This window comes from Pseudomonas sp. W22_MBD1_FP4 (assembly GCF_052113765.1).
GTDB classification, from domain to species: Bacteria; Pseudomonadota; Gammaproteobacteria; order Pseudomonadales; family Pseudomonadaceae; genus Aquipseudomonas; species Aquipseudomonas sivasensis.
This window is the reverse complement of the sequence record NZ_JBGQOI010000004.1, coordinates 112,859-343,544: the sequence shown is the minus strand read 5'-3', so window position 1 is coordinate 343,544 and position 230,686 is coordinate 112,859. Positions and strand designations below refer to the sequence as shown.

Genomic DNA, 230,686 nt, shown 5'->3' with positions numbered 1-230,686 from the left:
TTGGTGGATTTGGCTTCAGCTTCAACGTTTTTGGAAGTGATGCCGGCTTCTTCAGCGTTGAGCATGGCGTAGCCAACCCAGCGCACGATGGCCAGCCACTCGTCGTCGCCGTTACGCACGACTGGGCCCAGCGGTTCTTTGGAGATGGTTTCCGGCAGAACCACGTAGTCCTTCGGCGCGGCCAGCTTGCTGCGCTGGGCGAACAGTTGGGACTTGTCGGAAGTCAGGACGTCGCAACGACCGGATTCCAGCGACTTGGCGCTTTCGTCGGAGGTGTCGAAGGTGATCGGGGTGTATTTGAGGTTGTTGCCACGGAAGTAGTCGGAAACGTTCAGCTCGGTGGTGGTACCGGCCTGGATGCAGATGGTTGCACCGTCCAGTTCCTTGGCGCTTTTTACGCCCAGCTTATTGTTAACCAGGAAGCCGATGCCGTCGTAGTAGGTGATGAAGCCTGGGAATTTCAGGCCCATGCCGGCGTCGCGAGAGCTGGTCATGGTGGTGTTACGGGACAGAATGTCGACTTCGCCAGACTGAAGCGCGGTGAAACGCTCCTTGGCGTTCAACTGGCTGAACTTGACCTTGGTCGCGTCGCCGAACACAGCAGCAGCGACAGCGCGGCAAACGTCAGCGTCGATCCCGAGGATCTTGCCGCTGGCATCCGGTACCGAGAAACCCGGCAAGCCGTCACTCACGCCGCATTGCACGAAGCCTTTCTTCTGCACGGCGTCCAGAGTGGCGCCAGCTTGGGCGAAACCACTGACACCCAGTACAGCGGCCGCGGAAACGATGGCCAGGGTGGATTTCAATACCTTCATTCAAACCTCCAAATACGCTCTTGTTGTGTCGGAGCTCGAACCTCAGCGCACCCTTATGAGGCGATATTGACCCGTGTTGGTTTTTTTTAGGGTCAAGCGGCATGAGGCTGTCGCAGTAATTCCAGCGGCTATCCCATAAACGGCAGTCACTGATAGTGTTACCGTCCCGGGATAGTTCTGACATCGACCTACACATAGCAAGCGCCGTACCAGAGTGGTGGCTGAGTCGTTTCAGCCCATGGTCAATAGGAAAAGATTCAACCTTGCGACATTCTCTTAACAGATCAACCTATGACGCACCGTTCCGTCGCACTTAATCGGAGCGCACGCACATTTATGGAGCAGACATGACCGAACCCTTGATTCTTCAGCCCGCCAAGCCCGCAGACGCCTGCGTAATCTGGTTGCATGGCCTGGGTGCCGATCGCTACGACTTTTTGCCGGTGGCCGAAGCGCTGCAGGAAAGCTTGCTGACGACGCGCTTTGTATTACCCCAAGCACCGACCCGCGCGGTGACTATTAATGGCGGCTACGAAATGCCGAGTTGGTACGACATCAAGGCCATGAGCCCGGCCCGTTCGATCAGCCTGGAAGAACTGGATGAGTCTTCCAGAATGGTCACCGATTTGATCAAAAACGAAAAAAGCAGCGGAATAGACGCCTCGCGAATTTTCCTCGCCGGTTTTTCCCAAGGTGGCGCGGTGGTTTTCCACACAGCGTTTACCAAATGGCAGGGTGCCTTGGGTGGCGTCATCGCCCTCTCCACCTACGCGCCCACTTTCAGCGATGAGCTGGAATTGTCCGCCAGCCAGCAGCGCATTCCCGCTCTGTGCCTGCACGGCCAGCACGACGAGGTGGTGCAGAACGCGATGGGCCGTACGGCTTACGAACACCTGAAGAGCCGTGGTGTCACCGTGACATGGCAGGAATACCCAATGGGCCACGAAGTGTTACCTCAGGAGATACACGATATCGGCGCCTGGTTGAGCGCTCGCCTAGGCTGATACTCCGCATTTATGTAGCCGTATGACAGACACACTACGCCGCGCCCGATTCTTGCATTACACTGCCCGGCGTACATTCCTTAACCAATTAATGAGATCACCGTGCTCAAAGCACTTAAGAAGATGTTCGGCAAAAGCGAGGCTGAGCCGCTCGCGCCTGTCCCCAGTGCTCCTGTCCCCGCCTCCGGCAGCCGCAATGACGGCCAACAGCCCGACCGGACCGCTCCTATCGCGCAGCCGAAGACGCCGCCGGTGACATCGCCCGAACAGGCAACCCCTCAGGCTGAAGCCGCGCCCGCCCCCAAGCCTCGCCGGGAACGCGCCCCTAAACCGCCGGTGATCCCATGGAAACTCGAAGACTTTGTCGTCGAGCCCCAGGAAGGTAAAACCCGTTTCCACGACTTCAAACTGGCCCCGGAACTGATGCATGCCATCCAGGACCTGGGCTTCCCGTACTGCACGCCGATCCAGGCGCAGGTATTGGGCTTTACCCTTGCCGGCAAAGACGCCATCGGCCGTGCCCAGACCGGCACTGGCAAGACCGCCGCGTTTCTGATCTCGATCATCACCCAGCTGCTGCAAACGCCGCCGCCGAAAGAGCGCTACATGGGTGAACCGCGCGCGCTGATCATCGCCCCGACCCGGGAACTGGTGGTGCAGATCGCCAAGGACGCTGCCGACCTGACCAAATACACCGGCCTTAACGTGATGACCTTCGTCGGTGGCATGGACTTCGACAAGCAGCTCAAACACCTCGAAGCCCGTCACTGCGACATTCTGGTAGCGACCCCTGGCCGCCTGCTGGACTTCAACCAGCGCGGCGACGTGCACCTGGACATGGTCGAAGTGATGGTGCTGGACGAAGCCGACCGCATGCTCGACATGGGTTTCATCCCGCAAGTGCGCCAGATCATTCGTCAGACCCCGCCGAAAAACGAGCGTCAGACCCTGCTGTTCTCCGCGACCTTCACCGAAGACGTGATGAACCTCGCCAAGCAGTGGACCACCGACCCGTCCATCGTCGAGATTGAAGCGCTGAACGTCGCCAGCGAAAACGTCGAACAGCACATCTACGCGGTGGCCGGTGCCGACAAGTACAAACTGCTCTACAACCTGATCAACGACAACGGTTGGGAGCGCGTGATGGTGTTCGCCAACCGCAAAGACGAAGTACGCCGCATCGAAGAGCGCCTGGTACGTGATGGCGTCAACGCCGCGCAACTGTCCGGCGATGTGCCGCAACACAAGCGCATCAAGACACTGGAAGGCTTCCGCGAAGGCAAGATCCGCGTGCTGGTGGCCACTGACGTGGCGGGCCGTGGGATTCACATCGATGGCATCAGCCACGTGATCAACTTCACCCTGCCGGAAGTACCGGACGACTATGTGCACCGGATTGGCCGTACTGGCCGTGCGGGCGCAGCGGGTGTGTCGATCAGCTTTGCCGGGGAAGATGACTCGTATCAGTTGCCGTCGATCGAGACGTTGCTGGGGCGCAAGATCAGCTGCGAGACACCGCCGACGCACTTGCTGCGAGCTGTAGAACGCAAACGCCCGTAAGCTGAAACCCGGTCAAAACTGTGGGAGGGGGCTTGCCCCCCGATAGCAGTGGATCAGTCGATACATAATTTGACTGACACACCGCTATCGGGGGCAAGCCCCCTCCCACATTTGGTTCTGTGTTCGGCTGGCTACTTCCAGCGGTCCGCTGCAGCGTGGTCGCTGTCCCGCCCTTCCACCCAACGCGAACCTTCTGGGGTGTTCTCTTTCTTCCAGAACGGCGCTCGCGTCTTCAAGTAATCCATCACAAACGCACAGGCATCAAACGCAGCCTGGCGATGGGCACTGGCTGCCGCGACAAACACAATCGGCTCACCCGGCTCCAACGCGCCGACGCGGTGCAGTACGTCCAGCTTGAGCAACGGCCAACGCTGCTCTGCTTCCACGGCGATCTTGGCCAGGGCCTTTTCGGTCATGCCGGGGTAATGCTCCAAGAACATCCCCGATACGTCGCGACCATCATTGAAGTCGCGTACATAACCGACAAAACTCACCACCGCGCCCACGCCCACGTTGGCCGCGTGCATTGCGTTAACTTCAGCACCGGGATCAAACGCCTCAACCTGCACACGGATGGCCATGTTCAGCCTCCGGTCACGGGCGGGAAGAAGGCAACTTCGTCTCCGGCGTGTACCGGTTCGTCGAGACTGCACAACTCCTCATTGCGGGCGCACATCAGACTTGGCTCGTTGAGGACTGCAAACTCCGGGTCACTGGCCAGCGCCAGGCGCACGGCATCCACGGTGGCAAACTCACCTTCCATCTCCAGCGAATCGAAGCCCACCGATTCGGCGTAGCGCGCAAAAAACAGGACGTTAATACTCATACTTGATCCGCCTTGAAATGCCCGCTCTTGCCGCCCAGCTTTTCCAGCAGGCGAATACTTTCGATGGTCATGCCGCGATCCACGGCCTTGCACATGTCGTAGAGGGTCAGCGCAGCGACGCTGGCTGCCGTCAATGCTTCCATCTCCACGCCGGTCTGCCCGGACAGCTTGCAGCGCGCCACGATATGCACCGCGTCCTCGCCATCGGCACTCAGTTCGACCTTGACGCCGGTGAGCATCAGCGGATGGCACAGGGGGATCAGATCACTGGTTTTTTTTGCTGCCTGGATCCCGGCGATGCGGGCCACGGCAAACACGTCGCCCTTGGGATGGGCGCCGTCGACAATCATTTGCAGGGTGCTTGGCAACATGCGCACCCGCGCTTCAGCCACCGCCTCACGGAACGTCACGGACTTGTCGGTGACGTCGACCATATGGGCGCGACCTTGGGAATCGAGATGAGTCAGCACAGCGATACTCCTGATCAGGAGCCGCGATTGTAAACCCAACACACAACAAAATGTGGGAGGGAGCAAGCCCCCTCCCACACTGACCGCATTTACAAATGAGACTCTGCGTATTCAGCCAGGATCGAACGTGGAACACCCTGCAGCGCAATGTGCACGCCGTTCGGGAAGTCTTTGAAGCGTTCAGTCAGGTAGGTCAGCCCGGAGCTAGTCGCGGACAGGTAAGGGGTGTCGATCTGTGCCAGGTTGCCCAGGCACACCACTTTGGAACCGGCGCCGGCACGGGTGATGATGGTTTTCATCTGGTGCGGCGTGAGGTTCTGGCATTCATCGATCAAAATCAGGCTCTGCTGGAAGCTGCGACCTCGGATGTAGTTGAGGGATTTGAACTGCAACGGCACTTTGCTGAGGATGTAGTCGACGCTGCCATGGGTGTTTTCGTCATCCATGTGCAAGGCTTCGAGGTTGTCGGTGATCGCCCCGAGCCACGGCTCCATTTTTTCCGCTTCGGTGCCGGGCAGGAAGCCAATTTCCTGGTCTAGCCCCTGCACGGAGCGGGTGGCGATGATGCGGCGATAGCGCTTGGTCACCATGGTCTGCTCGATGGCGGCAGCCAGGGCGAGGATGGTTTTACCCGAACCCGCAGCGCCGGTCAGGTTGACCAGGTGGATGTCCGGATCGAGCAGCGCATACAGCGCCAGGCTCTGGTAGATGTCGCGCGGTTTCAGGCCCCAGGCTTCCTGGTGCAACAGGGGTTCCTGATGCAGGTCGAGGATCAGCAGCTTGTCGACCTGGATCTCTTTGATCCAGCCCACGAAGCCCTGTTCGTCGATGATGAATTCATTGATGTGCACGGCCGGCAGGTTGTCGATCAGTTGTACCTGGTGCCAGGTGCGGCCATGGTCCTGACGGGTTTCGACCTTGCTCACGAGGTCCCAGAAGGAACCGGTCACCGTGTGATAACCACGGGACAGCATTGAAACGTCATCGACCAGTTGGTCGGTGCTGTAGTCCTCGGCCGCGATCCCACACGCTCGGGCCTTGAGGCGCATATTGATGTCTTTGGTCACCAACACCAGGCGCAAGTCCTTGTCACGCGCGTGCAGGTCGATCAATTGGTTAATGATTTTGTTGTCGTTGAGGTTTTCCGGCAGCAGGCTGTTGGGCTCGCTGCGCTTGCTCATCAGAATCGACAGCAAGCCCTTGGGCCCGCTTTTGCCACGCTGGATCGGCACGCCGACTTCAACGTCCTCGGGTGACGCTTCGCCCAGGGTCTTGTCGATCAGGCGGATGGCCTGGCGGCATTCGGCGGCAACGCTGTGGTGCCCACTTTTGAGTTTGTCGAGTTCCTCAAGCACGATCATCGGGATGGCGACGTGGTGCTCTTCGAAATTGAGCAGTGCGTTTGGATCGTGGATCAATACGTTGGTATCAAGCACATAAAGGATTGGCTGGTCGGAAGAAGGGGTGCGTCCATGATCATCCATACTCGGTCACCTTTGTGGGAGCCAGTCGACGCAATACCACGACAGTGCTGCGCCTTGATTCGACCACCGACTGCACCTGAGTGACGTCAAGCGCAGTGCCCACATGAGGAGTCTTGGAAGACGCCACCTGTGTTGCAGGTTTCGGCGATCTGACTTCGTAATACCGCAAAACCCATGACAGGAAAAAGCACTTTGACGCTTTTTTGAAGTTTATTTTTCAGGATGACGAATAGCACTAGCCGAGTGCCATGCACCCCGTTAAAGTCGGAAGTCCGCCTGCATCGAAATGTCGCACAAAATCACCCCGAAAACGCCTCATACCCAACAGGGCCGGGCACTTCATCTTTTTAACGAAATGCTTCCCGGCAGTCCTGCCAACCCAAGCCACTCTGCGCCGTTGCCTGTAGCAACAGCGGCAATGCCACCCGCGCTTTGTCTTGAGTGTCGTGAAACACGATCACCCCTTTGCGCCATAGCAACATCAGTGTGAGAACGCGCTGCATCGACTCCTCGGCCTTGAGCTTGCCTGGATCATCCTGGGAATCGATGTCCCACAACGCCACCTGCAAACCCTGGGATTGAAAGAAGCCCTGACTGTCCGCGCGGCGCTGGCCGTACGGTGGGCGGAACAGCGGCACGTAGTTTTCCGGCATCAGGTTCTGTACCAACGACGCACTGCGGGTGACGGAGCTCTGCCAGTCCACCCAATGGCTGTGGGAGCGGTACTGCCAACCCTGGGTGCCGACGCACTGGCCTTGGTATAACGCCTCCACTTGCGCGGCGGAACTGCGCTCCACACGGGTTTGCAAGCTGCTGCCGAGGGCAAAGAACGTTGCGTTCATCTTCTGCTTGCGCAGGTAGTCGGCGAGCCAGTCGGTATTGCCGCTGACCGGTGCAGGGCCGCCGTCGAACGTCAGCAGGAACAGGCGGTCGTTGAATTCGTCGCCATTGCGCTCATGGTCGCCAAACCGAGCAACTTCGCTGCTGATCTGCGGGAAAAGTGCGGCCTTTCTCAGCAGTTCGTCCAGGTAACGTTCATGGAAGGTATGGCTGGGGGCGGCCCAACCTATATAGAAGGAGTCTTGGCTGACTTCGAACTTGCCGGCCTGTTCGCGCAGGTCGTCCATGTTTTCCACCAGGTAGCAGAACGAGGCATCCACCTCGCAGCTCTGCTGGGCGACGGTGTAGTTTTCCAGCAGGCGTTGCCAGAGCTGGCGGCGCAGGTCGTCGATGGCGGCCTGGTTGATGATCCTCAGGCCCAGGCGCTGCTTGAGCGCCGCGTCATCCAGGGACTCGCTGGCCAACAGGCTGCGGGCGAACATCAGGATTTCGGCGCGCGAGGCTACGTCGAACAGCGCAGGGCTGCTGAGTTTTTCCGGCCAGGTGCCACGGTCCAGGCTGGCTACATCCACCGGTGCCGCCTGGGCATTCAGGCACAGCAGGCAAGCCGACAACAAAAGCGCTATTCGCACGCAGGGTCTCCCTCTCCAGAGTCACCGGCCATCATAGCGGATCGCGCCTATCGCCATCATAGGTGGAGTCAAAACGCCCGAGCCCCTAGAATCCCCCCACGATTACAGGAGACGACTTCATGCTGACGGTGATTTCCCCCGCCAAAACCCTCGATTTCGAATCAAAACCGGCGACCCCACGCTTCACCCAGCCGCAGTTCCTGGACCATTCCCAGGAATTGATCGAGCAACTGCGTGAGTTCAGCCCAGCGCAAATCAGCGAACTCATGCACGTCTCCGACAAAATCGGCGGCCTCAACGCCGCACGTTTCGGCAGCTGGACCCCGGCTTTCACCCCTGAAAACGCCAAACAAGCCTTGCTGGCATTCAAGGGCGACGTGTATACCGGCCTCAACGCCGACACCTTCACCGATGCCGACTTCAGCTACGCCCAGGACCACCTGCGCATGCTCTCGGGCCTTTACGGCCTGCTGCGCCCTCTGGACCTGATGATGCCGTATCGCCTGGAGATGGGCACCAAACTGGCCAACGCACGTGGCAAGGACCTGTACGCCTTCTGGGGCACGCGCATCAGCGAATGGCTGAACGAAGCCCTGGCCGAGCAAGGCGATGACGTGCTGCTCAACCTGGCGTCCAACGAGTACTTCTCGGCGGTCAAGCGCACAGCCCTGAACGCTCGGATCATCAACACCGAGTTCAAAGACCTGAAGAATGGCCAATACAAGATCATCAGCTTCTACGCCAAAAAGGCCCGGGGCATGATGAGTCGCTTTGTGATTGAAGAACGCATCAACGATCCCGCCAAGCTCAAGCAGTTCGATGTGCAGGGTTATCGCTTCAATGCGGAGCAGTCCAAACCGGACAACCTGGTGTTTTTGCGCGATCACGCACCGGAATAAAGCTCTCAACAGCACCGATGTTCAAATGTGGGAGGGGGCTTGCTCCCGATAACAGAGTGTCAGTCACTGATTGGATGACTGATACACCGCTATCGGGAGCAAGCCCCCTCCCACATTTTTATCTGCGTTGAATCCGACAAACGCCAACGTTTTGACGTCAAAAAATATCCTGTCGCATTCCTAACGTTTCTTTCACTCGACATTTCTAAATTTTTTTCGTAGTGGCACCACTTTTTTAAAACACTAGTGGCACAAAACTATCTCTCCAAGCCAACTCCCTATAACTACTGGCCCAAATAGCAAGTGCTATCAATATAGTACTAGTGCCATCCCTCCTAATATTTCAAGAAATTTCAGCGCTCTAGATAGGCGGTCTGGAACTTCGTCCCAAAGCACGGCTCATACCACCGGTAACGAAATTCTCTGTTTCTGTAGGAGATGACTTACATGGCGACCAACGGAAGTAGCGAAGTTGTCATATTAAACTTTGACTCATTGGTCATATTGCCAACCGATTAATTAAGAGCGGCGACAAGGATGATTTGCTTCTCCCTATAAGGCCAGGGCTAAGCCTCCCCTAATGGTCAGTGACACAACCCAAGGCATTGATATTTAAAGGCTTGCCGCCTCTATCAAAGCCCTGCGGCACTGGCGCCAGGCCCTTCTCCCAGGAAGGCCGGCTGCATTTGAGGGCAGGTCCCAACAATAAGGCCAAGTTGCGCACAACTTGAGTGCAATCGTTAGTCACTCATTATTCAACATGCCTGTACGCGGTAAGTCGGCGTCTATTCGCCTAACTTTCGTGGCATTTGTGACGCTTGCAAACATGAACTCCGGCCATTAATTGGCATGATTAACACAGAGGTAAATGCGATGCGCATCAGCATATTTGGTCTAGGTTACGTTGGCGCAGTGTGTGCCGGTTGCTTGTCTGCCCGTGGCCACGAAGTGGTAGGCGTAGACATCTCCAAGGATAAGATCGACCTGATCAACGCTGGCAAATCGCCAATCGTTGAACCGGGTCTGGGCGAGCTGTTGAGCCAGGGTATCGAAACCGGTCGACTGCGCGGCACCACCAACTTCGCCGACGCCATCCGTGATACCGACCTGTCGATGATTTGCGTCGGTACGCCGAGCAAGAAAAACGGCGATCTGGAACTCGACTACATCGAAGCCGTGTGCCGCGAGATCGGTTTTGTCCTGCGTGACAAAGCCACCCGCCACACCGTCGTCGTGCGTAGCACCGTACTGCCAGGCACCGTGGCCAACGTGGTAATCCCGATCCTCGAAGACTGCTCCGGCAAGAAAGCCGGCGTCGACTTCGGTGTCGCGGTCAACCCGGAATTCCTGCGTGAATCCACCGCCATCGCCGACTACGACTTGCCACCGATGACCGTCATCGGCGAGTTCGACAAAGCTTCCGGCGATGTCCTGCAATCCCTGTACGAAGAACTCGACGCACCGATCATCCGCAAGGACATCGCCGTTGCCGAGATGATCAAGTACACCTGCAACGTGTGGCACGCCACCAAGGTGACCTTCGCCAACGAGATCGGCAACATCGCCAAGGCCGTCGGCGTCGATGGTCGTGAAGTGATGGAAGTGGTCTGCCAGGACAAGACCCTCAACCTGTCCCAGTACTACATGCGCCCAGGCTTTGCGTTCGGCGGCTCGTGCCTGCCAAAAGACGTGCGCGCCCTGACCTACCGCGCCAGCACCCTGGACGTGGAAGCGCCGCTGCTCAACTCGCTGATGCGCAGCAACGAGTCCCAGGTGCAGAACGCCTTCGACATCGTTGCCGGCCACGACAAACGCAAAGTCGCCCTGCTGGGCCTGAGCTTCAAGGCCGGTACCGACGACCTGCGTGAAAGCCCGCTGGTAGAGCTGGCAGAAATGCTGATCGGCAAAGGTTTCGACCTGAGCATCTACGACAGCAACGTCGAGTACGCCCGTGTCCACGGTGCGAACAAAGATTACATCGAAGGCAAGATCCCGCACGTGTCGTCCCTGCTCAACTCGGACTTCGACGACGTGATCAATAACTCCGACGTGATCATCCTCGGTAACCGTGACGAGAAATTCCGCGCCCTGGCGCAGAACGCACCGCACGGCAAGCAAGTGATCGACCTGGTGGGCTTCATGTCCAAAGCCACCTGCGCGACCGGTCGCACCGAAGGCATCTGCTGGTAACAGCAACGGCAAGTTTCAGGCGGCGCGCGTTTCCATCCCCAGCGCTCGCCGCCTGAAACCTCCTTCACCTTCGGAAGATGCTTATGTCCAAGTTAAAACACGTACTACTGCAATCCGCCGGCTGGCTGTTCTTCCTCAGCCTGCTGATGGGTCTCGCCCTGCTGTTGCCGGCGAGTACGTTCGACTCCGAGTCGAAGAATTTTATTTTCCTGATTGGCGCCGTCGGTATCTGGCGCTATTCGATGGGTGCTACGCATTTCTTTCGCGGCATGCTGTTCTTGTACGTGGTCTACCCGCACCTGCGTCGTAAAGTGCGCAAGCTGGGCAAGTCTGCCGACCCGTCCCACGTGTTCCTGATGGTTACAAGCTTCAGGATCGATGCGCTGACCACCGCGCAGGTCTACAGCTCCGTGATCCGCGAGGCCATCGAATGCGGCTTCCCCACCACCGTGGTCTGCTCGCTGGTGGAAATGTCCGATGAGCTGCTGGTCAAGAGCCTCTGGGAGAAGATGAACCCTCCAGAGCACGTGAAGCTCGACTTCGTGCGCATCGCCGGCACCGGCAAGCGCGACGGCCTGGCCTTCGGTTTCCGCGCCATCTCCCGCCACTTGCCGGACGACCGCGCCGTGGTGGCGGTGATCGATGGCGACACCGTGCTTGCCGAAGGCGTAGTGCGCAAAACCGTGCCGTGGTTCCAGCTGTTCGGCAATGTCGGCGGCCTGACCACCAACGAGTTCTGCGAAGTACGCGGCGGCTACATCATGAGCGAGTGGCACAAACTGCGCTTCGCCCAGCGCCACATCAACATGTGCTCCATGGCCCTGTCCAAGCGCGTGCTGACCATGACCGGTCGCATGTCGGTGTTCCGCGCCAGCGTGGTCACCGACCCGGGCTTTATCGCCGACGTGGAAAGCGACTCGCTGCAACACTGGCGCCTGGGCCGGTTCAAGTTCCTCACCGGCGACGATAAGTCCAGCTGGTTCAGCCTGATGCGCTTGGGCTACGACACCTTCTACGTGCCGGACGCCGCGATCAACACCGTGGAACACCCGCCGGAAAAGAGCTTTATCAAGGCCAGCCGCAAGCTGATGTTCCGCTGGTACGGCAACAACCTGCGCCAGAACTCCCGCGCCCTCGGCCTGGGCGTACGCCGCCTCGGTCTGTTCACCAGCGTGGTGCTGTTCGACCAGCGCGTGTCGATGTGGACCTCCCTGCTCGGCCTGACCGTGGCGATTATCGCCACCTTCAAATACGGCGGCGCGTTCATCCTCGCATACCTGCTGTGGATCGGTATTACCCGCCTGATCCTCACGCTGTTGCTGTCGTGTTCCGGCCACAAGATCGGCCCGGCTTACCCGGCGATTCTCTATTACAACCAGATCATGGGCGCGCTGGTGAAGATCTACGTGTTCTTCCGCCTTGATCAACAGTCCTGGACTCGCCAGGACACCAAACTGACCCGCGATTTGGCCAGCTTTCAACGTTGGTTCAACACCTGGTCGTCTCGGACCATGACCTTCTCCGCCGGCAGCATTTTCGTCGCCGTGTTGCTGATGATGGTCTGACCCTGCCAAGCCTGAATTAACTAGGAAATCGAAAATTATGAACAGCCAAGCAAACGTCAATGTTGTCCACGAATCCGAAGCCCAACGCCAACACGCACGGGTAAAAATCCCGGCCAAATTGCGCTTCTTCGGCAATGACGGCAAACCCACCGAAGCGCGGGTTCTGGACCTGTCCGCCGGTGGCCTGGCATTCACTGCAACCCAACCGCTCAACGTCGGCGAAGTGCACAAGGGTCGCCTGCAGTTCGTGATCGATAACCTCGGTCTGGCGATGGACGTCGAATTGCAGATCCGCTCTTACGACCGCCAGAGCGGCCGTACCGGTTGCCAGTTCCAGAACCTGGAACAGCAGGATATTTCCACCCTGCGCCACCTGATCACCTCGCACTTGTCCGGCGACATCGTGTCCATGGGTGACGTGCTGGCGACCCTGCAACGCGACAACTTCACCAAGGCGCGCAAGGTCAAGGACAGCGGCAGCGGCATGACCGCACTCGGTCGCCTGCGTGCAGTGACGTTCAGCGCGGGGATCTTCATCGTGGGCCTGGCGGCGTTCGGGTTTGTCTTCAAGTCGGTGTACGGCATGTACTTCGTCAGCCACGCCCAGGCCGGTCTGGTCAGCGTGCCGGGTATGAACGTGACGATGCCGCGCGACGGCACCGTGCAAAGCCTGCTCAAAGGTGACGCGATCGCCGCCAAAGGCGCGCCGCTGGCGACCTTCAGCACCAGCATGCTGGATGTGCTCAAGGGCCATTTGGACGAAGACCAGCTGCAACCGGCCAAGGTTGAAGAACTGTTCGGCAAGCAAATGACCGGCACCCTGACCTCGCCGTGTGATTGCGTAGTTGCCCAGCAAATGGTCGCCGACGGTCAGTACGCCAGCAAAGGCGATGTGATCTTCCAACTGGTGCCACGCGGCGCTCCGGCCAATGTGGAAGCGCGTTTCACCTATCGCCAGTTCGGCGACGTGCGCCCAGGTACGCCAGTGAGCTTCCAGGTTGCCGACGAAGACCAAGTGCGTACCGGCACCATCGTCAGCAGCACCAGCCTGAACAGCGCCGACCTGTCCTCCGACATCCGCGTACAGATCAAGCCTGATGCACCGCTGGACAGCGCATTCGCCGGCCGCCCGGTGGAAGTCACCAGCGACCGCGGCCCATCGCTGAACTGGCTGATCGATAAAGCCATGGCTGCCGGACTGTAAGCGAGGAGATGCCTGTGATGACGCGCCTAAAAACACCGCAATCCCTGTGGGAGCGGGCTTGCTCGCGATGGGATCAGCGCGGTTTGCCTGACGGACCGGGTCGCCTGTATCGGGAGCAAGCCCCCTCCCACATGGGTTCGGTGGCGTTGCTGGCTATTGCGGTGAGCCTCGCCGGTTGCGCCGGCCTGCCCGACCAACGCCTGGCCAATGAAGCGCTTAAGCGTGGCGACACCGTCACCGCGCAGCAGAATTACCAGCAACTGGCAGACCTGGGTTACAGCGAGGCCCAAGTGGGCCTGGCCGATATCCAGGTAGGCACCCGCGATCCGGCGCAAATCAAACAGGCCGAAGCCACTTACCGTGCAGCGGCAGACACTTCGCCGCGCGCCCAGGCTCGCCTGGGGCGCCTGCTGGTGGCCAAGCCTGGCTCCACCGAAGCCGAGCACCATGAAGCTGAAGGCTTGCTGAAAAAAGCCTTTGCCAATGGTGAAGGCAACACCCTGATTCCACTGGCGATGCTGTACCTGCAATACCCGCACAGCTTCCCGAATGTGAACGCCCAGCAGCAAATCAGCAAATGGCAGGCCGACGGTTACCCGGAAGCCGGCCTTGCGCAAGTGCTGCTGTATCGCACCCAAGGCACCTACGACCAGCACCTGGATGATGTGGAGCGCATCTGCAAAGCCGCGCTGAACACCACCGATATCTGCTACGTCGAGCTGGCCACGGTCTATCAGAAACAAGCCGCGCCGGAAAAACAGGCCGAATTGCTCAAGCAGATGGAAGCCGGTTACAGCCGTGGCACCGTCACCGCCCAGCGCGTCGACAGCGTCGCCCGTGTGCTCGGCGATGCCACCCTTGGCACGCCGGACGAAAAAACCGCCCAGGCCCTGCTGGAAAAAATCGCCCCTGGCTACCCTGCGTCCTGGGTCAGCCTCGCGCAACTGCTCTACGACTTCCCGGAACTGGGCGACGTCGACCAAATGATGAAGTACCTCGACAACGGCCGCGCCGCCGACCAGCCTCGCGCCGAACTGCTCCTGGGCAAGCTCTACTACGAAGGCAAGTGGGTACCGGCCGATGCCAAGGCCGCCGAAGCGCACTTCGAAAAAGCCGTGGGCAAGGAAGTCGCTGCCGATTACTACCTCGGCCAGATCTACCGCCGTGGCTACCTCGGCAAGGTCTACCCGCAAAAGGCCCTGGACCACTTGCTGACCGCGGCGCGAAACGGCCAGAACAGCGCCGACTTCGCCATCGCCCAACTGTTTTCCCAAGGCAAGGGCACCAAGCCCGACCCATTGAACGCCTATGTCTTCAGCCAATTGGCCAAAGCCCAGGACACCCCGCAAGCCGTTGAGCTGGCCACCCAGCTCGAAGCACCGCTGACGCCGGAACAACGCGCCCAGGGCCAACGCCTGGTGCAACAGGAACTGGCCGCCCGCGGCACCCTGGCCCAGAGCACGTTGCAACTGCACGCCCTGGATGAAGAAGACGACGGCGAGGAATCCCTATGAAGCTCAATCCATTCGTCAAGGCCGGTATTGGCCTGACCTTCGCCCTGCTGTGGTCGTGCCCGACCCTGGCCGCGCTGACCGAAGCCAAGAACTTCGGCCTGGAAGTGAAAATCACCGGCCAGTCCGAAGATGACCGCGACCTGGGCACGCAAAAAGGCGGCGACGTCAACGGCGTCGGTATCGACCTGCGCCCTTGGATCTACGGTGAAAGCGGCAACTGGAGCGCCTACGCCATGGGCCAGGCGGTTGCATCGAGCGACATCATCGAGACCGACACCCTGCAACAGTCGGCCGACGACGAAAACCAGCAAACCACCAACAACGACCGCAAGACCAAGAAGAACTACTTGGCGATGCGCGAATTCTGGGTCGGCTACAGCGGCTTCACGCCCTACCCTGGCGAGATCCTCAAGCTCGGTCGCCAACGCCTGCGCAATGACGACGGCCAATGGCGCGACACCAACATCGAAGCGCTGAACTGGACCTTCGACACCACCTTGCTCAAAGCCAACGTGGGCGTCGCCGAACGCTTCAGCGAATACCGCACCGACCTCAAGGAACTGTCGCCTGTCGACAAGGACCGCCAGCACCTCTACGCCGACGCCGCTTACCAGTGGACGCCAGGCCAGTGGATCGGCCTGCGCGGTCATCACACCCATGACAACGGCAAGCTCGACTACCCGGAACCGGGTCAACCCACCGACTCGTTGGACAAGCGCGAAAACGGCGACCTGACCTGGCTCGGCATCGAAGCCAACAGCGACGCCTACAACTGGCGCAACACCAACACCGTCAACTACTGGGCAAGCGTGACGGGCATGCGTGGCGACCGCGACAAGGTCAACGCGTTGAAGTCCGACGGTTCGAGCCCTGATCAGGCCAAGCGCAGTGACAATCTCAGTGGCTGGGCCACCGATATCGGCGTGCGCCTGCGCCTCGACCCGCAGTGGCAAGTGGGTGCGGCTTACTCCCGCGCCAGCGCCGATTACGAGCAGAACGGCCTGCAAAGCAACCGTTCGAACTGGACCGGTACTCAGTCCCGCGTGCACCGCTTCGGCGAAGCGTTTCGCGGCGAGATGAACAACATGCAGTCCATGAGCCTGTTCGGGTCCTGGCAGTTGCGCGAGGACTACGACGCCAGCCTGGTGTACCACAAGTTCTGGCGCGTGGATGGCAACAAGCCGGTGAGCAGCAACGGCATTGCCGCGCTGGATAACACCACCGACGCCGCCGGTGACATCGTCGCCAGCACCTCCTTGCCACTGGCCGACGGCAAGAAAGACCTCGGTCAGGAGATGGACCTGGTCGTCACCAAGTACTTCAAGAAAGGCCTTCTGCCCGCCGCGCTCAGCCAGTCGGTTGACGAACCCTCGGCCCTGGTGCGTTTCCGTGCCGGTGTGTTCAAACCGGGCGACGCTTACGGCAGCAAAGTCGACTCCTACATGCACCGCGCCTTTGTCGACGTGGTCTGGAAATTCTGATGGGAGCCTGCGCAATGAATGCTCAAAGCCTACTCGTCGCGGCAATGCTGATGGCCAGCGCCACAGCGTTCGCCGATACGGCGGCCAAGGCGCCGACCATCGCCAAGGAACTGCAACAGGCCAAGACCTACACCATTTCCAGCCCGCCTACGGCGCCGCTGGAAATGGCCAAGCCGACCCTGCCGGACCTGTCGGGCTACACCGCCGCCGCGATGGAAAAGAAGATCGTGCGCAGCAAGCCCGGCAAAATCAGCATCCGCCGCATGATGCAGGAAGACGCCCTCAAGGACTTTATCGGCGGCGACAACAAGATGGCCGAATGGGTAGTGCGCCAACACGGCATTCCACAGGCGATCTTTGTCGACGACGGCTACATGAACCTCAAGGACTTGCTGGGTAAAGTGCCCAAGCAGTACTTCAGCGAAACCTCGCCGGGTGTGTTCCTGGCCAAGTTGCCGATCGTGGTCGGGCGCAAAGGCATCCTGGACATCGATAACAAGACCCAGGAGCTGCGCCTGTCCCAACAGGCCGGTTCGTTCCTGATCAACGACGGCCAGTTGTTTGTGCGTGACACCAAAATCACCGGTTGGGACGAAAAGGCCAACGGCCCGGCGCTGTTCAAGTCGCCGAAGGAATTCCGCCCGTTCCTGCTGGCCTGGGGCGGCACCGAGACGTACATCTCCAAGACCAAGATGGCCAGTTTCGGCTACGCCAACAGTAAGTCGTACGGGGTGAGTATTTCCCAGTACACGCCGAACATGGCCAAGGTGCTCAAGCGCCCTGAACCGACCGGCTGGATCATCGACTCCGAGTTCTCGGACATGTGGTACGGCTTCTACTGCTATGAGACCACGGGCTTCGTGATCAAGGGCAATACCTACAAAGACAACATCGTCTACGGCATTGACCCCCACGACCGTTCCCACGGCCTGATCATCGCGGACAACACCGTCTACGGCACGAAGAAGAAGCACGGCATCATCATTTCCCGTGAAGTGAACGACAGTTTCATCTTCAACAACCGCAGCTACGACAACAAGCTTTCGGGCCTGGTGATCGACCGTAATAGCGTCAACAACCTGATCGCCGACAACGAGATCTACCGCAACCACACTGACGGCATCACCCTCTATGAGAGCGGCGACAACCTGTTGTGGGGCAACAAGGTGATCAGCAACCGTCGCCACGGCATTCGGGTGCGTAACAGCGTGAACATCAAGCTGTACGAAAACACCTCGATGGCCAACGGCCTGACCGGCGTGTACGGCCACATCAAGGATTTGACCGACACCGACCGCGACATCGCCCTCGACCCATTCGACGCCAAGGTCTCGCTGATCGTGGTCGGCGGTGAGCTGGCAGGGAACGGCAGCGGGCCGCTGTCCATCGACTCGCCGCTGAGCATTGAGCTGTATCGCGTGTCGATGCTGGCGCCGACCAAATCCAGTGGCATCAGCTTCTCCGGCGTCCTAGGCGAACGCCAGGAAGAAATTCTCGACCTGCTGGTACGCCAGCAGAAAGCCGTGCTGATCGACCCTGTCGAACGCCAGACCGAAATGCAGGACTGAGGATGACCCTTATGCACCCACACATGATCAAACTGCTGAGCCTCTCGGGTCTGACCCTCGGCCTGCTCGCGGCCAGCCAGGGCGTACGCGCCGACGAACTGAAGGCACCGACCTTCACCGCCGAACCGTGCTGCAGCCTGTGCCCGGCCGCCCACGACGCGAAGAACTACACCACGCGCTACCAGCAGAACTTCACCACCCTGGTAGAAGCCCAGGGCGACTGGCTGTTCCGTACCCAGGAAGACTTGCGTACCGAATTCGACACCAGCCCCGCCGGCTACAAACGCATGCAACAACTGCACGATGCGTTCAAGGCCAAGGGCGTGGAACTGGTGGTGGTCTACCAGCCGACCCGTGGCCTGGTGAACCGCAACAAGCTCAACCCTGAAGAGAAAGCCAAGTTCGACTTCGACAAGGCCCTGGGCAACTACAAAACCATGCTCGGCCGTTTCGCCAAGATGGGCTACGTGGTGCCGGACCTGTCGCCGCTCACCAATGAGCAACTGCCGGATGAACTGCCGGCCCACGATTTCTACTTCCGTGGCGACCAGCACTGGACCCCATACGGCGCCCAGCGCACTGCGAAAATCGTCGGCGCCAAAGTGCGTGCGATGCCTGAGTTTGCCGATATTCCGAAGCGTGAATTCGAGACCAAGCGCTCCGGGCGCATGGGCAAGACCGGCACCCTGCACAACATGGCCGGGCAATTGTGCGGCACCAGCTACGCGATCCAGTACATGGACCAGTTCACCACCGAGCCCAAGGGCGAAGCCGGTGACGGCGACCTGTTCGGCGACTCGGGCAACCCGCAGATCACCCTCGTGGGCACCAGCCACAGCGGCAAGAACTACAACTTCGCCGGCTTCCTGGAGCAGGAAATCGGTGCCGACATTCTCAACGTGGCCTTTCCCGGCGGCGGCCTGGAAGGTTCGATGATCCAGTACCTGGGCAGCGAAGAATTCCAGAAGACCCCGCCGAAAATCCTTATCTGGGAATTCTCGCCGCTGTATCGCCTGGACCAGGAGACCATCTACCGCCAGATGATGTCGCTGCTCGACAACGGCTGCGAAGGCAAGACCGCGCAGATGACCGCGAGCACTACATTGAAACCCGGCAAGAACGAATTGATGGTTAACAGTTCGAACAAAGACCTGCGCAACGCCAACCATCAGGTTGATATCCGCTTCGCCGATCCATCGGTGAAAACCTTGCAAGCCACCCTCTGGTACATGAACGGGCGCCACGAGGACATCAAGATCGAGAAACCCGAAACATCCGATACAGACGGGCGTTTCGCCTTTGAACTGCGCACCGATGAAGACTGGGCCTCGCAGAACTTGCTGGCCGTGGAAGTGCAGGGCCCCGAAGCGGGCGCTGCCGCGCAGAAGGTCGAAGCGAAAATTTGCACACGCAACGTATTCCCAAGCGGCGGTCAGAAGACTGCCTCACTCGGGCAATGAGGTTACTTATGCAGAAGTTATGGATTCCATCGTTGCTGGGCCTGGCGATCTTCGCCGGCTCGGTCAACGCCGCCGCCCCACTGCGTCCGCCCCAGGGCTACTTCGCACCAATCGAAGCGTTCAAGACGGGCGACTTCAAGGAAAACTGCGACACCATGCCGACGCCCTACACCGGGCCTCTGCAGTTTCGCAGCAAGTACGAAGGCTCCGACAAGGCCCGCTCCACGCTGAACGTGCAGTCGGAAAAAGCCTTTCGTGACAGCACGGCCGACATCACTAAGCTGGAAAAAGACACCAGCAAACGCGTGATGCAGTTCATGCGTGACGGTCGCCCGGAGCAGCTTGAATGCACCTTGAACTGGCTGGTGTCGTGGGCCAAGGCCGATGCGTTGATGTCCAAGGACTTCAACCACACCGGCAAGTCCATGCGCAAATGGGCACTGGGCAGCATGGCTTCGGCCTATGTGCGTTTGAAGTTCTCCGACTCGCACCCGCTGGCCAATCACCAGCAGGAATCGCAGCTGATCGAAGCCTGGTTCAACAAACTGGCCGACCAAGTGGTAAGCGATTGGGACAATCTGCCCCTGGAAAAAACCAACAACCACTCTTACTGGGCCGCCTGGTCGGTGATGGCTACGTCCATCGCCACCAACCGTCGCGACCTGTTTGATTGGGCGGTCAAGGAATACAAGGTCGGCGTGAATCAGGTCGACGACCAAGGCTTCTTGCCCAACGAATTGAAGCGTCAGCAACGCGCCCTGTCGTACCACAACTACGCCCTGCCGCCGCTGTCGATGATCGCCAGTTTTGCCTTGGTCAACGGTGTTGATCTGCGCCAGGAAAACAACAGCGCGCTCAAACGCCTGGGCGACAAAGTGCTGGCCGGGGTCAAGGATCCGGAGATCTTCGAACAGAAGAACGGTAAAGAGCAGGACATGAAGGACTTGAAGCAGGACATGAAATTCGCCTGGCTCGAACCCTTCTGCACCCTCTACACCTGCGCGCCGGATGTGGTGGAGCGCAAGCACGGGATGCAGCCGTTCAAAACCTTCCGCCTCGGGGGTGACCTGACCAAGGTCTACGACCCGTCGCACGAAAAAGGCAACAAAGGCAGCTGATGGAACACGGTTAGAAATGTGGGAGGGGGCTTGCTCCCGATGGCGGTGTAACAGTCGCCCTCTGTGTCGAATGACACACCGCTATCGGGGGCAAGCCCCCTCCCACACTTGAACCGCGCTTGCCAGTGAAATTGTTGTACCGCCCCCCGTATTTTCGTGGGGGGGTTTGGGGGGGGCTGCGGCCCTTGACTGTTGGTTAAACATGGAGAGATCGGGATGGTTTTCTCGTCCAATGTGTTCCTGTTTCTGTTCTTGCCGATCTTTCTCGGCTTGTACTACTTGAGCGGGCAACGCTATCGCAACCTGCTGCTGCTGATTGCCAGCTACGTGTTCTACGCCTGGTGGCGAGTGGACTTCCTGGCGCTGTTCGCGGCGGTGACGCTGTGGAACTACTGGATCGGCCTCAAGGTCGGTGCAGCCGGCGTGCGCACCAAGCCGGCCCAACGCTGGCTGCTGCTGGGCGTGGTGGTCGACCTGTGCATCCTCGGCTACTTCAAGTACGCCAACTTCGGCGTCGACAGCATCAACGTGATGATGAAGTCAGCCGGCCTGGAGCCGTTCATCCTGACCCACGTGCTGTTGCCGATCGGGATCTCGTTCTACATCTTCGAGTCCATCAGCTACATCATCGACGTGTACCGTGGCGACACTCCGGCGACGCGCAACCTGATCGACTTTGCGGCATTCGTGGCGATCTTCCCGCACTTGATCGCCGGCCCGGTATTGCGTTTTCGCGACTTGGCTGACCAGTTCAACAACCGCACCCACACTCTCGACAAGTTCTCCGAGGGCTGCACGCGGTTCATGCAGGGTTTCATCAAGAAGGTCTTTATCGCCGACACCCTCGCGGTGGTGGCCGACCATTGCTTCGCCCTGCAAAACCCAACCACAGGCGATGCCTGGCTCGGCGCGCTGGCCTACACCGCGCAGCTGTACTTCGACTTCTCCGGCTACAGCGACATGGCCATCGGCCTGGGCTTGATGATGGGTTTCCGCTTCATGGAAAACTTCAAGCAGCCGTACATCAGCCAGTCGATCACCGAGTTCTGGCGCCGCTGGCACATCAGCCTCTCTACCTGGCTGCGTGACTACCTGTACATCACTCTGGGAGGCAACCGTAAAGGCACGCTGACCACCTACCGCAACCTGTTCCTGACCATGCTGCTCGGTGGCCTGTGGCACGGTGCGAACATCACTTACATCGTGTGGGGTGCCTGGCACGGCATGTGGCTGGCGATTGAAAAAGCCATTGGCCTCAATACCGCGCCGCGCAGTTTCAAAGTCCTCCGCTGGGCCTTCACTTTCCTGCTGGTGGTAATGGGCTGGGTGATCTTCCGCTCCGAAAACCTGCACGTCGCCGGCCGTATGTACGGTGCGATGTTCAGCTTTGGTGAGTGGTCGCTGTCGGAACTCAACCGCGCCAACCTCACTGGCCTGCAAGTGGCAACCCTGGTGGTGGCGTACGCAACCTTGGCGTTCTTCGGCCTGCGCGATTTCTACACCAACCGCCCTGCTGAAAAAACCAAGCCTGTCGACCCAAGCCTGATCAAGGCGGTACCCGGCGACAACCCCGGCAGCATCCACCAGCCAGGTTTCACCGTTGGCCAGGACGCCGCCGTGCAACCGGCCTACTGGACCGCTGACTGGCCACGCTACGCCATGCGCGCTGCGGTGCTGCTGCTGTTCGTGGCGTCGATTCTCAAACTGTCGGCGCAGAGTTTCTCGCCGTTCCTTTACTTCCAATTCTGAGGGAGCCGACCATGACCCGTTCATTACGCGTCCTCTATATCAGCCTGTTCATGGTGCTGCTGTTGGCCCTGGGCGCCTGGTCGCTGCGTAGCTTCTTTGGCTTCAGCACCAACGCCGAGGCCACGGTGCTCAACGGCCGCTGGACCAAGGCCGTCGAGACTCACTACGACGACGAGTTCCCGATCAAGCGCCTCGGCACCAACCTCTGGGCGGCGCTGGATTACAAGCTGTTCAATGAAGGCCGCCCTGGCGTGGTGCTGGGCCGCGATCACTGGTTGTACAGCGACGAGGAGTTCAACCCCGCCGTCAACGAAGACCAGAACCTGCAAGGCAACTACGCGCTGGTCGAAGGCGTACGCCAGAAGCTTAAAGCCCAAGGCATCCAACTGGTGATGGCGATCGTGCCGGCCAAGGTGCGCCTGTACCCGGAACACCTGGGTGAAGTAAAACCGGCGAGCATCCACGCCAATCTGTACCAGGACTTCCATGCCCGTGTTGCCGCAGACAACATCCCTGCTCCCGACCTGCTCGGCCCGTTGCAACAGGCCAAGTTGAGCGGTAAGCAAGTGTTCCTGCGCACCGACACCCACTGGACACCGGACGGTGCCGAAGTCGCCGCCAAGCAATTGGCCAAGGCGATTGCCGACAAGACCCCGCTCCACGGCGAGCCACAGCGCTTTGTCACCGAGGCCGAAAAGACCGAGCCACACAAAGGCGACCTGCGTCTGTTCCTGCCCCTGGACCCGCTGTTCGAAAACCTGATGCCGCCCAAAGAACCGCTGGAAAAACGCGTCACGCACCTGGCCGAAACCAAAGGCGACGACGCGCTGTTTGCCGACAGCGAAACCCCGGTGGCACTCGTGGGCACCAGCTACAGCGCCAACCCGAACTGGAACTTTGTCGGTGCGCTCAAGCAAGCCTTGGGCAGCGACGTCATCAACTACTCCGAAGACGGCCACGGCCCGATCCTGCCGATGCTCAGCTACCTGAAAAGTGATGACTTCAAGAACAGCCCGCCACAGGTGCTGATCTGGGAGTTTCCTGAACGTTATCTGCCCGTAAACAACGAAATCGGTGATGCCGACCCCGCGTGGGTTGCGCAACTTAAACAAGCCGGTTCGCGCCAACAGAACATGGCACTGAACACCCCAGCTATTAAAAATCAGAAATCCGAGACGCCCGACCGGGCGCAAAACTGAAAGAGAGGTAACTCACATGACTTTCACTACAACTCCTCGTCGTCTCGCTAAAACCCTGGCTATTGCTGCCGGTCTGAGCTTCGTATCCCTGTCCGCCTTCGCCGGTGGTGATGCCGCGCTCTACGGCCCTACCGCGCCAAAAGGTTCGAGCTTCGTACGTATCTACAACGCCAGCAACCAGGAAGTCAGCGCCACCGTCGGCAACACCAATCTCAACGAGGTTGCGCCACTGGCCAGCAGCGACTTCAGCTTCATGCCGGGCGGTGACTACAGCGCCAAGGTTGGCAGCCAGAGCCTGCCGGTCAAACTCGCCGCCGATCACTATTACACCTTGGTCAACAGCGGCAGCGGCCAACCTCAACTGATCGAGGAACCGCCGTTCAAGAACAAGCAAAAGTCTCTGGTGCGCGTGCAGAACCTCAGCGACAAGGCCCTGACCCTGAAGACCGCCGATGGCAAGACTGATGTGGTCAAGTCGGTAGCTGCCAAAGGCCGTGGCGAGCGCGAAATCAACCCGGTGAAAGTGAGCCTGGCGTTGTATGACGGTGACAAGAAAGTCGGCGATGTGAAGCCGGTTGCGTTGGAACGTGGTGAAGCGGCGGTGCTGTATGTCACCGGCTCGGGTTCGAGCTTGTCGCCAGTTTGGGTCAAGCGCCCGGTGTCGACCCGCTGATTAGCTTTTGAAATTGACGCTCCCCCTTGTGGGAGCGGGCTTGCTAGCGAATACGGTGGTTCAGTAACAGATGTGCTGACTGAATCACCGCCATCGGGAGCAAGCCCCCTCCCACAGGCTCTGACCCAATTGATTCAAGGAGAAACACATGATCCCAGTAATCCTTTCCGGTGGTAGCGGCTCACGTCTTTGGCCGCTTTCCCGCAAACAGTTCCCAAAACAATTCCTGGCCCTGACCGGTGAGCACACGCTGTTCCAGCAAACCCTGGAACGCCTGGTGTTCGAAGGCATGGACTCCCCGATCGTGGTCTGCAACAAGGACCATCGCTTCATCGTCAACGAGCAACTGGCCAACCGTAAACTGGAGTGCCAACGCATCCTGATGGAACCGTTCGGTCGCAACACCGCGCCGGCCGTGGCCCTGACCGCGATGATGCTGGTCAACGAAGGCCGTGACGAGCTGATGCTGGTGTTGCCTGCCGACCACGTGATCGACGACCAGAAAGCCCTGCAACGCGCCCTGGCCCTGGCCACCGTGGCTGCCGAACGTGGCGAGATGGTGCTCTTCGGTGTACCGGCGACTCGTCCGGAAACCGGCTACGGCTACATCAAGTCCACCAACGATTCGCTGCTGCCCGAAGGCGTTAGCCGCGTGCAGCAGTTCGTGGAAAAACCCGATGAAAAACGCGCCGTCGAGTTCGTCAAAAGCGGCGGTTATTTCTGGAACAGCGGCATGTTCCTGTTCCGCGCCAGCCGCTTCCTGGAAGAGCTGAAAAAGCACGACCCGGACATCTACGACACCTGCGTGCTGACCCTGGAACGCAGCCAGCAAGATGCCGACACCGTGTCCTTCGACGAAGCCACCTTCGCCTGCTGCCCGGACAACTCCATCGACTACGCCGTGATGGAAAAAACCCAACGCGCCTGCGTCGTACCGCTGAGCGCCGGTTGGAGCGACGTGGGTTGCTGGGCTTCGCTGTGGGCGGTTAACGATAAAGACGCCAACGGTAACGTCACCAAGGGCGACGTGGTGATCCAGGACAGCAAGAACTGCATGATCCACGGCAACGGCAAACTGGTGTCGGTGATCGGCCTGGAAAACATCGTCGTGGTGGAAACCAAGGACGCGATGATGATTGCCCACAAGGACAAGGTCCAGGGCGTCAAGCAGATGGTCAACACCCTCAACGAACAGGGCCGCAGCGAAACCCAGAACCACTGCGAAGTCTATCGTCCGTGGGGCTCCTACGACTCGGTGGACATGGGCGGTCGCTTCCAGGTCAAGCACATCTCGGTCAAGCCGGGCGCGTGCCTGTCGCTGCAGATGCACCACCACCGCGCCGAACACTGGATCGTGGTGAGCGGCACTGCCGAAGTCACCTGTGACGAGAACGTGTTCCTGCTCTGCGAGAACCAGTCCACTTACATCCCGATCGCCTCGGTGCACCGCCTGCGCAACCCGGGCAAGATCCCGTTGGAGATCATCGAAGTGCAATCGGGCAGCTACCTGGGCGAAGACGATATCGAGCGTTTTGAAGATATCTACGGTCGCTCGACGCCGGTTGAACGTGGCGTGTCGGTGAAAACTATCGCGCAGTAAAACAGTCGTACAAGAAGCCCTCACCCAGCCCATTGCGTCCCCTATCCGCAGTGGGTTGGGTGGGGGCTTTTTGTTTGGGATTTGCGCTGGCTGTGAGGGCCTCATCGGGGGCAAGCCCCCTCCCACCTTCGACCGCATTCCAAAGGCTGTACGCGGATAAATGTGGCCGGGGGCTTGCCCCTCCTACATTCGACCGCACTCCAAAGGCTGTACGCGGATAAATGTGGGAGGGGGCTTGCCCCCGATGAGGCCGGCACGCCCACCACAGCACTCAAGGTAGCCAATCCCACCTACGCTTAAGTTAGGATGCTCGTTCCCTATTCGAGGTGGTCTCCATGTTCTTCGGCGTTCTCCTGATCATCACCTGGCTGATCCTCCTGCTACGCTACCCGGCCAAGGCCCTTCCGGTTTCCCTTGCTGCCTTAGCAGGCCTGGGTTGCGTGGCCGTCTGGGTGGTCTGGCTGGACAGCCGCGAAGCCTCGCAACTGGCCCGCCTTGAACTGCGCATCACCTACGCCCCGCAGGACTGCCCCGCCGACCGCCCGCTGAAATTGACCCTCAACAACGGCAACGACGTGCCGCTGACCGAACTGCGCTGGCGCGTCGCCGCCTATGCGCCGGGCGACACGGTCAACCTGGCCGATAACGTCTATGCTGCCCCGCGCTATCGAGGCCCCGGCGAATTGCAGGCCGGCGCGACTTGGGACGATTGTCTTCCCACCCCACCGCTGCGCCCCGGTTACCGCCCGCAAACCCTGGAATTTCGTGCCGAGCACCTGCAAGGCAGCTTCTCGGACTGACAAAGGACTGATCCATGCCCAACGTACTCATCACCGGATGTTCCAGCGGCATCGGTCGCGCCCTGGCCGATACCTTCAAGGCTGCTGGCTTCGACGTATGGGCCAGCGCCCGCCGCCAGGACGACGTCGACGCCCTTAGCGCCGCCGGTTTCAACGCTCTGCAACTGGACGTTAACGACAGCGCCGCCCTGCAACACCTGGCCGAGCAATGGGGGGAGTTGGACGTGTTGATCAACAATGCCGGCTACGGCGCCATGGGCCCGCTGCTCGATGGCGGCACAGAAGCGATGCAGCGGCAATTCGAGACCAATGTGTTTTCCATCGTCGGCGTGACCCAGGCGTTCTTTCCCGCACTGCGTCGCAGCAAAGGCCTGGTGGTAAATATCGGCAGCGTTTCCGGCGTATTGGTCACACCGTTTGCCGGCGCCTACTGCGCCTCCAAGGCAGCAGTGCATGCCTTGAGCGATGCTTTGCGCATGGAGCTGGCACCCTTTGGCATCCGAGTGATGGAAGTGCAACCCGGTGCCATCGATACAAGCTTTGCAAAAAACGCCGGCGCCCAGGCCGAGCTGTTGATCAACGAAAAATCGCCGTGGTGGCCGTTGCGCGAAGGTATCCGTGCACGCAGCCAGGCCTCTCAGGACAAGCCCACCCCAGCCAGCGTGTTTGCGGCGGATGTGCTCAAGGCGGTGCAACAACCACAGCCGCCGCGCCTGTTGCGCTCGGGCAACGGCAGCCGGGCGTTGCCGTTGATGGCGGCGTTGTTGCCCAAGGGGTTGCTTGAGACCGTATTGAAAAAGCGCTTCGGCTTGGCCGGAAAGCTTTAACCCTTCATAAAATCAATAAACGCCCGCACTTTCAGGGGCAGGTGCCGCGTGTCCGGATACACCCCATAAACCCCCTGTGGGGCGAAACGATGATCTGCCAGCAAGCGGATCAATCGCCCAGCCTCCAGGTCATCCTGTACCAGCCATTGCGGCAGGACTGCCACTCCATGGCCGCGCACGGCAAACGCCTGGAGCACTGCTGCGCTGTCGGCCACCAGTGCAGCGGGCCCGGTGCGGAACTGATGCTCGCCACCCGAAGGGTCGGTCACGCTCAGTTCCGTCAAACGGCCATGGCCCAGCTTGGGCATGTGTTCCAGCTCATCCAGCGTTTGCGCCCCGGCAAGCGCTGGCGCCGCTACCGCAAACACCTCGAACGTCGACAACTGCACCGCGCGATGATTGGAATCCAGCAGCCGCCCCAATCTTATTGCCACATCAAAGCGCTCGGAGATCAAATCAGCGTGAGTGGAGGATGTGGATAAGTGAATGTTCAAGTCCGGGTGCTGGCTGCGGAAAGCTTCCACCGCCGGGGCAACCACGGCCAGCGCATATTCCACTGTGGTGGTGATGCGCAGGGTGCCCTTGAGCTGGGCATGCTCCGAGCGGGCTTCTTCCACGGCCAATTGTGCTTCTTCGAGCACGCGTGTGCAACGCAGGTAGAAGCGTTCGCCGGCATCGGTCAGCGCCAGCTGACGGGTGTTGCGGGTCAGCAAGGTGACGCCGAGTTCAGCTTCCAGGCGCTTGAGGTTGAAACTGACCACGGCGCGGGTCTGGCCCAGTAGATCGGCCGCTGCCGTGAGCGAGCCGGCCTCGACCACGGCCTTGAACGTATCGAATCGGTCCAGGCTTACCATCAGCCGCGCCCTCCTTTGTCAAAATATTTTTGACAAAGTAGCAGCCAAAGCGGCGTATCCCAAACTCGCCGTGATGCCTACCCTGCCGGCCTCTCTTGCAGGATCGCGCCCATGACCTACCCCTCGAAAGTCACCTGGATCTTTTTACTGGGCTTTGCCCTCGACCTGGTGAACATGTTCGTCGCCACGGTCGCCTACCCGGATATCGCCCGCGAATTGCACGCCTCGGTCACACAATTGGCGTGGGTGGGCAACGCCTACATGCTCGGCCTCACCGTGATTATTCCGTTCAGCGTATGGCTGGCAGCCATGATGGGTGAGCGCGGCTTGATGGTCGTCAGCTTGCTGCTGTTTGCCGGGGCGTCGGTAATGGTGGGGCAGGCGAGTTCGACTGAAGCGCTGATCGGTTGGCGTTTATTGCAAGGGTTGGGTGGCGGCCTGTTGATTCCCGTGGGACAGGCGATGGCTTATCGGCATTTTCCTCCCGCAGAGCGCAGCCAACTCACGGCCAGGGTGATGTCGGTGGCGCTGTTGGTTCCCGCACTGTCACCGGCGTTGGGCGGCTTGATTGTCGACAGCCTCTCCTGGCGCTGGATCTTCTATGCCAACCTGCCGCTGGCATTGATCACCTTGCTGCTCGCACAGCTGTGGATAAAACCCGACACCCCCACGCGTGTACGTCCCAAGCTGGAGGTGAGCCGTATTTTCAAACAGGTCAGCAGCCCTATGCTGCGAATCGCCATGCTGGTCTATTTGTTCATTCCCGGCGTATTCATCGGCACCAGCCTGATCGCCATCCTCTACCTTCACGACCTTGGATACGACGCCACCCAAACCGGTGCGCTGATGCTGCCTTGGGCAATGGCCTCGGCACTGGCGATTTTCCTCGGCAAAAAACTGTTCAATCGCTGCGGGCCAAAACCGTTGCTGATGGCGGGCATGGCGCTGCAATGCAGCGGCATTCTGGTGTTGAACGAACCTGCCCTGATTATTCCGGCCTACGCCTTGATGGGCCTGGGCGGCAGCTTGTGCAGCAGCACGGCACAGACGCTGGCGTTTCTCGACATCCCCGCCGAACGCATGGGCCACGCCAGCGCTTTGTGGAATATCAATCGGCAAATCAGCTTTTGCCTGGGCGCAGCCGCACTCAGTGCGCTGTTGTCGGCCTTGGATTCTTACGCCTTAACCTTCACGATTGCAGCAGCCTTGACCCTGCTGCCTCTTTTTGCAGTGCTGCGCCTGGATGCGTCCAGGGTCCGCACATTGCTCCACCCTGCCAGTGAGTCTCCCTGATGATCGATTACAGCGATTTTTTTGAAGAAGTGATCCAGACCCACGTCGAAATCGAGCAATGGTTTGCCGGGGTTGCGCCAGAAGGCACCCTGCAAAACCTGCTTGCGCGCTTCTCGCCAGAGTTCAGCATGATCGCCCCCGCCACCGGCACACGCGTCAATGCCGCCGGGGTCAACGCGCTGTTCACTCGCCTGGGCGGAATGCGCCCGGGATTGAAAATCACCTTGAGTGAAATGACCGGGATTGACCGACATGCGCGCGGGGCCACGGTGACTTATCGGGAGCTTCAGGTGGATGACAGCGGTACTAGGACCGATCGCCGCGCGACCGTGGTGTTTGAGAAGCAGGCGAGTGGCGCGCTGTTGTGGCGGCATTTGCATGAAACATTTATCAAGGCCTGACTCGGTCAAATGTGGGAGGGGGCTTGCTCCCGATTGCGGAGTATCAGTCAGCTTATACGTAGCTGACCCACCGTTATCGGGAGCAAGCCCCCTCCCACATTTCAGTTCGGCGTTTGGTTAACGATCACGGTGCAGGTGATGCCCGCCGCCAACAAAACGCCTTCCGGCACTTCATCAATGTGAATTCGCACCGGCACACGCTGGGCCAGGCGCACCCAGTTGAAGGTCGGGTTCACATCGGCGATCAGCTCGCGGCTCTCGGGGTTGTCACGGTCGTAGATGCCTCGGGAGATGCTTTCTACGTGGCCCTTCAACGTCTCGCCGCTCATCAACTGCATATCGGCTTTGTCACCGACGTTCACATGGGGCAGCTTGGTTTCTTCGAAGAAGCCATAGACCCAGAACGAGTTCATATCCACCACGGCCAGCTTGGCTTCACCGATCCGCGCGTAGTCGCCACGATGCACGTTGAGGTTAGTGACGTAGCCATCCACCGCCGCCACGACCTGGGTGCGTTTCAAGTTGAGTTCGGCCGCTTCGAGTTGTGCCAGCGCGTGCTGGTAATCCGCCAGGGCCGAGTCGGCGATGTTGCTGGCGTCGTCGCGGTTTTCCTTGGAAATCACCAAGGCGTCGAGGTCGGCGCGGCGGTGGGCGTTGACCTTGCGCATCTCCCAGGTGGCTTTGCGCGAGGCCACCAACGATTGCGCTTGCTTGACCGCAATGCGGTAGTGCTCGGGGTCGATCTGCATCAGCAGGTCGCCCTTTTTGACCAATTGGTTATCGCGCACGGGCACGTCGACCACTTCGCCGGTAACGTCCGCCGCGACGTTGATGATGTCGGCGCGTACCCGGCCGTCGCGGGTCCATGGGGTTTCCATGTAGTGCACCCACAACGTGCGGCCAATCCAGATCGCCAAAGCCAATACCAGCAGGGTCGCAAGCAGGCTGAAAAACTTTTTCATCGGGGCATTCTCAACGGTAGACGGTCAGCGCCAGGGCGCCGAACAGGCAAACGAACAAGCTCAGGCGCAGCAACGCCGGGTGCCAGAAAAAACGGTACAGGTCGAAGCCGGCCAAGAAGCGGTCCAGCGCCCACGCCAGGCCTGCAGCGATCAGGAACATCAAGGTCATCGTCGGCATGTAGAGGCCGTGGAACGCGATTTCACGGGGCATGGGGGGATCCTTTAAGGGCCGCCAGCGGCGATTGCGGGTCGAGCAACGAGGTGCGGATAAAGTGCAGGTAGCTCTTCACCCGGCGCAGCGCCGAGGTGTCGAAGTGTGGGGCGAAGGGTTCGTCGGTGGCCTGCACGCGGCTGATCGCGTGGTCGACGGCGATCAGGCCGCGCTCCAGATTGCTCGCGCTGGGTTGCAGGAACAGCCGCACCAGCGAGCGGCCCATCACGCGGATCGCCTGGCGCCACGGCTGGGACTCGGCATACGCCGGGTGCACTGGCAGGATCGCTTGTTCCTTGCGCAACTCGATGATCGCGTGACCGACTTCCAGCACAACAAACATCCAGCGCAGCAAATCACGTTGTACCTGCGGCTGACCGACGGCGAGGCCATAGGCTTGGTGCAACAGGTCACGGGTGCGGCTTTCAAAACTCGACGCCAAACCCTTGAGCTTGCCGCTGATCGCGTACACCACCTGCTCGCGCAAATCCTGCTCCAGGCGGCGCCACAGCCAGCGGCTGTTGGGCGGCAGGATGATCGCGCCGGCGGCCGCACACACCAGCATGCCGATGATCATGGCGATGTAGTCGTTGATGAAGGTATAGGGGTTGTAAACCGTGAGGTTGTCCGGCACCGAGCCCGTGCTGAAGAAAATCAGCAGGCCCACGCCAACGCCTGCGTACTGCGGGCGTGAGGCGAGGAAAGCCCCGAGGATGATCACCGGCGCGAGCATCACGCACAGCAGCGGGAAGCCGTCGATCCACGGGAACACGAAGAACATTTCGACAAAGCCCACCAACGCGCCGATCAAGGTGCCGCAGGCCATCTGGAACGCCATGCGTTTCGGGTTGGGCGTAGCGGCTGACAGGCCGACGGTGGCGGCGGCAATCAGGGTCATGGTGGCGCCGCTGGGCCAGGCGGTCGCCACCCAATAACTGCCGAGTACGATCAGGATAAACGACGCACGAATCCCCGAAGCGGCGCAGGCCAGCCAGTTGGTTTTCGGCGTGTAGGCTTCGTCCCAGTCTTCCCGCGCATGGCTGTGGTCGGCCAGTGAGGCATGGGTTTGCGCGTAGTTGTGCAGGTCGTCGACGAAGCGGTAAAGCAACTCGTAGGCGGTATGGAAATCCAGTTGCTCGGCCTCAGTGGGCTCACCTTCCTGGAAGGCCGTGCGCAGGCTGCGTACCTTGGCCGGCAGGCCGTCTTTGTAGGCCGACAGTTGGTTGACGAGGCGTGCCGCATCGGGGCTGGTTAATGCGCGACCGGAGAACCCATCGAGCACTTCGGCAAGGTCCTGCAGGCCGGGCTTGATCGCCGCCGCCACGTGATCCGCAGCATCCGTGCGCAGCCGTTCGAGCAACTGGTGCAAGGCATTGAAGCGCGTGGTGATGCTCATGAATTCGCTGTTGAGGCGACTGAGCCGGCCATTGCGTCGGCGCATATGCGGGTCTTCGAACACGGTAACGCTGCGCAGCCCTTCCAGGCCCACGGCTTCGGCGATGAAGCGCACGTTGCTGGCCTCGAAGCCTTCACGCTGGCTGCGCCCGCGCAAGCCATCGGTGACGAACTGCGCGAACACCCCGAAGCGCTGATACAAGGCATTGCGCATGGCGGCGCTGGAGGTCTGCGGCAGAATCGCAGCGCTCACCAGGGTGGAGCAGATAATTCCCAGGGAGATTTCCAGTACTCGCCAAACGGCCGCCATAAAGGCGCCATCCGGATGGGCCAGCGCCGGTAGGCCAACCATCGCCGCCGTATAACCGGCCAGCACAAACCCATAGGCGCGGAAGTTACGGTTGCGCGTCGCACCGGCGGTGCAGATGCCGACCCAGATCGCCAAGGCGCCCAGAAACAGCTCGGTGTTTTGCGCAAACAAGGCGATCAACAACACCATCACCGCAGAGCCCGTCAGGGTGCCGAGGAAGCGGTAAAAGCTCTTGGCGAACACCTGGCCGCTCTGCGGCTGCATCACGATAAACACGGTGATCATCGCGGTGCGCGGTTGCGGCAACTCCAGGCGCATGGCCAGCCACAGAGTGAGGAACGCGGCGATCAACACCTTGAAGATGTACACCCAGGTCACGCCGTCGCTGCGTGCCCAGTCGAAAAAACCACGGCGCCACTCAAGGGAATGCAGCCAGCGCAGCGGTGCAGGCAAGGGAGTCATTACAACCTACTCAGTGATCGAATACGGCGAGGGCCGCCGGGGTTTTGCTCGGGAGGGTCTTGGCGTTCTGCGGTGCGTCCTTGCCTGCTTCGAGGCCACCGCCCAGGGCGGTTACCAGTTCGGCGTGTGCGCTCAAACGCGCGGCCTGGACCTGCTGCTCGATCTGTTGCTGGCGAAACAACAGGGTCTGGGCGTTGAGCACATTGAGGTAATCGGTGAGGCCGCGCTGGTAGGCGATCATCGCGATGTCATAGGTTTTCTGCGCCGAGGCCACCGATTGCGCGGCGAAGCCTTGTTGCTTGTCCATGGATTCTCGGCGGATCAACTGGTCGCTGATGCCCTTGAGCGCATTGATCAGGGTCTGGTTGTAACGAGCAACGGCGATGTCGTAACCGGCGCTGGCTTCACCCAACTCGGCACGCAAGCGGCCGCCGTCGAAGATCGGCAAGGTGATCGCCGGACCGACGTTGTAGTTGAATTTCTTGCCCGCCAGAAACTCCAGCATGCCGCCGCCGGTGGCCATGTAGCCGAGGCTGCCAACCAGATCCACGTTGGGATAAAAACCCGCGTGAGCCACATCGATGCCACGCGCCTGGGCCGCCACTTGCCAACGGCTGGCGACCACATCCGGGCGCTGGCCGAGCAACTGCGCAGGCAGGGTGGACGGCAGTTTCAGTGGCGCGGCAAGGGACAAGCTCGGCCGTTGCAACTGCGCGCCCTCCCCCGGGCCTTTACCCGCCAAGGCCGCCAGTTGGTTACGGCTCAGGGCGATTTCTTCGTCGAGGGCGTCCAGTTGGCGGTGGGTTTCCGGCAGCGGGGTTTCGGCCTGGCTTACATCGAAGTGGGTGCCGATCCCGGCATCAAGGCGTTTGTTGGCCAGGTCGAGGATCTGCTGTTGCTGGGCCAACGTAGCGGCGACGATATCGCGGTTGGTGTAGTGCAACGACAGCTGGATATAGGCGCGCACCACGTTGCTCTGCAATTCCAACTGGGCCTGGCGCGCCTCGGCAGCGCTCATGTGCGCCAGGTCGACGGCACGCTCGGTGGCGTTGCTTTCGCGGCCCCACAGATCGAGGGCGTAGCTCAGGCCCAAGGATGAGTTGTTATCCCAGGTGTTGGCGCCGCTTAGTTCGCCGGGGCCGTAGAACTGATCCTTGGGCCAGTTGTGGCGCTTGAGGGTGGTGTCGCTGTTGATCTGCAACGACTCGGCCGACTCGGCAACCCCGGCCATCGCCCGCGCTTCTCGCACCCGCGCGGCGGCGATGGCCATGCTCGGGCTGCTGTGCGTGGCGAGTTCGACCCAATGGTTGAGTTGCGGGTCGCCGTAGGCTTGCCACCATTGCGCGGTGGGCCAATGGGCGTCCTGGGCGGCGCTCTGGATCGCTTCGTCGGTGGCCAGGGTATTGGCGTTCAACGCGTGGCCTTGGGGGGCGATTCCTCCGGTTCCGATGCAGCCGCTGATTGCTAACGATAAGGCCCAAACACTGAGAGTCTTCAGCTCTCTGCTGATGCGACGCGGCACGGCAAGCGAATTCCTGAGGTGGTGAAGCGGGGAAGGTGGCGCAATTCTAGGGGGCGGGAGGAATGGCGATAAGCTGGCATTCCTGTGAATCTTTGTTACCGTTCAAGCGATAATCCGTTGGTAGGGATCACTGGACGGCGTAACTTTCTGTCACAATTTGTTATCTCCCCTGAGAACACTCCATGGACACTTTGCAAAACATGCGCGCCTTCAGTTGCGTGGCCGAAGCCGGCAGCTTCACCGCCGCTGCCGCCCAACTGGACACCACCACGGCCAACGTCTCGCGCGCGGTCTCCAATCTGGAGGCCCATCTGCAAACCCGCTTGCTCAACCGCACCACCCGGCGCATTGCCCTTACCGAAGCAGGTAAACGCTACCTGCTGCGCTGCGAACAGATCCTGGCCTACGTCGAAGAAGCCGAGGCCGAAGCCAGCGACGCCCATGCGCGCCCCGCCGGACAGTTGAAAGTGCACACCATGACCGGTATCGGCCAGCACTTCGTAATCGACGCCATTGCCCGCTACCGCCGCACCCACCCGGACGTGACCTTCGACCTGACCCTGGCCAACCGCGTGCCGGACCTGTTGGACGAGGGCTATGACGTGTCCATCGTGCTGGCCAGCGAACTGCCGGATTCAGGCTTCGTCTCCCAACGCCTGGGCATCACCTACAGCATCGCCTGCGCCTCGCCCGACTACGTCAAGGCCAAGGGCTGTGCACAGCGCCCCCAGGACTTGCTCAACCATGCCTGCCTGCGCCTGGTCAGCCCAGTGATTCAGTTGGACAAGTGGACCTTCAACGGCCCCGAAGGCCAGGAAAGCGTGGCGATCAATACCTCGCCGTTTCTGGTGAACTCGGCGGACGCGATGAAAACCGCGATCACCAGCGGCATGGGCGTCGGCCTGTTGCCGGTGTATGCGGCCATTGAAGGCCTGCGTAATGGCACCTTGGTGCGGGTCATGCCCACCTACCGTTCCCAGGAGCTGAACCTGTACGCCATCTACCCCTCGCGCCAATACCTGGATGCGAAGATCAAGACCTGGGTGGAATACCTGCGCGGTTCGTTGCCGGAGATCCTGGCGGCGCATCAGGCAGAGCTGGTGGCGTACGAGTTGAGTGGCAGCCTGAGCGGTGCGCGCCTGGCGAACTGATTGCTACCAGGCGATACAGGTCAAATGTGGGAGGGGGCTTGCCCCCGATGGCAGTGGATCGGTCAATACATCTGGCGACTGACGCACCGCTATCGGGAGCAAGCCCCCTCCTACATGTTTCCCTGCCCACTTTAGGTCTGCCGTGTCCTGACAACAGTGGCAAGGAATGTTAGCTTGCTTGGCATTCTTCCGTAGTCGATGAGCCCGCCTGCCATGAAAAAGACTGTCCTCGCCTTCAGCCGCGTCACCCCAGCCATGATCGAACGCCTGCAACAGGATTTCGAGGTGATCGCGCCTAATCCCAAGCTGGGCGAAATCAATGCGCAGTTCAATGAAGCCCTGCCCCACGCCCACGGTTTGATCGGCGTGGGTCGCAAGTTGGGCCGTGCGCAGCTCGAAGGCGCGAGCAAACTGGAGGTGGTGTCCAGCGTGTCAGTGGGCTACGACAACTACGACGTGGCGTACTTCAACGAGCGCGGGATCATGCTCACCAACACCCCTGACGTACTCACCGAAAGCACCGCCGACCTGGCGTTCGCCCTGCTGATGAGCAGCGCGCGCCGAGTGGCAGAGCTGGACGCCTGGACCAAGGCCGGTCAGTGGAAAGCCAGCGTCGGCGCGCCGTTGTTTGGCTGTGATGTACACGGCAAGACCCTGGGCATCGTCGGCATGGGCAATATCGGCGCGGCCGTGGCCCGTCGCGGGCGCCTGGGCTTCAACATGCCGATTCTGTACAGCGGTAACAGCCGCAAGCTGGAGCTGGAACAGGAGTTGGGCGCGCAATTCCGTAGCCTGGACCAGTTGCTGGCCGAGGCGGATTTCGTCTGCCTGGTGGTGCCGCTGAGCGACAAGACCCGTCACCTGATCAGCACGCGCGAGCTGGGGCTGATGAAATCCAGCGCGATTCTGATCAACATCTCCCGTGGCCCGGTGGTAGACGAACCGGCGCTGATCCAGGCCCTGCAGGACCAGACCATTCGCGGCGCCGGGCTGGATGTGTATGAGCAGGAGCCACTGGCGCAGTCGCCGTTGTTCCAATTGAGCAACGCGGTGACCCTGCCGCATATCGGCTCGGCAACCAATGAAACCCGTGAGGCCATGGCCAACCGCGCGTTGGACAACCTGCGCAGTGCTCTGCTGGGCGAGCGTCCGCAGGATTTGGTGAACCCGCAGGTCTGGAAGGGCTGATGTTAAGGGCCCTGATCGCGCCTACAGTTTCCAGCGGCTGGGTCGATAACCTTTCATAGATCGTCATCCCTGATCCACAGAAGGTTTTTATGTCCACCACCAAAGCCCGCGCAGACTCACTCTCACTTCTGCTCTTTACCTTGCGCAGCGGCAAGCTGATGGCCATCAACCTGCTGAAAGTCAGCGAAATCATTCCCTGCCCGCCGCTGACCAAACTGCCGGAGTCTCATCCGAACGTTAAAGGCATCGCCACCCTGCGCGGTGCCTCGCTGTCAGTGATCGACCTGAGCCGCGCCCTGGGCGAACGGCCCTTGGAAGACCCGAACGGCGGCTGCCTGATTGTCACTGACGTGAGCCGTTCCAAACAGGGTCTGCATGTGCAGGCGGTGAGCAAGATCGTGCACTGCCTGACGACCGACATCCGCCCGCCACCCTACGGCTCCGGCGGCAACCGTGCGTTTATCACTGGGGTAACTCAGGTGGAAGGCGGCCTGGTGCAGGTGCTGGACATCGAAAAAGTCATCCACGGCATCGCGCCGGCACCGATTGAAGCGGCGCCCACCGACTTGACCATGGAAGAAGCCGAAGTGCTCGGCAATGCGCGGATTCTGGTGGTGGATGACAGCCAGGTCGCCCTGCAGCAGTCGGTTCATACCCTGCGCAACCTCGGCCTGACCTGCCACACCGCGCGCAGCGCCAAGGAAGCCATTGATGTGCTGCTGGAACTGCAAGGTACCGCCGCGCAGATCAATGTCGTGGTGTCGGACATTGAGATGTCCGAGATGGACGGTTACGCCCTGACCCGCACCCTGCGTGAAACGCCAGACTTCCAGCATCTGTACGTTTTGCTGCACACCTCCCTGGACAGCGCGATGAACAGCGAAAAAGCGCGCCTGGCCGGCGCCAACGCGGTACTGACCAAGTTCTCATCCCCCGAACTGACCAAATGCCTGGTGGTGGCTGCGCAAACCGTGGCGCAACAGGGTCTGTAATCGGTGACGGCGTATTACCAACTGCTGCGCCGCGACCTCACTGCCGGCCTGCCCGCGCCACAATGGCCGGCCGGGACCGTGCTGGACCATTACCGTGACGCGTTGGCCCCAGCGATTCACGCCGTACTGCGCATGACCCAGGATCAGGGCGGTGGTCGTGTCGCCAACCTCGATGAATGGCGGCAACAGTTCGTCACAGATGCCGAATTCGACCCCACGCTGTGCCTGGTCGCCAGCAACGCCGACGGTATTCTCGGCGTAGCCCAGTGCTGGACCAGCGCCTTCATCAAGAACCTCTCCATACATCCTTGCGCTCAAGGCCAGGGGCAGGGCCGCGCGTTATTGCTGCACACCTTCCAGGTGTTCAAACAACGTGGTGAACCCTATGTGGACCTCAAGGTACTGGAAAGCAACCTACGCGCCCGGCAGCTGTACGAGAGCGCGGGTATGGTGTTTGTACTGCGCGACGCGGTCGAAGAGGACTGACAGGCGCTGGCGCATAACTTGCTTCCAGAGAATCGTACCGGTGGAAAGAGGTAAAAACCCGTCACCGTAACTGCGTGCCCTCTGACCTAGCCTGGTGACAGATCCGCCATGAACACCCATTTCTCCTGCGTCGGTTGCGGTAAATGCTGCACCGACCACCACGTCCCCCTGACCCTCGCCGAAGCCCGTATGTGGGCGGCGGACGGCGGTAACGTCATTGTTCTGGTGGAGGGATTCCTCGGTAGCGGACTGGGCCTGCCCCAACAGCAACGCGAGCACGCCGAACGCCGTTCGGTGGTGGTGCCCAGCGGCAACACCGAAGCATTTGTGGCAATCACGTTTGCCGCCTACAACGCCGGGCGCTGCCGGAATCTTGACGAAGACAACCTGTGTCGCATCTATGAGCGTCGACCGTTGGTCTGCCGCATCTACCCGATGGAGATCAACCCGCATATCCCGCTCAACCCTGCCGCCAAGGATTGCCCGCCAGAATCCTGGGAACAGGGCCCGGCGTTGATCATCGGCGGCGAACTGATGGACCAGGAACTCGGGGCGCTGATCCAGCGTTCGCGCCAGGCAGACCGCGATGACGTGCAGACCAAGGAAGCGGTGTGCGCCTTGCTGGGCATTCGCACCACAGCGCTCAAGGGGGATGGATTTACCGCGTACTTGCCGGACATGGGCGCATTTGCCCAGGCGATTGAGTTGGCAATTGATCAGCCGTCCGTGGCCAATGAGTGGGTGTTTCATGTGTCCGGGCTGGACATCGCCGAACAGGTGCTGGACGCCGGGGCGCAGATTGCTACCGAGGTGCCGGCCAACTACGCGTTTATTTCGTTGCGGGCTGCATAGTCTCTTTATCGACCCCAAAAGCGCTCATGGCGCAGCGTCTAACCGGTAATGCCGGATTATCCGCTGATACTCACCATTCTGTTTCAGCTGTTCGAGGGCGCAGTTGAGTTCCTTGCGCAGTGCGGTGTCGGGCTTACGCACCGCAATCGCCACGCCATCCCCCAGCAGTGCGGCCGAAATGGGCGGGCCCAGGAAGTCGAAATCCCGACCTTCGTCGGTGTCGAGCAAGGCTTCGCGAATTTCTACGGTGCCTTGCAGGGTTGCGTCGATTTCGCCGGCTATCAGACTGCGGACCAAATCATTATTGAGCCAGAAGCTCTTGACGATGACGCCCCTGTGCGCCCACTTCGTACGGGCAAACGCTTCACGATTGCTCCCCAGCAATACGCCAACCCGCTTGCCCTTGAGCGACTTAACATGGGGCAGCAGGCCTGATGTGCTGCGGCCCACCAGCCGGGTGGTAAAGGGATAGAGGTTATCGGTGAAGCTTACCCAACGCCGCCGTTCCGACGTAGGCGCCATCCCCATGATCGCGTCGAATTTTCTGGCTTCAAGGGAGAGGAAGTCTTCGACAACCACTTGGTCGACCCAAACGCAGCGCGCATTCAACTGCACGCACAGGGCATTGCCCAACTCGATATTGAGGCCAACCAACTGCCCTTGCGGGTCGCGGCTCTGGAAGGGGGGGAATTGCGCAGCAACGGCGAAGCGGATTTCGCGACGCGTTTGATCATCGGCCGCAAGGGCATCAGCCGAAAACAACAGGGCAAGCACTACACAGATGTGTATCAGGGCCAAGGGAAACGTCCTTTTCCGGAAAGACCAGCGTCGCCTCGCTCCCCCCATGAACCTCGGGGGCAGAGCAAAGGCTGTGCAAGCTTTCAAGAAACGGCAGTGGACCTACAATCAGAAAGATCAGCAGAAGCTGTAGGCAACAATCGACACAATGTGCCACTTGTTAACCTCAGCGTTTACCCATCGAACGACGGGTGCCCGGCGGCGCCATGCCCGGTGACTTGGTGTGGCCGTTTTTGGCACCGTTCTTGTACCAAGGCTGGGCGGCATTCTTGGCCCCAGCCAGCTCACCCGGCTTGAACGGAAACTTAAACGCCGGGATCTCGGCTTTTTCAACGCCTTCAGCGCTGGCCGGATCGACGATGTCGGTCGCGTCAACAGGGGGTTGTGTCGGGGAAGTCATGGAAGCTCCGGAGCGTGCAGAAAATGATGCGGGGCCGGCTTGCGGGCCACACTGGCGCGCAGTATACCTGCGCGCCTGAGATCTTTAACCACCGCCTGTACGAATGGTCGGAGTTTGCTGACAGCGCTGTCAGTTAGCAGTCACCCTGCTGACCGGGTTGAAGGGCTATAAAGATCACTCACTCTCCCCATCCTTTGCCCCGGCGCCTCACCCATGCAGATTCAACGAAAAACCGCCCTGATTGTGGGTGTCCTCGTGGTCGTAGCGATTGCAGCCTGGGCGCTGACCCGGCCGGCCAAGACCAAGCTGGCAGTACCGACCGCGATCCCGGTCCGGGTGGTGAGCGTGGTGCAACAGGATATCCCGCGTTTTGTCAGCGGCATTGGCACGGTGTTATCGCTGCACAGCGTGGTGATTCGCCCGCAAGTCGACGGCATCCTGACCCAATTGCTGGTCAAGGAAGGCCAACGGGTCAAGGTCGGCGACCTGCTGGCGACCATTGATGACCGCTCGATTCGCGCCAGTCTCGACCAGGCCAAGGCGCAGTTGGGCGAGAGCCAGGCGCAACTGCAGGTAGCGCTGGTCAACCTCAAGCGCTACAAGGAGTTGAGTATCGACGACGGCGTGTCCAAGCAGACCTATGACCAGCAACAAGCTCTGGTCAACCAGCTCAAGGCCACCGCCCAAGGCAACCAGGCCGCAATCGATTCGGCCCAGGTCCAGCTTTCCTACACCCAGATCCGCTCCCCCGTCAGTGGCCGCGTCGGTATTCGTAACGTGGACGCGGGCAATTTCCTGCGCACCAGTGATACCCAGGGCCTGTTCTCAGTGACCCAGATCGACCCGATTGCCGTTGAGTTCTCGCTGCCGCAGCAGATGCTCCCGACCCTGCAAGGCCTGATCGCCGCGCCTGCCCCGGCGAGTGTCGACGCCTATCTGGGCGCTGACACCGACGGCCAGACCGGCGACTTGCTCGGTGAAGGCCATTTGAGCCTGATCGACAACCAGATCAGCTCCACCACCGGCACACTGCGCGCCAAGGCTGAGTTCAGCAACGCCTCCCAGCGCCTGTGGCCGGGGCAACTGGTGACCATCAAAATCCAGACCGCCCTCGACAAAAATGCCCTGGTGGTGCCGCCGACCGTGGTGCAACGCGGCCTGGATTCGCACTTCGTGTACCGGGTCAAGGGGGACAAGGTTGAGGTGGTGCCGGTGCAGGTCACCTATCAAAACAGCGATGTGAACATCATCACGGGTGTGCAAGCCGGTGACGTGCTGGTCAGTGATGGCCAGTCGCGACTCAAGGCCGGTGCTCAGGTGGAGGTGCTCAAAGAACCACCGCAAGTGATCCAGACCGTCGATGCCAAGGTGCAGCCATGAGCCGCTCGCCTTCAGCCTGGTGCGTCGACCACCCGGTCGCCACCCTGCTGCTGACCTTCGCCCTGGTACTGCTCGGGATGATTGCCTTCCCTCGCCTGGCCATCGCCCCACTACCGGAAGCGGAATTTCCGACGATCCAGGTCACCGCACAATTGCCCGGCGCCAGCCCGGACACCATGGCCTCATCAGTGGCCACGCCGTTGGAAGTGCAATTCAGTGCCATCCCCGGCATGACCCAGATGACCTCCAGCAGTGCCCTGGGCTCAAGCCTGCTGACCCTGCAATTCACACTCGACAAGAGCATCGACACCGCCGCCCAGGAAGTGCAGGCGGCGATCAACACCGCGTCGGGCAAGCTGCCCAGCGACATGCCGAGCCTGCCGACCTGGAAAAAGGTCAACCCGGCGGACAGCCCGGTACTGATCCTCAGCGTCAGCTCCGACAGCATGCCGAGCACCGAGCTGAGTGACTACGTGGAAACCCTGCTGGCGCGGCAGATCAGCCAGATTGACGGTGTGGGCCAGATCAACATCACCGGCCAGCAACGCCCGGCGATACGCGTGCAGGCCTCGCCTGACAAACTCGCCGCCATCGGCCTCACCCTGGCCGATGTGCGCCTGGCAATCCAGCAATCGAGCCTCAACCTGGCCAAGGGCGCGATCTATGGGGAAAACAGCGTGTCGACCTTGTCGACCAACGACCAGCTGTTTCACCCGGAGGACTACGCCCAACTGATCGTTTCCTACAAGGACGGTGCACCGGTTCAACTGCGCGATATCGCCAAAGTCATCAACGGTTCGGAAAACGCCTACGTGCAAGCCTGGTCCGGTGATACACCCGGCGTAAACCTGGTGATCTCGCGCCAGCCCGGCGCAAACATCGTCGAAACCGTGGACCGCATCCAGGCTGAACTGCCGCGCCTGCAAGGCATGTTGCCGGCGTCGGTGCAGGTCAGCGTACTGACCGACCGCACCAAGACCATCCGCGCCTCGCTGCATGAGGTGGAAGTGACGCTGCTGATCGCCATCCTGCTGGTGGTGGCGGTGATGGCGTTGTTCCTGCGCCAGTTGTCGGCGACGCTGATTGTGTCCAGCGTGCTCGGCGTGTCGCTGGTCGCCAGTTTCGCGGTGATGTACCTGATGGGGTTCAGCCTGAACAACCTGACCCTGGTGGCGATTGTCATCAGCGTGGGCTTCGTGGTGGACGACGCCATCGTGGTGGTGGAAAACATCCACCGCCATCTGGAAGCGGGCCTCGACAAACGCGAAGCGGCCATCAAGGGCGCTGGGGAGATCGGCTTTACGGTGGTGTCCATCAGCTTCTCGCTGGTGGCGGCGTTTATTCCGCTGCTATTCATGGGAGGCGTGGTCGGGCGCTTGTTCAAGGAGTTCGCGCTGACGGCGACGTCGACCATCCTGATTTCGGTGGTGGTCTCGTTGACCCTGGCGCCAACCTTGGCCGCGCTGTTCATGCGCGCCCCGACCCACCCCGCCCACGCCAAACCCGGCTTCAGCGAACGCCTGCTGGCCGGATACTCGCGCAACCTGCGCCGCGCACTGGCCCATCAACGCACCATGGCCGCCATTTTTGTGGTGACCCTGGCCCTGGCCGTGGTCGGCTACGTGTTTATCCCCAAGGGCTTCTTTCCGGTACAGGACACCGGCTTTGTGCTCGGCACCAGCGAAGCGGCGGCCGATGTGTCGTACCCGGACATGGTCGCCAAGCACAAAGCCTTGGCTGAGATCGTCAAGGATGACCCGGCGGTGCAGGCGTTTTCCCATTCGGTGGGGGTGACGGGCAGCAACCAGACTATCGCCAACGGGCGCTTCTGGATCGCCCTGAAAGACCGGGGTGATCGAGATGTTTCGGCCAGCCAGTTCATCGACCGCATCCGCCCGAAACTGGCCAAAGTGCCGGGCATCGTGCTGTACCTCCGTGCCGGCCAGGACATCAACCTCAGCTCCGGCCCCAGCCGTGCCCAGTACCAATACGTGCTCAAGAGCAACGACGGCCCGACGCTCAACACCTGGACCCAGCGCCTCACCGAAAAACTGCGTGCCAACCCGGCGTTTCGCGACCTGTCCAACGACCTGCAACTGGGCGGCAGCATCACCCACATCAGCATCGATCGTCAGGCGGCCGCACGCTTTGGCCTGAACGCGACCGATGTCGACCAGGCGCTGTATGACGCCTTCGGCCAGCGCCAGATCAACGAGTTCCAGACCGAGATCAACCAGTACCAGGTGGTGCTGGAACTGGACACCCAACAACGGGGCAAGGCCGAGAGCCTGAACTACTTCTACCTGCGCTCGCCGCTGACCAACGAAATGGTGCCGCTGTCGGCACTGGCCAAGGTCGACCCGCCCACCGTGGGGCCGTTGTCCATCAGCCATGACGGCATGTTCCCGGCTGCCAACCTGTCGTTCAACCTGGCGCCCGGCGTGGCGTTGGGTGATGCGGTCGTCATGCTCAACCAGGCCAAGAATGAAATCGGCATGCCGACGACCATCATCGGCAACTTCCAGGGCGCGGCACAGGCGTTCCAAAGCTCGCTGGCCAGCCAGCCGTGGCTGATCCTTGCGGCGCTGGTGGCGGTCTACATCATCCTTGGGGTGCTGTATGAGAGCTTCGTGCACCCGCTGACGATTATTTCCACCTTGCCCTCGGCCGGTTTGGGCGCGTTGATCATGTTGTGGTTAATGGGGCAGGACTTTTCGATCATGGCGTTGATCGGCCTGGTGCTGTTGATCGGCATCGTGAAGAAGAACGGCATCCTGATGATCGACTTCGCCCTGGAGGCCCAGCGCGTGCGCGGGCTACCGCCGGAAGAAGCGATCTATGAAGCCTGCGTGACGCGGTTCCGCCCGATCATCATGACGACACTCGCCGCCCTGCTCGGCGCGGTGCCGCTGATGGTCGGCAGCGGACCGGGTGCAGAAATGCGCCAGCCGCTGGGGATAGCCGTGGTCGGCGGTCTGCTGGTGAGCCAGGCGCTGACGCTGTTCACCACGCCGGTCATATACTTGTACCTTGAGCGTTTTTTCCACCGGCCCAAACCAGCTGCCGAGCTGGCGACCACACACTGAGGCGGGTCATGCGCGTACTGATTGTTGAAGATGAAGAAAAAACCGCCGACTACCTGCACCGCGGCCTGACGGAACAGGGCTACACCGTCGACGTGGCCCGCGAAGGCGTCGAAGGTCTCCACTTGGCGCTGGAGAACGATTACGCGGTGATCGTGCTCGACGTGATGCTGCCCGGCCTCGACGGCTTTGGCGTACTGCGTGCCTTGCGTGCGCGCAAGCAGACGCCAGTGATCATGCTCACCGCCCGCGAGCGCGTGGAAGACCGCATACGCGGGCTGCGCGAGGGCGCCGACGATTATCTGGGCAAGCCGTTCTCGTTTCTCGAACTGGTGGCGCGCCTGCAAGCCCTGACCCGGCGCAGCGGTGGTCATGAGCCGGTGCAAGTCACCGTCGCCGACCTGTGGATTGACCTGATCAGCCGCAAAGCCAGCCGCAACGGTGTGCGCCTGGACCTGACGGCCAAGGAGTTCTCGCTGCTCAGCGTGTTGGCACGGCGCCAGGGTGAAATTCTGTCCAAGACAGCGATTGCAGAGATGGTTTGGGACATCAATTTCGACAGCGACGCCAATGTGGTCGAAGTCGCGATCAAGCGCCTGCGCGCCAAGCTGGATGGGCCCTTCGAACACAAATTGCTGCACACCATTCGTGGCATGGGTTATGTGCTGGAGAACCGCAGTGCCGTCTAATTCCATCGCCCTGCGCCTGAGTGGCATGTTCACATTGGTGGCGCTGCTGATATTTGTGTTGATCGGTGGCGCGCTGTACCAGCAGGTCGACCGCAGCCTCGGATTGTTGCCGGGCGCGGAACTGGATGCGCGCTACAGCGTGCTGGAGTCCTCGGTGAACCGCTTCGGTACGCCGGACCATTGGGTGAAGATCAAGGCCAAGCTCAAACTATTGAGTGAGGAAGACAAGCGCATCCGCTTCTGGGTAGTCAGCACTGATCCGAACTTCGAGTATGGCGAACCGGATGCGCAGATCCGCGCCTTCGCCGAGGGCCCCAGCGGCAAGCGCGATTTGCATCTGCCGGGCTACACCCATCCGTTCAAAGTGCTGGTGAGCCAGTTTCCAGCCAAGGACCAGCGCCCGCCGTTGCGCTTCATGATTGCCATCGACACCGAGAACTTCCGCGCCACTCAGCATCACTTGCTGGTGGCATTGGTCAGCCTGGCGCTGGTTGGCGTGGTGCTGGCTGCGCTGTTGGGGTTCTGGGTGTCGCGCATTGGCCTCAAGCCCCTGGGTAGACTCTCGGATGAAGCGCGCAAACTCGCGCCGCCAAAACTCTCCGGACGCCTGCAACTGTCGCCGCTTCCCCCGGAGCTCAAGCAGTTCGTCAACTCGTTCAACTCCACCCTCGACCGCGTTGAGCAGGCCTACTCGCGCCTGGAATCCTTTAACGCCGATGTGGCCCATGAACTGCGTTCACCGCTGACCAATCTGATCGGCCAGACCCAAGTGGCGCTGACCCGAGGGCGTTCGGCCGAGCATTATCTGGAAGTGCTGGAGTCGAACCTGGAAGAGCTGGAACGCCTGCGTTCGATCGTCAACGACATGCTGTTCCTCGCCAGCGCCGACCAGGGCAGCAAGGCCACCAAGCTGATCGAAAGCTCCCTGGCCGATGAGGTGGCGACCACGCTCGACTACCTGGACTTCATTCTCGAAGACGCTCAGGTGCGGGTGCAGGTCCACGGCGACGCCCAGGTACAGATCGAAAAAGCCCACCTGCGCCGTGCGCTGATCAACCTGTTGAGCAATGCAGTTCAGCACACGGCGCCGGGGCAGGTGATCGACGTGAACATTGATGTGCTGGAGCATCAGGTGGCCATCGCCGTGACCAACCCCGGCGAGGCAATTGCCGGCGAGCACCTGCCGCGGTTGTTCGAGCGGTTCTATCGGGTGGACGCCTCGCGTAGCAACAGCGGGGCGAATCATGGATTGGGGCTGGCGATCGTCAAGGCGATTGCGTTGATGCACGGTGGCGACGTGTTTGTGCGCAGCGAACAGGGGGGCAATACCTTCGGCATTACTCTGCCGATGTAGGCCGCCCACATGGAATCAGATCCAATCACTGTTGCGATTTGGGCAACAGTCATTCTCTTGTTACACTCTATATCGTACCGCTCACCTGCGTTAATTTGACGCATCGATGAGCGCGGCGGCAAAGGCAGCTACCCGCTTACCCGAATTTCCCTCGACTTATTTCCAGGGCTCTACACTGGGAATCTGTCTTAAAGCCGCTGATATCAGCGGCTTTTTTTTGCCGTAAAAAAGGCCAGGCACACCCCCACGACATTGGCCGTTTTCGATAGACCAAAGGAGCCTTACCGGTGAAGAACTCGCTGACGTTCACCCCGTTATTCCTCGCGATTGCAGCAACGATCGTCCCCCTTGCCCACGCGGCAGACACTACCGCCACTGAAGGTTTTATCGAGGGATCGCACCTCAACATCAACACCCGCAACTACTACATGAACCGCGACCGTCGTGACATTCATACCGATGACAGCAAGGAGTGGGGCCAAGGCTTTCTCGGCACTTTCGAATCCGGCTACACCCAAGGCACCGTCGGCTTCGGCCTGGATGCCCACGCCATGCTCGGCCTCAAACTCGACGGCGGTGGCGGCACTGACGGCTCCAGCATTCTTCCCTACGGCAGTACTGACGGCAGCGGCAAAGCCCCCGGATCGTTCTCCACCGCTGGCGCTACTTTGAAGATGCGTGCCTTTGATACCGAGTTGAAGGCCGGTGATCTGTTCCTCAACAACCCGGTCATCGCGGGCGGCCAGACGCGCATGCTGCCGCAGACTTTCCGCGGCGTGAGCCTAAGCAATCACAGCTTCGACGGTTGGATGTTCGAAGGCGGCCAGGCCAGCTTCACCAAGCTCTACAACCAGAGCGGCCACCGTCGCATTGGCACCAGCTACGGCGCGCTGCCGACTAACACCGACAGCCAGCACATGAACTGGACCGGCGTTTCGTTCAGCGGCATTCCCGGCCTGACCAGCAACCTGTACGCCTCCGAACTCAAGGACGTGTGGCACCAGTACTACTACGACCTGGACTACACCTACGCACTCAATGACCTGGTCAGCCTCAACCCGGGTCTGCACTACTACCACACCCAAGACACCGGCCAGTCGTTGCTCGGCGGCATCGACAACAACACCTACAGCCTGCATTTCACCGTGGGCGTGGGTAATCACAGCGTCACCGCCGCTTACCAGCGGGTCAACGGAAACACGCCGTTCGACTACATCGCTCAGGGCGACAGCGTGTACCTGGATAACTCCCAACAATACTCGGACTTCAACGGCCCCAACGAGCGCTCGTGGAAGCTCAAGTACGCCTATGACTTCGCCGGCCTCGGTATGCCCGGGCTGACCTCGGCGGTGTCCTACATCAGTGGCAAGACCGACCTGACCAAGGTCGACCCGCAAAGCCGAGGCTACAGCGCCTGGTACAGCGCCGATGGCAAAGACGCCAAGCACTGGGAACGGGATATCGACGTGAAATACGTGGTGCAAGGCGGCAAGGCCAAGGATTTGGCAATGCGTTTTCAATGGGCAACCAACCGCGGCAGCAATGGTTATTCGGCGGTTGACCGGGACGTGGATGAATATCGGGTGATTATCGACTACCCGATCAACGTGTTCTGACCCCTGGAATCTTTCTTTTTAGCCAATGATTTAATTTTCATCGGGTAGAACTAAACTGCCAGCATTCACACCGCTGAAGTCTGCCCGATGAGTCAACGCCCTGTTCGTACCTCGCCTGCACATCCTGAGCTTTTTCTGATTCTGGGCAGCGGCCTCACGGTCGCCCTGATTGTGATTATCGTTGCGGCGTTGTTGGTCCGCGAACACGCCAGCACCCTTCAGGAAGCCAAACGTTCAACCACCAACATTGCCCAACTGATCAATGCCGACGTGCTGCGCAACGTTGAATTGTATGACCTGGCACTCAAAGGGCTGATTGCGGCCAAACAACGTGAAGACCTGTCCCAGGTGGCCGCGAGTATCCAGCATCTGGTGCAGTTCGACCTCGCCACCGCAGCGCCTTTCAAGGGCGAAGTGCTGTTATTGGACCCCAACGGCGCCGTTATCGCAGACTCATCAACGCTGCAGCCGACGCCGCGTAATTTTTCTAACCGCGATTATTTCCAGGTGCACGTAAAGGACAGCCAGGCCGGTTTGTTCATCAGCCGACCGTTCAAAATCCATTGCGACTCTGACCAGGTCTGGCGCATGGCATTCAGCCGGCGAGTATCGGGACCCAACGGTGAATTTGCCGGCGTTGCGGTCGCGACCATGCGTCTGGCGTATTTCGACCAGCTGTTCAACACCCTGACCATCGGCAACGGCAGCAGCGTCAACCTGCTCAACAACAAAGGCATTTTGTTGGCCCAACAGCCGCTGCTCGAACGTGACATGATCGATAAGGACTTGAGCGAGCGACCGAACTTCAAGCGCATGCTGAGTGAAGGCAGTGGCAGCTTCCAAGCCATCTCGGCTCTCAGCGGCAAGGAGCGCCTGTACACGTTCACCAACGTCGGGGAATTACCGCTGATCGTGGTAGTGGCACTGTCCAGTGAAGATGTATTCGCCCCTTGGAAACGCGCCGCGCTGCTGACCAGTGGCGCCACCGGCATCCTGTGTATAGGCCTGTTGTGGCTGACCTGGATGCTGCGTCGTGAACTGCGACGCCGCTACCGCGCAGAACGGGTGCTGTCAGAACTGGCAGCCACCGACGCCCTCACCGGCCTGCCCAACCGCCGCATTTTGGATGAACGCCTGCGCCTGGAATGGGACCGCGCCCAACGCTCAACGGAGCCGATGACGCTTCTGATGATTGACGTGGACCACTTCAAGGCTTTTAACGATCGCCATGGCCATAAGGGGGGCGATGAAGCCTTGCGCTCCGTGGCCCAAGTGATCGGCGGCAACATTCGTCGCCCTGCTGATCTGGCGGCGCGCTATGGCGGTGAGGAATTTGCAGTGGTGCTTCCGATTACCGATGCCAAGGGCGCACAGGTAATCGCCGAGCACATCCGCAGCAGCGTCGAACACTTACCGCGGATAGCCGGGGATGAGCGGCCGATTACTGTGAGTATTGGTATGAGCACCTGGGATAAGCACAGTCGTATGTCGTTGGAAGCATTGCTGCTGAGTGCGGACCAGGCGTTGTATGAGGCCAAGCATACGGGGCGTAATCGGATCGTGGATGCAGCGACGCTGTTATGAGGCATCAGACTAATGTCCACAGAAGACTTGCTGTCACAGCCTTACTCACCACAACAGGCCCGCTTGCCACAGCAAGTCTGTTCACCAGAAAAACAGCCATAAAAAAAGGCCACCCGAAGGCAGCCTTTAAAAACTAAAGAAAGAGAGTTGTTACTTACACCGCCGCAACGGGACGCATGTAAGAGATCGGTGCGGTGCTGGCATCTTCGAAGGTCACGACTTCCCAAGCGTCTGTCTGCTCAATCAACTTGCGCAGCAGCTGGTTGTTAAGGGCGTGGCCCGACTTGAAGCCTTTGAACTCGCCTATCAGGCTATTGCCCAGCAGGTAGAGGTCACCGATTGCATCGAGGATCTTGTGCTTCACGAATTCGTCTTCGTAGCGAAGGCCGTCTTCGTTCAGTACACCATCCGCGTCGACCACAATGGCGTTTTCAACGCTGCCGCCGAGTGCGAGGTTGTGCTTGCGCAGGTACTCGATGTCACTCATGAAACCAAAGGTACGGGCGCGGCTGACTTCTTTTACGAACGAAGTGCTGGAAAAATCCACGCTTGCACTTTGGGTGCGGTCACGGAATACCGGGTGATCGAAATCGATCTCAAAGCTCACTTTAAAGCCTTCGAACGGGACGAAGGTGGCGCGCTTGTCGCCGTCTTCTACTGTCACTTCCCGCAGAATGCGTATGAACTTCTTGGCTGCGTCCTGTTCTTCCAGGCCGGCAGATTGAATCAAGAATACGAAGGGTCCAGCGCTGCCATCCATGATAGGGACTTCGGACGCGGAGAGCTCGACGTAGGCGTTATCGATGCCCAGGCCAGCCATGGCCGAGAGCAAGTGCTCCACCGTGTCCACTTTGACGTCACCGTTGACCAATGTGGTCGACATAGTGGTTTCGCCAACGTTTTCCGCGCGAGCAGGAATCTGCACCACAGGGTCCAGGTCGGCACGAACAAACACGATGCCGGTGTCGACAGGTGCAGGTTTGAGGGTCAGGTATACCTTCTCCCCGGAGTGCAGACCTACACCTGTGGCACGGATAATATTCTTCAGGGTGCGTTGTTTAATCATGGCTTGGACCGCTTGAGCGCAAATTGCGAACTGGTATCAACAAAGGCTGGCGATAATAGCAGACCAGACCTTTGCTGAACACCAATCACCTTCATAGCCCTGATACATTCCATCAATCGGCCTGACGACGCAGGAATGCCGGGATGTCCAGGTAGTCCAGGTCATCTTGCGGATTCGGGCTACGGGACGCCGCAGCACCGGCCTGAGCCTGGTTGCGCATCACGGTCGGACGATCCAGGTCACGGTAGTTCACCGACGGCATTTCCGGGCGCACAGGCGCTGGAGCTGCAGCCGATTGGCTGGCGTGGCTGGCATGGTTTGTATGAACGGTGTTGTCGATAACCTTTACAGGCTTCTCGATTTTCGCGCCCAGGCCGGTAGCAACCACAGTCACGTGCAGTTCGTCGCGCATGTCTGGATCGATAACGGTACCGACTTTGACCATCGCGTGCTCGGAAGCAAAGGCTTCGATGATGCTACCCACGTCGGAGTACTCACCCAGGGACAGGTCAGGACCGGCAGTGATGTTCACCAGGATGCCGCGTGCGCCTTGCAGGTTCACGTCTTCCAGCAGCGGGTTGCGGATGGCCGCTTCGGTGGCTTCACGTGCACGGTTAGGACCGCTGGCGCAGCCAGTGCCCATCATCGCCATGCCCATTTCGCTCATAACAGTACGTACGTCGGCAAAGTCGACGTTGATCATGCCTGGGCGTTTGATGATGTCGGAAATACCGCGAACGGCACCGGCCAGTACATCGTCAGCCTTGGCGAACGCGGACAGCAGGCTTGCGTCCTTGCCCAGGATGGTCAGCAATTTCTCGTTAGGAATGGTGATCAACGAGTCGACGCTTTCAGACAGCAGACGGATACCTTCGTCGGCGATCTGCATGCGCTTGCGACCTTCGAACGGGAACGGACGGGTTACGACTGCAACCGTCAGAATGCCCATTTCCTTGGCCACTTCGGCAATGATCGGGGCCGCACCGGTACCGGTACCGCCGCCCATGCCAGTGGTGATGAACACCATGTTGGTGCCTTGCAGCACTTCGGCAATACGCTCACGGTCTTCCAAAGCGGCTTGACGGCCAACTTCCGGATTGGCGCCAGCGCCGAGGCCCTTGGTCACAGCAGTGCCCAATTGCAGGATGGTCCGCGCGCCGATGCTTTTCAGCGCCTGGGCATCAGTGTTGGCGCAGATGAATTCAACGCCTTCAATGTTGCTCTTGACCATATGGTTGACAGCGTTGCCGCCGCCACCGCCGACACCGATCACTTTGATGACCGGGCTGGCGGGGATGTTGTCTACGAGTTCGAACATGTTCCCTCTCCTTTCGTTATCTCTAGTTTTTTCGCCTACTGCTTACATCGGTGTTGCGGTAAAGCTTTAGAAATTGCCTTTTACCCAAGCCTGCAACCGTTCGAACAACGGCGCTTTAGCCTCGTCGTCGCTGCGGTAGCTGTCACGGATGCTCGGGCCCGACAGGGAAATGCCGTCGGTCTGCTTTTGCAGTCCGTACAACAGCAAGCCCACACCGGTGGAATAAATTGGGTTGCGCACCACGTCTCCCAGGCCTTTGACGCCATGGGGCACGCCCAGGCGGACCGGCATGTGGAAGATTTCCTCGGCCAGTTCGACCGCGCCTTCCATCTTCGAGGTGCCACCCGTCAGCACGATGCCGGCCGGGATCAAATCTTCGTAGCCACTGCGACGCAGTTCAGCCTGGATCAGGGTGAACAGCTCGTCGTAACGCGGCTCGACCACTTCGGCCAAAGCCTGGCGCGACAGTTCGCGCGGTGGACGGTCGCCCACGCTCGGAACCTTGATGGTTTCGCCGGCACCGGCCAGCTTGGCCAGGGCGCAGGCGTAGCGGATCTTGATTTCTTCGGCGTACTGGGTCGGTGTACGCAACGCCATGGCGATGTCGTTGGTAACCTGGTCGCCTGCAATCGGGATTACGGCGGTGTGACGGATCGCACCCTCGGTGAAGATCGCGATGTCAGTGGTGCCGCCGCCGATGTCCACCAGGCACACGCCCAGCTCTTTCTCGTCGTCGGTCAGTACCGAGTACGCAGACGCCAGTTGCTCAAGAATGATGTCGTCGATTTCCAGGCCGCAGCGGCGCACGCATTTTTCAATGTTCTGTGCAGCGTTGACAGCGCAGGTCACCACGTGGACCTTGGCTTCCAGACGTACGCCCGACATGCCCAGAGGCTCGCGAACGCCTTCCTGGTTATCGATCACGTAATCCTGCGGCAGGGTGTGCAGCACGCGCTGATCGGCCGGGATCGCCACGGCCTGGGCGGCGTCGAGGACGCGCTCAAGGTCGGCGGCGCTGACCTCACGGTCACGGATCGCCACGATGCCGTGAGAGTTCAGGCTACGGATATGGTTGCCCGCGACGCCGACAAACGCCGAGTGAATCCGGCAACCGGCCATCAGCTGCGCTTCTTCGATAGCGCGCTGGATCGATTGCACAGTGGACTCGATGTTCACCACCACGCCCTTCTTCAGGCCCCGGGACGGATGCGTGCCAATACCGACGATTTCGATCGCGCCGTCTTCCCCGACCTCGCCCACCAGCGCCACCACTTTGGAGGTGCCGATATCGAGACCGACGATCATTTTGCCGCTTTGCACGTTTGCCATGGGTCCTGCCTCTTCTTAATTCTTCGCGACAGCGGGTTGCGCTGCCGTGGGCGCAGCCGGTTCACGCCAGCCGACGGCAAGGCCGTTGGCGTAACGCAGGTCGACGCTCGCAATGTTCGTAATCTGTTCTTTCAAGGTCTTGTCGTAGATGGCAATGAAACGGCGCATCTTTTCCACCAAGCGGTCGCGTCCCAGCAACAACTGGATGCCCGGGCCGGAACTGCCTGCCCCGGTCGTCAAAAACCAGCTACCCCGTTCACGCAGTTCCAGGCGTGCAATGGAGAAGCCCATTGGCCGCAGCATCTGGCTCAAGGCCTGGTACTGCTGCATTACTTGCTGCTGCGCCCGCTGCGGCCCGAACAGCTGCGGCAGGTGCTCATAGTTGGCCAGCTCACGCGGGGTGAACGCCTGGCCCTGGTTGTTCAACAGCGCTTCATCACCCCAACGGGCGACGGGCAGTTGTTCCTCCAGGCGGATCGTCACCTGGTCCGGCCACACACGACGGACTTCGGCGTGGGCGATCCACGGCATCTGTTCCAGCTCACCGCGCATACCGGCCAGGTCGATGGTGAAGAAGCTCGCGGCCAGGTACGGGCCAATGCGCTGCTGCACCGCTTGCTGGCTGATGTAGCTCAAGTCGCCCTGCACGCTGATCTTGGTGATCGGACGGTCGGCGTACGGCAATAGACGCTGCGCACCTTCGTAAGTGCCGAAACCCAATGCCACCAGCAGCACCGGCCAGAACAGCGCCTTGAGGAAACCAAAGTTGGCTTTCGGCAGGCGCGCCGACATCGGCTCTTTAGCCACCATTCGGCTGGCACCCCGTGGCACCGGCTTGCGGCTCGGTGCTTGTGGGGGCTGATGACGAAGCGATGCGCCTTTCATGTCCTTAGCCTCTTGGCTCAATGCTGGCGGCAAGAATTGCCAGCACCAACTGCTGGAAATCCAAGCCGGCTGCGCGAGCGGCCATAGGTACCAGGCTGTGGTCGGTCATGCCTGGCGCAGTGTTGACTTCCAGGAACCAGAATTCCCCCTGGTCATCCTGCATCACGTCTGCCCGCGCCCAGCCGGCGATACCCAGCGCCTCACAGGCCTTCGCCGTGAGATCCATCAATTCCTGTTCCTTGGCTGCGTCAAGGCCGCACGGGACCCGATACTGGGTATCGGATGCCAGGTACTTGGCGTCGTAGTCGTAAAAGGTGTGGGGCGTGCCCAATGCGATAGGCGGCAATACTTGGCCACGCAGGGTGGCGATGGTGTACTCGGGACCCTGGATCCACTGTTCCACCAACACTTGCGAATCGTAGGTACTTGCCGCTTTCCATGCGTCGATCAATTCGGCGGCCGAGTTCACTTTGGCCATGCCGATACTGGAGCCTTCATGGGCTGGTTTGACGATCAAAGGCAGGCCCAGTTCCTTGGCTGCAGAAATACAATCGTCTTCGCTGCACAGAACAGCGTGACGCGGGGTTGGAATACCCAGGCTGTGCCACACCTGCTTGGTGCGCAGCTTGTCCATGGCCAGTGCGGAGGCGAGGATGCCACTGCCAGTGTAAGGAATACCGGCGCATTCCAGCAGGCCCTGCATGCTGCCGTCTTCACCGCCACGGCCGTGAAGAATAATGAAGGCGCGGTCGATCTTTTCGGCCTGCAGGCGGGCGAGGAAGTCATCGCCCACGTCGATACCAAACGCATTCACGCCGGCGCTTTGCAGGGCTTCGAGCACGGCGTTGCCGGACTTGAGCGACACTTCGCGCTCGGCGCTCTTGCCGCCGAACAGCACCGCCACACGGCCGAAGTCGGCTGGCGCGATTGTCGAAAACAGGGAGCCGTAGTCAGTGGTCATTTCGACTTCCCCTTCTCGGCGGCAAACAGCGGGCTCGCCAATAGTTTAGGGGCAAGGCCGCCGATATCACCTGCGCCTTGGCACAGCAGAATGTCACCAGCGCGCAGCAGCGGTTTGACGATCGGTGCCAGGTCCACACCGCGCTCGATGTAGATCGGGTCAAGCTGACCACGCTGACGAATGCTGTTGCACAGCTTGCGGCTATCGGCGCCCGGGATCGGCTCTTCACCGGCCGGGTAAACCTCCATCAACAGCAGCACGTTGGCATCGGCCAATACATTGACGAAGTCGTCATACAGATCGCGTGTCCGGCTGTAGCGGTGCGGTTGGTAGACCATCACCAGGCGGCGCTCCGGCCAACCACCGCGCACGGCCTTGATCACTGCGGCAACTTCAGTCGGGTGGTGACCGTAGTCGTCCACCAGCATCACGTCGCCACCCTCTACCGGCAGTTGGCCGTAGACTTGGAAACGACGGCCGACACCCGCAAAACGCGACAGGCCTTCCACGATGGCTTCATCGCTGACGCCTTCATCGGAAGCGATGCAGATGGTCGCCAAGGAATTCAATACGTTGTGGTTGCCCGGCATGTTCACCGACACATCCAGCGGCTCACGGTCAGGACGCAGTACGGTGAAGAAGGTTTGCATGCCTTCCTGGCGCACATTGATCGCACGCACGTCGGCGTCTTCGCTGAAGCCGTAGGTCACGGTCGGACGCTTGACCAGCGGCAGGATTTCACGCACTACCGGATCGTCCAGGCATACCACCGCCAAACCGTAGAACGGCAGGTTATGCAGGAACTCAACGAAGGTTTTCTTCAACTTGTTGAAATCACCGTCGTAGGTCGCCATGTGGTCTTCGTCAATGTTGGTCACGACGGCCACAAGCGGTTGCAGGTGCAGGAAGCTCGCGTCGCTTTCATCGGCTTCGGCGATCAGGTAGCGGCTGGTGCCGAGCTGGGCATTGGTGCCGGCTGCATTCAGGCGGCCACCGATAACGAAGGTCGGGTCCAGGCCACCAGCGGCGAACACCGAAGCGATCAGGCTGGTCGTGGTGGTCTTGCCGTGGGTACCGGCGACGGCGATGCCGTGGCGATAACGCATCAACTCGGCCAGCATCTCGGCACGTGGCACCACGGGAATGCGGCGCTCAAGGGCGGTGGCCACTTCCGGGTTGGAGGTGTTCACAGCGCTGGACACCACCAGCACGTCGGCCTCAGCGGCGTTCTCAGCGCGGTGGCCGATGAAAATCTGTGCACCAAACGACTTCAGGCGCTCGGTGACCGGCGACTCTTTCAAGTCCGAGCCGGACACTTGGTAGCCCAAGTTTAGTAACACTTCGGCAATGCCGCACATGCCCACGCCGCCGATACCGACGAAGTGGATGCGACGGATGCGGCGCATCTCGGGTTGTGGCATGGCTTTCTGATTCTCAACCATGGGCCACCTCCAGGCAGATATCCACCACGGTGCGGGTTGCGTCAGGTTTGGCCAGGCGGCTTGCGGTGCTCGCCATGTTGTTGAGTCGTTCCGGTTGCATCAAAACCTCGGTCAGGCGTGCGGCCAAATCGGCGGCGCCAGTCGTTCTTTGCGGCAGCAGGAAGGCAGCGCCCTCCCCGGCCAAATATTCGGCGTTGCGGGTCTGGTGATCGTCGATGGCGTGGGGCAAAGGCACCAGCAAGGACGGCAGACCGGCGGCGGCCAGTTCACTGACGGTCAGCGCACCAGCGCGACAGACCACCAGGTCGGCCCAGCCATAGGCATGGGCCATGTCTTTGATGAAAGGCTGTACGTTCGCCTCGACACCGGCTTCGCGATAACGCGTGGCGGTGATTTCATCGTGGTTCTTGCCGGCCTGATGGAAGATCTCCGGGCGCAATTCCACAGGGAGTTGCGCCACCGCTTCCGGTAGCAATTTGTTCAATGGCTCAGCGCCCAGGCTTCCGCCCAGGATCAGCAGGTGCGCCTTGCGACCCGCGAGCGCTTCGCGGGCGATGTCCATAAACAGCTCGGTGCGCACCGGGTTGCCGGTGGTACGGCGCTTATCCGACACACTGAAAGTGTTGGGAAACGCTTCACACACCCGCGCAGCCAACGGCACCAGCAAGCGGTTGGCGGTGCCGGCCACAGCGTTCTGCTCGTGCACGATCACCGGCACACCGGCGAGCTTGGCCGCGACGCCGCCAGGGCCGGTTACATAACCGCCAAAACCGAGCACACACACTGGCTGCAATTCACGGATGACCTTGCGCGCCTGCCACACCGCCTTGAGCAAGACGAAAGGTGCCTTGAGCAAGGACAACTTGCCCTTGCCGCGCAGGCCTGTGACGTTGATCAGATGCAACGGCAAGCCGGCACTCGGTACCAATTCGTTTTCGATACCGCGCGGCGTGCCCAACCAATGCACGGTGTAGCCACGGTTCTGGAACTCGCGCGCACACGCCAGGGCTGGGAATACGTGGCCCCCAGTGCCGCCAGCCATGATCAGCACATTAGCGCCCATGGGTCGGCTCCTCGGCGAAGTCGCTTTCGCTGAACTCCATCTCTTCGCTGCCCAAGTGGGTTCGACTCTCCCACTCAATGCGCAGCAACAAGCCCAGACAGGCGCAGCAAATCACCAGCGAACTGCCGCCGTAACTGAGGAACGGCAAGGTCAGCCCCTTGGTCGGCAGCAGGCCGACGTTCACACCGATATTGATCAAGAACTGGCCGATCCACAGGAACGACAAGCCGTACGCCACATAGGCGGCGAAATACTGTTTGGCCTTCTCGGCCCACAAGCCGATGTACATGCCGCGTACACACACGAACACAAACAGCGCGACGGTGCACAGCGAACCAACCACGCCCAACTCTTCGGCGAGTACCGAGAACACGAAGTCGGTGTGGGCTTCCGGAAGGTAGAACTGCTTCTGCACGCTATTGCCCAGGCCAACGCCCAGCCACTCACCACGACCAAAGGCGATCAACGCCTGGGTCAATTGATAGCCGGAGCCAAACTGGTCGGACCACGGGTCGGTAAAGGTAATCAGACGCGCCATCCGGTAGGGTTGCGCCTGCACCAGGATGGTCACGGCCGCCACTGCCAGCACCACCATCAAACTGAAGCGGAACAAGCCCACGCCGCCGAGGAACAGCATCGCCGCGGCCGCGCCCATCATCACGACGGTGGCGCCGAAGTCGGGCTCCATCAGCAACAGGCCGGCCATGGGCAAAAGCACGATGAATGGTTTGAAGAAGCCCATCCAGCTTTCGCGCACTTCCTTCTGACGACGCACCAGGTAACCGGCGAGATAGATCACCACGAACACCTTGGCGATTTCAGACGGTTGCACGTTGAACGCGCCGAAACCAATCCAGCGCATCGAGCCGTTCACCTCGCGGCCGATACCCGGCACGATCACCATGACCAGCAAGCCAAACGCGCCGATCAGCATCAGCCAACCGAGACGCTGCCAGGTGGCGATGGGGATCATCATGGTGACGATGCACGCACCCAGACCGATGATCAGGTACACCAAGTGACGGATCATCATGTACAGGGTGTTGCCCGACTGCACGGCAGCCACTTCGGAAGACGCCGAGGTGATCATCACCAGGCCCAGGCCCAGCAGCGCGAGGCAACCGGCGAGCATTGGGAAATCAAGGTCGATGCCACGCCCGGTGATGATCGGCGACGGGTACGGCTTAATGATGTTTCTGAAATCAATGCTCATGCCAAGCCCTCCACGGCGCGGGCGAACAACTGGCCGCGCTCTTCGTAGTTCTTGAACATGTCGAAACTGGCGCACGCCGGCGACAGCAGTACCGCATCGCCTGGTTGGGCCAGGGCTTTGCATTGGGCAATGGCGTCGTCCAAGGAGGTGGCACGCACCTGTGGCACGGCGTCACCAAGCGCGGCGGCGATCAAGTCGGAGTCGCGGCCCATCAAGACCACGGCGCGGCAATGCGCAGCCACCGGTGCCTTGAGATCTTTGAAATCGGCGCCCTTGCCATCGCCACCGGCAATCAGCACCAGCTTGCCGTCGATATCGGCGCCAAGCCCTTCGATCGCAGCCAGTGCGGCGCCGACGTTGGTGGCTTTGGAGTCGTTGTAATAGCTGACGCCATCGAGATCACGCACCCACTGGCAGCGGTGTTCAAGACCGGCGAAGGTGCGCAGGCTGGAGAGCATCGCGTCGAATGGCAGACCGACGGCATGGCCAAGCGCCAATGCCGCCAGGGCGTTGGACTGATTATGGGCACCACGAATTTTCAGCTCGCGCACTGGCATCAGGTTCTGAAATTCGAAGGCCAGGTATTTCTCGCCGTTCTCTTCGCGGATACCGAAGGCCTTGAAGTCGGGCTTGCCCAAACCGAAGGTCCAGCAGGGCATGCCCTCGCCCATCAGCGGACGGCTCAGGGCATCCTGGCGGTTGACCACAAATTGCTTGGCGCCGCGGAAGATCCGGTGCTTGGCCAGATGATATGCCGGCAGGCCGCTGTAGCGGTCCATGTGGTCTTCGCTGACGTTCAGAACAGTGGCGACTTCGGCGCCGAGGTCATGGGTGGTTTCCAGCTGGAAACTAGACAGTTCCATCACGTACAGCTCGATGTCGTCGCTGAGCAGGTCCAGCGCCGGGGTGCCGAGGTTACCGCCCACGGCCACGCGCTTGCCGGCCGCCATCGCCATCTCACCGACCAGTGTGGTCACGGTGCTTTTCGCGTTGGAACCGCTGATGGCTACTATCGGCGCCTTCGCGTTACGCGCGAACAGGTCGATATCGCCGGACAGCTTCACGCCACGGGCCGCTGCGGCTTGCAGGGCCGGTGTCGCCAGGGCTAGGCCGGGGCTCACGTAGAGCTCATCGGCGCGGCACAGAAACTCGACATCCAGCTCGCCACAACGCACTTCCACGTGCGGGTAGTCACGGCGCAGCGTGACCAGCTCCGGTGGATTTTCCCGCGTATCGGCCACGGCAAACGACGTGCCCCGGTTCGCCAGGAAGCGAACCAGGGACATGCCGCTCTTGCCGAGGCCGACAACGATGCGGAAGTGGTCTGAAGCGATCAGGGACACTCGTTTCTACCTCAGTTTCAGGGTGGCAAGGCCAACCAGTACGAGAATCACAGTGATGATCCAAAAACGGACGATCACGCGTGGCTCGGGCCAGCCCTTGAGTTCAAAGTGGTGGTGAATCGGCGCCATGCGGAACACGCGGCGCCCGGTCAACTTGAAGGACGCCACCTGGATAACCACCGACAGGGTTTCCATCACGAACACACCGCCCATGATGAACAGCACGATTTCCTGGCGAACAATCACCGCGATGGTGCCCAGGGCTGCACCGAGCGCCAGTGCGCCGACGTCGCCCATGAAGACTTGTGCCGGGTAGGTGTTGAACCACAGGAAGCCCAGGCCGGCACCGATCAGTGCGCCGCAGAACACAATCAGTTCACCCGCGCCCGGTACATAAGGGATCAGCAGGTACTCAGCGAATTTCACGTTACCTGACAGGTAGCAGAAGATGCCAAGCGCGCCGCCCACCATCACCGTCGGCATGATCGCCAGGCCGTCGAGGCCGTCGGTCAGGTTCACCGCGTTGCTGGAGCCGACGATCACGAAGTAGGTCAGCACCACGAAGCCGATACCCAAGGGAATGCTGGCGTCCTTGAGCATCGGGATGATCAGGGTGGTTTCCACTGCGCTTGGCGCCGTGGTGTACAGGAAGATCGCTGCGCCCAGGCCGAACACAGACTGCCAGAAATACTTCCAGCGGCTTGGCAGCCCCTTGGAGTTTTTCTCGATCACTTTGCGGTAGTCATCGACCCAGCCGATGGCGCCGAACAGCAGGGTCACCAGCAGCACCACCCAGACGTAGCGGTTGTGCAGGTCGGCCCACAGCAAGGTGCTGATGCCGATGGACGACAGGATCAACGCGCCGCCCATTGTCGGGGTGCCGGACTTGGACAGGTGCGACTGCGGGCCGTCATTACGAACCGATTGACCAATTTGCAGGTTCTGCAGGGTGCGGATCATCCACGGCCCCAAAAACAGCGACAAAGACAGCGCGGTCAGCACACCCAGGATCCCGCGCAGGGTCAGGTACTGAAAGACCGCGAAGCCTTTGTGGAACTGTTGCAGATACTCAGCCAGCAGCAGCAGCATTAATGTTTCTCCGTACTTGAGCCACACAAGGCCGCGACGACGTTTTCCATCACCGCGCTGCGCGATCCCTTGATCAAAATGGTTGTGTGTTTGTCTTGTTCTGCTGTGCCCAGCGCCTGAATCAACTCGGCCTGGGTTGCGAAATGTCGCGCACCTTGGCCGAAGGCAGCCACGGCATGGGCCATGTTCGTACCAACGGCGTAGAGGGCGTCGACTTTGCCTGCGGCATACGCGCCGACTTCGCGGTGGCCTTGTTCAGCCCAGTCGCCCAATTCGCCGATGTCACCCAGTACCAGCACCTTGCGACCGTCAAAACCGTTTAGCAGGTCTACAGCGGCATTAATGGACGATGGGTTGGCGTTGTAGGTGTCATCAATCACACGCATGCCGTTGGTTGCCAACTGCGCCACGGTACGACCCTTGACCGGTTGCACCGCGCCCAGACCCGTGGCAATACCGAACAGCGAAACGCCCAAGGCATGGGCCGCAGCGGCGGCGGCCAGGGCATTGGCGACGTTATGGTTGCCCAACAAATTCAGTTGCACGTGTTTGTCACCTTGCGGGGTGTGCAAGGTGAAGGACGGGCAGCCACGGGCATCGACGGTGATGTTGGATGCATGGAAATCAGCCGCTGCGTTAAGCACGGCAAATGTCAGGACCTTGCGACCGGCGGCGCGTAAACGCCAGGTCTCGAAGGCCTTGTCGTCCAGATTCAAAACCGCGGTGCCCGATGCATCCAGGCCCTCAAGAATCTCGCCCTTGGCTTCGACGATTTTTTCCGGGCCACCGAACTCGCCAACGTGGGCAGTACCAGCGTTGTTGATAATTGCTACGTGGGGCTTGGTCAGCGCCACGGTGTAGGCGATTTCGCCGATACGCGAAGCCCCCAGTTCGATCACTGCCGCCGTGTGTTCCGGGGCGAGTTCAAGCAGGGTCAGCGGAGCGCCAAAGTCATTATTAAGGTTGCCACGGGTCGCAAGCACCGGGCCGCGCGTACGCAGTACACCAGCAAGCAGTTCCTTGACCGTTGTCTTGCCGCTGGAGCCGGTAACGGCTGCGACAGGCTTATCAAAAGCGGCACGGTTCAGCGCACCCAATTGACCCAGAGCCAAGCGGGTATCCGCGACGAGCAGTTGCGGCAAGGTGGAGTCGGCGACTTCGCGCTGAACCAAGGCACCCACGGCACCTTTGGCGGCCACTTCATTCAGGTAGTCGTGACCGTCAAAGCGCGGTCCGGCCAAGGCGACAAACAGTTGCCCAGGCTTGATCGCGCGACTGTCGATACTCACGCCATCGAAGCAGCAATCGCTCGACAGCATACGAGCGGACAGAGCCTGGCTCAGCTCGCTGAATTTCATCGCTTTAAGCATGGGCAATCTCCCAGGCGGTCAAGGCGTGATCGGCCTCGACCAGATCGGAGAAGGCATGACGCTCGCCATTGATTTCCTGGTAGTCCTCGTGCCCCTTGCCGGCCAGTACTACTACGTCATCAGCGCTGGCACTGGCGATCAACTGGGCGATGGCGGCACCACGACCGGCAACGAAAGTAGCCTTGGACGCGTCTTTAAAGCCTGCGCGGATATCGTCGAAGATCTGGCTCGGGTTTTCGCTGCGCGGGTTGTCATCGGTGACGAGTACGCCGTCGGCCAGTCGCTCGACAATCTCGGCCATCAGCGGACGCTTGCCGCGATCGCGATCACCGCCGCAACCGAACAGGCACAGCAACTTCCCTTTGGCGTGAGGACGCAAGGCTTCGAGGACTTTTTCAAGGGCATCCGGGGTGTGGGCGTAATCAACCACCACCAGCGGCTGGGTGCCGCCACCCAGGCGTTGCATGCGACCAGCCGGACCTTCCAGCTTCGGCAGCACTTTGAGGATTTCGTCCAGGGCGTAATCCAGGCCAAGCAGCGCGCCGATAGCGGCGAGGACGTTGCTGAGGTTGAACCGCCCGAGCAAGGTGCTGCGCAGGTGATGTTCGCCTTGGGGCGTTACCAACGTGGCGCGAACGCCTTCGTCATTAAATTGGGCTTCGCGGCAATACAGGTACGCGCTGGAGTCCAGCAGGCTGTAGCTGATCAAACGCGATTCGCTGTCCTGCGCAGCCAACTGGCGACCGAACTCGTCGTCCAGGTTCACAACCCGGCACTTCAGGTCATTCCAGGCGAACAGCTTGGCCTTGGCGGACGCATACGCCTCCATCGTCCCGTGGTAGTCCAGGTGGTCGCGGGACAGGTTGGTCATCACCGCCACATCAAAGGCCAGGGCGGTTACGCGGCCCTGGTCCAGACCGTGGGACGAGACTTCCATGGCAACCGCCTTGGCACCGGCCTTTTTCAGGTCGGCCAGGGTCGCTTGCACAGCAATAGGATTGGGCGTGGTGTGCAGGCCGCTTTGAAGCGCGCCATAAAAACCGGTGCCAAGGGTGCCAACGATGCCGCAGTGCTGGCCCAGCAGGTCAAGCGCTTGGGCAACCAGTTGGGTCACACTGGTCTTGCCGTTGGTACCGGTCACACCCACCAGATTGAGATGGCGGCTCGGGTCGCCATAGAAGCGCCCGGCGATGTCCGACAATTGCTTGGCCAAGCCTTTGACAGGGATCAGCGGCACGTCGGTGATCGGCAGCACGGTGGCGCCTTCCACTTCATAAGCCACGGCTGCGGCGCCGCGCTGCAAGGCGTCGGCGATATGCGCACGACCATCGACCTTGCCGCCTGGCACCGCCAGGAACAGGTCACCGGCGCGCACGTTACGGCTGTCGAGGGTCAACTCGCGAATCAGCAGATCGCGACCAGCGTGGGCAAAAATCTTATTCAGGCTAAGAGACATCAGCCGCGCCCTCCATTGGCTTTGACTGCAGCAACCGGTGGTCCGGCATTCGCTTGTTGAGTCGGCGGCAAGTTGTCCGGCGTGATGTTCATCAAGCGCAGGGTCCCGGACATCACTTTGCTAAACACTGGCGCCGAGACCAGACCACCGAAGTAACCGGCTTTGCTCGGCTCGTCGATCACTACAACAATGGCGTAACGTGGATCGCTCATCGGGCCAAAGCCGGCGAACAGCGAACGGTAGGAGTTTTCGGCATAGCCCTTGGTACCCACCGACGTTTTACGCGCGGTACCGGACTTGCCTGCCACGTGATACGCCGGCACCTGGGCACGGAATACACCGCGCGGCGCTTCGATCACTTGTTGCAGCATGCCTTGCATAGTCTTGGCGACGTTTTCCGGGATCACCTGGGTGGCTTTCGGCGCTTCGTCGACGTGAATCAGGCTCAGCGGCACCATGCGACCGTTGTTGGCCAGCACGGAGAACGCGTGCGCCAGCTGGATTGCGGTTACCGACAGGCCGTAACCGTAGGAAAGCGTGGCGGTCTCGGCCTTTTTCCAGTCGCGGTAGTTCGGCAGGTTGCCGACACGCTCACCGGGAAAATCCAGACCGGTGGGTTGGCCCAAGCCGATTTTCTGCGCCAGGTGGTAGATGGTTTCACCGCCGATATCGAAGGCGACCTTACTCATGCCCACGTTACTGGAGTTGATCAGGATGCCTGTCAAATCCAACACCGGACCTTCGGTGCGCGATACGTCACGAATAGTGTATTTGCCAAGCTGCAAAGTGCCTGGGTACACCTCGACCTTGTCGCTGGGTTTCCAGCGTCCGGTTTCCAGGGCGGCACTCATGGAGATGGCTTTCATGGTCGAACCCGGCTCGAACACGTCGATCATGGCGCGGTTGCGCATCATCGCCGGCTGCAGGTTGCGACGGTTATTCGGGTTGTAGGTCGGCTGGTTGACCATAGCCAGGATCTCGCCGGTCTTCACGTCCATGATCACGAGGCTGCCGGCCTTGGCGCCGTTCTCGATGATCGCGTTACGCAGCTCGCGGTTGGCCAGGTATTGCAGACGCAGGTCAATCGACAACGCCAAGGGCTTACCGGCCTTGGCGTTTTTGGTGACTTGGACATCCTTGATCAGTCTGCCGCGCCGATCCTTGATGACTTGTCGTTTACCAGGAACACCAGCCAGCCATTCGTCGTAGGCCAACTCCACGCCTTCGCGGCCGTGGTCATCGATGTCGGTAAAGCCGACCATGTGGGCGGTGGTTTCACCGGCCGGATAGAAACGACGGAATTCTTCGATGCCGTAGACACCGGGGACTTTAAGGTCGAGCACTTGCTGGCCCTGCTCGGGGGTGAGGCCACGAACAAGGTAGATGAATTCTTTATTGGCTTGAGCCTCAAGGCGCTCGGCCAAGGCTTTTGGATCCTGGCCCAGTGCGGCAGCCAGTTGTGGCCACCTGTCCTTGGCAACCTGCAACTCCTTGGCGTTGGCCCACAGGGTAGTTACCGGCGTACTGACGGCCAGAGGCTCGCCGTTACGGTCGGTAATCAGGCCGCGGTGCGCAGGAATCGGGATATGACGAAGGCTACGGGCGTCGCCCTGGCCGATCAGGAAGTCACGATCGACGACCTGCAAGTCAATGATCCGCCAGGCAATCGCCCCCACCATCAATGCCAGCAACCCGAGCATCAGTCGGAAGCGCCATGGATAAAGTGCGCCCTCGAGCTTCATCATGGCGCCACCATGCGGACTTCGGCCGCGCCCGGAATGTGCATTTTCAGTTGTTCGGTGGCCAGAACTTCGATACGGCTATGGGCCGTCCAGGTGCTTTGCTCCAGGATCAACCGACCCCATTCCGCCTGCGCTTTGTCGCGCACACTCAATTCCCCGTACAGGGTGTTAAGCAGTTGACGGTTGTAGTGGGCGCTGTAGGACACCGCAATCGCGGACACCAGCACGCCGACAAACAGCAGCAACATAAAGAAGCTGCCGCCCGGCAGGGGCTTGGCAAAAAGCTTGCTCACCGCAGCTTCTCCGCGACGCGCATGACGGCGCTACGGGAGCGTGGGTTGGCCTTGAGTTCGGCCTCGGAAGCAAACTGCGCTTTGCCATGGATTTTGATTTTCGGCACAAAGGCTTCGAAACGCACCGGCAGGTTGCGCGGCAGGTTGTCGGACTCACCCTTGACCAACCGACGCATGAACAATTTGACGATGCGGTCTTCAAGGGAGTGGAAACTGATCACCACTAGACGACCGCCCACTTCCAAAGCGTCCAGCGCGGCTTCAAGACCAGCTTCCAGATCGCCCAGTTCGTTGTTGACGTGAATGCGCAGGCCTTGGAACGCACGGGTCGCAGGATTCTTGCCCTTTTCCCATGCAGGGTTGGCGACTTTGAGTACTTCGGCCAGGTCGGCGGTGCGTTCGAACGGCTGAATTTCCCGGCGCTCCACCACGGCACGTGCCATGCGACCAGCGAAACGCTCTTCACCGTATTCCTTGAATACGCGGGTAATTTCTTCATGGGGAGCGGTGGCGATGAACTGTGCCGCACTGATGCCACGGGTAGGATCCATGCGCATATCGAGAGGGCCATCGTTCATGAAGCTGAAGCCGCGCTCCGGATCATCGAGCTGTGGCGAAGACACGCCTAAGTCGAGCAAAACCCCGGCCACCTTGCCCGCCATACCACGCTCGGCGACTTCAGCACCCAGCTCGGCAAAGCTGCGCTGCACAACGACAAAGCGGCCGTCTTCGGCCGCTAGCGCTTGCCCGGTGGCAATCGCTTGGGGGTCTTTGTCGAACCCGAGGAGCTTGCCGTCGGGACCGAGCTGGCTGAGTATCAACCGGCTGTGCCCGCCCCTGCCAAAGGTGCCATCCAAATAGCAGCCATCCGCGCGTACGGCGAGAGCCTCAACGGCTTCGTCAAGCAGTACGGTGATGTGGTTAAAGCCGCTATCAATAGTCACAGGATCAAATCACGCAGTTCATCAGGCATAGCGCCCGGTTGTTGAATAGCAGCCAGGTCAGCTGCAGAAACAGCATCCCAGGCATCTTCGTCCCACAATTGGAACTTGTTCAGTTGGCCAACCAGCATTGCGCGCTTGTCCAGCTTGGCGTACTCGCGAAGACGCGGGGGCACCAGGAAACGACCACTGCCATCGAGCTCAAGGTCGACGGCATTACCGATCAGCAAACGCTGCAGGCGGCGGTTTTCTTCACGCAATGAAGGCAGGGCGCGCAATTTGGTTTCAATCAACTCCCACTCATCGAGCGGGTAAACACATAAACAAGGATCAACAGCATCGATAGTGATGATTAATTGCCCGGAACTTCGCGAAATCAGCTCGTCACGATACCGGCTCGGCATGGCGAGACGGCCTTTTGCATCGAGACTGATAGCGTTAGCTCCGCGAAACACAGATGCGTTTCTCCAAATTTTAGCGTTTTACGTTCAAAAAACCCACTTTGTGCCACTTTCCGCCACTTGCGCACACTATAGGAATGCGCCCACCACACCGTCAAGGCGCGGATTCAAGGAAAAGCCTTACAGAACGGAGATTTAGGAGCGTAAAAGCAGGAGAAACCAGAGTTCGGCGGTATTTTTGACCCAATAAGGGCAAATAGCTCAAAGAGCTACGACTTAAAGTTAAAGTAATTTATTAAGAGTAAGATTTTTTTGGTATTACGAAGATGCATCTGCCAATGATTTGGCAGGGAAGGATTCTTGCGTTATTACCGGTTTTCTGCCCGAGACTCGGGCAGAAGGAAAAAGGTGGAGAGTCGATCTGTAAGCCGGGTTCTGTCTTGAACAGTCATTCGTCTACGATGGCCATCACTGGACATCTTTAGCAACCTACCCGGTCCCAGCGCGGGCCACGCCTTGGGACCCTATTTGGTCTTGCTCCAAGTGGGGTTTACCTAGCCACGAACTGTTGCCAGTCGTGCGGTGCGCTCTTACCGCACCTTTTCACCCTTACCGGTACCGAAGTACTTAGGCGGTTATTTTCTGTGGCACTTTCCGTAGGCTCACGCCTCCCAGGCATTACCTGGCACTTCGCCCTATGGAGCCCGGACTTTCCTCCCCCCCCTAATTTTCATAGAGGGCAGCGACTGTCCAATCGACTCTCCGCCGCGCAGGTTAACGGCACGGCGGCCTCAGGACAAGTAATAATAGTCACCAAGGCCATCACGTTCAGACGGAATACCGGTTTAACCCCGGAACTATTCAGCTTTCTGTTTATCCAGCGCGACTTGATACAACACATTCTTGCGCAGACCGGTAATTTCTGCAGCCAGGGCCGCGGCGCGCTTGAGAGGCATCTCCTTGAGGAGCAGGTCAAGAATACGCATGGCCTCGCTGCCGACCGCATCTTCGGCCTCCGGCGCCGTCCAGCCCGCCACCAGCACCACACACTCGCCACGCTGTTGATTGCTGTCGCCCTCGACAAATGCACGCAACTCCTCCAGCGGCAGCCCCTTGAGGGTTTCGAATGTTTTAGTCAGTTCTCGCGCCAACAATGCCAGGCGCTCGCCGCCAAACACCAATTCCATATCTTGCAGACATTCAAGGATGCGGTGCGGCGCTTCGTAGAAGATCAAAGTACGCGACTCTTCCTTTACCGCTTCAAGACGCGCACGACGCCCCACTGCTTTGGCCGGCAGGAAACCTTCGAAAATAAACCGATCTGAAGGCAGCCCCGCGGCCGACAATGCAGCAATCAGCGCGCACGCACCCGGAACAGGCACTACATTGATACCAGCGGCCCGCGCCTGGCGAACCAAGTGGTAACCCGGATCAGAAATCAGCGGCGTTCCCGCGTCGGAGATCAGCGCCACATCGTCACCGGCCAGCAGGCGCACTATAAAGCGGCTGCCTTCTTCGCGCTCGTTGTGCTCGTGACAGGCGGCTAATGGCGTACTGATACCAAAATGTTGCATCAACCGCTGGGAGTGCCGAGTGTCTTCCGCCGCGATCAATTTAACCTCGCGCAACACTTTCAGCGCCCGGGCACTGATGTCGTCCAGGTTGCCAATGGGCGTCGCCACGACAAAAAGCGAGCCTGCAGTGGAATTCAAAGGACCTGGAGCAGTCAAAACGCACACCTCGATGGTTGGCAAAAGCCGCATTGTAGCGCGTAGATGCTTTGAAAATATGCCATCACGGTCGATGCCGTTTCCGCCGCCGATTGCCTACAACAGCCCAATACCAACATTTGCATGACCTAAATCGACGGTTTCACACCAGTAACATCGCGCCTGGGCCAGTGCTTGGGTACAATTCCACGCTAATTTGATCGGTATCAGGAACACTTACATGATCGCTTGCCTGCGGCTGCTCTCTGCCCTCTGCCTCGCTGCCTTACTGGCGGCTTGCGCCAGCTCGCCCTCGTCCAGCCTTGGCGAACTTCCACGGACCCCGGATGCCAGTATCGAGCAACTGCTCGAACAGGCAACCACCGCCAAGACGCCAGAAAAGGCCGCATTGCTGCGCCTGAGTGCGGCAGACATGGCCTACAAACAAAACGACCCTGGCCGCTCGTCGCAAATTCTTGCCCAAGTGCCCCTTGATGCCCTCAAGCCGGCAGCACAAGTGTTCGCCAGCACCCTGGCCGCCGAGCTGGCCATGGCACGCAACCAGCCGAAGGCTGCGCTGACTGCCTTGAACCACGCTAGCCTGAAAAGTCTGAAGGACCTGCCGACTGAACAGCAGATTCGCACAGGTACCGTGCATGCTCGTGCTTATGAGGCTGATGGCCAGACCCTCAACGCCGCCCGCGAGCGTGTCGCCATGGCGCCGCTGCTCACTGGCGATGCAGCCCAAAGCAATCACGAAGCCATCTGGACTTTGATTGCCGCACTACCTGCCGAACAGCTGCAAGCCAGTGGCAACCCGACCCTGGACGGCTGGATCACCTTGGCCCAGGCGGTCAAGGGTGCCGGCACGCTGGAGCAACAACAAGCCGCTATCGACACCTGGCGCGCGCAGAACCCCGGCCACCCGGCTGCCGTGCAGTTGCCAACACCGCTGACCAAGCTCAAGGAACTCGCAAGCCAGCCCTTGAGCAAGATTGCCCTGCTACTGCCCCAAGAGGGCCCCCTGGCTTCCGTGGGCAAGGCACTGCGCGAAGGCTTCATGGCCGCTCACTACCAGGCAGAACAAGCCGGGCAGAAGCCCCCGGTGATCGAGTTCTATGACAGCTCGCGCCTGACTTCCATCGACGACTTCTACGCCAAGGCCCAGGCTGCCGGCGTGCAATTAGTCGTCGGCCCACTGGAGAAGCCGCTGGTCAAGCAGCTCAGTGCGCGCCCGCAACTGCCGATCACCACCCTGGCACTGAACTACAGCGAAACCGATCAAGGTCCAGCGCAATTGTTCCAGTTCGGCCTGGCCGCTGAAGACGAAGCTCGCGAAGTCTCGCGCCGCGCCCGTGCCGACGGCCTGCATCGCGCTGCCGCGATGGTGCCCCGTGGCGAATGGGGTGAGCGCGTCTACAAAGCGTTCCGCCAGGATTGGGAAGCCAACGGCGGCACCGTCATGGGGGTCGAGTACGTCGACCAGCCTGTCGCCCTGGCCCAGCAGATTGCCGATCTGTTCCAACTGCGTAAAAGCGAAGGCCGCGCCAAGAGCCTGCAAAGCACCGTTGGCACTGACGTAGCGGCACAACCGTCGCGTCGCCAGGACATCGAATTCATCTTCCTGGCCGTCACTCCGCAACTGGCCCAGCAGATCAAGCCGACCCTGAACTTCCAGTACGCCGGTGATGTACCGGTCTACGCAACGTCCCACGTTTTCAGCGCCAGCGGTGACCGCAACCAGTACCTGGACATGACCAATGTGATGTTCTGCGAAACGCCTTGGCTGCTCAACACCACTGACCCGCTGCGCAACCAGGTTGCGGCGCAATGGCCACAAGCCAACGGCAGCCTGGGCCGCCTGTATGCAATGGGTGTCGACGCCTACCGCCTCGCGCCACGCCTTGGCCAGCTCAAGGCCCTGCCGGACACACGGGTTGACGGCCTTTCGGGCAACCTGGGTATAAGCGCCAACCAGCGCGTTGATCGCCAGATGCCATGGGCGAAGTTCGTCGGTGGCGAGATCCAACGCCTGCCGGACACCCCGCGCTGATGCCCGAGAGGTCCAGTGCGCAAAGCGGCAAGGATGCCGAACTTCAAGCTCTGCAACACTTGCAAAAACAAGGCCTGCGCCTGCTGGCGCAGAACTGGTTGTGTAAACGCGGCGAGCTTGATCTGGTCATGCTTGACGGCGATACAGTAGTATTCGTCGAAGTCCGCTACAGAAAACACGCACAGTGGGGTGGCGCGCTCGCCAGTATCGACGGGCGCAAGCGTCAGAAGCTGATACTCGCCGCGCAGTTTTTCCTGCAAAAAGAGCATCGCTGGGCCAACTCCCCCTGCCGTTTCGACGTGGTTGCCATAGAAAGCACACCGTCAGGCAAGGCTGATCTGAACTGGCTCAAAGATGCCTTCGACAGCTGATTCGCCGGACATCTTCACCACACACTTTTGCTCTTTGCTTTGCGGGCTGCACATTCCTGTGCCAAATAGCCGCGCTAATTAAGGTCACACAGATGGACATGCAATCCCGAATTCGCCAGCTTTTCCAGGCCAGCATCGACACCAAGCAACAGGCGATGGACGTACTTGCACCGCACATCGAGCAAGCCAGTCAGGTCATGGTGAATGCCTTGCTTACCGAACGCAAAATGCTTTCGTGCGGCAACGGCGGTTCGGCCGGCGATGCCCAGCACTTCTCGTCCGAATTGCTCAACCGCTTCGAGCGGGAGCGTCCGAGCCTGCCGGCTATCGCCTTGACCACCGATTCGTCGACGATCACCTCGATAGCCAATGACTACAGCTACAACGAAATCTTCTCCAAGCAGATCCGCGCCTTGGGCCAACCAGGCGATGTACTGCTGGCGATTTCCACCAGCGGCAACTCGGCGAATATTATTCAAGCGATCCAGGCCGCACATGATCGCGAAATGATTGTCGTAGCATTGACCGGACGCGACGGCGGCGGCATGGCCTCGCTGTTGCTGCCCGAAGATGTTGAAATTCGCGTCCCGGCCAATGTCACCGCACGTATTCAGGAAGTCCACCTGCTGGCGATCCACTGCCTGTGCGATCTGATCGACAGCCAACTGTTTGGGAGTGAAGAATGACCGTTAACCGCCTCGGCCTCTTGGCCATTACGCTGTGCCTCGGCATCAGCGGCTGCAGCACGGCGATCACCGCGACACGTGACACCCCTATTCAGGATGACAAGGGCACTCGCACCTTCGGCAGCAAGATTGACGACTCGTTGATCGAAACAAAGGTCGAAGTAAACGTCGCCAAAGCCGCAACGGACTTGGGCAACGGTGCGTCGCGTATCGTCGTAACCAGCTTCAACGGCGTGGTGCTGCTCGCAGGCCAAACGCCGCGCGCCGACCTCAAGGCCCAGGCCGAACAGGCCGCTGCGTCGGTTCAGCGGGTCAAGAAGGTCCACAACGAATTGCAGGTAATGGATCCGATCACCCTGCTTGCCATCAGTAATGACGCGCTGCTGACCACCAAGATCAAAGCGCAGATGCTCACCGACAATGCGATCCCCGGCTCGCGCATCAAGGTCGTGACGGACAACGGCATCGTTTACCTGATGGGCCTGCTGACCCAGGCAGAAGCCACCCGTGCGTCCAACCTGGTACAGGGCGTATCCGGCGTGCAGAAAATCGTGAAGGTGTTCGAATACATCGACTGATGTAATCGACAGCCACAAAAAAGGGCGCCGTGCATTGACTGCACGGCGCCCTTTTTATTAGCCGTTGTTTACTGGTACTGCGAGTACGGGTTGCCTTGGAACTGGTTGTTCTGCTGTGGCGCCTGTTGCTGGGTGCCCGGCTGGCCGTACTGCTGGCCAGGGATTGGGCCCAGGTTAACTTCCACGCGACGGTTCTGAGCGCGACCGTTGACGTCGGCGTTGCTGGCAATCGGGTTATCCGGACCGGCACCACGGGCACTCAGGTTTGCACCGTTGACGCCTTGGGAGGTCAAGTAGTTGGCCACGCTCTGCGCACGACGCTGGGACAGGTCCATGTTCAGTTGGCGGCTACCGGTACTGTCGGTGTAGCCAACAATCTGGATGGTGTTTTGGTTGAACTGTTTGAGGGAGTTGGCCAGGTTGTTCAGCGGCTGATAGAAGCTGCTGGAGATCGCATCCGAGTTGGTCGCGAAGGTGATGTTGCCCGGCATGATCAGCTTGATCTGGTCACCCTGGCGCTGAACTTCAACTCCAGTGTTGGCCATGCTCTCGCGCAGTTTCTTTTCCTGTTGGTCGGCGTAGTAGCCATAACCCGCGGCACCAGCACCCGCCACCACCGCACCGATCAGCGCACCCTTGCCACGGTTGTTATGGTCAATGGCAGCACCGGCCAACGCACCGGCAAGAGCACCGAGACCACCGTACTTGGCGGTTTTGCTCATACCGCTGGATTCATTATTCGCCTGTCCCTGGCTGCTGCCGTCATAAGGATTAGGTGAAGCGCAGCCGGACAAAAGGGCTACGGCGGTGGCGACTACAAGCAGACGACGCGGAGTGAACATGAAGAGAGCTCCTACTTTTTGCATTCTGTGGTGCAGAGGACATTGGCAATGGACCTTTGCCGAGTTTGGAACACGACAAATGGCAAAAATTCCGTGAACACTCGCGCAGCTGTAACGAAACGTTAGCCCGCATTACCGCTGTAGAAAACGTAGCAGACCCAGCCTGAACGCGACCTGCGTTTTTACTACAACAGATTACCCCTCATGAAACATGCATCAGCCCGCTTTCACCTCCTCAAGCCCGCACAAATGGATTCTCGCGCATCTCATCGCCCAGTCGCGTGTCCGGTCCGTGGCCGGTGACCACCGTGGCACTCTCGTCCAGCGTATAAAGCCGCTGTTTGATCGAGCGCACAATCGTGGCCTGGTCCCCACCCCACAAATCTGTACGCCCCACGCCACGACGGAAAAGAGTATCGCCGGCGATCAGCAGCTTGGCGTCGGCAAACCAGAAACTCATCGAGCCCGGCGTGTGACCCGGAGTATGCAAGGCAACGCCACAGCCGCAGGCTAACTCTTCATCATCTTCCAGCCAACGGTCTGGCGACGGCACGGGGGTATAAGGCACGCGAAACATCTGGCACTGCATTTCCAGGTTGTCCCACAGAAACTGGTCTTCCTTATGCAGGTGCAAGGTGGCGCCAGTTTTCTCTTTCAACTGACCCGATGCCAGGAAGTGATCGAGGTGGGCGTGGGTATGGATGATGCTCACCACCTTCAGGCCCAGCGCGTCCAGGCGGGCCAAGATCAATTCATGGTTGCCGCCCGGGTCGACCACAATGGCTTTTTTGGTAATGGGATCGCCGATGATGGTGCAGTTGCACTGCAGGGGACCGACAGGGAAGGTTTCGCGTATGAGGGAAGGCTGTGCGGTTTCCATGAACGGGCCTCTAGTGCAAATTAACTGGGGGGGTTGGGCAGTATCGCCAGGATAATTGCACTATTAAAACAGACTGGGACCGCTTCGCGGCCCAACGCAAGCAAGCTCGCCACAAGAAGCTTACTCACACAAAAACTCTCACCGCAAATGGTCAAGCGCTAACCAATCAACCTCAACTCCTGTGCCCGCGCCACCGCCTGGGTGCGTCGCTCCACGCCGAGCTTGCTGTTGATATGGCTGGCGTGAGTCTTGACAGTGTGCAGGGAGATAAACAGTCGGTTGCTGATCTCCTGATTGGAGCAGCCCTGGGCGATGAGTTGCAGCACTGCCAGTTCCCGGGCGCTCAGACTTTCATGATTAGGTGACGCGTGCACTGCAGCAACGGTAGGCAGAAGTGCCAGAAGGCTCTGATTCAGCAAGCCATGGGGATCCTTGCCGAGTTGCTCGCGCATCCAGTCCGGGTGGTTTTCCAGCAGCCTCTGGAAAGGTTGCAACGCCCCTCCGGCGCCAGCCTCAAGCGCTCGGGACAGTACCGGCCGCGCCTTGGCTTCCTGACCGCATTCCAGCAGCAACTGCGTCTGCTGGGCGAATGCCATCAGTGCAATCATCTGCCGCCCACAGCTATGAGCGTGTTGCGCCAGTTCGTCGAGCCGTTGCAAAGCAGCGTCGGGTTGATGACGAATGGCATCAAGCGCGGCTTGTTGCAGCCCGATATGTTGCGGCAAATGCGGATGGAATTCCGGCGCAGCGGCAGCATGCTCGCCGTTGTAAGTCTGCCCCAGCCGCGTCAACCAGGCATCGGCCAGGTCGGTGCGGCCTTGGGCCAGCCACAGCTCGCATTTGATCAGGGTGATCATCGCCAGATAGTAGATCGGCGGCACGTCCCAGATATGCATCAAGCGTTCGGCTTCGGCGAGTTCGGCGAAGGCTTTGGAAAAGTCATTGCGCCGCCCTTCGAAGCTGGCGATCACGCAATGGCCGATCAGTACGCTGATGTCGCGACAGGCGCGCGCCTCGGCCAGCCCCGCCCGCAGGTGAGCGATACCGGCGTCAGGTTGATTACGCATTAACAGCAAATAGCCTTCGTACAACGACAGTCGCGCACGCACCGCATACAGCCTCTGCGGCGCCAGACCGTGCAAACGTTGCAGGCCCTGACGCACTTCATCAAGGGCACGCAGGATCTCACCGCGGGCCTGCAATACCCGCGCGCGGTCGTAATGGGCCAGGGCTTCGAACAAAGGGTTGCCGACGCGCTGCGCCAGTTCCAGGGATTCACGGTTCAGGCCACGGGCGCGCCACAAATCGCCATCGGCGATGGCCAAGTTGGACAGCGTCGACAGACACACCAGGCGCTGGCCGTAACGCCGTTGCGGCAGGCTTTCCAACGCCTCACTGCAATAGCGCTGAGTCAATTCACGATCACCTCGGCCCCGAGCGATAATCCCGCTCAGCGCCAGCCATTGGGCCAGCATTGAGCGCTGTGCAGTGGCCGAGGGCGCCGGCAGGAAGCGACTGAGGTACGCGGACAATTCCTCCGCCGCATCCAACTGGCAGGCCAACCCCAAGGCCCAGCTGTACAACACGATCAAGCGCGGTGTGCTGATCAGCAGGCTGTCGGGCAAGTCCATTTTCCAGCGCAGCAACATGCCGACATTCTGCTCGGCCAGCAGTTGCTCTTCGGACAGGTTCTGCACCAGGTTGGCCGCCACGTCGAGGTGCCCGGCGCGTAAAGCCTGCTCCACCGCCTCATCGATCAAACCCTGGGCGTTGAACCAACGACACGCGCGCAGGTGCAGGCTGGCGGCTGGCAATACATTGCTGCTCGCACGGCGGGTACGCAGCAGGTCGGAGAATAAATGATGATAACGGTACCAGTGGCCCTGCTCGTCCAAGGGCACCAGGAACACTTGGTGCGCTTGCAGATAACGCAGGATTTCGGCGCTGTCATGAGCTTCGCGCACGGCGTCACACAGTTCGCTGCAGAAACGGTCCTGGGGCGCAGTATCGAACAGGAACGCCTGCACTTCGGGTGGCAAGCAATCGATCACCTCCTCCAGCAGGTAGTCGCGGATCAACCCTTCTCCACCGTGCAGGCTTTGCGGCAATGCGTCTTCGTTGCCGGCTTCGGAAGCCGCCAGCAGCCAGAAACGCAAACCGGCTACCCAGCCTTCGCTGCGGCGGATCAGGTTGTCGAGGGCCTCACCACTCAGGGAACTGCTGTGGCGATCAAATAGCGCCTGGGATTCGGCATGGGTCAGGCGCAGGTCTTGCTCGTGCAACTCCAGCAAGTGCCGTGACAAGCGCAAGCGTGCCAGATGCCAGTCAGGGCGCTGGCGACTGGTGACCAATACCAGCAGGCCATCCGGCAAATGGTTGAGGAAAAACTGAAGACAACGGTCCAGCACCGGACCCTGGGCCAGATGATAGTCATCCAGCACCAGTAACAATGGCGCGCGCGTGGACAGGTGAACCGCGAGCTCATCAAGCAGGCCATCGAGCCATTCTTCAAAGGCAAAGGGCTGGTGACGCTGACGCATTTTCAGCAAGCCCAGGGATTGAGCGCCGAGTGCGGGGAAATAGTGTTGCAACCCCTCGAGCAGACGCTCAAGGAAGCGCCCCGGGTCGTTGTCCCGAGGGCTCAGCCCAAGCCACAGACTTTGCCAGTGGGCCGGCAGGCTCTGGCAGAACTCCACCGCCAACGAACTCTTACCGAACCCCGCCGGGGCGCTGACCAGCAGCAACCGTCCTTCGAGGCCAGCGCTCAGCCGTTCACACAGGCGGGGGCGCAGCACATAGCCGTCAGGCAGCGGAGGCCTGTAGAAGCGACCTTCCAGAGTCGGGATTACCGCACTGGCAGGCCCTTGGATTCGGGACAGATCAGTCATCGCCGGGCTCTTGTAGAAGGCTGTTGTCGGCATTGCAGATGTCCGCAGACTAGCGGTAAAAGCAGCAGCTTTGTAGATCTTTGCAACATTTGCCTGAAAAAGAACTGAGACAAAAAATATCGCCACAAACAAAAAGTGGGAGGGGGCTTGCTCCCGATAGTGGCGGATCAGTCAATACACGTGCTGACTGTCACACCGCTATCGGGGGCAAGCCCCCTCCCACATTGAGTTACTTGTGCCGCTTAGCGAACACCGTCCTGGCGCAGGGCCGCTGGGGTGAAGTCGCTGGTAGTGGCGGTGAAGCCAAAGTCATAGGCCTGCTTCTCTTCGTTCTTCATGCCCAAAGCCAGGTAGCGGCCGGACTGCAGGTCGTAGAGGGTTTCCAGGGCATACCACGGCACCTGTTTGTCGTAGTAGTTCTCTGCATGGGCTTCGGCGACGCGCCACAGTTGGCCACGACCGTCGTAGTGATCAATCACTGCCGCTTGCCAGGTGTCTTCGTCGATGAAGAAGTCACGCTTGGCATAGATGTGGCGCTGGCCTTCTTTCAAGGTGGCGACCACATGCCAGACACGGCGCAGCTCGTAGCGCGTCAGGTCCTGGTTGATGTGGCCGGCCTTGATGATGTCGGCGTACTTGAGTTTCGGATCGTCGATCTTGTAGCTGTTGGAGGCGATGTAGATTTCCTTCTTGCCTTCCAGTTTCCAGTCGTAGCGATCCGGCGCACCGTTGTACATGTCGAGGTTATCGGAGGTACGCAGGCCGTCGGCGGCGGTACCCGGCCCGTCATAGGACACTTGCGGCGCCCGGCGCACACGGCGCTGGCCTGCGTTGTAGACCCACGCCGAACGCGGCTCCTTCACTTGGTCAAGGGTTTCGTGCACCAGCAGCACACCACCGGCCAGACGTGCCGGCGCGGTCACTTGCTGCTTGAAGTAGAACAGCACGTTGCCCGGGTTTTTCGGATCGAAGTCCTTCATCTTGTCGCGGAACACGAACTGGTCGCGGAAGTACACCAGGCTGTAGGAACCGTTGGTTTGCGGCGTGGCCTGGGTCACCAGGCGGGTCACGCTGCCACCGCGATAACGAGTGATGTGGTTCCAGATAACTTCCACGCCGCTTTTCGGGATCGGGAACGGTACGGCAGTTTCAAAGTTTTCCAGGCCGTTGCCGCCCGACACCAGGTTGGTGGTGGTGGCGTTCTTCTTGATGGCGGCGAACACATCCGCCGGCACGGTAGCGCCGCGATGGGTCGGGTAGACCGGCATCTTGAAGGTTTCCGGGTAACGCTTGAACATCGCGTACTGCCCCGGTGCCAGCTTGTCTTTGTACTGCTCGACGTTCTGCGCGGTGATGGTGAATTGCGGTTGTTCACTGGCGTATGGGTTGGCCAGGAACCCACGGGCGTCGACGGCGCCGGCGTTGGTAGGCATTGGCGACCATTTAGGGATGGTGCCCGCTGCGTTACCGGCCATTTCCGCCCCCATCGGCGTCAGGCTCGTACCCAGCTTGGCGGCTTCATCCGCCGACACCGCCGCCATGACGTTACTCGCCAGGATCGACAGCCCAAGCACACCGACGTGCAACAGACTTTTGGTTATTTTCATGTTCTGGTCTTCCTAGAAATACGTTCGCTTAGAAGTTGGCGCCGACACTGAGTGCGATGAAATCGCGGTCATCCACGGTGGAATACTTACCGCCGAAGAAGTTGGTGTAGGCCAAGCTCGCGGTGTAGGTATTCTGGTATTCGGCATCCAGCCCAAGGCTTACGGCTTTCCGGCCTTCTTCAAAGTTGCCGCCAGGGCCTGGGGAGTAACCACTGACGTCGTGGGACCAAGCCACGTTAGGCTTGAGGTTCACACCCGCAAACACATCCGGATATTCCCAGATGGCACGGCCACGGTAGCCCCAGGAGTTAGCGGTGGTGAAGCCGTCGTTGTTGCAGTTAGTGGTCAGGTTGCTGCGGTCGGTGCCAGGACCTGCACCGTTGAACGTACCGGTATTAAGGGCGGTACACATAGGGCCTCGACCTGGACCGAATACCGGGTCACGTCCGTAACGGGCTTTGTCACTGCTTTCCAGGCCGCCGACGTGGGTCAGGCCCACCTCGCCCACCAATGTCAGACGGCTGGCGCCCATGACCTGATCAAAGAAGTGCGTGAAGGTCGTCTGGATCTGAGTGATTTCCTTACGGTTATACCCATGTAGGTCCTGGCCCTCGACACCTTTGAGCGGCGAGGCATTGGCGTAAGCCGCAAGAGGCGTTACGCCGGCATAGAGGATGTCGGTGGTATTCAACTGCACCGGCGCATTGGGGCGATAGCTGATTTCACCGCTCCACGCGGTACCGGTAGGAAGCGTCGTGGAGAAACTCAACCCGTAAAGGCGAATATCTTCCGGGTACTCGATGAAGTACTTGGAATTGCCCGCCACTGCGAGCGGCTGTAAAGTCGCCGGCAAGCCCGCTCGAGCAGCAGCGTAAACGGAGGGCGGAGCGCCAGTCGCACTGAAGATCGGAGCACGGCTGTGATAATTCATGAAGTAGGCGCCGAACTCTGTGTCCAGCGGCTCGTAGTTGTAGTGGAACGCTGCACCGAACTGGCCGCCATCACGCGCTTCGCGATCCTTGCTGCGCTGGACAAGCACACCCTCTTCGTTGATGTTGACCCCGAACCGGTTCAACACGGGCAAAGCACCCGCGCCCGCCATCACTGAGCGCTTGCTGAGCAACCGGAGGTTGTCATCGCAACCTTTGGAGATCACATCAGCCTGCGAAAAAAACGTTCCGCAGTTATCGGTGACAGTCTGCTGCCAATCCAACTGATAGAAGGCTTCAGCCGACAAGTTATCCGTCAGCGTCTGCGACACATAGAACATGTTGACTGGAATCAAGCCTTCCTTGATTTCAGCCCCGGGACGACGGAAAGCAGCCACATCGACCGGGTTGATCGAGTTGATACCGCCACCAATGAAGGTACTTTCACCCCAGCTCACGACCTGCTTACCAAAACGCACGGAACCCGGCTCATCGGCAATGGAGTAGTTGTGGTAGATGAATGCGTCGAGAATTTGCCCACCAGACGACCTTGCGCCCTCTTGGCGACCTTTATCGCTGATGTCCTTGAACTCACGGTTTTCATCCTTGAGTTCAAAGTCATACCAGTACTTGCCACGCACAAACACGCCGGTGTCACCGTACTTCAGTTCCAGGTCATGGATACCCTTGAAGATCTTCGAGAATGTCTCCCCACGCTTGAAGTTCAAATGGCCGTCATCCGAGGTCTGGGACAAGCCCTTGCCACCGTTGTTAACACCAATCAGGTCGCGGTTGGCCTTAGCTGTCGACCAGCTCGCCCCCACCGAAAGCGACGAGTCAAAACTCCCTTCGATTTCACCGATATTGAAACTGACGCCGAATGCGGGCCCGGCGAGCGTAGAGGCGAGACTGACGGCCAGGGGCAGTCTTGCCCGGCGCCAGAACTGGTTTACTGAGGTCATCGACGCTACTCCATGTGCATTATTGTTATGGCAGTGAGTTCTTTCTGTGATGCTTGTAACGGCCGGAATACAACGATTCCAATGCCGCCTGGCAACTGAACCTCCATGGCCCGAAGCGACGCATCCTTGAAAAACTCTGGGTGGGACTATAGCCAGCAGGGGGTACCGCTTGATCCCTCTAAAGTGTGATTTGCATCACCAACCCGTCTGCCACAGCCCTTTCGCCATGTCGGCGAAGGCCGACGCGGCAAGGATGGCTGAAAATTGGCAAATCACAAGTGAGGGCGCGAGATAGAGCATCGCCGTGCCACGAGGGCACGGCAAATCAGCTCAGAGGGTGGACAGGAAGGTACTGTTGTTGGCCTGCCACTCGACGATGTCAATACGGATACGTTTTTTGTCGAGCTTGCCGACACTGGTCTTGGGAATTTCGGTAACAACGGCGATCTGGCTCGGAATCGCCCACTTGCTCAAATGGCCCAATTCGACAAAAGGCTTGAGGTGCTCCTTGAGCTCGCGGGCCCCTATCACATGGCCATCATGCACCACCAGCAGCGCAAACGGACGCTCGCCCCACTGCGGATCGGCGATGCCCACCACCGCTACTTCGCGTACCGCCGGGTGACGGCTGACCAGGTCTTCAAGGGCCAGGGAGGAGATCCACTCGCCGCCGGTCTTGATCACATCCTTGATGCGGTCGCGGATATCGATCACGCCAAATGCATCCAGCGTGGCCACATCGCCGGTGTGCATCCAGCCGCCGGCCCATAGCTCCGCGCCCTTCTGCGGCTCGTTGAAATAGCCCTCGCTGAGCCACGGCGCACGCAGCACCAGCTCGCCCTGGGACTCGCCGTCGGCGGGCAGGAAGTTGCCCTCGCTGTCGATGATTGCCGCGTCGACCAACGGCCCTGGCACGCCGGCCTTGATGCGGTAGGTGATGCGCTCGTCTTCGCTGCCGGCCAGTAGTTCTTCGTTGAGGTGGGCGCAGGACACCAGCGGCCCTGTCTCGGACATGCCGTACGCGGCGGTCAGCTGAATCCCACGAGCCTTCGCCGCCTCATACAACGTGCGATTGAGGGCGCTGCCACCGATGACGATTTTCCAACCGCCAAAATCGACGCCTTGGGCGGCCTTGGCGTTGAGCACCATTTGCAGGATGGTCGGCACACAGTGGGAGAAGGTGACCTTCTCCTTGCGCCACAGCTCCACCAGGTATTCGGGGTCGTAGCGGCCGGGGTAGACCTGTTTCAGGCCGAGCATGGTCGCCACATACGGCAGGCCCCAGGCGTGAACGTGAAACATCGGCGTGATCGGCATGTACACGTCGTTGGTGCCTAGCAGGCGCACGCTGTCGATGCTGCCCATGATGGTCGACACCCCGATGGTGTGCAGTACCAATTGGCGGTGGGTGAAGTACACGCCTTTGGGGTTACCGGTGGTGCCGGTGGTGTAGAACGTGGTCGCGACGGAATGCTCGTCGAAATCCTGAAAGTCGTACTTGGTGCTGGCCGCAGCCAACAGGGTTTCGTACTCGCCTACCAGGTTAGGCAGCTCGGCCGTTTTTGATTCACCGTCAGTGAGCAGCAGCGTCTTGTCGACGGTGGTAAGTTGCCCGGCGATGGCTTGGTACAAGCCCACGAACTCACTGTTGACCAGCACAAAGCGGTCTTCGGCGTGGTTCATGGTGTAGAGAATCTGTTCCGGCGACAGGCGCACGTTGATAGTGTGGATCACCGCGCCGATCATCGGGATAGCAAACATGCATTCCAGGTAACGATGGCTGTCCCAGTCCATCACTGCCACGGTATCACCGGCCTTTACCCCGGCTTCGGTCAGCACGTTGGCCAAGCGCGCGACCCGCTCGATCAGGGTCGGGTAGGTGTAACGCAGCTTGTCGCGGTAGACGATTTCCCGGGTCTTTTCGTAGCGGGCGCCGGACATCAACAGGCGCTTGATCAACAGCGGATATTGGTACGCACCTTCGGCGGGGGGAATAACACGGGTCTGCAACATACGAATCCCTTTTATGACTGCACGGTCTTGGCTGAACGATCTGCACTGTAGAGCGCTTATGTTTCAGCTAAATCAGCCAAAGGAATGATTTGCAGCCCCCAGCGAATGCTAGCTTTGCGCCATTATCCAGGGACACTAGAGGTCAAATGTGGGAGGGGGCTTGCTCCCGATAGCGGTGTTTCAGTCGACACACCTATTGACTGATCCACCGCCATCGGGAGCAAGCCCCCCACATTCGATTGTGTTCACTTGAGACCCGCGTTTACTTCATGCTCGTGAACGCCAGTTTCACGCCGATTGCAATCAACACCGCCCCCATGGTCCGATCAAACCAGTGCCCCATCCGCGCAAAGCCTGCGCGCACGCGCTGCTGGCTGAACAACATCGCCACCAGGCAAAACCACAGCGCCGTCGCCACCGCCAGATACACACCGTAACCGGCCTGGATCGCCAGCGGCGTGTGCGGGTTGATCACTACGGTGAACAGCGACAGGAAGAACAGCGTGGCCTTGGGATTCAAGCCATTGGTCACGAAACCGGCGGTAAACGCGCCGCGCGGGGTGCGCTCGCCCGCTTCACGGTGCAACTCGCCCTCGGCGACAGGCTTGGCCGGTTGCGCGCGCAGGGCCTTGAAGCCGATGTACAGCAGGTAGGCCGCCGCCGCCCATTTCAGGGCGTTGAACAACACGATGGACTGGGAAACGATCAGGCCGATACCGAGCAACGAATAGCCCACGTGCAGAAAAATCGCCGAGCCCACACCCAGCGCGGTCCAGGTCCCGGCGCGACGGCCGTGGGTAACACTTTCGCGAACCACCACCGCGAAATCCGGGCCGGGGCTGGCCACCGCCAACAGGTGAATCAGGGCTACGGTCAAAAACTCGGCGGCGTACATATTCACTCCATTAAGTAACGGATTATTTCATCTGATAGGCTCGGCAGATTACGCCTTCGAACCCTGTCGCAAAAGGTACAGTTGATGACGAACAATCGCCGCGCCGTCTTCCTTGATCACCCGTCCCTGGACCTTGGGGACCTCGACCTCAGCGGTCTGAGAGACTGCTTCAGCGACCTGCAGCTGTACTCTGATACCACGCCGCTGAATGTGATTGCGCGCCTGCAAGGTGTCCAGGTAGTCATCAGCAACAAGATTGCCCTGAACACCGAAACCCTGGCGGCCTGCTCGGAACTCAAGCTGATCCTGGTATCGGCCACCGGCACCAACAACGTTGACCTCGACGCCGCCCGCGCCCACGGCATTACGGTGAGCAATTGCCAGGGCTACGGCACGCCTTCAGTGGCGCAGCATACGATCATGCTGCTGCTCAACCTGGTGACGCGTGTAAAGGACTATCAGCGCGATGTGAGCGCAGGCAAATGGCAAGAAGCCAAGCAGTTCTGCCTGCTGGACTACCCCATCGTCGAGCTTGAAGGCAAAACCCTCGGTTTGCTCGGCCATGGTGAATTGGGCAGCGCCGTGGCGCGGCTGGCCGAGGCTTTTGGCATGCGCGTAATTCTTGGGGCCATTCCCGGGCGCCCTGCACGTGCCGACCGCGTGCCCCTGGATGAACTGCTGGCCCAAGTGGACGCACTCACCCTCCACTGCCCACTCAACGAGCACACTCGCGACTTTATCGGCGCCCGCGAACTCGCACTGCTCAAGCCAGGCGCGTTTGTGGTCAACACCGCGCGCGGTGGCTTGATCAACGAACAGGCCCTGGCGGATGCCTTGCGCAGCGGTCACTTGGGCGGCGCGGCCACCGATGTGCTGAGCGTGGAGCCACCAGTCAACGGCAACCCGTTGCTGGCCGATGACATTCCCCGGCTGATCGTCACACCACACAACGCCTGGGGCAGTCGCGAAGCGCGGCAGCGCATCGTCGGCCAACTGACGGAAAACGCCCTGGGCTTTTTCAGCGGCGCCCCGCTGCGCGTCGTCAGTTGATAAACTGCGCCCCTTTTCAAGGAGCAGACCATGGATCCGCGCAGTGAAGTACTGCTTCGTCAGGCCGAACTTTTTCAAGGCAACCTGCTGTTGGTGGGCTTGCCCGCCGACGACCTGCTGGGTCGCCTGCCCAACGCCCATGGGTGGTGCTGGCATGCCGGTGACCAGGCGGCGCTCGACGCACGCTTCCCGGACCGCAGCCAATTTGGCGTGAATGTGCCAGAGCGTGAGTTCGACGCAGCGGTGATTTTCCTGCCCAAGTCCAAGGACCTCACTGACTACCTGCTCAACGCCGTGGCCGCACGCCTGCCCGGCGCCGAGCTGTTTTTGGTCGGCGAGAAAAAAAGCGGTATCGAAAGTGCCGCCAAGCAGATGATCCCCTTCGGCAAGCCGCGCAAGCTCGACAACGCCCGGCATTGCCAGCTGTGGCAAATCACCGTTGCCAACGCGCCGCAAGCAGTGGAACTGGAGAGCCTGGCGCAAGTCTTCGAAGTGCCACTGGCCGAAGGTCCGCTCAAAGTAGTGAGCCTGCCGGGCGTGTTCAGCCATGGCCGCCTGGATCGTGGCACCGAGTTGTTGCTGGCGCATTTGGACAAATTGCCGAGTGGCCATCTGTTGGACTTTGGTTGCGGCGCCGGCGTGCTGGGGGCTGCGGTGAAACGTCGCTACCCGCACAACAGCGTGACGATGCTGGACGTGGACGCCTTCGCCGCTGCCAGCAGCCGCTTGACCCTCGCTGCCAATGGGCTGGAAGCCGAGGTGCTCACCGGTGATGGCATCGATGCTGCACCGATGGGTCTGAATGCGATCTTGAGCAACCCGCCGTTCCATGTCGGTGTACACACCGATTATTTCGCCACCGAGAACCTGCTGCGAAAAGCAGCGAAACACTTGGCAAAAGGCGGCGAACTTCGCCTGGTAGCTAACAGTTTCCTGAAATACCAACCGCTGATTGAAGAGCATTTGGGCGTGTGTGCGATCAAGGCCGAGGGCAATGGTTTTCGCATCTACCGTGCCAAACGCGGCTGATGGCTATTTGAAAAAGAAGGCTTGCCGAATGGATTTTGCCTAGGCAGAATCCGCTCCGTCCTAGGGGAGTAGTCTCCCACGAGCGCCACGCTCGTCCGGCATACGTCAACATACTTGGTCAACAGACCATGGCGTATGCGACCCAGGAGTCCGCACAGACGGACCGGGGTTTGACAAGACCTATGACACGCACACCTTACCCGGGGCGGGAAGGCTGTACGTGTCATAGCCGTGTCGACCCGCCCCTGGAAACTTACCTGATGCTGGATTCATTACTCGTTCCTACCGCAATCGTTGCCTTGGCCGAAATCGGCGACAAGACGCAACTGCTCGCGCTCATTCTCGCTGCTCGCTTCCGCAAGCCTTGGCCAATCATCGCCGGCATCGTCGCCGCGACCCTGGCCAACCATGCGGCTGCCGGCGCAGTGGGGGCCTGGTTTGGCAGTTTTTTCTCGGATGCGGTGTTGCACTGGATCCTCGCAGCCAGCTTCTGCGCCACTGCGCTGTGGACACTGGTGCCAGACAAACTCGACGATGACGAAGCCAGTACCACGCGCAAGTTCGGGCCGTTCCTGACCACGCTGATTGCATTCTTCCTGGCGGAAATCGGTGACAAGACTCAGATCGCCACGGTGATGCTGGCCGCGCAATATCCGGAGCTGTGGCTGGTGATTATCGGCACCACTCTGGGCATGTTGATTGCCAACGTACCGGTGGTTCTGGCGGGGAATTTCGCGGCTGAGAAACTGCCGCTGACGTTGATTCGTCGACTGGCGGCTACGGCGTTTTTTGTCCTGGCGATCGTGGCGGTGTACAAGGCCATGCAGAGCAGCGGCTGGCTCTAAGGATCTAAGCCTGCAAGCCCAATCCAATGTGGGAGGGGGCTTGCCCCCGATAGCAGTAGATCAGTCAATGCATCCGCTAACTGACCCAACACCATCGGGGGCAAGCCCCCTCCCACATTTGGATCTTCATCAGCCTTAGGACTTCTTGGCCTGTTGATACAACGGCATCACCTTAGGAATCGCCGCCTGCAAGGACGCGATTCGGCTGTCCGACGCCGGGTGAGTACTCATGAACTCCGGTGGCGAGCCTTCCGAAGCCTTGGCCATCTTGTTCCACAGCGTGATGGCAGCGTTCGGGTTGTAGCCGGCGCGAGCCGACAGTTCCAGGCCGATCAGGTCCGCTTCGTTTTCATTGCTGCGGCTGTTGGGCAAGGTCATGCCGTAGTTGGCGACCGTGTCCGCCAATGCCAGGCTGTCTTGACCCAAACCGAACAACGCACCAGCACCCTGCTTGGCGATCTCGATACCGTACGCCTTGGACATTGCCTCACGACCGTGCTCGCGCAAGGCGTGGGCGATTTCATGGCCCATCACTGCTGCCAACTCGTCATCGGTAAGCTTGAGATTGTCGATCAGTGCGCTGTACACAAAGATCTTGCCGCCAGGCCCACAGTTGGCGTTCATCTCATCGCTTTTGATCAAATTCACTTCCCACTTCCACTGCGCTGCATCAGGACGGAAGGTGGGCGCCTGGGCGATCAAACGCTTGGCAATTGCCTGCACGCGCTTGGCGTTGGCGCTGGTCTTGTCCAACTGGCCTTTGGTACTGGCCTCACCCAGCGTCTGCTGGTAGGACTGGGCATACATCTGGTCGACTTCCTGACTCGACAGCATGCTGAACATGTATTGCTTGCGCTCAACCCCAACGGCGCCGCCGCTGGTGGTATTGACCGACTGACACCCAGCCAGCAGCATCGCCGCAGCCAATACACTTACCGCCAATGTTCTTTTCATCAACACTCTCTCCCTGAAAAAGACGCCCTGAAAAACGCCCTCAAAACATGGCGCGTATCGTAGGCGCTCATTTGTATCAGCGCCAGATACAACAGACGCGTAACCGCGGATTTTCGGATACATCCCACGGCGCCTTCAGGTTTAGGCCGGAGTCAGGCACTCCGGCCCATTGAGCTTGGGATCGTTGACCATATTAGCCAGGACCCGCTCGCGCAGTGGGATGGGCTCACTGGCCAATAGACCTTGCAGCACATGCAACGGCGTCTCGGGATCGAGCCAGGCGGCCTGCCCTGCGGCATCAAGAATCAGCGGCCGGCGCTGGCTCTGGGCCGCCTGGGTCACCACCGCCGTGCTCAACCACACTTGTTCCTGCACAGGGTAGGCCTCCCAGATCGCCGCAAAAAACAACGTGGAGCCTTCCCCCGGCGTCAGCCAGTACGGGCGTTTGCGCTGGGTGCCGCGCCATTCATAAAAACCATTGGCGGGCAGCAGGCAGCGGCGCTGGCGAAAGGCCTCGCGGAACATCGGCTGCTCGGCCAGGGTTTCGGCGCGAGCATGGGCCGGGGTGCGGGAAAGGTCGGTCAGCCAGGGCGGCGTCAGGCCCCAGCGGGCGCGGGCCAGGGTGTGATGGCCGTCGTTCAGGCGCTGGATCAGCACCGAATCATTCGGGGAGATGTTCCACTGGGCCTGCTGGTCAGCCGGAAAGCCTGGCAAGGCAGCAAAGGAGGGATTCCAGCGAAACAGGGCATAACGTCCACACATGGGGCAACACGACTCTTGGGTAAACCGGCCGACAGCCTAACAGACCAGCACGTCGGGGAAGCTGTCGGGTTCATCACCCGGCAGCGGTTGCGCCCCGATATAGGCAGTAATCAGCTCCCGGGCATCAGCCGCCCGGTCATTGTCTACCTCCAAACCCAGAAGACCGAAGATCGGTAGCTCGCCGGTGCCGCCGAGCAAATGGCGCCCCACCAAATGTGCTTCGATGCCTTCGCTGGCGAGCATCTGTTGCAGCAGCTCGCCTTCCATCAGGTTTTCCGGTTCGTAGATTCGCTGCATGAGCTTGCCTGTTATTCGTTTTCACTGCGGGTTTCAAGCATCCACTCTTCACCATGGACCTGCAGGTCGAAAATAATCGGTCGGCAACACACCTGACAATCTTCTATGTAGGTCTGATCACCGCCGGATAAATCCACCGCTGTCTCTACCGTTTCACCACAATAAGGACAATCGTACGTCGTAGTTTCCAGCATCGCAGCCTCCAAGGTGACTTGTGCGTATAATCGCCGGTCTATTTACAGGGCTATTTCCGGCCGAGCCCATTACTCGGGCCGCACCCTGATATTTCCTCTACTTACCCTAGCCGTTTCTAACAAGAGAGCATGATGGGCGAATTCGATACCATCCGACCTTACAACGACAGCGAAGTCCCGGCAGTGCTGGACCGACTGTTCAGTGACAAGGCCTTTCTGGACATCCTGACCCACTTCCGCTTCCCGCGCTTTGCCGGCGCCCTGGGCTGGCTGCTCAAGCCGATGATTGCCCGCAAGCTGCGCCGTGAATTTGCCGGCGTCACCACCGTGGCTACGCTGCAGGACAAAGTCGAGTACTACGTCGACCATACCATTGACCGGGCGACCGATGGCGTTACCTACACAGGCGTCGAACAGCTCAAATCCGGTACCGCTTACCTGTTTCTGGCCAACCACCGCGACATCGTGATGGACCCGGCCTTCGTCAACTATGCCGTGTACCACGCCGGCCTGCCGACGCCACGCATCGCCATCGGCGACAACTTGCTGCAAAAGCCGTTTGTCAGCGACCTGATGCGCCTGAACAAGAGCTTTATCGTGCACCGCTCGATCACCGGGCGAAAGGAGAAGATGGCGGCGTTCAACCTGCTATCGGCCTACATCAATCATTCGATACGCAACGACTGCCAGTCGATCTGGATCGCCCAGGCCGAAGGCCGCGCCAAGGATGGGGATGACCGCACCGAGTCAGCCATCCTCAAGATGTTCCATGTCAGCCGCAAGGACGAGCCGTTTGCCGAGGTGATCCAGTCACTGAACCTGACGCCGGTATCCATCAGCTACGAGTACGACCCGTGCGATGCAGCCAAGGCCCGCGAGTTGTATATCCGCGCCACCACCGGCACCTATGTCAAGGCGCAAGGCGAAGATGACGTCAGCATTGCCCTGGGCATCACCGGCTACAAAGGTCGCGTACATATCAACTTCGCGCCGCCGATTACCGAGCGTTTCGAAGACACCAAAGTGCTGGCCGTGGAAATGGACCGACAGATTCTCGGCGGCTACCGGCTGTTCCCGGTGCACTACCTTGCGTACGCCCAGTGGAGCGATGCCGACCCGCAGTTGCAGGTGCCGAAGGCGGCCGACGTGTTCCCGGCGGATGAACTGGCCAAGGCGAAGGCGGAGTGGGAGCGGCGCTTGAACGAATGCCCGGCGGAACACCGACCATTTCTGGTGGTGCAATATGCGACGCCGGTGCGTAATCAATATCGGGTCAAGGCCGGAATCCCGCTGTAAACACCGATCAGAAAATGTGGAAGGGGGCTTGCTCCCGATAGCGGTGAGTCAGCTAATGAATACTTGGCTGACACACCGCTATCGGGGGCAAGCCCCCTCTTACATTGGTTCTGCCGTGTTTTAGATTCGGGTGCTGAGCCAGGAAATAGCCAGCGCCAGCACCAGGCAGGCGAACCCGATGCGGTAAGCCACACGATTTGCCCGCTCGGTACGCGCGTCCAGGAACAGCATGGGCTGATCGATCGCGCGCGCTTCACTTTGCGCAGCCAGGTCAGCCATGGCGCGCTGCTCGCGCAGGCGGGTGATGGAAAGCAGCGCTGCACCGGAGCAGGCCACCAATAAAGCCACAACATTGATCAACAGTGCGGGCAGCGCCATCGCAAACCTCGGGTGAAACGGTGTCTGGGTATCGGTTCCGATATCAACCTGAACGGTAGTGGCGGCCAGCGCCAAACCGCTCCATCTTCCATGGACGGCTAATGTATCCAGTAATTTACGGCGTCACCTGAACGTCACCTTAACAAGCCACTCTGTTGCCCTTCGAACACTCAGGAGCTTGTCATGCTGCACGCGCACAACCAGGATCGGCTGTATCTAATTGCTCAAAGCGATGAGCAGGAGGCGCTGGTCGGCAGCCTGGCGTTCAACGTGCAGGACCGCCATTGGCTGGTCTATTGCGCCCTTGGCGGGCACCAGCATGCAGACTCGCCAGAGGCCGACCTGTTGACAGGTGTGAGCCTGCTGGACTTCTGTATCGACACCGCCGCGTGAAACTGCAGACGAAAAAAAACCGGGCACATGACTGAGCCCGGTTTTTATTTGGACGGTTATTGCGAGCTGAGCAATGAACCGATGCTTGGATCCTTGAACAGGCGAGTCAAGGCGTCGCTCAGGACGTCGCTGACCAGCTTGGTATTGGTTTCCTGGTTCGGCGACATACCGAAACGCTGGTTCAACGATGCGCCGTAACGACCGCTATAGCGACGGGTGCCAGCGGTGACATCGGACTTGAAGGTTGCGCCGATGGCGGCTTCTGTCACATAGAGACCTTCTTTAGGCGACTGATACTTCAGCTCAGCCAAGGTGATGGTCAACTGAGGAGCGCCCGGCGCGTTGGCGCTCGGGGTAAAGCCCAGCAGGCGCACGGCGGCTTCGGCCTGAGCTTGCAACTTGGGCAGCACGTCCTGACCAGTCACCGAGATAAGCGCGGTCTCCGGGTACAAGCCCCCGCGAGAGCCCAACGTTGGCGAAGGACGACCATCCACAACACGCACCGACACCGGCTGACCATGACCCACTGGCGCCAACTGCGTGGTGAGCTTCGGTTGCGGGCTCAGTTGTTGCGGGCTGTTGGCGCAGCCAACCAAGGTCAAACTGGTCACAGTGATCAAACCGAACAACAGGCGTTGCAACATGCGCTTCTCTCCAGAAATCAGGTACCGACAGGCCGGCAGTATAACGGGGCGCCCCCGCAGGGAACTAGCGTCAGTTACAACCTATGACTCGTCGGCTCGACAGCGGTTCGCTGTCACCGATATGTAATAGCCGTTACATGGGCTCGTCATCCTCGCAAGGCATGCTTGGCCTCAATCTCAGGAGGTCTATCGCCATGCATTTTCTCTGGACGCTGTTTACGCGCAAACCTGCCCTTCGCCAGTTCGCCCGGCTTGATGCGCAAGGCCGCTGCCAGGCCTTTAAAGAGTGCAGCCAGCCGCCTTTGGGCGACGGCTGGGTGGAAATTGATGAAATCCGCCTGAGCTGGATGCACCACCCGCTGCCCGCCGGCGCCCGTGTCAGCCCACGCCCGGCGCGGTCGCCGCGGCACCAGCCGTTGGCCGCCTGACCGAAGACCTAATAAAAGTCATAAAACACGCCCATTTCCCTGACGTTCTTCGCTACAATCTCCCCCCGATTATAAGGACGTCTCCTGATCGGGCCTCGCAGCATCGTTAATGCCTCGGTATTAACTCCAAGAATCGCCCACAGAGAGCCGCCCACACAGATCGAGTGAAGCTGGCGCGCTTGCTGTTTCCTTTGCAAACCACCCGCCTTTACCGAATCTGCCAGAGCTGCCATTGCGCTCGGCCACTTGAGCTGTTTGCCCGTATTGCCGCGTGTCGGCAGATGTCTTGCGGGCCAAGTGCCAGGCTGAGGCAGCCCTTTTTTGAGGTTCACGTCTTCAAAAGAGCGTGAAAAAACGGGTTTTCACAACTTCACAAGAGTGTGGCGAGCAAATGAATAGTTTGGCGTTTGTAAAAGCACCATCAGCGTCTGGAACAGCCCAACCACACAGGACTGAGTACTCCTCAACAACCGGAGCTTGAGCCTGTCCGCTACGGATTAATTGCACGAATCGCACGCTTTGACCATAAGTCGAATTGCCACAGGCGCCCATGAGTGCGTTCATAGGCAGATTAGGCCGGGCAGGAAGCGTGCGCCGAAGTTGCAAAGAATTGCGAAACGGACATGGCGATCCTGGCCATGGGTAACCTGGGGCAACACGTGAACCGCCCCGTCACTCCTGGCAGCCATGCCGTCAATTTGGTGCTGCAGATTTTGGAGACGCGTTAAATGGCGCATAACGAAGCAGTCGACGTAGTACTGGTAGGGGCCGGCATCATGAGTGCCACCCTGGCCGTATTGCTCAAAGAGCTCGACCCCGGCCTCAAGCTGGAAGTCGTTGAGCTGATGGATTCGGGTGCAGCGGAGAGTTCCAACCCATGGAACAACGCCGGTACCGGTCATGCCGGTCTGTGCGAGCTGAACTACACGCCGCAGGCCGCCGATGGTTCCATCGACATCAAGAAAGCCGTGCACATCAACACTCAGTTCGAGGTGTCGAAGCAGTTCTGGGCGTACCTGACCAAAAAGGGCACCTTTGGCTCGTCCAAGTCCTTTATCAGTCCGGTGCCGCACCTGAGCTTCGTACAGGGCGACAAAGGCGTGGACTTCCTCAAGAAGCGCTTTGAAACCCTCAGCCAGCACCACGCGTTTTCGGACATGCACTACACCGAAGACCGCAGCGAAATGGCCGAATGGATGCCGCTGATGATGCCGGGCCGCCCGCTCGACGAAAAAATCGCTGCCACTCGCGTAATGAATGGCACCGACGTCAACTTCGGCGCACTGACCAATCAGCTGCTTGGCCATCTGACCAGCTCCCCGGATGCCCAGGTCAAGTACAGCAAGCGCGTGACCGGCCTCAAGCGCAACGGCGCCGGCTGGACCGTGAGCATCAAGGACGTCAACAGCGGTACCAGCCGTGAGGTGGACGCCAAGTTTGTATTCCTCGGCGCCGGTGGCGCGGCGCTGCCGCTGCTGCAAGCTTCGGGCATCGAAGAAAGTAAAGGCTTCGGCGGCTTCCCGGTCAGCGGCCAATGGCTGCGTTGCGACAACCCGGAAGTGGTCAAGCACCACCAGGCCAAGGTCTACAGCCAGGCCGCCGTCGGCTCGCCACCGATGTCGGTGCCGCACCTCGACACCCGTGTAGTGGATGGCAAGAAATCCCTGCTGTTCGGGCCATACGCCGGTTTCACCACCAAGTTCCTCAAGCACGGCTCGTTCCTAGACCTGCCGATGTCGATTCGTGCCAGCAACATCGGCCCGATGCTGGCCGTGGCCCGCGACAACATGGACCTGACCAAGTACCTGGTCAGCGAAGTGCGTCAGTCCATGGAACAACGCCTGGAATCCCTGCGTCGCTTCTACCCTGAGGCTAAAGCCGAAGACTGGCGTCTTGAAGTGGCCGGCCAACGGGTGCAGATCATCAAGAAAGACCCGAAAAAAGGCGGCGTGCTGCAATTCGGCACCGAGCTGGTAGCGGCCAAAGACGGCTCGCTGGCGGCGCTGCTGGGCGCGTCCCCAGGTGCTTCGGTGACGGTGTCGATCATGCTGGAACTGATTGAGCGCTGCTTCCCGGCCAAAGCCGCCGGTGAGTGGGCAGCCAAGCTGCACGAGATCTTCCCTGCCCGGGAAAAAGTGCTTGAGACTGATGCCGAGCTGTATCGCAAGATCAACACGCAGAACAACATCAGCCTGGAACTGGTTGAGCAAAGCAACGAGGCCGAAAGCTACGCTTGAGGCCTGGCTGCAATAAAAAAACGCCCCTCGGGGCGTTTTTTTGTGGCCGGGATAATCAGCCGCGAGCGTTTTTGATCAGCTCGATGTAATCGTCCGCGTTGCGCTGATCCTTGATCAGATCAACGAAGGTCTGCCCATGCTCATCCTTGCCATCCAGGTCCAGGCCGGCCTCCTTGAAAAAGCCCAGGAAGCGCTCAAAGTCGTCGATACGCAGGCCACGATAAGCCTTGATCAGTTTGTGCAGGGACGGTGAAGTCGCGTCGACCGGCTCGAAGTCCAGGAACAACTTGATCTGATCGTCGCCGATCTCATCGCCAATCACCTGTTTCTTATCTTTACGCATTACCGACTCCAGCCTGCAGACATTTACACGGGGTTTGAAGTCTACCTGCGAGCCGCGGGCTTCGAAAGCGCTGAAGAACCAATGTGGGAGCAATCCCCCACCACATTTATTCTTCAATGTTAGCGCTACTTGGTACGTACAACGCCGGTATGCAGGTCCGCCCAGATATGGCCGTTGGCGTAACTGAGGAACTGAACATACACCGTGTCATTGCGCAGTAAATCGACGATCACCCGGTACTGGGCCACCGGATAAGACAGCGTCAGGGTCTTGCTCTTGTCGTCAAACACCGGCTTTTTCAGGCTTTTACTTTCGGCATCGAAGTTGAGCACCACTTGGCTGATGCTCGCACCTTTGTTCAGGGGCTTGCCCTTCAGCCGGAGCATCAGTGGCGAGGTCACCGGGATAGGTTGTTGGTTGGATTGGCGCTGGTTGCCCACCACCACCGCGTACTCCGTGACTTGCAGCAACTGCTGCTGGTCAGGGCTTTCAGTCCGCAGGGTGAGGTCATCGGGAGGCAGAAATTGACCATGCATAGGCGCCGGTGCGGCGGCCAGGGGCAAACTCAGGGTCAGCGCCAGGGCGGCGCAAGTGCGAATCAACAGGCTCATGGACAGCTCCAGACGCAGGGGCCAAGCACGATAGCATGACAACCCTGCGCCGGGCCTGGATCACATACCTTTGACGGCGTAGATCCCATTGGCGTTGCGCCAGTAGCCTTTGTAGTCCATGCCATAGCCGAAGATGTAGCGGTCGATGCACGGCAGGCCAACGTAATCAGCCTTAAGGTCCGGGCGAGCCTTGCGGTCGTGGTCTTTGTCGATCAGTACGGCGGTGTGCACTTTGCGTGCGCCGGCGTGTTTGCAGAAATCGATGATCGCGCCGAGGGTGTGACCTTCGTCGAGGATGTCGTCGATGATCAGCACGTCGCGGTCAATGAACGAGACTTCCGGCTTGGCCTTCCAGAACAGATCGCCGCCAGTGGTTTCGTTGCGATAGCGAGTCGCGTGCAGGTAAGACGCTTCCAGCGGAAATTGCAGGTGAGTCAGCAATTTGCCGGCGAAGATCAGGCCGCCGTTCATCACGCAAAAGACCACCGGGTTGGTGTCGGCCATTTCTCGAGTGATGTGGGCGCCAACCTTGGCGATCGCAGCTTCGACTTGCGCTTCGGTGTACAGGCAATCAGCCTCACGCATGATTTGACGGATATGCTCAAGATCAGCGGACATGGCGCTCTCCAAGGGGGTGCTGTGGCAAGAAAAGCGGGCGAAGGTACGCTTCTCATGCGCTCCGAGCAAGCCTTAATGGACTAACGTACTAGATGCCTATAGGACAACACCCTCGGATAGATTAATCTAGGCCGGTTTTTTTGCCCGCCGCCGGAGCCTTTCCCATGCCCACTCGCGAGATCCGCCACCCGCTGATCCAGCACAAGCTCGGCCTTATGCGCCGCGCCGACATTAGCACGAAGAACTTCCGTGAGCTTGCTCAGGAAGTCGGAGCGTTGCTCACTTACGAAGCCACCAAGGATTTGCCCCTGGAAACCTACGAGATCCCCGGTTGGGCCGGTCCCGTCCAGGTGGAAAAAATCGCTGGTAAGAAAATAACCGTGGTGCCGATCCTGCGCGCCGGTATCGGCATGCTCGAAGGCGTACTCAGCCTGATTCCGGGTGCCAAAGTCAGCGCCGTGGGCGTGGCCCGCAACGAAGAAACCTTGCAGGCTCACACCTACCTGGAAAAACTCGTACCGGAAATCGACGAGCGCCTGGCCATGATCATTGACCCGATGCTCGCTACCGGCAGTTCCATGGTCGCCACCATCGACCTGCTGAAGAAAGCCGGCTGCAAGGACATCCGCGCCATGGTGCTGGTCGCCGCTCCCGAAGGCATCGCCGCCGTCGAGAAAGCCCACCCGGACGTGCAGATCTACACCGCTTCCATCGATGAGCGCCTGAATGAACACGGTTACATCATCCCTGGCCTGGGCGACGCCGGTGACAAGATCTTCGGCACCAAGCAGAAGGACGCGTGAGCATGCAGGATGAATTCAACGACCCGCTTTGGCGCCAGATCCTGTCTGGCGCACAAATGCTCTTCGTAGCATTTGGCGCGCTGGTGTTGATGCCGCTGATCACAGGTCTTGATCCAAACGTCGCACTGTTCACCGCCGGCCTGGGCACGTTGTTGTTCCAGGTGGTGACAGGGCGGCAGGTGCCGGTATTCCTGGCATCGAGCTTTGCCTTCATTACCCCGATCATTCTCGCCAAGCAGCAGTTCGGCCTGGCGGCGACCATGGGCGGGGTAATGGCGGCCGGTTTTGTTTACACCTTCCTAGGGGCAGCGGTAAAGATCAAAGGCACTGGTTTCATCGACCGACTACTACCGCCTGTGGTAATCGGGCCAGTGATTATTTCCATCGGCCTGGCCATGGCGCCGATCGCGGCCAACATGGCGATGGGTAAAGGCGACAACGGTGCCGAACTGATCCCGTACAAGACCGCCATGCTGATCTCGATGCCAGCGCTGCTTACCACGTTGATCGTGGCGGTGTTCGGCAAAGGTATCTTCCGCCTGGTGCCGATCATCTCCGGTGTGCTGGTAGGTTTTGCCATGTCGTTCTACTTTGGCGTTGTCGACACGGCCAAGATCGCCGCTGCGCCTTGGTTCGCCCTGCCCCACTTCACCGCGCCGGAGTTCAACTGGCAGGCGATCCTGTTTATCGTCCCAGTGGCCCTGGCCCCGGCGATTGAACACATCGGTGGTGTGATTGCGGTGGGCAGCGTGACCGGTCGCGACTACCTGAAGAAGCCTGGTCTGCACCGCACCCTGCTGGGTGACGGGATCGCCACCACGGCAGCCGGCCTGTTTGGCGGCCCGCCGAACACCACCTACGCCGAAGTGACGGGCGCAGTGATGCTGACCAAGAACTACAACCCGAAGATCATGACCTGGGCGGCGGTGTTTGCCATCAGCCTGGCGTTTATCGGCAAGTTCGGCGCGCTACTGCAGAGCATTCCGGTGCCGGTGATGGGCGGGATCCTGTGCCTGCTGTTCGGCTCGATTGCCGCGGTGGGGATGAACACGTTGATCCGCCACAAGATCGACCTGGGCGAGGCGCGCAATCTGGTGATTGTGTCGGTGACCCTGGTGTTCGGTATTGGCGGTGTGCTGGTGGGGACCGGAACTGGTCCGGATGACTTCGGCCTGAAGGGCATTGCTCTGTGCGCGGTGGTAGCGATTGGTTTGAACCTGCTGCTGCCTGGCAATGATGGCTGGAAGAACAAGAAGCCAGATGAGCCGTTGATCTAACTGCCAATACAAACCAATGTGGGAGAGGGCTTGCCTCCGATAGCAGTGTGTCAGTCAATACATTAACTGACTGATACGCCGCCATCGGGGTCAAGCCCCCTCCCACATTTGATTTCAGCGCCCGTTAAAGCTCGCCGAGGCCATCAATCAGCGCCTGGTTCTGCTCCGGCGTACCGATGCTGATCCGCAGGAACTGGGCAATCCGCTCCTGCTTAAAGTGCCGCACGATAATCCCTTGCTCACGCAGCTTGGCCGCTAGGCCGGCAGCGTCATGCCGTGGGTGGCGCGCAAAGATGAAGTTGGCCGCTGATGGCAGCACCTCAAAACCTTTGCCTTCCAATTGCGCGACTACTTTGTTACGGCTGTCGATCACCAACTGGCACGTCTTCTCGAAGTACTCACGGTCCTCAAACGCCGCTGCCGCGCCGACAATCGCCAAACGATCCAGCGGGTAGGAGTTGAAGCTGTTCTTGACCCGCTCCAGCGCCTCGATCAGGTCCGGGTGACCCACGGCCAAGCCCACGCGCAAACCGGCCAGTGAGCGCGATTTGGAAAGGGTCTGGGTCACCAGCAGATTAGGGTAGCGATCCACCAGGCTGATGGCGGTTTCGCCGCCGAAGTCGATATAGGCTTCATCGACCACCACCACCGAATCCGGGCTGGCCTTGAGGATCTGCTCTACTGCGTCCAGCGCCAGCACGCAGCCGGTCGGCGCATTCGGGTTGGGGAAGATGATCCCGCCGTTGGGCCTGGCGTAATCCGCAACACGGATCTGAAATTTCTCATCCAACGGCACCGGGTCGGACTGGATGCCGTAAAGACCGCAGTACACCGGATAGAAGCTGTAGCTGATATCCGGGAACAGCAGCGGCAGGTCGTGCTGGAACAGGCCGTGGAAGATGTGCGCGAGCACTTCATCAGAGCCGTTACCGAGAAACACTTTGCCGGCGTCGACCCCGTAATACTTGGCCACCGCCTGCTTAAGCAGGTCGCTGTTGGGGTCCGGGTACAAACGCAGGTTGTCGTTCAACTCGGCCTGCATCGCGGCCAGTGCTTTGGGCGACGGGCCGTAGGGGTTCTCATTGGTGTTGAGCTTGACCAGCTTGGTCAACTTTGGCTGTTCGCCGGGCACGTAAGGCACGAGGTCCCTGACGAAGGGGCTCCAGAATTTGCTCATGTGTTATTTCCCCTCTTCCAGGATTCGGTACTCAGCACTACGGGCGTGTGCGCTCAACGACTCACCACGGGCCAGCACCGAAGCGGTCTTGCCCAACTCGGAAGCACCTTGTGGCGAGCAAAAGATGATCGACGAGCGCTTCTGGAAGTCGTACACCCCCAGCGGTGATGAGAACCGCGCGGTGCCGGAGGTCGGCAACACATGGTTCGGGCCGGCGCAGTAGTCGCCCAGCGCTTCACTGGTGTGACGCCCCATGAAGATCGCACCGGCATGGCGAATCGACGGCAGCCAGGCCTGTGGGTCAGCCACGGACAGCTCCAGGTGCTCCGGGGCGATACGGTTGGCCACTTCGATGGCCTGTTCCATGTCACGCACCAGGATCAGCGCGCCACGGCCGTTGATGGATTTCTCGATGATCTCTGCACGGTCCATGGTAGGCAGCAGCTTATCGATGCTGGCGGCGACCTTGTCGAGGAACTCGGCATCGGGGCTGACCAGAATCGCCTGGGCGTCTTCGTCGTGCTCGGCCTGGGAGAACAGGTCCATGGCGATCCAATCCGGATCGGTCTGGCCGTCGCACACTACGAGAATTTCCGAGGGACCGGCGATCATGTCGATGCCAACCTGACCAAAAACGTGGCGCTTGGCGGTGGCGACGTAGATGTTGCCAGGCCCCACCACTTTGTCGACCTTCGGCACGCTTTCGGTGCCGTAGGCCAGGGCCGCAACGGCTTGAGCACCGCCAATGGTGAACACACGGTCAACACCAGCGATGCAGGCCGCAGCCAGCACCAGTTCGTTGATTTCGCCGCGCGGGGTCGGCACCACCATAACCACTTCGGTCACGCCCGCCACCTTGGCCGGAATTGCGTTCATCAACACCGACGATGGATACGACGCTTTGCCACCTGGCACGTAGAGACCGGCACGATCCAGCGGCGTGACCTTTTGGCCCAGCACAGTGCCGTCGGCTTCGGTATAGCTCCAGGAGTCCTGTTTCTGCTTTTCGTGGTAGCTGCGCACACGCGCCGCCGCGACTTCCAGGGCTTCACGCTGAGGCGCAGTGATGCGCGTAAGTGCGAGCTCCAGGCGTTCGCGGGGAAGGATCAGATCGGACATGGATTTGACGTCCAAACCGTCGAACTGACGGGTGAAATCCACCAGCGCCGCATCACCACGCTCGCGCACGGCCTTGATGATGTCGAGCACCCGCTGGTTGACCGAGTCGTCGGACACGCTTTCCCAGCTCAGCAGATGATCCAGATGATGGGCGAAATCCGGGTCGGCAGCGTTGAGTCGGGCAATTGCAGTGGACGTGGTCATAGCGAGGGCCTCAATAGAATTGGCAAAAACTCAGGCGCCCTAAACTAGCAGTCGTTTCCGCTTGGGCACCTGAGAATTCTGGCTATGAGGCGGATAGACGGGCGCAGCCTTTCAGCTACGCGGGTAGGTCAACCGCGGTGTCGAGACTCCACTGCGGTGCGCAGGGTGTCGATCAACGCTTGGATACGGGCGTGCTGCATCTTCATCGACGCTTTGTTGACGATCAAGCGGGAGCTGATATCGGCGATGAAGTCCTGTGGTTCGAGACCGTTGGCACGCAGGGTGTTGCCGGTGTCGACCACATCGATGATCTTGTCGGCCAGGCCGATCAGCGGCGCCAGCTCCATCGAGCCGTAGAGCTTGATGATGTCGACCTGGCGGCCTTGCTCGGCGTAGTAGCGCTTGGCAACGTTGACGAACTTGGTTGCCACGCGCAGGCGGCCTTTAGGCTCGACGTCACCGACACGGCCGGCGGTCATCAGCTTGCACAGGGCAATACGCAGGTCCAGCGGCTCATACAGGCCCTGGCCACCGTATTCCATCAACACGTCTTTACCGGCGACGCCGAGGTCGGCCGCGCCATGCTCAACGTAGGTCGGCACGTCGGTAGCCCGCACGATCAGCAGGCGAACGTGGTCCTGGGTCGTAGGGATGATCAGCTTGCGGCTCTTGTCCGGATTCTCGGTCGGCACGATGCCCGCTTCAGCCAGAAGCGGCAAAGTGTCGTCAAGGATGCGGCCCTTGGACAGTGCGATGGTCAACATGGGAAACGTCAGTCCTTCATCAGGCTATTGCTGTCCGGTCGCAAACGGCGCCAGACGCAGATCGAGGCCATGACAGCCTCGATTTGAAACAAATTCAGCATACTGCGAGCTGACACCGTCTGTAGTGAGTGGGCTTGCCCCACGCTGAATTGCGTAGCGACCCAAAAAACGGGACTGCTACGCAGTCCGGCGCGGGGCAAGCCCGCTCACCACAGTGACGGTGTTTTCAGCTCCGGGAACTAGCCCGGTACGCGGCGGATTTTAGCGCCGAGCATCTGCAGTTTCTCTTCGATGCACTCGTAACCACGGTCGATGTGGTAGATGCGGTCGATCAGAGTGTCGCCTTCGGCGATCAGCGCCGAGATCACCAGACTGGCCGAAGCACGCAGGTCGGTAGCCATGACTGGCGCGCCCTTGAGCTTCTCGGTGCCGGTAACGATGGCGGTGTTGCCTTCAACCTGAATCTTCGCGCCCATGCGGTGCAGTTCATACACGTGCATGAAGCGGTTTTCGAAGATGGTCTCGATCACGGCACCAGTGCCTTCGGCAATCGCGTTCAGGGAGATGAACTGCGCTTGCATGTCAGTCGGGAACGCCGGGTACGGAGCGGTCCGCACGTTGACGGCTTTCGGCCGCTTGCCGTGCATGTTCAACTCGATCCAGTCTTCGCCGGTGGTGATTTCGGCGCCAGCTTCGCGCAGTTTTTCCAGGACCGCTTCCAGGATGGTCGGATCGGTGTCCTTTACCTTGACGCGACCACCGGTAACGGCGGCAGCAACCAGGTAGGTACCGGTCTCGATGCGGTCAGGCATCACTTTATAGGTTGCAGTGTGCAGGCGCTCTACACCATCAATGGTAATGGTGTCGGTGCCGGCACCGGAAACCTTCGCGCCCATGGCGTTCAGGAAGTTGGCCAGGTCGACCACTTCCGGCTCGCGCGCGGCGTTTTGCAGGACGCTGCGGCCTTTGGCTAGGGCAGCGGCCATCATGATGTTCTCGGTACCGGTCACGCTGACGGTATCAAAGAAGAAGTTCGCACCACGCAGGCCGCCTTCCGGCGCCTTGGCTTTGATGTAGCCGCCTTCAACGTCAATGACTGCGCCCATGGCTTCCAGGCCACGGATGTGCAGGTCCACTGGACGCGATCCGATAGCGCAGCCGCCAGGCAGGGCGACTTCGGCTTCACCGAAACGGGCAACCATCGGGCCCAGCACCAAGATCGACGCACGCATGGTTTTCACCAGTTCGTACGGGGCGATCAGGGTCTTGATGGTGCGTGGGTCAATTTCAACGGCCAGCTTCTCATCAATCACAGGCTCGATGCCCATGCGACCGAACAGCTCGATCATGGTAGTGATGTCGTGCAGGTGCGGCAGGTTGGCCACGGTCACCGGGCCATCGCACAGCAGGGTCGCTGCCAGGATCGGCAAGGCGGAGTTTTTTGCACCGGAAATGCGAATCTCGCCATCAAGGCGAGCACCGCCGGTAATAATCAATTTATCCATAAGAATCTCGACGCCTTGAGGGCTCAGGTGCGCTCGGCCCAGGCCGCGCGGCTGAAAAATTTCATAGTGACCGCATGGATGCTGCCATCGGTGATCCACGGGTTCAAATGGGCATAGATCTGCTGCTGACGCTTGACTGGGCTCAATGCCGCCAGTTCATCGCTAATCACGTTCAGCTGGAAGTTGCAGCCTTCGCCTTCAACTTCTACGGTCGTATCCGGCAGCTTTCCTTCAAGAAAGCTCTTAACTTCTAGGGCCTGCATGCTCAACCTCTATCGGCGCCCAGTGCGCACGGGTCGCACATCATACAAAAAAGCCCCGCGCCTGCGAACCCCGCATAGCAGGACTCTGACGGGGGGCTTCTCTAATAATGTGTATTAAGGATGCGCCAACAGCTCGGTCAGACCGGAAACTTCGGCAATTTCGCGCATGTCTTCGGGCAACGCACGGATGCTAACCGGCTTCTTAGCCGCTTCGGCATCACGCATGAAGCACAGCAGCAACGACAACCCGACACTGCTGGACTTGGTTACCGCTGAGCAATCCAGGACCAACTCCGGCGCAGCGCTCGACTTGATCAGTGCTTGGCCATGCTTGCGCAGAGCCGGGCCAGTTCGGTAATCCAGCACCCCGCTGATGAACAGCTGGCCAGAGTCGCCGAGACGAACAGCCGACTCGGTCATTGCGCCGGCTTCCCAGCAGCTTTATCGGTTTCTTCCTTGGCCTTGGCGACTTCACCGGCCCAACCATTGATGGTTTTGTCCAGGTCGTTGCCATTGCGCTGCATGGCGTCGGCAAACTGGTCACGGAACAGCTTGCCGATATTGATGCCGTTGATGATCACGTTGCGCAGTTTCCACTCGCCGTTGATCTTCTCCAAGGTGTACTGCACCGGGTACACGGCACCGTTATTACCTTTGACGCTCATGTTGACGCTGGTGCGATCGCCCGACTCATCACCGGCTGGAGCAACGGTAATACCTTGGTTGTTGTACTCAAGCAAAGCGTTGCCATAGAACTGGAACAGGCCGCGCTTGAAGTTTTCCTGGAACGTCTGCATCTGCGCAGGCGTGGCCTTGCGCGAATATTTGACCGTCATGATGCTGCGTGAGATGCCTTCAGCATCGACGACCGGGCCGACGATGCTGTTGAGCGCTTCATAGAACTTGGTTGGATCTTGCTTGTACTGTTCTTTATTGGCCGTCAGGTCAGCCAGCATCTTGCTGGTGGTGTCCTGCACCAGTTCGTGCGCAGAACCTGCCGCGTTGGCCATCAATGGCAGTGCTGCAAGCAGTACCAGCAGGCCACGTCGCAAGGTAGAGATCATGAACAGATTCCTCATTTGGCGTCTTTATTGACCGTATTGAGCAAAAATTTTCCGATCAGGTCCTCAAGTACCAGCGACGACTGAGTGTCGTGGATGGTCGAACCATCCTTGAGCAGGGCTGTTTCCCCGCCCACGCTGACACCGATGTACTTCTCGCCCAGCAGCCCCGCAGTGAGGATAGATGCAGTAGAGTCGGTAGGCAGATTATCCACCTTCTTGTCCAGTTGCATCGTCACTCGCCCGGTGAAGCTGTCGCGATCCAGATCGATTGCCGTGACCTTGCCAATGGTTACACCGGCCATGGTCACTTTAGCTCTGACAGTCAAACCGGCGATATTGTCGAAGTATGCGTAAAGTTTATAAGTATCGGCGGTTGGGCTGGCCGAAAGACCGCTGACTCGCAGAGCCAGCAACAGTAAAGCCAGGATGCCAGCCAGCAAGAAAAGGCCGACACCGATTTCCACAGTGCGGTTTTGCATCAGAAGTCTCCAAACATCAAGGCGGTCAAAATGAAGTCAAGGCCAAGTACTGCCAGCGAGGCGTACACAACGGTCTTGGTGGTGGCACGACTGATCCCTTCTGAGGTGGGCTCACAGTCATAGCCTTGGAATACGGCGATCCAGGTCACTACAAAGGCGAAGACGATGCTCTTTATAATGCCATTGAGCACGTCACCACTGAAGGTCACGCTGTTTTGCATGTTGGCCCAGTATGAGCCGTCGTAGACGCCAAGCCAGTCCACCGCTACCCACGAACCGCCCCAGATACCGACCACGCTGAAGATCATCGCCAGCAATGGCAGGGAAATGAAGCCGGCCCACAGGCGCGGGGCAACAATGTATTTGAGCGGGTCCACACCGATCATTTCGAGGCTGGACAGCTGCTCGGTAGACTTCATGTTGCCAATTTCGGCAGTCAACGCGGAACCTGCGCGCCCGGCGAACAGCAACGCGGTCACCACCGGTCCCAGTTCACGTAGCAGCGTCAGGGCAACCATCTGCCCCACTGCCTGCTCCGAACCGTAGCTGGACAGGATATTGAAGCCCTGCAACGCCAGCACCATGCCGATGAACACCCCGGAGACCACAATGATCACCAGGGACATCACACCCACCGAATGCAGCTGCTTGATCAACAGGCCAAAGCCACCGCCAATACCGCCGCGGCCGAGCAAGGCGTGGAACAGGAAAATCGTCGAGCGGCCGAGCACTTCGACGATGTCGATGCCGGAGCGACCGAAAAGGCGAACTTTCTCGATAAGAGATGTTTTGCGCATTAACGCTTCCCCAGAAGATCTGAGCGGTAATCCGCTGCCGGAAAGTGGAAAGGCACAGGGCCATCGGGGTCGCCGGTCATGAATTGGCGAATGCGCGGGTTGTCGGCGTTCATCAGCTCTTCAGGCGTACCCTGCCCCAGCACCTGGCCATCACCGACCACATAGAGGTAATCGGCAATGCTCGCGGTTTCTGCAAGGTCGTGGGAGACCACGATACTGGTGATACCCAGGGCATCGTTGAGCAGACGGATCAGTCGTACCAGCACCCCCATGGCGATCGGATCCTGACCGACGAAGGGCTCGTCGTACATGAGAATCTGTGGATCGAGGGCAATGGCTCGCGCCAGGGCCACACGGCGCTTCATGCCGCCGGACAGTTCGTCGGGCATCAGATCAATTGCGCCACGGAGGCCGACGGCCTGCAATTTCAGCAACACAATGTCGCGAATCATTTCGTCGGACAGCTGGGTATGCACCCGCAGCGGAAACGCTACGTTCTCGAACACATCGAGGTCGGTGAACAGCGCACCGCTCTGGAACAGCACGCCCATATGCTTGCGCGCATCGAACAGATCACTGCGCGACAGCGTAGGCAGGTTTTGGCCATTGACCCACACTTCGCCGGCGCTGGGACGCAATTGCATGCCCATCAACCGCAACAGCGTGGTCTTGCCGCAACCGGACGGCCCCATGATGCCCGTGACCTTGCCACGGGGAATGCGAATATCGACGTTATTGAAGATGCTGCGCGTCCCGCGCTTGAAGGTCAGTCCCTTCAGCTCGACCGCGTAGGCGTTATCGGCACTCATCTAAACTCCTTGGGATGCAGCCTCTCACTCAGACACCACGCATGCGACAAACGTTTGCAACGGCGACGCATATAGATAGCCACATGGGCTGGGCGGACCGAACTGGCGGCGAACTATATCACTGCTGGTACAAGGCGCCCAAGGCCGGAACAGCGCTAGTTCAGTTTGGGGACAGGGAAAAAACGTTGCCGACTGTGTGACTGAGGATCGATCTCGGTCCCCTGCTGAATAAAGCCTGACGAACTTGCGTGAGGGAATTGATCATTACCGCTATAATCGCCGACTTTTCGTCAGGCTATACGATTTCAGACATGAGCCAATCCAGCGACCTTATCCAATCCGCACAACGCACCATCCGCCTCGAAGTCGAAGCCGTAGAAGGCTTACTGGCCCATATCGACGCAGATTTCGTACGCGCCTGCGAGATGATTCTGGCCAGTAAGGGCCGCGTTGTCGTGGTCGGCATGGGCAAATCGGGCCACGTCGGCAACAAGATCGCCGCCACCCTGGCGAGCACCGGGACCACGGCGTTTTTCGTGCATCCGGCGGAGGCGAGCCACGGCGACATGGGCATGATCACCAAAGATGACATCATCCTGGCGCTGTCCAACTCCGGCACCACCAACGAAATCGTGACCCTGCTGCCGCTGATCAAGCGCCTTGGCATCCAGATGATCAGCGTCACCGGCAACCCGGAGTCGACCCTAGCCAAGGCTGCCGATGTTAACCTGAACGTTCACGTCGCCCACGAAGCCTGCCCGCTGAATCTGGCACCAACCTCCTCCACTACCGCTGCCTTGGTTATGGGCGACGCCCTGGCCGTTGCGCTGCTTGAAGCTCGCGGGTTCACGGCTGAAGACTTCGCGTTCTCCCACCCGGGTGGCGCACTGGGCCGCCGCCTGCTGCTGAAAGTGGAAAACGTTATGCATTCAGGCGATGAATTGCCCCACGTCCAGCGCGGCACCTTACTGAAGGACGCGCTGATGGAAATGACTCGCAAGGGCCTGGGCATGACCGTGATCCTTGAAGCTGACGGCCGCCTGGCTGGGGTATTCACCGACGGCGACCTGCGCCGCACCCTGGACCGCACCATCGATATCCACACTGCGACCATCGATGCAGTGATGACGCCACACGGCAAGACCGCACGCCCTGAGATGCTGGCAGCCGAAGCATTGAAGATCATGGAAGACCACAAGATCGGCGCCCTGGTGGTTGTCGATAGCGACGACCACCCGGTTGGCGCCCTGAACATGCACGACTTGCTGCGTGCGGGAGTGATGTAAATGACCAGCGACCTGTTGCAACGCGGCAAAAACATCAGACTGGCGATTTTCGACGTTGACGGCGTGCTGACCGATGGCCGCCTGTACTTCCTCGAAGACGGCAGCGAATTCAAGACGTTCAACACCCTCGACGGCCAAGGCATCAAGATGCTGATGGCTGCAGGCGTGCAAACCGCGATTATCAGCGGCCGAAAAACTCCCGTTGTGGAACGCCGCGCACAAAACCTGGGGATTCCTCACCTGTATCAGGGCCGCGAGGATAAACTGGTAGTTCTGGACGAGCTTCTTGGCCAACTCAACCTAAGCTATGAGCAGGTCGCCTACTTAGGCGATGATCTGCCCGACCTGCCGGTCATTCGTCGAGTAGGGCTTGGCATGGCCGTCGCCAATGCGGCGGCGTTTGTTCGCGAGCACGCCCATGGCATCACCTGCGCACGTGGTGGCGAAGGTGCAGCCCGCGAGTTCTGCGAACTGATCCTGCGAGCCCAAGGCAGCCTTGAAGCGGCCCACGCCGCCTACCTATAGAGCGTTTTATGCTGAGTAAAAAGATTCGCAACTTCCTGTTATTCGGGGTCATTGCCGCGCTGTTCCTCGCGGTGGGCTACTGGAATATCAGTCCGGGGCGCTTCCTCGACCAGCCTGTTGCGCAGGTCGACGAGGGGGCCATCGACTATTACGCCACCAATGCCTATAGCGTGCAGTTCCTGCCCGACGGCAAGCTGCAGTACGAAATGACGTCGGACAAAGTCGAGCACTTGAAGGCCACCGAAGTCACTCTGCTGACTAATCCGGACCTGAACCTGTACCGCGGCACCGAATTTCCGTGGCATGTCACCAGCAAGCGTGGTGAGGTGAACCCCGACGGCACCGAGGTAGAACTGATTGACTCGGTACGTGTTGCGCGCACGGACGCCAAAGCCCGTGACACGGTGATTACCAGCAGTCGCATGACCGTATTCCCGCAGAAGCAATATGCGCAGACCGAGCAAGACGTTAGAATCGACGGCGCTGGCGGTGTATCGACTGGCAAGGGAATGAAAGCGTATTTGAAAGAAAGCAGGATACACCTGCTATCGAACGTAAGAGGACAGTATGAGGCTCGTTAAAACTCTCCCTATTTTGCTCGGTTTGGGCGCAGCACTGGGAAGCGTGAGCGCCTGGGCTCTGCCGAACGATAGCCAGCAACCGATCCACATCTCGGCTGACGATGCGCAACTGGATGACAAGCAAGGTGTTGCCACCTATACCGGCGGCGTAATCATCACCCAAGGGTCGATGAAGATCACCGGTAATACCGTGACACTGACGCGCACCCAAGCCGGTGACATTGACGTCGTGACCTCAGTGGGTAACCTGGCTTACTTCGAACAGAAGCAGTCCGCTGCCGACACTGGCCCGATGAAGGGCTACGGCAAGACCATTCAGTATCACGCCCAGCAGAATCGCATTGTGCTGATCGACCAGGCCAAGGTGCTCAGCCCCGATGGCAACTCCACGGAAGGTGAAAAGATCACCTATGACACCGTGAAACAGATCGCTAACGCCGGTCGTGCCAATGGCAGCAAGGTCACCGCACCGCGCCCACGCATCGACATGGTTATCCAGCCGAAGAAGAAGGCCGAGTAATGGCAACCCTGAAAGCCCAGCATCTGGCCAAGGCCTATAAAAGCCGTCAGGTCGTGCGCGACGTCAGCCTGTCGATCGACAGCGGCCAGATCGTCGGCTTGCTCGGCCCCAACGGCGCAGGCAAGACCACATGCTTCTACATGATTGTTGGCCTGGTCCAGGCGGATCAGGGTCGCGTACTGATCGACGACCTGGATGTCAGCCACCAGCCAATGCACGGTCGTGCACGCGCGGGTATCGGCTATCTTCCTCAAGAAGCATCGATCTTCCGCAAACTGTCAGTTGCCGACAACATTATGGCCATCCTTGAAACTCGCAAGGAACTGGACCGTGACGGCCGCCGACAGGAGCTGGAAAGCCTGCTGCAGGAATTCCATATCAACCACATTCGCGACAACCTTGGCATGAGCCTGTCCGGTGGTGAGCGGCGTCGCGTGGAAATCGCCCGCGCCCTGGCCACTGCCCCCAAGTTCATTCTGCTGGACGAACCGTTTGCCGGCGTCGACCCTATCTCGGTCGGCGACATCAAGCAGATCATCCATCACCTCAAGGCCAAGGGCATCGGTGTACTGATCACCGATCACAACGTGCGTGAGACCCTCGATATCTGCGAAACCGCGTATATCGTCAACGATGGTCAACTGATCGCAGAAGGCGACTCCGCCACCATCCTGGCCAACGAACTGGTCAAGGAAGTGTATCTGGGTCACGAGTTTCGCCTGTAAAGCCGCCTGCACAAACAAGGCGGTGGCAGGTCGTTTGCCTGATGCGCGGGAGTCAATGAAAACCTCCGGTTTTTTATTGTTACCGCGCTCTAGGCAAAGCCCTCGATATCAGGCATATAATTTGCTTATGTTTGGCGCTCACGCGCCCTGTCGTGGATGGCGCGTTGCGCCGGCGAATAAGGTGTTAAGCCCCTGCCATGAAACCATCGCTAGTCCTAAGAATGGGCCAGCAGCTGACGATGACACCGCAGCTGCAACAGGCCATCCGCCTGCTCCAATTGTCGACCCTGGACCTGCAACAGGAAATCCAGGAGGCCCTGGAGTCTAATCCGATGCTCGAACGCCAGGAAGAAGGCGACGACTTCGATAATGCAGACCCGTTGGCCGACAACATCGAGCAAAAGCCCAACGCAGACGTGCAGGAACCGTCCTACCAGGAAACCGCCCCTACGGTGGATAACCTTGAGGAAGGCGATTGGAACGAACGCATTCCCAACGAGCTTCCCGTAGACACTGCTTGGGAAGACGTCTACCAGACCAGCGCCAGCAGCCTGCCCAGCAACGACGATGATGAGTGGGACTTCACTACCCGCACGTCCGCCGGCGAAAGTCTGCAGAGCCATTTGTTGTGGCAGCTGAACCTCGCGCCGATGTCGGACACCGATCGCCTGATCGCCGTCACCCTGATCGATTGCATCAATAACCAAGGCTATCTGGACGAGACACTCGAAGAGATTCTTGAGGCCTTCGACCCCGAACTAGATATCGAACTGGACGAAATCGAAGCCGTCCTGCACCGCATCCAGCAATTTGAGCCCGCGGGTATTGGTGCGCGCACCCTTAGCGAATGCCTGCAGCTGCAACTGCGCCAGCTGCCCGCCAAGACCCCATGGCTCGCCGAGGCCCAGCGCCTGGTCACCGACTACATCGACCTGCTCGGCAGCCGCGATTACAGCCAACTGATGCGTCGCATGAAGCTCAAGGAAGACGATCTGCGCCAGGTCATCGAGCTGGTGCAAAGCCTCAACCCGCGTCCCGGCTCGCAGATCGAGTCCAGCGAGGCCGAATACGTAGTTCCTGACGTGATCGTGCGCAAGGACAACGAGCGCTGGCTGGTGGAACTTAACCAGGAGTCAGTGCCACGCCTGCGAGTCAACCCGCAATATGCAGGTTTCGTGCGACGCGCCGACACCAGTGCCGACAACACCTTCATGCGCAACCAGTTGCAGGAGGCGCGCTGGTTCATCAAGAGCCTGCAAAGCCGTAACGAAACCCTGATGAAAGTCGCCACGCAGATCGTCGAGCATCAGCGCGGCTTCCTGGAATACGGCGATGAAGCGATGAAGCCTTTGGTTCTGCACGATATCGCCGAAGCGGTAGGCATGCACGAGTCGACGATTTCCCGCGTTACCACGCAAAAATTCATGCATACCCCACGGGGTATTTATGAGTTGAAATACTTTTTCTCCAGCCATGTCAGCACCTCAGAAGGCGGCGAATGCTCGTCCACGGCAATCCGCGCAATCATCAAAAAACTGGTTGCCGCGGAAAATCAGAAAAAGCCGTTGAGTGACAGCAAGATCGCTGGTTTACTGGAGGCACAAGGCATTCAGGTCGCCCGTCGAACCGTCGCCAAGTACCGCGAATCCCTTGGGATCGCGCCTTCCAGCGAGCGTAAGCGTTTGATGTGACGGGCGGGCCACAGCGTTCCAGTGGCGGGTATTCCTACCCGCCGCTTTATGCACTGGCAACGAAGGAGAAGCTGTATGCAAGTCAACATCAGTGGACACCATGTAGAAGTCACCCCTCCCCTGCGCGAATATGTCGAGCAAAAGCTGAAAAAGCTTGAGGGTCATTTTGACAAGATCACCAATGTGCAAGTGATCATGAAGGTCGACAAGCTTCAGCAGAAAATCGAAGCGACCCTACAGATTCCCGGTGGCGAAGTAGTCGCCAACGCCGAGCATGAAGACATGTATGCATCAATCGATGCCTTGACTGACAAGCTCGACCGCCAACTTAAAAAGCATAAGGAAAAGCAGCAGAGCCTTCTTCAGGGCACAGGCCGCTAACACTCCCCACCCATGATTCGACTTGAAACCATCCTGACCCCCGGCCGTTCCCTCGTGAACGTGCCGGGCGGCAGCAAGAAGAAAGCCCTCGAACAAATTGCCAACCTGATCAGCAGCCAAGTGCCTGAACTGGAGATGCAAGATGTCTTCGAGGCTCTGATTGCCCGTGAAAAACTGGGTTCCACCGGTTTTGGTAACGGCATCGCCATTCCTCACTGTCGCCTCAAAGGCTGTGAGACACCTGTCAGCGCGCTGCTGCACTTGGACGCGCCTATCGATTTCGATGCCATTGATGGCGCCCCGGTCGACCTGCTGTTTGTTCTGTTGGTCCCACAGGCCGCCACCGATGCGCACTTGGAACTGCTTCGGCAGATCGCCAGCATGCTCGACCGCAAAGAAGTACGCGACAAACTGCGCAGTGCCGGCAGCAATGAGGCGCTGTACCAAGTTGTCCTGGATGAGCAAAACGGGCAGTAATCATGCGTTTGATCATCGTCAGCGGCCGCTCCGGCTCGGGTAAAAGTACCGCCCTCAACGTTCTTGAGGACAACGGCTTCTATTGCATCGATAACCTGCCGGCCGGCCTACTGCCGGAGTTGGCGGAACGCGCTCTTATCCACACCGAGCTGGCGCAACCTCTGGTTGCCGTTTCGATCGACGCCCGCAACCTACCCAGCCACCTCTCTCGGTTCCCGGAACTGTTGGAAGAAGTGCGCGCCAAGCATATTCATTGTGATGTGCTGTACCTGGACGCCGATGAAGAGACGCTGCTCAAACGCTTCTCCGAAACCCGTCGACGCCACCCCCTCAGCAGCCCTCACCGTTCTCTGGCTGAAGCCATCGAGGACGAAACCAAGTTGCTGGGGCCGATCATTGACCTCGCCGACCTTAAGATCAACACCACCGGCCTTAACCTTTACCAGCTGCGCGATGCCATCAAACTGCGCCTGCTGAACCAGCCGGAGCCTGGCACGGCGTTTCTCGTCGAGTCTTTTGGCTTCAAACGTGGCATGCCGGTGGATGCCGATCTGGTGTTCGACGTGCGCTGCCTGCCCAACCCCTACTGGAAGCCAGAGTTACGCGACCAATCAGGGCTGGACCTACCTGTGGCTGAGTACCTAGCCGCGCAGCCGGATGTGGAGGAGATGTTCCAGGACATTTCCAGCTATCTGCTCAAGTGGCTGCCGCGCTTTGCCGCGAGCAACCGGGCCTATGTCACTATTGCCATTGGATGCACCGGCGGTCATCACCGTTCGGTATACCTGACCGAGCGCTTGGGCCAAGCACTGCAACAAACCCTCAAGAACGTCCAGGTTCGCCACCGCGACCTTAGCTGAAAGGAACACCTGCGCGATGCCCGCTCTGGAAATTGAAATCATCAACAAGTTGGGCTTGCACGCCCGCGCCTCGGCCAAGTTTGTCGGAGTAGCCGGGCAGTTCCCCTGCCAGATCAGGGCTGGACGCACACCTGAAAGCATGGTCGACGGCAAAAGCATCATGGCGATGATGATGCTGGCGGCCGGCAAAGGCACCAAAATTCATTTGAAGACCGAAGGCGAGCAAGACCAGGAAGCGATGGAAGCTCTGGTGGCGTTGATCAACAACTACTTTGATGAGGGTGAGTAACCTCACCCTTTGACACAAACGTGAAGCCGCAACGGCTTCACCCCAATGCGGTATCCATCGCCATCATCAAGCAAAATCCAATGCAGAGCCCCAAGCTGGCGAGCTTTTCGTGGCCATTGCGCCGCGACTCCGGGATCACCTCATGGGTCACTACCAACAGCATCGCCCCGGCAGCCAGCGCCAGCCCCAAAGGCAACAACACCTCGGCCAGGCTCACCAGCCAAGCGCAGAGCACGGCAAACACCGGTTCCACCAAGCCTGAAGCAGCACCAATCAGGAATGCCTTGGCCCGCGACATCCCTGCCCCGGCCAACACCAACGCAATCACAAGACCTTCGGGCACATCCTGCAAGGCGATGCCCATGGCCAAGCTGTCGGCATCCGGCATGCCGCCGCCGGCAGAGACGCCAACCGCCATGCCTTCCGGAATGTTGTGAGCAATGATAGCGAACACGAATAGCCAGATGCGCGGCGGTATCACCGGTTTGTCCGGCGTGCCCACCAGCATTTCCGGACTCGCGCCGGAGACCCTGCGGTCAACCAGATAGAGCCCGAACGCTCCCAACATAATGCCGAAACTGATCAGCCCGCTCGCGCCCCAGGACGTAAGCCCCAGGCTTTCTGCAGCAGCGATACCCGGTACCACCAGTGAAAAGGCGGTTGCAGCCAGCATCACGCCAGCCCCAAAGCCCAGCAAGGTATCGCTCACGGCCACCGGCATCCGCCGAATCACCAATACCGGAACTGCGCCCAGCGCAGTACCGAGCGCGCAGATCGCCCCGCCCTGCAAAGCACGCAGGATGCGCGGTTCAAGGTCCAGCCAGGCCAGCCCGTGGGCCACCAGCAATGCAGTACCTGCCAGTAGCAGTAGCGAGCCAAGCGCATAACGAAACATTCGCACGCTGCCGATCGCCAGTGTTTCAGTGCCCATAGTCGGCCTTAGATCTTGTTATAGAGGTAAATGTCAGGCCATAGCAGCCTGATAGCGTGCGGCAACTTCTGGCCAGTTAATAACACTGTAGAAGGCATTGATGTATTCCGGGCGGCGGTTCTGGTAGCGCAAATAGTAAGCATGCTCCCATACGTCCAGGCCGAGGATCGGCGTGTTGCCGTTCATCAGCGGGCTGTCTTGGTTACCGCTGCTTTCCACCACCAAGGTCTTTTGCGGCGTAACGCTCAGCCAAGCCCAGCCACTGCCGAAGCGGGTCAATGCGGCTCTGGTGAAGGCCTCCTTGAAACTATCAAAACCTCCAACTTGCTCGTCAATTGCCTTGCCCAATGCGCCCTCTGGCTTACCGCCTCCTTGAGGTGACATCACCGCCCAGAACAGCGAGTGGTTAGCGTGGCCGCCACCTTGGTTGATCACGGCTGCGCGAAGCTTTTCCGGTATTTGGTGCACGCTGGACACCAGTTTTTCCACCGGCCAGCCGGCGAACTCAGTGCCCTCGACGGCGGCATTAAGGTTGTTGATGTAGGTCTGGTGATGCTTGGTGTAGTGAATTTCCATGGTTTGCGCATCAATATGCGGCTCCAGGGCATCGTAGGCGTAAGGCAAGGCAGGCAAGGTATAGGTCATATCAATGTGCTCCGTATTGAGGCGTAGTCGGTTGCGCCGCAGTACCGCCCAGCAAGCGATGGGTGCGCGGGTACTCGCCGTGATCGCTGATGAAATTCAACAGTTCGACGTAAGTCTTGCTGCTCTGGCGCAGGGCCGCCTCCTGCAGCTGCGGGCTCAGGCGCGCGTCCTGCATGGTCTGCAGCAAGCGCTGGTGAATGGCGCAAAGGTATTCGGCGCTTTCCTCAGGCTGATTCAAGTGCAGATGCAGGTCCGCCAGGTTGTGATGGGAAATGACGCAAGCCGCCACTGCTTCGTCGGCATTCGCCCAGCGTTCGAACAACACCTGGGCCAAGGCCAGGGCTTGCAAATAGGCCTCGCGAGCGTCAACCAACTCGCCTTGCATAAAGCAGCGATTGGCCCGTTCGATCGTGCGCTTCCAGTGCTCCATGGTGAGCCTCCAAAGCAGAGTCGGTGATTAAACGCCGCCAGCCGTGAGCTTTTCCGGATCCAGCAGGATTTCCAGTTGGCTGCGCGGCAAGTCGGTGTGTTCAAGGGCGACATCAATCACTGGACGGCCTTGCTGATAGGCCTTCTTGGCGATTTCAGCAGCCTTTTGGTATCCAATGATCGGGTTGAGTGCAGTAACCAGTATCGGGTTGCGCGACAGTGCTTCCTTGAGCTTGGCTTCATTGACCTTGAAGCTGGCGATGGCTTTGTCCGCCAGCAGGCGGCTGGAGTTGGCCAGCAGTTCGAGGCTGCTGAGCAGGTTCTGGGCGATGATAGGCAGCATCACGTTCAGCTCGAAGTTGCCGGATTGGCCAGCGACGGTAATCACCGTGTCATTGCCAATGACTTGTGCAGCCACCATGGCAGTCGCTTCAGGGATTACAGGGTTGACCTTGCCGGGCATGATCGAAGACCCCGGCTGCAGGCCTTCCAGCTCGATCTCACCCAGGCCGGCAAGTGGACCGGAGTTCATCCAGCGCAGGTCATTGGCGATTTTCATCAGCGATACGGCGGTGGCTTTCAGTTGGCCGGACACCGCCACGGCTGTGTCCTGGGAACCAATCAGCGCAAACAGGTTTTTACCCGGAGTGAATTTCACATCCGTAAGGCTGCTTAGTTGCTGACTGAAACGCGCCGCGAATTCCGGATGGGCGTTGATCCCAGTGCCCACCGCCGTTCCGCCTTGCGCGAGGGCCTGCAGGCTTGGCAGCAAGTCCTGCAGATGACCGATATTGGCTTTGAGTTGCTGCGCCCAACCATCGAGTACCTGACTCATACGGACCGGCATGGCGTCCATCAGGTGCGTGCGGCCTGTCTTGATGAACGGGTGAACTTCTTTGGCTTTCTGCTCGATCACCTGCACCAGGTGAAGAAGCGCCGGAAGCGTTTGCTCGTGCAATACCAGCGCCGCGCTGACGTGAATAGTGGTCGGGATAATGTCGTTGCTGCTTTGGCCGCAGTTGACGTGATCGTTCGGGTTCACCGCTTCGCCCAGCAAACGGCTGGCGAGGGTCGCGATCACTTCGTTGGCGTTCATGTTGGAGCTGGTACCAGAGCCGGTCTGGAAGATATCCACCGGGAAGTGCTGCATGAAGTCGCCTTCCAGCAACCCTTGGGCAGCATCAACGATGGCCTTGCCCTGCCCTTCGCTGATTTGCTTGAGGTCGACGTTGACCTTGGCGGCAGCAGCCTTGGCAAGGATCAAGGCGCGAATAAACTGTGCCGGCATACGTTGGTGGCTGATAGGGAAGTTGTTCACCGCGCGCTGGGTCTGTGCACCATACAAGGCCTCGGCAGGCACTTGCAGTTCGCCCATGCTGTCGCGTTCGATACGGGTGTTACTCATCGTTAGATCCTTGCACCAGGTCGGAGTGGGAGATTGATGGCAGCAATTCGCACGTCGCCAATTGCCAGGCAAAGGTCTGCCAGCGCTTGAGGCGGCAGGCACAGTGGGAGAGTTTTTCCAAGTCGCGCAGAGGGCGCCAAGCCTGATCCAGACAAGTGGAACGCCAATGCCAAGGCAAGGCGATATCACTGGCGGTATCGATTAACAGGCGGAATGACGTTTCAGCGATCGTCCACGGATGAGTCGCAGTGCAGCACGCCAGGTATCGACCCTCATTTAGGTAATGTTCGATCAGGCGAGGTTCATTAGGATCGAGGCCGCATCGAATCTGACGACTCATCCAGCGCCAGCTTTCCAGGTACGGATCCTCATGCAGGACAGAACTCATGATCCACGCTCATTCGATAATGATATTTATTATTAAATGATATTGAGAATCAACGCAATGGCAGCATTGTGATCGCCCTGAATTCCAAGCACAAAAAAAGCGCGCTATCCGTGGGATAGCGCGCTTCTCAAAGAGGATCGATCAGCTGCCGGCGACAGTCATCCGCTCGATCAACACCGACCCGGTGCGAATATTGCTGCGCAGTTCCAGATCGTTACCCACGGCAACGATCTGCTTGAACATGTCACGCATATTGCCGGCAATCGTCACTTCCTGAACCGCGAACTGAATCTCGCCATTTTCCACCCAGAAACCCGCCGCGCCGCGGGAGTAATCACCGGTGACCATGTTCAGGCCGTGCCCCATCAATTCGGTTACCAGCAGGCCACGTCCCATACGCCGCAACAGCGCTGCCTGATCTTCATCGCCATGGGTCACGAACAGGTTATGTACGCCGCCGGAGTTGGCAGTGCTGGGCAGGCCGAGTTTGCGGCCTGAGTAAGTGCCCAGTACGTAAGACACCAACTCACCGTTCTCGACGAACGGCTTGTCGTACGTGGCCAAGCCATCGCCATCGAACGCCGAGCTGCCCATGGCGCGCATCAAGTGCGGACGCTCATCAATGGTCAACCAATCGGGAAAGAGCTTCTGGCCAATGGCGCCTTCAAGAAACGACGACTTACGATACAGATTGCCGCCCGAAATCGCGCCAAGGAAACTGCCAAACAAACCGCCCGCCAGCTCCGCTGAAAACAGCACCGGCACTTCGCAGGTTGGCACCGGACGGGCGCCCAGGCGGCTAGCGGCACGTTGTGCGGCACGCTGACCAATGCTGACCGGGTCGGCCAGCAGTTCACCTTGACGGCTCACGTCATACCAGTAATCACGCTGCATCTGGCCATTGGCCTCGGCGATCATCACGCAGCTCAAGCTATGACGGGTGGATGCATATCCCCCGATAAACCCGTGGCTGTTGCCATAAACACGACAGCCTTGGTGAGTATTCAACGTGGTGCCATCGGCGTTCTTGATGCGGGCATCAGCATCAAACGCAGCGGCTTCACAGGTCAGCGCCAGCTCAATGGCCTGCTCGGGCGTAATGTCCCAGGCATGGAAAAGATCGAAATCCTTCAAGTCCTTGGCCATCAGCGCTTTGTCTGCCAGACCTGAGCTTTCATCTTCGGAAGTGTGCTTGGCAATCGCCAACGCGGCGGCCACAGTCTCGCGAATGGCTTCCGGGCCACTGGCGGAGGTACTGGCCGACCCTTTGCGCTGCCCCGAATACAAGGTGATGCCAAAGCCCTGGTCGCGGTTGAATTCAACAGTTTCCACTTCCCGCTGACGTACCGACGTCGACAGACCCTGCTCCAGCGAGACCGCAACTTCACAGGCACTGGCCCCCTGGCGCTTAGCCTCGGCAAGGATCTGCTCGACTTGTTCCTGCAGGGCCGGTAACGCTTGCGGACCGACGCTTTGGGCTGCACTCATGGTTTTCTCCACTCAAATTCTGCTTTCGGTTAAGGCCATCGAGCGACCGGGCCGGACAAGCGGCCCCCGACTGGTTATCATGGCGACGTTTCTTTGCGGACTGCCACCATGGTTGATTCTTACGACGACTCCCTCGATGGGGAGAAAAGCAAAACCCAGGTCAAACGTGAGCTGCATGCTCTGGTTGACCTTGGCGAGCGCCTTACAACGCTCAAGAAAGACTTGATTGCAAAACTGCCACTGACCGACGAGATGCGCCGGGCGCTTGCTGACGCACCCAAGCACACTGCGAATATCGCGCGTAAACGGCACATCATGTTTATCGGCAAGCTGATGCGCGATCAGGACACTGACGCCATTCTGGCCTTGCTTGATCAAACCGATGCCTCCACTCGCCAGTACAACGAACGTTTCCATAATCTGGAACGTTGGCGTGACCGCCTGATCTCGGGCGATGACGCAGTGCTGGAGAAATTCGTGCTGGACTACCCGGATGCGGACCGCCAACAACTGCGCTCCCTGATCCGTCAGGCCCAGCACGAGCAGGCGCATAACAAGGCGCCCGCCACCAGCCGTAAAATCTTCAAATACATCCGTGAGCTGGACGAGACTCAACGCGGACTGCGTTGATGCCCTTCCCCGGGTGGCGATCTTCGCCACCCGAAGCTCCATCCCTTACGACCCCGTGCCACCCACGGTGATCGCATCAATTTTCAGGGTTGGCTGGCCGACACCGACCGGTACTGACTGCCCATCTTTCCCGCACACGCCGACGCCGCTGTCCAGCGCCAAGTCGTTGCCGACCATCGACACCTTGCTCATGGCTTCCGGGCCATTGCCAATCAACGTTGCCCCTTTGACCGGCGCGGTAATCTTGCCGTCTTCGATCAGGTACGCCTCGCTGGTGGAGAACACGAATTTACCGCTGGTGATATCCACCTGGCCGCCGCCGAGGTTGGCGCAGTAGATACCGCGTTTTACCGAGGCGATGATTTCTGCCGGATCGCTTTCGCCACCGAGCATGTAGGTGTTGGTCATGCGGGGCATCGGCAGGTGCGCGTAGGACTCACGGCGGCCATTACCGGTGCGCGCCACGCCCATCAGGCGGGCATTGAGTTTGTCTTGCATGTAACCCTTGAGCACACCATTTTCAATCAAGGTGGTGCACTCGGTAGGCGTGCCTTCGTCATCGACGCTCAGCGAACCACGGCGACCAGCCAAGGTTCCGTCATCGACAATGGTGCAGAGCTTGGACGCAACCATCTCGCCCATACGCCCGCTGTAGGCAGAGCTGCCCTTGCGGTTGAAGTCACCTTCCAGGCCGTGGCCCACGGCTTCGTGGAGCAATACCCCTGACCAGCCAGAACCCAGCACCACCGGCAGCGTACCCGCCGGGGCCGGAATAGCTTCCAGGTTCACCAACGCCTGGCGCAGCGCTTCACGGGCATACCCCATCGCGCGGTCTTCAGTAAGGAAATAACGGTAGTCAGTACGCCCGCCGCCGCCATGCCCACCACGCTCGCGGCGACCGTTCTGTTCGACGATCACACTGACATTGAAGCGCACCAAAGGCCGTACATCCGCCGCCAGGCCGCCGTCGGTGGATGCCACCAGGATGCGCTCCCACACACCGGCCATGCTCACGGTGACCTGCTGGATACGTGGATCCAGGGCGCGGGTAGCCGCGTCGATGCGCTTGAGCAAATCGACCTTTTCCGCCCGGCTGATCACTTCCAAAGGGTTGTCCGGCGCGTATAGCTGGGCAACGTCCTGAGTACTGAACGCTTGCACCGTGCCATTTTGGCCAGCCCGGGAGATAGAACGCGCTGCACGTGCGGCAAGACCCAAGGCCTCCAAAGTGATTGCGTTGCTGTAGGCAAAACCGGTCTTTTCACCGGATTGCGCGCGCACGCCGACACCTTGGTCGAGGTTGAAACTGCCTTCCTTGACGATGCCATCTTCCAGCGCCCAGGACTCGGAAATCTGGCCCTGGAAATACAGGTCAGCGGCGTCGATTCCTGGCCCGGCAAGATCGCCCAACACGGTTTGCAAGCTTTCGATGGTCACGCCACCGGGTGCCAGGAGGTGTTCACTGACTGAGGACAACAACTCGCTCATAGGTTTGGCCTTAAATTCATCGTTCTGAAGCAGGTCGCTGCGCGCCCTGCGAGAAAAAGCGCCGATGGTTGACCACCGGCATGCGCGCCCGTATCGACGCCTGTTCACTGCTATCGCGCTCGGCCAGCAACACCGCTTCGCCTTGATCCTGTTGTGTCAGCACACGCCCCCACGGGTCGACAATCGCTGCATGACCATGGGTTTCCCGTGGCCCCGGATGCACGCCGCCCTGGGCCGCCGCCAGCACATAGCACTGGGTTTCGATGGCCCGTGCGCGTATCAGCACGTCCCAGTGCGCGACACCGGTTACAGCGGTAAAGGCCGAGGGCGCGGTGATCAATTCAGCCCCCGCCGCCCGCAGCTCGCTGTACAGCTCAGGAAAGCGAAGGTCGTAACACACCGTCAGGCCCAAACGGCCGACCGGTGTATCCGCCACCACCACGTTACTCCCGAAAGCATAGTCGTCGGACTCCCGATAGCGACCCCGGGCATCGGCCACATCCACGTCAAACAAATGCAGCTTGTCGTACCGAGCAACGATTTCGCCATGATCATCGATCAACAGCGAGCAGGCATTGGATTTGGAGTTCGGTTGGTCCTTGGGCGGCAACGGCAATGTGCCGGCCACTATCCATAAGGTGAGGTCGCGGGCGGTTTGTTTCAACCACGGCAGGATGGGACCTTCGCCCAGAGCCTCAGCCCGACCGATGTCCACCACGTCGCGGCGGCCCATTGCGGCGAAGTTTTCCGGCAGCACCGCCAGCTTCGCGCCGCCCGCCGCCGCTTTTTCCAACAAACGCCGAGCCTGTGCCAGATTGGCCAACACATCGCTCTGGCTGACCATTTGAATTACCGCAAAGGACATGAGCCGACACTCCGTAATGGGCATGCACCAAAAAAAGAGAGCCCCATGCTACTCCGCAGGCCCTCAGTTTGGTTTTTCAAATGGCTTGTCGAAGGTGATTTTTGGATCCTTCCACGGTCCTTCCACCTTGTATTGGACGCTGGCAAAACGCGAAACCCGATCACCAATCAACTTGTCGATCAGGAACAACGCTCCACCAATGGCAGGTGCACCGACGATCAGTGCAGCGATCGGCAGGTTGTTGGTCACAGGCAACGTCACCAACAACTTGGCATCGACGCGGTCAGCTACCAAGTCCAAGGTACCGTTCAGTTCCAAGTTGCTCGACGGCCCGGTCATAGTGATCGGCTCCCGCGTGACGAACACACCGTTGCTCGCCGCCAACAGGCCTTTGACTCGGTCATAGCTCAAGCCTTTGCCGAGCAGGTCGGAGAAATCCAGCCGCAGGCGTCGCCCGATGGAGTTGAAGTTGAGCAGACCGAACACCCGCAGCGCCTGGGCGCCACCTTCTACTTCAACAAACTGACCTTTTCGGAACGCTGCATCCAGGCTACCGGAGAAGCGCTTTGGCCCGACCCACGCCGGCGAACCAGGCCAACGCCCATCCACATCCAGATGGAAGTCTTCGCTGGTTACAGTGGGTGCATAGCCCCAGCCCTTGAGTACATCGGCGATATTTTTACCGTCCAGGCGGCCTTTGTACCAACTGCTGCTGCCCCCTGGAGCGCCTTCCCATCCGCCAGCGCCTTTGAGCTGCATGCCCTTCAGACCCAGGTCCAGATCGCTGAAAGCCAAGCCTTTAGTGGTTGGACGGATTTTTAGCGACCACGCGCCCAGCAGCTCGGGCCCCTGGAACAGTTGCGCAATGGCGATGTCCAGAGCCGGAATATCTTTTGGGTCGATGCTGCCCAACGGGTCGGGGGCGTTTTCATCGGCCTGCACCGTCGGGTCCACCGCCGGTAGTTTTACGTATTGCAGGTTGACCCCAATCGGCGCGACCTTACTATCAGGCAAGGTCACACTGCCCTTGGCCTGCTGGCTGTCGAACTGCAAGCCCCAGGCAACGGGTTTTCGGTCCAACTGCAGATTGACCTGATCGAACTGAGTGCCTAAACCGGTGAGCTTGCCTATCTTGAAGTCGGCACCGCTTAGCAGTTGCTTGGCACTGCCACCCGGATCGTTGCCGGCATACTGGCTCACCAGTTTTTTCCACGGATCGATGTCGAGCTCCGAAAGCACCCCACGAATGCGCAAGCCTTTGGCCGCGGGCAGCACTGCATCGCCATCGCCGAGGAACAACTCGCCACGGCCATCATTGAATTTGTCCGGCGGCGCAGCAAAGGTAAAGTTGGCCAGCTCACCGTAATCAAACCAGTAGCGTCGTTCGGCGCCCTGCAAGGTCATACGGAATACGCTGTCACGCCCCTGGCTCGCTGGCATGCCGAACGGTGCAGGCAAGTCCACCGCAACACCCTTGAGATTGGAGCTGACCATCAACTGGCTGTCGGCACCGTCAAGGTTGAGCTGCAACTGATACGGAATATCACCGGAAACCGGCAACGGCTGGCTGATTTTCAACCACTCTGTCAGCCGCTTGACCGTCACCTGGCCCCTGGCGGTTACACGGGTGCTGATATTGCCCGGTTTGCCATCGGCAAAGATTTGCGCGGAGATCGGCCGGTCAAACGCCTGGGCCGTGATGTTCTCGCCACTGAGGCCCTTGGCGCTGTCGAAGCGGAAATTGCCCTTGAGTTGAGTCAGGTCCAGGGGTGGTTCAGCCAGTTGCAGGCGTGCCTTGTCGGTCTGGAAATCCACTACGATCTTGGGCTCGATGCCTTTAACAAGCGGAACATCCAGGTCCAACTTGCCTTGCAGGTCGCCTTCGCCTTTCCAGCCGGCAAAAGTGGAAGCGGTACCAATCGGCGCTTCTTGAAGGATCTTCAGCCCATCCCCCAGGCCGCCGGCAAAACCACCTGTCAGCAGCAGGTGACTTTCCTTGCCGGACGGTGCGTGGGGAATATTGACGTACACGTCCTTGACCTTGGTATCCAACAACTGGCCCTTGCTGGCCAGGATACGCACACCAGTCTCTTCGACAAACACCTCACCCTTGACCTTGCTCACATGAGGCCAGCCCGGCTGGAACGCTAACTCGGCGTCATGCACCTTGAAGAACAGGCTGATATTGCGCGAAGCCGGCAACGCGTCGTGATTCAACGAACCCTGATACTGGAAAAAACCTTGATCCACCGCCCCCTTGAGAATCGCCGTGCGCAGCCATTCATCAAGGGCCGGGCTCAGCACCGCAGGCAGGTACTTTGGAGTGAAACGCCCATCGCCGTCGACCATACCGACCCGCAGGTCCATGTAGTCTTCCTGGCTATGGTCGAAATGCAGGCGGATCAGGAAGTCCGCAGCGATCTTGCCTTCTTCTCCCAGCACCTTGATATACGGGGCGATGAGGGTGAAGCCTTCTTTATCCAGCTTCCAGGTCAGGCGCGCATTGGCCTGTAGATATTGCCAGGGCTTGGCGAAGATCGGATCGAGGTGCAGGGAAAAATCCTTGCTGTCCATGCGCAACTCGCCACCGCCCAAGTCGCCGCTGATACTGCCAGACACGTTTCGCGCGGCCGGTGCTCCGAAATAGGCGTCAAACCCGACCCGCTCAAGGTTGGCAGCAAAACTGACTTTTTGATCGGTCGTATCCTGAGGACGGAAATCCACCAGCACGTTGCGCAACAGGCCGATGGCCTTCAGATGCTCGACGGTCTTGGCGAAGCCTTCCGGCAGAGGCGCCAGAGCGTTCAGCAATGGCGTGATAGGGGTCAGGTCGAGGCGGGCAGCCTGCAGCTTCCAGACTTCCTGGTCCTTATCGGTAGCCAGAGTCTGTTGCAATTGCAGGCGCGACTCCCAGCGAGTTTCACCCAGGTTCATCGCCAGGGAATCAAACAGCACCTTAAGTCCCGTATCACTGCGTTGCAGATAAGCCGTGAGGGCCAGGTTTTCGATGAGCACTGGCTTGCGTTCTGCGTAGCGGCCTTTCACTTGTGGAGAGTTGAGGCGCACCACCGCGCTCTGCACAGTACCTTTGCCCCAGTTCAGCCAGAATTCACCGCCGGCTTTGAACTGCGTGAGTGTCCACTGCTGAGTCAGCTTGGCCGGAATCCACTTGGCCCAGTCGCTTTGCGGCAGGCTGAGGTAGGCCTGAACCTCGGCATCCTTCCATTGGCTGGCGCGAATGCGGCTGCGCAGGCTGAGCGCCATAGGCTGCCCGTCTGGCAGGGTCAGGCGTGCGTCCAGACGTTGACGGGTGATGCCGGTGTGCAGACTCAGACCCACGTAGGTCAAGGTGACCGGTGCCTGATCGAACGGTTGCAAAGTGAGCTGACTGTCGAGCAAGGACACGCGCTTTACCATCTGCATGCGCTTGAGCAATTGCTCCGGATCCAGCGGCTGCTCGTCCTGAACCGGCATGCCCTGAAGCGCCCAATGACCGTCCTTGCCTTCCTTGGCGCTCAGTTGCAGACCGCTGACCTGCAAGTGCGCCAGGCGCACCTCACGTGCCATCAGGCTGTCCCAGATAGCCGGCACCACTTCGACCTGGTCAAGACGCAAGGCATTGCTGCCCTCGCCGACCATCACGTCATGGGCCAGCAACACCGGGGCAAAACCGCTCCAGCGCCCTTCCAGGCTGCCGATGTGCAGCGGCACGCCCAACGCCGCCTGGGCCTTGGCTTCAACTTCGGCACGGTATTCGGCTACCAGGGGGGTCAATTCACGACCTAAGCTCACATACACCGCCGCCAAAACCAGCAGCAAGGCGCACAGACCCAGGCCCCAGCGGGTCAAAGCGGCAAAAAAGCGTATCAGACGCTCCATGTCAGGCGACCCTCAAGGCAGTAGGCGGACGGCAGCTCAAGGTCTGCCGGTCTCGAAGAAAGAACGCGAATGGGGATCAGAGCAGCACCACGTCGTATTGTTCCTGGGAATACATGGTTTCAACCTGGAAACGAATCGTGCGCCCAATAAATCCTTCCAGCTCGGCAACGTTGCCGGACTCTTCGTCCAGCAGCCGGTCGACCACTTTCTGATTGGCAAGCACTCTATAACCTTCGGCCTGATAGGCCCGCGCCTCTCGTAAGATTTCCCGGAAAATCTCGTAGCAAACCGTTTCGGGGGTCTTTAACTTACCCCGTCCCTGGCAACTGCTGCACGGTTCGCATAGCACCTGCTCAAGGCTTTCACGGGTGCGCTTGCGCGTCATCTGCACGAGGCCCAGCTCGGTAATACCGATGATATTGGTCTTGGCGTGATCGCGTTCGAGCTGCTTCTCCAGGGTGCGCAGCACCTGACGCTGGTGGTCTTCATCTTCCATGTCGATAAAGTCGATGATGATGATGCCGCCCAGGTTGCGCAGGCGCAGTTGGCGCGCAATCGCAGTAGCGGCCTCAAGGTTGGTCTTGAAGATGGTCTCTTCGAGATTGCGATGGCCAACGAAAGCGCCAGTGTTGACGTCAATGGTGGTCATAGCTTCCGCCGGGTCCACCACAAGATAGCCCCCGGACTTGAGCGGGACCTTGCGCTCCAGGGCCTTCTGGATTTCGTCTTCGACGCCATACAGGTCGAAGATCGGCCGCTCGCCAGGGTAGTGTTCCAAGCGGTCAGCAATTTCCGGCATCAACTCGGCAACAAATTGCGTGGTTCGCTGGAAGGTTTCCCGCGAGTCGATACGAATTTTCTCGATCTTGGGGCTGACCAGGTCGCGCAACGTGCGCAGCGCCAGGCCCAGGTCTTCATAGATGACGCTTGGCGCACCGATGGTTTTGATCTGTGCGCCGATCTGATCCCACAGACGCCGCAGGTAGCGAATGTCCATAAGGATTTCATCGGCACCCGCGCCTTCAGCGGCAGTACGCAGAATAAAACCGCCCGCCTCTTTGATGCCTTCGGCGGCCACGCAGTCGCTGACCACCTTTTTCAGGCGCTCGCGCTCGGCCTCATCTTCGATTTTCAGCGAAATGCCGACGTGGGCAGTACGCGGCATGTACACCAAGTAACGCGATGGAATCGACAACTGGGTGGTCAGGCGTGCGCCCTTGGAACCGATGGGGTCCTTGGTGACTTGCACCACCAGGCTCTGCCCTTCATGTACCAGGGCGCTGATGCTTTCTACCGCTGGCCCTTCGCGCAGGGAAATTTCCGACGCGTGAATAAACGCAGCGCGGTCCAGGCCTATGTCGACAAAAGCCGCCTGCATGCCCGGCAACACCCGCACTACTTTGCCTTTATAGATATTGCCCACGATCCCGCGTTTCTGGGTGCGCTCAACGTGCACTTCTTGCAGAACACCGTTCTCTACCACCGCCACGCGCGATTCCATCGGCGTGATATTGATCAGAATCTCTTCACTCATGGCTGGGTCTCGTTCAGGCGTTTTCACAATAGTGACCGATCGCTTAAGGCTGGGCGCTGATGCAAGGCGTTTAGCGCACGGTAAGGTTTTGCCAACAGGGTATGCCGAATTGGTCGAGCAGTTGCGCGGTTTCGCACACCGGCAGCCCTACTACGGCGGAATAACTGCCATTGAGGCCCGCGACAAACACCGAGCCAAGCCCTTGAATAGCATAGCCGCCCGCCTTGTCCTGGGGTTCGCCACTGTGCCAGTAGGCTGTCGCTTGTTCGACAGTGATCCCACAAAAACGTACACGACTGCTTACACATTGGGTTTCGCAGCGCTGGCCATCGGTGAGCGCGATGGCGGTGAGCACCTCATGCTCACGTCCAGACAAGGCCATCAACATCGCCAGGGCATCGGCCTGGTCTACCGGCTTACCGAGGATCTGACCGTCCACGCTCACTGCCGTGTCGGCACCCAGCACACAAGCACCCAATGGATGATCAAGCGCAGCAAATCCGGCCAACGCCTTGCCGCGCGCAAGACGCTCGACGTAGGCAACAGCTGATTCATTGGTAAGAGGAGTTTCATCGATAGCGGCGCTGACCACGGTGAAAGGCACACCGATCTGGGTCAGCAATTCACGCCGTCTTGGGGAGCCCGAGGCCAGATAAAGCGAATTCATTGCAGACTCTCCCTGTGGGGTTCGATAACCAGGCAGAGCCTCGCAATCCATTCAATTGATTTTATAGCGTCGACGTAACCCACGCAGACCGAAACTGATCCAGGGCCACAACAGCGCACTGACCAAAGCTGGCAAAACCAGCGCCAGGGTCGGCTGACGGTTACCGGTCAAGGCACTGAGCCACAGTTGTACCAACTGCGCCAGGCCGAAGATCACCAGAATCACCAGGCACTGCTGCCACATCGGGAACATGCGCAAACGCTGCTGCAACGACAGCACCAGAAAGGTGATGAGGGTCAGGATCAACGCGTTCTGGCCCAGCAAGGTGCCATATAGCACATCTTCCGCCAAGCCCAGGAACATGGCTGTGACCATGCCCACTTTATGCGGCAGGTTCAGTGACCAGAAGGCCAGCAGCAATGCCAGCCAGAGGGGTCGCAAGATTTCCATGAATTGCGGCAGCGGTGAAACGCTGAGCAGCAGTCCAATGGCGAACGTCAACCAAACGATCCAGCCATTGCTCGAATGAGTACTGGCCATTATTCCTCCCTCTGCCGCGTGGTGCCCGCAGCTGCAGCTGGAGGCTTCGTAGCGGGCGTCGTGGTGGCAGGCGTGCTGACCGGCGGTTTCGCTGCGGCCGGTTTCACCGGATGCGCGTTATGGGCCGCGGGCTTGACCGGCGTGGCCACGGGCGCTGCAACTGCTGGAGTTGCCGCCGGAACAACGGGAGTCGCCGCTGCGGGCTTGGGTACGGTCGCGGGAATCACCGGCGCCGTGCCGTTTTTCTTGTCCTCCGCTTCCTGGGCCTGGGCGGCGTCGTTGGCGCGCTCTTCCGGGGTGCGGTTATCGCTGAACACCAGCAGCAGGTAGCGGCTGCGGTTCAAGGCGGCAGTGGGCACGGCGCGTACAATGGCGAAGGGCTGACCGGAATCGTGGATCACTTCCTTAACTGTCGCTACCGGGTAACCCGCCGGGAACCGCTGACCCAGACCGGAGCTGACCAACAGGTCGCCTTCCTTGATGTCGGCGGTGTCGGCGACGTGACGCAGTTCCAGGCGCTCGGGGTTGCCGGTGCCACTGGCAATCGCGCGCAAGCCGTTACGGTTCACTTGCACCGGAATGCTGTGGGTCGTGTCCGTCAGCAGCAGAACCCGCGATGTGTAGGGCATCAGCTCTACTACTTGCCCCATGAGGCCACGGGCATCCAGTACCGGCTGCCCGAGGACCACACCGTCGCGCTCACCCTTGTTGATGATGATGCGGTGAGTAAAGGGATTCGGGTCCATGCCGATCAACTCGGCCACTTCGACCTTCTCGTTGACCAGTGCCGAAGAATTGAGCAGCTCGCGCAGCCGAACGTTCTGCTCCGTGAGGGCCGCGAGCTTTTGCATGCGCCCCTGCAAAAGCAGGTTTTCAGTCTTGAGTTTTTCGTTTTCGGCGACGAGCTCGGTGCGGCTACCAAATTGGCTGGACACGCCCTGGAACAGACGTTGCGGCAGGTCGGTGATCCAGTAAGTCTGCATCAACACCAGCGACATTTGGCTACGCACCGGCTTGAGCAGTGAGAAGCGGGCATCGACCACCATCAGCGCGACCGAAAGCACGACCAGCACCAATAAGCGCACGCCCAATGAGGGGCCTTTGGCGAAAAGCGGTTTAATAAGCCGCTCCTCCCAGGCAAATGTTCTCTTTATTCATACGGCATCTAACCGGCCTGGATGCAGATTGAAGAAGATAAACGCCGACAGGCAGCACTGAGAAGTGCTGCCTGCGGGCGAAACATGGCGCAACCAACGAGCCTATTCGCTGGAAAGCAGGTCCATGGTGTGTTTATCCATCATTTCCAGTGCACGACCACCGCCACGCGCAACGCAGGTCAGCGGGTCTTCGGCGACGATCACCGGCAGGCCGGTTTCCTGGGCCAGCAACTTGTCGAGGTCACGCAACAGGGCGCCACCACCGGTCAGCACCAGGCCTCGCTCGGCGATATCGGAAGCCAGCTCCGGCGGCGATTGCTCCAGGGCGCTCTTCACAGCCTGAACGATGGTGGCCAGGGACTCTTGCAGAGCTTCCAGCACTTCATTGGAGTTCAGGGTGAAGGCACGTGGAACGCCTTCGGCCAGGTTGCGACCGCGAACATCGACTTCGCGAACTTCGCCGCCCGGGTAAGCAGTACCGATTTCCTGCTTGATGCGCTCGGCGGTGGATTCGCCGATCAGGCTGCCGTAGTTACGACGAACGTAAGTGATGATCGCTTCGTCGAAACGGTCGCCGCCTACGCGTACGGATTCGGCATACACCACACCGTTCAGGGAAATCAGGGCGATCTCGGTAGTACCACCACCGATATCCACCACCATCGAACCGCGAGCTTCTTCAACCGGCAGGCCGGCACCGATCGCAGCAGCCATTGGCTCTTCGATCAGGAATACTTCGCGGGCACCGGCGCCAAGGGCCGATTCACGGATGGCACGACGCTCAACCTGGGTGGACTTGCATGGAACGCAGATCAGCACACGAGGGCTGGGCTGCAGGAAACTGTTTTCGTGAACCTTGTTGATGAAGTACTGCAGCATCTTCTCGCAGACACTGAAGTCGGCGATCACGCCGTCTTTCATCGGACGAATGGCAGCAATATTGCCTGGTGTACGGCCGAGCATGCGCTTGGCCTCGGTGCCAACGGCAACGACACTTTTCTGATTACCATGGGTCCGAATGGCCACAACCGATGGCTCATTCAGAACGATACCGCGCTCGCGCACGTAAATAAGGGTGTTGGCAGTGCCCAGGTCAATGGAAAGATCGCTGGAAAACATGCCACGCAGTTTCTTGAACATGGGGAAAGGACCCTAGGCAACGCGTGGGTAAAAAAGTGCGGCAAACTCTAACAACGACAGGGATTTTGGGCAAGGCGCCAATGTGCTAAATTGGCCGACTTTCTGTGCACCAACCCCCACAATCGCGGCCTTATGACCGTAGAAATGCGGTAGTGTTCCGACAATCTAACACACGGACAGCCTCCGTTCTGTTTTCCACAGGAGATTCCCATGGCGCTTGAACGCTCCGACGTGGAAAAAATCGCGCATCTGGCCTCGCTTGGCCTCAATGACGCCGATCTTCCACAGACCACCGCAGCCCTGAACAGCATTCTCGGGCTGGTTGACCAAATGCAGGCCGTAAACACCGACGGCATCGAGCCCCTGGCTCACCCGCTGGAAGCGAGCCAGCGCCTGCGCGCAGACGTCGTGACCGAGCGCAATAATCGCGAGGCCTACCAGTCCATCGCGCCAGCGGTCGAAAACGGCCTGTACCTGGTTCCGAAAGTCATCGACTAAAGGGAAAGAGCCTGCAATGCATCACATGACTCTGGCCGAGATCGCCCGCGGTCTCGCCGACAAAACGTTTTCTTCCGAAGAGCTGACCAAGACCCTGCTGGCGCGTATCGCCGAGCTCGATCCCAAGGTCAACAGCTTCATCAGCATCACCGAAGAGCTGGCCCTGAGCCAGGCCAAGGCCGCCGACGTACGTCGCGCCAACGGTGAAAATGGCGCGCTGCTGGGCGCACCTATCGCCCACAAAGACCTGTTCTGCACCCAGGGTATTCGCACCAGTTGCGGCTCGAAGATGCTCGACAACTTTAAAGCGCCTTACGACGCCACCGTGGTATCCAAGCTGGCCGCTGCTGGGGCCGTGACCCTGGGCAAAACCAACATGGACGAATTCGCCATGGGTTCGGCCAACGAGTCGAGCTACTACGGCGCGGTGAAAAACCCGTGGAACCTGGAACACGTGCCGGGCGGTTCGTCCGGTGGTTCCGCCGCCGCCGTTGCCGCGCGCCTCCTCCCGGCCGCCACGGCCACTGACACCGGCGGCTCCATTCGCCAACCAGCCGCCTTCACCAACCTCACCGGTTTGAAGCCGACTTACGGTCGCGTTTCCCGTTGGGGCATGATCGCCTACGCATCCAGCCTCGATCAGGGCGGCCCTCTTGCCCGCACCGCCGAAGACTGCGCGATTTTGTTACAAGGCATGGCTGGCTTTGATCCGCAGGACTCCACAAGCATCGATGAGCCAGTCCCGGACTACAGCAGCAGCCTGAATACCTCGCTCAAAGGCCTGCGCATCGGCGTGCCGAAGGAATACTTCAGCGCCGGTCTCGACCCGCGTATCGCCGAATTGGTGCACAACAGCGTCAAGACGCTGGAAGGCCTGGGCGCCGTGATCAAGGAAATCAGCCTGCCGAACAACCAGCACGCCATTCCTGCGTACTACGTGATCGCGCCGGCGGAAGCTTCGTCCAACCTGTCGCGTTTCGACGGCGTGCGCTTCGGCTACCGCTGCGAAAACCCGAAGGACCTGACCGACCTGTACAAACGCTCCCGTGGCGAAGGTTTCGGCGCCGAAGTTCAACGCCGCATTATGGTCGGTGCCTACGCCCTGTCGGCCGGCTACTACGACGCGTACTACCTCAAGGCGCAAAAAATCCGTCGCCTGATCAAGAACGACTTCATGGCTGCCTTTGAAGAAGTCGACGTGATCCTCGGCCCAACCACGCCGAACCCGGCCTGGAAGATCGGCGCCAAGACCGGCGACCCGATTGCCGAGTACCTGGAAGACCTCTACACCATCACCGCCAACCTCGCGGGCTTGCCGGGCTTGTCCATGCCCGCCGGCTTCGTCGATGGCCTGCCGGTGGGCGTGCAACTGCTCGCGCCGTACTTCCAAGAAGGCCGCCTGCTCAATGTGGCGCACCAGTACCAGTTGAACACCGACTGGCACACTCGCACCCCTAACGGCTTCTGAGGAGAACACTATGCAATGGGAAGTTGTGATCGGGCTGGAGATTCATACCCAGCTCGCCACCCAATCGAAGATTTTCTCCGGTAGCGCCACCACGTTCGGCTCCGAGCCCAACACCCAGGCGAGCCTGGTAGACCTGGGCATGCCCGGCGTATTGCCGGTGCTGAACCAGGAAGCGGTACGCATGGCGGTGATGTTCGGCCTGGCGATTGACGCCGAGATCGGTCAGCACAACGTGTTCGCGCGCAAAAACTACTTCTACCCGGACCTGCCCAAGGGCTACCAGATCAGCCAGATGGAACTGCCAATTGTCGGCAAGGGCTACCTGGACATCCCGTTGGAAGACGGCACCATCAAGCGTGTCGGCGTGACCCGTGCGCACCTTGAAGAAGACGCTGGCAAGAGCCTGCATGAAGAATTCAACGGCGCCACCGGGATCGACCTGAACCGCGCCGGCACTCCGCTACTGGAGATCGTGTCCGAGCCGGACATGCGCAGCGCCAAGGAAGCCGTGGCCTACGTCAAGACCATCCACGCGCTGGTCCGTTACCTGGGCATCTGCGACGGCAACATGGCAGAAGGCTCACTGCGCTGTGACTGCAACGTGTCGGTGCGGCCAAAAGGCCAGGCCGAGTACGGCACCCGCTGCGAGATCAAGAACGTCAACTCGTTCCGCTTCATCGAGAAGGCGATCAACACCGAAGTACGTCGCCAGATCGAACTGATCGAAGACGGCGGCAAGGTGATCCAGCAGACCCGCCTGTACGACCCGAACAAAGACGAAACCCGCGCCATGCGCAGCAAAGAGGAAGCCAACGACTACCGTTACTTCCCCGATCCGGACCTGTTGCCGGTGGTGCTTGAGGATTCGTTCCTCAATGACATCCGCGCAACCCTGCCGGAGTTGCCTCCGCAAAAACGCGAGCGCTTCCAGGAGCAGTTCGGCCTGTCGGTCTACGATGCCAGCGTATTGGCGTCCAGCCGCGAGCAAGCCGACTACTTCGAAAAAGTCGTGAGCATTGCCGGTGACGCCAAGCTGGCGGCCAACTGGGTGATGGTTGAGCTGGGCAGCCTGCTGAACAAGCAGGGCCTGGAAATCGACGAAGCCCCGGTGACCGCCGAGCAGTTGGGCGGCATGCTGCTGCGCATCAAGGACAACACCATCTCCGGCAAAATCGCCAAGACCGTGTTTGAAGCCATGGCGAGCGGTGAAGGCAGCGCCGACGAGATCATCGAGAAGCGCGGTCTGAAGCAAGTCACCGACAGCGGCGCAATCTCGGCGGTGCTGGATGAGATGCTGGCGGCCAACGCCGAACAGGTCGAGCAATACCGAGCGGCAGACGAAGCCAAGCGCGGCAAGATGTTCGGCTTCTTTGTCGGCCAGGCCATGAAAGCCTCCAAAGGCAAGGCCAACCCGCAACAGGTGAACGAACTGCTGAAAAGCAAGCTCGAAGGCTGAATGCGATGAATGGTCCGGGTGAGAATTCACGCTTAACTCGGACCCGCGGTGGGAGGGGGCTTGCCCCCGATGGCGGAGTGTCAGTCATTACTGTTTTGACTGAATCACCGCTATCGGCGACGAGCCCCCTCCCATATTTGTGATGGGGGCACCTTGATAATGAAGCGTCTATTAGGCCTATGCGCCCTGTTTTCACTACTGGCCGGCTGCGCCAGCGGCCTCATCAACCCCAACGGCTACGACGAAACCGGCACCGCCTCCTATTACGGCGCCCGGCACCATGGCAAGAAAACAGCCAGCGGTGAACCTTTCAACCAGAACGCCCTGACCGCCGCCCACCGGCAATTACCCTTCGGCACCCAGGTCAAGGTCACTAATCTCGACAACGACAAATCCGTCGTTGTGCGCATCAATGATCGCGGCCCGCATACCCGCGGGCGCTTGATTGATCTTTCACGCAAGGCTGCCGAGCAACTGGGTATGCTGAGCAGCGGCACTGCACGGGTTCGCGTGCAAGCCCTGAGCAACTGAAGACGGAGCCCTGGCCATTTTCGGATTAACCGCCCTCTCGCCCTGGAGCCTGCTCGAACTGATCAGCGGGCTTGTGCTGCTGATCATCGGCGCCGAAATCCTGGTGCGCGCCGCGGTGCGCCTGGCGGCCAGCCTCAAAGTGCGACCGTTAATCATCGGCCTGACGATCGTGGCCTTCGGCAGCAGCGCGCCACAGATGACCGTCAGCCTGCAGGCCACCCTGGCCGGCAATACCGACATCGCCGTGGGCAGCGTAATCGGCAGCAGCATCTTCAACATCCTGGTGACCCTTGGCCTGTCGGCGCTGATCATCCCCTTGCGAGTCTCGCGTCAGTTGGTACGCCTGGATATACCGGTAATGATCCTCGCTGGCCTGCTGGTGTTTACCCTTGCAGCCAATGAAGAACTGACGCCGCTCGATGGTCTTCTGCTGCTGATTGCTTTGATGGCCTACCTTGGCGTGCTGCACTACCAGACCCGACACTCGCGGCGTCCACGCACGCTGGACACCGTGACCCAGGCGCCCTGGCTGAGCAGTGTATTGCTGATGCTCGGCGGTTTTCTGATCCTGGTGCTAGCCGGCCACCTGCTGCTCGGTGCGGCGGTGGACGTGGCCAGCGACCTGGGTTTGTCGGAACGCATAATCGGCCTGACGCTTATCGGCGTCGGTACCTCGCTGCCGTGCCTCGCGACCTCACTGATTGCCGCCCTGCGCGGCCAGCGAGAAATTGCCGTGGGTAACGTGATCGGCAGCAACCTGTTCAACCTGCTGGGCGTGTTGGGTCTAACCGCGCTGCTGGCGCCATCGCCACTGTCGGTGTCGCCCAACGCCCTGGATTTCGACCTGCCGGTGATGCTCGGCGTGGTGGTGCTGTGCCTGCCGGTGTTTTATACCGGCTACCGCGTCACCCGCGCCGAAGGTCTGGTATTGCTGGGCCTGTACCTGGCGTATGGGCTGCACGTGATGTCGTTTACCACCGGCATGCCCCTGGCCAACAAGCTTGAACAATTGATGCTGTATTACGTCCTGCCAGCGCTGGTGGTGATCCTGATATTTACCTCGCTGCGCGCCTGGCGCCGCCAACACAAGAGGGAATCGAAATGACCGATCAGAAAAAGCCCGGGGTTGAGATGCGTCGCCAGGTCATGGGCGATGTATTCGTCGACCGCGCCCTGGGCAACGCCACCGACTTCACCCAGCCGCTGCAGGATTTCGTCAATGAACATGCGTGGGGCAGTGTGTGGAACCGCGAAGGTTTGCCGCTGAAGACGCGCAGCCTGATCACCCTCGCCGCCCTCACCGCGCTCAAGTGCCCGCAGGAGCTCAAAGGCCACGTGCGTGGCGCGTTGAACAACGGCTGTACTGTGGAGGAAATTCGCGAAGCGCTGCTGCATTGCGCGGTGTATGCCGGTGTACCGGCTGCGATTGATGCGTTCCGCGCGGCCCAGGAAGTGATCGACAGCTACCAGAAGGAAGGCTAGATCCAGCCACCCGCCTGCAATACGAAAATCCCAATATTCGTGGTCACTGCCGCCATCAGCGTAGTGATCACGATAATCGCCGCCGCCAGCTCATGATTCCCCTCGGCCGCCCTGGCCATCACGAAACTTGCAGCGGCCGTCGGCGCGCCGAAGTACAGGAACAGAATCCCCAACTCCGGACCGCGAAAGCCCAGCAGCCACGCGCCCAAGGTCGCGACAACCGGCAGCCAGACCATCTTCATCAAGCTCGCGCTCAGCGCCATATTGCCGCTCTTGCGCAACGCCGCCAGTGACAAAGTGCCGCCAATGCAAATCAAGGCCAGCGGCAAGGTGGTATCCGCCAGGTACTGCATGGATTTTTCCAGCCAGCCCGGCAGGCCAATCTGAAAAAACGCGAACGGCGCCGCCACGATGACGCTGATGATCAGCGGGTTGGCCACCACACTTTTGCAGATACTCCACGGGTCGGACTTGATCACCGGGCTGTACACCGCCAGCACGATGGTCGACAGGGTGTTGTAGAACAGGATGACCAGCGCCGCGAGAATCGCGCCGAGGGAAATGCCGTAGTCACCGTACATGCTGGCGGCCAGGGCCAGGCCGATCACCCCGTTATTGCCGCGAAACGCGCCCTGGGTGTAGATGCCCCGGTCTTCACGCTTGCAGCGAAAAATCGCCCAACCCCAAGCCAGGGCAAAGCTCGCCAGCGTCGCGACGGCAAAATAGATCAGCAAACCCGGTTTGAGCGCCGAGTGCAGGTCGGCATGCAGAATGCCCAGGAACAGCAACGCCGGCATGGTGACGTTGAACACCAGGGACGAAGCCGTGTGGATAAAGTTGTCGTTGATCCAGTTGATGCGCTTGAGCAGCACACCCAGGAACAGCATGGCAAATACCGGCGCGGTGATGGTGAGGGTGGTGAGGAAGATAGCCAGCATGCCGGGGAGAACCTTGGTGAGCGTCGTTAGGTGGCTAATGATAAGCCATACAGCCCAACGGCGCCCGGTAGACCGCTATCGGGGGCAAGTCGAATCGTCGCACCGCCCCTCCCACACTCGACCGCATTCCTACAGGATAAACGCGGTCAAACTGTGGGAGGGGCCTTGCCCCCGATGCAGGCGACTCGGTCTCAGGTAATCGGCGCCGGGTTAAACAACGTGATGTCGTTATGCAGCTTGTGATGCTCCGCCCAGGTCTTTTTCTTACCGCTGGCCACATCCAGATAGAAGTGGAACAACTCCCAACCCAGCTCCTCGATACTCGCACGCCCGGTAGCGATGCGCCCGGCGTCGATATCGATGAGGTCCGGCCAGCGCTGCGCCAGCTCCGTACGGGTCGACACCTTCACCACCGGCGCCATTGCCAGCCCGTACGGCGTGCCACGCCCGGTGGTAAACACATGCAGGTTCATCCCCGCCGCCAATTGCAGCGTACCGCAGACAAAGTCGCTGGCCGGCGTCGCACAAAAAATCAGGCCCTTGCTCTTGAAGCGCTCACCCGGACCCAGCACGCCGTTGATCGCGCTGCTGCCGGACTTGACGATGGAACCCAGGGACTTCTCGACAATATTCGACAACCCGCCCTTCTTGTTGCCCGGCGTGGTATTGGCGCTGCGATCTGCTTCGCCTTTGGCCAGGTAACGGTCGTACCAGTCCATTTCCCTGACCAACTCCTCAGCAACTTCCTTTGTTTGCGCGCGAGAAGTCAGCAGGTAAATGGCATCGCGTACTTCGGTCACTTCGGAAAACATCACCGTCGCCCCAACCCGCAACAACAAGTCAGAGGCGTAACCCAGCGCGGGGTTGGCGGTGATGCCGGAAAACGCATCACTGCCGCCGCACTGCATACCCAGGATCAGTTCGGATGCCGGCACGGTTTCCCGGCGGCGCTGGTCGAGCTTCTTCAGGCGGACTTCGGCCAAGTCCATGATCTGCTCGATCATCTCGGTAAAGCCGTGGCTGGAATCCTGCAACCGATACAGCCACGGCTCGCTCAGGTCGACCGAGCTGTCGTTGTCGTGCATCACCTGCCCGGCCTGCAATTTCTCGCAACCCAGGCTGATCACCAGGGCTTCGCCGCCCAAGTTCGGGTTGCGCGCCAGGTTGCGTACGGTACGGATCGGGATGTACGCATCTGTCGCCGTGATCGCCACCCCGCAGCCGTAGCTGTGGGTCAGCGCCACTACGTCATCGACGTGTGGGTACTTGGGCAGCAATTCGTCCTTGATGCGCTTGACCGCATGGTCCAGCACCCCGGTCACACACTGCACCGTGGTGGTGATGCCAAGGATGTTACGCGTGCCCACAGTACCGTCGGCGTTGCGATAGCCCTCGAAGGTAAACCCCTCCAGCGGCGCCTGGGTTTCGGGCACCTCCGTGGACAGCGGCAAGCTGTCCAGCGGTGGCGCGGTCGGCATGCGCAGTTGATCTTCCTGGACCCAACTGCCGCGCGGAATCGGCGCCAGGGCGTAACCGATGGTCTGGCCGTAGCGAATAATCTGACCGCCTTCGGGGATGTCTTCCAGGGTCACTTTGTGGCTCTGGGGGATGAAATCCACGGTCACCAGGCCGTCCGGAAACTCGGTACCGGCCGGTACGCCCTGGTCATTGACCACGATCACTACGTTGTCGCGCTCGTGCAAACGAATGGAACGCGGCGAGTCGGCATGTTCAATCAACTGCATCACGGGGCCCCTCAGGAATGCGCTTCGGTTAGGTTGGTCAACTCTGGCCCCTTGGTTGGCGGCTCTTTGAGTACTACACGTTTGATCGGACCGACGATGACCAGATAGCTGAACACCGCCACCAGTGCATTGGCGCCGACAAACACCAGGGCCCATTTAAAGGAACCGGTGGTGCTGATGATGTAGCCGATCACGATAGGCGTGGTGATAGAAGCCAGATTACCGAAGGTGTTGAACAAGCCACCACTGAGGCCGGCGATTTGTTTCGGCGAAGTGTCGGACACCACCGCCCAACCCAGTGCGCCAACGCCTTTGCCAAAGAAGGCCAACGCCATGAAGCCCACCACCATCCATTCAACGTCAACGTAGTTACACGCGATGATGCTACTGGAGACCAGCAAGCCCGCAATGATCGGCGCCTTGCGGGCGAACGTCAGCGAATGGCCTTTGCGCAGCAGGTAGTCGGAAATGACCCCACCCAACACGCCACCGATAAACCCGCAGATCGCCGGTAACGAGGCGATGAAACCGGCCTTGAGGATGGTCATGCCACGGTCCTGCACCAGGTACACCGGGAACCAGGTCAGGAAGAAGTAAGTGATGCCATTGATGCAGTACTGGCCCAGGTACACGCCTAACATCATGCGGTTGGTCAGCAACTGGCGGATGTAATCCCACTTCGGCCCGTCGGTTTTCTTACCCTTGCCTTTGTCCTGATCCATATCGACCATCGCGCCATTGGCAGCGATGTGGTTGAGCTCAGCTTCGTTGATCATCGGGTGCTGGCGCGGGCTGTGGATCACTTTCAGCCAGATCAGCGAGAACACGATGCCGATCACGCCCATCACGATAAACACGTGCTGCCAGCCAAAGCGGTAGACGATCCAGCCCATCAGCGGCGCGAACAATACCGTGGCGAAGTACTGCGCCGAGTTGAAGATCGCCGAGGCCGTACCGCGCTCGGCGGTGGGGAACCAGGCCGCCACAATCCGAGCGTTACCCGGGAAGGAAGGCGCTTCGGCCAGGCCCACCATAAAGCGCAGCATGAACAGCGCAACAACCGCGGTGGATACACCGAACTCACCGACATAGCCTTGCAGCACGGTGAACAGTGACCAGGTGAAGATGCTCAGGGCGTAGACTTTTTTCGAGCCGAATCGGTCCAGCAGCCAGCCACCGGGAATTTGCCCGGCCACGTAGGCCCAACCGAATGCAGAGAAGATATAACCGAGGGTGACCGCGTCGATGCCGAGGTCTTTCTGCAGGCTGGAGCCTGCGATGGCGATGGTGGCCCGGTCGGCGTAGTTGATCGTGGTCACCAGGAACAGCATGAGCAGGATCAAATAGCGGACGTGAGTCGGCTTGGTCGCTTGCATGTAGAAGTACTCCCACTAATTATTTTTTTTGCGGGTAATAGTTTTGTGTTTTTAGCGTGGGAGCCGGCAGGCGTCCGGCCCCCACTGGATCAGCGTCTTACGAGCCGATGTAGCTGGTTTTCACCACTGTGTAGAACTCTTGTGCATAGCGACCTTGCTCCCGCGAGCCATAGGACGAGCCTTTCCGGCCACCGAACGGAACGTGGTAATCCACGCCTGCCGTGGGCAGGTTGACCATCACCATCCCAGCCTGGGAGTGGCGCTTGAAGTGGTTGGCGTATTTCAACGATGTGGTCGCAATGCCCGCCGACAAACCGAATTCGGTGTCGTTGGCCATGGCCAGTGCAGCCTCGTAGTCCGCAACGCGCACAACGTTTGCCACTGGACCGAAAATTTCTTCACGGCTGATGCGCATGGCGGCTTCGCTGTCGGCAAACAGCGTCGGCGCCAAGTAGTAACCCTCGGTGTCACACGTCACCAGGCCGCCACCGCTGACCAGCCGCGCGCCTTCGCTTTGGCCGATGTCGATGTATTTCAGGTCCTGATCCAACTGAGCCTGGGAAACCACCGGACCGATGTCGGTACCGCTTTTCAACGCGTGGCCAACCTTGATCGACTTCATGCGCTCAGCCATGGCCGCGACGAACTGGTCGTGAATACCAGCGGTGACGATCAAACGGCTGGACGCGGTGCAACGCTGGCCAGTGGAGTAGAACGCGCTCTGTACCGACAGCTCGACAGCTTGCTTGAGGTCGGCGTCGTCGAGAATGATCTGCGGATTCTTGCCGCCCATTTCCAACTGCACTTTGGCCTGGCGCGACACGCAGCTGACGGCGATCTGACGGCCCACGCCGACGGAGCCGGTGAAGCTGATGCCGTCGACTTTCGGACTGTTGACCAGCACGTCGCCTACCACGCGGCCGCTGCCCATCACCAGATTGAACACACCGGCAGGGAAACCGGCGCGGGAGATAATTTCTGCGAGGGCCCAGGCGCAGCCCGGTACCAGTTCGGCCGGCTTGATGACTACGCAGTTGCCGTAAGCAAGCGCCGGGGCGATCTTCCATGCAGGAATGGCGATCGGGAAGTTCCACGGCGTGATCAGGCCGACCACACCGAGCGCTTCACGGGTGACTTCAACGTTGACACCCGGGCGTACCGACGGCACGTAGTCGCCGGACAAACGCAGGCACTCACCGGCGAAGAACTTGAAAATGTTACCGGCGCGGGTCACTTCGCCGATGGCTTCAGGCAAGGTCTTGCCCTCTTCCCGGGCCAGCAGGGTGCCGAGCTCTTCACGGCGCGCGAGGATTTCGCTGCCAACTTTATCCAACGCATCATGACGCGCCTGGATACCGGACGTGGACCACGCCGGAAATGCTGCGCGGGCGGCGTCGATGGCAGCGTTGACTTGAGTGACGTCAGCCTTGGCGTATTCGCCAATGACATCAGACAACTCCGAGGGATTGAGGTTGGTGCAGTAGTCGGCGCCGGTTACCCATTGGCCGTTGATGTAGTTTTCGTAACGTTGGACTTGGGACACGAATCTTCTCCTGACGCAAAAGGCCGCTGATTACTCAGCGGCCTTGTGAATGGGTTATTGCGGACCTTGCTTGTCGATCAGCGCGGCCAGGGCTTCGTATTCTTCCGGCAGCAAGTCGGTCAGCGGCGTACGCACTGGGCCTGCGTCATAGCCAGCGATTTTTGCGCCTGCCTTGACGATACTCACGGCATAGCCGGACTTGCGGTTACGGATGTCCAGGTAAGGCAGGAAGAAGTCGTCGATGATCTTGGCGACGGTGGCGTGATCATCCTTGGCAATAGCGTGATAGAAGTCCATCGCGGTTTTCGGGATGAAGTTGAACACCGCCGAGGAGTACACCGGCACGCCCAGAGCCTTGTAGGCAGCGGCGTAAACCTCTGCAGTCGGCAGGCCGCCGAGGTAGCTGAAACGATCGCCCAAACGGCGGCGGATCGACACCATCAACTCGATATCGCCCAGGCCATCCTTGTAGCCGATCAGGTTCGGGCAGCGCTCGGCCAAACGCTCCAGCAACGGAGCGGTCAGGCGGCACACGTTACGGTTGTAGACCACCACACCGATTTTCACCGATTTGCACACCGCTTCAACGTGGGCTGCAACGCCGTCCTGACTGGCTTCGGTGAGGTAGTGGGGCAGCAACAACAGACCTTTGGCGCCCAGGCGTTCAGCCTCTTGGGCATATTCGATGGCTTGGCGTGTCGAACCGCCAACACCGGCGAGGATCGGCACGCTGGTGGCGCAAGTATCAACAGCGGTCTTTACCACTTGGGAATATTCGCTGGCCGCCAGGGAGAAAAACTCACCCGTGCCGCCTGCGGCGAACAATGCGGTGGCGCCGTAAGGGGCCAGCCATTCAAGACGCTTGATATAGCCCGCTTGGTGGAAGTCACCCTGGGCGTTGAAATCGGTCACCGGGAAAGACAGCAGACCGTGGGAGAGGATGGACTTCAGCTCTTGTGGATTCATTATTCGAACACCCTGGGTAAAGACTTTCTGTCGAAAGATTGTTGTTGGTTTTGGTGATGTCGTACGTCATCGTACAACTATAAAAAGATTCGTCAACTGCAATTCATCGGCCTTCGGTTTAAACGGTGTTGATACAAGCGTTCTTGACGTAGGAAATTTATCCTCTATGCTCGTCAATGCTGTATATACATACAGCAATTAAGGAAGATTCCTACGACATAGCAAGGAGCTAACATGTCAGGTCTTGATCTCGTAGCACCCGAAAAAACTCAACCGATCCTGCGCTTCGAAGGTGGCGAACACACCGCCATCGGCGACGACACACTGTTGCGCTTCAATACGAACGTCCCGGCGATTCCCGCCCGGCAAGTCGAACTGCACCTACCCAATGGGCTGGCACTGACCTACGGCCAAGTGATTGCCCTGGGCGGTGACTTTTATGGCATTCCTGGCAAGCCGATCAGCGATGGCGCCTCCCCTGCCGAGCGCGTGCAACGCTTCACCGCCGCCTTTAACTCGCTGGCAGTGTTGCCGGCCTCACGGGATGAAGCAGGAAAGATTCTCGCGGTGATGCAAAAGGAAATCAGCGCGGTCAATCAAGCCATCAAAGATGGCAAACAACCCCATGAAGCCTATGACGCGCTGGGTGATACGTTGTCCGAGGAATGGAACCGAATCACCGGGGGCGGCAGTACGATATCGGCGCTGGTTCCGCTGGGCCGTTACCTGAAACTGGCGGCGGACAACGCCGATCACTTCGGCGAATGGGCGCTATCGGCCTATCTGGCGGGGCATACGGCAGCGTTGCAACAGGCCGTGATAGCGCATCAAACCGGTACCGATCAGGCACTGGAACTGGCGTATGCCATGAACAGTTTTGCTGATCACTTCTTGACCGATCTGTTTTCCGCCGGCCACTTGCGGGTGCCACGCAAGCAACTGGCGGCGGTGGTCACGCCGGGAGAGTTGGGCTCGCTGATCAGTCGCTTCATGCACGATGAAGACAGCAAATTCGGGCTGAAGGTGCGCAATGCCATGGGTGATGAGTGGCACGCCTATGGAGATAAGCGCTATTTCGATACCGTTGACGCAAACAATCGAGCACAGGTCAAACGCGCCGTTCAGGCATCCGCAGACGAGATCTTTGAGACCTTCATCAGTGGTATAGCGCCCTCCCCGGCCAACTTCAAGGCTCCACTGTACGTACCGGATTTGAACGCAGCACAGAACCCGGTAAATAACTTTTCGCCATTGTTCAAGATGGAGGGTGACAAAGTGCTGCGCCGCAAGGACGTGAATGACCTGAACGACAAGCATTGGACCAATGATTGGTGGGGGTGGAGTACGTATTTGTTGCTTAAGGACTACAAGCCCAGTCCTCAGACCTAGACACTACCGTTTGTCGATACTGTGATTTCTAACAGTTATGCACAGTTCATACACGAGGGATAACAAACCTCAGGGGCTAAGGCATTAGCTCCTGAGGCGATTCGCTGTAGCTCTCCTGATACCTGAAGTCGCCGCATCAGGACGTCGCAATGCCCCATTCCGAATATGCCGACAACGGAACTGACACCACGAACATCAAGAGGTCGTAACGTGGCGCAGGTTCCAGTCCGTGCTTGATTCTGCTTCTAGAACTCACACTGAGAAGAGAGGTGCTTCATGAAAACCACTGATGAAATTTTCGGCCTACTGGCATCCGGTTTCGAAGCCAGTCGGGATGAAAAAGATCAAGACTTTGATCCCGATAGGCCTTTGGCTGAGCTGATCGCTGACAAGAAAGAAAGGCTTCGGGTGATCAACTCGTCAATGACGGAGCTTCATTTACAACTGCCCGACGACATGGCCGAGAAACCAACACTGGACGAATTGGCTGCCTATATCCAATCCAGGCAACAGTCATAGAAAAACGCTGAATGGCACATCGTCACGCTAGACACCCTGATCACCAAGCCGCCCAGTGATACCAACCAGCGGCGGCTTGATCAGCCTGCCCTTTCAGCCTCTTCATGGGCATGGCGCAGCCGTTCACGGCTGTTAGTCAGGTGCAAACGCATCGCCGCCCGCGCCGCATCTGAGTCCTGGCGGGCAATCGCCTCGTAAATCTCTTCGTGCTCACGGCTCAGGCGCCCCATGTAATGCTGTTGATCATCATGGGCCAGGCGCGCCGAATTCAAGCGGGTACGTGGAATGATGCTGGTGCCCAGGTGCGTCATGATGTCGGTGAAGTAACGGTTGCCGGTGGAGAGTGCGATTTCCAGGTGAAATGCGAAGTCTGAGGCGACGGCATCGCCGGCGTGCGCGGCGCTTTCATTCAACGCATCGAGTGCTGCACGCATCGCAGCCAACTGCTCTTCGCTACGACGCAGGGCCGCCAGGCCGGCAGACTCCACTTCCAGGCTGATACGCAACTCCAGAATCGCCAACACATCGCGCAGGGTCACGACCGTGGCGGGATCAATCCGGAAACCGCTGGGGCTCGGCGTGTCCAGCACGAAAGTGCCGATACCATGACGGGTTTCCACCTGCCCCGCCGCCTGCAAACGTGAGATGGCTTCGCGCACTACGGTGCGACTAACGCCATGGGCTTCCATGATCGCGGACTCCGTGGGCAGCTTGTCGCCCCGTTTGAGTTCGCCGTCACGGATCTGCTCAGACAGCACCGTGACCAATTCCTGGGCAAGGCTGCGGCGCTTGCGGGGAAGACGAGGGGCGGTGCTGGCGTTTTCCATGTGGAATCATCTATCTCGGTTGAGTAAAGAGGCATCATAGCCCATGGCGGTTGTACGATCACCGTTCAGTCGCGACTTTCACTTATATCCTTCACGCAAAAAAATGCCCCGACACAAATCGAGGCATTTTTCAGGCACACCCGAAGGCAATCGCCGATTACTTCACCACTTTCAGGCTAGGCCGGCCGCTAGGACGCGGTGGCTCGGCATCTGGTGGTGGCAGATCATCACCTTCTTCGCTTTCGATCGATTCGTCGTCCTCGAAAGGTGACTCCAGATCAAACACCATGCCCTGACCATTTTCCCGAGCATAAATCCCAAGAATGGCGCCAATCGGCACGTAGAGCGTGTGCGGTACACCGCCAAAACGCCCTTCGAAACTGACCGCCTCATTGTCCATGTGCAGGTGGCGCACGGCACTCGGCGATACATTGAGCACAATCTGCCCGTCACTGGCAAAACCCTGCGGTACCTGAACCGCAGGAAATTCGGAATTGACCAGCATGTGCGGGGTGCAATCGTTATCCACAATCCACTCGTAGAGCGCGCGGACCAGGTAAGGTCGACTGGAGTTCATCAACGGCTCCTTAAGCCTTAGCGCATATCGCGTTCGACACCAGACAGACTTGCCTGGAAAGCCTCACGCGCAAACTGGCGCTCCATGTAATCAAGCAGCGGCTTGGCCGGCCGCGGCAGTTCAATACCGAGAATCGGCAAACGCCAGAGTATCGGTAATAGGCAGCAATCCACCAAACTTTGTTCCTCGCTGAGGAAAAAAGGTTTATCGGCGAACAACGGCGAAACGCCGGTCAGGCTCTCGCGCAATTCCTTACGCGCCACGACACGGGCCGCCTCTTTGCTGCGCGAATCCAGAATCACATCCACCAGCCCACACCAGTCGCGCTGGATCCGATGGATCAGCAGGCGACTGTTGGCACGCGCCACCGGATATACCGGCAGCAAAGGCGGATGAGGGTAACGCTCATCCAGGTATTCCATCACCACGGTCGACTCCCACAACGCCAGGTCACGATCGACCAGGGTGGGCAAGCTGCCGTAAGGGTTCACTTCGATCAGTTTTGGCGGATGACGGCCCGCCTCCACACTGATGATCTCGGCGCTGACACCCTTCTCTGCGAGCACGATACGTACTCGGTGGGAATAGTGGTCGGCGGGGTCGGAGTAACAGGCCAACCGATTGGTCACGCCCATGGCGGTCCTCCTCGCTTGTTGAAATTATCGGAAGCTCAAAAACGAGCGCGCCCAGAGAGCATCTCTGTAACGGCGGGTTAACCCGTTCGCTACGTATTCAGAGATGCCGCTGGGCGCGCAAGATTAACAGCAATTGCTTACGGTTGGATCAATGCACATCCTTCCAGTATTCGCGTTTGAGCAGATAGGCGAATACGAAGAAGAAAGCCAGGTACAGCAAGACGTAAGTACCGATGCGCTGGTGCTGCAGTTTGACCGGGTTGGCCGAGTAGGCCAGGAAGGTCACGAGGTTCTTGACCTTCTCGTCGAACTGCTCGTCAGTCAGCGAACCGGGGGTTTCGATCTTCAGTTGATCGCACGCTTCATGAGTCAAAGGCGTACCGGTCAACGGATCATATTGCTTCTTACCGTCTTCAACGACCTGGATCTGCTTGCATCCTACCACTTGCTTGCCCTGAAGGCCGACCAGAACGTTAGGCATGCCGACGTTCGGGAATACTCGGTTGTTCACGCGATAAGGCCGGGCCGGATCTTCGTAGAACGACTTCAGGTAGCCGTACAGCCAGTCGGTGCCGCGCACACGGGCTACCAGGGTCAGATCAGGCGGTGCGGCGCCGAACCAGGCCTTGGCGTCCGCCGGTTGCATACCGATATTCATGTGGTCGCCAATCTTGGCACCGGTGAACACCAGCTTATCCAACATCAGTTCGTGGGGAATGCCCAAATCATCGGCAACCCGCTCGTACCGCTGGAACTTGGCACTGTGACAGCCCATGCAATAGTTGGCGAACGTACGCGCGCCGTCTTGCATGGCAGCCTTGTCAGACACGTCGATATCGACTTTTTCCAGCTCCGGACCACCGTGCTCGGCAGCGAAGGACAGTAGCGGCAGCGCCGCAAGCATCAATGCAACGAATAATTTTTTCATCAGCCAGTCACCCTTTCCGGAACCGGTTTGGTCTTCTCAAGCCGGGTATAGAACGGCATCAGAATGAAGTAGGCGAAGTACAGGAAGGTGCAGACCTGCGACAGCAACGTACGTTCAGGAGTTGGCGCCAATACGCCCAACACACCCAGGATCACGAACGAAATGCAGAACACCCACAACCAGATCTTGCTCAGCCAGCCTTTGTAGCGCATGGATTTGACCGGACTTCGATCGAGCCAAGGCAACACGAACAGCACGGCAATGGCTGCACCCATGGCGATCACGCCCATGAGCTTGTCGGGGATGGCCCGCAAGATTGCGTAGAACGGCGTGAAATACCAAACCGGGGCAATGTGCTCAGGTGTCTTGAAAGCGTTGGCCTGTTCGAAGTTCGGCTTCTCCAGGAAATAACCGCCCATCTCCGGGAAAAAGAACACGATCGAGCAGAACACGAACAAGAACACGACCACGCCGACGATGTCTTTCACGGTGTAGTACGGGTGGAATGGGATGCCATCCAGTGGGATGCCGTTCTCGTCCTTGTGCTTCTTGATGTCCACGCCGTCCGGGTTGTTAGAGCCAACTTCGTGCAACGCCAGGATGTGCAGAACCACCAAGCCTAGGATCACGATAGGCAAGGCCACCACGTGCAAGGCAAAGAAGCGGTTCAGGGTGATACCAGAGATCAGGTAGTCACCACGAATCCACTGGGTCAGATCGTTGCCGATAACCGGGATCGCGCCGAACAGCGAGATGATCACCTGGGCGCCCCAGTACGACATCTGCCCCCAAGGTAACAGGTAACCCATGAAGGCTTCGGCCATCAGCGCCAGGTAGATCAGCATGCCGAAGACCCACACTAACTCGCGGGGTTTCTGGTACGAACCGTAGAGCAGGCCACGGAACATATGCAGGTACACGACGATGAAGAACATCGACGCGCCCACGGCATGTAGCAATCGAAGGATCGCGCCATGATTGACGTCACGCATGATGCCTTCAACGGAAGCAAATGCCTCCTCCGCTGACGGGGTGTAACTCATCGTCAGCCAAACACCGGTCACGATTTGGTTGACCAGCACCAGAAGGGCCAGGGAGCCGAAGAAGTAGAAGAAGTTGAAGTTTTTTGGCGCGTAGTACTTGCTGAGATGGTCTTCCCACATCTTAGTGGCGGGGAAGCGCGCATCTACCCAATCCATGAACTTGCTCATCACGCGTTCTCCTTATCGAGGCCAATGACAATAAGGTCGTCAGTTTCGTAGGTATGCGGAGGCACGGGCAGGTTCAAAGGAGCAGGCTGGGACTTGTAGACACGACCGGCGAGGTCGTAGTGAGAACCGTGGCACGGGCAGAAATAGCCGCCGACCCAGTCCTTCCCCAGATCTGCCGGGGCTACTTCCGGGCGGAAGGTGGGCGAGCACCCCAGATGGGTACATAGACCAACCAGTAGCAGAATCTCTGGTTTGATCGAGCGCACTTCGTTTTTGGCGTAGGCGGGTTGGTCGGAATTCTCAGATTTTGGGTCAGACAACTGGCCTTCGATCTTTTTCAGATTCCCCAGGATTTCCTCAGTACGACGAACGATGAAGACTGGCTGGCCGCGCCACTCAGCAATCATCTGCTGGCCTGGCTCGATCTTGCTGACATTCACCTTCACCGGTGCACCTGCGGCTTTCGCCTTGGCACTGGGAAACCATGACCCCACGAACGGGACCGCAGCCCCCACCGCTCCTGCAGCACCCACCACGGATGTGGCTGCTACTAAGAAGCGACGCCGGCCTGCATTCACGCCGTCATTGCTCATTCAGTCCTCTCCCATCAGCTTTTTGGCCTGTTAAATCAGGCGTCTACTAAGTATTGAATCTTTACTTATAAAAATTTTGTCGGATGGTAATGAAAAGCCCCACGTATGACAAGGGAATTGCCCGAGGCTCTGCCTCCAGGCCTTGTAGTATAGGGGGTCTACGGATGTGGCAAGTTGTCACGGCGAAAAATCTAGATAAATCGCAGGCAATAAAAAACGCCCAGCTCCGTGAGGAGGCTGGGCGTTTTTGTGGAACGTAAAGCGAATTAACGCTTCGAGTACTGCGGACGCTTACGCGCTTTACGCAGACCGACTTTCTTACGTTCAACTTCACGAGCATCGCGAGTAACGAAGCCAGCTTTGCGCAGAGCGCCACGCAGGGTTTCGTCGTACTGCATCAGAGCGCGAGTGATACCGTGGCGAATTGCGCCAGCTTGACCACTTACACCGCCACCGATAACGGTGACATAGATGTCGAACTTCTCAACAGTCTCGGTCAGTTCCAGCGGCTGACGAACTACCATGCGGGCAGTTTCGCGACCGAAGAAATTTTCCAGAGTGCGGTTGTTGATCGAGATGTTGCCAGTGCCCGGACGCAGGAAAACGCGTGCGGTTGCGGTTTTGCGACGGCCAGTGCCGTAATTTTGAGTCGCCGACATAATGAACTATTCCGTTAAAACTTCAGTTCTTGGGGCTGCTGAGCAGCATGAGGGTGTACAGCGCCCGCATAGACTTTCAGCTTGCGAAACATATCGCGACCCAGTGGGCCCTTAGGCAGCATACCTTTGACCGCGATTTCGATCGGGGCTTCAGGCTTCTTGGAGATCAGGCCTTCGAAGTTCGAAGACTTGATACCGCCTGGGAAACCGGAGTGACGGTAGTACATTTTGTCTTGCGCTTTGTTGCCGGTAACACGTACCTGCTCAGCGTTGATGATCACGATGTAGTCACCGGTATCAACGTGAGGGGTGTACTCAGGCTTGTGCTTGCCACGCAGACGGCTGGCGACTTCAGTGGCCAGACGACCCAGGGTCTGACCAGCGGCGTCGACGACAAACCAGTCGCGCTGAACTGTTTCCGGTTTTGCAGTAAAAGTTGTCATTCTTTAATAGCCTCAGGGGCCGCCCTGTAAATTAGACGGCGGATCTTACTGAATAGTGCGTACTTTGACAAGTCAAAGGCAGCCGGATACAGACGCTATCGGGGGCTCGGGTCGGCGCGTCCGTTCAACGGCAAGATTCTTCGGCAGGCGGCGCATCACTTCCACTGCAGAAAGAGGTGGGCAATTATGCAGATTGCGAAAAAAAATTCAACCTGCTTTTATGATTGTTTTCCCCGAAGGAGTACCCGATGGATTATCGACAGCTGGGCCGTACGGATCTGAACGTGAGCGCGATAGCCTTGGGCACCATGACCTGGGGCGAGCAAAACAGCGAGGCAGAGGCCTTCGCGCAGATCGAGCGAGCCAAGGCCGCGGGGATCAACTTCCTCGACACGGCCGAAATGTATCCGGTGCCGCCCAAGGCCGACACCTATGCCACCACCGAGCGTTATATCGGGAATTACTTCAAAAGCCGTGGCGACCGTGCCGACTGGATCCTCGCCAGCAAGATCGCCGGCCCCGGCAACACCATCGACTACATCCGCGATGGCCACCTGCGCCACAACCGCAAGCACATCGTCGACGCCTTGGACGCCAGCCTCAAGCGCCTGCAAACAGACTGGATCGACCTCTATCAATTGCACTGGCCGGAGCGCAGCACCAATTTCTTCGGCCAACTGAGCTACAAGCACAAGGACGAAGACGACCTCACCCCACTGGAAGAAACCCTCGAAGCGCTGGACGAACAGGTAAAAGCCGGCAAGATTCGCCACATCGGCCTGTCCAATGAAACCCCATGGGGCACCATGAAATTCCTCGCTTTGGCCGAAGCCCGTGGCTGGCCCCGTGCAGTGTCGATCCAGAATCCCTACAACCTGCTCAACCGCAGCTTTGAAGTGGGCCTGGCGGAAGTCGCCATTCGTGAACAGTGCGGCCTGCTGGCCTACTCGCCCCTGGCATTCGGCATGCTCAGCGGGAAATACGAAGGTGGTGCACGCCCGGCGAAAGCGCGTCTGACGGAATACAGCCGTTTCAGCCGTTACTTCAACCCGCAGTCGGAAGCGGCTTGCAGCCGATATGTTGCACTGGCTCGGGAGCATGGCCTGGACCCGGCGCAGATGGCGTTGGCGTTCGTGACCCAGCAACCGTTCGTGACCAGCAACATTATTGGCGCAACGTCGCTGGAGCAACTGGACAGCAACATCGCCAGTGCTGATCTGACGCTGTCGAAGGAAGTACTGGAAGGGATTGAGGCGATTCAGAAGGATCATCCGAATCCTGCGCCTTGACTGATCTGTAGACCGCTATCGGGGGCAAGCCCCCTCCCACATTGGCATGCACTCCACATGTGGGAGGGGGCTCGCCCCCGATGACGCTCCAAGACCAGCAAAAAATCAAAGCGCCCGCGCAATGATCTCCTTCATGATCTCATTGGTTCCCGCATAAATCCGCTGCACCCGAGCATCCGCCCAGGCTCGTGCAATCGGGTACTCCCACATAAAGCCGTAACCGCCGTGCAACTGCACGCATTCGTCGAGCACCTTGCATTGCAGGTCAGTGGCCCAGTACTTAGCCATCGCAGCTGTAGGCACATCCAGCTTGCCCTCCAGGTGCAGCGCCATGCATTTATCGACAAACACTCTGCCGATCTGAATCTCAGTCGCCATCTCCGCTAACTTGAACCGCGTGTTCTGGAAATCGGCAATCGCTTTGCCGAACGCTTTGCGTTCACGGGTGTACTCCAGCGTCCATTGCAACGCCGCTTCGGCTGAGGTGATCGCGCCGATGGCCACGGTCAATCGCTCCTGGGGCAGTTCCTGCATCAAGTAGGCGAAGCCCATGCCCGCCTGGCCCAACAAGTTTTCCTTGGGCACCCGCACGTCCTGGAAGAAAAGCTCCGAGGTGTCCTGGGCCTTCATGCCGACCTTCTCCAGCCGCTTGCCCTTGGCGAAGCCGTGCGTGTCAGCCTCCACCAGAAACAGGCTGGTACCCTTCGCGCCGGCCTTGGGATCGGTCTTGGCCACGACGATTACCAGCTCGGCCAGATAGCCGTTGGTGATAAAGGTCTTGGAGCCGTTGATCACATACTCGTCGCCATCCAGCACGGCGGTGGTCTTGACCCCTTGCAGGTCGGAACCGGCACCCGGCTCGGTCATCGCGATGGCGGTGACCATCTCGCCGGAGATCAATTTGGGCAGGTATTTGTGCTTCAGCGCCTCACTGCCGTAATGCAGGATATAAGGCGCGACGATGTCCGAATGCAGAGAGAAACCAATACCGGTCAGGCCCAACCGACTGATCTCCTCAATCACCACCGCACTGTAGAGAAAGTCCGCACCCAACCCGCCATACGCCTCTGGAAGATGGGAGCACAGCATCCCCGCCTCCCCTGCCTTGCTCCATAGAGTGCGGTCGATATACCCCTGTTTTTCCCATTGCCCATGGAACGGCGCAGCGTCTTTTTCGAGGAAGGTGCGCACGCTCTCGCGAAAGAGTTCGTGCTCCGGGCTGAACAAAGTTCTGGGAATCATGGGTCACCTGCGTGGATTGTCGGACAAAAACAAGCCCACAGAGCCTATGCCGCGAAAGCATGACAGGACACTGGACACATGCGACAAAAAATAAGACGATCCAGCCGTCTGGTGACCACTTTCCCCTATAAGAATAAATGAAATTATGTCTAACCAAATCTCCACGCCCCTGAGGCGCGTCAGCATTTTGGCCATTGATCGGGTATTCGCTTCGACCCTCATGCAAGCCAAGGATTTCTTCCACCTCGCAAGCCTGCGTTATGGCAAACAGCAAGGCCTGGGCCTGACGCCGGCGTTTGAAACACGCCTGGTGAGCCCGGATGGGCAATCGGTGCGCAGCTTCAGCGATGTGATCATGCCCGTGGACGGCGGCCTCGAAGACGCCGACATCATCGTATTACCGGCCTTCTGGGATGACTTCGACGCCCTGTGCACCCGCTACCCCCAAGTGCTGCCGTGGCTGCGTGATCAACACGCTCGCGGCGCCGTGCTCTGTGGCGAAGCCACCGGGGTGTTCTGGCTGGCCGAAGCTGGACTGCTCGATGGCAAGGAGGCGACCACCTACTGGCGCTTCTTCAATGCATTCAGCGAACGCTTTCCCAAGGTCCAGCTCAACCAGGACAAGCACCTCACCGACGCCGACAACCTGTATTGCGCCGGTGGCACTACCTCGGCGTGCGACCTGTATATCTACCTGATCGAACGCTTCTGCGGCGCCAACATCGCCCAGGCCGTGGCCCGTGACATTCTCTACGAAGTGCAGCGCAGCTACTCGCCGGGGCGTATCGGCTTTGGTGGGCAGAAGCTGCACCAGGACGTGATCATCCTGCAGATCCAGCATTGGCTCGAAGAGCATTTTGCCGACAAATTCCGCTTCGAAGACGTCGCACGGGAGCACGGCATGAGCATCCGCAACTTCATGCGGCGCTTCCAGACCGCCACCGGCGATAAGCCGCTGCATTACCTGCAACGACTGCGTATCGAGACGGCCAAAGGCCTACTCTCGGGCAGCCGCAAGAGCATCAAGACCATCAGTTATGAGGTGGGTTACGACGATGCGAGTTTCTTTGCGCGGTTGTTCAGGCAACACACTGAGTTGTCACCAAACCAATATCGCCAGCAGTTCCAGCAGGCCGCGTAAGCAAATGCGGGAGGGGGCTTGCTCCCGATAGCGGCGGATCAGTCAGTGCATCTGCTACTGAAAGACCGCTATCGAGGGCAAGCCCCCTCCCGCATTTTTTACTGTGTCGGTCTTAGGGTTTGTGCCCGCGCGACAGGAACTCGTGGGACTGCATCTCAAGCAAGCGACTCAGTGTGCGCTGGAACTCAAAGTTCAAGCGGCCGCCGGTATACAGGTCCTTGAGCTCGACTTCCGCCGAGATGATCAGCTTCACGTTACGGTCGTAGAACTCATCGACCATGTTGATAAAACGGCGCGCGATGTCGTCGGTGGTGACGCTCATCTGCTCCACGCCGCTCAAGATCACCGCGTGGAAGATCTTGCCCAGTTCGATGTAGTCGTTCTGGCTACGCGGACCGTCGCACAATTGGCGGAATTCGAACCAGGCCACGTCATCGCAGGTACGCAGTGCGATGATTTCGCGGTTCTCGATCATCAGCTTGTCGTTTTCCACCGCCTGGGTGCATTCCGGCGTCAGCGCGCGAAAGCTTTTGCGCAGGCTTTCGTGGGCGGCTTCATTCAGCGGGAAGTGGAACAGCTCCGCTTGCTCCAGATGGCGCAGGCGGTAGTCAACACCGCTGTCGACGTTGACGATCTCGGTATTCTGCTTGATCAACGCGATGGCTGGCAGGAAGCGCGCACGTTGCAGGCCGTCTTTGTACAAGCCGTCCGGCACGATGTTCGAGGTGGCGACCAGGGTCACGCCGTTCTTGAACAGCTCTTCCATCAGGGTGCCAAGGATCATGGCGTCGGTGATATCGGAGACGAAGAATTCATCGAAGCAGATCACCCGCGCTTCATCGGAGAAGCGCTTGGCGATGATGGTCAGCGGGTTTTTCTCACCCGGCAGGGTCTTCATCTCTTCGTGCACACGCTTCATGAAGCGGTGGAAGTGGGTGCGGACCTTTTCCTTGAACGGCAGCGCTTCGAAGAAGGTGTCGACCAGATAGGTCTTGCCACGGCCCACGCCGCCCCAGAAATACAGACCTTTGACCGGCGCATGGTCTTTCTTGCCAAACAGCTTGCTGAGCATCCCTGGCTTGCTTTGCGAGGCCGCAACCAGGTCGTCGTACAGACGTTGCAAATGACGCACCGCCGTTTCCTGGGCCGCGTCATGGAAGAACTCAGGGCGTTTCAGATCAGCTTGATATCGTTCTAGGGGCGTCATAATTTCGTTAGCAAGGCAACAAAAACGGGCCGTCACTGTAACGACGGCCCTGGATAATGGCAATCAACCCTTGGTCGGGTTAATCCTCGATTGGGGTCAACGCGATGCGCAACGCTTGGATGGCGGCATCGCGGGTCGCGCTGTCGGCGAACTGAGCGCTGTCGGCCACGGCCGCGCCGTCCAGCCAAACGCTGAAGCCCAAGGCTTCAGGACGCACGTCCAGCATCACGCCACTTTGCAGCTGCTTGGTCACTGCGCCAGCGGCTTTACCGTCGGCAAAGTTGCGCGACAGCAGCAGTTGCTCGCCATCGGCAGCCAACAGGCGGAAGCGGAAGCTGCCGTCGTCTTCGCGAAAGCTCACAAAGCGCGCTGCTTTTGCGGCTTTCTTCTTGGTGCTGACGGGAGCAGCAGCCTGCTCGACGAATGAACGCAAGCCAACCGCCTCACGCAACTCAGCGAGGAAAGGTGCGGCCACGGCACGGGCCTTCTTGGCGCCGACCAGCAGCAGGTCTTCCATGTCCGACGGGCGCGACATCAGTTGATGATAGCGTTCGCGGGCTTCGCCCAGTTGGCCGTCCAACAGCTGGAACAGACGACTCTTGGCCTCGCCCCAGCCAAGGCCTTGCAGCAACTCGCCGCGGAACTCTTCTTCCTGGGCCTTGCTGGCAAACGCCTGATAGAGGGTGAACAGGTGCGAGTTGTCCGGGTCCTTGGCTTCGCCGGGTGCGCGCGAATCGGTGACGATCCGCGAGATGGCGTCTTTCATGTCCTTGGCGCTGGTGAACAACGGGATGGTGTTGTCGTAGCTCTTGGACATCTTGCGGCCGTCCAGGCCCGGCAAGGTGGCGACGCTTTCTTCGATCAACGCCTCGGGCATGGTGAAGAATTCTTTGCCGTTACCGAACAGGTGGTTGAACCGCTGGCCGATGTCGCGGGCCATTTCCACGTGCTGGATCTGGTCACGGCCGACCGGCACTTTGTGCGCGTTGAACATCAGGATGTCGGCCGCCATCAGCACCGGATAGCTGTACAAGCCCATGGTGATGCCCGCGTCCGGGTCTTCGCCGGTTTCCACGTTCTTGTCCACCGAGGCCTTGTAGGCGTGGGCGCGGTTGAGCAGGCCCTTGGCGGCGACGCAGGTCAGCAGCCAGGTGAGCTCGGGGATCTCTGGAATGTCGGACTGCCGGTAGAAGGTCACTCGATCCACATCCAGGCCACCGGCCAGCCAGGTCGCAGCGATTTCCATGCGCGAGCGCTGGATGCGCTGCGGGTCATCGCATTTGATCAGGGCGTGGTAGTCGGCCAGGAAGTAGAAGGAATCGGCGTTGGCGTCCTGGCTGGCCAGGATCGCCGGGCGGATCGCACCGGCGTAGTTGCCCAGGTGCGGCGTGCCAGTGGTGGTGATGCCGGTGAGGATACGGGTACGAGTCGTCATGGGTAATCGCTTATCAGACTGCTATCAATTCGAGAGGCGCGGCAGTACCAGATCCTTGAGATCGGTCAGCTTGCCATGAAAAAAGTGTCCGCATTCTGCCACTTTCAGCAGCTCATGGGGGCGATTCAGAGCCGCGGACCAGTCGTAGACGAGTTGCGGCTCGACCACTTCGTCGGTTTCCGGCTGGATCAGGGTCAACGGGCAGCCTTGGGGCAGTACATCCGTGTCGCGCAGGCGCATCACAGCGGCAGCGACCATAAACAGGTGTGCGAGTTTTTCGCCCTTGGCTTCCAGGCGACCACCGAGGCTGGCTGCCACATAACCACCGAAGGAAAAACCAAGTAAGGTCATCGGCAGTCCGGGATGTTTTTCCCGCAGCCAGGTAGCGGCCGCTTCAGCATCGTCGACTTCGCCAGTGGCCATGTCGTGGGTACCGGCACTCGCACCGACGCCACGGTAATTAAAACGCAGCGTAATCAAACCGGCGTCGCGGGCGGTACGTTGCAGGGTCGAAACGACTTTATTGAGCATGGTCCCGCCCTGCACCGGATTAGGGTGGCAGATCAGCGCCAGGCCACGTGGCTCGGGGTGATCCAGGTACAGGGCTTCCAATTGGCCTACCGGGCCATCGATCAAAACGGGGGTTTCACGCATGAGCAAGGAATGAACTCCGTGACCTCTCAAAGGGTCGACTCGTCTAGCTAAAAGTCTGTGCATGGCATCATTGCGAGCTTAATCGCGGTATACAGCGCAGGTTTGAGCCGTTAACGTAAAGCAAAGCCGTTTATAGAGGAAGGACTCGTGGAACACTCGCTCTTAGTTTGGTTGTTGCCGACTCTTGCCCTGGTTGCCGGTGTCGCCATTGGATTCCTGGTTGCTCGCCTGCTGCCGAATGCCGCGCCTAACCGCACGCAGCGTCAGTTGGATGACATTCAGGAACGTTTTGACAGTTATCAGAACGAGGTTGTTACCCACTTCAACAGCACCGCAAACCTGGTCAAGAAGCTCACTCAGAGCTATCAGGAAGTACAGGATCATCTCGCCGATGGCGCCAATCGCCTCGCCCTCGACGACATCACTCGTCAGCGTCTGCTGGCTGCGCTGCATTCCGATGCACCGCAAACTCCGCGGGAACGACTGACCCCACCTCGGGAAAACCAGGAGCCACCAAGGGACTACGCGCCAAAAACGCCAAATGCCCCAGGGATGTTGGATGAGCATTACGGCTTGAAGAAGTAAGTTATTTTCAAGCGATAGAAAAAGCCCGGTTGATCGATGATCAACCGGGCTTTTTGTTGGGCCTCGCTCTTGTGGGAGGAGGCTTGCCCCCGATAGCGGTAGATCAGTTGATACATGTGCAGACTGACACACAGCTATCGGGGGCGAGCCCCCTCCCACATTGGTTTTCAGGCCACGGGCTGTTCTTGAAGCCACCCTGCCTCGATGCGCACATGCCGCCCATGGAAGCGCTTGAGGCTGCTGCGGTGGCCGACACTGACAATGCTCAGCCCCGGCAACTCATCAATCAGCGCCTTATACAGCGTCGCCTCATCCTCTTCATCCATCGCGGAAGTCGCTTCGTCCATGTACAGCCATTGCGGCGCGAACAGCAAGGCCCGGGCAAAGGCCAGGCGTTGCTGCTCGCCCGGTGAAAGCATGCGTTGCCAGTGGTTGGCCTCGTCCAAACGCGTGACCAGGTGCGGCAGGCGGCAGGTTTGGAGGACCTGTGCATAACGTTCTGCCGGGTAGGTGCTGTCGTCCTGTGGATAACTCAACACGGATTTCAACGTACCAATCGGCAGGTAGGGCTTCTGCGGAAGGAACAGATAACGCGCCGCCGGCATGCGAATGCTGCCGTAACCCTCCAGCCACAGATGGCCCATCGCGCGCAGCAAGGTGCTTTTGCCGCTGCCGGAACGGCCGCTGAGCATCAGGCGCTGGCCCGGTTCAACAATCATGTTGGCATCGGTCAGCAAGTGGCGACCATCGCTCAGGTTCATGCCCAAGCCCTGCACTACCAGACGCTCGCCCTCCGCGCTGACCTCTATGGCTGCCGGGCGTTGCTCGTTTTCACTCATGGCTTGCTGGAAGCTCAGCAGACGGTCACTGGTAGCACGCCAGGCGGCCAGGTCGGTGTAAGCGCTGATAAACCAGCTGAAGTTACTTTGCACGTTGCCGAACGCCGAGTTGATTTGCATGAGTTCACCCAGTTCGATCTTGCCGGCAAAGTACCGTGGCGCGGCCACGACAAATGCAAAGACAATCGCAATCTGCTCATAGCCTGCGGTGAAGAATGTCAGGCGCTTGGACACCTTCATGATGTCCCAGAAGTTGTGCCAGACCTTGCCGAAACGCGCGCTCAAGCGCTGGTTCTCGTTGGGCTCGCCGTTGTACAGGGCAATGCTCTCGGCATTCTCGCGCACCCGCACCATGGAGAAACGCAGGTCAGCTTCGAAACGTTGTTGTTGGTTGCTCAAGCCAATCAAGCGGCGACCGATCAGATGGGTCAACCAACTGCCGACACCGGCGTAAACCAGCGCACACCAGAACATGTAGCCGGGGATGGTGATGCCGAACACCTCAATGCTACCCGACACGCCCCACAGGATGACGGAGAACGACACGAGGCTGACGACATTGCGCAGCAGCCCGAGGCCAAGACTTAACGTGTTCGAGGTGAAGCTATTGAGGTCTTCCGAAATACGCTGGTCCGGGTTGTCGGTGTAACCGCCCTGCTCCAGCTGGTAGTAGTTTTTTTGGCTTAGCCAACGCGCAAAATGCTTTTCAGTGAGCCACGCCCGCCAGCGAATGGTCAGCATCTGCGTCAGGTAAAGACGATACACCGCGGCGAGAATGGCCACCGCTGCGATGCCGCAGAAATAGCCGATCTGCTGCCAGAAAGCGGCGGTGTCTTTGTTCTCGAGGGCGTTGTAGAAGTCCTTGTACCAGTGGTTGAGCCACACGGAAATCGCCACGCTGAACAGCGACAGGGCGATCACCGCTGCCAGCAACAACCAGGCCTTGCCCTTCTCTTCACTGTGCCAATAGGGCGTGATCATCGCCCAGGTTCGCCGAAAAAATTGCCCACGCACAGCGTCGTTGACCGCAGAGTACTCAGCGTTCTGATTCATCGTTCAGGCTCGTAGGAAAGAAGGCAGGCGTTTGAACCGATCATAGTTGATCGGTTCAGGGCTCCGTGCGGCCTGAAGCGGGTTGTTCAGCCTAGGTTCAGCGTCGTACCGGACGTTTCTGCAGCTTGCGTTGCAGGGTGCGGCGGTGCATGCCCAGGGCGCGGGCGGTAGCGGAGATGTTGCCTTCGTGCTCGGTCAGGACACGCTGAATGTGCTCCCACTGCAGGCGGTCCACCGACATCGGGTTTTCCGGCACCAAGGTGTCGAGGTCGGCATGCTCGGAGAGTAAGGCGGCCAGCACATCGTCGGCGTCCGCCGGTTTGCACAGGTAATTGCAGGCGCCGCGCTTGATGGCCTCGACGGCGGTGGCGATGCTGGAGTAACCGGTGAGAATCACCACGCGCATTTCCGGGTCAAGTTCCAGCAACTTGGGCAGCAGCACCAGACCGGAGTCGCCGTCCATCTTCAGGTCGAGCGCGGCGTAGTCCGGCAAATCGGCCTGTGCGATGGTCAGGCCTTCTTCAGCCGAACCTGCGGTGCTCACACGAAAGCCGCGACGGCTCATGGCGCGCGCCATCACGCGGGTAAAGGTAGCGTCGTCATCTACCAGCAGCAGGTGCGGCAGTTCTTCGCCTTCGACTTGGATCTCGTCACTCATCGATATCTCCTCGTGCAACACGGGGCAGGCGCAGCTCGGTGAGCGTACCGCCTTCCTCATGACTATAGAGCTTCACTGAGCCACCCGCGCGGGTCACGCTGGCCTTGCTCAAAAACAGGCCCAAGCCGAAGCCTTTGCCCTTGGTGGTAAAGAAAGGTTTGCCGATCTGCTCGGCAATAGCCAGCGGCACGCCGGCGCCGTGGTCACGAATGCTGATGGTCACGTTTTCTGCGTCCCAATCCAACTGTACGCCAAGGCCTTCCGGGCAGGCGTCGGCAGCATTGTTCAGCAGATTGAGCAGCGCCTGAGTCAGGTCCGGCGGCGGCGCCATGCGCGGTACGGTGCCCTGCCCCAGCAGACTGAAACGATAACTGGCTTCGGGACGCATCAGGTGCCAGCGGTTGAGCGCTTCGTCGAGCCACTGTGTCACGTCCTGCATCTCCACCGCCAGGCGGCGATTGGCTTCGGCGGCGCGCACCAATTGCTGCAAAGTCTGCTTGCACTGCTTGACCTGCTCGCGCAATACGCCGAGGTCTTCTTGCAGCGCAGGATCGGGGTGATCCTGAACCATTTCGTTAAGCAGCACGCTCATGGTGGCCAGCGGTGTACCCAACTCGTGGGCGGCTCCGGCGGCCTGGGTGGCAACGGCCAGCAGTTGCTGGTCGCGCAGGCCTTCTTCACGGCGAATGGCGCGCAGTTCTTCCTGGCGGCGCAGTTCTTCGGCCATGCGCGCGGCGAAGAAGGTAATGACGGCGGCAGACAGGGCAAAACTCAGCCACATCCCATAGATCTGCAGGTTTTCCCGGGCAATTGGGAACGTTTGCAGCGGGTAGAACTGTGCCAGCAGCAAGGTGTAGAGGGTCAGGGCGATACCCGACAGCACCACCGAGTAGCGCCACGGCAACGTCACGGCGGCGATGGTCAACGGCACCAGGTAATAAGACACGAACGGGTTGGTGGAGCCACCGGAGAAATACAGCAACACACTGTGGATAAACAGATCGCAGGCCAGTTGCAGCGCGTATTCGAGTTCGGTCACCGGCCATGTAGTGCGCAAGCGGATGGCAGTGAACACGCACAGCACGATAGAGAAACCGAGGGTCACGCCCAGTTGTAGCCACGGCAGCGGCAGCAGGTCGAACCAATAGGCAAGCCCGACCGAACCGGCCTGTGCGGCCAGTACCAGGGTACGAATAAACGTCAGGCGCCAGAGATTCTGGCGGGTGGCGGAAGTCAGTTTTACGGCGGCGAGCATGAGCTCTCCCGGTGAGCGCAGCGGGTAGATCGCGTCGAGTATAACCAAGACACGACGATGGCAGGGTGCGTGCGGCAAACCGCCACAGCACCTTCGCACACATATTCTGCGGCATTCATTCAGGAACCGCTGTGAACGACGGACCACCCAAGGCGCATTTCCCACGCGTCACTCAGGCGGTGCCCATGACTGTAATTGATCACAGCAGGACCGAGGGCTGGTTACGGAAGCTCTGAAATGGAACTTCAGCTACAGGCCCACCGCTTCCACCCGGCAAGGCGCAGTCGCTGAGCCTGGCAAACGGCCCTTCTACAATTTGTTTGTATTGTGTAAACCCGAAGAACCCCACGTCGCCGTCTACAGTCATACCGAACACGAATATCCCAAGGAGCTTCCATGTCTCGTTTCAATCGCAGTGCAGCCGTTCTCACCCTCAGCGCGCTGGCCAGCCTTCCGGCGCTGGCCGCCGATGAGCTGCATTACAACCAGATCTCTCTGCGTGCCGAAGTCAGCCAGGAAGTGGCCCGCGACAAGATGATCGTTACGCTCTACACCGAGTCCCAGAACAGTGACCCGGCCAAACTCGCCGCCACTATCACCACCGCCATGAACACAGCGCTGGGCCAGGCTCGTGAAGTCAAGGCTGTGACTCTGCGCCAGGGCAGCCGCAACAGCTACCCGATCTACGACAACAAGACCCAGAAAATTACCGGCTGGCGTGAACGTGCCGAACTGCGTCTGGAAAGCGCGGACTTCCCGGCACTGTCCAAACTCACAGGCGAGCTGCTGAGCACCCTGAAAATGGACAGCATGGATTTCGCCATCGCCGACAGCACCCGCAAGGCCAGCGAAGACGCCCTGCTCAAGGACGCGGTGGCTGCCTTCAAAGCGCGCGCGCAACTGGCCACCGACGCCTTGGGCGGCAAGGGTTACAAAATCGTCAACCTGAACTTCAACACCAATGGTTATCCACAACCCTACGCACGCGGCGCGATGATGATGAAAGCTGCCGAGATGGATTCTGCACCGACGCCGGAAGTCGAGGCCGGTACCAGCCAGGTCAACATGAGCGCCGACGGGGTGATCGAAGTCTTGCAGTAACCGTTTCAATTCATAAAAACGGCGCAGCCTGATGGCTGCGCTTTTTTTTGCCTGTCATTCCATCAATGCAATAACGCCCAGCGGCGCCCGCCAAACAAACCACACTTTAATAGGGTCACCGCTATCAAAGAGGGCGATGCCGATACAGCTGCCCCCGAACGAAGCAGACCTATACTTAAAAATAAATTGCACATAAAACGCCAACATAAAAATTGAACCGTTGCCTTGTGGGCTGCCACTTAGTTAAGCCAACCACTTCTAACTCACTGCTTAACTAATCGAACACACCAACAGGAACCATTCACACAACTTTTATGCTTCGGCGCAAAACACGAAAACCGTAAATTTCAATGACAACACAACTCCATTCAGGCACAGGGCAACCAGGCACCGCCAAGAAGTCGGAACAAACACTTATGCCTGATAGATCGACATAGAAAACATTATTCGAGCGCTCATAAGGATGATGGGATTGCGAGAGTTAACCCAATGGAAACGACGCGAAACATAATCTAACCAGCATCAAAATACCGGCAGTTGAAAACAATAGTCACACCGAAGCTATTGCTTGGCGACAGACGATTAACACTATGACATCCACGAGTAAAATGAGCCTTTAATGAACATACATTCAGCGTCCCCACTTCCACCTGCACATCGCCACCATGCTCATTCAATCAGCGCTCCCCCCTCTTCACAGAATATAACTGAGAGCGGAAGGGGCACCTCGCGCCATACGACGAGTCCGGCCACGCCCAGCAATCCTGAAGCAGCTGTCCAAACAAGAGTGATTTATGGGTCAGACACTTTATCTGCGCCTTCGGCTGGCTACACCCTGCAAGAACGCAAGCAGCGCATCAATGATTACGCTTTTCGCGTAATGATGCTGACTGAAAAAATACCCAGCATCCATCAGGGTGAAAGAAGCGTTAACTTCCAGAATGCCCGACTGTTCATGGAGCCCGCCGGCTACTTCAGCGGTGGTTTATTGGCCGCGGGGTACGACCCTCATGAAAAATTCACAGTGACGTTCTCTTCCTACACGGGAATGGGAAAGCCGGAAAACCTGAGCAGCAGGTCGGAGCGCACCTACTTTGCATGGGAAATTGCAGCAGGTGCTTTAGCGCACGATAAAGTGCAACGGGGCGGCCCGGTCAACTTCAACGAAATGGATATAGCGGCGAAGGATAAAAGGAAGATCGACCAACTGGAGTCGGTTGGTAAAACCCTTCAAAATCATTGGGAAAATGAAGTATCCAAACCCATGCGCGATCCTTCGGGCCCACTGGCGGCCATCTCGGGAGAAGCGGACGCGTATGTTGTAAAAGGAACATTGCAAAGCCTGCGCAGTGATATAGGGAGCTTTAACAAGTTAAGCCCTCAAGGGCAACAAGCGGTCGCGCGCACCCTGGACAACAACTCGCAAGTCATCATTCCAAACGTATACGGCTATCCAATGTCAGGATATGCCTTTATTGCGTACACCCCTTATGATGGAAATTATGAACACCGGCCCAACCAAGGGTTAATGATTGACATCAAGAATGGTTCTGTCCATGAATTACATGGTGATGCAGATTTTGCAAGCTGGGCTAAAGACAACCACGCCAACTTACTGAGAAGTTTTAATACCCGAGACATACAAGGAGGCAAGGATTCGCACTGGCCAAGTGCGGCCTATGTGCTTGATACGTTAATCTCAGGAGCCAATGCCCACTTCCCTGGTTATCACAACTTTCTTTCAGATGAGGAGATACCGGCGGCGCAACTATTTAACTACACCCGAGCCCGAGGCGGTGATTATCGGTTGAAGTTTGGCACCTTGAACAATGGCGTGGCCTCTCACTATCAAGCGGTGAATGCCAAGAATGCGTTATGGTCCGACCAGACTGAAGTCTTTGGTTCCTCGCAGCAGGACTGGAAGTCTGCGAAAGACTTCTGGGGTAATACATTCGGGTACGTCCCTGTCATTGGCAACACGGGCAACATCGTATTCGGCGTCCATGATGGTCTCTACGGTATGACGGCAGAAGATCGTGTGGGAGGCAATGCAGCAGCGGTCATATCAAGCCTGCAATTAGCCCATGAACTTGCTCCAGGCGCTGTAGAGTCCGGACTGAGTGACACCCTCAAGGGTACTGGCCTTCCGAGTGCCGAAAATTACACCTGGAAGCGAAACTCGCAGACACACGACTTTGAGTTCGTAAACGCTCCCAAGCCCCCAAAAAATACCGATGACATCAGCGTTCCAACTAAAGGACTGCCTGGCAACCGGCTGCGCCCCAGCCAAGCGGGGAACATCAGCCAGCACGCGGTGCCGGACGGAGAGCAACTGATCAAAAACACTGCACCCAACGCCAAGGGTATTTATCAGATCAAAGATGCGAGCACAGGCGCCGACCGCTGGCTCATCCGCTACGCCGACGCAACCGGCACCAGCAAGGTGTACGAGATCCGGGAGGATTTCAAACTGAGCAACAACTATGTGCAGATCATTGACCGCGAAACCAGGCTGCCAGTGACGACTGTCCACTCTTCGGGCAATGGCGAATGGGTGTCGGCCAAAGGAAACGGCGGTATCAGGTTGCCCTGGGGGCGCAGCATCTCACCCCCACAAATCGAGGAAATAAAGCCCACACCGTCCTTTGCCAATCATTTCCTCAATACCGACGGCAAACAGATGGAAGGTTCCGCAAGAGTCGATGAATTCTTGAAAATCAAAGCGGGAACCAACTACGACTTCGCCACTACCAATTTCGAGGTCAGCGGAGGCCGCCCCAGAGCGAATTTCAAAGTGTTTTGGAACATCGACGAGACTGGATTTTCCGTTGAATCGGGTGAAAAGGCACAGCTCACGGAACACAGCGCCAGCGAATACTCACCCAACTTTGTTTTGGATATAAACCGCAATCCCTACAGCGTCACCTCGACCGAAAATGGGCTAACCGAGACCCTGCAACTGGACGCCACGGCGGGTTCGGCCGAAAGCATCAGGCAAGCGAGGCTCAGGCAGTTTGAGAGCGCAATTGCTGATGCGGACCTACGTGCGCGCATTTCCGAAGTAGCCCATCAAGGCTCAATAGCCCCGGCCACCATTGAATTGAACGGCAGTTCGGTACTGCAGGATGGCTACTACTTTGGCGCTGACGACACCCAGTTCCACATCAATCACGATGTGTCTAATGGCGGACCCGATAGCGTGACGACGGTCCGGATCACCTCCAAAGGGCACCTCTCCAACCCGGAAAAAGATATCAACCGTGTTCCGGGTGTGGAGGTGATCATCAAGAGAACGTTCACGATCCGGGAAGGCAATGATCTGGATAGTTTATTCACGATCGACAAAGACGCCCCCACTCACATCGAAGTAGTGGTCGCCCCATAGCCGAAGCCTGGCTACAACGCCCCCTTACATGACGCCCCTGAACGGCGGTAACCTCGGTCACCGCCGTTTTCATTTGGCTACGGTTACATGCCTGCCACTTCAGGGGTCTCCATGGAAAGAATCGCCTTAAAACCGCTCCTCCTCGCCGCCGGCCTGCTGGCGTTCATGCCAATGGCCCAGGCCGCCAGCACCCTGGTCTATTGCTCCGAAGCGAGCCCCGCCGGATTCGATCCCAGCCAGTACACCAGCGGCACTGATTTTGATGCTTCCGCCGAAACCGTGTTCAACCGTCTGACCCAATTCAAGCGCGGTGGCACCGAAGTCGAACCCGGTCTGGCAACAAGCTGGGATGTGTCCAGCGATGGCCTGACGTATACCTTCCACCTGCGCGATGGCGTCAAGTTCCACACCACCGATTTCTTCACGCCCACCCGTGACTTCAATGCCGAAGACGTGCTGTTCACCTTCAACCGTCTGCTCGATGCCGACAGTCCGTTTCGCAAGGCCTACCCTTCCGAATCGCCGTACTTCACTGACATGGGCCTGAACACCACGATCAAAAGCGTCGAAAAACTCGACGAACATACCGTGCGTTTCAACCTGAACAACGTCGATGCGTCCTTCGTGCAAAACCTGGCCATGAGCTTTGCCTCGGTGCAGTCCGCCGAGTACGCCGCGCAATTGCTCAAGCAAGGCGCAGCCTCGGACATCAATCAGAAGCCGGTGGGCACCGGACCATTTGTGTTCAAGCGCTACCAAAAGGACTCGCAGATTCGCTACGTGGCTAATAAACAGTATTGGAAACCCGAGGACGTAAAGCTCGATAACCTGGTGTTCGCCATCACCCCGGATGCGGCGTCGCGCCTGCAAAAACTCAAGGCCGGCGAATGCCAGGTCAGCGGCTACCCGCGCCCCGCCGATATCGAAGTGATGAAACAAGACCCGAATTTGCGCGTGCTGCAGCAAGCCGGGTTCAACCTGGGCTTCCTGGCGTACAACGTGACCCACCCGCCACTGGACCAGCTCAAGGTGCGCCAAGCCCTGGACATGGCGATCGACAAGCCGGCAATCATCAAGGCCGTGTACCAGAGCGCCGGACAATTGGCGCAGAACGCACTGCCACCGGCGCAGTGGTCTTATGACCCCACCATCAAGGACGCCCCTTACGATCCCACCAAAGCCAAGGCGCTACTTAAAGAAGCAGGGGTTGCACCCGGCACCACCATCAACCTGTGGGCGATGACCGTACAACGCGCGTCCAACCCGAATGCGCGCATGTCGGCACAGATGATCCAGCAGGATTGGGAAAAAGTGGGCATCAAGGCCAATATCGTCAGTTATGAATGGGGCGAGTACATCAAGCGCGCCAAAAATGGCGAGCACGACGCGATGATTTACGGCTGGACCGGTGATAACGGCGACCCGGATAACTGGCTCGGCGTGCTCTACAGTTGTGCCGCGGTGAAGGGCAGCAACTACGCCAAATGGTGTAACCCGGCCTACGACAAGCTGGTGCAGCAAGCAAAGGTCAGCAGTGACCGTGAGCAGCGCATCAAGTGGTATCAACAGGCGCAAAAAATTCTTAAAGAACAAGTACCTATAACGCCTATTGCAAACTCGACGGTTTTCCAACCCCTGCGCAAAGAAGTCAAAGACTTCAAGATCAGCCCGTTTGGCCTGACGCCCTTCTACGGCGTGAGTCTAGATAAGTAACAGCGACGCCCCAACCAAGTGCGCTAGACGCCTTGGTTGGGCTTTTTTGGTGCGCCCTGCGCACCGAAAAAACCCTCAAAACAGATACAAACATGTCAAAACTTTCATAATTGCGACATTCCTGTACGTTCGTACCACTCTTTCCCGCCTGCAACGGTTCAGCATCTTGCAATGGGTATGGCGCCTGCATAAGTATCCGCAGGCCGACTCACGAGGTCGCCCTCACCACCAAAAATGACAACAAATCATGAGGCCAACATGCTTAAACACGCAGTCATTCCGTTAATTGTTAGCGCTGGCCTTATGGCCGCAGCCCCTTTCGCCCAAGCGGCGACTAACCTGGTGTTCTGCTCCGAAGGGAGCCCGGCCGGTTTCGATCCAGGCCAGTACACCACCGGAACAGACTTCGATGCTTCGGCCGAAACCATGTTCAACCGTCTGAGCCAGTTCGAACGTGGCGGCACCGCTGTTGTTCCTGGCCTCGCCACCAGCTGGGACGTATCCCCGGATGGCCTGACGTACACCTTCCACCTGCGCGAAGGCGTCAAGTTCCACACCACCCCGTACTTCAAGCCCACTCGTGAATTCTCGGCTGACGACGTACTGTTCACCTTCAACCGAATGATCAACAAAGACGATCCATTCCGTAAGGCCTACCCCACTGAGTTCCCGTACTTCACGGACATGGGTATGGACACCAACATCAAGAACATCGAGAAAGTCGACGCCCACACCGTCAAGTTCACCCTTGGCACCGTGGACGCCGCTTTTATCCAAAACCTGGCGATGAGCTTCGCGTCGATCCAGTCGGCCGAATATGCCGCCCAGTTGCTGAAGAACGGTACGCCTCAGGACATCAACCAGAAGCCAATCGGCACTGGCCCGTTCGTGTTCAAGAGCTACCAGAAAGACTCGAACATTCGTTACACCGGCAACAAGGACTACTGGAAACCTGAAGACGTGAAGATCGACAACCTGATCTTCGCTATCACCACCGACCCGTCGGTGCGTATCCAGAAGCTCAAGAAAAACGAATGCCAGATCACCCTCTTCCCGCGTCCGGCCGACCTCAAGGCGCTGGGCGAAGACAAGGACTTGAAACTGCCGAACCAGGCCGGTTTCAACCTGGGTTATGTCGCCTACAACGTCATGGACAAGGTCAAGGGCAGCGACCAGCCCAACCCACTGGCTGACCTGCGCGTGCGCCAGGCGCTGGACATGTCGGTCAACAAGCAGCAGATCATCGACTCCGTTTACCAGGGCGCCGGCCAATTGGCTGTCAACGCCATGCCGCCGACCCAATGGTCCTACGACACCACCATCAAGGACGCCGCCTACAACCCTGAGAAAGCCAAGGCGCTGCTCAAGGAAGCGGGCGTCAAGGAAGGTACCGAAATCGTGCTGTGGGCCATGCCGGTTCAGCGTCCGTACAACCCGAACGCCAAACTGATGGCTGAAATGCTGCAGAACGACTGGTCCAAGATCGGCCTGAAGGTCAAGATCACCAGCTACGAGTGGGGCGAGTACATCAAGCGTTCCAAGGGCGGCGAGAACCAGGCCATGATCATTGGCTGGAGCGGTGACAATGGTGACCCGGACAACTGGCTGAACGTGCTGTTTGGCTGCGATTCCCTGTCCGGCAACAACTTCTCCAAGTGGTGCGACAAGAAATTCGACGGCGTCGTGAAAGAAGCCAAGGCCACATCGGATGTCGCCAAACGCACCGAGCTGTATAAGCAGGCGCAACATATCCTCAAAGATGCAGTCCCGATGACACCTATCGCGCACTCGACGGTGTATCAACCCATGCGCAACACCGTGCAGGACTTCAAGATCAGCCCGTTTGGCTTGAACTCCTTCTACGGCGTGAGCGTCAGCGGCAAGTAAGGATCATTGACGGCGACGTTTCGTAACGTCGCCGTTATTACATCCGCCTGGCCCTTAGGAAATTGACCACGTTCGCAGCCGATGCTTCCTACAGCAACGAACTGCGAAACGGGACTCCGTTGCCTACAGGGTCAATCCAATTTGGCGCATTTACTGTGAAGTCCGCGACCCATAACGTCGTAGGACAGCAGAGGCTCCGACTTGGGAAAGGCACTTGCTGTGTGTGGGATCAGTGATGTCTCCCTGGCTTTGCGCCTGGGTGATTGCTCGCTGATGACAACTACAAACAAGGATCGGGATCGTCATGCGCCATACCACCGTTCTATCCGCCATTTTTGGCACCAGCCTGCTGGCCATGGCCACCATGGGCCACGCCGCCGACAAGAAGAGCCTCGTGTTCTGCTCGGAAGGCAGCCCGGCAGGTTTTGACACCGCGCAATACACCACCGCCACCGACAACGACGCGGCCGAGCCGCTGTACAACCGGCTGGTTGAGTTTGAAAAAGGTGCAACCAACGTACAGCCTGGGCTGGCGACCAAGTGGGATATTTCCGAAGACGGTCTGACCTACACCTTCCATCTGCGTGAAGGGGTGAAATTCCACAGCAACAAGGAGTTTAAGCCGACGCGCGACTTCAACGCCGACGACGTGCTGTTCACCTTCAACCGCATGCTGGACCCCGACCACCCGTTCCGTAAGGCCTACCCCACCGAGTTTCCGTACTTCAACGGGATGAGCCTGAACAAGAACATTGCCAAGGTCGAAAAAACCGACGCAAACACCGTGGTGATGACCCTGAACACGGTGGACGCCGCGTTCATACAAAACATCGCCATGAGCTTCGCTTCGATCCTCTCAGCCGAATACGCCGAGCAGTTGCTCAAGAGCGGCAAGCCCAGCGATATCAACCAAAAACCGATCGGCACTGGCCCGTTCGTGTTCCAGCGCTATCAGAAAGACTCGCAGATCCGTTACACGGGCAACAAACAGTACTGGGACCCGAGTCGCGTTCAGCTCGATCAACTGATTTTCGCCATCAACACCGACGCCTCGGTGCGGGTGCAGAAGCTCAAGGCCGGGGAATGCCAGGTGACCTTGCATCCGCGTCCGGCTGACGTCGATGCGCTCAAGGCCGACCCGAAGCTTCAACTGCTGACCAAACCGGGCTTCAACCTCGGCTACATCGCCTACAACGTGCGCCACAAGCCATTCGACCAGCTCGAAGTGCGCCAGGCGCTGGACATGGCGGTGAATAAGCAGAGCATCCTGAATGCCGTGTACCAAGGCGCGGGGCAACTGGCGGTCAACGCCATGCCGCCGACGCAATGGTCTTACGACGACACCATCAAAGACGCCGCCTACAACCCGGAAAAAGCCAAGGAACTGCTCAAGGCTGCCGGAGTGAAGGAAGGTACCGAGATCACCCTGTGGGCGATGCCGGTGCAACGGCCGTACAACCCCAACGCCAAGCTGATGGCCGAAATGCTGCAAAGCGATTGGGCCAAGATCGGCCTGAAAGTGAAGATCGTCAGCTACGAATGGGGCGAGTACATCAAGCGCACCAAGAACGGTGAGCACGATATCAGCCTGATCGGCTGGACCGGCGACAACGGTGACCCGGACAACTGGCTGGGCACCCTCTACAGCTGCGACGCTATCGGCGGGAACAACTACTCCATGTGGTGTGACCCGGCGTACGACAAGCTGATCAAGCAAGCCAAGGTCGTCACCGACCGCGAACAAAGGACTGTTCTCTACAAGCAGGCTCAGCAATTGCTCAAGCAGCAAGTGCCGATCACGCCTGTCGCCCACTCGACGGTCAACCAGCCGTTAAGCACCAAAGTCGAAGGGTTCAAAGTGAGCCCCTTCGGCCGCAACGTGTTCTCGGGCGTCAGTATTACCCCATAAGAAAATAACCGGATTGCAGGAGAGCGAAGTCAGCTCTCCGGCAAACGTGCAGCCTTTTATTGGGATTTTTCCTACGGCAAACGTTTGCAAGTGCCTGAACGAGTTACACACCAATAGTCGGTTCACCTAAAAAGACCGGCATAAAAAAAGAGAACCAAAGGAGCTTCACCCATGAAACTGAGCAGCAAAGCGCTTCTGGCCCTGGCCATCAGCACCATCACGGCAACCGCCTACGCTGAAACCCAAAGCCAGGACTTCGTTCCTACCACGTTGGCCGGCACCAGCGCTCAAAGCGAGGCCAAAGGCTTTATTGACGGTCAAAGCCTGGGCGGCACCACGCGTAACTGGTACTCGAACGAAAAATTCAACCGCAACACCCGCATCACCTATTTCAAGGATAAAGGCGACCTGACCAAGACCAGCATTTCCCGTCGTTACAACTGGGACCAAGGCACCATCCTCAATTACACCTCGGGGTTTACCCAAGGCACCGTTGGGGTCAGCACCGAAGTTGCGGCCTACAACGTGATCGCTCTGATCCGTGATCAAAAGGACATCGGCGGCGGCTCCAACCGCACCCTGGCCCACGACCGCGGTGACGCGGTGGACCAGTGGAGCAAACTGGGCCTGGCCAACGTCAAGTTCCGCGTATCCAACACCACGCTGACCGCCGGTCGCCAGAACTTCAGCAGCGGCATCGTCGACACCATCGGCAACCGTGCCCTGCCGTCGAGCTTTGAAGGTGTGAGCTTCAACAGCGAAGAATTCAGCAACCTGTCGTTCCAGGGCGGCGTGTTCGATCGCGTTTCGCCACGTACCGAACAGAGCCTGTCGAAGTTCCGCAGTGAGTACAACAGCAAGGGCGCAGCGGGCGTCGAGACTGACAAGGTTTACACACTGGGCGCCAACTACCAGCCGCTCAAGAGCCTGAAAACCAGCTTCTTCGCAGCCAACGTGAAGGACTTCTGGAACCAGTACTACTTCGGCGCTACCCACGAGCTGGGTGACAGCTCGGTACTGGGCCTGACCACCGGCTTCAACTACTACAAAACCGTCGATGAAGGCAAAAAGCTGATGGGGGATATCGACAACGATACCTACTCCCTGTCCCTGGGACTGACCCACCAGGCCCACAGCCTGACGTTCTCGTACCAGCAAGTGAACGGTAACGAGTACTTCGACTACCTGCACGAAACCAACGGTATCTACCTGGCCAACTCCCTGACGTCGGACTTCAACGGCCCGAACGAGAAGTCCTTCCAGGTTGCCTACGGTATCAACATGGCCGAATACGGCGTGCCTGGCCTGAAGTTCAACATCTACACCGCTCGCGGCTGGGGCATCGACGGTACGCACTACACCGGCAACCGCGGTGTAGAGAACAAAGGCTACGACGGTGTCCAGGCTCAGGATGGCGAACACCACTATGAATACGGTGTTGGCGCGTCTTACGCCCTGCAAAGTGGCCCGCTCAAAGCCACCACCATTCGCGCCACCTACGTAGCGCACCGTGCTAGTGAACAACAGTCTGACGGCAACCTGAACGAATTCCGTCTGGTTACCACCATCCCGTTCAACATTCTTTAATTAGCGCCAGGTAAACGGCGGGCTCAGGACGAGCCCGCCGTCTACGCTTGTCTGGTCCCATCGATTGCAGAGGGCTCTGAATGAAAATGCTCCCGCTACAAGCTGCCGTTGCCGCAGCGCTGTTAAGCGTCGCTATCGGCGTATCGGCCAAACCCCTGGTGGTCTGCACCGAAGCCAGCCCGGAAGGTTTTGACCCGGTCCTGTACACCACCGCCGTCACCGCCGATGCCGCCGCTGAAACCATGTTCAACCGTCTGGTCGACTTCAAGCCAGGCACCACCGAAGTGGTGCCTGCACTGGCCAAAGACCTGCCAGAGATCAGCGCCGATGGCCTGACCTACACGTTCCACCTGCGTGACGACATCAAGTTCCACACTACCGACTACTTCAAACCCACGCGCAACCTGAATGCCGATGACGTGCTGTGGAGCTTCCAGCGCCAGCTGGACCCGAATCACCCTTGGCACAACAAGTCCGTCGTGGGCTATCCCTACTTTGAAAGCATGGGCTTCAAGGAACTGCTCAAGAGCGTAGAGAAGACTGACGATCACACCGTCGTCTTTACCCTGACTCGTCCTGAAGCACCGTTTTTGGCCGACCTGGGTATGGCGTTCTCTTCGATCCACTCCGCCGAATACGCCGACCAACTGCTCAAGTCCGGTAAGACCGACGACCTGAACGCCAAGCCGATCGGTACTGGTCCGTTCATCTTCACGCGCTACGCCAAGGACGCCCAGGTACGCTTCAAGGCCAACCCGGAGTATTTCCGTGGCAAGCCGGCGGCAGATCCGCTGATCCTCGCGGTCACTACCGACAACAACGTACGCCTGCAGAAGCTCAAGGCGAACGAATGTCAGATCGCGCTGTTCCCCAAGCCCGATGACATTCCAAGCATCAGGAAAGACCCGAACCTCAAGGTCGATGAACTGGCGGCGATGACCACCAGTTACACCGCAATGAACACCACTCACAAGTACATGAGCGATGCACGGGTTCGCCACGCGATCAATATCGCGTTCGACAAAGCAGGCTATACCGAAGCCCTCTTCGGCAAAGGCAATGCGGTCGTGGGCACCGGCCCGTATCCACCGACTTTGCTGGGTTTCAATACGAACCTGAAAAACCCGCCCCGTGACCTCGACAAAGCCCGCGCCCTGCTCAAGGAAGCCGGTGTACCGGAAGGCACCGAGTTCACCCTGTTTACCCGTAACGGCGGCGGCCCAACCAACCCCAACCCGATGCTCGGCGCCCAGCGCATGCAGGCGGATCTGGCGCAGGTTGGCTTGAAAGTGAATATCAAAGTCATGGAATGGGGCGAGATGCTCAAGCGCGCTAAAAACGGCGAGCACGACATGGTCTCGGCTGGCTGGGTAGGCGATAACGGCGACCCGGACAACTTCCTCACGCCCAACCTGAGTTGCGATGCCGCTAAAAACGGCGAAAACTACGCCCGCTGGTGTAACAAAGAGTTTCAAGCCCTGATCGACAAAGCCCGCGCAATTGATGAACCCGCGGCTCGGGCTGCGCTCTATGAACAAGCACAGGACGTTTTCGAAAAGGACCAACCATGGCTTCCCATGGCTTACCCGAAACTGTTCACCGCCATGCGTAAAAACGTAGAAGGCTTTACCCAAAGCCCTCTAGGTACAAATAACTTCGCCACCACCCAGGTGAAGTAAATAAGAGAAACGCTCGGCGCCGTCCACCAGGACGGTGCCGAACCTGCCTAACCGGCTGATTGAGGTACACACCAAGATGTTTAGTTTTATTGCCCGCCGACTGGGGTTATTGATCCCCACGTTTTTCGGCATCACGTTGCTGACGTTTGCGTTGATTCGCATGATCCCCGGCGACCCCGTCGAAGTCATGATGGGCGAACGACGAGTCGACCCCGAGATGCACGCACAGGCAATGGAGCGCCTTGGCCTTAACAAGCCGCTGTATGCGCAATATTTGGACTATGTCGGCAAACTCGCCCAAGGCGACCTTGGCGAATCGCTGCGTACCCGTACCAGCGTGTGGACCGAATTCACCGCCCTTTTCCCGGCGACCCTGGAACTGTCCATGGCCGCCCTGTTGTTCGCCGGTATCCTGGGCCTGTTGGCCGGGGTGATCGCGGCACTCAAGCGAGGATCCCTGTTCGACCACGGGGTGATGGGCATCTCCCTCGCGGGCTATTCGATGCCGATCTTCTGGTGGGGCCTGATCCTGATCATGTTCTTCTCGGTGAGCCTGGGCTGGACCCCGGTTTCCGGGCGTATCGACCTGCTCTACGACATCGAGCCGCGCACCGGCTTCATGCTGATCGACACCCTGCTGGCTGACGAGCCGGACGCGTTCTGGGATGCGCTGCACCACCTCATCCTGCCGGCCATCGTGCTCGGCACTATTCCATTGGCAGTGATCGCACGGATGACCCGTTCATCCATGCTCGAAGTGCTGCGTGAAGACTACATCCGTACCGCCAAGGCCAAAGGCCTGTCGCCGGCACGCGTGGTATTTGTCCACGGCCTTCGTAACGCGCTGATCCCGGTACTGACCGTGGTCGGCCTGCAAGTCGGCACCCTGCTGGCTGGTGCGGTACTGACCGAAACCATCTTCTCGTGGCCCGGTATCGGCAAATGGCTGATCGAAGCCATTGGCGCGCGGGACTACCCGGTGGTGCAAAACGGCATCCTGCTGATCGCCTGTCTGGTGATCCTGGTGAACTTCGTGGTGGATATCCTCTACGGCTTCGCCAACCCACGCATCCGTCACCAGCGCTGAGATCATGACCATGACCACACCTACTCCCGTGTCAGCAGTCGATCAAAGCCTGCTGTACCCGTCCCCGTACAAAGAATTCTGGCAAGCCTTTTCCAAGAACAAAGGCGCGGTTGCCGGCCTGTTCTTCATGTTGTTGATCGTGTTTTGCGCGATCTTCGCGCCGTGGGTTGCACCCCACAACCCGAGTGAGCAATACCGTGACTTCCTGCTCACCCCGCCGTCGTGGCTGGAAGGCGGTCAGATCCAGTTCCTGCTCGGCACCGACGAGCTGGGCCGTGACTTGCTCTCGCGCCTGATCCAAGGTTCGCGCCTGTCGCTGCTGATCGGTTTGTCGTCGGTGGTGATGTCGCTGATTCCGGGCATCCTGCTGGGGCTGTTCGCCGGCTTTTTCCCGCGCCTGCTCGGCCCGACCATCATGCGTTTGATGGACATCATGCTGGCCCTGCCGTCGCTGCTGCTGGCGGTTGCCATTGTCGCAATCCTCGGCCCAGGCCTGATCAACACCGTGATCGCCATCGCTATCGTCTCGCTGCCGTCCTATGTGCGTCTGACCCGCGCAGCGGTGATGGGCGAGTTGAACCGTGACTACGTGACCGCCGCTCGCCTCGCCGGTGCCGGCCTGCCACGCCTGATGTTCATCACCGTGCTGCCTAACTGCATGGCACCGCTGATCGTGCAGGCGACCCTGAGTTTCTCTTCGGCGATTCTCGACGCTGCCGCGTTGGGCTTCCTCGGTTTGGGCGTTCAACCGCCAACCCCTGAGTGGGGCACCATGCTGGCTTCGGCCCGTGACTACATCGAACGCGCCTGGTGGGTGGTGAGCTTGCCTGGTTTGACCATTTTGCTCAGCGTGCTGGCAATCAACTTGATGGGTGACGGACTGCGCGATGCGCTGGACCCGAAACTCAAGAACGCCGCCTGAGGAGATTCCCATGTCACTGTTAGAAATCAAGAATCTCAACGTACGATTCGGCGACAAGACCGCCGTACCAGTGGTCGATGGCCTCGACATTTCGGTCGACAAAGGCGAAGTCCTGGCGATCGTTGGCGAATCGGGCTCGGGTAAATCCGTGACCATGATGGCGCTGATGGGACTGATCGAGCATCCCGGCATCGTTACCGCCGACGCCCTGAACTTTGACGGCAAGGACATGCTCAAGCTGAGCAACCGCCAGCGCCGCCAGATCGTCGGCAAAGACCTGGCGATGGTGTTCCAGGACCCGATGACTGCGCTGAACCCCAGCTACACCGTGGGTTTCCAGATTGAGGAAGTGCTGCGCCTGCACCTGAAAATGTCCGGCAAGCAAGCGCGCAAGCGTGCCATCGAGCTGTTGGAAAAGGTCGAAATCCCAGGCGCCGCCAGCCGTATGGACGCCTACCCGCACCAACTGTCCGGCGGCATGAGCCAACGTGTGGCAATCGCCATGGCCATTGCCGGCGAACCGAAACTGTTGATTGCGGATGAGCCGACCACCGCGTTGGACGTGACCATTCAAGCGCAGATCATGGACCTGCTGCTGGCCCTGCAGAAAGAGCAGAACATGGGCCTGGTGCTGATCACCCACGACCTCGCCGTCGTGGCGGAAACCGCCCAGCGCGTGTGCGTGATGTACGCCGGCCAAGCCGTGGAAGTCGGCCAAGTGCCGCAACTGTTCGACATTCCGGCACACCCGTACAGCGAAGCGCTGCTCAAGGCGATCCCTGAACACAGCCTCGGAGCTACGCGCCTGGCCACGCTGCCGGGTATCGTGCCAGGCCGCTATGACCGCCCGCAGGGTTGCCTGCTGTCGCCGCGTTGCCCGTATGTGCAGGACAGCTGCCGTCAGACACGCCCGGGCCTCGACCCTAAATCCAACAGCCTTGCACGCTGCTTCTACCCCTTGAACCAGGAGGTGGCGTAATGGCCGTCGTTCTTACCGCCCGCGACCTGACCCGTCACTACGAAGTGTCCCGTGGCCTGTTCAAGGGCCACGCCACCGTGCGCGCCCTCAATGGTGTGTCGTTCGAACTGGAAGCCGGCAAGACCCTCGCGGTTGTAGGCGAGTCGGGTTGCGGCAAATCTACCCTGGCCCGTGCACTGACGTTGATTGAAGAACCGTCGTCCGGCTCCTTGAAAATCGCCGGTCAGGAAGTGGCCGGCGCCGACAAGGCCCAGCGCAAGCAATTGCGCAAAGACGTGCAGATGGTGTTCCAGAGCCCGTACGCCTCGTTGAACCCGCGCCAGAAGGTCGGCGATCAACTCGGCGAGCCGCTGTTGATCAACACCAATCTGTCCGCCGCCGAACGCCGCGAAAAAGTGCAGGCGATGATGAAGCAAGTGGGCCTGCGCCCTGAGCATTATCAGCGCTACCCGCACATGTTCTCCGGTGGTCAGCGCCAGCGCATCGCCCTGGCCCGCGCCATGATGCTGCAACCGAAAGTGCTGGTGGCGGATGAACCGACCTCGGCACTGGACGTGTCGATCCAGGCGCAGGTACTCAACCTGTTCATGGATTTGCAGCAGGAATTCAACACGGCCTACGTGTTCATTTCCCACAACCTGGCGGTGGTGCAGCACGTCGCGGATGACGTGATGGTGATGTACCTCGGCCGTCCAGTGGAGGTGGGCCCTAAAGAAGACATCTACGCGCGCCCTTTGCACCCGTACACCCAGGCGCTGTTGTCGGCCACCCCTACCATTCATCCGGATCCGAACAAACCGAAGATCAAAATCGTCGGCGAGTTGCCCAATCCACTGAACCCGCCGTCAGGATGCGCTTTCCACAAGCGCTGCCCGTACGCGACGGCGCGGTGCAGCAGCGAGGAGCCGCAATTGCGCGCCTTGGATAACCGGCAGGTGGCTTGCCACTATGCCGAGCAGTTCGTGGCCTGATCCCCACAAAAAAGGCCCTGGGGCTTCACTCCAGAGCCTTGCTTGAGTTCTACAGCCCTTCCCGCCAGGTTGCGCATCAGCCTGGCAGGAGGGGTTTTTTATGTCTGGCTGTCGCCTTCATCGTCCGGGTCATCGCTGTCCGGATCGTCGGTGGTGGAGTCTTCATCATCCTTGCTGCCGCCTTGGTCTTGATCACCCGGTTCAGCCTCGGACTTCGCCAGTTGCAGATCCTGCGCACTGTGCACCGCCGACAGCGCCACACCGCCCTGCGCCGGGTTATGCGCCCAGGCCGTCGACATCCCCAACGACAACAGCACCAGCACCTTTATCAACAACACTACGCGTTGAAAAATACTCATGGTTGATTCCGTCCAGTCAGTAGGTGAATCCCGCGCGGCAGCTGTTCAGCCCCGCCAGCGTTGACGCTAGCCCCGATACGGTGTTTGCGCCAGGGCTCAGGTGTCGCCGTCGTCGTAGGTTTCGCTGTCTTCGCCTTCGTTGTAAGGGTTTTCCGCATCCTCCTTTGGCGCAGGCTGAACTTGCGGCTGCCAACTGCCGGAGTTGACCTCGTTTTGCTTCTTCTTGGTGACAGGGCCGGTGTCCTTCCACTGCGGCGCTCCTGCGCCCGCCAGTGCCGGAAGGGCCGTCAGCCCCAGAGCGGCCAGCAACACCAGGGGGATAGCGCGTTGAACATTTCGCACGGTGGTCTCCTTTACAGTCGGTGGGTAAACGCTAGACCCGATGCAGGGTTATCGCCAATCCCATGCCTGTTGAAAGCAAAAATGTGGGAGGGGGCTTGCCCCCGATAGCGTAGTGTCAGCCCCGAATGTACTGGCTGACACACTGCTATCGGGGGCAAGCCCCCTCCCACATTTTGTTTTGCAACGCCCAAGAAAAAGGGCGAAGCCATCACAGCTTCGCCCTTCTTCTTACCGCTCAGACCTTAATGGTGCTCGCGAGTAGCCCGGAATTTCACATCCGGCCAACGCGCCTCCATAAATGCCAGGAGTCTATAAGGGTTCGGGTTCGAAACGAGTAGCTTGATAGATAAAGGGCATTGAACACATTGCCAATGTAGCTGTTACCACCCAAATGCTATGCCCACCGAACAAACCGTAAATTTGTCCGCCCAATGCCGGACCAAAAACGGCACTGGCACTCCAGCAAACAGAAAAAAGCCCGAAGTAATGCCCGCTTTTACCAGATTGCGCAAACTGCATAACAAGTACGCTTAGGGTCGGCAAAAATAGAATTTCGCCAAGCGTCCAAAGTGCAGTTGATATAAAAACATAAAATGGATCAGAGCCAAAAGGCAACATACTTAGCCCAACAGCAAGCAGCAGACTGCCGGTTAAAATCTGGCGACGAGCCCCCCAGCGCTCAGTCCAGTGAGAAATTGGAATTTGCAGTACCACAATCAACCCAGCATTCAATGCAAATTGCCATCCTATAAAGTCCGCACCGAGGTGATAGTAGTCGATCAAGTAATTCCCAAGCATGCTGTAGATCGGTTCAAAGGCAAGTCCAAGTAAAACGCTGGCCGCCAATAGCCAGAGAAAAGATCGGTCTCTGTAGGGCTTTTGGGAAGTCTTATTGAAGTCGTCTGGAACACACGACACTTCTACAGTTCTATGTAAAATCGAATAGGCAAACCACAGAAGCCCAGAAAACATCACCGCAGCACTGACAAAAAACAACCATCGAAAGTCGATTTGTGCCAATGCACCGCCCATCACCCCTGCAACCGCCATTCCTAAATTCGCTGCGACGCGATTCAATGCCTGGGCCCGAGGCCTTTCCATCACATCACAATATTCCATGATTAAACGTTGGTGCAGTGTTCGAACGGCCCCATCAAATACACCGCCTAATACCAGAAGCCCAGCAAGCACATACATATTCGTACTAAGCCCCAAGAGAACCAGTACGATGCCACATCCGAATAAAAGTATTAGAGTAAGTTTTGCGCAAGGGACATGATCACTTAATAAGCCCCCACCCAACGAACCTACTAAAAGGCCGACACCATAACCCGACAACAACCAGCCGACCCATTCAATAGGCAAACCCAGAATTTGACGGAGATACAGCGCCATAAACAGCTTGACCATGGCGCTCACTCGATTAATAAAAATCAGTGATGCAAGCACCCAAGCCACTTGACTGAAATAATGATTAAGTCGAGAGGCAAAGAAATTAAACCTAACCATATAGCGAATCCAAATCCCGAAACACCGCCCCATCTATTCCGCTTGACTCGAACGGAATATCTAAGCGCGCAACATTATTTGCATCGTAAAAATATAGCGCCTTTAACGACTTACACCCAGCCTCTATTAACAGAGGGTTATTTATTAAAAAATACCTGACTGAGGGGCTAAGTGCTGCCATCCGAATAAGCAAACGCCAATCACCGAAATTATTTTCCGGAATAACAGCTCTCGTACCAAACCGTTTTTTATATTGAAACGTCCCCTTAGTCAGAAATGGCTCGCACCCCTGAAAATCAACATAGTCAATAGCTGAACTATTCGCCGCCCACTCTATAATTGAGTGATAAACAAAGTTTTGAGAGCCGTTAACCCGATAAGTACCGCTCCCATTTTTAACTCCGATTAGCCGAGCATTTAGTATCCGACCAGACTTATCAATTTGCGAAACGCTTCCCGCGACCCACTCCTTGGCATCGTATATCCGAAACAACACGCCTTGTTTGAACAAGCGAGCGTATGCTTCTTTTTCCTCGACGCTACGCGCCAGATCTCCATAGCGACTCTTCATCGTTGGCAAATGCATCGAGTGATAAAACTCAAAAAAATCATGATCTTCAAACGAAACATTGTAATGAAATCCCTGAGCGACACATTGCTCTCGCCGCTTACCCTCTCTCTTAGACAGCTGGCTCTTTATGTCATCCCAGGGTCCAGACACATCAACCGCCTGATGGATACGACTTACCCCCACAACATCACTGTCCAGCGCAAAGTGGCTAATGATCGTCTTAGGGGCCATTAGACATAACATCTCGCTTTTGACTATTTGCAGAAAGCATTCAAGCTCCCTCCATTCAAAAGCGCCTTGACGGACTACAGATGAACGTTCGAAAAAACGCTCTTCTATAAACGGCGCAATATAGACCAACCCCTCTCTGACACCCACATATGTAATTTCAGCCTCTTCACCTAATACAGAGTACCCCTTGACAACGCGAAAACGGCATAACTTATCTACCGACATACTCACAACCCAACTTTATGCTTAACGCTAGCGAAAAAAAGCCAGCATTTCTTCAGCAGTGTTTATATAAGTCAAACCATTTGCAGGGATGCGTTTATAATCCTGACATGAGTAGGAGCCAGAAGCATGTATGGTACATCCGTTACTCGGCGTTAATAATCCACGATCAATTGCATTCAAACACCCGCAGAGCGCCATGACTAATGACCACTCCTTGAGATCCCGAGGGTCTGAGGGTAGCTTCACCGGCGTATTCACTAATAATTGCACGCACTCGCTATAACGCTGCAAGCATTCATGAAGAGATACAACAATACCTGAACCGCCGCCTTCTCTTATTGCTGCAGTCATTTCATCAGCAGTAGTAGGCTGATGTGTATAAAAAGTTGGTTCAAGGACCTCACTTGGACTCCAAGTCGTAGCAGGGAAATGTGGGGATGCTGATTGCCCCCATAGTCCGCCGACCAAACGTGAATAGCGAGGCGTAGACGTTCCGGAAAAATCACCATCCAGTATGTGGAGTACCATGTCACTTGTAGCCAAATGCTGGACCAATAGAAATGATGGCGATGCTACAGCGTGTTTGTTCTCCCTTAAAAATTTTACCCCTGACAAATAGCCTAAGAGTCCATATGCGCTTGAGACTGCATGCACATGTACTGTTTTTCTGCCCACATCCCAGGCGTCTCCGTATTCGAAGTCAAAAAAAGCTCGGGTTTGGTCAGAAAAGCGGTAGTTTTCAAGGCGTAGCGAATGCCATAACTTTAGGTCGCTGATCCCTGCCTTAGAAAACGCCTCCTTAAAATCCTGACCAATCACCTTCACTCGTTCTGGCGAGTCCGTATCTAGCACGAAAATTGGATTTAGAGCACGAAGCCTCGGGTTGTCATATAGTTCTGTAGATCTAAGTTTTTCGACAGTTTGGGTTGGGGTCAGTGTAATAATCCTCAGTTGTGTTTCATCAACCAATTTTGCTTGCAGGGCACGCAGTACAGCGTCGCGCAATGCTATTGCCTTATTTCCCGAGGAAGGTGAAAACAGTAAAATCCTCCCCCTGTTTTCTGGATATGACAGATAGCGCGAGCAACTATCAGGGTCGATGCAAGTGTTTTCGTTGTTTGTGTATTTGGATTTCCTCTCAGATCAAGTAAGCGTAGTGGTACGTCCCTATACGCTCCAAGCTCAAAAAACTGCGCTGTCGCTACTGAAAGAAATTGGCGCATAGGCTCATTTAATAACGGCAGTTCCATTGAAGGTTCGAACCCGTCATTAGAGCTAGGCGATTCAAAACCGGCAGAACTTTGTGAAAGTAAATCGTAGTAGCGTTCTAGAATAGCGACCCTTTCATTGACTCTTCCTTCCACGCTTCTTAACGCCGCTGCCGGGTTAGCATTATCCATCTGTAGTTACTCCATAAAATAGGGTAGCGCGACATGGAAGCTAGACGTAGGAAAAACCCTTGTCGTCATGAAAATCAAGACGAACAAAGAAATAGAATAGAGCTACTTATATGAAGGATTTGGACTACTGCTTTATAAGAAAAAAACCACAGATAAATATTTAGAAAACCACTATGGCACTCATCGGGAGGTCCCACAAAAAAGGGCGAAGCCATCACAGCTTCGCCCTTCTTCTTACCGCTCAGACCTTAATGGTGCTCGCGAGTAGCCCGGAATTTCACATCCGGCCAACGCTCTTCCATCAGCGCCAGGTTGACCCGTGTCGGTGCTAGGTAGGTCAGGTGACCGCCGCCGTCGACCGCAAGGTTTTCCACAGCCTTGTTGGAGAACTCTTCCAACTTCTTCTTATCGCTGCAATCGATCCAGCGCGCGGAGTACACGGTGATTGGCTCGTAGGAGCATTCGACCTTGTATTCCTCTTTCAAGCGGCTGGCGACCACATCGAACTGCAGCACGCCGACAGCGCCGAGGATGATGTCGTTGCTGCGCTCGGGGAAGAACACCTGGGTGGCGCCCTCTTCCGCCAGTTGCTGCAGGCCTTGGCGCAGTTGCTTGGATTTCAGCGGGTCACGCAGGCGTACGCGGCGGAACAGTTCCGGGGCGAAGTGCGGGATACCGGTGAAGCCCAGCGCTTCGCCTTCGGTGAAGGTGTCGCCAATCTGGATGGTGCCGTGGTTGTGCAGGCCGATGATGTCGCCGGCGTAAGCCTCTTCGAGTTGTTCACGCTCGGAGGAGAAGAACGTCAGGGCGTCGCCGATGCGTACGTCCTTGCCGGTGCGCACGTGGCGCATCTTCATGCCTTTTTCGTATTTGCCGGAGCAGATGCGCATGAAGGCGATACGGTCGCGGTGTTTCGGGTCCATGTTCGCCTGGATCTTGAACACGAAACCGGTGAATTTTTCTTCGACCGGCTCAACCGTGCGCTCGTTGGCGACACGGGCCAAAGGCTTCGGCGCCCAGTCCACGACGGCGTCGAGTACATGGTCGACACCGAAGTTACCCAACGCAGTACCGAAGAACACCGGAGTCAGTTGGCCGTCGAGGAATTCCTGCTGATTGAACTCATGGCAGGCGCCCTGCACCAGTTCCAACTGGTCGACAAAACGGTCGTACTCGTCACCCAGGTGGGCGCGGGCCTCGTCGGAGTCGAGCTTCTCGATGATTTTCACATCGGTACGTTCATGACCGTGGCCGGCGGTGTAGACAATGATGTAGTCGTCGGCCAGGTGGTACACGCCCTTGAAGTCGCGGTAGCAACCAATCGGCCAGGTGATCGGCGCGGCCTTGATCTTCAGGACTGCTTCGATTTCATCCAACAGCTCGATCGGGTCGCGGATATCGCGGTCGAGTTTGTTGATGAAGCTGACGATAGGTGTATCGCGCAGGCGGCATACGTCCATCAACGCGATGGTCCGTGGCTCAACGCCCTTACCGCCGTCGAGGACCATCAAGGCCGAGTCCACCGCAGTCAGGGTGCGGTAAGTGTCTTCGGAGAAGTCTTCGTGGCCCGGGGTGTCGAGCAGGTTGACCATGTGGTCGCGATAAGGGAATTGCATGACCGACGTGGTAATGGAAATACCCCGTTGTTTCTCCATCTCCATCCAGTCGGATGTCGCATGGCGGTCGGATTTGCGGGATTTCACCGTGCCGGCCACAGCGATCGCCTTGCCCATCAGCAGGAGCTTCTCGGTGATGGTGGTTTTACCGGCATCGGGGTGGGAAATAATAGCGAAAGTGCGGCGTTTCGCGACTTCGGCGGCCTGGTGGGTCATGGGAAATCGCCTGGCAGGTGAGTCAAAAAAGGGCGGCGAGTATAGCGCAAACCCCGGGGGCCGGACCACCGTTCACCCGATTAGGGGTGGCTAAATGCTGCCAAGTATGGAACCTTTTAAAAGGTAGAGACGTCCACTCCCCTGCTACCGCACTCGGAACAGGGGCTGATAAATCAGCAAGTTAGCCTGACGAGGCTGCGCTCATGGCTCGGATTGATACCGCGTTGCCGGTATGGACGAGCTGCTTTTCGCGACCACATTCGCCGACAGCCAGGAATGGCATTGCCGCTCGGAAATGTGTTCGCCGACAAAAGAAAAAAGGAGTCCGCCTGTGGCTATTCGCTATGGCAAAGGGCTGATAGGAGGAGTGGTTGTCGTCGCTCTCCTGGCCCTGCTGGTCCACTGGATCGGCATCAACACGATCGAACTGTACCGCGACGATTTGTTGTTTTACCTGCAAGCTCATTTGATCCTTGTTCTAGTGTCCATGCTGGCGGCCCTGATTGTGGGCATCCCCGCCGGTATCCTGCTCAGCCGACCGAACATGGTCGGGCGCGCAGAACGCTTCATGCAGATCTTCAACATCGGTAACACCGTCCCTCCCCTGGCCGTACTGGCCATCGCCCTCGGCGTCCTCGGCATCGGCAGTGGTCCGGCCATCTTCGCGTTGTTTCTCGCGTCCCTCCTGCCCATCGTGCGCAACACCTACGAAGGCCTGAAAAACGTTCAAGGCTCACTGAAAGAAGCGGCCACCGGCATCGGCATGACGCCTCGCCAGGTGCTGTTTCGTGTGGAATTGCCCAACGCCGTGCCGATCATCATCGGCGGCGTGCGCGTGGCGCTGGCGATCAATGTGGGTACTGCGCCGCTCGCGTTCCTGATTGGTGCAAACAGCCTCGGCAGTCTGATCTTCCCCGGCATCGCCCTGAACAATCAGCCGCAATTGCTGCTCGGCGCCGCGTGCACCGCGTTGCTGGCCTTGCTGCTTGACGGTCTGGTGACCATGGCCAGCCGCCTCTGGCTGGAACGCGGGTTGCGTCCGTCTTAAGGCTTTGCAAAGGAATTCACATGAAAAAACTGACCTTGATATTGAGCTGCGCCCTGCTGTTGGCAGGTATTGCGCAAGCCGCTGAAAAACCGGTGATCCGCATCGGCGCACGGGTGTTCACCGAACAGACCCTGCTGGCCGAAATCACTTCCCAGTACCTGCGCACCAAGGGTTACGACACCCGCGTGACCGGCGGCCTGGGCAGCAACCTGGCGCGCAGTGCCCAGGAAAGCGGGCAACTGGATCTGATCTGGGAATACACCGGCGTGTCGCTAGTGGCCTACAACCACATCGACGAGAAGCTCAACAGCGAACAGTCGTACGCTCGGGTCAAAGAACTCGACGCGAAAAAAGGCCTGGTCTGGCTCTCGCCATCGCGCTTCAGCAACACCTACGCCCTGGCACTGCCAGAGAAAGTGGCTGAAGAGCATCCTGAGATCAACAGCATCAGCGACCTCACCAAAGCCATGGCGCAAGACACCAAGGAACACCGCCTGGTGGCCCTGGACACCGAGTTCGCCAACCGCTCCGATGGCTTGGCCGGCATGGTCAAGCTGTATGACATGAACCTGACCCGCAAGAACACGCGGCAGATGGACGCCGGCCTGGTCTACACCGCCTTGCGTAATGGCCAGGTGTTTGCCGGTTTGGTCTACACCACCGACGGTCGCCTGAACGCCTTCAAGCTCAAGCTGCTGGCGGATGACATGCACTACTTCCCGGACTACACCGCAGCGCCGGTGGTGCGTCAGGAATACCTCGACAAGCACCCGCAACTGGCTGCCGAGCTCAAGCCGCTGGCCACTCTGTTCGACGACGAAACCATGCGCCAGTTGAATGCGCGGGTCGACGTCGACCATGAAAGCCCATCCGCTGTTGCCGCCGATTTCCTGCGCCAACATCCCATCAACTAAGAAGGAGAAGACATGGAATTCCTGAACGCCTTTTCCCATCTTGATTGGGCCCAAGTCCTGCACCTGACCTGGCAGCACATCACCCTGGTCGGCATCGCGGTAATTCTGGCAATTGTCGTGGGTGTGCCCCTGGGCGTGCTGATGACGCGCTTCCCGACCTTGGCTGGCCCGCTGCAAGCCAGCGCCACGGTGCTGCTGACCGTACCGTCCATCGCACTGTTCGGCCTGCTGCTGCCGTTCTACTCCAAGTTTGGCCAGGGCCTGGGGCCGATGCCGGCGATCACCGCCGTGTTCCTCTACTCCCTGTTGCCGATCATGCGTAACACCTACTTGGCGCTGACCGGCGTCGAACCGGGCATTCGCGAGGCCGCCAAAGGCATCGGCATGACCTTCGGCCAGCGCCTGCGCATGGTCGAACTGCCCATCGCCGTGCCGGTGATCCTCGCCGGTGTGCGCACCGCCGTGGTGATGAACATTGGCGTCATGACCATCGCCGCCACCATCGGCGCCGGTGGCCTGGGTGTACTTATTCTGGCTTCCATCAGCCGCAGCGACATGTCGATGCTGATCGTTGGCGCCGTGCTGGTCAGTCTCCTGGCCATCTTCGCCGACCTGCTTTTGCAATGGCTGCAACGCTCGCTGACTCCAAAAGGACTGCTCAAATGATCGAACTTCAAAACCTGACCAAGACTTTTCAAAGCAACGGCAAAACTGTTTCGGCCGTGAACGACGTAAGCCTGACCGTCAACGAAGGCGAGATTTGCGTATTCCTCGGCCCTTCGGGCTGCGGCAAGAGCACCACGCTGAAAATGATCAACCGCCTGATCAAGCCGACCTCGGGCAAGATCCTGATTAACGGTGAAGACACCACCGACCTCGACGAAGTGACACTGCGTCGCAACATCGGCTATGTGATCCAGCAGATCGGCCTGTTCCCGAACATGACCATCGAGGAAAACATCGTGGTCGTGCCCAAGCTGCTCGGCTGGGACAAGCAAAAATGCCACGACCGCGCCCGCGAGTTGATGAGCATGATCAAGCTGGAGCCTAAGCAGTATCTGCACCGCTATCCGCGTGAACTGTCGGGCGGCCAGCAACAGCGGATCGGCGTTATTCGCGCACTGGCGGCCGATGCGCCGTTGCTGCTGATGGATGAGCCATTCGGCGCGGTCGACCCGATCAACCGCGAGATGATCCAGAACGAGTTCTTTGAGATGCAACGCGCGCTGAACAAGACCGTAATCATGGTCAGCCACGACATCGACGAAGCCATCAAACTGGGTGACAAGATCGCGATCTTCCGCGCCGGCAAGCTGCTGCAGATCGACCATCCGGATACGCTGCTGGCGCACCCGGCCGATGAGTTCGTCAGCAACTTCGTGGGCCAGGACAGCACCCTCAAGCGCCTGCTGCTGGTGAAGGCCGAAGACGCGGCGGACAACGCCCCGTCGGTGAGCCCGGAAACCCCGGTGGCCGATGCCCTGGAGCTGATGGACGAAACCGACCGCCGCTATGTGGTCGTCACCTGCGCCGAGAACAAAGCGCTGGGTTATGTACGACGTCGCGACCTGCACCGTCAGACCGGCACTTGTGGCCAGTACCTCCGCGAATTCAACGCCACGGCGGCGTATGACGAGCACTTGCGCATCCTGTTGTCGCGTATGTACGAGTTCAATCGTTCGTGGCTGCCGGTGATGGATGCCGAGCGGGTGTTCCTGGGTGAAGTGACCCAGGAGTCGATTGCCGAGTACCTGAGCTCCGGTAAGTCCCGTGGGGGCAAGACCAGTATCGTTTCGCCGGCTGAGACAGCCTTGAGCTGATGCACAGTTAGACCCATTCACGCTGAAACGGCCCATCACTGTTCGAGTTTTCCACAAACCCGGCAGTGCATGAGCCGAGTCAGGACGCGATAAGCCGCGCAAATCTCATTCTAACTAAGCCTTAAAGACTGTCAGAACTCACAGGTTCCAAGGATTCAGGAATAGGTTCCAATGCGCCTCGACACATCGAAACGCTCTTGCACCTAACGTCTTGAACCTACGAGGCTCCCTATGAGTACGAAAGAATCGGCCACTCCAATCTCCGCGGAAAAACCCCGGGCCCCAGCGGAAATGATCATCGGTGGAATCGCTGATCCACAGCGTGTCAAACGAGGCGAAGACTTCAAATTGACGATCGCTGCCCAGCTCGTGGACGAACGCGGCACCGCGATTCCAAACGTCACCACAACCTGGAGTACAAGCACATCAGGGGCCAGCTTCGCATCAGGCCCGGGGCCATTGAACGGTACGCTGACGGTAAGGAATGTACAGAGCACTACAAACGTTTCATTTATCGTTTCCACGGCTCAATACCCGGACATTAAGAAGACCCATAGCTTCACCCTGATTCCGTTCTGACGTTTTGTTGGCTGATTGCCCCACGCTGATAGCCTTCGTGGCGAAGGCACTTACTCCTTCGCCACGAAAGCGCTGAATCCCCTTCAATTTTCCCCTTTTGGGGAACATCAATCCGTCACACCTGTCGGTTACATAAGTAGCTGCACGCCATCGCGCGACGAACGCGTGCAAAAACGCGACATTTTTAGTTGATCTCAAGCCCCTCACGCCCTAAAGTTCGCGCCGAACGTCCATGCTGGAAACGATCCATCCGGCTCAAGTACTGACGACGAGACAGCAAGGCCAAGGGACGCAGTTGATCCCATGGCCTTTTTGCTTTCGGCGACATGCCTTGGGAAGTAGGCGAACCAAAGTGGGGATACGGAGGACGTTCATTTGCACCCATTGCTAATTTTAGTTTGCCCTTAGGAGTTCCCAGCATGTCGATCAACGTCGAAGATTATTTCGCGCGCGCCACTTTTGACAAAATGAAGGCGTTCGCCGACAAGCAAGAAACCCCGTTCGTGGTCATCGACACCGCCATGATCAGCCAGGCCTACGATGACCTGCGCGCCGGTTTCGAATTCGCCAAGGTGTATTACGCGGTCAAGGCCAACCCAGCTGTCGAGATCATCGACCTGTTGAAAGACAAGGGTTCGAGCTTCGACATCGCCTCGATCTATGAGCTGGACAAGGTCATGGACCGTGGCGTCAGCGCCGACCGTATCAGCTACGGCAACACCATCAAGAAATCCAAGGACATCCGCTACTTCTACGAGAAGGGTGTGCGCCTGTTCTCCACCGACTCCGAAGCCGACCTGCGCAATATCGCCAAGGCCGCGCCGGGTTCGAAAGTGTATGTGCGCATCCTCACCGAAGGCTCGACCACCGCTGACTGGCCTCTGTCGCGCAAGTTCGGCTGCCAGACCGACATGGCCATGGACCTGCTGATCCTCGCCCGTGACCTGGGCCTGGTGCCGTACGGTATCTCGTTCCACGTAGGTTCCCAGCAGCGCGACATCAGCGTGTGGGACGCGGCAATCGCCAAGGTCAAAGTGATCTTCGAGCGCCTGAAGGAAGAAGACAACATCCACCTCAAGCTGATCAACATGGGCGGCGGCTTCCCGGCCAACTACATCACCCGCACCAACAGCCTGGAAACCTACGCTGAAGAAATCATCCGCTTCCTCAAGGAAGACTTCGGCGACGACCTGCCGGAAATCATCCTGGAGCCAGGCCGTTCGTTGATCGCCAACGCCGGTATCCTGGTCAGCGAAGTGGTGTTGGTTGCACGTAAGTCCCGTACCGCCGTCGAGCGTTGGGTGTACACGGATGTGGGCAAGTTCTCCGGCCTGATCGAAACCATGGACGAAGCCATCAAGTTCCCGATCTGGACCGAGAAGAAAGGCGAGATGGAAGAAGTGGTCATCGCCGGCCCAACCTGTGACAGCGCCGACATCATGTACGAAAACTACAAGTACGGCCTGCCGCTGAACCTGGCCATCGGTGATCGCTTGTACTGGTTGTCGACCGGTGCCTACACCACCAGCTACAGCGCAGTTGAGTTCAATGGCTTTCCGCCGCTGAAGTCGTTCTACGTGTAAGTAGCCGGCCAATAAAAAACCCATGACGTGTCATGGGTTTTTTTATGCCTGTGATTTGTCATCACCCGTTGCGTCATGCAGATAACTCACGCAACGCCGCCGTCGCCAGAAACCCTGACCGCGACGCATAGCGGTGATCCTTTTGCACTCGCTCATCAATGCGCTGCAACAACTGTTCCGGCAAAGAAGCATTGAACCGCACCGATCTCCCCAGATAAGGGGTGAGATCAAAGTCGACTATCGCCCATACGCCACCGGCAAAATCCGGGTTATCCCAATGGGCATCAACCTCCTGCGCATGGGGAAGTGTTTCCTGGTCTGCAACCAGCCCTTCCAGATGCAGTGCGAGTGCCTCACGGACATTATCCAGCGCTTCGGAAAACGACCCACCAGCCGAAAAACACCCTGGTACGTCGGGGACCGTCACGCTGTAGTCCGAGTCAGCATCTTTATGTACTACCACGGGAAACTTCATTGTTCCTCCTTTGAACGAGCCTCACAGAACTCATTCAACTCATCAATGGGGGCCATCACTTGAGACCTGCTGACTTGAAAATACTGTGCAAAGTGCCCTTTGCAATTTCCGACTTGGGATGAGGAACGGTCACTCGCCCTCGCTTCACCGGGTGCTTGAACTGGTGATGACTGCCCTTTACTGCCACCTCAAACCAACCATCCGCAACCAGCAGTTCAATCACCTCTCGACTTCTCATCGCCTCACCCTTCAGTGTGTATATTACACACCGCCATTAGGCAATGCGCTTTTTTATACACACGAGACACACCAATGAAAAAGCCCGCTTAACGTATAAGCAGGCTCGTGTGAGGCAATGATGACGATGTGTAAATCCTTTTCGCCAGCGAAGTAATGTCAGTTTCTATGCCACGGACTGTTAAAAGCTTTTGTGCACTATGAAAGCATCGCAGCCCGCTGTTGATAGGCCTGCGCCATCGCACGAATACGCGGATCATTCGCCGCTGCCAGCGCCTTGTGCGCCGTGCGCAGGAACTTCAGATTACCGCTCGCCAACGCCTTGCGCAGCCACTCCAGCGCCGCCTCGATCTGGCCTCTGTCGGCCAACACCGCCGCATAACTGAACTGCCCGCGAAAATCCCCGCCTTCGGCTGAGCGGCGGTACCACTCAACGGCTGCATCCAGGTCCTTCGGGCAAAACTGGCCTTCTTCCAGGTAGCGCCCCAGCAGGTTCATCGACTTGGCGTGCCCCTGCTCCGCCGCCTGGCGATAACGCATCAGTGCTTGCTGCTGATCTTCAGCAACACCACGGCCGGTCGCCAGTAAGTTGGCGTAGTTGTACTGCCCCCAATCCAATCCGGCCTGCGCCGCCAAGCGGTACTCCAGCACCGCCGCCGCTTCATCGACGGCACAGCCCCAGCCATGCTCAAGGCAACGCCCGGCCATATTACGAGCCATCAAATGCCCGCTCTGAGCCGCAATGCGGAACCAGCGCAATGCCAGCGCTTCATCGCGTGCAATGCCGCGTCCCTCCAGCAGGATTTGCCCGAGCAAGGCCTGGGCATCCACCACACCTTCCTTCGCTGCGATCAGAATCGCCTGGGCGGCGCGTACCGGTGAGTCGTCGAGCATGCCTTGCAGTTGTTCGACGTTGAGCACCTCTTCGCGGCGCAATAGGAAGCCCATGCTCAGACCTCTACCCAGCGACGCAGCAGGTTGTGATAGGTGCCGGTGAGCTGAATCAGCGCGGGATGATCGGGCACGTCGCGGGTCAGTTGCTGGATCGCGCCGTCCATCTCGAACAGCAACGTGCGCTGGCTGTCTTCGCGCACCAGGCTTTGGGTCCAGAAGAACGAGGCATAGCGCGCGCCACGGGTTACGGCGTTGACTTTGTGAAGGCTGGAGCCGGGGTACAGCACCATGTCGCCGGCGGGCAACTTGACCCGTTGCAGACCGAAAGTGTCCTGGATCTCCAGTTCGCCGCCGTCGTATTCATCCGGGTCGCTGAAAAACAGCGTGGATGAAAGGTCGGTGCGCACCCGCTCGTGACTGCCTTTAGGCTGACGCACGGCGTTGTCGATATGGAAGTCGAAACTGCCACCGGCGGTGTAGCAGTTCAGCAACGGAGGGAACACCTTGTGTGGTAACGCCGCTGACATGAACAGAGGGTTTTGCCACAAACGTTCGAGCATCGCCGCGCCGATTTCCTTGGCCAGCGGGTGGCCTTCGGGCAATTGCAGATTGTGTTTGGCTTTGGCGGACTGATGCCCAGCGGTAATTTTTCCGTCGGCCCAGTCGGCACTTTCCAGGGCTTGGCGGATGCGCTGCACTTCCTCGCGAGAGAACAGGCCGGGAATGTGCAGCAGCATGGGGCAATACCTGTAGGCAGAGAGGCGCCAATGGTATTGATTCTTATCCGCCCTGTAAAACGCCATGACGGACGAGTCCGTAAAAACCGTAAGCAAAAAGTGTAAAGAATGTAAATTCAGCGCAATTAGCAATGTATCGCAATTGATATGAATACTTGTTCACCCTATATTCCGCGGCCTCACATCCTTGGGGAAAGGACACGTCATGTCGCGCACTACGCTAAAAACAACTGCCAGTTCACCGCGTTTGCTGGCCTCGGCCATCGGCGTCGCCCTCGGTGCCAGTTCTGTCGCCCATATGGCGCAAGCGGCCGAAGACACAGAACAAAAAGGCCAGCGCAACAGCATCTCCCTGGGCGCCACCAGCATCACCGGGGAAGAACAGGACGCCACCTCCTACCAGGTCGAGAAAGCCTCTTCGCAGAAATACACTGCGCCTCTGGTGGACACGCCACGTTCCGTCACCGTCGTGCCGCAACAAGTACTCAAGGACACCGCCGCTACCTCGTTGCAGGATGCCTTGCGCACCGTACCGGGCATTACCTTCGGCGCCGGCGAAGGCGGCAACCCTCAAGGTGACCGGCCATTCATCCGCGGCTTCGATGCCCAGGGTGACACCTACCTGGACGGTGTTCGCGACACCGGCGGCCAGAGCCGTGAGATTTTCGACATCGAGTCCATTGAAGTCAGCAAAGGCCCGAACTCCTCTTTCGGCGGTCGTGGCTCGGCCGGTGGCAGCCTCAATCTGGTGAGCAAAACCCCGCAAGCCCGGGACTTCACCAACGGCGGTTTCACCTACGGTTCCGACCAGACCCGTCGCTACGTGCTCGATGTAAACCGCCAGTTCCTCGACGACAGCGCCGCGTTCCGCCTGAACCTGATGACCCATGAGCAGAACGTGGCCGGCCGTGACGCCGTGAATTACGACCGTTGGGGCGTGGCCCCGTCGCTGACCTTTGGCCTGGGCACCCCGACCCGCGTCAACCTCAGCTACTACCACATGGAAAGCAACGACCTGCCGGACTCGGGCATTCCCTACGGCTATAGCTCGTCGACCGCCACCACCCACGGCCATGACAAGCCCACCGACGGCGGCGACAGCAATAACTTCTACGGCCTCAAGGATCGTGACTTCCGAAAGACCCGCGCCGACATCAGCACAATCTCCATTGAGCACGACCTGAACGACGACATGACGCTGAAAAACACCCTGCGCCATGGCAGCACCGGCCAGGACTACGTCCTTACCCAGCCCGACGACAGCCAGCGCAACGTCAACCGTTTCGGTACCGTTTGGCGCCGCGCCAACACCCGCGTGTCGACCACCACGACCACCACCAACCAGACCGACCTGTTCGGCAACTTCCAGGCTCTGGGCTTCAAGCACAGTTACTCCACCGGTCTGGAATTCACCGGCGAAGAAACCCGCGTCAGCGGTTACACCGTCAGCCCGAACACCAACCCGACCTGTACCGTGGCCGCCGGCAGCCTGGGCGGTCAGTGCACCTCGCTGAGCAACCCGAACCCGGATGACGCCTGGACCGGCAGCATCGCGCGCAACTACAACGGCACCAACACCAAGGCCACCAGCCGCGCCGCCTACGTATTCGACACCATTGAGCTGGACCCGAAATGGTTGCTGAACGTCGGCCTGCGCTACGACACCTTCGACACCGAAGCCAACACCAATGCCGTCCCCTCCTCGACGGTCAAGGCACGCAGCAAGGTCAAGGACGACAGCCAGTTCTTCAACTGGCAGGCCGGCCTGGTCTGGAAGCCGTTGGACAACGGCAGCATCTACACCTCCTACGCCACTTCGGCATCGCCGGCCGGCGGCCTGGTGGGTGAAGGCGTCGACAACAACGCGATCCCGACCGGTATCAACACCAGCGACCTGAAACCCGAAGAAACCGTCAACTACGAGCTGGGCACCAAGTGGGACCTGTTCCACAACCGCCTGTCCCTGGCTGCAGCGGTGTTCCGCACCGAGAAGAAAAACACTCGCATCCTGGTGGATTCCAACACCTACGAAACCGCGGGCGAGTCGCGAGTCGATGGCCTGGAACTGTCGGCCAGCGGCAAGATCACCGATCAATGGCAAGTGTTCGCCGGCTACAGCTACCTGAAAGCCGAACTGGTTGACCCAGGCAAAAACGGTAACCGCCAGGGCGTGGTCCAGGCCGGTTCCAACAAAGGCAACCAAATGCCCAACACCCCGAAGAACGCCTTCAGCCTGTGGACCACGTACGACGTAACGCCGAAGCTGACCGTCGGCGGTGGCGCGTTCTACGTCGACCAGGTTTATGGCGATGCGGCCAACACCGTGTACGTGCCGTCCTACACTCGCTACGACGCCATGGCCAGCTACAAGCTGACCAAAAACGTCGACCTGCAGTTGAACGTGCAAAACCTCACGGACAAGACTTATTACGACAAGGCCTACGCCTCGCACTTCGCCAACCAGGCGGCTGGGCGCACGGCGCTGGTGTCCACCAGCTTCCACTTCTAACCACCGCTCCACATAGCAAAAAGCCCCACGCATCGGATGCGTGGGGCTTTTGCGTGTTAAACAGAATGTTTCTCGACAAGCCACGGCATAATGCGCGCCGTGCCCTACATACCCAGATAGACGAGGCGGTCAGACGTGTTGAAGAAAACCCTGTTCCAGTTGCACTGGTTTTTCGGCATTACTGCCGGACTGGTGCTGGCCTTGATGGGGATCACCGGGGCTGCGGTCTCGTTCCAGGATGAACTACTGCGGGCTCTCAACCCCCACGTACTGAGCGTAGAAAAACGCGAAGCCGGCGTACTGCCGCCTGCCGAACTGGTGCGCAAACTGGAAGCCACCGAAGGCAAGACCGTGTCCATGCTGTTCGTGGAAAGCGAAAGTGGCAACGCCGCGCGCGTGTTCTTTACCCCACCGCCGGGTGAGCGACGTGGCCAACTGCGCTACTTCGATCCCTACACCGGCGACTACATGGGCGACGCGGTTGGCCAGGACTTCTTCGGTTTTATCCTGCAACTGCACCGCTTCCTCGCCATGGGTGAAACCGGGCGAAATATCACGGGCGCCTGCACGCTGATCCTGGTGTTTTTCTGCCTGTCCGGCCTGTACCTGCGCTGGCCGCGCCAGGTGGCAAACTGGCGCGTGTGGCTGACCTTGGACTGGCGCAAAAAAGGCCGCAGTTTCAACTGGGACCTGCACTCGGTATTCGGCACCTGGTGCCTGCTGGCGTACTTGCTCGCGGCGCTCACCGGGTTGTCCTGGTCCTACGACTGGTACAGCCAGGGCCTGAACAAACTGCTGTCCGATGCGCCGCAAACCGAGCGGATGCGCAAGCGCGGCCCGCCGCCGGAAGGCCCAGCACCGGTAGCCAACTATGACGCGATGTGGAGCAGCATCTACAGCCAGGCCGGCCCGGGTTTGAATGCCTATAACATCCGCATGCCCGCCGTTGCAGGGCAACCGGCGACCGTCTACTACCTGCTGAAAGACTCGCCCCATGACCGTGCCCTCAACCAGATCAACCTGGACCCGGCTACCGGCGAGGTCAAATCCCATGACCAGTACGCCAGCAAAAGCTTCAAGGCGCAGTTGCTGACCAGCATCTATGCGCTGCACACCGGCAGTTACTTCGGCCTGGCCGGGCGAATCATCCTTACCGTCAGCTCATTGCTGATGCCGCTGTTCTTCATCACTGGCTGGTTGCTGTACCTGGACCGTCGCCGCAAAAAACGCCAGGTGCGCGACGCCCGCAACGGCCTAAGCGCCAACCACAGCGACGCTCCGGCCTGGCTGATCGGCTTTGCCAGCCAGAGCGGGTTTGCCGAGCAACTGGCCTGGCAGACCGCCGGACAATTGCAGGCAGCTGGCCTGCCAGTGAAAGTGCAGTCCTTGGGCAGTGTGAGCCAGGACGACCTGCGCCAATCAGAAAATGCGTTGTTCGTGGTCAGCACCTTCGGCGACGGCGAAGCCCCGGACAACGCCCGTGGTTTTGAACGCTCAGTGCTCGGCCAGGACCTGTCCCTCAAGGGCCTGAATTACTCGGTGCTGGCCCTGGGTGATCGTCAGTACGAACACTTCTGCGGCTTTGCCCGGCGCCTGCATTTCTGGCTGACCAACCAGGGCGGCAACCCGCTGTTCGCCCCGGTGGAAGTGGACAGCGGCGACACGGCCGCGCTGCTGCATTGGCAACAAGAGCTCGGACAGTTAACCGGTCAGGCACCGGCCGCTGCATGGCCGACGGCCCAGTACGAACACTGGACACTCACCCAACGCAGCCTGCTCAACCGCAACAGCACGGGTTCGGACGTTTACCTGCTCGGCCTCACCCCACCTTCGCCACAAAGCTGGCAAGCCGGCGATTTGGTAGAAGTGCTGCCCCGAAACTGCCCACGAGCTATTGAGCACTTCCTGAGCGGCCTTGGCCTGACCGGCACCGATGGCGTGTTGATCGACGGTTTAGCCACTCCACTCAGCCAAGCCCTGGCCACGCGCCAACTGCCGGGAAACCGTGCGCATCTGGTGGGCATGCATGCCCAGGCGCTGGTGAACGCATTGGCGCCCTTGGGCATGCGCGAATACTCCATCGCCTCGATTGCCAGCGACGGCGTGCTGGAGTTGATCGTGCGCCAGGAACGCCACCCCGACGGCAGCCTGGGCCTGGGTTCCGGCTGGCTCACCGAACACGCAGCCCTCGGCACGGGCATCAGCCTGCGCCTGCGGCGTAACAGTGGCTTCCACCTGCCGGACGTCCCAGTGCCGCTGATCCTGCTGGGCAATGGCACCGGCCTGGCGGGCTTGCGCAGCTTGCTCAAGGCGCGGATTGCCGATGGCCAGCAGCGCAACTGGCTGCTGTTCGGCGAACGCAATATCGCCCACGACTACCTGTGCCAGGACGAACTGCAAGGCTGGCTGGCCAGCGGTGATTTGGCGTTGCTGGACCTGGCATTCTCCCGCGATCAGGAAGAGAAGATTTACGTGCAGGACCGCCTGCGCGAATCGGCCGATGTGCTGCGCAAATGGCTGGCCGATGGCGCAGCGATTTACGTGTGCGGAAGTTTGCAGGGGATGGCGGCCGGGGTAGATCAGGCGCTGGTCGACATACTGGGAAGTGAAGCGGTGGAGCGCTTGATCGAACAAGGCCGCTACCGCCGGGATGTCTACTGATGTGATCCAATGTGGGAGGGGGCAAGCCTCCTCCCTCATTTAGAGTGCATTTCAAGTCAGACCGGTTGCAGTTTTTGCTGGAATACCGAGACCCCATCCAAGTCGCGCAAAGTCACAGTCAACTCCGCTGTCTGCCCATCAATCTGCACTTCGCCAAAAAACTGAAACCCGGCAAACGGCGAGGTGTTCTGCGCGGGTGGGGCCTTCTCGAACACCACCTCAGGGCCAAAGGTTTTATCCAAGGGGTTCGGGCCGAAGCTGCCCGCATTCAAAGGCCCGGCAACAAACTCCCAGAACGGCTCAAAATCCTGAAACGCCGCCCGATCCGGGTGATAGTGATGCGCCGCGCAGTAGTGCACATCCGCCGTCAGCCACACATGATTACGTACCTTCTGCGCGCGCAGAAATGCCAACAGTTCGGCGATTTCCAGCTCGCGCCCTTGCGCCGGGCCGGGGTCACCATTGGCAATCGCCTCCCAGCGCGGCACGCCGGGGCTGACTTCACCGTCGGGCACACCCAGGCCAATGGGCATGTCGGCGGCGATCACTTTCCATTGCGCTTTTGAAGCCTTGAGTTCGCGCTTGAGCCAGTCCAGCTGTTCGCGGCCGAGGAAGGGTTTTTCACCGCCCAGATTGTCATCGTTGCCGCCGCGATAGCTGCGCATATCCAGCACAAACACATCCAGCAGCGGCCCGTAGCTTAGCTTGCGATAAATCCGCCCGCCGCCATCGGCGCCCTGCAAACGCATCGGCGCATATTCCAACCAGGCCTGGCGCGCACGACCGACCAGGGTGTTGATGTCCTTGGTCTGGTAACGCTCATCGAGTTGCTTGCTGGGCGACCAGTTGTTCACAACCTCGTGGTCGTCCCACTGCCAGATCTGCGGCACTTCAGCATTGAAGCGGCGTACGTTTTCATCCAGCAGGTTGTAGCGGTAGTTGCCGCGGTATTCGTCGAGGGTTTCAGCAACTTTGCTCTTGGCCTCGGTGGTGATATTGCGCCAGATGCGTCCGCCTTCGGTGGGCAGTTGCGCCGGCACCGGGCCGTCGGCGTAGATGGTGTCGCCGCTGTGGATAAAGAAGTCCGGCAGGCGCAGGCGCATGGCTTCGTAGATGCGCATGCCGCCGATGTCCGGGTTGATGCCGAAGCCTTGGCCGACGGTGTCGCCACTCCACACAAACCGGATGTCGCGACGCTGTTGCGGCACGCTGCGCAGGTGGCCGAACCACGGCTCGCTGGCGACACCGGTTTGGGCATCTTCGAAGTGCACACGGTAGAAAATCGCCTGGTCGGCGGGCAGTCCGGTGAGTTCGACGCGGGCGGTGAAGTCGCTGCGGTTGTCGGCCAAAGGCGAGATGAATCGGCGTGGGTTGCTGAACACGCTGCGGGTGTCCCACTCCACCACCATCCTCGCCGGGCGGTCGCTGCGGCTCCAGATCAGGGCGCGGTCGCCCAGTAGGTCGCCGGACTGTACGCCGTCGGTGAGTTGCGGCCGGTCCTTCACCGAAGCAATCACCGCCGGCGCCAGACCCGGCAGCAAAAGGCCGGCGCCGACGACTTGCATCACACGGCGCCGGCCCAGATCGAAATGGCTCATGCAGGTGCCCTCTTGAGTATCAAAAGGGCCACTTAAGCACGCGCTTATGACACCGGTGCGACAGCCAGTTCCACCGTTTCAGGACGTTTGATCACGGCATAGACCAAACCGGTCAACAGGCTACCCGCGACAATCGCCAACAGGTAAAAGAGCGCGTGGTTGATCGCACCCGGGATCACCAGCACAAACAGCCCACCATGGGGCGCGGCGAGTTTGCAGCCGAAATACATCGACAAAGCGCCAGTCAACGCGCCACCGGCGATGCTGGCCGGGATCACCCGCAGCGGGTCTTTAGCCGCAAACGGGATCGCGCCTTCAGAGATAAAGCACAGGCCAAGGATCATCGCGGCCTTGCCGGCTTCGCGCTCGGTCTGGGCAAATTTACGACGCGCCAGGAACGTTGCGATGCCCATGCCAATCGGCGGCACCATACCGGCGGCCATGGTCGCGGCCATCGGCGCCCCACTGGACGCTGCCAGCAAACCCACCGAAAACGCATAGGCTGCCTTGTTGATCGGCCCGCCCAGATCCACGCACATCATGCCGCCCAGCAGGATGCCCAACAGCACCGCATTGGTGGTGCCCATGGTGCTGAGGAAATCCGTGAGACTGGTCAGCATGCGCGCCACAGGCGGGCCCACCAGATAGATCATCGCCAGGCCGGTAATCAGGCTCGCCAGCAACGGGATGATCAGGATCGGCTTGAGCGCCTCCATGCTTTGCGGTAATTGCACAGCACGGGTGATCAACTTGACGCAGTAACCCGCCAGGAAACCGGCAAGGATGCCGCCGATAAACCCCGCCCCCAACGTGCCGGCCAACAGGCCGCCGATCATACCCGGTGCGATACCCGGACGGTCGGCAATCGAGTACGCGATATAACCCGCCAACAGCGGCACCATCAGCGTAAAGGCACTGTTGCCGACGGTTTTCAACGCGGCCGCCAAAGTACCTTCCTGCTCGAACGCGTGAATGCCAAAGGCAAACGACAAAGCGATCAGCAAGCCGCCCGCCACCACCATCGGCAACATGAACGACACCCCGGTGAGCAGGTGTTTGTACACGCCGGTTTTTTCTTTCTTGGCCACGGCAGCGTTGCCCGCGTTTTCCACCGCGCCTTCGGCCAAGGCCTTGTTGAGGGTCGCTTCGGATTGCTTGAGCGCAATACCGGTGCCGCAGCGGTAGATCTTCTTGCCGGCGAAGCGCTCGGTGGCGACTTCAATGTCCGCCGCGAGCAACACCACGTCTGCGTTGGCGATAGCCTCCGGGCTCAGCGGCGTGCGTGCGCCGACCGAGCCTTGGGTCTCGACCTGCAAGTCATAGCCCAGGCGCTTGGCCGTCTGCTGCAAGGCTTCGGCGGCCATAAAGGTATGGGCCACGCCAGTGGGGCAAGCGGTAACCGCGACGATACGCGGTGCCTGCTTCGACGCCGCTGGCGCTTGGCTGGCGACATGCACCAGTGCTTCTTCGGCGCCCCGCCGCAATACCGCTTCAACATCGGCCAGCGCTTGGGCCGGCGTGCTCTGGAACACGCGCTTGCCAACAAAGCGCTGCATATCCACCGGGGTGCTGCTGACCAGCAACACCCACTCGGCAGCGTCGATGGTCGCCTGGGACAGCGCGCGTTCCGGGTGCTGCACATCCACCACTTCAACGCTGGTGCTCCAACCCTGGCGTTGCGCGGCAGCGTCCAACAAGCGGGCACACAGCACACTGGTGACCATGCCGTTCGGGCAGGCAGTAACAATGGCTAACTTCATCACAAACCCTCTTATTGTTCTGTCAGCGGGCGTACGAGGACGCCGCTTTCGAGGTGCGCCAACTGCGCGTCATCGCTGATGCCAAAACCGATCTGCGTCACCGCCATCGCAGCAATCGCAGTGGCGCGGCGCAGGGTGTGCTCGGGGGCTTCGCCGCGGAGCAGACCGTGGAGCATGCCGGCCAGCAGCGAGTCGCCGGCGCCTACGGTGCTGGCCACCGCGACCTTGGGCGGCGTCGCATGCAGTGTGGCGCCCGAGCTGTACCAGCTCACGCCTGCGGCGCCGTCGGAGACCACCACATGCTCCACACCTTGTTGATGCAGTTGGCTGATGGCATCCGCAGCGTTATCCAGAGCGTCGGCGAGTTCCTCAGTATTGGGTTTGACCAACCATGGGCCCGCCTGCAAACCGGCGCGCAACGCTTCGCCGCTGGTGTCCAGCGCGACTTTCAAACCGAGGTGTTTCAACTGCACCAACACCCCATGCAACCACTGCGGGGTGACGCCGCGAGGCAAGCTGCCGGCGACCACCACCGCGTCATGCCCGGGGGCAATTCGCGTGAGCTGATCGAGCAACGCCTGTTGCGCCTGCTCACTGACCAGCGGCCCTGGCGCGTTGATGTCGGTGACCCGGCCGTCCTGCTCGGCAATCTTGATATTGCTGCGGGTTTCGCCGGGGACGCGGATAAACGCGTCGGCAAAACCACGGCGTGCGATCAGGGCCTCAAAAGCCTGAGGATTGTCCTCCCCCAGAAAGCCACCCACGGTCACCTGATGCCCCAGATCTGCCAACACTTGCGCCACATTCACACCCTTGCCGGCGGCATGGGTGAGCACGGTGTCGCTGCGGTTGACTTCACCGGGTTCCAGGCGCGGCAGGCGCACCGTAAGGTCCAACGCCGGGTTCAGCGTCAGGCTTAGAATCCTTGCCATTTACACGGCCTCCACAAGGGCACGCACTTCAGCAGGAGAACCCACCGCCAGTGCTTTTTGCGCCAGGCCCTGGGCCTCGCTCAGACTGAATTCACGCACCCGCGCTTTCACTTCAGGAATGCTGCGGGCGGACACACTCAACTCATCCACACCCAAGCCGACCAGCACCGGTACCGCCAGCGGGTCTGCCGCCAGCTCGCCGCATACGCCGACCCATTTGCCATGGGCATGGGCCGCACGCACGGTGATATCGATCAGTTGCAGTACCGCGGGGTGCAGGCCATCGGCCTGGGCCGACAAGGTCGGGTGGCCACGGTCGATGGCCAGGGTGTACTGGGTCAAGTCGTTGGTGCCAACGCTGAAGAAGTCGACCTCTTTGGCCAGCACCGGCGCCAACAACGCAGCGGATGGCACTTCGATCATGATGCCCAGTTGCAGGTCGGCCACCGGGATTTCCAGGCGCAGGCGCTCGGTCATGTCCCGGGCTGCGCGCCATTCATCCACGCTGCCGACCATGGGAAACATGATGCGAAGGGGACGGTTATCCGCCGAGCGCAACAGCGCGCGCAATTGCGCCTCCATGATCTGCGGGCGTTGCAGCGTTAGGCGAATGCCACGCACACCAAGGAAGGGGTTTTCTTCCTCGGCAATCGGCCAGTAAGGCAACGGTTTATCGCCGCCCACATCAAGGGTGCGCACCACCAGCGGGCGCCCGTCGAGGCCGTCGAGAACGCGGCGGTATTCGGCTTCCTGGGTGGCTTCGTCCGGGGCTTGCGGGTGGGCCATGAAAATCAGTTCGGTGCGCAACAGGCCAATGCCTTCGGCGCCCTGCTCGACCGCTTTGGCAACACCTGCGCTCTCGCCAATATTGGCAAACACCTCCACGGCGTGGCCGTCACGGGTGACAGCTGGCTCGTGACGCTGGGCCGAGGCGGCTTGCAGGCGCTGTTCGCGGGTGTCGCGCTCGACGGTAGCGCGTTGCAGGGTGGCGGCGTCGGCGTCCACGTGCAGGCGACCGCGCTGGCCATCCAGCAACAGCGGCGTGCCGGAGGCCAGCAGCAACACGGCCGGACCGGCGCCGACCAGCGCAGGGATGCCAAGGGCACGGGCGACAATAGCGCTGTGGGCCGTAGCGCCACCACGGGCGGTGAGGATGCCGGCAACGCGAGCCGGGTCCAGACGGGCAACGTCTGAAGGGCCGACTTCGTCCATCACCAGGATGTAGGGCTCGGTAGGCTCTTGGGCGGTTTCGACACCGCACAGTTGGGCCAGCACCCGACGACCAATGTCACGCAGGTCGGCGGCGCGTTCAGCGAGAAGAGCATCCTGCAACGACTCCTGCTGCTTGGCGGCGGCTTCGATCACGCTCATCCAGGCGGCTTCGGCGCTTTCGCCTTGCTTGAGACGGGTGTCGACTTCATCGGTGAGTTCCGGGTCGTCGAGCATTTCCTGGTGGGTGATAAAAATCTCGCGAATCGCCTTGGATTGGCTGCGCTCGATCAGGCCATGGATATCGCGGCGTACCTCAGCGAGTGCATCTTGCAGGCGCTGGCGCTCAATGGCCGAGGACTCACCGCGCAGCGGGTAATCGAACACTTGCTGGATCTGCACATGCGCAGGGCCGATGGCAATGCCGGGCGCAGCGGCGATGGCCTGGACCTGGCTGCCGGCCAGCGGTGCGCTGAGCGTGGGTTCGGCCTCAACGATGGCAGGCTGGGCGCTCGCGGTCGGCAATGGCTCGACCTCTTCACCCAGGCCCTCTTCTACTGCCGCCAACAGCGCGGGCAGCGCATCACCAGCAATGGTCGGCTCGGCGACAAACTCCAGCACCTGGCCGCGACGGGCGCCCAGGCTGAGCAACTTGCTCAGGCTCTTCACCGACACGGCGCCCACGGGGCCATCGACGATGCGCACACGGATGTCGCCTTCAAAACTTTTTGCCAATTGCGCGAGGATCTTCGCCGGCCGCGCGTGCAGGCCATGGGCGTTGGCCAGTGTGATGCGGGCACTCGGCCAGTCCGGCTGCAGTTCACCGCCCAGCACTTCGAGTACCGCACGGCTGCTGGTGGCGCGACCCAATTCCTGGCCTCGGCCTTCGATCAACAGCGCGCACAGGCGTTCAAGCAACGCCTGATGGGCTTCGCCCAGGCTGGCCAGGCAGAACAGGCCATTGAGCGGCTGACCGAGATAGCGCATGGGTTTGTCGGGCGTGACGAACGCCAGACCAGGGCGCTTGACCGTCTGCTCGCTGTGCAACCACCACAAGCCATCGCCCAGGGGCAACGCATCGACCTGCTGCAACACAGCGGCGAAACCATTGCTCACACAATCGGCCTGGCGCAACAGGCGTGCGCCTCTCCAGACAAGCTCTTCGAAGTCATCGGCGGACACGCCCAGGCTGATCATCTGCGCGTCCAGCGCCAGCTCCTGCGGGGCGCCTTGCAGCAGTTTCAGCAACGCTTCAGCGCTGCCAGCACGGCGCAAGGCCTGGCCCAGATCGGTTTCACCGAGGGCGCGGGTGAGCAGTTGCAGCAGGCGTAGGTGTTCATCGGACTTGGCGGCAATGCCGATGGCCAGGTAGACAATCTGACCGTCGCCCCAGTCCACCCCTTCGGGGAACTGCAACAGGCGCACGCCGGTGGAAAACACTTGGTCGCGGGTTTCGGGAGTGCCGTGGGGGATGGCAATACCCTGGCCGAGAAAGGTCGAGCCTTGGGCTTCACGGGCTTGCAAGCCGCTGAGGTATCCCTCGGCGACCAGGCCATCAGCCACCAGTTTGTCAGCGAGCAGGTGCAAGGCAGCAGATTTATCCGCAGCCACTTGGCCCATGGATATCTGCTCTACAGTGAGCTCAAGCATGCCGTTCTCCTAGTTAGTGCAATGGGTGCACTAGGTATTGTTTTGAATAAAACAGTGTAGAGGCGTTCGGTAATAACTGACTGAGTAGTCAATTGGCAGTAGGCACTCAGTAGCGAACGTCGTAAAAATACGCTGGCTGAAACGTTTAATCTAGAATTTAAGGCAGATTACGCGTTAATTGTGCATCCTTGAAGGACCACTCGGCACTTGAGCTGGAACATGGGTCGTAGGCTGGAATCGGTTACGATTGGAAAAAATGTCGGGGCAAGCTCCAAAAAACAAGGAAATCCCGGTTTGAAACTCAGTGATATCGCGCGTCTAGCCGGTGTGTCCGTGACCACCGCCAGCTACGTCATCAATGGCAAGGCAGAACAGCAACGCATCAGCAACGCCACCGTTGAGCGAGTGCGTGCCGTGGTCGAAGCCCATGGCTTTACGCCCAACCCCCAAGCCGCCGGGCTGCGCAGTCGGCACACGCGCACCTTGGGCTTTATTCTGCCCGACCTGGAAAACCCCAGTTACGCACGAATCGCCAAGCTATTGGAACAAGGCGCCCGCGCGCGCGGCTATCAGTTGCTGATCGCCAGTTCCGACGATGAGGCGGACAGCGAGCGCCAACTGCTGCAACTGTTCCGCGCGCGGCGTTGCGATGCGTTGTTCGTGGCCAGTTGCCTGCCCGCCAGCGATAACAGCTACCGCGAGCTGCAAGCCAAAGGTTTACCGGTGATCGCTATCGACCGGGTGATGGAACCAGACCAGTTCTGCTCAGTGGTCAGCGACGACCGCCAGGCGTGCCAACAACTGACCAGCAGCCTGCTGCAACCACTGCCCAAACAGATCGTGCTGATCGGCGCACGGCCTGAGCTGAACATCAGCCAGGAGCGTGCCGATGGTTTTCGTGAAGCGCTGCAAGGCTTCACAGGCGAGGTGATCGTCGAACACGGCGAATCCTTCAGCCGTGATTGCGGCAGACAGTTGATGGAACAACTACTGCAACGACTGGGGCATTTGCCTGACGCACTGGTGACCACGTCCTACGTGCTCTTGCAGGGTGTGTTTGACGCGCTGCATGACTTCCCACTCAAGTCGCGCCCGCTGCGCTTGGGCACCTTTGGTGACACCCAGCTGCTGGATTTTCTGCCGCTGCCGGTCAACGCCATGGCCCAGCAACATCAACTGATTGCCGACGCTGCCTTGCGCCTGGCCTTAGCCGCGATTGAAGAAGAACAGTACCAACCGGGCGTGCATGCGATCGGCCGGACCTTCAAACAGCGGATCCACGAGGCCTGAGCGTGGAGCTGATCGACACCCATACCCACTTGGACTTCCCGGACTTCGACAACGATCGCCCGCAAGTTCTCGCCCGCAGCCGTACACTCGGGGTGCGACGCATGGTGGTGTTGGGGGTGTATCAGCAGAATTGGCAGCGGTTGTGGGATCTGGTGCAGACGGATGAAGGTTTGTTCGCGGCTTTCGGCTTGCACCCGGTGTACCTGGACGACCACCGTCCCGCCGACCTCACGGCATTGGGCGACTGGCTGAGCCGCCTGCACGGCCACCGGCAACTGTGTGCGGTGGGCGAAATTGGCCTGGACTACTTCCTTGAACACCTGGACCGCGAACGCCAGCAGAGCCTGTTCGAAGCCCAGCTCAAACTGGCCGTGGACTTCCAACTGCCGGCGCTGCTGCACGTACGCCGCAGCCACGCAGCCGTGATCGCCACCCTCAAGCGCATCCGCCTGCCACGAGGTGGCATCATCCACGCGTTCGCCGGAAGCCGGGAGGAAGCCCACGAGTACATCAAGCTGGGCTTCAAGCTCGGCCTCGGCGGTGCCGCCACGTGGCCCCAGGCTTTGCGCATGCACAAGGTGCTGGCGCAATTGCCGCTGGACGCGGTGGTACTGGAAACCGACGCCCCCGACATGGCACCGGCCATGTACGCTGGCCAGCGCAATAGCCCTGAGCATTTGCCCGAAATCTGCACCGCCCTGGCCGAACGCATGGGCACCAGCCCGCTATTGCTGGCCGAGGCGAGCACACGCAATGCGTGGGAGCTGTTCAAGTGGTAAGGCCGGGATCACCGCTTGCAGGTTAAGGGTCATTCGCTGCCGATGGCGGGCGTAGCGCAGCACCAGGAAATGCACCAACAGCACCAACAGTGACACGTTGAGCTGGCCGATCACGCTGATCAGCCCCACCCATTCAGTCACCAGTGCCACGATCAGCACCACGCTGGTCAATATCGCCATGCTCGGGCGTACCAGCGCCCAGTGGTCCAGCGCTTTGAAGTGGCGCAATTGCCGTGGGCAGTTCAGTTCCAACACATGCTGACAGTAGGGGCAGTCGAAGGGTTCTTCGATGGCGATGGCATTCAGTTGCCAGGGCTTGAGTTCAAACGTGATGTCGCAATGGGCGCAGTGCCCCTTGATGCCAGCGGCGGTGGTCATCGTCGTGCCTCCCCTTGAGCGGGATTGAGTGAAATAAATTCTCACTCATTCCCGCGAACAAAAAAGGCACCCAGAGAAATCCAGACGAGAACTACATCACCAGAAGACCAATCCTACTCCGCCCCCTTACACGCGAAAGGCCCCGATCAATTGCTTCAACTCGATCACCTGCAATGAGAGCTGCCGGCTTGCCGCCTCGGTCTGATGTGCGCCTTGGGCCGCATGTTCGCCGGCCCGATTGATTTCGACGATGTTCTGGTCGATATCGTGGGCGACGGCAGTCTGTTGTTCCACGGCGGCAGCGATTTGCTGGTTCTGGTCGACGATCATGCCGACGGCGCCGAGGATATTTTCCAGCGCCTGCTGGACCTTTTCCGATTGGCCGACGGTACCGCTGGCCATTTCATGGCTGGTGCCCATGGCCTTCACTGCCGCGCCGACACCGCTGTGCAGGCGGCTGATCATCTGTTCGATTTCTTCGGTGGAATGCTGAGTGCGCCGAGCCAGCGTGCGCACTTCATCGGCCACCACCGCAAAACCGCGTCCCTGCTCACCAGCCCGCGCGGCCTCAATCGCCGCGTTGAGCGCCAGCAGGTTAGTTTGCTCGGCGATGCTTTTAATGACTTCCAACACGCTGCTGATCGACTGGCTGTCAGTGGCCAGTTGGTTGATCACCCCCACTGACAAATCTATCTCCGAGGCCAGCCGCGCAATGCTGCTCTGCTGGGATTGCACCAGTCCACGGCCACTTACGGTTTCATCGTTGACGCTGTGAGCACTGCTGACCGCCGCGGCCGCACTGCGCGCCACTTCCTGGGCGGTGGCCGACATCTGGTTCATGGCCGTCGCCACTTGTTCGATTTGCGTGCGCTGGCCAGAGACCGCTTGATTGCTGCGGGCCGAAACCGTTTCCACTTGTCCGGCCTGCAGTTCGACCTGGCTGACGGTGTGACCGACGCGTTCGATCAAGTCATGGATTTTCGCCACCGTGCCGTTGAACACCTGGCCGAGATCGCCCAACTCGTCGCGGCTTTGGGCGACAAACGTGACGGTCATATCGCCGGCCGCCACCTTGTCCATCATCGCCCCCAGGCGTCGCAGGGTGGTGCGCGTCGAGGCGTAGAAGCCTGCGTACAGATAGAAGATCAGCAGAAATACCGCTGTCAGTGCCGAGACCAGTACCACCATGTGTGTACGGTTTTGCGCCAGGCGCTGATCCAGTTGCTGCCCGAGAAAACTCAGGGTGGCGTCATCAAGCTGATAGGTCTTGGCCATCAATTGGCTGACACTGTCGTAGAAAGCCTGCCAAGGAGCTTCGAGGGTTTCAGCCATGACCACCTGCTCTTCAAACAACTCGCTGCCTTGCTTGAGGCTGGCGTTGCTGGCCTTCGCCAAGCCATCAAGCGCAGCGTGAGCGGCTTTGCTGGAGCCCAGGGCGTCCTGCAATTTTAAGCCGTATTCGGCCTGGAGTTTTTCCAGCTGTTGCAGCAGTTCGTCAAAACGGGTGCTTGAGGAGGAATTGAGGAAGCCCTGTCCCAGAGAGTAAGCGCCCATCGCCCGCCCCTCTCCCAGGGTTTGAGTGACTTGGGGGGTGACACTGGTGATCAGTTCGCTGAGTTGGCGTAAATCGCTCTGCGGGTCACGGCTCAAGCCGGATTGGCTGGCAATGATCTGGCTGAGCATCTGCGCTTTATTCAGCAACTTGCCGATCAGCGCACTTTTGCTCAGCAACGAAGTTTCCTGTTGCTGGGCCTTGAAGGCGGCGATCAGTTCGTCGCGCTTGCCTTCAAACACAGTGATTTGCTCGGGCTCGGTGGCCATCGGGTTGAGGCCTTGCAAACGGGTGAGCACGCTCTGCTCCAAGGCGCTGATCTTGGCCTCAAGGTCACCGGCTTTACCGGACTGGCCGAGGGTTGCGTTGATCTGCACCTGGTTATTCAGGGTCTCCAGATCCCGGCGCAGGGCCAGGCTGCTGCCGAGCAGATCAAGGCTTTGCAGTTCGACACGGGTGCCCTGGAATTCGCGCCAGGAATCACGCACCAGGTAGTAGTTGGTCGCGAGCATCGGCAGCAGGAACAGCACGCTGATCAGGCTGAACTTCATGCCGAAGCTCAGGCGATTCATCAGCGCGATGGCGGGATAGAGCAAGCTCTTCACAGGTGAACTCCCTTTTCTTTTATTTTTATTGAGGCGCAGGGCGGCGGCAGAAAGCCACTATTTGGCGCTCTGTCTATATAGCTCAATTTGAAAGGGAGTTTTGTAACTTAAGGTTAACGACAGGAGCGAAGGACTCGCTCCTGTCGGAGGGTCAAGGCAGCACAGTCCAAATGGCGAAACCGGCATACCACAGCACTGCCGCGCGCAGCAGCAGCTCCCAAAGCCGATCCAGGCTATTGATGCCGTCTGCACCTACCACCGGCGGCGGGATTTCAGCAGCGACCAGGCCGACTTTTTCCACCAATTGCGCGGCGCTGATGTCCCAGTTCAGCAGCTCGTGAAGCATGACACGACTGACCGCGACGAAATTGCCCACCAAGGCAAAGCTGGCCGCCAGCAGGCGCACCGGTAACCAGTCAAACGCATGACGCAATTGCCCGGCGCGTTCGGCCACCAGTGGGTTCTGGCTGTGCTCACTGGCCAGGGCCAAAAGCCGATAGGCCAGCGCGGCGACCGGCCCCAATAGGAAGTACCAGAAAATCACTGCGAAAAAGCTCTGGTAAGCCTGCCACAACAAATGGCCCTGAACGCGTTCCAGCAGTTGCTCACCGCTGTCGGCACCCAGCTTCAGGTCGCGCTCGGCCACGTGCTCGGAAGCTTGCAGATCACCCCGGCGCCAAGCGTCGCGAAACGGCCCAAGCCCGGCCAACAGATCACCACGGCCCAAGCTGTAGATCACCACCAGCAGGTGCACCGGCAGCGCCAACAAGCCATAGGCCACTGGTTCCAGCACCAGCAGCAACAACGCCAGCAACGCCACCGGCAGCAACACCAACAGGACCAGAATCAGCCAAGGTTGCTTGCCCAGGCGCGGGCTCGACTCCAACTTGGCCAATTCACGCAACCAGCCGCCGTCACGCTGCAATCGCTGGCGCATGGCCGAGAACTTCTCGATCCACACCGCCAGCACCAATACCAGAAAACTCATCGTGCGTGTCCTCCATCCTGCAGAGCGCTGCGAAAGCGCGTCCAATCAAAAGCGGGGCCGGGATCGGTCTTGCGCCCCGGGGCGATATCGCTGTGACCGCATATGCGCTGCGGCGTAATACCGGAATAGGCCGCCAGCAACTGAAGGGTAAGGTCGATCAGCGACCTATATTGGGCGTCGGTGAAGGGCAAGTCATCCGTGCCCTCCAGCTCTATACCCAAGGAAAAGTCATTACAGGTTTCACGCCCTTCGTAGCATGAAACCCCGGCATGCCAGGCGCGGTCGATGCAGGACACAAACTGCGTCACCGCGCCGTCGCGCTCAATCAGAAAATGCGCAGACACCCGTAGCTCTGCAATCCCTTCAAAGTAGGGATGTTCCGTGACATCCAGGCGATTCTGGAAAAACTCCTGCACCTTGCCAGTGGCGAACTGCGCCGGTGGCAGGCTGATGTTATGCACCACCAACAGTGAGATTTCGCCTGTGGGGCGCTCGTTGAAGTTGGGCGAAGGGCAATGGCGAATGCCCTGGCACCAACCGCTGGCGGGGTCCAACTGCATACAGGATCCTTGAACGTGACTAAGTGTGACCAGTATGCCGCGTTCGACCCCGTGGTTGCGATCACTTGCCGCGATTGAGTTGACGCAGTTGTCCCACCACTGCCGCCAGTGCTCGCTCGAACAGCGGCCCATCATCCAGGATGTACAGCGCCCCACGCTTGAACGCCAGCGCCAGTTGGCCTGCACTTTTATCCAGGACTTTGAGCCCGGTGCGGCCAACAAAAACGTAGGTATTGGCCGGTGCCATGATCGCCATCAGCTTGCACCGCAGAGCGCTGGGCTGCCCTGGCTGGAACACGACCCAGTCACCGATCCGCAATTTGTAAACCTTGAGCAGGTCCGGATCATCCGCCGGGAGATCTTCAACTGAACCAGGCGGCGTTGTGCTGAGCACTAAAGGTTCGCGCACTTCGATCAACCCATCGACACCCTCGGTCGGCTGGACATGCAGGGCCTGCAAACGAACAAAAAAATCACGGGTGCTGAAGGGGTCGAAGGCTGCGCTGGTCAACCCGTCGCGCAGGGCCTTGAGCAAGCCCGGCAACTGCTCTACTAAATGGCCCCCGGCTTCGGTGTCTTGCGGCAGGCTCACACTCCAGATCAGCTCATCCATGGTGCGCAGCGCTGCTTGCCATTGCACCGACTGCTCGCCGTACTTGAGGCTGGCCAGCAACAGCACCTGGCTCCAGGCCTGTTGCAGAAACAGCACCACAGCTCGCGGTAAAACCTTGCCCAATAGCCGTCGATTGAGCACCTCGGCCACCCGTGCTCGCGCCGCGTCAGTGCGCACGCGCCCTTCTTCGGCGTCGCGAGTGTGCTGCTCAAGCAACTCGCAGCGCCGACGCTCATCAGCGGTAAACGCATTGAACTCAGTCAGCAACAGGGAAAAAATCGCCGGGTCTTCGACATACTCATTGAGCAAACGCTGAACCACCTGCTCGATGCGCAGATACAGACTGTCGCGCTGGTAGTCAGCGACCGGGCTCCAGCCCATGGCGGTCGTGGCAATTTCATTCAACAGGCGCCGCGCTGGGTGGCTGGCACGGCTGAAAAAACTCTTGTCCAGCACTGCCACTTTCAGCAGTGGGATCTGCAGTCGGCCGATCAAAGCCTTGAAGGCGTCCGGCACGGTGCGGTCGTTGAGGATAAATTCGAACAGCAAGGCGATCAGATTGATTACATCTTCGTCCGCATCCTCCACGACCCGCGACTTGCCACTTTTGACGCTGACACGGGTGAGCAATTGCTCAAGCTGGTTACGCAGGTCGAAATCATCTTCGACTTCCGGTTCCGGCACGTACTGCTGCAAATGGGACAACAGCCGCAACAGGTCGCGGGTCGCGATGGGCTGGGGTTCTGCGCTGGCCTCAAGCGTAGGCGACACGCTACCGCGCACGGGGGCCAACAGCGCCTGCAAAGCGGCGAAGGCTTGCTGGCCATTCTCGTCGACGGGTTGCTCCGCGCTAGGCAATGCTGCTTCACGCTGGTAATCACGAGTGGCGCGCTCGCCAGGGCGACGGGAGGGTACAGCCTTGAGTTCCGGCAATACGCCGGTGGCGCCCAGCAACTGGTTGGCTTCCCCGTAGAGTTGGTCGGCGTCACTGAGCACGTATTTTTCAAACAGTTTGAGCATGATCAGTTTGACGCGGATCTCCACACCCAAACTGCGCCCCGCGCGCAGGAAAAACTCGCACAGTAGCGCCGGGCCCAAAGGGTTTTCACGATCATCCAGGTTATTGCCCAGCAAGGCACTCAAGCGCGCGGTCAACTGCCCAAGCGCCAGGCCGTCTCGGTTGCGCACCCGGCCGACCATAGCCTCAAGTGCCACGGCTTTTTCCAATTCATCCTTGGATGAACTTGGCGCCGTGTCATAGGACATCACCGGCACCATCTGAAGCTCGCCCCTCCCCGCCTGACCCAGGCCGCCAAAGGCTTGGAATAGCCGCTCCATGAACACGCGCTCGAAATTCTTGCGCTTGAGGCGCAGGTCGCGCATGGCTTCAAAGAAAATATGGTGATCCACGTTGCTGCGGGCCTTGTCGGCCATCTCGAACAACGTGTCGTCGGCGTTATCGAACAATTCCTGCAGCCCCTGCTGCAACTGTTGCGCGGCTCTGTCGCGAACCTGCAGCAGTACCACCGGCAGGCGCGCGAGCGGCGATGGCGTGGCGTGTGCCCTGTTGATTGGCACCACCTTTCCGTCATTGTGCATCCTGGCCTCCTGAAACGGCGGTATTGAGTTGGGGAAAGATCGGGTACAGGCCCGTTGGGCACTGTGGAAACCGCTCATCACCAGGACGTCAAAGCTATGACGCCAATTGCAAGGCGCAGGATTATCTTGCAAATGAGGGCCGTTGCGCCAGCACCCTCTGACATTGCGTGGTAAATCAGCGGTGACTCTGGGTTCGAATGCACGCTACCCCTATAATCGGGACACTTTGTTTGTGGAGCCTGTTATGCCGAACCTCCGTCTTGCCGACCTCACCGCCGAAATCGAAGCCAACGTGCGCCGTGCACTGCTGGAAGACATCGGCAGCGGCGACATCACCGCGCAGTTGATCCCGACCGAACGGCTGGCCACCGCCACCATCATTACCCGCGATATCGCTGTGATTGCCGGTACGGCCTGGGTAGACGCAGTCTTCCGCCAACTGGACCCAAGGGTCGCCGTGCACTGGCAAGTGGCCGACGGCGAGCGCGTCAGCCCCAACCAAGCCCTGTTCCACCTCGAAGGCCCGGCGCGCTCGCTGCTCACCGGCGAACGCTCTGCCCTGAACTTCCTGCAGTTGCTGTCCGGGGTCGCCACACGCGCCCGGTTCCTCGCAGATTTTGTCGCCAGCACCCAGGTCAAGCTGCTGGATACCCGAAAAACCCTGCCCGGCCTGCGCCTGGCGCAGAAATACGCCGTGACCTGTGGTGGCTGCCACAACCACCGGATTGGCTTGTATGACGCGTTCCTGATTAAGGAAAACCACATCGCGGCCTGCGGTGGTATCGCCCAAGCCATTACCGCCGCGCACAAAATCGCGCCCGGCAAGCCGGTGGAAATCGAAGTGGAAAGCTTGGACGAACTACGCGAAGCACTGGCAGCGGGCGCCGACATCATCATGCTGGATGAATTGAGCCTGGAAGATATGCGTGAAGCCGTGCGCCTGAACGGCGGCAAGGCGAAGCTGGAAGCCAGTGGCGGGATCAATGAAAGCACCCTGCTGCCCATCGCTGAAACCGGAGTGGACTACATCTCCATCGGCGCGATGACCAAGGATGTTAAGGCGGTGGACTTGTCTATGCGACTGAGCATCTGAGGTCAATATTTGATGCTTGATTGTGGTGAGCGGGCTGCCCCGCACACCACACAAGTACGTCGGCGTCAGACGACCAGGTTATTCATCTCGCAATACTCTTCCCAATCCACACCCAGCACCTCGGCCGCCTCTTTGTGCAAGGCCAGCCGTGCGGCTTCGAACTCTTCCGGTGTCGAGGTGTACTTGAGGGTCAACTCCCAAGGCTGGAGGCCCTGGCTCTCGGCCTCGTCCTCGAATGCCCACTGGATCTGGTCGCGCTGATCATCGGCGCTCAGGTCCTTGATCTCTTCTTTGAGCTGCGGCGATTCCCCGATGTATTTTTCGAGGGCTGCTTGATGTCGAACTTCCTGGGTCATTTCAGTCGTGGTCATGTTGTTCTCTTAGATCGAGGAATGGGGATGCATCTGGGTCATCAAGGTTGCGCAGATACAAAAGAGCGGGCATGAATGCCGACTCGTCTGGCCTTCAGAACCATTCTGGGATCATCTGAAAACGTTGCCGTTTAAACACGGCATCTAAAACAGTAGCGCCTTTATGCCCGAGACAGGAATCGAACCTGCGACCTTCGCGTTACGAGTGCGCTGCTCTACCAACTGAGCTACACGGGCGGTGGGCTAAAGCTAGCACCGCATCGGGCGTCCGGCAACTTACACCCCTCAGCGAGCAATGACCCCCTGGGCCCAGAAACGTGGTTGCAGGTGATTTCCATGGTCACTCAGGTATTGCTGCTGGGCTTGCGCGATGTGAGGGACATCGCGCAGTGCAATCGCAATCAACAGACCAACGGCCAGCACACTCAGTACTTTCCAAGCCCACCCAACCAGCGGTAGCGCAACCGTTGCCGAGGCACCCCACACATGCAGCGCCATTAGCCAGCCGATTGTCAGTGCCAGCCAGACTTGGGAAATGGGCATCACGATCACGCCGTCGACCATGGACTGCACCAAGGCGCCGACCAACGCTGCAAACAGACATAAGCGCAACAGATCAACGCGCTCGGCAGACAGCGCCCTCTGACGCAGCACACCAAGCGTGGCCCATCCGGAACGCCACGCCAACACCGCCACGCAGAGTGTCGACGGCACACCCCATTCGCTGGCCCATTGCAAAACGGACTGATGCGGATGGGCGGCGATCTCGTTGGCAATATCAGCAAAATGCATCGGCCCGAACCCGAGCCATGGCCGCTCGACAAGCATATGCCATGCCTGCCACCAGATTGGACCACGCCCAGACAGCGAGGTGGTCAGGCGATCACCGGCGCCACTGGAAAGCACAATCCCCAAGTGGTCGGCCAGCACCGTAAATACCAGCCAGTACAACAACAGGCCGCCTGCGACAGCGGCCAACTGCCACCCCATCCAGCGTCGCCCCCAGGGCCCCAGCAGCGCCAGCAGTAAACCCGCCGCGCCCATCCCTAGCCATGTACCGCGCGTACCACCGCTTATCGCAATCAGCCACCAGACGCACAACAAAGCAAACGCCGCACCTCGCAGGGCGCGGGAGATATTGGGTATCAGCAGGGGAAGCACCAGTAACGGCAGTGTGAATGTCTGGAACTGACCGTAGAAGCGCTTGTTGGAAAAGCCGGACAGCAACAGGTCAGGATCCAGCGTAAGTGCACCACTGGTGAATGCGAGCGCACCGGCATACAGATATTGGATGGTTTTGATCAGGCACAGCAGCACCACAACCAGTATCAGCGCACGATCCATCGACTCACCGCCGTGGCGCCGGAGTAAGGCAAACGCTACCGCAATCGCAGCGCAACTGAAAAACAATGCCACTTCGGTGAAGGCCCAGAGCGGCTGATGGGCCAGTACCGAAGACACCATGCCCATCACCAGAACCAGCGCCAGGCCCCAGCCCGTAAACCTATCCACCAAGGGTTCAAGCCTGGTAACCGACAGCCCATACAGCACCGCACAGACCCCGATGGCAATCTGCACTACGCGCTGCAGATCGTGCCCACTGAACGGTGCGCAGATCCCAATCGTCAGCAAGCACACCACTGCTACCAGGAACACACCGCCTCGCTGCTGTACGGATAACGCCATCGGCCACCTCTACTTCCCTGTGGATGGTTTAGCGGTTATGCGCCGCAACCCTTGCCGGCATATTTCTCTTCAGCAGTTGTAGTGCATTTCCAGCCGGTGGCGCTGCGCGTCAGGCTGATGGTCTTGCCCAGCACAGGCGCTGGCGCATCAAGTATTTCGCAACTGATGGAGCCCACGCCAGTCGTGACGTCGCCTGCCACATCGATCTTGCAGTTGGCGGTTGGGGTCGTGCCGCCAATCAAGGCCACGGTAGGTACGGTGCCCTGATTGAAGGTGTCTTCGTAGCCGGCCTTCAAGGCAGTAATTTCAGCCAGGCCGGCAGTGAACTTGGCCTTGGCCTGGTGTGTGGTGTACATCGGGAGGCCGATGGTGGCCAAAATGCCGATGATTGCCACGACGATCAACAACTCGATCAAGGTAAAGCCTTTTTGACTCATCACATTCACTCTCCAGAATAGAACTCATGACAAGGCGCGTCCTGCACCCCGTTTTTTTCAGCGGCGCCAGTGTACTCACCCGTAAGCGGTCAATCGCGCACAAGACGCACATTCTGACATTTTATCCTGCGCCCTCGACACGCCCGAATCCGTCACCTGACTACGCTATAAATCTTCGAAGGTTTATATGCGGAACCGCGACATGAACAACGCTTCAACGATTTATGCTTGGGAAGGCATCAACCGAAAAGGGCGCAGGGTGTCCGGGCAAACCAAGGGGCACAACCCTGCCCTGGTCAAGGCACAACTACGCCAGCAAGGCATCAGCCCTGGCCGTGTGCGCAAGCACTCCCCGATGCTGCCAAGCCTTACTCATTCGGTTAAAGCCACTGACATCACGCTGCTCACTCGCCAACTGGCCACTCTGCTCAAAGCCGGAATACCCCTTCTGCAAGCCTTCGACATCATCAACGAAGGCTTCGACAACCGTGCGGTGCGTGAGCTGGTACAAGACCTGAAACAGCACATCGCAGCCGGCACCAGTCTGGCCGAGGCGTTGCGTAAACAACCGCGCTACTTCGATGAGCTGTACTGCAACCTGGTGGCCGCGGGCGAACAAGCGGGTGCGCTGGAGACCCTGCTGGACCGGGTAGCGATCCACCGCGAAAAGAGCGAGCAACTCAATGCCAGGATTAAAAAGGCCATGACCTACCCCGTTGCGGTCCTGGTGGTTGCCAGCCTGGTCACCGGCATACTGCTGGTTCACGTAGTCCCGCAGTTCCAGACCCTGTTCGCCGGGGTTGACGGTAAGCTGCCAACGCTTACCTTGCAGGTGATCGCCTTGTCGGCATTCGTGCAGCAAGCCTGGTGGATTCTGGTGTTGGGCATTGCCGCCGGAATCATGGGATTGCGTAAGGCTTATCGGAGCTCGCCGCGTTTTCGCTACTGGCTCGACGCCGGTTTGTTGAATGCGCCCTTGGCAGGCAAACTGCTGACAAAATCCGCAGTGGCCCGCTACGCCCGTACGTTGTCCACCACCTTTGCAGCCGGTGTTCCACTGGTACAGGCTTTGGACTCAGTCGCCGGCGCCGTGGGCAATGCTCCGTTCAAACAGGCAATCGAACATATGCGTCACGATGTATCCACTGGCATGCAGTTGAATCACTCCATGACCAACAGCGGCCTGTTTCCCAGTATGGCGATTCAGATGACAGCAATCGGCGAAGAATCGGGCATGCTGGAACAGATGCTGGAAAAAGTCGCCAACCACTATGAGAACGACGTGGACGACCAAGTCGACAGCCTCACCAGCCTGATGGAACCGCTGATCATGGTGGTTCTGGGGGGGATTGTCGCGACGCTGGTCATCGCCATGTACCTGCCGGTCTTCCAACTGGGGAGCGCATTTTGAATTTGCTGTTGAGTGAGCACCCATGGGCCTTTGTGGCGATAGCGTCGGTACTGGGGCTGATCGTCGGCAGTTTTCTCAATGTGCTCGTGTGGCGCCTGCCAAAAATGCTCGAACGGGAATGGCGTGCTCAGGCCCACGAAGTGCTCGGTTTACCTGCTGAGCCTGCCGGGCTGACCTATAACCTGATGCACCCCAACTCGTGCTGCCCGCACTGTGATCATCCGATCCGGCCGTGGGAAAACATCCCGGTGCTCAGTTACCTGATACTCCGAGGCCGCTGCGCCCACTGCCAGGCAACCATCAGCACACGCTACCCCTTCACCGAACTTGCGTGCGGGCTGATCTCGGCCTGGGTCGCCCTACATTTCGGCTTTGGCTGGCAAGCCGCAGCAGTGCTGATATTGAGTTGGGGGTTGCTGGCAATGAGCCTGATCGACGCGGACCACCAATTACTGCCAGATGTGCTGGTGCTGCCATTGCTGTGGCTGGGGTTGATCGTCAACAGCTTTGAATTACTGACAACTTTACCCGACGCCCTTTGGGGCACAGTGAGCGGCTACATGAGCTTATGGAGCGTGTTCTGGCTGTTCAAATTGGTCACCGGTAAGGACGGCATGGGCCACGGCGACTTCAAGTTACTGGCTCTGCTCGGCGCCTGGGGTGGTTGGCAGATTTTGCCGATGACACTGTTGATGTCGTCGCTGGTGGGAGTGGTTATCGGGCTGATCCTGATGCGCGTGCGCAAGACTCAGGCTTCGGCCCCGATGCCGTTTGGTCCGTATCTGGCAATTGCCGGCTGGATTGCATTGCTCTGGGGTGGTCAAATAACCGACTTCTATTTGCAGTCTGTCGGTTTCAGATGACCACTTCTGTTGCAACACCCTGGATTCTTGGCCTCACCGGCGGCATCGGCAGCGGTAAAAGCGCGGCGGCCCAGCACTTTATCGACCTGGGCGTGGACCTGGTCGACGCCGACCACGCCGCGCGCTGGGTGGTCGAGCCTGGCCGGCCGGCACTGGCACGCATCGCCGAGCACTTTGGTGCACACGTGCTGCAGCCCGACGGTCAACTGGACCGCGCCGCGTTGCGCAAGCTGATCTTTGAAGTACCTGAAGAGCGCCTATGGCTGGAAGGCTTGCTACACCCGCTGATCGGCGAGGAGATTCGCAGCCACCTGGCGCGCGCGCGCTCGCCTTACGCGATTCTGGTGTCGCCGTTGCTGATCGAGTCCGGCCAGTACAGCATGACCCAGCGCATCCTGGTGATCGACGTGCCGCAATCGGTGCAGATTCAGCGTACCCTGCAGCGCGACGGCATCAGCGAACAGCAAGTACAGGCGATTCTAGAGGCTCAGTCCAGCCGTGAAGACCGCCTGAACCATGCCGATGACGTACTGGTCAATGACCAGGACCTCGCCTGGCTGCACAGCGAGGTCGAGCGACTGCATCACTTTTACCTTACTTTGCGTGGAGGCCGATCATGAGCCAACCCTTGACCGTCGACTGCCCAACCTGCGGCGCCCCCGTGGAATGGAAAACCGACAATCTCAACCGGCCGTTTTGCTCGGACCGTTGCAAACTCATCGACCTGGGCGCCTGGGCCGCTGAAGAACACAAGATCCCCGTAGCCCCGGACGCAGAAGACGAGCTGTTTTCCGAAGATCTGCCGCCTCGCCATTAAGGCCGCATAAAGGCATATTCCTGCTGGTCGTCGAGGTTTTCTGCAAGGTATTGCAGCTCGTCGGCCAGGTCTTCAAAACTGCGCACGCCCTTGCTCTGCTGCACAACCGCACTGAGCATGGCCCGCAGGGTCAGGCCTGGGTCGAAACCGATTTCCTGCGCCGCATCCTGGCTTTTTCGCAACTCCTGCCGTGCCCACTCATACACACCCATGATCCGTGCTCCCCGCCTGCTTATCTAAAATTTGGCAGAGCATGGGCCTGCTCGCTCGCCCTGGGTTTGATCTGGATCAACGCTGCGAATCGTCATCCTTCCAAGGCGCAGAGAGGTAGCGGGTGCGGTTGAAGGTCTCCAGCCATTCGGGGCAAAACACCACCAGAGCGCTGATGACCATGCCGTTGATAAAGGCCTCTGGGAAGATGATCAGCCACAGATAGCCGACGAAATCTTCCAGCCATTCCGGCATGGCAAAACGGCCGTCAAACCATAGCAAACCCAACCCCAGTAACAGGCAGAGCAAGGCGGACAGCGCGGCAGCAAAAAAACCGGAGCAAAAGATATACACGAAAGGATTGCGCGGCTGCGCCCGCTCGACCACAAGCGCACAGCCTTCGGTGATCAGCACCGGCAGCACGACCAGCAGCAGGCCGTTGACGCCAAGGGCCGCCAGGTCCTGGCGCCCAAGCAGCATTAACCCGAACTGGGCGGCAAAACCACCGACGATGGCCAGGGGCCAATCCAGCAGCAGGGTTACGGCGGTCATACCAATAAAGTGGTAGGACACACCAGTGTCGAAATCCCGCCGCACCAGCCACAACATGAACAGTGCGAACACCGTACCGAACAGCAAATGCTGGCGCCGCCGGTCGGCAAACAACTCGACCCAGGGCGAGCGCAGGATCGCCCATAGCAGCACCGGCGCGTACAACAGCCAGCCGATGCCCAGGGTTGTGGGCGCCAGCACTGCGGCGCTGATCACGGCCTCACCTGCTCCAGGGCCTGGCGCAATTCGGCAGCAGTGCCGTATTCGTGCTGAGAAACCAACGCACCGTTTTCCAGCTGCAGCCACAGCACTTTATCCGCCGCTGCGGGATAACGCGGCGCGATACGCGCGTCACGGTCCAGCATGACCCGGTAGTTGTAGGATTGCATGGCGGGTACCGCGAACAGTTTGGCGATCAGTCGAGGCATGCGCTGGATATCGGCGACGAACACTGCATGCCGTGCTTCTAAGTAGCCTTTAGGTTGGCCTTGCAGCGCCGCATCTACCAGCTTCGCTGCGTCCATGCTGCGCGCCACCAGCAGAATCTGCGCATGGTTATCGAGGGTATAGGCTTGGTCGAATTGATCGAGCAAGGTCCAGGGAGTGAGGCGCTCGCCCACTTCAACAGCCTGCGCCCATACCGGTAAAAGACTTAGCAACAACACCACCAGAAACTTCACTGCACGCTCCTCATTTGGGGGAATTACGCTTGAAAGGCCAGTCTACACCCTGGCTTTTGCGGCAGGACTTCCTGCGGTCATCATTTGGACGCTAAGCTGCATGCATGGATGACTCAGATTATTTGCGCCTGCTCACCGTAGCAGCCGAACAAGCCAACGCGTTCCTGTCCAATGCCCGCAAATGGGAGCGTGAGCGTTGGGTCTGCCAGCGCCTGCTGCAAGGTTTGAACGTGCCTTACCGCGCCGAAGAGTTTCATGCCGCAGGTCAAGAACCACCGGATGTGCTGTTTCGCGATGCCAGTTTCGAGGTGTTTTTCGTACTTGATGAAGGGCGGCGACTGAACGACGAATGGCGAGACGAATTGCTGCGCCGGCGTAGCGCATTCTCCCTCAGCCAACTGGTGCGGCGCGAAGCCAAGCCTCGGCGAATCCCCGCTCATGAATTCCTGCTGCGCCTGGCGCCCACGTTGCGCAAGAAGGCCCACAACTACAAAGAGCGCGGGATGGACCTGGGCGAACTGGATCTTGTCGCGTTCACCAGCCTCAAGCGCGAAGTGCTCGACCTCAACAGCCACTTCCCACCCCCCACCGAATACTTGCGCCAAGGCTGGCGCTCGCTGTCTCTGGTGGGGCCAACGTTCGCGCGAGTGCTGTTCGCTCACCCGGACGCCCCGGATTTCTTGCGCAACAACCTGGGGCGCAGCATAGTGTTCGACGTGGGGATCAGCCTCTGATCCCACCCCGACTGTAACGTGGCGCCCTTTTGCAACGTCTACCTGACGAGGCCTTATATGACCAGTCGCCTGAACCCCGACGACCAAAAGCATGTCGAAGAGTATCTGCAACTCTCCCAAAACCGAGTCGAGCGCAAGCCTTTCCGGCCGTGGCTGCTCCTTGGTGTGGTGCTGGTGGTGGTGATCGGGCTCGGTCTGCTGAGCCGCCTTTTGAGTTACCTAACGCTATGAGCTGCCTGGCGCTCGCGAGGGTAACTGCTCCGATTTCTTTTAGCCTTGCGAGATATCCCTATGACCCATCGTATTATTATCGTCGGCGGCGGCGCCGGCGGTCTGGAGTTGGCTACCCGCCTGGGTAAGACTCTGGGCAAGCGTGGCACTGCCAGCATCACGCTGGTGGACACCAACCTGACCCATATCTGGAAGCCGCTGCTGCACGAAGTGGCCGCCGGGTCGCTGAACTCTTCGGAAGACGAACTCAACTACGTCGCCCAGGCCAAATGGAACCACTTCGAGTTCCAACTGGGGCGCATGAGCGGGCTTGACCGAGAGCAGAAGAAGATTCAGTTGGCCGCCACCCTCGACGAAGAGGGACGCGAACTGGTGCCTGCGCGCGTTCTGAGCTACGACAGCCTAGTGATTGCGGTAGGCAGCACCACTAACGACTTCGGCACCGAGGGCGCGGCGCAACACTGCCTGTTTCTCGACACCCGCAAACAGGCCGAACGTTTTCACCAGCAACTGCTCAACCACTACCTGCGCGCACATGCCGGACAGACTGATGTCGTCGAGCAGATCAGTGTCGCCATCGTCGGCGCCGGCGCCACCGGCGTCGAACTCGCCGCCGAGCTGCATAACGCTGCCCATGAGCTGGCTGCCTACGGCCTGGACCGAATCAAGCCGGAAAACATGCACATCACCCTGATCGAAGCCGGCCCACGCGTACTGCCCGCCCTACCGGAGCGTATTAGCGGGCCGGTGCATAAAACCCTGGAGAAGCTCGGCGTGACCGTGCTGACCAACTCGGCCGTCAGCGAAGTCACTGCCGATGCACTGATTACCAGCAGCGGCCAGGTGATTCCGGCCAGTCTTAAAGTGTGGGCTGCGGGGATTCGCGCGCCAGGGTTCCTCAAGGACATTGATGGCCTGGAAACCAACCGCATCAATCAGCTGCAAGTGCTGCCGACGCTGCAAACCACCCGCGACGAAAATATCTTTGCGTTCGGCGACTGCGCCGCGTGCCCGCAACCGGGCACCGACCGCAACGTACCGCCACGGGCCCAGGCTGCCCACCAGCAAGCATCGTTGCTGGCTAAGTCGCTGAAGCTACGCATCGAGGGCAAGGAGCTGCCGTCGTACAAGTACACCGACTATGGATCGCTGATCTCGCTGTCACGCTTTTCAGCGGTGGGTAACTTGATGGGCAATCTGACAGGCAGTGTGATGCTCGAAGGCTGGCTGGCGCGGATGTTCTACGTGTCGCTGTACCGGATGCACCAGATGGCGCTCTATGGCTTCTTCCGCACGGCGATGCTGATGCTGGGCAGCAGGATTGGGCGTGGTACTGAGCCGCGACTCAAACTTCACTAACAACATAAAATAATGTTGGAGGGGGCCTGCTCCCGATCGCGGTGGGTCAGCTATGTCTTCATTGGCTGACAGACTGCTGTCGGGATCAGGCCCCCTCTCACGTTTGATGCGCAGTGTTTTGAGGTTTTGCGTGCGCAAAAAAAATCCCCGTATCTTTCGATACGAGGATTTTTAATATGGTCGGGGTAGGGGGATTCGAACTCCCGACATCCTGCTCCCAAAGCAGGCGCGCTACCGGACTGCGCTATACCCCGGTAAAAAAAAGGCGACCTCTCAGTCGCCTTCTTCGATCAGCGCTTTTGGCCTCTGATCTTAAGATTCGATTCCAGCGCTAACTGGTCTCAAAAATGGTGGGTCGTGTGGGATTCGAACCTACGACCAATTGGTTAAAAGCCAACTGCTCTACCAACTGAGCTAACGACCCAAAAATGGTCGGGGTAGGGGGATTCGAACTCCCGACATCCTGCTCCCAAAGCAGGCGCGCTACCGGACTGCGCTATACCCCGGTTTGAAATTGGCTCCGTGACCAGGACTCGAACCTGGGACCCAATGATTAACAGTCATTTGCTCTACCGACTGAGCTATCACGGAACTACATATTTCAAAGTACAACTTTTACTGCTTGAAACTCTCCTCTTCGACCCTGTCCGTATCGCTACGTTAGCGTCTCTGAGGCGCGCTATTCTACAATCTTAAAAACCCCTGTCAACCCTTTAAATTGCTTTTAAGACAATGATTTGCGCTTCTTTCTGATTTCTTCTTGGGGAGAAGAAACCCGTGGGCTGACGTTGCTGCGGGGCGCACTTTACAAGCCTTTTCCTTACAGTTCAACGCCCTAACGAAAAAAAAGGTCCCGCGATGCGGGACCTTCTCTCATAACGCTGCAATCCAGGCTTAATGGAAGACGATTTCGTCGTTCTCCACAGTCGCCTCTACGCTGGTGCCTGGCATAAAGCTGCCTGACAGGATCAACTGCGCCAGCGGGTTTTCGATCCAGCGCTGGATCGCACGTTTCAAAGGCCGTGCACCATACACCGGGTCGTAACCGACTGCGATCAGCTTGTCTAACGCCTCGCGGCTCAGCTCCAGCGACAGCTCGCGCTCTGCCAGACGACCGCGCAAGCGGCCCAACTGGATCTCGGTGATGCCCGCGATCTGATCACGCGCCAATGGCTCGAAGATCACCACTTCGTCGACCCGGTTGATGAATTCCGGGCGGAAGTGTGTGGTCAGCGCATCCATTACCGCAGCGCGCTGGGCCTCACGATCACCTACCAACTCCTGGATCTGGGAGGAGCCCAGGTTGGAGGTCATCACGATCACCGTGTTGCGGAAGTCAACGGTACGCCCGTGACTGTCCGTCAACCGACCATCTTCCAGCACTTGCAGCAGGATGTTGAATACATCCGGATGCGCCTTCTCGACCTCATCCAGCAGGATCACCGAGTAAGGCTTACGCCGCACGGCTTCGGTCAGGTAACCGCCCTCCTCGTAGCCCACATAGCCTGGTGGAGCACCGATCAGGCGAGCCACCGAGTGTTTTTCCATGAACTCGGACATATCGATCCGCACCATGGCCTCTTCAGTATCAAAGAGAAACTCAGCCAGCGCCTTGCATAGCTCGGTCTTACCCACGCCGGTCGGGCCGAGAAACATGAACGAGCCGCTCGGGCGGTTCGGGTCGGACAAGCCGGCCCGCGAACGCCGTACCGCGTTGGACACCGCTACGACCGCCTCTTCCTGGCCGATCACGCGCTGGTGCAATAGGTGCTCCATCTTCAGCAGCTTGTCGCGCTCGCCTTCGAGCATTTTCGACACAGGAATGCCGGTCCACTTCGAGACGACTTCGGCGATTTCTTCCTCGGTCACCTTGCTGCGCAGCAACTGATTCTCGCTCTTGCCGTGCTGGTCGACCATTTGCAAGCTGCGCTCCAGGTCCGGGATGACACCGTACTGCAATTCGGCCATGCGGTTCAGGTCGCCCTTACGGCGTGCAGCCTCCAGTTCCTGACGGGACTGTTCGATCTTTTGCTGGATCTGCGCAGAGCCCTGCACTTCGGCTTTTTCCGAGGTCCAGATCTCTTCCAAGTCCGAATACTCGCGCTCAAGCCGCAAAATTTCTTCCTGGAGTTTTTCCAGGCGTTTCTTCGCAGCGTCGTCTTCTTCTTTCTTTAAAGCCTGGGATTCGACTTTCAGTTGAATCAGGCGCCGATCCAGGCGGTCGAGCACTTCCGGCTTGGAGTCGATTTCCATACGAATGCGGCTGGCCGCTTCGTCGATCAAATCGATGGCCTTGTCCGGCAACTGACGATCGGTGATATAGCGATGGCTCAATTTGGCCGCAGCAATGATCGCACCGTCAGTGATCGCCACCTTGTGGTGGACCTCATAGCGTTCTTTCAAACCGCGCAGGATGGCGATGGTGTCCTCTTCGCTCGGTTCTTCCACCAGCACTTTCTGGAAGCGACGCTCAAGGGCTGCATCCTTCTCTATATATTGACGGTACTCGTTGAGCGTCGTTGCACCTACGCAGTGCAACTCGCCGCGCGCCAAAGCTGGCTTGAGCATGTTGCCAGCATCCATCGAGCCCTCGCCTTTACCGGCGCCGACCATGGTGTGCAGTTCGTCGATAAACAGAATGATCTGCCCTTCCTGCTTCGACAGTTCATTAAGCAGAGATTTCAGGCGCTCTTCAAACTCGCCGCGGAACTTAGCACCGGCGATCAACGACCCCATGTCCAAGGACAGCAGGCGTTTGCCTTTAAGGCCGTCCGGCACTTCACCATTGATGATGCGCTGGGCCAAACCCTCGGCAATCGCGGTTTTACCCACACCAGGCTCACCGATCAGCACAGGGTTATTCTTGGTGCGACGCTGCAGGACTTGGATGGTGCGACGAATCTCGTCGTCGCGGCCGATGACAGGATCAAGCTTGCCTTCTTCGGCGCGCTTGGTCAGATCGACGGTGTACTTGTCCAGGGCCTGGCGCGACTCCTCGTGGTTAGGATCATTCACCGCGTCGCCACCACGCAGGTTGTTGATGGCATTTTCCAGGGCTTTCTTGCTCACGCCCTGGCCCAGCAACAACTTGCCGAGCTTGCTGTTCTCGTCCATGGCGGCGAGCAGCACCAGTTCGCTGGAGATGAACTGGTCGCCCTTTTGCTGGGCCAGGCGGTCGGCCTGGTTAAGCAGGCGCGCCAGATCCTGCGACATGTTCACGTCGCCGGTTGGATTTTGGATTTTTGGCAGCTGGTCGAGCTCTTTGCTCAACTCCTTACGCAGGCTGCTGACATCAAAGCCCACCTGCATCAGCAAGGGCTTGATAGAACCACCTTGCTGTTCCAGAAGAGCCTGCATCAAGTGTGCAGGCTCAATGGCCGGGTGGTCGAGACCCACCGCCAACGACTGGGAGTCCGATAACGCCAACTGTAATTTGCTGGTTAAACGATCAATACGCATTAGTCACCTTCCTTTTGAGCAGGCCGGAGCTATAAAACATTCCTGAATGAAGAAACCTGCCAGATACCCTTATAGATGGGGTGGATTCTGGAAGATTCAAGCTACGGACAGTTGACGTAAGTCAGGAGAGTCTAGCGTTCTAGCCAGATAAGGGAGGCAAATCGACCGGTGCGCGGACTGCGCCGGTAAGAAAAGAAGCGCGGATCGGTCACGGTGCACAAACCACCACCGTAAACAGCCGAGACACCCCGTGCGGCAAGGCGCAGGCGAGCCAGTTGATAGATGTCGGCCATGAACTTGCCGGGATTACGGCTCGGCACAAAGGCTTGGGCAGTGGTCGGCATTTGCTGCATGAAGGCTTCACGCACCTCAGGACCGACTTCAAAGGATTGAGGACCGATTGCCGGGCCCAACCAGACCAGTACGTCGGCAGGAGCGGCATCCAGACTTTCGAAAGCCGCTTCCAACACGCCAGCCGCCAACCCGCGCCAACCGGCATGGGCCGTTGCGACACGAGTCCCTGCGCGGTTGCAGAATAACGCGGGCAGGCAATCGGCAGTCATCGAGGTACAAGCGATGCCTGGGTTGCTGGTCCAACAGCCATCGGCTTCAGCCGTGCGGCCAGGATCAGCCTCAACCACGGTCACCCCGTGAACTTGGCGCAGCCAGGCCGGCTGAATATCAAAAGCGTCGCTAAGACGACGGCGATTTTCAAGAACGGCCTCCAGGCTGTCCTCTACATGATCGCCCAAGTTGAGGCTGTCGAACGGCGCCAGGCTGACGCCGCCCGCACGGGTGGTAACGCAGGCCTTTACCCGAGCCGGCGCGGGCCAGTCAGGTATCAGCCAGTCACTCATCCAACAAACGCCTCACGGTCCTGCTTGAGCAGTGACAGCAACCAGACAAAATCGTCCGGCAGTGGCGATTCCCAGCTCATGCGCTTACCACTCGTCGGATGATCCAGTTCCAGGAAGCGTGCATGCAGTGCCTGGCGCGGGAACGTCTTGAGCGATTCAACCATTGTCTGACTGGCCGCAGGCGGAATGCGGAAGCGACCACCGTAGGCAGGATCGCCGACCAGCGGGAAGTTGATATGGGCCATGTGCACGCGAATCTGGTGAGTACGACCGGTTTCCAGCTTGACCCGAACGTGGGTGTGGGAACGGAAACGCTCCAATACACGGTAGTGGCTTACGGCCTGCTTGCCGCCCTCCATTACCGCCATGCGCTGGCGCTGCTGGCCGTGGCGACCGATAGGGGCGTTGATCTTGCCACCCGCAACGACCACGCCAATCACGATGCACTCATAGATCCGGCTGACGCTACGGCTCTGCA

General features: G+C 59.2%; 211 protein-coding genes, 5 tRNA genes, 1 other RNA gene, 1 pseudogene and 1 riboswitch (2 of these 219 cut by a window edge). Of the genes and pseudogenes, 94 read left to right on the top strand and 124 right to left on the bottom strand.

The genetic code is table 11. The features are described 5' to 3' along the window. A protein-coding gene (locus ACEN2T_RS08420; RefSeq protein WP_010212954.1) for an amino acid ABC transporter substrate-binding protein crosses the window boundary here: on the bottom strand, positions 1–815 show its 5' portion. It extends 217 nt beyond the left edge of the window; the window shows 815 of its 1,032 coding nt (coding positions 1–815); its start codon is at positions 813–815; its stop codon lies off the left edge, out of view. A 347-nt stretch (positions 816–1,162) separates the two neighbouring features. Between ACEN2T_RS08420 and ACEN2T_RS08415 the strand changes: the two genes are divergently transcribed. Together ACEN2T_RS08415 and rhlB are read left to right on the top strand one after the other, a co-directional pair. Beyond that, the gene (locus tag ACEN2T_RS08415; RefSeq protein WP_122764763.1) at positions 1,163–1,819 is read left to right on the top strand and encodes an alpha/beta hydrolase; all 657 of its coding nucleotides are present in this window, start codon (positions 1,163–1,165) and stop codon (positions 1,817–1,819) included. A 96-nt stretch (positions 1,820–1,915) separates the two neighbouring features. Continuing rightward, entirely contained in the window at positions 1,916–3,379 is a 1,464-nt protein-coding gene (gene rhlB / locus ACEN2T_RS08410) for an ATP-dependent RNA helicase RhlB (protein ID WP_177326431.1), read from the top strand. A 131-nt stretch (positions 3,380–3,510) separates the two neighbouring features. On the opposite strand, the gene moaE is transcribed toward rhlB, so the two are convergent. From moaE to ACEN2T_RS08385, 5 genes are all read right to left on the bottom strand, one after another. Continuing rightward, positions 3,511–3,960, bottom strand: a complete 450-nt coding sequence (gene moaE, locus ACEN2T_RS08405) for a molybdopterin synthase catalytic subunit MoaE (RefSeq protein ID WP_095183887.1) — start codon at positions 3,958–3,960, stop codon at positions 3,511–3,513. Positions 3,961–3,962: 2 nt separating this feature from the next. Then, entirely contained in the window at positions 3,963–4,205 is a 243-nt protein-coding gene (moaD, locus tag ACEN2T_RS08400) for a molybdopterin converting factor subunit 1 (RefSeq protein WP_032886374.1), read from the bottom strand. Further along, positions 4,202–4,675 carry a cyclic pyranopterin monophosphate synthase MoaC gene (gene moaC / locus ACEN2T_RS08395; protein ID WP_032886373.1) on the bottom strand — a complete coding sequence of 158 codons (474 nt, stop codon included), beginning with the start codon at positions 4,673–4,675 and terminating at the stop codon, positions 4,202–4,204. The genes moaD and moaC overlap by 4 nt, the downstream gene beginning before the upstream one ends. An 89-nt stretch (positions 4,676–4,764) precedes the next feature. Then, positions 4,765–6,159 (bottom strand): PhoH family protein, encoded by a 1,395-nt coding sequence (locus ACEN2T_RS08390; RefSeq protein ID WP_032886372.1) that lies wholly within the window; start codon positions 6,157–6,159, stop codon positions 4,765–4,767. 347 nt (positions 6,160–6,506) lie between these two features. Continuing rightward, the gene (locus tag ACEN2T_RS08385; RefSeq protein ID WP_122752431.1) at positions 6,507–7,631 is read right to left on the bottom strand and encodes a polysaccharide deacetylase family protein; all 1,125 of its coding nucleotides are present in this window, start codon (positions 7,629–7,631) and stop codon (positions 6,507–6,509) included. Between the two features lie 119 nt (positions 7,632–7,750). Here ACEN2T_RS08385 and yaaA point away from each other — a divergent pair, with 119 nt between their 5' ends. From yaaA to ACEN2T_RS08310, 15 genes are all read left to right on the top strand, one after another. Continuing rightward, entirely contained in the window at positions 7,751–8,530 is a 780-nt protein-coding gene (yaaA, locus tag ACEN2T_RS08380; protein WP_095183885.1) for a peroxide stress protein YaaA, read from the top strand. Between the two features lie 873 nt (positions 8,531–9,403). Beyond that, the gene (locus ACEN2T_RS08375) at positions 9,404–10,720 is read left to right on the top strand and encodes a nucleotide sugar dehydrogenase (protein ID WP_095183884.1); all 1,317 of its coding nucleotides are present in this window, start codon (positions 9,404–9,406) and stop codon (positions 10,718–10,720) included. Between the two features lie 83 nt (positions 10,721–10,803). After that, the gene (gene alg8 / locus ACEN2T_RS08370) at positions 10,804–12,285 is read left to right on the top strand and encodes a mannuronan synthase (RefSeq protein WP_032886367.1); all 1,482 of its coding nucleotides are present in this window, start codon (positions 10,804–10,806) and stop codon (positions 12,283–12,285) included. A 37-nt stretch (positions 12,286–12,322) separates the two neighbouring features. Next, entirely contained in the window at positions 12,323–13,489 is a 1,167-nt protein-coding gene (locus tag ACEN2T_RS08365) for an alginate biosynthesis protein Alg44 (RefSeq protein ID WP_032886365.1), read from the top strand. 131 nt (positions 13,490–13,620) lie between these two features. After that, the gene (algK, locus tag ACEN2T_RS08360; RefSeq protein WP_032886363.1) at positions 13,621–15,003 is read left to right on the top strand and encodes an alginate biosynthesis TPR repeat lipoprotein AlgK; all 1,383 of its coding nucleotides are present in this window, start codon (positions 13,621–13,623) and stop codon (positions 15,001–15,003) included. Continuing rightward, on the top strand, positions 15,000–16,484 hold the full coding sequence (locus tag ACEN2T_RS08355; RefSeq protein WP_032886361.1) for an alginate export family protein: 1,485 nt from the start codon (positions 15,000–15,002) through the stop codon (positions 16,482–16,484). Before algK ends, ACEN2T_RS08355 begins: the two co-directional genes overlap by 4 nt. After that, a complete protein-coding gene (gene algG, locus ACEN2T_RS08350; protein ID WP_032886358.1) occupies positions 16,484–18,052 on the top strand; it encodes a mannuronan 5-epimerase AlgG in 1,569 nt (522 codons plus the stop codon). Before ACEN2T_RS08355 ends, algG begins: the two co-directional genes overlap by 1 nt. Before the next feature lie 11 nt (positions 18,053–18,063). Next, positions 18,064–19,512 carry an alginate O-acetyltransferase gene (locus ACEN2T_RS08345; RefSeq protein ID WP_032886487.1) on the top strand — a complete coding sequence of 483 codons (1,449 nt, stop codon included), beginning with the start codon at positions 18,064–18,066 and terminating at the stop codon, positions 19,510–19,512. A gap of 8 nt (positions 19,513–19,520) precedes the next feature. Beyond that, a complete protein-coding gene (locus tag ACEN2T_RS08340) occupies positions 19,521–20,630 on the top strand; it encodes a mannuronate-specific alginate lyase (protein ID WP_081797682.1) in 1,110 nt (369 codons plus the stop codon). 216 nt (positions 20,631–20,846) lie between these two features. Further along, on the top strand, positions 20,847–22,379 hold the full coding sequence (locus ACEN2T_RS08335) for an MBOAT family O-acyltransferase (RefSeq protein ID WP_442116555.1): 1,533 nt from the start codon (positions 20,847–20,849) through the stop codon (positions 22,377–22,379). Positions 22,380–22,390: 11 nt separating this feature from the next. After that, entirely contained in the window at positions 22,391–23,578 is a 1,188-nt protein-coding gene (locus ACEN2T_RS08330; protein WP_032886354.1) for an alginate O-acetyltransferase, read from the top strand. Positions 23,579–23,594: 16 nt separating this feature from the next. Continuing rightward, a complete protein-coding gene (locus tag ACEN2T_RS08325) occupies positions 23,595–24,251 on the top strand; it encodes an alginate O-acetyltransferase AlgF (protein WP_032886353.1) in 657 nt (218 codons plus the stop codon). A gap of 148 nt (positions 24,252–24,399) precedes the next feature. After that, positions 24,400–25,851, top strand: coding sequence for a mannose-1-phosphate guanylyltransferase/mannose-6-phosphate isomerase (locus tag ACEN2T_RS08320; protein WP_032886351.1), 1,452 nt, complete (start codon positions 24,400–24,402; stop codon positions 25,849–25,851). A gap of 335 nt (positions 25,852–26,186) precedes the next feature. After that, positions 26,187–26,651, top strand: a complete 465-nt coding sequence (locus ACEN2T_RS08315) for a multidrug transporter (RefSeq protein WP_099601162.1) — start codon at positions 26,187–26,189, stop codon at positions 26,649–26,651. 14 nt (positions 26,652–26,665) lie between these two features. Further along, entirely contained in the window at positions 26,666–27,478 is an 813-nt protein-coding gene (locus tag ACEN2T_RS08310; RefSeq protein ID WP_442116554.1) for an SDR family oxidoreductase, read from the top strand. Here ACEN2T_RS08310 and ACEN2T_RS08305 read toward each other — a convergent pair. Then, the gene (locus ACEN2T_RS08305) at positions 27,475–28,332 is read right to left on the bottom strand and encodes a LysR family transcriptional regulator (protein WP_032886347.1); all 858 of its coding nucleotides are present in this window, start codon (positions 28,330–28,332) and stop codon (positions 27,475–27,477) included. The genes ACEN2T_RS08310 and ACEN2T_RS08305 overlap by 4 nt on opposite strands. Positions 28,333–28,443: 111 nt before the next feature. Here ACEN2T_RS08305 and ACEN2T_RS08300 point away from each other — a divergent pair, with 111 nt between their 5' ends. After that, a complete protein-coding gene (locus ACEN2T_RS08300) occupies positions 28,444–29,625 on the top strand; it encodes an MFS transporter (protein ID WP_442116553.1) in 1,182 nt (393 codons plus the stop codon). Beyond that, entirely contained in the window at positions 29,625–30,026 is a 402-nt protein-coding gene (locus ACEN2T_RS08295; protein ID WP_099601160.1) for a DUF4440 domain-containing protein, read from the top strand. Before ACEN2T_RS08300 ends, ACEN2T_RS08295 begins: the two co-directional genes overlap by 1 nt. A gap of 101 nt (positions 30,027–30,127) precedes the next feature. On the opposite strand, the gene ACEN2T_RS08290 is transcribed toward ACEN2T_RS08295, so the two are convergent. The 4 genes from ACEN2T_RS08290 to ACEN2T_RS08275 are packed head-to-tail and all read right to left on the bottom strand — an operon-like array spanning position 30,128 to position 34,888. Next, complete coding sequence (locus ACEN2T_RS08290) at positions 30,128–30,988, bottom strand: efflux RND transporter periplasmic adaptor subunit (RefSeq protein ID WP_122680340.1); 861 nt, start codon at positions 30,986–30,988, stop codon at positions 30,128–30,130. A gap of 10 nt (positions 30,989–30,998) precedes the next feature. Next, positions 30,999–31,199 carry a DUF1656 domain-containing protein gene (locus ACEN2T_RS08285; protein ID WP_032886341.1) on the bottom strand — a complete coding sequence of 67 codons (201 nt, stop codon included), beginning with the start codon at positions 31,197–31,199 and terminating at the stop codon, positions 30,999–31,001. Further along, positions 31,189–33,366 (bottom strand): FUSC family protein, encoded by a 2,178-nt coding sequence (locus ACEN2T_RS08280; protein WP_032886340.1) that lies wholly within the window; start codon positions 33,364–33,366, stop codon positions 31,189–31,191. The genes ACEN2T_RS08285 and ACEN2T_RS08280 overlap by 11 nt, the downstream gene beginning before the upstream one ends. Positions 33,367–33,376: 10 nt before the next feature. Then, positions 33,377–34,888 carry an efflux transporter outer membrane subunit gene (locus ACEN2T_RS08275; protein WP_442116552.1) on the bottom strand — a complete coding sequence of 504 codons (1,512 nt, stop codon included), beginning with the start codon at positions 34,886–34,888 and terminating at the stop codon, positions 33,377–33,379. Positions 34,889–35,070: 182 nt separating this feature from the next. Here ACEN2T_RS08275 and ACEN2T_RS08270 point away from each other — a divergent pair, with 182 nt between their 5' ends. The 5 genes from ACEN2T_RS08270 to ACEN2T_RS08250 all read left to right on the top strand — a co-directional run bounded on the left by ACEN2T_RS08270 (position 35,071) and on the right by ACEN2T_RS08250 (position 39,557). Next, a complete protein-coding gene (locus tag ACEN2T_RS08270; RefSeq protein ID WP_027604744.1) occupies positions 35,071–36,039 on the top strand; it encodes a LysR family transcriptional regulator in 969 nt (322 codons plus the stop codon). A 213-nt stretch (positions 36,040–36,252) separates the two neighbouring features. Next, positions 36,253–37,227 (top strand): 2-hydroxyacid dehydrogenase, encoded by a 975-nt coding sequence (locus tag ACEN2T_RS08265; RefSeq protein WP_442116551.1) that lies wholly within the window; start codon positions 36,253–36,255, stop codon positions 37,225–37,227. Positions 37,228–37,316: 89 nt separating this feature from the next. After that, a complete protein-coding gene (locus ACEN2T_RS08260) occupies positions 37,317–38,219 on the top strand; it encodes a chemotaxis protein CheV (protein WP_032886338.1) in 903 nt (300 codons plus the stop codon). Between the two features lie 3 nt (positions 38,220–38,222). Further along, positions 38,223–38,705, top strand: coding sequence for a GNAT family N-acetyltransferase (locus tag ACEN2T_RS08255; RefSeq protein WP_442116550.1), 483 nt, complete (start codon positions 38,223–38,225; stop codon positions 38,703–38,705). A 108-nt stretch (positions 38,706–38,813) separates the two neighbouring features. Continuing rightward, complete coding sequence (locus ACEN2T_RS08250) at positions 38,814–39,557, top strand: YkgJ family cysteine cluster protein (RefSeq protein WP_095183874.1); 744 nt, start codon at positions 38,814–38,816, stop codon at positions 39,555–39,557. Positions 39,558–39,581: 24 nt separating this feature from the next. Here ACEN2T_RS08250 and ACEN2T_RS08245 read toward each other — a convergent pair whose 3' ends face one another. Together ACEN2T_RS08245 and ACEN2T_RS08240 are read right to left on the bottom strand one after the other, a co-directional pair. Then, positions 39,582–40,355: a transporter substrate-binding domain-containing protein gene (locus ACEN2T_RS08245; RefSeq protein WP_095183873.1), complete on the bottom strand. Its 774-nt coding sequence runs from the start codon at positions 40,353–40,355 to the stop codon at positions 39,582–39,584. Positions 40,356–40,521: 166 nt separating this feature from the next. Next, complete coding sequence (locus tag ACEN2T_RS08240) at positions 40,522–40,755, bottom strand: hypothetical protein (protein ID WP_032886334.1); 234 nt, start codon at positions 40,753–40,755, stop codon at positions 40,522–40,524. Positions 40,756–40,968: 213 nt separating this feature from the next. On the opposite strand from ACEN2T_RS08240, the gene ACEN2T_RS08235 reads away from it, so the two are divergent. The 6 genes from ACEN2T_RS08235 (at position 40,969) to ACEN2T_RS08210 (ending at position 50,461) form a co-directional block, all read left to right on the top strand. After that, positions 40,969–42,135 (top strand): efflux RND transporter periplasmic adaptor subunit, encoded by a 1,167-nt coding sequence (locus ACEN2T_RS08235; protein ID WP_032886333.1) that lies wholly within the window; start codon positions 40,969–40,971, stop codon positions 42,133–42,135. Continuing rightward, on the top strand, positions 42,132–45,221 hold the full coding sequence (locus tag ACEN2T_RS08230; protein ID WP_442116549.1) for a multidrug efflux RND transporter permease subunit: 3,090 nt from the start codon (positions 42,132–42,134) through the stop codon (positions 45,219–45,221). The genes ACEN2T_RS08235 and ACEN2T_RS08230 overlap by 4 nt, the downstream gene beginning before the upstream one ends. An 8-nt stretch (positions 45,222–45,229) precedes the next feature. Beyond that, positions 45,230–45,907 (top strand): heavy metal response regulator transcription factor, encoded by a 678-nt coding sequence (locus ACEN2T_RS08225; protein WP_032886331.1) that lies wholly within the window; start codon positions 45,230–45,232, stop codon positions 45,905–45,907. Next, positions 45,897–47,261, top strand: a complete 1,365-nt coding sequence (locus ACEN2T_RS08220; RefSeq protein WP_442116548.1) for a heavy metal sensor histidine kinase — start codon at positions 45,897–45,899, stop codon at positions 47,259–47,261. The genes ACEN2T_RS08225 and ACEN2T_RS08220 overlap by 11 nt, the downstream gene beginning before the upstream one ends. Before the next feature lie 287 nt (positions 47,262–47,548). Beyond that, positions 47,549–48,877 (top strand): OprD family porin, encoded by a 1,329-nt coding sequence (locus tag ACEN2T_RS08215; protein ID WP_442116547.1) that lies wholly within the window; start codon positions 47,549–47,551, stop codon positions 48,875–48,877. 87 nt (positions 48,878–48,964) lie between these two features. Then, positions 48,965–50,461, top strand: coding sequence for a sensor domain-containing diguanylate cyclase (locus tag ACEN2T_RS08210; RefSeq protein ID WP_442116546.1), 1,497 nt, complete (start codon positions 48,965–48,967; stop codon positions 50,459–50,461). Positions 50,462–50,615: 154 nt separating this feature from the next. On the opposite strand, the gene lpxC is transcribed toward ACEN2T_RS08210, so the two are convergent. The 18 genes from lpxC to rsmI all read right to left on the bottom strand — a co-directional run bounded on the left by lpxC (position 50,616) and on the right by rsmI (position 70,136). Next, positions 50,616–51,527 (bottom strand): UDP-3-O-acyl-N-acetylglucosamine deacetylase, encoded by a 912-nt coding sequence (lpxC, locus tag ACEN2T_RS08205; protein WP_003171886.1) that lies wholly within the window; start codon positions 51,525–51,527, stop codon positions 50,616–50,618. Positions 51,528–51,639: 112 nt separating this feature from the next. After that, positions 51,640–52,845 (bottom strand): cell division protein FtsZ, encoded by a 1,206-nt coding sequence (ftsZ, locus tag ACEN2T_RS08200; protein WP_095183868.1) that lies wholly within the window; start codon positions 52,843–52,845, stop codon positions 51,640–51,642. 66 nt (positions 52,846–52,911) lie between these two features. Next, complete coding sequence (gene ftsA, locus ACEN2T_RS08195) at positions 52,912–54,174, bottom strand: cell division protein FtsA (RefSeq protein WP_032886326.1); 1,263 nt, start codon at positions 54,172–54,174, stop codon at positions 52,912–52,914. Positions 54,175–54,189: 15 nt separating this feature from the next. Then, complete coding sequence (locus ACEN2T_RS08190) at positions 54,190–55,059, bottom strand: cell division protein FtsQ/DivIB (protein ID WP_032886325.1); 870 nt, start codon at positions 55,057–55,059, stop codon at positions 54,190–54,192. A gap of 4 nt (positions 55,060–55,063) precedes the next feature. Beyond that, positions 55,064–56,020, bottom strand: a complete 957-nt coding sequence (locus ACEN2T_RS08185; RefSeq protein WP_099601151.1) for a D-alanine--D-alanine ligase — start codon at positions 56,018–56,020, stop codon at positions 55,064–55,066. Beyond that, complete coding sequence (gene murC, locus ACEN2T_RS08180) at positions 56,017–57,462, bottom strand: UDP-N-acetylmuramate--L-alanine ligase (RefSeq protein ID WP_032886323.1); 1,446 nt, start codon at positions 57,460–57,462, stop codon at positions 56,017–56,019. The genes ACEN2T_RS08185 and murC overlap by 4 nt, the downstream gene beginning before the upstream one ends. Further along, a complete protein-coding gene (gene murG, locus ACEN2T_RS08175) occupies positions 57,455–58,525 on the bottom strand; it encodes an undecaprenyldiphospho-muramoylpentapeptide beta-N-acetylglucosaminyltransferase (protein WP_032886322.1) in 1,071 nt (356 codons plus the stop codon). The genes murC and murG overlap by 8 nt, the downstream gene beginning before the upstream one ends. Next, the gene (gene ftsW / locus ACEN2T_RS08170) at positions 58,515–59,738 is read right to left on the bottom strand and encodes a putative lipid II flippase FtsW (RefSeq protein ID WP_032886321.1); all 1,224 of its coding nucleotides are present in this window, start codon (positions 59,736–59,738) and stop codon (positions 58,515–58,517) included. Before ftsW ends, murG begins: the two co-directional genes overlap by 11 nt. Then, a complete protein-coding gene (murD, locus tag ACEN2T_RS08165; RefSeq protein WP_032886320.1) occupies positions 59,735–61,081 on the bottom strand; it encodes a UDP-N-acetylmuramoyl-L-alanine--D-glutamate ligase in 1,347 nt (448 codons plus the stop codon). The genes ftsW and murD overlap by 4 nt, the downstream gene beginning before the upstream one ends. A gap of 6 nt (positions 61,082–61,087) precedes the next feature. Beyond that, positions 61,088–62,170 carry a phospho-N-acetylmuramoyl-pentapeptide-transferase gene (gene mraY, locus ACEN2T_RS08160; RefSeq protein WP_032886319.1) on the bottom strand — a complete coding sequence of 361 codons (1,083 nt, stop codon included), beginning with the start codon at positions 62,168–62,170 and terminating at the stop codon, positions 61,088–61,090. Further along, complete coding sequence (locus tag ACEN2T_RS08155; RefSeq protein ID WP_442116545.1) at positions 62,170–63,540, bottom strand: UDP-N-acetylmuramoyl-tripeptide--D-alanyl-D-alanine ligase; 1,371 nt, start codon at positions 63,538–63,540, stop codon at positions 62,170–62,172. The genes mraY and ACEN2T_RS08155 overlap by 1 nt, the downstream gene beginning before the upstream one ends. Continuing rightward, entirely contained in the window at positions 63,533–64,996 is a 1,464-nt protein-coding gene (gene murE / locus ACEN2T_RS08150) for a UDP-N-acetylmuramoyl-L-alanyl-D-glutamate--2,6-diaminopimelate ligase (RefSeq protein WP_032886317.1), read from the bottom strand. The genes ACEN2T_RS08155 and murE overlap by 8 nt, the downstream gene beginning before the upstream one ends. Then, positions 64,996–66,738 (bottom strand): peptidoglycan D,D-transpeptidase FtsI family protein, encoded by a 1,743-nt coding sequence (locus ACEN2T_RS08145; protein WP_163033163.1) that lies wholly within the window; start codon positions 66,736–66,738, stop codon positions 64,996–64,998. The genes murE and ACEN2T_RS08145 overlap by 1 nt, the downstream gene beginning before the upstream one ends. Continuing rightward, entirely contained in the window at positions 66,738–67,031 is a 294-nt protein-coding gene (gene ftsL / locus ACEN2T_RS08140) for a cell division protein FtsL (protein WP_003216203.1), read from the bottom strand. Before ftsL ends, ACEN2T_RS08145 begins: the two co-directional genes overlap by 1 nt. Then, entirely contained in the window at positions 67,028–67,975 is a 948-nt protein-coding gene (gene rsmH, locus ACEN2T_RS08135) for a 16S rRNA (cytosine(1402)-N(4))-methyltransferase RsmH (protein WP_032886315.1), read from the bottom strand. Before rsmH ends, ftsL begins: the two co-directional genes overlap by 4 nt. Further along, positions 67,972–68,427, bottom strand: coding sequence for a division/cell wall cluster transcriptional repressor MraZ (gene mraZ, locus ACEN2T_RS08130; protein WP_003171868.1), 456 nt, complete (start codon positions 68,425–68,427; stop codon positions 67,972–67,974). The genes rsmH and mraZ overlap by 4 nt, the downstream gene beginning before the upstream one ends. A gap of 354 nt (positions 68,428–68,781) precedes the next feature. Continuing rightward, an RNA gene (gene rnpB / locus ACEN2T_RS08125) (RNase P RNA component class A) lies at positions 68,782–69,135 on the bottom strand. Between the two features lie 95 nt (positions 69,136–69,230). Further along, complete coding sequence (gene rsmI / locus ACEN2T_RS08120; protein WP_442116544.1) at positions 69,231–70,136, bottom strand: 16S rRNA (cytidine(1402)-2'-O)-methyltransferase; 906 nt, start codon at positions 70,134–70,136, stop codon at positions 69,231–69,233. Between the two features lie 187 nt (positions 70,137–70,323). On the opposite strand from rsmI, the gene ACEN2T_RS08115 reads away from it, so the two are divergent. From ACEN2T_RS08115 to ACEN2T_RS08100, 4 genes are all read left to right on the top strand, one after another. After that, positions 70,324–72,135: a penicillin-binding protein activator gene (locus tag ACEN2T_RS08115; RefSeq protein ID WP_122755603.1), complete on the top strand. Its 1,812-nt coding sequence runs from the start codon at positions 70,324–70,326 to the stop codon at positions 72,133–72,135. Then, the gene (locus ACEN2T_RS08110) at positions 72,135–72,506 is read left to right on the top strand and encodes a YraN family protein (protein ID WP_032886313.1); all 372 of its coding nucleotides are present in this window, start codon (positions 72,135–72,137) and stop codon (positions 72,504–72,506) included. Before ACEN2T_RS08115 ends, ACEN2T_RS08110 begins: the two co-directional genes overlap by 1 nt. Before the next feature lie 92 nt (positions 72,507–72,598). Beyond that, positions 72,599–73,192, top strand: a complete 594-nt coding sequence (locus ACEN2T_RS08105; RefSeq protein ID WP_032886312.1) for a phosphoheptose isomerase — start codon at positions 72,599–72,601, stop codon at positions 73,190–73,192. Further along, positions 73,189–73,770, top strand: coding sequence for a BON domain-containing protein (locus ACEN2T_RS08100; RefSeq protein WP_032886311.1), 582 nt, complete (start codon positions 73,189–73,191; stop codon positions 73,768–73,770). The genes ACEN2T_RS08105 and ACEN2T_RS08100 overlap by 4 nt, the downstream gene beginning before the upstream one ends. A 68-nt stretch (positions 73,771–73,838) precedes the next feature. Here ACEN2T_RS08100 and ACEN2T_RS08095 read toward each other — a convergent pair whose 3' ends face one another. The 7 genes from ACEN2T_RS08095 to ACEN2T_RS08065 form a co-directional block, all read right to left on the bottom strand. Continuing rightward, on the bottom strand, positions 73,839–74,612 hold the full coding sequence (locus tag ACEN2T_RS08095; RefSeq protein ID WP_032886310.1) for an OmpA family lipoprotein: 774 nt from the start codon (positions 74,610–74,612) through the stop codon (positions 73,839–73,841). Positions 74,613–74,847: 235 nt separating this feature from the next. After that, positions 74,848–75,492 (bottom strand): MBL fold metallo-hydrolase, encoded by a 645-nt coding sequence (locus ACEN2T_RS08090; protein WP_122755602.1) that lies wholly within the window; start codon positions 75,490–75,492, stop codon positions 74,848–74,850. A gap of 158 nt (positions 75,493–75,650) precedes the next feature. Then, the gene (locus tag ACEN2T_RS08085; RefSeq protein ID WP_442116543.1) at positions 75,651–78,380 is read right to left on the bottom strand and encodes a LuxR C-terminal-related transcriptional regulator; all 2,730 of its coding nucleotides are present in this window, start codon (positions 78,378–78,380) and stop codon (positions 75,651–75,653) included. Between the two features lie 242 nt (positions 78,381–78,622). Beyond that, the gene (locus ACEN2T_RS08080) at positions 78,623–79,987 is read right to left on the bottom strand and encodes a DUF1329 domain-containing protein (protein ID WP_442116542.1); all 1,365 of its coding nucleotides are present in this window, start codon (positions 79,985–79,987) and stop codon (positions 78,623–78,625) included. A gap of 28 nt (positions 79,988–80,015) precedes the next feature. After that, positions 80,016–81,878, bottom strand: coding sequence for a DUF1302 domain-containing protein (locus tag ACEN2T_RS08075; RefSeq protein ID WP_095183860.1), 1,863 nt, complete (start codon positions 81,876–81,878; stop codon positions 80,016–80,018). 330 nt (positions 81,879–82,208) lie between these two features. Beyond that, positions 82,209–83,891 (bottom strand): fatty acid--CoA ligase, encoded by a 1,683-nt coding sequence (locus tag ACEN2T_RS08070; RefSeq protein ID WP_095183859.1) that lies wholly within the window; start codon positions 83,889–83,891, stop codon positions 82,209–82,211. Between the two features lie 262 nt (positions 83,892–84,153). Further along, complete coding sequence (locus tag ACEN2T_RS08065; protein WP_016978297.1) at positions 84,154–84,786, bottom strand: LysE family translocator; 633 nt, start codon at positions 84,784–84,786, stop codon at positions 84,154–84,156. An 84-nt stretch (positions 84,787–84,870) separates the two neighbouring features. Here ACEN2T_RS08065 and ACEN2T_RS08060 point away from each other — a divergent pair, with 84 nt between their 5' ends. The 3 genes from ACEN2T_RS08060 to ACEN2T_RS08050 all read left to right on the top strand — a co-directional run bounded on the left by ACEN2T_RS08060 (position 84,871) and on the right by ACEN2T_RS08050 (position 87,710). Next, positions 84,871–85,836, top strand: coding sequence for a 2-hydroxyacid dehydrogenase (locus ACEN2T_RS08060; RefSeq protein ID WP_442116541.1), 966 nt, complete (start codon positions 84,871–84,873; stop codon positions 85,834–85,836). Positions 85,837–85,866: 30 nt separating this feature from the next. Then, positions 85,867–86,865 (top strand): class I SAM-dependent methyltransferase, encoded by a 999-nt coding sequence (locus tag ACEN2T_RS08055; RefSeq protein WP_032886303.1) that lies wholly within the window; start codon positions 85,867–85,869, stop codon positions 86,863–86,865. Positions 86,866–86,915: 50 nt separating this feature from the next. Continuing rightward, positions 86,916–87,037, top strand: a riboswitch (yybP-ykoY riboswitch). 88 nt (positions 87,038–87,125) lie between these two features. Beyond that, complete coding sequence (locus ACEN2T_RS08050; protein WP_057012949.1) at positions 87,126–87,710, top strand: TMEM165/GDT1 family protein; 585 nt, start codon at positions 87,126–87,128, stop codon at positions 87,708–87,710. Between the two features lie 135 nt (positions 87,711–87,845). On the opposite strand, the gene ACEN2T_RS08045 is transcribed toward ACEN2T_RS08050, so the two are convergent. The 4 genes from ACEN2T_RS08045 to ACEN2T_RS08030 form a co-directional block, all read right to left on the bottom strand. Beyond that, positions 87,846–88,664: a M48 family metallopeptidase gene (locus tag ACEN2T_RS08045; RefSeq protein WP_032886302.1), complete on the bottom strand. Its 819-nt coding sequence runs from the start codon at positions 88,662–88,664 to the stop codon at positions 87,846–87,848. Positions 88,665–88,805: 141 nt separating this feature from the next. After that, positions 88,806–89,426, bottom strand: a complete 621-nt coding sequence (locus ACEN2T_RS08040; protein WP_095183857.1) for an SOS response-associated peptidase — start codon at positions 89,424–89,426, stop codon at positions 88,806–88,808. Positions 89,427–89,462: 36 nt separating this feature from the next. Continuing rightward, the gene (locus ACEN2T_RS08035; protein ID WP_095183856.1) at positions 89,463–89,723 is read right to left on the bottom strand and encodes a putative signal transducing protein; all 261 of its coding nucleotides are present in this window, start codon (positions 89,721–89,723) and stop codon (positions 89,463–89,465) included. 11 nt (positions 89,724–89,734) lie between these two features. After that, positions 89,735–89,917 (bottom strand): CPXCG motif-containing cysteine-rich protein, encoded by a 183-nt coding sequence (locus tag ACEN2T_RS08030; RefSeq protein WP_081797681.1) that lies wholly within the window; start codon positions 89,915–89,917, stop codon positions 89,735–89,737. 132 nt (positions 89,918–90,049) lie between these two features. Here ACEN2T_RS08030 and ACEN2T_RS08025 point away from each other — a divergent pair, with 132 nt between their 5' ends. Next, positions 90,050–91,213 carry a 1-acyl-sn-glycerol-3-phosphate acyltransferase gene (locus ACEN2T_RS08025; RefSeq protein WP_442116540.1) on the top strand — a complete coding sequence of 388 codons (1,164 nt, stop codon included), beginning with the start codon at positions 90,050–90,052 and terminating at the stop codon, positions 91,211–91,213. 120 nt (positions 91,214–91,333) lie between these two features. Here the strand turns inward: ACEN2T_RS08025 and ACEN2T_RS08020 are convergent, their stop codons facing one another. Next, complete coding sequence (locus tag ACEN2T_RS08020) at positions 91,334–91,591, bottom strand: hypothetical protein (protein WP_095184310.1); 258 nt, start codon at positions 91,589–91,591, stop codon at positions 91,334–91,336. Positions 91,592–91,774: 183 nt separating this feature from the next. Between ACEN2T_RS08020 and ACEN2T_RS08015 the strand changes: the two genes are divergently transcribed. Beyond that, positions 91,775–91,984 (top strand): hypothetical protein, encoded by a 210-nt coding sequence (locus ACEN2T_RS08015; RefSeq protein WP_032886298.1) that lies wholly within the window; start codon positions 91,775–91,777, stop codon positions 91,982–91,984. Positions 91,985–92,040: 56 nt separating this feature from the next. Here the strand turns inward: ACEN2T_RS08015 and ACEN2T_RS08010 are convergent, their stop codons facing one another. Continuing rightward, entirely contained in the window at positions 92,041–92,628 is a 588-nt protein-coding gene (locus ACEN2T_RS08010; protein WP_032886297.1) for a YajG family lipoprotein, read from the bottom strand. Positions 92,629–92,822: 194 nt separating this feature from the next. Between ACEN2T_RS08010 and ACEN2T_RS08005 the strand changes: the two genes are divergently transcribed. Both ACEN2T_RS08005 and mqo read left to right on the top strand, forming a co-directional pair. Next, positions 92,823–93,056, top strand: coding sequence for a hypothetical protein (locus ACEN2T_RS08005; protein WP_032886296.1), 234 nt, complete (start codon positions 92,823–92,825; stop codon positions 93,054–93,056). 728 nt (positions 93,057–93,784) lie between these two features. Next, complete coding sequence (gene mqo / locus ACEN2T_RS08000; RefSeq protein ID WP_095183855.1) at positions 93,785–95,293, top strand: malate dehydrogenase (quinone); 1,509 nt, start codon at positions 93,785–93,787, stop codon at positions 95,291–95,293. A gap of 55 nt (positions 95,294–95,348) precedes the next feature. Here the strand turns inward: mqo and ACEN2T_RS07995 are convergent, their stop codons facing one another. The 3 genes from ACEN2T_RS07995 to ACEN2T_RS07985 form a co-directional block, all read right to left on the bottom strand. After that, positions 95,349–95,636, bottom strand: coding sequence for a PA4642 family protein (locus ACEN2T_RS07995; RefSeq protein ID WP_095183854.1), 288 nt, complete (start codon positions 95,634–95,636; stop codon positions 95,349–95,351). 125 nt (positions 95,637–95,761) lie between these two features. Then, complete coding sequence (locus ACEN2T_RS07990) at positions 95,762–96,247, bottom strand: hypothetical protein (RefSeq protein WP_032886293.1); 486 nt, start codon at positions 96,245–96,247, stop codon at positions 95,762–95,764. Between the two features lie 60 nt (positions 96,248–96,307). Further along, complete coding sequence (locus ACEN2T_RS07985) at positions 96,308–96,865, bottom strand: hypoxanthine-guanine phosphoribosyltransferase (protein WP_032886291.1); 558 nt, start codon at positions 96,863–96,865, stop codon at positions 96,308–96,310. A 164-nt stretch (positions 96,866–97,029) separates the two neighbouring features. On the opposite strand from ACEN2T_RS07985, the gene upp reads away from it, so the two are divergent. Both upp and ACEN2T_RS07975 read left to right on the top strand, forming a co-directional pair. After that, positions 97,030–97,668 (top strand): uracil phosphoribosyltransferase, encoded by a 639-nt coding sequence (gene upp, locus ACEN2T_RS07980; RefSeq protein ID WP_004372055.1) that lies wholly within the window; start codon positions 97,030–97,032, stop codon positions 97,666–97,668. A gap of 2 nt (positions 97,669–97,670) precedes the next feature. Beyond that, on the top strand, positions 97,671–98,945 hold the full coding sequence (locus tag ACEN2T_RS07975) for a uracil-xanthine permease family protein (protein WP_099601142.1): 1,275 nt from the start codon (positions 97,671–97,673) through the stop codon (positions 98,943–98,945). A 124-nt stretch (positions 98,946–99,069) separates the two neighbouring features. On the opposite strand, the gene hisC is transcribed toward ACEN2T_RS07975, so the two are convergent. The 10 genes from hisC to ACEN2T_RS07925 all read right to left on the bottom strand — a co-directional run bounded on the left by hisC (position 99,070) and on the right by ACEN2T_RS07925 (position 107,126). Beyond that, complete coding sequence (gene hisC / locus ACEN2T_RS07970) at positions 99,070–100,122, bottom strand: histidinol-phosphate transaminase (protein ID WP_032886289.1); 1,053 nt, start codon at positions 100,120–100,122, stop codon at positions 99,070–99,072. Positions 100,123–100,125: 3 nt separating this feature from the next. Next, on the bottom strand, positions 100,126–101,445 hold the full coding sequence (gene hisD / locus ACEN2T_RS07965; protein WP_032886288.1) for a histidinol dehydrogenase: 1,320 nt from the start codon (positions 101,443–101,445) through the stop codon (positions 100,126–100,128). Between the two features lie 128 nt (positions 101,446–101,573). Further along, the gene (gene hisG, locus ACEN2T_RS07960; protein WP_442116539.1) at positions 101,574–102,209 is read right to left on the bottom strand and encodes an ATP phosphoribosyltransferase; all 636 of its coding nucleotides are present in this window, start codon (positions 102,207–102,209) and stop codon (positions 101,574–101,576) included. 239 nt (positions 102,210–102,448) lie between these two features. Beyond that, entirely contained in the window at positions 102,449–103,714 is a 1,266-nt protein-coding gene (gene murA, locus ACEN2T_RS07955; protein ID WP_010213103.1) for a UDP-N-acetylglucosamine 1-carboxyvinyltransferase, read from the bottom strand. 23 nt (positions 103,715–103,737) lie between these two features. Beyond that, positions 103,738–103,977, bottom strand: a complete 240-nt coding sequence (locus ACEN2T_RS07950) for a BolA family protein (protein ID WP_032886286.1) — start codon at positions 103,975–103,977, stop codon at positions 103,738–103,740. Between the two features lie 114 nt (positions 103,978–104,091). Further along, positions 104,092–104,397: an STAS domain-containing protein gene (locus tag ACEN2T_RS07945; RefSeq protein WP_032886285.1), complete on the bottom strand. Its 306-nt coding sequence runs from the start codon at positions 104,395–104,397 to the stop codon at positions 104,092–104,094. Beyond that, entirely contained in the window at positions 104,394–105,041 is a 648-nt protein-coding gene (locus ACEN2T_RS07940) for an MlaC/ttg2D family ABC transporter substrate-binding protein (protein WP_032886283.1), read from the bottom strand. Before ACEN2T_RS07940 ends, ACEN2T_RS07945 begins: the two co-directional genes overlap by 4 nt. Positions 105,042–105,052: 11 nt before the next feature. Continuing rightward, the gene (mlaD, locus tag ACEN2T_RS07935; RefSeq protein WP_003171814.1) at positions 105,053–105,520 is read right to left on the bottom strand and encodes an outer membrane lipid asymmetry maintenance protein MlaD; all 468 of its coding nucleotides are present in this window, start codon (positions 105,518–105,520) and stop codon (positions 105,053–105,055) included. Then, entirely contained in the window at positions 105,520–106,317 is a 798-nt protein-coding gene (gene mlaE / locus ACEN2T_RS07930; protein WP_010213107.1) for a lipid asymmetry maintenance ABC transporter permease subunit MlaE, read from the bottom strand. The genes mlaD and mlaE overlap by 1 nt, the downstream gene beginning before the upstream one ends. After that, positions 106,317–107,126, bottom strand: coding sequence for an ATP-binding cassette domain-containing protein (locus ACEN2T_RS07925; protein WP_003171811.1), 810 nt, complete (start codon positions 107,124–107,126; stop codon positions 106,317–106,319). Before ACEN2T_RS07925 ends, mlaE begins: the two co-directional genes overlap by 1 nt. Before the next feature lie 311 nt (positions 107,127–107,437). Here ACEN2T_RS07925 and ACEN2T_RS07920 point away from each other — a divergent pair, with 311 nt between their 5' ends. The 10 genes from ACEN2T_RS07920 (at position 107,438) to ACEN2T_RS07875 (ending at position 114,461) form a co-directional block, all read left to right on the top strand. After that, positions 107,438–108,412: a KpsF/GutQ family sugar-phosphate isomerase gene (locus ACEN2T_RS07920; protein ID WP_032886281.1), complete on the top strand. Its 975-nt coding sequence runs from the start codon at positions 107,438–107,440 to the stop codon at positions 108,410–108,412. Beyond that, complete coding sequence (locus ACEN2T_RS07915) at positions 108,413–108,937, top strand: KdsC family phosphatase (protein WP_032886280.1); 525 nt, start codon at positions 108,413–108,415, stop codon at positions 108,935–108,937. An 8-nt stretch (positions 108,938–108,945) separates the two neighbouring features. Further along, on the top strand, positions 108,946–109,518 hold the full coding sequence (lptC, locus tag ACEN2T_RS07910; protein WP_032886279.1) for an LPS export ABC transporter periplasmic protein LptC: 573 nt from the start codon (positions 108,946–108,948) through the stop codon (positions 109,516–109,518). Next, the gene (lptA, locus tag ACEN2T_RS07905) at positions 109,505–110,038 is read left to right on the top strand and encodes a lipopolysaccharide transport periplasmic protein LptA (protein WP_095183848.1); all 534 of its coding nucleotides are present in this window, start codon (positions 109,505–109,507) and stop codon (positions 110,036–110,038) included. The genes lptC and lptA overlap by 14 nt, the downstream gene beginning before the upstream one ends. Next, the gene (lptB, locus tag ACEN2T_RS07900) at positions 110,038–110,763 is read left to right on the top strand and encodes an LPS export ABC transporter ATP-binding protein (protein WP_004372092.1); all 726 of its coding nucleotides are present in this window, start codon (positions 110,038–110,040) and stop codon (positions 110,761–110,763) included. Before lptA ends, lptB begins: the two co-directional genes overlap by 1 nt. A 197-nt stretch (positions 110,764–110,960) precedes the next feature. Then, on the top strand, positions 110,961–112,454 hold the full coding sequence (locus ACEN2T_RS07895; RefSeq protein ID WP_032886277.1) for an RNA polymerase factor sigma-54: 1,494 nt from the start codon (positions 110,961–110,963) through the stop codon (positions 112,452–112,454). Between the two features lie 75 nt (positions 112,455–112,529). Then, positions 112,530–112,835, top strand: coding sequence for a ribosome hibernation-promoting factor, HPF/YfiA family (hpf, locus tag ACEN2T_RS07890; protein WP_095183847.1), 306 nt, complete (start codon positions 112,530–112,532; stop codon positions 112,833–112,835). A gap of 12 nt (positions 112,836–112,847) precedes the next feature. After that, complete coding sequence (gene ptsN / locus ACEN2T_RS07885; RefSeq protein ID WP_032886276.1) at positions 112,848–113,312, top strand: PTS IIA-like nitrogen regulatory protein PtsN; 465 nt, start codon at positions 112,848–112,850, stop codon at positions 113,310–113,312. Between the two features lie 2 nt (positions 113,313–113,314). Next, a complete protein-coding gene (gene rapZ / locus ACEN2T_RS07880; protein WP_032886275.1) occupies positions 113,315–114,172 on the top strand; it encodes an RNase adapter RapZ in 858 nt (285 codons plus the stop codon). Between the two features lie 16 nt (positions 114,173–114,188). Then, complete coding sequence (locus ACEN2T_RS07875) at positions 114,189–114,461, top strand: HPr family phosphocarrier protein (protein WP_032886274.1); 273 nt, start codon at positions 114,189–114,191, stop codon at positions 114,459–114,461. 37 nt (positions 114,462–114,498) lie between these two features. Here ACEN2T_RS07875 and ACEN2T_RS07870 read toward each other — a convergent pair whose 3' ends face one another. From ACEN2T_RS07870 to pmbA, 6 genes are all read right to left on the bottom strand, one after another. Further along, a complete protein-coding gene (locus ACEN2T_RS07870; protein ID WP_095183845.1) occupies positions 114,499–115,392 on the bottom strand; it encodes a ZIP family metal transporter in 894 nt (297 codons plus the stop codon). Positions 115,393–115,425: 33 nt separating this feature from the next. After that, positions 115,426–116,037 (bottom strand): superoxide dismutase, encoded by a 612-nt coding sequence (locus tag ACEN2T_RS07865; protein WP_442116538.1) that lies wholly within the window; start codon positions 116,035–116,037, stop codon positions 115,426–115,428. Position 116,038: 1 nt separating this feature from the next. After that, positions 116,039–116,467, bottom strand: coding sequence for a hypothetical protein (locus ACEN2T_RS07860; protein WP_442116537.1), 429 nt, complete (start codon positions 116,465–116,467; stop codon positions 116,039–116,041). A 27-nt stretch (positions 116,468–116,494) separates the two neighbouring features. Next, positions 116,495–117,871, bottom strand: coding sequence for a class II fumarate hydratase (locus ACEN2T_RS07855; protein ID WP_095183842.1), 1,377 nt, complete (start codon positions 117,869–117,871; stop codon positions 116,495–116,497). Further along, on the bottom strand, positions 117,864–118,259 hold the full coding sequence (locus ACEN2T_RS07850; RefSeq protein ID WP_032886269.1) for a hypothetical protein: 396 nt from the start codon (positions 118,257–118,259) through the stop codon (positions 117,864–117,866). Before ACEN2T_RS07850 ends, ACEN2T_RS07855 begins: the two co-directional genes overlap by 8 nt. A gap of 141 nt (positions 118,260–118,400) precedes the next feature. Then, the gene (gene pmbA, locus ACEN2T_RS07845; protein ID WP_442116536.1) at positions 118,401–119,747 is read right to left on the bottom strand and encodes a metalloprotease PmbA; all 1,347 of its coding nucleotides are present in this window, start codon (positions 119,745–119,747) and stop codon (positions 118,401–118,403) included. A gap of 108 nt (positions 119,748–119,855) precedes the next feature. Between pmbA and yjgA the strand changes: the two genes are divergently transcribed. Next, positions 119,856–120,377, top strand: coding sequence for a ribosome biogenesis factor YjgA (gene yjgA, locus ACEN2T_RS07840; RefSeq protein ID WP_017138246.1), 522 nt, complete (start codon positions 119,856–119,858; stop codon positions 120,375–120,377). A gap of 45 nt (positions 120,378–120,422) precedes the next feature. Here the strand turns inward: yjgA and tldD are convergent, their stop codons facing one another. The 8 genes from tldD to mreB all read right to left on the bottom strand — a co-directional run bounded on the left by tldD (position 120,423) and on the right by mreB (position 131,647). Then, the gene (gene tldD, locus ACEN2T_RS07835) at positions 120,423–121,865 is read right to left on the bottom strand and encodes a metalloprotease TldD (protein ID WP_032886267.1); all 1,443 of its coding nucleotides are present in this window, start codon (positions 121,863–121,865) and stop codon (positions 120,423–120,425) included. A gap of 16 nt (positions 121,866–121,881) precedes the next feature. Next, on the bottom strand, positions 121,882–122,730 hold the full coding sequence (locus ACEN2T_RS07830) for a carbon-nitrogen hydrolase family protein (RefSeq protein ID WP_442116535.1): 849 nt from the start codon (positions 122,728–122,730) through the stop codon (positions 121,882–121,884). Between the two features lie 63 nt (positions 122,731–122,793). Beyond that, positions 122,794–126,609, bottom strand: coding sequence for a YhdP family protein (locus ACEN2T_RS07825; protein WP_442116534.1), 3,816 nt, complete (start codon positions 126,607–126,609; stop codon positions 122,794–122,796). A 76-nt stretch (positions 126,610–126,685) separates the two neighbouring features. Beyond that, positions 126,686–128,143 carry a ribonuclease G gene (gene rng / locus ACEN2T_RS07820; protein ID WP_032886264.1) on the bottom strand — a complete coding sequence of 486 codons (1,458 nt, stop codon included), beginning with the start codon at positions 128,141–128,143 and terminating at the stop codon, positions 126,686–126,688. 70 nt (positions 128,144–128,213) lie between these two features. After that, a complete protein-coding gene (locus ACEN2T_RS07815) occupies positions 128,214–128,810 on the bottom strand; it encodes a Maf family protein (RefSeq protein WP_442116533.1) in 597 nt (198 codons plus the stop codon). Positions 128,811–128,861: 51 nt separating this feature from the next. After that, the gene (mreD, locus tag ACEN2T_RS07810; protein WP_032886262.1) at positions 128,862–129,350 is read right to left on the bottom strand and encodes a rod shape-determining protein MreD; all 489 of its coding nucleotides are present in this window, start codon (positions 129,348–129,350) and stop codon (positions 128,862–128,864) included. Further along, a complete protein-coding gene (mreC, locus tag ACEN2T_RS07805; protein WP_095183838.1) occupies positions 129,350–130,471 on the bottom strand; it encodes a rod shape-determining protein MreC in 1,122 nt (373 codons plus the stop codon). The genes mreD and mreC overlap by 1 nt, the downstream gene beginning before the upstream one ends. Before the next feature lie 138 nt (positions 130,472–130,609). Beyond that, the gene (mreB, locus tag ACEN2T_RS07800; RefSeq protein ID WP_002555108.1) at positions 130,610–131,647 is read right to left on the bottom strand and encodes a rod shape-determining protein MreB; all 1,038 of its coding nucleotides are present in this window, start codon (positions 131,645–131,647) and stop codon (positions 130,610–130,612) included. Positions 131,648–131,857: 210 nt separating this feature from the next. Between mreB and gatC the strand changes: the two genes are divergently transcribed. The 6 genes from gatC (at position 131,858) to ACEN2T_RS07770 (ending at position 137,082) form a co-directional block, all read left to right on the top strand. Then, entirely contained in the window at positions 131,858–132,145 is a 288-nt protein-coding gene (gene gatC, locus ACEN2T_RS07795) for an Asp-tRNA(Asn)/Glu-tRNA(Gln) amidotransferase subunit GatC (protein WP_003188556.1), read from the top strand. A gap of 16 nt (positions 132,146–132,161) precedes the next feature. After that, positions 132,162–133,613 carry an Asp-tRNA(Asn)/Glu-tRNA(Gln) amidotransferase subunit GatA gene (gene gatA / locus ACEN2T_RS07790; RefSeq protein ID WP_032886260.1) on the top strand — a complete coding sequence of 484 codons (1,452 nt, stop codon included), beginning with the start codon at positions 132,162–132,164 and terminating at the stop codon, positions 133,611–133,613. 10 nt (positions 133,614–133,623) lie between these two features. Further along, on the top strand, positions 133,624–135,069 hold the full coding sequence (gene gatB / locus ACEN2T_RS07785; protein WP_032886259.1) for an Asp-tRNA(Asn)/Glu-tRNA(Gln) amidotransferase subunit GatB: 1,446 nt from the start codon (positions 133,624–133,626) through the stop codon (positions 135,067–135,069). Between the two features lie 159 nt (positions 135,070–135,228). Next, on the top strand, positions 135,229–135,600 hold the full coding sequence (locus tag ACEN2T_RS07780) for a septal ring lytic transglycosylase RlpA family protein (protein ID WP_032886258.1): 372 nt from the start codon (positions 135,229–135,231) through the stop codon (positions 135,598–135,600). Between the two features lie 58 nt (positions 135,601–135,658). Then, the gene (locus tag ACEN2T_RS07775; protein WP_032886257.1) at positions 135,659–136,705 is read left to right on the top strand and encodes a calcium/sodium antiporter; all 1,047 of its coding nucleotides are present in this window, start codon (positions 135,659–135,661) and stop codon (positions 136,703–136,705) included. After that, a complete protein-coding gene (locus tag ACEN2T_RS07770; RefSeq protein ID WP_032886256.1) occupies positions 136,702–137,082 on the top strand; it encodes a carboxymuconolactone decarboxylase family protein in 381 nt (126 codons plus the stop codon). The genes ACEN2T_RS07775 and ACEN2T_RS07770 overlap by 4 nt, the downstream gene beginning before the upstream one ends. Here the strand turns inward: ACEN2T_RS07770 and ACEN2T_RS07765 are convergent. The 5 genes from ACEN2T_RS07765 to kdgD all read right to left on the bottom strand — a co-directional run bounded on the left by ACEN2T_RS07765 (position 137,079) and on the right by kdgD (position 143,650). Next, complete coding sequence (locus ACEN2T_RS07765; protein WP_032886255.1) at positions 137,079–138,020, bottom strand: AEC family transporter; 942 nt, start codon at positions 138,018–138,020, stop codon at positions 137,079–137,081. The genes ACEN2T_RS07770 and ACEN2T_RS07765 overlap by 4 nt on opposite strands. 191 nt (positions 138,021–138,211) lie before the next feature. After that, complete coding sequence (gene garD, locus ACEN2T_RS07760; RefSeq protein ID WP_442116532.1) at positions 138,212–139,765, bottom strand: galactarate dehydratase; 1,554 nt, start codon at positions 139,763–139,765, stop codon at positions 138,212–138,214. Positions 139,766–139,776: 11 nt separating this feature from the next. Further along, complete coding sequence (locus ACEN2T_RS07755; RefSeq protein WP_032886253.1) at positions 139,777–141,141, bottom strand: MFS transporter; 1,365 nt, start codon at positions 141,139–141,141, stop codon at positions 139,777–139,779. 97 nt (positions 141,142–141,238) lie between these two features. After that, entirely contained in the window at positions 141,239–142,684 is a 1,446-nt protein-coding gene (locus tag ACEN2T_RS07750; RefSeq protein ID WP_032886252.1) for an aldehyde dehydrogenase family protein, read from the bottom strand. Between the two features lie 54 nt (positions 142,685–142,738). Further along, positions 142,739–143,650 (bottom strand): 5-dehydro-4-deoxyglucarate dehydratase, encoded by a 912-nt coding sequence (gene kdgD / locus ACEN2T_RS07745; protein ID WP_032886251.1) that lies wholly within the window; start codon positions 143,648–143,650, stop codon positions 142,739–142,741. A 234-nt stretch (positions 143,651–143,884) separates the two neighbouring features. Here kdgD and ACEN2T_RS07740 point away from each other — a divergent pair, with 234 nt between their 5' ends. Both ACEN2T_RS07740 and ACEN2T_RS07735 read left to right on the top strand, forming a co-directional pair. Next, on the top strand, positions 143,885–145,039 hold the full coding sequence (locus ACEN2T_RS07740; protein ID WP_442116531.1) for a phospholipase: 1,155 nt from the start codon (positions 143,885–143,887) through the stop codon (positions 145,037–145,039). A gap of 276 nt (positions 145,040–145,315) precedes the next feature. Beyond that, positions 145,316–145,558 (top strand): hypothetical protein, encoded by a 243-nt coding sequence (locus tag ACEN2T_RS07735; RefSeq protein WP_442116530.1) that lies wholly within the window; start codon positions 145,316–145,318, stop codon positions 145,556–145,558. Positions 145,559–145,638: 80 nt separating this feature from the next. Here the strand turns inward: ACEN2T_RS07735 and ACEN2T_RS07730 are convergent, their stop codons facing one another. The 8 genes from ACEN2T_RS07730 to rplM all read right to left on the bottom strand — a co-directional run bounded on the left by ACEN2T_RS07730 (position 145,639) and on the right by rplM (position 151,431). Next, the gene (locus ACEN2T_RS07730) at positions 145,639–146,385 is read right to left on the bottom strand and encodes a FadR/GntR family transcriptional regulator (protein WP_032886248.1); all 747 of its coding nucleotides are present in this window, start codon (positions 146,383–146,385) and stop codon (positions 145,639–145,641) included. A gap of 157 nt (positions 146,386–146,542) precedes the next feature. Further along, positions 146,543–146,962: a ClpXP protease specificity-enhancing factor gene (locus ACEN2T_RS07725; protein WP_032886247.1), complete on the bottom strand. Its 420-nt coding sequence runs from the start codon at positions 146,960–146,962 to the stop codon at positions 146,543–146,545. Positions 146,963–146,979: 17 nt separating this feature from the next. After that, positions 146,980–147,597 carry a glutathione S-transferase N-terminal domain-containing protein gene (locus ACEN2T_RS07720; RefSeq protein WP_032886246.1) on the bottom strand — a complete coding sequence of 206 codons (618 nt, stop codon included), beginning with the start codon at positions 147,595–147,597 and terminating at the stop codon, positions 146,980–146,982. Between the two features lie 148 nt (positions 147,598–147,745). Further along, on the bottom strand, positions 147,746–148,525 hold the full coding sequence (locus tag ACEN2T_RS07715; protein ID WP_095183832.1) for a cytochrome c1: 780 nt from the start codon (positions 148,523–148,525) through the stop codon (positions 147,746–147,748). Beyond that, complete coding sequence (locus tag ACEN2T_RS07710; protein ID WP_032886244.1) at positions 148,525–149,736, bottom strand: cytochrome b; 1,212 nt, start codon at positions 149,734–149,736, stop codon at positions 148,525–148,527. The genes ACEN2T_RS07715 and ACEN2T_RS07710 overlap by 1 nt, the downstream gene beginning before the upstream one ends. Then, positions 149,736–150,329 carry a ubiquinol-cytochrome c reductase iron-sulfur subunit gene (gene petA / locus ACEN2T_RS07705; RefSeq protein ID WP_032886243.1) on the bottom strand — a complete coding sequence of 198 codons (594 nt, stop codon included), beginning with the start codon at positions 150,327–150,329 and terminating at the stop codon, positions 149,736–149,738. The genes ACEN2T_RS07710 and petA overlap by 1 nt, the downstream gene beginning before the upstream one ends. A gap of 266 nt (positions 150,330–150,595) precedes the next feature. Further along, the gene (rpsI, locus tag ACEN2T_RS07700) at positions 150,596–150,988 is read right to left on the bottom strand and encodes a 30S ribosomal protein S9 (RefSeq protein WP_003216038.1); all 393 of its coding nucleotides are present in this window, start codon (positions 150,986–150,988) and stop codon (positions 150,596–150,598) included. 14 nt (positions 150,989–151,002) lie between these two features. Continuing rightward, a complete protein-coding gene (gene rplM / locus ACEN2T_RS07695) occupies positions 151,003–151,431 on the bottom strand; it encodes a 50S ribosomal protein L13 (RefSeq protein WP_003171742.1) in 429 nt (142 codons plus the stop codon). A gap of 248 nt (positions 151,432–151,679) precedes the next feature. Between rplM and ACEN2T_RS07690 the strand changes: the two genes are divergently transcribed. Further along, complete coding sequence (locus tag ACEN2T_RS07690; protein WP_032886242.1) at positions 151,680–152,720, top strand: NADP(H)-dependent aldo-keto reductase; 1,041 nt, start codon at positions 151,680–151,682, stop codon at positions 152,718–152,720. 105 nt (positions 152,721–152,825) lie between these two features. On the opposite strand, the gene ACEN2T_RS07685 is transcribed toward ACEN2T_RS07690, so the two are convergent. Then, complete coding sequence (locus ACEN2T_RS07685) at positions 152,826–153,962, bottom strand: acyl-CoA dehydrogenase family protein (RefSeq protein ID WP_099601127.1); 1,137 nt, start codon at positions 153,960–153,962, stop codon at positions 152,826–152,828. Positions 153,963–154,182: 220 nt separating this feature from the next. Between ACEN2T_RS07685 and ACEN2T_RS07680 the strand changes: the two genes are divergently transcribed. Then, positions 154,183–155,103, top strand: a complete 921-nt coding sequence (locus ACEN2T_RS07680; RefSeq protein ID WP_177326430.1) for a GlxA family transcriptional regulator — start codon at positions 154,183–154,185, stop codon at positions 155,101–155,103. 112 nt (positions 155,104–155,215) lie between these two features. Here ACEN2T_RS07680 and zapE read toward each other — a convergent pair whose 3' ends face one another. The 3 genes from zapE to ACEN2T_RS07665 form a co-directional block, all read right to left on the bottom strand. Further along, entirely contained in the window at positions 155,216–156,310 is a 1,095-nt protein-coding gene (gene zapE / locus ACEN2T_RS07675; protein WP_032886239.1) for a cell division protein ZapE, read from the bottom strand. 79 nt (positions 156,311–156,389) lie between these two features. Beyond that, the gene (locus tag ACEN2T_RS07670) at positions 156,390–157,745 is read right to left on the bottom strand and encodes a tryptophan--tRNA ligase (RefSeq protein ID WP_122755587.1); all 1,356 of its coding nucleotides are present in this window, start codon (positions 157,743–157,745) and stop codon (positions 156,390–156,392) included. Positions 157,746–157,769: 24 nt separating this feature from the next. Next, on the bottom strand, positions 157,770–158,399 hold the full coding sequence (locus ACEN2T_RS07665) for an alpha/beta hydrolase (protein WP_095183828.1): 630 nt from the start codon (positions 158,397–158,399) through the stop codon (positions 157,770–157,772). Positions 158,400–158,546: 147 nt separating this feature from the next. Here ACEN2T_RS07665 and ACEN2T_RS07660 point away from each other — a divergent pair, with 147 nt between their 5' ends. Then, entirely contained in the window at positions 158,547–158,984 is a 438-nt protein-coding gene (locus ACEN2T_RS07660) for a YhcB family protein (protein WP_032886236.1), read from the top strand. Positions 158,985–159,151: 167 nt separating this feature from the next. On the opposite strand, the gene ACEN2T_RS07655 is transcribed toward ACEN2T_RS07660, so the two are convergent. From ACEN2T_RS07655 to ACEN2T_RS07645, 3 genes are all read right to left on the bottom strand, one after another. Beyond that, the gene (locus ACEN2T_RS07655) at positions 159,152–160,876 is read right to left on the bottom strand and encodes an ABC transporter ATP-binding protein/permease (RefSeq protein WP_442116529.1); all 1,725 of its coding nucleotides are present in this window, start codon (positions 160,874–160,876) and stop codon (positions 159,152–159,154) included. 97 nt (positions 160,877–160,973) lie between these two features. Next, positions 160,974–161,534 (bottom strand): response regulator transcription factor, encoded by a 561-nt coding sequence (locus ACEN2T_RS07650; RefSeq protein ID WP_003171731.1) that lies wholly within the window; start codon positions 161,532–161,534, stop codon positions 160,974–160,976. Further along, entirely contained in the window at positions 161,527–162,789 is a 1,263-nt protein-coding gene (locus ACEN2T_RS07645; RefSeq protein ID WP_032886234.1) for an ATP-binding protein, read from the bottom strand. Before ACEN2T_RS07645 ends, ACEN2T_RS07650 begins: the two co-directional genes overlap by 8 nt. 396 nt (positions 162,790–163,185) lie before the next feature. Between ACEN2T_RS07645 and ACEN2T_RS07640 the strand changes: the two genes are divergently transcribed. The 11 genes from ACEN2T_RS07640 to ACEN2T_RS07590 all read left to right on the top strand — a co-directional run bounded on the left by ACEN2T_RS07640 (position 163,186) and on the right by ACEN2T_RS07590 (position 180,009). After that, complete coding sequence (locus ACEN2T_RS07640; RefSeq protein ID WP_095183826.1) at positions 163,186–163,890, top strand: SIMPL domain-containing protein; 705 nt, start codon at positions 163,186–163,188, stop codon at positions 163,888–163,890. An 880-nt stretch (positions 163,891–164,770) separates the two neighbouring features. Beyond that, positions 164,771–167,275, top strand: coding sequence for a hypothetical protein (locus tag ACEN2T_RS07635; RefSeq protein ID WP_442116528.1), 2,505 nt, complete (start codon positions 164,771–164,773; stop codon positions 167,273–167,275). A 111-nt stretch (positions 167,276–167,386) separates the two neighbouring features. Next, positions 167,387–168,988: an ABC transporter substrate-binding protein gene (locus ACEN2T_RS07630; protein WP_122680371.1), complete on the top strand. Its 1,602-nt coding sequence runs from the start codon at positions 167,387–167,389 to the stop codon at positions 168,986–168,988. Between the two features lie 258 nt (positions 168,989–169,246). Next, positions 169,247–170,875, top strand: coding sequence for an ABC transporter substrate-binding protein (locus ACEN2T_RS07625; RefSeq protein WP_032886231.1), 1,629 nt, complete (start codon positions 169,247–169,249; stop codon positions 170,873–170,875). Between the two features lie 355 nt (positions 170,876–171,230). Next, positions 171,231–172,784, top strand: coding sequence for an ABC transporter substrate-binding protein (locus ACEN2T_RS07620; RefSeq protein ID WP_371260713.1), 1,554 nt, complete (start codon positions 171,231–171,233; stop codon positions 172,782–172,784). A 171-nt stretch (positions 172,785–172,955) separates the two neighbouring features. Then, the gene (locus tag ACEN2T_RS07615; protein WP_032886229.1) at positions 172,956–174,371 is read left to right on the top strand and encodes an OprD family outer membrane porin; all 1,416 of its coding nucleotides are present in this window, start codon (positions 172,956–172,958) and stop codon (positions 174,369–174,371) included. Between the two features lie 80 nt (positions 174,372–174,451). Next, positions 174,452–176,050 carry an ABC transporter substrate-binding protein gene (locus ACEN2T_RS07610; protein ID WP_095183824.1) on the top strand — a complete coding sequence of 533 codons (1,599 nt, stop codon included), beginning with the start codon at positions 174,452–174,454 and terminating at the stop codon, positions 176,048–176,050. 76 nt (positions 176,051–176,126) lie between these two features. Next, positions 176,127–177,137, top strand: a complete 1,011-nt coding sequence (locus tag ACEN2T_RS07605; RefSeq protein ID WP_003171721.1) for an ABC transporter permease subunit — start codon at positions 176,127–176,129, stop codon at positions 177,135–177,137. Between the two features lie 10 nt (positions 177,138–177,147). Beyond that, on the top strand, positions 177,148–178,059 hold the full coding sequence (locus ACEN2T_RS07600; RefSeq protein ID WP_032886481.1) for an ABC transporter permease subunit: 912 nt from the start codon (positions 177,148–177,150) through the stop codon (positions 178,057–178,059). 10 nt (positions 178,060–178,069) lie between these two features. Continuing rightward, positions 178,070–179,038, top strand: coding sequence for an ABC transporter ATP-binding protein (locus tag ACEN2T_RS07595; protein WP_095183823.1), 969 nt, complete (start codon positions 178,070–178,072; stop codon positions 179,036–179,038). Next, a complete protein-coding gene (locus tag ACEN2T_RS07590) occupies positions 179,038–180,009 on the top strand; it encodes a peptide ABC transporter ATP-binding protein (protein ID WP_095183822.1) in 972 nt (323 codons plus the stop codon). Before ACEN2T_RS07595 ends, ACEN2T_RS07590 begins: the two co-directional genes overlap by 1 nt. A gap of 98 nt (positions 180,010–180,107) precedes the next feature. Here the strand turns inward: ACEN2T_RS07590 and ACEN2T_RS07585 are convergent, their stop codons facing one another. The 6 genes and pseudogenes from ACEN2T_RS07585 to ACEN2T_RS07560 all read right to left on the bottom strand — a co-directional run bounded on the left by ACEN2T_RS07585 (position 180,108) and on the right by ACEN2T_RS07560 (position 186,478). Beyond that, positions 180,108–180,368, bottom strand: a complete 261-nt coding sequence (locus ACEN2T_RS07585) for a hypothetical protein (protein WP_122764732.1) — start codon at positions 180,366–180,368, stop codon at positions 180,108–180,110. A gap of 96 nt (positions 180,369–180,464) precedes the next feature. Next, entirely contained in the window at positions 180,465–180,710 is a 246-nt protein-coding gene (locus ACEN2T_RS07580) for a hypothetical protein (protein WP_099601121.1), read from the bottom strand. A gap of 309 nt (positions 180,711–181,019) precedes the next feature. After that, entirely contained in the window at positions 181,020–182,219 is a 1,200-nt protein-coding gene (locus tag ACEN2T_RS07575) for an MFS transporter (protein ID WP_122752407.1), read from the bottom strand. Then, on the bottom strand, positions 182,212–183,246 hold the full coding sequence (locus ACEN2T_RS07570) for a hypothetical protein (protein ID WP_442116527.1): 1,035 nt from the start codon (positions 183,244–183,246) through the stop codon (positions 182,212–182,214). Before ACEN2T_RS07570 ends, ACEN2T_RS07575 begins: the two co-directional genes overlap by 8 nt. 27 nt (positions 183,247–183,273) lie before the next feature. After that, a pseudogene (locus tag ACEN2T_RS07565) lies at positions 183,274–184,646 on the bottom strand (DUF6002 family protein). A 248-nt stretch (positions 184,647–184,894) separates the two neighbouring features. Further along, positions 184,895–186,478, bottom strand: coding sequence for a peptide chain release factor 3 (locus ACEN2T_RS07560; protein ID WP_090409501.1), 1,584 nt, complete (start codon positions 186,476–186,478; stop codon positions 184,895–184,897). A gap of 331 nt (positions 186,479–186,809) precedes the next feature. On the opposite strand from ACEN2T_RS07560, the gene ACEN2T_RS07555 reads away from it, so the two are divergent. The 6 genes from ACEN2T_RS07555 (at position 186,810) to ACEN2T_RS07530 (ending at position 192,422) form a co-directional block, all read left to right on the top strand. Then, the gene (locus ACEN2T_RS07555) at positions 186,810–187,526 is read left to right on the top strand and encodes an ABC transporter permease (protein WP_032886220.1); all 717 of its coding nucleotides are present in this window, start codon (positions 186,810–186,812) and stop codon (positions 187,524–187,526) included. 20 nt (positions 187,527–187,546) lie between these two features. After that, positions 187,547–188,440, top strand: coding sequence for a glycine betaine ABC transporter substrate-binding protein (locus ACEN2T_RS07550; RefSeq protein WP_032886219.1), 894 nt, complete (start codon positions 187,547–187,549; stop codon positions 188,438–188,440). A gap of 12 nt (positions 188,441–188,452) precedes the next feature. Continuing rightward, a complete protein-coding gene (locus ACEN2T_RS07545; RefSeq protein ID WP_027604864.1) occupies positions 188,453–189,106 on the top strand; it encodes an ABC transporter permease in 654 nt (217 codons plus the stop codon). Next, positions 189,103–190,260, top strand: a complete 1,158-nt coding sequence (locus tag ACEN2T_RS07540; RefSeq protein WP_032886218.1) for an osmoprotectant ABC transporter ATP-binding protein OsmV — start codon at positions 189,103–189,105, stop codon at positions 190,258–190,260. The genes ACEN2T_RS07545 and ACEN2T_RS07540 overlap by 4 nt, the downstream gene beginning before the upstream one ends. 231 nt (positions 190,261–190,491) lie before the next feature. Further along, the gene (locus ACEN2T_RS07535) at positions 190,492–190,839 is read left to right on the top strand and encodes a hypothetical protein (protein ID WP_442116526.1); all 348 of its coding nucleotides are present in this window, start codon (positions 190,492–190,494) and stop codon (positions 190,837–190,839) included. 419 nt (positions 190,840–191,258) lie between these two features. Beyond that, entirely contained in the window at positions 191,259–192,422 is a 1,164-nt protein-coding gene (locus ACEN2T_RS07530) for a type III PLP-dependent enzyme (protein ID WP_032886216.1), read from the top strand. 73 nt (positions 192,423–192,495) lie between these two features. Here the strand turns inward: ACEN2T_RS07530 and ACEN2T_RS07525 are convergent, their stop codons facing one another. The 4 genes from ACEN2T_RS07525 to ACEN2T_RS07510 all read right to left on the bottom strand — a co-directional run bounded on the left by ACEN2T_RS07525 (position 192,496) and on the right by ACEN2T_RS07510 (position 194,765). Next, positions 192,496–192,897 (bottom strand): type II toxin-antitoxin system HicB family antitoxin, encoded by a 402-nt coding sequence (locus ACEN2T_RS07525; RefSeq protein ID WP_095183816.1) that lies wholly within the window; start codon positions 192,895–192,897, stop codon positions 192,496–192,498. A gap of 55 nt (positions 192,898–192,952) precedes the next feature. Continuing rightward, positions 192,953–193,135: a type II toxin-antitoxin system HicA family toxin gene (locus ACEN2T_RS07520; RefSeq protein ID WP_095183815.1), complete on the bottom strand. Its 183-nt coding sequence runs from the start codon at positions 193,133–193,135 to the stop codon at positions 192,953–192,955. Between the two features lie 197 nt (positions 193,136–193,332). Further along, positions 193,333–194,082, bottom strand: a complete 750-nt coding sequence (locus ACEN2T_RS07515) for a tetratricopeptide repeat protein (RefSeq protein WP_442116525.1) — start codon at positions 194,080–194,082, stop codon at positions 193,333–193,335. Positions 194,083–194,084: 2 nt separating this feature from the next. After that, entirely contained in the window at positions 194,085–194,765 is a 681-nt protein-coding gene (locus ACEN2T_RS07510; protein ID WP_032886214.1) for a Fe2+-dependent dioxygenase, read from the bottom strand. Positions 194,766–194,970: 205 nt separating this feature from the next. Here ACEN2T_RS07510 and ACEN2T_RS07505 point away from each other — a divergent pair, with 205 nt between their 5' ends. Then, entirely contained in the window at positions 194,971–197,274 is a 2,304-nt protein-coding gene (locus ACEN2T_RS07505) for a TonB-dependent receptor (protein ID WP_095183812.1), read from the top strand. Between the two features lie 135 nt (positions 197,275–197,409). Beyond that, positions 197,410–199,935: a PepSY domain-containing protein gene (locus ACEN2T_RS07500; protein ID WP_442116524.1), complete on the top strand. Its 2,526-nt coding sequence runs from the start codon at positions 197,410–197,412 to the stop codon at positions 199,933–199,935. Positions 199,936–199,991: 56 nt separating this feature from the next. On the opposite strand, the gene ACEN2T_RS07495 is transcribed toward ACEN2T_RS07500, so the two are convergent. The 4 genes from ACEN2T_RS07495 to ptsP are packed head-to-tail and all read right to left on the bottom strand — an operon-like array spanning position 199,992 to position 207,084. Continuing rightward, the gene (locus ACEN2T_RS07495) at positions 199,992–201,533 is read right to left on the bottom strand and encodes an alkaline phosphatase D family protein (protein ID WP_442116523.1); all 1,542 of its coding nucleotides are present in this window, start codon (positions 201,531–201,533) and stop codon (positions 199,992–199,994) included. A 44-nt stretch (positions 201,534–201,577) separates the two neighbouring features. Beyond that, entirely contained in the window at positions 201,578–203,293 is a 1,716-nt protein-coding gene (locus ACEN2T_RS07490; RefSeq protein ID WP_095183809.1) for a PTS fructose-like transporter subunit IIB, read from the bottom strand. 11 nt (positions 203,294–203,304) lie between these two features. Beyond that, a complete protein-coding gene (gene pfkB, locus ACEN2T_RS07485; protein ID WP_442116522.1) occupies positions 203,305–204,225 on the bottom strand; it encodes a 1-phosphofructokinase in 921 nt (306 codons plus the stop codon). Next, entirely contained in the window at positions 204,226–207,084 is a 2,859-nt protein-coding gene (ptsP, locus tag ACEN2T_RS07480; RefSeq protein ID WP_442116521.1) for a phosphoenolpyruvate--protein phosphotransferase, read from the bottom strand. It lies immediately after the preceding gene. A 294-nt stretch (positions 207,085–207,378) separates the two neighbouring features. On the opposite strand from ptsP, the gene cra reads away from it, so the two are divergent. Both cra and ACEN2T_RS07470 read left to right on the top strand, forming a co-directional pair. Further along, a complete protein-coding gene (gene cra / locus ACEN2T_RS07475) occupies positions 207,379–208,374 on the top strand; it encodes a catabolite repressor/activator (protein WP_095183806.1) in 996 nt (331 codons plus the stop codon). A 2-nt stretch (positions 208,375–208,376) separates the two neighbouring features. Further along, a complete protein-coding gene (locus tag ACEN2T_RS07470) occupies positions 208,377–209,153 on the top strand; it encodes a TatD family hydrolase (RefSeq protein WP_442116520.1) in 777 nt (258 codons plus the stop codon). Here the strand turns inward: ACEN2T_RS07470 and ACEN2T_RS07465 are convergent. The 5 genes from ACEN2T_RS07465 to ACEN2T_RS07445 all read right to left on the bottom strand — a co-directional run bounded on the left by ACEN2T_RS07465 (position 209,100) and on the right by ACEN2T_RS07445 (position 215,448). Beyond that, entirely contained in the window at positions 209,100–209,531 is a 432-nt protein-coding gene (locus ACEN2T_RS07465) for a hypothetical protein (RefSeq protein ID WP_032886205.1), read from the bottom strand. The genes ACEN2T_RS07470 and ACEN2T_RS07465 overlap by 54 nt on opposite strands. Positions 209,532–209,657: 126 nt before the next feature. Next, positions 209,658–211,688, bottom strand: a complete 2,031-nt coding sequence (locus tag ACEN2T_RS07460; protein WP_442116519.1) for a methyl-accepting chemotaxis protein — start codon at positions 211,686–211,688, stop codon at positions 209,658–209,660. Positions 211,689–211,839: 151 nt separating this feature from the next. Beyond that, entirely contained in the window at positions 211,840–212,676 is an 837-nt protein-coding gene (ampE, locus tag ACEN2T_RS07455; protein WP_095183802.1) for a regulatory signaling modulator protein AmpE, read from the bottom strand. After that, positions 212,673–213,236 (bottom strand): 1,6-anhydro-N-acetylmuramyl-L-alanine amidase AmpD, encoded by a 564-nt coding sequence (gene ampD, locus ACEN2T_RS07450; protein ID WP_032886202.1) that lies wholly within the window; start codon positions 213,234–213,236, stop codon positions 212,673–212,675. The genes ampE and ampD overlap by 4 nt, the downstream gene beginning before the upstream one ends. A gap of 61 nt (positions 213,237–213,297) precedes the next feature. Then, complete coding sequence (locus tag ACEN2T_RS07445; protein ID WP_122764728.1) at positions 213,298–215,448, bottom strand: DUF1631 domain-containing protein; 2,151 nt, start codon at positions 215,446–215,448, stop codon at positions 213,298–213,300. A gap of 244 nt (positions 215,449–215,692) precedes the next feature. Between ACEN2T_RS07445 and nadC the strand changes: the two genes are divergently transcribed. After that, the gene (gene nadC, locus ACEN2T_RS07440; protein ID WP_032886200.1) at positions 215,693–216,541 is read left to right on the top strand and encodes a carboxylating nicotinate-nucleotide diphosphorylase; all 849 of its coding nucleotides are present in this window, start codon (positions 215,693–215,695) and stop codon (positions 216,539–216,541) included. 65 nt (positions 216,542–216,606) lie between these two features. Here nadC and ACEN2T_RS07435 read toward each other — a convergent pair whose 3' ends face one another. The 4 genes from ACEN2T_RS07435 to ACEN2T_RS07420 form a co-directional block, all read right to left on the bottom strand. After that, positions 216,607–216,912: a DUF6388 family protein gene (locus ACEN2T_RS07435; protein ID WP_032886199.1), complete on the bottom strand. Its 306-nt coding sequence runs from the start codon at positions 216,910–216,912 to the stop codon at positions 216,607–216,609. 164 nt (positions 216,913–217,076) lie between these two features. After that, a tRNA-Thr gene (locus ACEN2T_RS07430) sits at positions 217,077–217,149 on the bottom strand. Positions 217,150–217,197: 48 nt separating this feature from the next. Further along, a complete protein-coding gene (locus ACEN2T_RS07425; protein ID WP_122752398.1) occupies positions 217,198–218,598 on the bottom strand; it encodes an O-antigen ligase family protein in 1,401 nt (466 codons plus the stop codon). 35 nt (positions 218,599–218,633) lie between these two features. Beyond that, positions 218,634–219,035 carry a pilin gene (locus ACEN2T_RS07420; RefSeq protein WP_095183799.1) on the bottom strand — a complete coding sequence of 134 codons (402 nt, stop codon included), beginning with the start codon at positions 219,033–219,035 and terminating at the stop codon, positions 218,634–218,636. A 202-nt stretch (positions 219,036–219,237) separates the two neighbouring features. Between ACEN2T_RS07420 and ACEN2T_RS07415 the strand changes: the two genes are divergently transcribed. Genes ACEN2T_RS07415 through yacG form a run of 4 tightly spaced genes read left to right on the top strand, consistent with a single transcriptional unit; the run spans position 219,238 to position 222,126 of the window. Further along, positions 219,238–220,446, top strand: a complete 1,209-nt coding sequence (locus ACEN2T_RS07415) for a type II secretion system F family protein (protein ID WP_442116518.1) — start codon at positions 219,238–219,240, stop codon at positions 220,444–220,446. Further along, entirely contained in the window at positions 220,443–221,309 is an 867-nt protein-coding gene (locus tag ACEN2T_RS07410) for a prepilin peptidase (protein WP_442116517.1), read from the top strand. The genes ACEN2T_RS07415 and ACEN2T_RS07410 overlap by 4 nt, the downstream gene beginning before the upstream one ends. Then, entirely contained in the window at positions 221,306–221,929 is a 624-nt protein-coding gene (gene coaE / locus ACEN2T_RS07405; protein WP_181642863.1) for a dephospho-CoA kinase, read from the top strand. The genes ACEN2T_RS07410 and coaE overlap by 4 nt, the downstream gene beginning before the upstream one ends. Further along, positions 221,926–222,126 carry a DNA gyrase inhibitor YacG gene (yacG, locus tag ACEN2T_RS07400; protein WP_032886193.1) on the top strand — a complete coding sequence of 67 codons (201 nt, stop codon included), beginning with the start codon at positions 221,926–221,928 and terminating at the stop codon, positions 222,124–222,126. The genes coaE and yacG overlap by 4 nt, the downstream gene beginning before the upstream one ends. On the opposite strand, the gene ACEN2T_RS07395 is transcribed toward yacG, so the two are convergent. From ACEN2T_RS07395 to ACEN2T_RS07385, 3 genes are all read right to left on the bottom strand, one after another. Next, positions 222,123–222,338 (bottom strand): hypothetical protein, encoded by a 216-nt coding sequence (locus tag ACEN2T_RS07395; RefSeq protein WP_032886192.1) that lies wholly within the window; start codon positions 222,336–222,338, stop codon positions 222,123–222,125. The genes yacG and ACEN2T_RS07395 overlap by 4 nt on opposite strands. A 76-nt stretch (positions 222,339–222,414) precedes the next feature. Next, positions 222,415–223,104, bottom strand: coding sequence for an energy-coupling factor ABC transporter permease (locus ACEN2T_RS07390; RefSeq protein ID WP_032886191.1), 690 nt, complete (start codon positions 223,102–223,104; stop codon positions 222,415–222,417). Next, entirely contained in the window at positions 223,101–223,568 is a 468-nt protein-coding gene (locus ACEN2T_RS07385; protein ID WP_032886190.1) for a hypothetical protein, read from the bottom strand. Before ACEN2T_RS07385 ends, ACEN2T_RS07390 begins: the two co-directional genes overlap by 4 nt. 104 nt (positions 223,569–223,672) lie before the next feature. On the opposite strand from ACEN2T_RS07385, the gene ACEN2T_RS07380 reads away from it, so the two are divergent. Genes ACEN2T_RS07380 through ACEN2T_RS07370 form a run of 3 tightly spaced genes read left to right on the top strand, consistent with a single transcriptional unit; the run spans position 223,673 to position 225,892 of the window. Then, on the top strand, positions 223,673–224,302 hold the full coding sequence (locus ACEN2T_RS07380; RefSeq protein WP_032886189.1) for a DUF1780 domain-containing protein: 630 nt from the start codon (positions 223,673–223,675) through the stop codon (positions 224,300–224,302). Positions 224,303–224,359: 57 nt separating this feature from the next. Then, positions 224,360–224,533, top strand: coding sequence for a DUF3094 family protein (locus ACEN2T_RS07375; protein ID WP_032886188.1), 174 nt, complete (start codon positions 224,360–224,362; stop codon positions 224,531–224,533). Positions 224,534–224,593: 60 nt separating this feature from the next. Next, a complete protein-coding gene (locus tag ACEN2T_RS07370) occupies positions 224,594–225,892 on the top strand; it encodes an NAD(P)/FAD-dependent oxidoreductase (protein WP_442116516.1) in 1,299 nt (432 codons plus the stop codon). A gap of 177 nt (positions 225,893–226,069) precedes the next feature. Here the strand turns inward: ACEN2T_RS07370 and ACEN2T_RS07365 are convergent. The 7 genes from ACEN2T_RS07365 to rluD form a co-directional block, all read right to left on the bottom strand. Next, positions 226,070–226,146: transfer RNA gene (locus ACEN2T_RS07365), tRNA-Pro, on the bottom strand. A gap of 94 nt (positions 226,147–226,240) precedes the next feature. After that, a tRNA-Lys gene (locus tag ACEN2T_RS07360) sits at positions 226,241–226,316 on the bottom strand. Positions 226,317–226,321: 5 nt separating this feature from the next. Further along, a tRNA-Pro gene (locus tag ACEN2T_RS07355) sits at positions 226,322–226,398 on the bottom strand. A 9-nt stretch (positions 226,399–226,407) separates the two neighbouring features. After that, a tRNA-Asn gene (locus tag ACEN2T_RS07350) sits at positions 226,408–226,483 on the bottom strand. Between the two features lie 303 nt (positions 226,484–226,786). After that, positions 226,787–229,351: an ATP-dependent chaperone ClpB gene (gene clpB / locus ACEN2T_RS07345; RefSeq protein ID WP_032886186.1), complete on the bottom strand. Its 2,565-nt coding sequence runs from the start codon at positions 229,349–229,351 to the stop codon at positions 226,787–226,789. Between the two features lie 131 nt (positions 229,352–229,482). Next, a complete protein-coding gene (gene pgeF, locus ACEN2T_RS07340; protein ID WP_442116515.1) occupies positions 229,483–230,208 on the bottom strand; it encodes a peptidoglycan editing factor PgeF in 726 nt (241 codons plus the stop codon). Beyond that, positions 230,205–230,686: the 3' portion of a 23S rRNA pseudouridine(1911/1915/1917) synthase RluD gene (gene rluD, locus ACEN2T_RS07335; protein ID WP_032886184.1), read on the bottom strand. 481 nt of this gene lie beyond the right edge of the window; only the last 482 of its 963 coding nucleotides appear in the window; the start codon falls outside the window, past its right edge; it ends in the stop codon at positions 230,205–230,207. The genes pgeF and rluD overlap by 4 nt, the downstream gene beginning before the upstream one ends.

Coding starts and splice junctions, on each gene's coding strand:
- ACEN2T_RS08415 (WP_122764763.1), top strand. CDS start 1,163: ATGACCGAACCCTTGATTCTTCAGCCCGCCAAGCCCGCAGACGCCTGC.
- moaE (WP_095183887.1), bottom strand. CDS start 3,960: ATGGCCATCCGTGTGCAGGTTGAGGCGTTTGATCCCGGTGCTGAAGTT.
- moaD (WP_032886374.1), bottom strand. CDS start 4,205: ATGAGTATTAACGTCCTGTTTTTTGCGCGCTACGCCGAATCGGTGGGC.
- ACEN2T_RS08390 (WP_032886372.1), bottom strand. CDS start 6,159: ATGGATGATCATGGACGCACCCCTTCTTCCGACCAGCCAATCCTTTAT.
- yaaA (WP_095183885.1), top strand. CDS start 7,751: ATGCTGACGGTGATTTCCCCCGCCAAAACCCTCGATTTCGAATCAAAA.
- ACEN2T_RS08375 (WP_095183884.1), top strand. CDS start 9,404: ATGCGCATCAGCATATTTGGTCTAGGTTACGTTGGCGCAGTGTGTGCC.
- alg8 (WP_032886367.1), top strand. CDS start 10,804: ATGTCCAAGTTAAAACACGTACTACTGCAATCCGCCGGCTGGCTGTTC.
- ACEN2T_RS08365 (WP_032886365.1), top strand. CDS start 12,323: ATGAACAGCCAAGCAAACGTCAATGTTGTCCACGAATCCGAAGCCCAA.
- algK (WP_032886363.1), top strand. CDS start 13,621: ATGGGTTCGGTGGCGTTGCTGGCTATTGCGGTGAGCCTCGCCGGTTGC.
- ACEN2T_RS08355 (WP_032886361.1), top strand. CDS start 15,000: ATGAAGCTCAATCCATTCGTCAAGGCCGGTATTGGCCTGACCTTCGCC.
- algG (WP_032886358.1), top strand. CDS start 16,484: ATGGGAGCCTGCGCAATGAATGCTCAAAGCCTACTCGTCGCGGCAATG.
- ACEN2T_RS08345 (WP_032886487.1), top strand. CDS start 18,064: ATGCACCCACACATGATCAAACTGCTGAGCCTCTCGGGTCTGACCCTC.
- ACEN2T_RS08340 (WP_081797682.1), top strand. CDS start 19,521: ATGCAGAAGTTATGGATTCCATCGTTGCTGGGCCTGGCGATCTTCGCC.
- ACEN2T_RS08335 (WP_442116555.1), top strand. CDS start 20,847: ATGGTTTTCTCGTCCAATGTGTTCCTGTTTCTGTTCTTGCCGATCTTT.
- ACEN2T_RS08330 (WP_032886354.1), top strand. CDS start 22,391: ATGACCCGTTCATTACGCGTCCTCTATATCAGCCTGTTCATGGTGCTG.
- ACEN2T_RS08325 (WP_032886353.1), top strand. CDS start 23,595: ATGACTTTCACTACAACTCCTCGTCGTCTCGCTAAAACCCTGGCTATT.
- ACEN2T_RS08320 (WP_032886351.1), top strand. CDS start 24,400: ATGATCCCAGTAATCCTTTCCGGTGGTAGCGGCTCACGTCTTTGGCCG.
- ACEN2T_RS08315 (WP_099601162.1), top strand. CDS start 26,187: ATGTTCTTCGGCGTTCTCCTGATCATCACCTGGCTGATCCTCCTGCTA.
- ACEN2T_RS08310 (WP_442116554.1), top strand. CDS start 26,666: ATGCCCAACGTACTCATCACCGGATGTTCCAGCGGCATCGGTCGCGCC.
- ACEN2T_RS08305 (WP_032886347.1), bottom strand. CDS start 28,332: ATGGTAAGCCTGGACCGATTCGATACGTTCAAGGCCGTGGTCGAGGCC.
- ACEN2T_RS08300 (WP_442116553.1), top strand. CDS start 28,444: ATGACCTACCCCTCGAAAGTCACCTGGATCTTTTTACTGGGCTTTGCC.
- ACEN2T_RS08295 (WP_099601160.1), top strand. CDS start 29,625: ATGATCGATTACAGCGATTTTTTTGAAGAAGTGATCCAGACCCACGTC.
- ACEN2T_RS08290 (WP_122680340.1), bottom strand. CDS start 30,988: ATGAAAAAGTTTTTCAGCCTGCTTGCGACCCTGCTGGTATTGGCTTTG.
- ACEN2T_RS08285 (WP_032886341.1), bottom strand. CDS start 31,199: ATGCCCCGTGAAATCGCGTTCCACGGCCTCTACATGCCGACGATGACC.
- ACEN2T_RS08280 (WP_032886340.1), bottom strand. CDS start 33,366: ATGACTCCCTTGCCTGCACCGCTGCGCTGGCTGCATTCCCTTGAGTGG.
- ACEN2T_RS08270 (WP_027604744.1), top strand. CDS start 35,071: ATGGACACTTTGCAAAACATGCGCGCCTTCAGTTGCGTGGCCGAAGCC.
- ACEN2T_RS08265 (WP_442116551.1), top strand. CDS start 36,253: ATGAAAAAGACTGTCCTCGCCTTCAGCCGCGTCACCCCAGCCATGATC.
- ACEN2T_RS08260 (WP_032886338.1), top strand. CDS start 37,317: ATGTCCACCACCAAAGCCCGCGCAGACTCACTCTCACTTCTGCTCTTT.
- ACEN2T_RS08250 (WP_095183874.1), top strand. CDS start 38,814: ATGAACACCCATTTCTCCTGCGTCGGTTGCGGTAAATGCTGCACCGAC.
- ACEN2T_RS08240 (WP_032886334.1), bottom strand. CDS start 40,755: ATGACTTCCCCGACACAACCCCCTGTTGACGCGACCGACATCGTCGAT.
- ACEN2T_RS08235 (WP_032886333.1), top strand. CDS start 40,969: ATGCAGATTCAACGAAAAACCGCCCTGATTGTGGGTGTCCTCGTGGTC.
- ACEN2T_RS08230 (WP_442116549.1), top strand. CDS start 42,132: ATGAGCCGCTCGCCTTCAGCCTGGTGCGTCGACCACCCGGTCGCCACC.
- ACEN2T_RS08225 (WP_032886331.1), top strand. CDS start 45,230: ATGCGCGTACTGATTGTTGAAGATGAAGAAAAAACCGCCGACTACCTG.
- ACEN2T_RS08210 (WP_442116546.1), top strand. CDS start 48,965: ATGAGTCAACGCCCTGTTCGTACCTCGCCTGCACATCCTGAGCTTTTT.
- lpxC (WP_003171886.1), bottom strand. CDS start 51,527: ATGATTAAACAACGCACCCTGAAGAATATTATCCGTGCCACAGGTGTA.
- ftsZ (WP_095183868.1), bottom strand. CDS start 52,845: ATGTTCGAACTCGTAGACAACATCCCCGCCAGCCCGGTCATCAAAGTG.
- ftsA (WP_032886326.1), bottom strand. CDS start 54,174: ATGGCAAACGTGCAAAGCGGCAAAATGATCGTCGGTCTCGATATCGGC.
- ACEN2T_RS08190 (WP_032886325.1), bottom strand. CDS start 55,059: ATGAAAGGCGCATCGCTTCGTCATCAGCCCCCACAAGCACCGAGCCGC.
- ACEN2T_RS08185 (WP_099601151.1), bottom strand. CDS start 56,020: ATGACCACTGACTACGGCTCCCTGTTTTCGACAATCGCGCCAGCCGAC.
- murC (WP_032886323.1), bottom strand. CDS start 57,462: ATGGTTGAGAATCAGAAAGCCATGCCACAACCCGAGATGCGCCGCATC.
- murG (WP_032886322.1), bottom strand. CDS start 58,525: ATGGGCGCTAATGTGCTGATCATGGCTGGCGGCACTGGGGGCCACGTA.
- ftsW (WP_032886321.1), bottom strand. CDS start 59,738: ATGAGCATTGATTTCAGAAACATCATTAAGCCGTACCCGTCGCCGATC.
- mraY (WP_032886319.1), bottom strand. CDS start 62,170: ATGCTGCTGCTGCTGGCTGAGTATCTGCAACAGTTCCACAAAGGCTTC.
- ACEN2T_RS08155 (WP_442116545.1), bottom strand. CDS start 63,540: ATGCTTAAAGCGATGAAATTCAGCGAGCTGAGCCAGGCTCTGTCCGCT.
- murE (WP_032886317.1), bottom strand. CDS start 64,996: ATGTCTCTTAGCCTGAATAAGATTTTTGCCCACGCTGGTCGCGATCTG.
- ACEN2T_RS08145 (WP_163033163.1), bottom strand. CDS start 66,738: ATGAAGCTCGAGGGCGCACTTTATCCATGGCGCTTCCGACTGATGCTC.
- rsmI (WP_442116544.1), bottom strand. CDS start 70,136: ATGCGGCTTTTGCCAACCATCGAGGTGTGCGTTTTGACTGCTCCAGGT.
- ACEN2T_RS08115 (WP_122755603.1), top strand. CDS start 70,324: ATGATCGCTTGCCTGCGGCTGCTCTCTGCCCTCTGCCTCGCTGCCTTA.
- ACEN2T_RS08110 (WP_032886313.1), top strand. CDS start 72,135: ATGCCCGAGAGGTCCAGTGCGCAAAGCGGCAAGGATGCCGAACTTCAA.
- ACEN2T_RS08105 (WP_032886312.1), top strand. CDS start 72,599: ATGGACATGCAATCCCGAATTCGCCAGCTTTTCCAGGCCAGCATCGAC.
- ACEN2T_RS08100 (WP_032886311.1), top strand. CDS start 73,189: ATGACCGTTAACCGCCTCGGCCTCTTGGCCATTACGCTGTGCCTCGGC.
- ACEN2T_RS08095 (WP_032886310.1), bottom strand. CDS start 74,612: ATGTTCACTCCGCGTCGTCTGCTTGTAGTCGCCACCGCCGTAGCCCTT.
- ACEN2T_RS08090 (WP_122755602.1), bottom strand. CDS start 75,492: ATGGAAACCGCACAGCCTTCCCTCATACGCGAAACCTTCCCTGTCGGT.
- ACEN2T_RS08085 (WP_442116543.1), bottom strand. CDS start 78,380: ATGACTGATCTGTCCCGAATCCAAGGGCCTGCCAGTGCGGTAATCCCG.
- ACEN2T_RS08080 (WP_442116542.1), bottom strand. CDS start 79,987: ATGAAAATAACCAAAAGTCTGTTGCACGTCGGTGTGCTTGGGCTGTCG.
- ACEN2T_RS08075 (WP_095183860.1), bottom strand. CDS start 81,878: ATGACCTCAGTAAACCAGTTCTGGCGCCGGGCAAGACTGCCCCTGGCC.
- ACEN2T_RS08070 (WP_095183859.1), bottom strand. CDS start 83,891: ATGTTGCAGACCCGTGTTATTCCCCCCGCCGAAGGTGCGTACCAATAT.
- ACEN2T_RS08065 (WP_016978297.1), bottom strand. CDS start 84,786: ATGTACGCCGCCGAGTTTTTGACCGTAGCCCTGATTCACCTGTTGGCG.
- ACEN2T_RS08060 (WP_442116541.1), top strand. CDS start 84,871: ATGACGAACAATCGCCGCGCCGTCTTCCTTGATCACCCGTCCCTGGAC.
- ACEN2T_RS08055 (WP_032886303.1), top strand. CDS start 85,867: ATGGATCCGCGCAGTGAAGTACTGCTTCGTCAGGCCGAACTTTTTCAA.
- ACEN2T_RS08050 (WP_057012949.1), top strand. CDS start 87,126: ATGCTGGATTCATTACTCGTTCCTACCGCAATCGTTGCCTTGGCCGAA.
- ACEN2T_RS08045 (WP_032886302.1), bottom strand. CDS start 88,664: ATGAAAAGAACATTGGCGGTAAGTGTATTGGCTGCGGCGATGCTGCTG.
- ACEN2T_RS08040 (WP_095183857.1), bottom strand. CDS start 89,426: ATGTGTGGACGTTATGCCCTGTTTCGCTGGAATCCCTCCTTTGCTGCC.
- ACEN2T_RS08035 (WP_095183856.1), bottom strand. CDS start 89,723: ATGCAGCGAATCTACGAACCGGAAAACCTGATGGAAGGCGAGCTGCTG.
- ACEN2T_RS08030 (WP_081797681.1), bottom strand. CDS start 89,917: ATGCTGGAAACTACGACGTACGATTGTCCTTATTGTGGTGAAACGGTA.
- ACEN2T_RS08025 (WP_442116540.1), top strand. CDS start 90,050: ATGGGCGAATTCGATACCATCCGACCTTACAACGACAGCGAAGTCCCG.
- ACEN2T_RS08020 (WP_095184310.1), bottom strand. CDS start 91,591: ATGGCGCTGCCCGCACTGTTGATCAATGTTGTGGCTTTATTGGTGGCC.
- ACEN2T_RS08015 (WP_032886298.1), top strand. CDS start 91,775: ATGCTGCACGCGCACAACCAGGATCGGCTGTATCTAATTGCTCAAAGC.
- ACEN2T_RS08010 (WP_032886297.1), bottom strand. CDS start 92,628: ATGTTGCAACGCCTGTTGTTCGGTTTGATCACTGTGACCAGTTTGACC.
- ACEN2T_RS08005 (WP_032886296.1), top strand. CDS start 92,823: ATGCATTTTCTCTGGACGCTGTTTACGCGCAAACCTGCCCTTCGCCAG.
- mqo (WP_095183855.1), top strand. CDS start 93,785: ATGGCGCATAACGAAGCAGTCGACGTAGTACTGGTAGGGGCCGGCATC.
- ACEN2T_RS07995 (WP_095183854.1), bottom strand. CDS start 95,636: ATGCGTAAAGATAAGAAACAGGTGATTGGCGATGAGATCGGCGACGAT.
- ACEN2T_RS07990 (WP_032886293.1), bottom strand. CDS start 96,247: ATGAGCCTGTTGATTCGCACTTGCGCCGCCCTGGCGCTGACCCTGAGT.
- ACEN2T_RS07985 (WP_032886291.1), bottom strand. CDS start 96,865: ATGTCCGCTGATCTTGAGCATATCCGTCAAATCATGCGTGAGGCTGAT.
- upp (WP_004372055.1), top strand. CDS start 97,030: ATGCCCACTCGCGAGATCCGCCACCCGCTGATCCAGCACAAGCTCGGC.
- ACEN2T_RS07975 (WP_099601142.1), top strand. CDS start 97,671: ATGCAGGATGAATTCAACGACCCGCTTTGGCGCCAGATCCTGTCTGGC.
- hisC (WP_032886289.1), bottom strand. CDS start 100,122: ATGAGCAAATTCTGGAGCCCCTTCGTCAGGGACCTCGTGCCTTACGTG.
- hisD (WP_032886288.1), bottom strand. CDS start 101,445: ATGACCACGTCCACTGCAATTGCCCGACTCAACGCTGCCGACCCGGAT.
- hisG (WP_442116539.1), bottom strand. CDS start 102,209: ATGTTGACCATCGCACTGTCCAAGGGCCGCATCCTTGACGACACTTTG.
- murA (WP_010213103.1), bottom strand. CDS start 103,714: ATGGATAAATTGATTATTACCGGCGGTGCTCGCCTTGATGGCGAGATT.
- ACEN2T_RS07950 (WP_032886286.1), bottom strand. CDS start 103,977: ATGCAGGCCCTAGAAGTTAAGAGCTTTCTTGAAGGAAAGCTGCCGGAT.
- ACEN2T_RS07945 (WP_032886285.1), bottom strand. CDS start 104,397: ATGACCGAGTCGGCTGTTCGTCTCGGCGACTCTGGCCAGCTGTTCATC.
- ACEN2T_RS07940 (WP_032886283.1), bottom strand. CDS start 105,041: ATGATCTCTACCTTGCGACGTGGCCTGCTGGTACTGCTTGCAGCACTG.
- mlaD (WP_003171814.1), bottom strand. CDS start 105,520: ATGCAAAACCGCACTGTGGAAATCGGTGTCGGCCTTTTCTTGCTGGCT.
- mlaE (WP_010213107.1), bottom strand. CDS start 106,317: ATGCGCAAAACATCTCTTATCGAGAAAGTTCGCCTTTTCGGTCGCTCC.
- ACEN2T_RS07925 (WP_003171811.1), bottom strand. CDS start 107,126: ATGAGTGCCGATAACGCCTACGCGGTCGAGCTGAAGGGACTGACCTTC.
- ACEN2T_RS07920 (WP_032886281.1), top strand. CDS start 107,438: ATGAGCCAATCCAGCGACCTTATCCAATCCGCACAACGCACCATCCGC.
- ACEN2T_RS07915 (WP_032886280.1), top strand. CDS start 108,413: ATGACCAGCGACCTGTTGCAACGCGGCAAAAACATCAGACTGGCGATT.
- lptC (WP_032886279.1), top strand. CDS start 108,946: ATGCTGAGTAAAAAGATTCGCAACTTCCTGTTATTCGGGGTCATTGCC.
- lptA (WP_095183848.1), top strand. CDS start 109,505: ATGAGGCTCGTTAAAACTCTCCCTATTTTGCTCGGTTTGGGCGCAGCA.
- lptB (WP_004372092.1), top strand. CDS start 110,038: ATGGCAACCCTGAAAGCCCAGCATCTGGCCAAGGCCTATAAAAGCCGT.
- ACEN2T_RS07895 (WP_032886277.1), top strand. CDS start 110,961: ATGAAACCATCGCTAGTCCTAAGAATGGGCCAGCAGCTGACGATGACA.
- hpf (WP_095183847.1), top strand. CDS start 112,530: ATGCAAGTCAACATCAGTGGACACCATGTAGAAGTCACCCCTCCCCTG.
- ptsN (WP_032886276.1), top strand. CDS start 112,848: ATGATTCGACTTGAAACCATCCTGACCCCCGGCCGTTCCCTCGTGAAC.
- rapZ (WP_032886275.1), top strand. CDS start 113,315: ATGCGTTTGATCATCGTCAGCGGCCGCTCCGGCTCGGGTAAAAGTACC.
- ACEN2T_RS07875 (WP_032886274.1), top strand. CDS start 114,189: ATGCCCGCTCTGGAAATTGAAATCATCAACAAGTTGGGCTTGCACGCC.
- ACEN2T_RS07870 (WP_095183845.1), bottom strand. CDS start 115,392: ATGGGCACTGAAACACTGGCGATCGGCAGCGTGCGAATGTTTCGTTAT.
- ACEN2T_RS07865 (WP_442116538.1), bottom strand. CDS start 116,037: ATGACCTATACCTTGCCTGCCTTGCCTTACGCCTACGATGCCCTGGAG.
- ACEN2T_RS07860 (WP_442116537.1), bottom strand. CDS start 116,467: ATGGAGCACTGGAAGCGCACGATCGAACGGGCCAATCGCTGCTTTATG.
- ACEN2T_RS07855 (WP_095183842.1), bottom strand. CDS start 117,871: ATGAGTAACACCCGTATCGAACGCGACAGCATGGGCGAACTGCAAGTG.
- ACEN2T_RS07850 (WP_032886269.1), bottom strand. CDS start 118,259: ATGAGTTCTGTCCTGCATGAGGATCCGTACCTGGAAAGCTGGCGCTGG.
- pmbA (WP_442116536.1), bottom strand. CDS start 119,747: ATGAGTGCAGCCCAAAGCGTCGGTCCGCAAGCGTTACCGGCCCTGCAG.
- yjgA (WP_017138246.1), top strand. CDS start 119,856: ATGGTTGATTCTTACGACGACTCCCTCGATGGGGAGAAAAGCAAAACC.
- tldD (WP_032886267.1), bottom strand. CDS start 121,865: ATGAGCGAGTTGTTGTCCTCAGTCAGTGAACACCTCCTGGCACCCGGT.
- ACEN2T_RS07830 (WP_442116535.1), bottom strand. CDS start 122,730: ATGTCCTTTGCGGTAATTCAAATGGTCAGCCAGAGCGATGTGTTGGCC.
- ACEN2T_RS07825 (WP_442116534.1), bottom strand. CDS start 126,609: ATGGAGCGTCTGATACGCTTTTTTGCCGCTTTGACCCGCTGGGGCCTG.
- rng (WP_032886264.1), bottom strand. CDS start 128,143: ATGAGTGAAGAGATTCTGATCAATATCACGCCGATGGAATCGCGCGTG.
- ACEN2T_RS07815 (WP_442116533.1), bottom strand. CDS start 128,810: ATGAATTCGCTTTATCTGGCCTCGGGCTCCCCAAGACGGCGTGAATTG.
- mreD (WP_032886262.1), bottom strand. CDS start 129,350: ATGGCCAGTACTCATTCGAGCAATGGCTGGATCGTTTGGTTGACGTTC.
- mreB (WP_002555108.1), bottom strand. CDS start 131,647: ATGTTCAAGAAACTGCGTGGCATGTTTTCCAGCGATCTTTCCATTGAC.
- gatC (WP_003188556.1), top strand. CDS start 131,858: ATGGCGCTTGAACGCTCCGACGTGGAAAAAATCGCGCATCTGGCCTCG.
- gatA (WP_032886260.1), top strand. CDS start 132,162: ATGCATCACATGACTCTGGCCGAGATCGCCCGCGGTCTCGCCGACAAA.
- gatB (WP_032886259.1), top strand. CDS start 133,624: ATGCAATGGGAAGTTGTGATCGGGCTGGAGATTCATACCCAGCTCGCC.
- ACEN2T_RS07780 (WP_032886258.1), top strand. CDS start 135,229: ATGAAGCGTCTATTAGGCCTATGCGCCCTGTTTTCACTACTGGCCGGC.
- ACEN2T_RS07770 (WP_032886256.1), top strand. CDS start 136,702: ATGACCGATCAGAAAAAGCCCGGGGTTGAGATGCGTCGCCAGGTCATG.
- ACEN2T_RS07765 (WP_032886255.1), bottom strand. CDS start 138,020: ATGCTGGCTATCTTCCTCACCACCCTCACCATCACCGCGCCGGTATTT.
- garD (WP_442116532.1), bottom strand. CDS start 139,765: ATGCAGTTGATTGAACATGCCGACTCGCCGCGTTCCATTCGTTTGCAC.
- ACEN2T_RS07755 (WP_032886253.1), bottom strand. CDS start 141,141: ATGCAAGCGACCAAGCCGACTCACGTCCGCTATTTGATCCTGCTCATG.
- kdgD (WP_032886251.1), bottom strand. CDS start 143,650: ATGAATCCACAAGAGCTGAAGTCCATCCTCTCCCACGGTCTGCTGTCT.
- ACEN2T_RS07740 (WP_442116531.1), top strand. CDS start 143,885: ATGTCAGGTCTTGATCTCGTAGCACCCGAAAAAACTCAACCGATCCTG.
- ACEN2T_RS07735 (WP_442116530.1), top strand. CDS start 145,316: ATGAAAACCACTGATGAAATTTTCGGCCTACTGGCATCCGGTTTCGAA.
- ACEN2T_RS07730 (WP_032886248.1), bottom strand. CDS start 146,385: ATGGAAAACGCCAGCACCGCCCCTCGTCTTCCCCGCAAGCGCCGCAGC.
- ACEN2T_RS07725 (WP_032886247.1), bottom strand. CDS start 146,962: ATGAACTCCAGTCGACCTTACCTGGTCCGCGCGCTCTACGAGTGGATT.
- ACEN2T_RS07720 (WP_032886246.1), bottom strand. CDS start 147,597: ATGGGCGTGACCAATCGGTTGGCCTGTTACTCCGACCCCGCCGACCAC.
- ACEN2T_RS07715 (WP_095183832.1), bottom strand. CDS start 148,525: ATGAAAAAATTATTCGTTGCATTGATGCTTGCGGCGCTGCCGCTACTG.
- ACEN2T_RS07710 (WP_032886244.1), bottom strand. CDS start 149,736: ATGAGCAAGTTCATGGATTGGGTAGATGCGCGCTTCCCCGCCACTAAG.
- petA (WP_032886243.1), bottom strand. CDS start 150,329: ATGAGCAATGACGGCGTGAATGCAGGCCGGCGTCGCTTCTTAGTAGCA.
- rpsI (WP_003216038.1), bottom strand. CDS start 150,988: ATGTCGGCGACTCAAAATTACGGCACTGGCCGTCGCAAAACCGCAACC.
- rplM (WP_003171742.1), bottom strand. CDS start 151,431: ATGACAACTTTTACTGCAAAACCGGAAACAGTTCAGCGCGACTGGTTT.
- ACEN2T_RS07690 (WP_032886242.1), top strand. CDS start 151,680: ATGGATTATCGACAGCTGGGCCGTACGGATCTGAACGTGAGCGCGATA.
- ACEN2T_RS07685 (WP_099601127.1), bottom strand. CDS start 153,962: ATGATTCCCAGAACTTTGTTCAGCCCGGAGCACGAACTCTTTCGCGAG.
- ACEN2T_RS07680 (WP_177326430.1), top strand. CDS start 154,183: ATGCAAGCCAAGGATTTCTTCCACCTCGCAAGCCTGCGTTATGGCAAA.
- zapE (WP_032886239.1), bottom strand. CDS start 156,310: ATGACGCCCCTAGAACGATATCAAGCTGATCTGAAACGCCCTGAGTTC.
- ACEN2T_RS07670 (WP_122755587.1), bottom strand. CDS start 157,745: ATGACGACTCGTACCCGTATCCTCACCGGCATCACCACCACTGGCACG.
- ACEN2T_RS07665 (WP_095183828.1), bottom strand. CDS start 158,399: ATGCGTGAAACCCCCGTTTTGATCGATGGCCCGGTAGGCCAATTGGAA.
- ACEN2T_RS07655 (WP_442116529.1), bottom strand. CDS start 160,876: ATGAATCAGAACGCTGAGTACTCTGCGGTCAACGACGCTGTGCGTGGG.
- ACEN2T_RS07650 (WP_003171731.1), bottom strand. CDS start 161,534: ATGAGTGACGAGATCCAAGTCGAAGGCGAAGAACTGCCGCACCTGCTG.
- ACEN2T_RS07645 (WP_032886234.1), bottom strand. CDS start 162,789: ATGCTCGCCGCCGTAAAACTGACTTCCGCCACCCGCCAGAATCTCTGG.
- ACEN2T_RS07640 (WP_095183826.1), top strand. CDS start 163,186: ATGTCTCGTTTCAATCGCAGTGCAGCCGTTCTCACCCTCAGCGCGCTG.
- ACEN2T_RS07635 (WP_442116528.1), top strand. CDS start 164,771: ATGATGCTGACTGAAAAAATACCCAGCATCCATCAGGGTGAAAGAAGC.
- ACEN2T_RS07630 (WP_122680371.1), top strand. CDS start 167,387: ATGGAAAGAATCGCCTTAAAACCGCTCCTCCTCGCCGCCGGCCTGCTG.
- ACEN2T_RS07625 (WP_032886231.1), top strand. CDS start 169,247: ATGCTTAAACACGCAGTCATTCCGTTAATTGTTAGCGCTGGCCTTATG.
- ACEN2T_RS07620 (WP_371260713.1), top strand. CDS start 171,231: ATGGCCACCATGGGCCACGCCGCCGACAAGAAGAGCCTCGTGTTCTGC.
- ACEN2T_RS07615 (WP_032886229.1), top strand. CDS start 172,956: ATGAAACTGAGCAGCAAAGCGCTTCTGGCCCTGGCCATCAGCACCATC.
- ACEN2T_RS07610 (WP_095183824.1), top strand. CDS start 174,452: ATGAAAATGCTCCCGCTACAAGCTGCCGTTGCCGCAGCGCTGTTAAGC.
- ACEN2T_RS07605 (WP_003171721.1), top strand. CDS start 176,127: ATGTTTAGTTTTATTGCCCGCCGACTGGGGTTATTGATCCCCACGTTT.
- ACEN2T_RS07600 (WP_032886481.1), top strand. CDS start 177,148: ATGACCACACCTACTCCCGTGTCAGCAGTCGATCAAAGCCTGCTGTAC.
- ACEN2T_RS07595 (WP_095183823.1), top strand. CDS start 178,070: ATGTCACTGTTAGAAATCAAGAATCTCAACGTACGATTCGGCGACAAG.
- ACEN2T_RS07590 (WP_095183822.1), top strand. CDS start 179,038: ATGGCCGTCGTTCTTACCGCCCGCGACCTGACCCGTCACTACGAAGTG.
- ACEN2T_RS07585 (WP_122764732.1), bottom strand. CDS start 180,368: ATGAGTATTTTTCAACGCGTAGTGTTGTTGATAAAGGTGCTGGTGCTG.
- ACEN2T_RS07575 (WP_122752407.1), bottom strand. CDS start 182,219: ATGGTTAGGTTTAATTTCTTTGCCTCTCGACTTAATCATTATTTCAGT.
- ACEN2T_RS07570 (WP_442116527.1), bottom strand. CDS start 183,246: ATGTCGGTAGATAAGTTATGCCGTTTTCGCGTTGTCAAGGGGTACTCT.
- ACEN2T_RS07560 (WP_090409501.1), bottom strand. CDS start 186,478: ATGACCCACCAGGCCGCCGAAGTCGCGAAACGCCGCACTTTCGCTATT.
- ACEN2T_RS07550 (WP_032886219.1), top strand. CDS start 187,547: ATGAAAAAACTGACCTTGATATTGAGCTGCGCCCTGCTGTTGGCAGGT.
- ACEN2T_RS07545 (WP_027604864.1), top strand. CDS start 188,453: ATGGAATTCCTGAACGCCTTTTCCCATCTTGATTGGGCCCAAGTCCTG.
- ACEN2T_RS07540 (WP_032886218.1), top strand. CDS start 189,103: ATGATCGAACTTCAAAACCTGACCAAGACTTTTCAAAGCAACGGCAAA.
- ACEN2T_RS07535 (WP_442116526.1), top strand. CDS start 190,492: ATGAGTACGAAAGAATCGGCCACTCCAATCTCCGCGGAAAAACCCCGG.
- ACEN2T_RS07530 (WP_032886216.1), top strand. CDS start 191,259: ATGTCGATCAACGTCGAAGATTATTTCGCGCGCGCCACTTTTGACAAA.
- ACEN2T_RS07525 (WP_095183816.1), bottom strand. CDS start 192,897: ATGAAGTTTCCCGTGGTAGTACATAAAGATGCTGACTCGGACTACAGC.
- ACEN2T_RS07520 (WP_095183815.1), bottom strand. CDS start 193,135: ATGAGAAGTCGAGAGGTGATTGAACTGCTGGTTGCGGATGGTTGGTTT.
- ACEN2T_RS07515 (WP_442116525.1), bottom strand. CDS start 194,082: ATGGGCTTCCTATTGCGCCGCGAAGAGGTGCTCAACGTCGAACAACTG.
- ACEN2T_RS07510 (WP_032886214.1), bottom strand. CDS start 194,765: ATGCTGCTGCACATTCCCGGCCTGTTCTCTCGCGAGGAAGTGCAGCGC.
- ACEN2T_RS07505 (WP_095183812.1), top strand. CDS start 194,971: ATGTCGCGCACTACGCTAAAAACAACTGCCAGTTCACCGCGTTTGCTG.
- ACEN2T_RS07495 (WP_442116523.1), bottom strand. CDS start 201,533: ATGAGCCATTTCGATCTGGGCCGGCGCCGTGTGATGCAAGTCGTCGGC.
- ACEN2T_RS07490 (WP_095183809.1), bottom strand. CDS start 203,293: ATGAAGTTAGCCATTGTTACTGCCTGCCCGAACGGCATGGTCACCAGT.
- pfkB (WP_442116522.1), bottom strand. CDS start 204,225: ATGGCAAGGATTCTAAGCCTGACGCTGAACCCGGCGTTGGACCTTACG.
- ptsP (WP_442116521.1), bottom strand. CDS start 207,084: ATGCTTGAGCTCACTGTAGAGCAGATATCCATGGGCCAAGTGGCTGCG.
- ACEN2T_RS07465 (WP_032886205.1), bottom strand. CDS start 209,531: ATGACCACCGCCGCTGGCATCAAGGGGCACTGCGCCCATTGCGACATC.
- ampE (WP_095183802.1), bottom strand. CDS start 212,676: ATGAGTTTTCTGGTATTGGTGCTGGCGGTGTGGATCGAGAAGTTCTCG.
- ampD (WP_032886202.1), bottom strand. CDS start 213,236: ATGCAGTTGGACCCCGCCAGCGGTTGGTGCCAGGGCATTCGCCATTGC.
- ACEN2T_RS07445 (WP_122764728.1), bottom strand. CDS start 215,448: ATGCACAATGACGGAAAGGTGGTGCCAATCAACAGGGCACACGCCACG.
- nadC (WP_032886200.1), top strand. CDS start 215,693: ATGCCGAACCTCCGTCTTGCCGACCTCACCGCCGAAATCGAAGCCAAC.
- ACEN2T_RS07435 (WP_032886199.1), bottom strand. CDS start 216,912: ATGACCACGACTGAAATGACCCAGGAAGTTCGACATCAAGCAGCCCTC.
- ACEN2T_RS07425 (WP_122752398.1), bottom strand. CDS start 218,598: ATGGCGTTATCCGTACAGCAGCGAGGCGGTGTGTTCCTGGTAGCAGTG.
- ACEN2T_RS07420 (WP_095183799.1), bottom strand. CDS start 219,035: ATGAGTCAAAAAGGCTTTACCTTGATCGAGTTGTTGATCGTCGTGGCA.
- ACEN2T_RS07415 (WP_442116518.1), top strand. CDS start 219,238: ATGAACAACGCTTCAACGATTTATGCTTGGGAAGGCATCAACCGAAAA.
- coaE (WP_181642863.1), top strand. CDS start 221,306: ATGACCACTTCTGTTGCAACACCCTGGATTCTTGGCCTCACCGGCGGC.
- yacG (WP_032886193.1), top strand. CDS start 221,926: ATGAGCCAACCCTTGACCGTCGACTGCCCAACCTGCGGCGCCCCCGTG.
- ACEN2T_RS07395 (WP_032886192.1), bottom strand. CDS start 222,338: ATGGGTGTGTATGAGTGGGCACGGCAGGAGTTGCGAAAAAGCCAGGAT.
- ACEN2T_RS07380 (WP_032886189.1), top strand. CDS start 223,673: ATGGATGACTCAGATTATTTGCGCCTGCTCACCGTAGCAGCCGAACAA.
- ACEN2T_RS07375 (WP_032886188.1), top strand. CDS start 224,360: ATGACCAGTCGCCTGAACCCCGACGACCAAAAGCATGTCGAAGAGTAT.
- ACEN2T_RS07370 (WP_442116516.1), top strand. CDS start 224,594: ATGACCCATCGTATTATTATCGTCGGCGGCGGCGCCGGCGGTCTGGAG.
- clpB (WP_032886186.1), bottom strand. CDS start 229,351: ATGCGTATTGATCGTTTAACCAGCAAATTACAGTTGGCGTTATCGGAC.
- pgeF (WP_442116515.1), bottom strand. CDS start 230,208: ATGAGTGACTGGCTGATACCTGACTGGCCCGCGCCGGCTCGGGTAAAG.